Below are 218,702 nucleotides of genomic sequence, written 5' to 3'. Positions count from 1 at the left end.
GTGTCAACTCGACGAAAAGCGTGTCGAGTTGACACCCCTGCCTGGTTGCAGCAAGTGCTGAGGCACGACTCGTGACGGGACCACCCACCGGAACCACACGAGAAAAGCATGCTCGGCTTCGCCGTCGCTTGGTGTCACGCCTTTTTCAGTGGGCGGGCGCCTAGTTCGTCGGCCAGCAGTTTGAGCATTACCGCTTCTGGGTCTTGGGCTGTGCTCACGCTGTCCGGGTCGATTGGGCGCGCGGCTTCGGCCAGCATTGACTCTTCGTCGTCCGGTTCCGGCGGGAGCGGTTCGTCTGGCTCCGGGGGTTCCGGGGGTGGGGGGACGTCGTCTGCTGCTGGGCGTGGGGCCTGGCGTTGGGGCTCTGGGGTTTTGGTGGGGTGGGCCGCTGCTGCCTGGCTTGGGCGGGTGGGGGCTGGGCGGGCGGTTTTGGCTTGGGTTGGGGCTTGGGTTGTGGCGCCTGGGGTGCCGTGGGTGCAGCGGACCTGCCAGGTGCCGCCCAGGACGGTGGCGAGGGCGTTGGCGATTGCCTCGGTGTTGCGGGTTTCGGCCAGGCGGCGGGCCAGGGGGGCCGAGGTGTGGGTGATCGTTACTACGTTGCCGTCTACCTCGCTGACCATGGCGTTGGTCAGCATTGCCTCGGTGCTGCGGCTGCTCGAGCGGACTGCGGCCAGCAGGTCGGACCAGACTCGGCGGACTGCTGTCGCGTCCATGGCGCCGCCGGTTGCGAGGGTGGGGGCGGCGGGTTCCTGGGTTGGCTCGGCGGCCGGGGTTTCTGCGGCGGCCGGGGCTGGGGTTGCGGCTGGCGTTGGTTCGGGGGCTGGGGTTGGGCGGGCCGGTGCTGGGGCCTGGCGTGGGGGTTCTGGTTGTTCGTCCGCTGGGGGTGCCGGTTGCTGGGACCTGCGGGTGAAGACCGGGGCGCCTGCTGGGGGTGGAGCTGCGGCAGGCGTTGCAGCGGGGGGCGGGGCTGCGGCTGCTGCGGGGGCGTTGGTGGGCGCAGCGGCGGCGGCTGGGGCTGCTGTGGTGGCTGGGGGGCGGCGTTCTAGTTGTTCGAGGCGTTGGAGAAGCGCGGCTTCCGACTGGCTCACTGATGGCAGGAGCATGCGGGAGACGAGGAGTTCCAGGAGCAGGCGTGGGGCGGTGGCGCCGCGCATGTCCACTAGTCCTGTGTGGACGATTTCGGCGTAGCGGGTGAGGGCTGCTGGGCCGATGCGCTCTGCTTGGGCCGACATGGTGGCCAGTTCGTCTGCCGGGGCGCTGACGAGGTTGCGTTCGCCTGCGTCGGGGACTGCGCAGAGCAGGACCAGGTCGCGGAGGCGGTCCAGGAGGTCCGAGGCGAAGCGGCGGGGGTCGTGGCCGGCTTCTACCAGGCGGTCGATGGTGCCGAAGACGGCTGCGCCGTCGCTGCTGGAGAGGCCGTCGATCACGTCGTTGATCAGGGCGGAGTCGGTGACGCCCAGGAGGGTCAGGGCCTGCTCGTATTTGACGCCGTCCGGGCCTGCGCCGGAGAGGAGTTGGTCCATGACGGACTGGGTGTCGCGGGCGGAGCCGCCGCCCGCGCGGATCACCAAGGGGAAGACGGCGGGTTCTACTGCCACGCCTTCTGCGGCGCAGTTGCGTTCGAGCAGGCTCCGCATGACGCCGGGCGGGATCAGGCGGAACGGGTAGTGGTGCGTGCGGGAGCGGATGGTCGGGAGGACCTTTTCCGGCTCGGTGGTGGCGAAGATGAAGATCAGGTGGTCCGGCGGCTCTTCCACGATCTTCAGCAGGGCGTTGAAGCCCTGCGTGGTGACCATGTGCGCCTCGTCGATGATGAAGACGCGGTACTTGGCCTCGGCCGGGGCGTAGAAGGCCTTGTCGCGGAGTTCGCGGGCGTCTTCGACACCGCCGTGCGAGGCGGCGTCGAGTTCTACGACGTCGACGCTGCCGGTGCCGTTCGGGGCCAGGCCGATGCACGAGTTGCACTCGCCGCACGGGTCTGGGGTCGGGCCCTTCACGCAGTTGAGCGAGCGGGCCAGGATGCGGGCCGACGAGGTCTTGCCGCAGCCGCGGGGGCCCGAGAACAGGTACGCGTGGTTCACCCGGCCCGCCGACAAAGCGACGCGCAGCGGGTCGGTCACGTGCTCCTGGCCAACGACCTCGGAGAACGTGGCCGGACGGTACTTGCGATACAGAGCGAGCGCCACGCCCGGAACAGTACCGGTGGACCCCGACAGAAAAAGGGGACCCCGTGCACCCACCAGAGCCCGCTTATCCTTGCTGCCTTCCGGCCCTGGGGAGGTTCGCGAGATGTGTGCCGCACGAGGTCCTTGGCAAGTGTAGCTGAGCTACTTCTTCGAACGTGTGTTCGAGTTGCCCACAGTGTTGTCCCCAGGTGTGGACAACTCGCGGCCCGTTGCCAACATCAGCAGGTCAGGGGCAGGAAGATCGGGAATTCCGGACTCCTTGAAACGCTTGCGAGCGCCCCAGAACGGGCTCTTCAGCACGTGCTCCAGCGCGGCCTGGGCCGGTTCGAGCGGCATCTCCCGGACGCGGCCCAACGGGCGTGCGATGTCCTGGCCGTGCACGAGGAAGTCCACCAACGGGTCGATCGGAGCGGCCATCGGCGCGCGTTTCGGCGAGCCTGCTGTCTCGCGGATCTGCGCGATCAACTCCGACCGGGTGAACTGTGCGGCCAGCGCGCGTGCCTTCTGGTCCTCCATGCGGTTCCAGTCGAAGCCCGCCTTCACCGCGCCGGTGAGCACGTCGCGCCAGCCGGTGCGGGTCGACGTGGTCAGGTGGGCCGCCATCTCCTGCATGGTCCAGCCGGTGCAGAGGGTCTCGCGCCGCCACTCGTCGTCGGTCAGGTCGTCGAGGAGGTCAGCGACGCTCAGGCGTTCCGCCTCCAGCCACTTCATGATCATGATTGCCCCTCGATGGCGGTCAGCCTGCGGCGCAGGAAGTCCTGTTCTGGTTCGGTGCCGGCGAGTGCGATCGCGTCGCGGTAGGCCTGGGCGGCTTCGGCACTGCGGCCCAGGCGGTGCAGCAGGTCGGCGCGGGCCGCTCGGTACGGGTGGTAGTCGCGGAGCTTGGGTTCGTCGGCGAGTTCGTCGAGCAACGCGAGCCCGGCCGCGGCGCCGTCGCGCATGGCGATCGCGGCAGCCCTGTTCAGCGCGATCACCGGGGACGGGGTGAGGGCGTTCAGGACGTCGTAGAGGGCGACGATCTGCGGCCAGTCGGTGCTCGTGAAATCGGGAGCCTGGTCGTGCAGCGCGTTGATCGCGGCCTGCACGCCGTACGGGCCGTGTCCGCCGGTCAGGGCTTTCTCGGTGAGTGCGCTGCCCTCGTCGATCATCTCGCGGTCCCACAGCGCGCGGTTCTGGTCCTCCAGCAGGTCGGCGCGGGCGTTCCGGCGGGCGTGGATCAGCAGCATCAACGCCAGCAGGCCCGTGACCTCGCGTTCCGGCAGCAGGCGGTGCAGGATCCTGGCCAGCCGGACGGCCTCCTCGGCGAGATCGGTGCGCTGGGCCGCGTAGCCCTCGGTGAAGATCGAGTAGACGGCCTGCAGCACGCCCGGCAGGCGTTCCGGCAGTTCGGCGGGATCCGGCACGCGGAACGGGATGCGTGCTTCCTTGATCTTCTTCTTGGCGCGCACGATCCGTTGCTGCATGGTCGTGACCGGCACCAGGTAGGCCCGCGCGACCTCCGGCGTCGTGAACCCGGCCAGGCAGCGCAAGGTCAGCGCGCCGCGGTCCTCCTCGGGCAACGCCGGGTGCGCGCACGTGAAGAACAGCTCCAGCCGCTCGTCCGGCAGGGCGTCCGTGGTCGGCGGATCGGCCCGGTCGACCTCCACCTGCAACAACGCCAGCCGCGCCGCGTAGACCTGGTCACGCCGCAGCCGGTCGACGGCCTTGCGGCGCGCGGTCGTGAGCAACCACGCGCCGGGCCGATCAGGCACCCCGTCCACCGGCCAGTGCTTCAGCGCCGCCTCGATCGCGTCCGAGGTGACCTCCTCGGCCAGGTCGAGGTCGCCGAAGCGCTTGACCAGCGTGGCCAGCAGCCGGCCGCGCTCCTCCCGGAACACCTGCTCGACGTTCATCGGAGACTCAGAAGTCGAACTCTGCGATCGGCCTCACGACGACCGCCCCGCCGTCGCGCGAACCGGGGCACTTCGCGGCCCACTCCAGCGCCGCGTCGAGGTCCGGCACGTCGATGATGTCGTAGCCGCCCAGCACCTCGCGGGTCTCGGCGAACGGCCCGTCGGTGACGGTGCGCTTCCCGTCCTGTCCGACCTGGACGGTGGTGGCGGTGACCAGGTCGGCCAGCGAGTGGCCGGAGACCAGGACGCCCGCGTCCTTCATCTCCTTCTCGTAGGCGATCCAGTCCTCGACGGTGCAGCTCGCCTGCTGGTCAGAGGCCGCGTAGATCAACAGCATGTACTTCACGTTTGCCCTCCTCGGTCCGGTCTTACGGGATCACGACGAGCGGCCTACCGCCAGATCGACACAGCCTTCGAAGATTTTTTGAAGAGGTTCCGGCGACCCCCCGTTTTGGGTCGCGAGACACCCGTCCGGTAAGGTTCTCGACGGAGGATTCGCATAGCGGCCTAGTGCGCACGACTGGAAATCGTGTTGGGTTCACCCCCTCACGGGTTCAAATCCCGTATCCTCCGCTCTCTTCCCAGAAGGGCGCCGAACTTCAACGTTCGGCGCCCTTCTGGCGTTAACGTTGCATGATGCTGCCTGAAGACCTGATGCTGCTGTTCCTCGACGAGGTCGCCGGCGGGGTTCGGATGGACTCGACGTCGATCCAGAACGCACTCGCGGGTGCCGTGCTGCTGGAGTTGGTCAACTCCGGGCGGGTCGCGTTCGGGGCGGACGGCAAGACGCTCGCCGCGGTCGACGCGGCGCCGTTGACCAACGCGTTCCTGCAGGAGTCGCTCAGCAGGATCACCAAGCCGATGAAGCCGCAGCGCGCGGTGGAGAAGCTGCGGAACCACGTGAAGGACAACGTGATGGCGCAGCTCGACGCGCGCGGTGTGCTGAAGGTGGAGAAGACCAAGATTCTCGGGCTCTTCCCGTCGAAGACCTACACGCTCAACGATCCCGCCGCGGTCAGCGACCTTCGGCGACTCGTGGGCGACGTGGCGCAGGGGCATCGGGCGCCGGACGAGCGCACCGGAGCGCTGATCTCCTTGCTGTACGCGGTGAAGGGGCTGCACAAGGTGTTCCAGGGCAACAAGCACGAGATGAACGCGCGGGCCAAGGAGATCTCGGCCGGGAACTGGGCCGGGGTCGCCGTGAAGAAGGCGATCGAGGCGGTGCACGCGGCGTTGACAGCGACGATGGTGGCTTCGACGATCGCCGCTACTTCGGGCGGGGGTTCGAGCTGATGCTGCACAGCGACCTGATGCTGCTGTTCATCAACCCGCAGAACGGCAGGCTGTACGTCAGCTCGTCGGCCGCCGAGAACGCGCTCGCCGGTGCCGTGCTGATCGAGCTGGTGAACTCGGGCCGGGCCGCGTTCGAGCCCAACGGCAAGAAGCTGCAGGTCGCTGACCCGACGCCGCCGAACGACCCGGTGCTGCACGAGGCGCTCGGGCGGCTCACCAAGCCGCTGAGGCCGCAGTCCGCGGTCGAGCGCGTCCGGAAGCGGTTGTGGGACAACGTGATCAGGCAACTGCAGGACCACGCGACCATCCGGGTCGAGCCGCGGAAGGTGTTCGGCATCTTCCCCGCGAAGAGCTATCCGATCGTCGACGAGGCCGCGGCCGGCAAGGTGCGGAAGGCCGTCGGCGAGGTCGTGCACGGCTATCGGGGTGCGGACGCGCACACCGGGTCGTTGATCACGCTGCTGTACGCGGTGGACGCCGTGCACAAGGTGTTCGAGGGCGACCGGCGCGAGATGAAGAAGCGGGCCAAGGAGATCGCCAGGGGCAACTGGGCGGGCGATGCCGTTCGCCGTTCGGTGGAAGCGATCCAGGCCGGTGTGACTGCCGCTGCCTCTGCCGCCGCGTCAGGAGAATGACGCGGCGGCAGCGGCGAGCGGTTACTTCTTCAGGCAGTCGAGGATGTCCTCGAGCGCGAACACGATCTTGTCGATGTTCGCGTCACCCGTGGACGGGCGGGCGCGGACGATCTGCGGGTCGTGGTCGCTCGCCTGGTCGGCGAACTCGGCGTTGATGTGCACCACGTCGTAGCTGAAGCGCGAGATGTTCTTGCTCAGCACGAGGTGGTCGAGCGTCTGCGAGTTGCCCTCGAAGACGTAGCTGTACCGCTCGTTCGCGGGCAGCGTCTCGATCAGCGCCTTGAGGTTGCCGTCGCCGGTGAGGGCCTTGACGACGGGCGAGAACTGGTAGTCGTTCAGGTCGCCCGCGAGCACCACGTTGGCGCCCTTGTCGATCGCGCGGATCTGCTCGGTGAACGCCTTCAGCGCCGCGGCCTGCTTGGCGCGCTGCACCTCGGAGGACCGGTTCGGCGGCTGGTTGCGGCCGTGGATGGCCTCGTCGCCGCCCTTGGAGTTGAAGTGGTTCGCGACCACGAAGACCGTGCGGCCGCGGAACTTGAACTCACCGGCGAGCGGCTTGCGGCTGTTCGCCCACGCCTCGTTCAGCGGGTCGATCCGGCCCGGTGACACGGAAAGCGCTGCGCGGCCGTTCTTCTTGACGGCCTGGACGGCGGTCTTGAAGTCGCCACCCGGACGGTCCACGAAGGACACTCGCTGCGGGTTGAAGAAGAAGCCCACCCGGATGTTGCCGCCGGGCTCGCCCCCGTCCTTCAGGTTCTCCGGGTCGATCTGCCGCCACTGGTAGCGCGGGCCGCCCTTGGCGACGATCGCGTCGGAGAACTTCTGCAGCGTCTGGTCCGCGGCGACGACACCGTCGTTCGTCGCGCCGTTGTTGTCCTGGATCTCTTCCAGCACAACGACGTCCGGGCTGCGCAGGTTCGTCGTGACACCCTCGGCGAGCCGGTCGAACTTGTCCTGCGGGTCGGACGGGTCGAGGTTCTCGACGTTGTAGGTCGCGACCGACAGCTCGCTCTCCTTCTGCTGCGCGGTGATCTCGCGCTGCAGGTTGGCCGAGACGTGCTGGCCCAGGGTGAGCGCGGCCAGCGTGTAGCCGCCGAAGTTCGTGTACTCGATGGCACCGACGGTCGCGCCGGAGAACACGTCACCGACGTTGGACACCGGCATGGGGGTCGCCTTGATCTTCAGGCGGCCGCTGTTGGCCTGGTCGTAGGCGGTGTAGGTGGTGCCGCCGCGCAGGTTCTTGTTCTGGTCGGGGTTGACCGTCACCCAAGCCTCGCCGAACGCGTTGCTCGGGCCGACGACGCGGGCGTCGTTCACCTGGACGAGCGTGCCCTCGAGGGACTCGAAGTAGTCGAGGCCGTACTTCTCCGGCTCGAGCGGGAGCTGCTCGATGCTGCCGCCCGGCGCGGGCAGGTAGCCGGCCGGGATGTTCTTCACGACGACCGGCGCCGGAACGGGGTTGCCCTTCGACACCGTGAGCGTGGTGGGCTGGGCGATCTCGGTGAGGGTCTGGTTGGACCCCGTCTCACCGCCCGGCCGGTACTCCGCGATCGTGCCGCTGACCAGCACGCTGTCGCCGACCGCCACGGTCAGCGCGCCACCGGCGGTGTAGACGAAGACGCCCTCGCTGGTGCGCGGGTCCGCGTCCGGGCTGGTCGTGTCCTGGATCCAGAAGCCGCGGTCACCCGTGGAGCGCGTGCCGGTGACGACGCCGGGGACGTTGGTGACCTTCTGGCCGAGCAACGGCGAGATGCGCGTGACGCCCTGGATGTCGTGGATGCGCTTGTCGCCGGGCACGGGGTCCGGGTCGGGATCCGGGTTGCCGCCGCCCGGGGTCTCGCCCTTGGAGTTGGTCGGGTTGGGGTCACCGACCTTGAAGTCGGTGGCGTTGTCGTCGGTGTCGCCGAGCTCGATGTTGCGGAACGCCGAGGTCGTGTTGCTCAGGGCGTTCGTCGCCGAGCCCTCGCGCACGACCGCCGTGCCGTAACCGACGAGGTCCTTGATGCGCGCGTCGGCAGCACAGTCCGCCGCCGTCTTGCAGGTGAGCGCCGCGGTGCCGTTGACCAGCGCGATGGTGCCGCCGGTGCCGCTCATCGCGATGGTGCCGGTGGCGTCCGGGGTCGGCAGGTCGACGGTGCCGCCGGTGCCCTTGGCCTCGGCGACGAGGAACGTCTTGCCGGGCGCGATCGACCCGGTCAGCGGAGTGACGCTCCACTGCGTGCTCGCGCCGGGCGTGGCCGAGATGTACTGGACGCTGTAGCCGTCCAGGCTGATGGCGGCTGCGCCCTTGTTGGCGAGCTCGACGAAGTCCTGCTTGAGGGTGGCGCCGGAGTTGCCGCCGCCTCCGTAGACCTCGGAGATCAGCGCGTCTGGGCTGGGAGCGGCGACAGCGGGTGCGGCGGCGAGCACGAGCGCCACCACCGCTGTCCCGACGCCGGGCAGGGTGGGTCTCAAAACTTCCTCCAGGGGATGCGGCGGACCGACGCATCTTTCCCCGATCAGGTGATGTTTGGAAGGCGTTGTTACTAACGGTTAACCGGTTGGCCCATCAATGATCACTCGAACAAGTGTTCGATCATGGTGTATGCTCGCTTTCGGAACGCCGGCCGGTGGTCCCCTCCCAGGCACCGGCTGGCGTCCCTACGTTTAGAGGCATGTTGGACTACGAGCGCCGCTGCGCCGAGATCATCAACCAGACCTCGCTCCTCGTGTCGTCACTCGACGGCGCGGACCTTGCTGTCGCCGTTCCTTCCTGCCCGGACTGGACGCTGAACCAGCTCGTCCGCCACGTCGGCCACGCGCACCGGTGGGCCGACCTGATGATCCGCGAGCGGGTCACGGAGATCCCGTACGACCGCAACGGCGCCCAGGAGCTGGCCTCGTACGTCGGCGAGAAGGCCTCCGACGTCATCCCGTGGCTCGTGGAAGGCGCCGCCTCGTTGTCGGAGGCGCTGCTGGCCGTCGACCCGGATCTCATGATCGCGACGCTCGGCGGCCACCCCGGACCGCGCGTGTGGTCGCGCCGGATGACCCACGAGACCGTTCTGCACCGCTGGGACGTGGCGAACGTGGTGGGTGTGCCGTTCTCGCTGGATCCCGAGGTCGCGCGGGACACGCTCTCGGAGTGGACCGCATTGGCGTTGCCTTACGCGTTCATGCGCTGGCCTGCAGAAACCGCTCCGTTGTTGGGGCCGGGGCGGACCGTGCACCTGCACGCGACCGATGTCGAGGCCGAGTTCGTGATCGATCTCACGGGGGCTTCGCCGGTGGTGCGGCAGGGGCACGAGAAGGCCGCGGTGGCGTTGCGCGGTCCGCTCGTCGAGCTGGTGCTGGCGGTCTACCGGCGGCGGTCGGTGGAGGGGCTGGAGGTGTTCGGGGACGCGGAGCTGCTCGACCTGCTGCTGGAGCGCGTACGTTTTTGACCATGGGGTCTTTGAGCTACCAGGAACGCGTCGCCACGATCGTTTCCGAGACTTCCCTGCTGGTCACCGGGCTGGCCGGCGCCGATCTGTCGGTACCGGTGCCCGCGACACCGGACTGGACGCTGAACCAGCTGCTGCGCCACCTCGGCTACGCGCACCGGTGGATCGCGCAGATGGTCGGCGAGAGGTTTCCGGAGATCGACAGGTCGTTCAGCAAGGCGCACTCCGTCGAGTCCTACGCGGGTGAGACGTTTGCGGAGCTTTCGCCGTGGCTGACCGAGGGTGCCGCGCTGATCTCGGACGCGATGCTCGCCGTCGACGCCGACGACATGATCGCGGTGATGCTGCCGGGCGTGCCGGGGCCGCGCTTCTGGTCCACACGGATGGCGCACGAGACTGTGATTCACCGCATCGATGCGTTCGACGCGCTCGGCCTGCCGTTCTCCGTCGACCCGACGGTCGCCGACGACACATTGTGGGAGTGGATGACCACGATCGTGCGCATCCTCTTCTCGCGCCGGCCCGCCACGGCCGACCTGCTCGGGTCGGGTTCGCTGTACTTCGCCGCCGACTCCGGTGCGGAGTGGACGGTCGACCTCAGCGGGGACGCGCCGCGGGTGACACCGGGCGAGGAGAAGTGGGACGTGGCGGTGCGGGGGCCGGCCATCGAGCTGGTGCTGGCGCTGTACCAACGCCGTGGCGTCGAGGGGCTCGAGGTGACCGGGGACGCCGGGTTGCTGGAGAAGTTCCTGGGCACCATGAGGTTCTGAGAACGCAAGAAGGGCCCCGGATCGCTCCGGGGCCCTTCAACAGCGGTGGCGGTGGGATTTGAACCCACGGAGGCTTTCACCTCACACGCTTTCGAGGCGTGCTCCTTCGGCCGCTCGGACACGCCACCGGTAAGAACAATACAGGGGTCTCGCGAGTGGGTTAACGCTGGGTCCGGAAGAAGCGTTCGAGCAGGTCAGCGCACTCCTCCTCGAGCACGCCGCCGTAGACCTCCGGCCGATGGTTGAGCCGGCGGTCGCGCACGACGTCCCACAACGACCCCACAGCCCCGGTTTTGGGCTCCCAAGCGCCGAAGACGAGACGGGAAACACGGGCGAGCACCAACGCGCCGGCGCACATCGTGCACGGTTCCAACGTCACCGCGAGGGTGCAGCCGTCCAGCCGCCAGCCGTCGCCGAACTTCGCGGCCGCCGCACGCAGCGCCAGGATTTCGGCGTGCGCGGTCGGGTCGCCCGTCGCCTCACGTGCGTTGCAGGCTTCGGCAAGGACGGAGCCGTCCGGTGCGAAGACGACCGCGCCGATCGGGACGTCTGTGCCCGCGTTGGACGCCGCGCGCAGAGCCGCGCGGACCATGTCCTCCGAAGTGGGGATCACGCCTGGATCGTGTCGAGCAGCTTCGTGAACTCGTCGATGAAGCCGATGCGCTGGGCGATCATCTGGAGTTGCTCGTCCGGGTAGAGGTCGACCTCGTCGACGATGATCTGGAGTTCGTGCGAGGGCATGCCGAGGTCGGTCAGCACGCCGAGGTCGCCCTCCGGCCAGAGTTCGGTGTCTTCCTCGTCGGGTGGCTCGACGCGCAGGAGGTCCAGGACGTCGGCGGCGATGTCGTAGTCGAGGGCGGCGGCCGCGTCGGAGAGCAACAAGGCCACGCCGCCCGGGACCGGGCGCAGGATGATGAAGAACTCGTCATCGACGGCCAGGAGACCGAACACCGCGCCGGTCGAGCGCAGTTGACGCAGCTGCGTGATCGCCGCGTCCAGCTCCGACAGCGCGGAGCTGTCCATCCTGTTGCACCGCCAGCGGCCGTCCTCTCGGACGACCGCGACCGCGAAGCCGTTGACCGGCTCCTGCTGTGTCATGTGCACACCGTAGGGCCCAGACGACCTTCCCGGTAGCCGAGGTGGTGGCACCATCGATAGATGAGCACAACTACGCCGGACCCACGTCTCGCCGGATTGCTCGAAGGGGCCCGCGCGCTGCAGCCCCGCACGGTGGCACTGCGGCGCCAGGTCCACCGACACCCTGAACAGGGACTTCAAAACCCCAAGACGCAGGCGGCGATCCTGCACGCGTTGGAGGGGTTGCCTGTCAAGGTCACGAAGGGCGAGTCGACGACCTCGGTCGTGGCGGTGCTCGAAGGCGAACGGCCAGGGCCCACGGTGCTGTTGCGCGGCGACATGGACGGCCTCCCGCTCCAGGAGGAAACCGGACTGCCTTACGCGTCCGAAGTGGACGGCAACATGCACGCCTGTGGGCACGACACGCACGTGGCGATGCTGGCGTCGTCCGCGCGACTCCTGGTGGACCGGCGGGACGCGCTGCGAGGCAACGTCGTGTTCATGTTCCAGCCGGGCGAGGAGGGTTACCACGGCGCCCGGTACATGATCGAAGAAGGCCTGCTGGACAACGGCGTGGAAAAGGCGTTCGCCCTCCACATCACGTCCACGACCAAATCGGGCGTGGTGACCACCCGCCCCGGCCCGATCATGGCCTCCGCGGACTCGTTCCACATCCACGTGAAGGGCCGCGGCGGCCACGGCGCGATGCCGCACAACGCCCTGGACCCGGTACCTGCCGCCGCGGCGATGGTCGGCGCGATCCAGACGATGCTCGGCCGCCGGGTCAGCGTGCACCAGCCGGCCGTGGTGACGGTCGCGCAGATCAAGGCGGGCACGACCACCAACATCATCCCCGAGGTGGCGACCCTCGACGGCACGATCAGGACGCTGTCCGAGGACACCCGCAAACTCGTCCACAAGGAGCTCAAGCTGGTCGTGAAGCACACGGCCGCCGCGTACGGGTGCCACGCCGAGGTCAGCATCGTGCCGGGCTACCCGGTGACGGTGAACGACGACCAGGTCGGGTCGCACGTGGTGGAGCTCGCGGCGAAGGCGATGGGGCCGTCGTGGAGCGAGCCGATGCACGATCCGTTGATGGGCGCCGAGGACTTCTCTTACGTGCTGCAGAAGGTGCCGGGGGCGCTGGCGTTCCTCGGGGCCTGCCCGCGGGGGATCGATTTGGAGGAGGCGGCGCCCAACCACTCGAACCGGGTGTTGTTCGACGAGGCGGCGATGGAGCACGGGGTGGCGATGTACGCGGCGTTCGCGCTGGACGCCCTCCGGTAACGCCACAAGTGAAACGAACGGTTGTCCGCGGGGCGCACAACGCCTGCGGACAACCGTTCATCTACAACTTGCGGCTTCCACCCGAGATGGACGGCCTTCTCCCGGAACTTCCATCTTTCTTATGCAACTTCCGGCATTATTGCGCAACTTCCACCCTTTCCCTGCAACTTCCAGTCTTCTCCCGTAACTTCCACGTTTCTCCCGCAACTTCAGGGGTTCTTGCGCAAGTTCCGGCGTTCTTGCGCAAGTTCCGACGCTCTTGCGCAAGTTCCGCCTTCGCTGCGCAGGCCGTCCTACCTGCGCAAACCTTGATCGAGTCGAATTACTTGCCTCCGACCCCTCGCTATGCGAATATCTGCGCGAGCCAATTCGGAAGCACCCCTGAAAATGGAGTTGTGCAGTGACACAACCAATTACGCCTGCCCATGGCCTGATCGTTGTGGCGACCTTCGGCTTCACAGGCTGGTTGATCACACAAGGCCAGGAACCCTGGTCAGCAGCACTGCTCACGCTCGCCACGCTCGCCGGCACCGTCGTCGTGACCAAGGTCAGCTGGCAGGGCGCCTTAGCGGTCCTGCGGCGCATCACCTCGAACTCCTGACCAGGCGCGTAGGTCCAGGCACGGGTCGCACGGAATGATGGGCGCGTGCGAGACGTGTGCGTGATCGGACTGGGACTGATCGGCGGCTCCGTGCTGCGGGGCGCCAAGGCTGCCGGCCGCACGGTGTGGGGTGCGACGGCGAGCAAAGAGGACGCGGACAAGGCGCGCGCAGAGGGCTTCGACATCACGACGGTGGACGAGGCCCTCGGCCGGAATCCGGAGGCGCTGGTCGTCCTCGCCGTGCCCATGCCCGCGCTGCCGGATCTGCTGCGCAAGGTGCCCGCGCACACCCGCCTCACGGACGTGACCAGCGTCAAAGGGCCCGTTCACGACGCTGTGCACCGGTACGCAGCCGGCACGCGGTTCGTCGGCGGGCATCCGATGGCGGGCACCAGCAAGAGTGGTTGGGACGCGGGGCGCGCGGATCTGTTCGAGGGCGCTGCCTGGGTTGTCACGCCGGAGGAGGCGGACGACCACCTCAACGACGTGATGCGGCTGGCGCTCGACCTGAAGGCGCACGTCGTGCCGACCACGCCGGAGGAGCACGACGAGGCGGTGGCGCGGATCAGTCACCTGCCGCACATCATGGCGGCGATCCTGGCGGCGGTCGGGGCTGATGGTGGGCCGTTGGCGATGGCGCTCGCGGCGGGCAGTTTCGGGGACGGCACGCGGGTGGCGGGTAGCCGGCCGGAGCTCGTCCGCGCGATGTGCGAGGGGAACCGGGACGCGCTTTTGATGGCTGTTGACGACGCGCTCGGCAGGCTTGGAGCGGCAAGAGGATCGCTCGCGTCCACGGGTGGGCTCGCGAAGACGATCGAGGCCGGGTACGAAGGCAGGAATGCGCTGGTCAGCCAGCCGCAGCGGACGAAAATCACGATCGATCTGACGAAGCCGGGTGCCCTCGCCGCACTCAGGAACCTTGGGTCGCGTGGCGGACGTGTGGTTGGGCTGAACGGCAGCACCGCCGAAGCGGAAACATCGTAGGGTCTCCGGGTGGATCGACGGACGCTCGCCGGTGGGCTCGGTGGACTCGCGCTCGTCATCGCCGCCGTGGTGGCGCTCCGGACAGGCGACGCGCCTGACACGTTGAAGCGTGAGATCGACGACGGCGTCGAGGTCGTGCAGCAGCAGGAACCGATGAAGCCGGCCAATCCGCGGGCCCAGGCGTTGGACGTGGACGCGCTGCAGATCGCGTGGAACGGCTCCGCGTCGGCATACGAGGTGCGGTGGAACGGCAACGAGCAGCTCGTGCCCGGACCCGAGGTGGAGCTCGCCGGCCTCAACCCCGAGCAGCGCACCGAGGTCGAGATCCGCGCGGTCAGCGCGACGGGCAAGCGGTCCGAGCCGCTCACGATCGCCGCGACGCCCAAGGAGCTCTACGACGACAAGTGGGACGACCAGCTCGTCGGGCAGACCGACAGGTTCGACGGCCCGGAGTCGCTGGACCCGCGCAAGTGGCGCGTCGAGGCGGAACCGGAGTGCCTCGGGCTGCGGTCGTTCGGCCAGAGCAGGCGCATCGACGTCGACTGCTCGATGGCGGCGTTCCAGTCGAACACGCCCGTCAGGTTCGGGGTGCCCGCGAGTGACGGCGCGATCGGGCGGGCGATCATCAGCGTGGCCGGTGCCGTCGAGTCGAGTCACGTGCGGCTGACGTTGCTGCCGGACCCGTGGCAGTACCTGAAGGAGACCGACGTCCAGCCACGCGGCGCGGTCAGCCTCGACATCACGACCCAGGGCACGCGGATCATCGCGGACGCCGATCTGCCCCGCACCGGCAAGCAGGTCACGCTCGGCGACTCGCAGATCACCGGGCTCGTCGCGGGCGTGCGGCACCGGTGGGAGATGCGGGTGCTGCCGGACGCGGTGGTCGCGCTGAGGGACGGGGTCGTGGTCGCCTACGAGGCCGTCGCGATCAAGACTCCGCTGGTGCACCCGCGGATCCGGATCGACGGCGGCGGGTTCCTGGACTCGTTCGGCGTCGGCGGTGTGCCGGAACGGGCCGTGCCCACCGAGGTCGTCCCGCTCCTGCCGGACACCGAGGTGCCGCAGGACGCGGTCGCGGCGAAGATCGTCACGCCGGAGCCGGACAACCAGGTCAGGGTCGTCGACATCCCGCTCAGCGCCAAGAGGATCGCGGTCGCGCCCCCGGCTCAGCTCGTGGTCATCCGCAAACCGGAGAGCCGCCCCGGCACCCTGCCGAAGCTCGCGGACCGGCCCGGTGGCATCAAGACCGGCGGTCCCAGGCTGCACGTCATGCACGACGACGGCACTAAGCCCCCACAGCCGTTGCCGCGCAACGGACGCATCCTCGTCACGGCCGAAATCAACGCCATCGGGCACCGCGGCATCGAGCTCGAACTGGACGGCAAACGGATCGTCGCGCTGCCCACCAACGAGCAGGGCTCCGGGGTCCCCGGCCGGCACGAGTTCTGGCTGGACACGAAGATCCTGGGTCCGGGGGCGAACGCTCGGCTCAAGCTCAGCGTCCTTCCAGCGGACCATGGCGAACCCGTTATCACCGAAACCGTGTTCGAGCTGGGCAAAACGCCTTAGCGTGACCGCTATGAAGCGGGTCGCCTTCGCTGTCGCAGGCATCGCGCTGGTGGTCGGCGTGATCGTCCTGCGCGACACCGGCGGTGGCTCCGACCTGCCCACCGCTCCCCCGCCTCCGACGAAGCTCAAGCCGTACGTCGCGGACCAGCTGCTGGTGCCCAGCCCGCAGGGCCGCCCGAGCACGCCGACCAACGTCGTCGCGCGCGCCGGCCACCACAAGATCCAGCTCAACTGGACCGGCGACGCCCCCGCCTACGAGGTGCGCTGGGGCGAGCAGACCAAGCTCGTGACCAGGCCGGGAACCCAGCTCAACGGCCTGGAGAACGAGCGCGAGCAGCAGATCGACATCCGCGCGGTCGACTCGTTCGGCCAACGCTCCCAACCCGCCCACGCCAAGGCCACACCGCGCGCCGACAACGCCCCGTACACGTTCGTCGACCGCTTCGACAGCTCGGACGAGCCCGACCTGCAACGGTGGCGGCTCACCAAACGGACCGACTGCGCCCGCGCGACCTCCGGCGACGAGGACGACCACGACCGGCTCATCATCAGCAGCAGCTGCGGCACGCGAGCCGTCACGTTGAGGTCGCGCACGCCGTTCGTCCGCGGCGACGACGACAGCAGGCTCGTGGTCGAGACCGACGCCCCGAGCACCGGCGGCAAGCTGCTGTTCGACCTCGTGCCGGGCCCGGTCAGCGTCCAGGGCGACCCGGTGCTGCCCGGCGCCGTCCGCGCTTCGGTCTCCACGGACCCGGCCGGCAACTCGATCGTCGAACTCGTCCCGGACGGCACGATCACCAAGGTCATCCCAGCCGCGGTGCCAGGCGTGACCGTGCGCTGGGAAGTCGTGCTCACGAAAACCGGTACGCAGCTCGTGCGCGACGGCGATGTCGTCGCCACCTCGCCGTTCGTGCCGCAGTGGCGTGAGGCGACGGCACTGATCGGCGTCGCGGCGCTGGCCGGCGACCGAATCCGCGCGGGCATCGACCTCATCGGCTACCGGACCGCCAAGGCCGACGCACCGCCCGCCGCCCCGACGCCGCAGGTCCGCGTGGACGGCCCCGCCAGCACCAGCGCCCACCCGATCGCCGACGTCACCGCAGGTCAGCTGCGCATCGCGTTGATCCCGTCACGCGAGAGCCCACCCGTCACGGCCGTGAAGATCAACGGCATCGAGGTGCCATTGCGCCCGGCCGTCGAGGGCACGCCGTGGAAGCCCGGCGCGGAGTACCCGGCCATCGCCGACCTGCCCAAAGAGGCCTTCACCGACAACCTCAACGTCCAGCTGGTGACCACCGAACGCATCCAGGTCACCCACACCGACGTCGAGTTGACCGGCCCCAAGAGCCCGCCCCAACGCGAGTCCGGCACACCTCTGGTCGACGCACGGCCGTTGCTCGCCGACCCGGTCCCCGAAGTCCTGGACGCAGGCGGCCAGCCCATCGAGAACGGCGCCGCCTTCAACCGCGGCCGGGTGGTCCTGGAAGTCCGGATCAACGCCCTCGACGCTGCCGTGGCAGGCCTCGCCGGGTTCGAGGTCAGGCTCGACGGCACCCACGTCGCGACCGTCCCGACCACGGCCGACGGACCCGCCGCAGCAGGCCGGTGGCGGATTTCACTCAACACGGGCTCCCTGACCGCCGGGGCCCACGCCATCGAGGTGAAGGCCTTCAGCACCGATTCAGAGGTGCACCCCGAAACGGGTTACGTTCCCTTTTTGCTCAAGCCCTGATTGGCGCAGTATGGGGGCCATGGCTCGCGCACTGATCATCGACGCCGCCCGCACGCCGTTCGGCAGGTATCGGGGAGGTCTGTCCGGCATCAGGGTGGACGACCTCGCCTCGCTGCCCATCGTCGACCTGCTGCGCCGCTATCCCGGCCTCGACCTGGCCAGGATCGACGACGTGCTGCTGGGCGACGCGAACGGCGCCGGCGAGGACAACCGCAACGTCGCCCGCATGGCCTCGCTGCTGGCGGGCCTGCCGGTCTCCGTGCCGGGCGTGACGCTGAACCGGCTGTGCGCCTCCGGCGGCGAGTCGATCATCCAGGGTGCACGGGCGTTGGCCGCGGGCGATGCGGATCTGATCGTTGCCGGTGGTGTGGAGGGGATGTCGCGGGCGCCGTTCGTGACGGCTCGGCCGGACAAGGCCTTCCCCGATCGCATGGAGACCGTGTCGACGGCCTTGGGCTGGCGGCTGGTGAACCCGCGGATGCCGAAGCACTACACCGTGCCGTTGGGGCTGGCAGCCGAGAACGTGGCTCACGAACTGGGCATCACGCGCGACCAGATGGACACCTTCGCGTTGCGCTCGCACCGCCGTGCCGCTGCGGCGTGGGATGCGGGTGTGCACGAGGGTTTCGCGTTTCCGGTGCAGTTGCCGGATGGGACGACGATTCGGCGCGACGAGAACGTCCGTGCGGACACGAGCGTCGAGAAGCTCTCGAAGTTGAAGCCGGCGTTCTCGGAGAACGGGTCGGTGACGGCGGGCAACGCGTCGCCGCTGAACGACGGCGCTTTGGCCGCTTTGCTTGGCACGGAAGCGATTGCGGCCGAGTTGGGCGTGGAGCCGTTGGGCGAGGTGCTCGGCAGCGCGACCACGGGTGAGGAGCCGCACCGGTTCACGATCGCGCCGGTGTCGGCGATCCGGAAGTTGTTGAAGCGCCTGCACCTCGAGGCTGCGCAGGTCGATCTGTGGGAGATCAACGAGGCGTTCGCCGCCATGGCGCTGTCGGTGTTGCACCACCTGCCGGAGATCGACCGCGAGAAGGTCAACGTCCACGGCGGCGCGATCGCTTACGGACACCCGTTGGGCGCGTCGATGCCGCGCGTGATCATCGATGTGGCGCGGCACCTGCGGGCACGTGGTGGTGGCGTCGGGATCGCGGCCGCGTGTGTGGGTGTCGGCCAGGGCGTGGCGGTCGCGGTCCGCGTCTAACCCTTGGGGTGCAGGATGTCGCGGGCCTGTTCGGCCGCGCGGACGATGCTCTCCGACACGAAGTCGAGGAACCGCGAGATGTTCTCGAGGCGGTCGGCCGCCGGGGTGCCGGAGCCGAGGACGCCGACGCCCTGCCGTGCCGCGTCAGCGAGTTTGGACGTGCCGGCGGCGCTGGCGATCATCGACTGGTACCAGATGTCGCCCTCGTCGACGACGTAGCGCTCACGGCGGCGTTCGTCGCGCTCACGGCCGATCAGGCCCTGGCCTTCGAGGTACGACATCGCCTTGGACACGGACGCAGGGCTGACCTGCAGGTGGTTGACGAGTTCTGACGCGGTGAGGCTGCCGGAGTCGGTCGCGTAGAGGCTGGCGAGCGCCCTGGCCGTCATCTTGGGCAGCCCCTGGCCGATGAAGATGGCGGAGAACGCCTCCTCGAACTCCCGCACGGCCTCGGGGTCGCGTCCGTCGGCCCGGTCGGCTGTCTGCCGACTTCGGGGCGTGGCCTGCTTGCGCCGCTGGGCACGGCGTTCGGTGGCGAGGTGGGCGAGATCGGCCTTGTATCCGGCCGGACCGCCGTTGCGCATCACCTCGCGCGTGACCGTCGAGGTGGGACGGTCGAGCGCGCGCGCGATCTCCGCGTAGGCGAGGCCGTCGGCCAGGCCGATGGCGATCTGCCGGCGCTCCTGCTGGGTCAATCGGCCTCCTGGCATGCCGGAAGCATAGCTTTCACCTTCATCTCATTGCAACAGTCGTTGCGTTAGATCTCATCTCCATTGCAACACTTTGTCTGCTTTGACGTGCGAATACTCGACTTCAACGCAACAAGCTTGTTGTCGGAATCCGTGAACGCAACGTAGCTTTTCGCTCATCAGAAACAACGAGCTACAGGAGCAAGAGATGCAGACCTTCGCCACCACCGCCCCGATCGCCGCCCTCCTCGACATCCCCGCCGGGCGCGTTCAGTTCATCGCCGCCGACCGCGACGACACCGCCGTCGACGTCCGCCCCGCGAACCCCTCCAAGAGCCGCGACGTGAAGGCCGCCGAGGACACCGAGGTCGCGTTCACCGACGGCGTCCTGCGGATCAGGACCAGCGTGCAGAACCAGATCCTCGGCGCCTCCGGTTCCGTGGAGATCACCGTCCAGCTGCCCACCGGGTCGAGCGTCGAGGCGAAGGCCGCCGCCGCCGAGTTCCGCGGCGTCGGACGGCTCGGCGACATCGCCTTCGAAGCCGCCCAGAGCGACATCAAGATCGACGAGGCCGGGAACGTCCGGTTGTCGACGCAGGCCGGTGACATCGAGGTCGGCCGCCTCAACGGTTCCGCCGAGCTCAAGACGGAGAAGGGCGACATCACCGTCGGCGTCGCCGCCGGACTGTCGGCTTCCTTGGACGCCGGCACCTCCTACGGCCGCGTGCACAACGCCCTCAAGAACAACGGCACGCCCGACCTGAACATCCGCGCCACCACCGCTTACGGCGACATCACCGCCCGCAGCCTCTGACAAACCTTCTGGAACTGGGGAGAACCACCATGAGCACCGCCGACAACTACCAAGCCGCAGAACAACTCCTCCGCCGCGCCGCCCGCCCAGGCGAGCTCGTCGTCGGCGACAAGGTCCGTCCACAGTGGATCGACGGCGGTGCCCGCTTCTGGTACCAGGTCCGGGACGGCGACGACCGCCAGTTCATCGTCGTCGACCCGGCCGCGGGCACCCGCACGCCGGGCTTCGACCCCATGCCGTTCATCGCCCCGCCCGGCAACCCGCTGGAGGTCTCCTCCCCGGACGGCAAGGTCGCCGTCTCCCGCCGCGGTCACGACCTCTGGGCCCGTTCCGGCGAGCGCGAGTGGGCGCTGACCACCGACGGCGTGCAGGACCACGGGTACGGCTACGGCCCGGACGCCATGAGCTACAGCACGTTGATGCGCAAGTTCGGCCTGCCGCACATGCCGCCCGCGTTGGCGTGGTCGCCCGACTCGACCAAGGTCCTCGCCCACCGCACCGACCAGCGCGAAGTCCGCCAGACCCACCTGATCGAGTCACGCCCCGCCGACGGCAGCGCACCCCGCGTGCACACCCAGCGCTACGCCCACCCCGGCGACCCGGCCATGCCGCTGGCCGAACTGGTCGTCTTCAACATCGCCGACAACACCACGGTTTTCGCGCAGACCGAACCGCTGCTCATGCCGGAGTTCTCGCCGATCATGGCCGGCTGGGCGTGGTGGGCCGCGGACAGCTCGGCCGTCTACTTCCTCAGCCGCCCCCGCGACCAGCACACCCTGACCCTCAACCGAATGGACGCCCGCACCGGCGAGGTCCAGGTCGTCGTGAGCGAGACCGGCTCCAACCGCGTCGGCCCCAACCAGTTCATGTACGGCCTGCCGATCGTCCGCGTGCTGGACGACGAGGTGCTGTGGTTCTCGCAGCGCGACGGCTGGGGCCACCTTTACCGCTACGACCTGCACACCGGCGAACTCCTCGGCCAGGTCACCTCCGGCCAGTGGCTGGTCCGCGAGATCCTGCACGTCGACGACGGAATCGTGTACTTCACCGCGTCGGGCCTGGTCCCCGAAGACCCGTACCGCCGCACGGTGTGCCGGATCGCCTTGGACGGCACCGGGTTCGCCCGCCTCACGGACGACTCGCTCGACCACGTCGTCACGGTCTCGGAGAACAAGCGGTACTTCGTCGACTCCGCGTCCACTGTGGACACTCCGCCGACGACCGTGGTCCGCGACTGGTCCGGCAACGTGCTGGTGTCGTTGGAAACCGCCGACATCACCCGGCTGCTCGCCACCGGCTGGACCGCCCCGGAACGCTTCTGCGTCAAGGCGGCGGACGGTCTCACCGACATCTACGGCGTGCTCTACAAGCCACGCGGCTTCGACCCGTCGCAGAGCTACGCGGTCGTGGACAGCGTCTACCCCGGCCCGCAGGTCACCAGGGTCGACCCGTGCTTCGACCCCGGCGGCATGGGCCTGGACGCGGAACCGTTGGCAGCACTCGGTTTCGTGGTGGTCGCCCTCGACGGACGCGGCACCCCTGGCCGCAGCAAGGCCTTCCTCGACGTCTCGTACGGACGCCTGTCCGACGCAGGCAACCTGGAAGACCACGTCGCAGCACTACAGCAGCTCGCGGCTACACGGCCGTGGATGGACCTCGACCGCGTCGGCGTGATGGGCCACTCCGGCGGTGGGTTCGCCGCAGGACGGGCGATGCTCGCCTTCCCCGAGACGTTCCACGCCGGTGTGGCGCTCTCCGGCTCGCACGACGCCCGGTACATCGGGCTGGGCTGGGCGGAGTCGTGCGACGGCGCCGACAACCCATCGGCATGGCTGCGCGCCTCGAACGTCGAGATCGCGGACCGGTTGGAAGGAAAGCTGCTGCTGGTCCACGGCGAACTGGACGACACGGTCCACCCGGACCACGCGCTGCGGCTGGCCGACGCGTTGATCGCGGCCGGCAAGGACTTCGAGATGCTGATCGTGCCGGGGGCCGAGCACCTGTTCATCGACCGGCTGGCCTACGTGCGGACGCGCTGCTGGGACTTCCTGGTGCGCTCGCTGATGGGCGTCGAGCCGCCGGCCTACCGTCCGTCGCCGATCATCATCGACCCGGAGGTGCTGGGCGAGATGATGTAGGTGAGGAACGCCGACCACGCCTTGTCCGAGAGGGGCAGGTGCGTGGTCGGCGCCTTGCTGTCTCGGATGCCGACACCACGACCAACCTCAACGCAGTCGCTCGAAGCTTGGCTGTAGCTGCTCTTCCGCCACGTCAACATCTCCGGCGCCTCCTCAGGACACGATGCTGGTGATCAGCTCCCTCGATTGTTCCTCATCCAAGGCCAGCCCATCGAGCGCCTTCAGCACATCGTCGTAGTAGGCCAAGCTGTCCTTGTCCTCCAAGAAAAGGCCGGTCCGCTCGCCTTCGAGGTAGACCACAGGCTCGAACTTCTCGTACCCCAGCCGTACGAACGAGCCCGCGGCACCTGCGTGCGCGCCGACCGAGATGGGCACGACTCGGACCGTGATGTACGGGCGCACTGTCATCGCCAGGATGTGGAGCAGCTGCGCCTTCATCACGTCCACACCTCCAACCGGCAGGCGGAGCGCATGTTCGTGCACGTAGAAGACGAACGTCCGACTGCGGTGGAAGATCGCTTGCCGCTCCAGCTTCATCTTGATCGCGGCTTCGACATCGTGCCGCTCCGTCAGAACCATCCCGCCCTCGGACACGGCGTGGATGTAGGCAGGCGTCTGCAGGAGGCCGGGGATGAGTGTCAACGACCAGATGGCGAGCTCGGTGGCAAGTCGCTCCTGGTCGATCAGGGTGCGGAGGGGGCTCTCCAGTCCGCCCTCGTCGAACTGGAGGTAAGCCTTCTCGCGAGTCTCCCTGTAGAGCGCGAGCAGCCGCCGCGCCTCGTCCGGCTTGACGCCGCAGAGGCCAAGGAGCATTGCCAACTCGACCTCGGTGACCCCGCCCTTGCCCCTGACCAGGTCGGAGACCTTGGCCTCTTCCCAATCGGTCAGCTCGGCGACCTTGCGCTGGGTCAAACCGGCGGCCTGGATGGCGGCACGAACGCCATCACCGAACGAGCGACCGACCACGCTCGAGAATCGTTTCGGCATGGTCGGACGCTAGAAGGCGTGACCCCTCCGCCTCCATCGTTTGGACACGACTCGCCACGAAGGAAGTACTTCTTGGAGGGGTTCTAAATCCGCTTCGAGATCAACGGGTACTCGACGACGAGGCCGTTCGCATCGACCTTGACGTTCTGCTCGAACCCGCCGCTCTTGAACCGCACGACCGAGACCTCGTCCCCCACGGACACGGTCTTGTACGTCTGCGTCACGGCCTTCACCGTCAGGTCGGGCAACGACACGCGCACGACGGGCAGCGCGTGCTCGCCCGGTTCGCGGTGCAGCCCCAGACGCCGGATCGGGATGGCGTTGAACAGGACAGCGAACTGGACGTCGACGTCCAAAGCGTCGTTGAACGTCTCGCGCTTGCTGCCTTGGCCGTGGTCGACCAGCCAGGCGCCGTCCTCGGTCCTCGACAGCGAGCACTGGCGCTCTTCGAGGACTGTGGCCGTGCGCAGCAGGAGCCTGTTCACCTGGCCGCTTTCGCCGACGGAGACCTCGAACGAGGCGTTGAACTGCTCGTCGGGGCCGGCGGCGACCAGACGGCCCGAGGCGCGCAGGCGCTGGTCGCTCGAGAGGAGCAACCGGACCTGCTCGAGCCGTGGCTCGTGAATGCCCTGCCAGGTGATCATCTCTGGCCTGCGGGCAGAAGGAGAGCGGGTCTCTCCGGTGGAGGTGACCCGCCCCGCGTCAGTGGCGTTGAAGGAGTTCACTCATCCACCTGGAAGGATGTCCTTGATCTTCTCGGCGACCGAGTCGACCTGCTGGTCGTGACCGAACTTGCCGCTGACGAAATCCGCTGCGGCGTCCACGCCCTTGTCGACCTGCTCGTGGTGTTCCTCGGCCAGGTCCATGGCCTTGTTCTTGATCTCGTCGAAGTTCATGTGGTGCTCCTCCGCTCCTGACGCAGGGTACCCGAGTGGGGCCCGCGTGGTGATAGCCAGCGATCACGCTAACTGCGCCTGGACAAGTCGGCTCGGTGACAACGAGGATGTGCCTTGCCGCCGCCTGGTCGGCCGCCGTCGCGGCCAGAACCAGGAGGACACGCCACATGACACGGCTCCTGCGTGGAGTTATGTCCGCTGTACTGCTGTTGCCGCTCGTCGCAGTCCCTTCGGCCCACGCCACGGCCGATGTTCAGGGGAAAGCGAAGTTCACGGTGACGACCACGGCCACGAGCGTCGCGGCCAGGAGTGACCGGCGCCCGGTCGCGGGCGGGGTCTACGACCGCAAGGTCAACAAGACGTTCATCTCGTGGGCCGGCCAGTACGAGGACAGCTACGTCCAGACGTACGACCACCGCAAGTCGACCTGGTCCGCGCCCAACCGGATTGCGGACGGGGACAAGGACGCGCACAACTACCCGACCATGGTCCAGGCCAGGGACGGGCACCTGCTGATCTTCCGCGGAATGCACAACGTCGAGTTGCGCATGTCCCGTTCGCCCCAGGCCAACTCGGCCGACGGCGTCTGGGAGGAGACCCTGATCTCCAAGAACGCGGCCACGTACCCGATGCCGTTCGTCACGCGCGACGGCACGATCTACGTGTTCTACCGCGAGACGACCCGCGACCTCGACCACGTGACGCCCACGGACACGCGTCCGATGCTTTACGTGGTGTCCAAGGACAACGGCAAGACGTGGAAGACCTCCACGGAACTGACCGGCGACCGGTTCGCGATCGGCTCGACGTCCCGCGCGGACAACATGAACGAGATCTACATCGGTCAGCTGCGCCAGGAGGACAACGGCCGCGTGCGGATCGTCTACACGCTCGCGGGTGGTGGCACTGAAGGACATCTGCACGACCGGTACCACCGCAACATCTACTACGCGTGGTTCGACCCGCACAACCGGCACTTCTACTCGGCGTCCGGCAAGGATCTGGGCACCCAGATCGACGACGCCGACCAGGAGCAGTACCTGAAGGTCGCGGAGACCCCGTTGACCCTGCCGAACGCGGTGAAGTCCCCCGACTACATCCAGCTCGTCGGCACGACGCTGGGCAGGCCGTTCCTGCTGTGGTTCATGGGCGACCCGGACAAGGGGCCGCTGCGCAACTACATGTCCACTTGGAACGGTCGCAGCTGGGAGACCAAGGAAGTGGCACGGGGGCTGCGCGTCCGTGACATGGAGCCGATCGACCCGTTCACCTGGCGCGTCTACGCCACCGAGGACGGCAAGCCGAACGTGAACACCTACCTGGTGTGCCTCGGCCGCACGTGGAAGCCGGAAGCCGTGATCCCGACGGCCAAGCCGGTGCAGCGCGTCGAGATCGTGGAGAACTTCCGCGACCCGGCACGGGCGATCTTCTCCGGCGCTTCCTCGAACCGGGACGTCGCGATCGCTGACGGCGACATCAGCGTGGCGGGACTCAGCCGCCGCTGATCGTTGCCAGGAAACGGCAAACGCCCCCAGGACCGGCGCGGACCCTGGGGGCGTTCGTCTAGGAGGTGCTGATTACTCAGGCACCGGCCTTCTTGCGGCGCACGACGAACAGCGCACCGACACCGGCACCGACGAGCACCAGACCGCCGACCAGCGGCCACAGGATCGAGGCACCGGTCGAGGCGAGGTCGTCCTCACCGCCACCCGGCGCCGGGTTGGCCGGCGTGGTCGTGGTGGTGGTCGGCGTCGTGGCCGGGGTCGACGACGAAGGCGAGGTGGAGGACGGCGTGGTCGGCTCGGACGGCTTGACCTCGAGCTTCCAGTCGGCCTTCGCCTCCTTCTCGACCTTGGCCTTCGACGGCTGCGCGACGACGAGCGACTGCGCCTTCTGGTCGTCACCCGTGGACGCCTTGTCCTTGGCGACGAACAGGCGGCCGATCTGCAGGGTGGCCTCGGCCGAGAGCTTGAACGAGGCGTTGCCGTTCGGCGTGCCGGCCGGGACGTTCACGAAGAACTCGGAGACCTTGTCACCCGTGCCGGCGACGGCGAGCTTGTCGTCCTTCTTCTGCACGGCGAGCGGGTTGCCCGCGGCGTCGGTGATGGTGACGCCCTCGGGGAGGTCGGCGGTGAGCTTGACCTCGGACGCGGTCGTGGTGACCTTGAACGGGCCGATCTTCTCGCCGGACTTGCCGGACTGCGAGGCGGGCTCGATCTCCAGCGTCGGCTTCGGCTGGTCCTTGATCTCGTTCTTCTCGGCCTGCTCGACGAGCTTCGTGTAGAGCGTCTTGACGTCCGCGCTGTTGCGGTTGTCGCCCATGTCCAGCTCAGCGCCGTCGGTGAAGTGCCAGATCGCGGTCTGCGTGGCCGCGATCGTCTCCTCCTTGGAGAACTGCTCGCCCCACTTCGTCTTGACGTCCTTCATCTCCAGGCCGGGGAAGGAGTTCGTCAGGATCCAGAGGACCTTGCCCGCGTTCTGCGGGAACTTGGAGTCCTTGTTGGGGTGCGTGCCCCAAGGCGCTTCGCGGAGCTGGTCGCCGTCCTTGAGCTCGGTCGGCAGCTCGACGCAGTACGCGTAAACCCGGGACTCGTTCTGGTCCTTGATGCGCAGCTGGATGACCGACGTGTCGAGGTAGTTCTCACCGTGGTCCGGGAGGTTGCCGACACCCCGCTTCAACGCGACCTTCTCGCCCTTGGGCTTGTTGCCCTGGTCCGGGATGACGATGACGTCGGCAGAGGCCGGAAGCGTCGAGATAGCCAGGAGCGCGGTGGCGCCGAGCAGCGCCGCGCCGATCCTCAACCGGGAAGCCATGGGTCTCCTTGATCGCGTGAAGTTAGCCCGAACGCGTAGAAAGTCAGTCGCCCGCCGGGACGGTCGGCACGTCGTCATCGACACTGAACCGACAGGAAGCGAGCGGGACACTATCCGAAGGGGTGACACCCGATGGTGTGAGGTATAACGCCCATCACATACCGTGCGTGACCTGCGGAAAGCTACTCAGGGTGTCCACAGTGGATAGGCCCGCGATGCATTCATTTTGTCAGGTGACGTTAAATTCGTTGCCGAACAGTTATCAATTGAGACGTCCCGCTACGGATGATCACCGGTGGCGGTTCAAGCTCTAGGCAACCATTTCGGTAACTTCCACCGGCCGAATGTCGCCGGGACGCAGTGAAGTGCCGCGCAGGCACATCTCGCGGGGCTCAGGGCGGCGACCGGTGAGAATCCACCGGGTCAGCCCGGCCAACTGGTAGGCGATCAGCGGTGGAACGGCGTCACCGACGTGCCGGTAGGCGTTCCCGAGAATCGACACGTCGAACCGGAACTGCCGCGGAAACCCTTGCAGGAGCGCCATCTCGCGGACCGTGCACAGCCGGTGCTGCTCGGGGTGGGCATAACGGCCGTTTCCGACGTGGCCGCATTCCCGCTTGATGGTCCTGGCCGGTTCGTCCCACCACAACCGGCCGTAGACATCGGGGTGCGAACCCCAGTTCTGCTGTTCGACGATCTTGCGTTGTGCCGGATTCAACAACTCCGCGGTCTCCGGAGACCGGAGCAGATCCGCCCACGAACCGCCGTTCGCGGGAATTGCACGCATTCGTTCCAGGCTGCGGTCCTGGGAAAAGGTCGGCGACACGTGAATGAGGTCTTCCGGGTGCGCCTCGCCCGCCGCGACGACCGGCAACTTGCTGATCGCGCGCCGGACCGTGATGGCGGACGGGCGGATGACCCTGCCCGCCCAGAGATCGTCCAGCGTGAGCAACGGCAGACCAGCGTCCACGGCCACCATCAACGTCCGCTCGCGCAACTGCGGCAGGCCGAACTTGGACAGCATGTGCGTGCCGCCGGCGACCGAGTAGCCGAGCGCGGTCAGGTCCTCCGCCAGGCTGTCGAAGTGGTGCCGCTGCTTGCCTTTGACGAGCTCACGGGCGTTCTCGACGAGCACGACCTTCGGGCGCAGCTCCTCCGCGTAGACCGCGATCCGGCCGACCAGCGAGTTGCGCGGGTCGTCACGGAGGTGGTTCTGGGCGGTGATGCGACTGAAGCCCGAACACGGCGGGCACGCGAGCAACACGTCCAGCTGGCCGCGCTTCAGGCCCCAGACCTCGCGCAACGCCGACGGGGACACCCTCGCGAGGTCGACCTCCAACGGGTCGACGCCGATGTTCGCGCGGTACGTGTCGTTGCAACGCAACGAACCCAAGCGAGAAGAAGGCTTGCCGATCTGCGCGTCGGCGGCACCCACGACCCGGAAGTCGCGGTGGGCGTGGAAGCCGAAGCTCATGCCGCCCGCACCCGAGAAGATGTCGGCCACCGAGAAGGACACCACGAGATCGTACGGGCGAGGCTCCGAGGAGCCTTCCCTGACATCCCGTACCTTTCCGCCCTATGGAGCTGCCGCGCGCCTGGCAACGGCCTGACCCGTTGCGCGGACTCGACAGGATTTCCTGGGTCGAGGTGTACGACGGCCGGGGTGGCGCCGGTCGCGTGCCCCGTCTGCTGCGCTCGCTCGTCGACCCCAACGCCGACGTCCGCCTGGACGCGCTCGCCTCGCTGGCGGACCGGCTGCTGACCGACGACACCGTCTCCGAGGCCTCGTTCTGCGCCGTGCCGTACCTGGTGGAGCTGGGTGCCTCCTACAAGGTCGCCGCCGACGTGCGGGACCGGGTGATCTTCCTGCTGGCCGCCATGGCGTTGGCGGGCAAGGGGTTCACCGAGGACGGCCGGCGCACGCACCGCCGGTGGAACGCTCTCGGGCGTGAGTTGCCACGAACCGCGCCGGACTGGCTGACCCAGACCCGGCACGCCGTCGCCCAGGGCGCGCCGAAGATCTTCGAGGCGCTGGCGTCCGAACGGGTCGCGTGCCTGGTGGCGCTGGCCTGCGCGGTGCCGGAGAACCTGCCCGCGTTCGTCGGTGGACTGATGAACGACATGATCGACCTGCCCGGCGAGGAGATGCTCGCCGACGCGGCCGAGATCGCCGTGACGCTGCTGAAGCGGTCGCCCGAGTTAGTCGGGGTGGATCGGCCGAAGGTGCTCGGCGAAGGGCTGGTGCGGCCGGCGCACCAGCCACGTGAGGTCGCCGCGGCGTTGATGGGCTACCGGTTCGCCCTCATCTCCGCGTACGGCGACGAGGGCGCCTGGTAGACCGCTCTTAAGCGATCACTGCCTCTTCGAAGGACTCCTCGACCGGCGTGGCGTCCTCGATCGCGATGGCGGGTTCCAGGGCACCGAGGCCCGTCCCCCACTCCTGGTCCGCGAGTGCGAACGCCGCGACGGTCAGCGCCGCCACGGGCGCCCCGACAGGCATGTTCTCGCGGTGCAGGTCGAGGTCGAGGCGTCCGCCGATCGGTGACGGGCTCAGCCGCAGCGTCGCGTGCGCAGGCTCCTCGGGGTGCGCCAGCCGGCACGCCCAGCCGGTGAAGATCACGCGGCGTTCGTCCACCTGGGTCGGTTGCACGGCACGCACGTTGGCGCCCACGGCACCGGAGCGGTGGTTGTCCGCGGCCTGCAGCACGCACTCCTCGAACTCCATGGAGGAGATGCCGAGGTCCCAGCCGGCGACCAGGGCGACCTGCACGAGCGCGAGCGGCAGCGTCGGGACGGCGTCCTCGAAGCACACCATCGCGCCGCCGTAGCGGGTGTTGATCTCGGTCGGCAGGAAGCCGTCCTCGGTCGCGATGCCGTCCAGCGTGAACGTGCCGCGGTAGCCGACGGTCTCACGCAGGTGCTCGCCGACGCGGCGGGCCAGGTTGCGCATCTCGTCGCGGATCCACACGGGCGGGTCGTAGTAGGACGCACAGCCCGCGTAGAGGAACTTGGCCTGGCCCTGGCGGCGCGGCACGACCATCTCGATCGGGCGCAGCACCGCGGTGCCGTCCGGGAACACGATGCCGTGCACGCTCACCGGAATGCCTTCCAGGAACGGCATCACGCGCACCTGGTCGCACTTGGGCGCGAGCACGTCGAAGGCCTCCTTGGCCTCCTCGTACGTGCGCACGCGACGCACGAAGTTCGCACCGCCGTTGATCGCCGGGCCGTCACCGGACCAGACGACGCCCGCGCCGCGGTCCAGGATCTCCGAGGCGCCCCAGAGACGTTCGAAGTCGAGGTCGAACACCATCGCGGGCGCACGGCGAGCGTTCAGGTCGTCCCAGAGCGCGTCGATCGTGGTCTTGTTCTCCAGCTCGACCCACTTGTGCTGCCGCGCGTTGAGGACCGGGCGGCCCTCGAACGTCGCGATCTCGTTGTAGGGCGTGCTGATCACCACGGCTTCTGCGTTCGCGTCGAACTCGTTGAGGATCGCGCGGACCTGGGCGCCGGGCTTGGTCAGCAGCTTGCTGAGACGGCGCTGCTCGACCGCGACGAAGCCGCCCTTGATGCCCAGTGACACCCAACGGGCGATCACCGAATCATGCAGCGGGGCGTGATCGTCGGTATCGAGCACGAGCGTATGGCGTGCACCGAGCGTATGGAGCTCGTGCGCGCGCTTAGCCAGACGCGTGCCACCGGCCAGCACAACCAGCCGGTCACCGAACAACCTGCCGAGGCGCTCGTTGAGCGCTGCGAGGACATGATTCATCGCCGAAAACTCGCTTAAGAGAAGCGGAGGACGTGACCGGCGATCGCCGGGTGACGCGTAGCGTAGAGCCACCCGGTATGTGTGTCGAAGCACGGTCCGGCAACGGCCGGATGAATGTTACGACGGGCCTGTCGGCTCAAGCCCGGCAACGAGTGGATCAGATGCTGATCTTGTCGCTCACTAGGAGCGTGCCGCGTCCCTGAGGACCTGGTCAACGCGGTTGAGGAAGCTGCGCCTGGGGTTGATCGCGGGCAGCGGTGCGGTGAGCTCGGCGGGACCGGGCGCGGGTGCGGCTCCCACGATCTCGGCCACGTTGCGCAGGAACTCCTGCCGCTTGAACTCGTGCACGGCTACGTCGTGCAGGAGTCCGGCGATGCTCGTGTGCACAGCGCGATGGGGGTAACTCACTCGTGTGTTATCGGCGCAACCCTCGTCGACCTTTAGGGTCAACTTGTGCGAGTTCTAGTGACCGGTGCCACTGGGTATGTCGGCCGTGCCGTGGTGCGTGAGCTGCGGGTTCATGGCCATGAACCCGTTTTGTCCCGTCAACGCATGTCAGAGCCGTTCGAGTCGCCCGATGTGGACGCCGTCATCCACCTGGCGGCCGTGGCGCGCGTGCGCGAGTCGTTCGAAGATCCACTTTCGTACTACGAGACGAACGTGGCCGGAACGCTCAACCTGCTGAAAGCCTTGAAGGGCCAACGATTCCTGCTCGCGTCGACTGGCACGGTGTACCGGCCGTCGGACGCTCCGCTGACCGAGGAGTCCGTCAGGGAACCTTCTTCCCCGTACTCGGCGACCAAGGCGGCGGCCGAGGACCTCGTGGCGTGGGCGGCGCGGTCCGGGCGGATCGGGGCGACCACTCTCCGTTTGTTCAACGTCGCTGGAGGTGGTGACACGGACACCAGTCGGGTGATCACCCGCGCCGTGGCGTGCGCCGCCGGAACGGTGCCCGGGATGGACGTCTACGGCGACGGTGGGGCCGTGCGGGACTTCGTGCACGTACGCGACGTTGCTGCTGCTTTCGTCGTGGCGCTGGAGGCTTGTTCCGTGGGCACGTCGTCGGTCTACAACGTCGCGGCGACGCCCGCGTCCGTGAAGGACGTTCTCGCGACCGTCGCCGAGGTGACCGGGCGGACCGTGGACGTGACGTGGAGGCCCGCACACCCCGGCGAGGCGCGATCACTGCGGGCCGACGTGTCGAAACTGCGTGCGCTGGGCTGGGAGCCGCGTTCGTCGGAGCTGGCCGAGATCGTCAGGGACCAGTGGCTCGCTTCGGCACCGGAATCCGGTCCAGGTCCTTCGCGATGACGATCTCGCCGTCGAACTCCTGCGCCGCCTCGGCGAGGAACTCGGCGGGGTCCTCGTAGCGCTGCGAGAAGTGCGTGAGGACGAGCTTGCGGACCTTGCAGTCCTGCGCGACGCGGGCGGCCTGCTGGGCGGTGAGGTGGCCGTGGTCGCCGGCGAGCTTCGTGTCGCGGGCGAGGTAGGTCGACTCGATCACCAGCAGGTCGGCCCGGTCGGCGAGCTCGAAGACGTTGTCGCAGAGCCTGGTGTCCATGACGAACGCGAACTTCTGGCCTTTGCGGGGTTCGCTGACGTCCTGGAGCTTGACGCCGTCGAGCTCGCCCTGGGCCTGGAGGATCCGGATCTGCGGGCCCTGGATGTCGTGCTCCTTCAGCTTCTCGGGGAGCATGCGGTGGCCGTCCGGTTCGACCAGCCGGTAGCCGAAGCTGTCGATGCCGTGGTCCAGCCGGTACGCCTCGAGCGTGCCGAACTTGCCCTCGGCGATCCGGCCGTCGTCCTCGACCGGCTCTTCCTTGATGTCCGCGGCGTCGTAGAAGGCACTGGCGTAGCGGAGGCGTTCGAAGAAGTGCGCGCCTGACTTCGGGAAGTGCGCGTGCACGGTGTGCGGGACGCGGTCGAGGCTGAGCCGCTGGACGATGCCGGGGACGCCGAGGCAGTGGTCGCCGTGGAAATGGGTGATGCAGATCCGGGTGATGTCGCTCGCAGCGGCGCCTGATCGCAGGAGCTGCCGCTGGCTGCCGTCGCCGGGGTCGAAGAGGAAGCCTTCGCCGTCCCACCTCAGCAGATAGCCGTTGTGGTTGCGCTGGCGCGTGGGAACCTGGCTGGCCGTTCCCAGGACGATCAGTTCCCGGACTGTCACCCCCTGACGTTAACGTCTGTCCCATGCGGAGCTTGGAAGCGGCAGCGTCGTGGCCTGTCGAGAACGTGGCCGTGGCCGTCGTGTCTTCTGCCGGTGTGGCCGGGTCGCTGGGTGATCAGCAGCGCGTGTTCCCGCTGGCGTCGGTGACGAAGCTGCTGACCTCGTACGCCGTGCTGGTGGCCGTGGAGGAGGGCGCGGTCGAGTGGGACCAGCCGGCCGGGCCACCCGGTGCGACCGTGCGGCACCTGATCTCGCACACCGCCGGTTACGCGTTCGACAAGGCCGAGGTGCAGGCCGCGCCGGGGACTCGTCGGATCTACTCCAACGCGGGCTTCGACGTGCTGGCATCTTTTGTCGGTTCTGCTTGCGAGATGCCGTTCGCCACGTATTTGCACGAGGCTGTTTTTGTGCCGCTGGGGATGAAATCTTCGGCATTGGTCGGTTCGGCCGGTGCAGGCGCCGAATCCTGTGCCGCTGACCTGGCGTTGTTCGCCGCCGAGCTGCTCGCGCCCAAGCTGGTTTCCGCCGAGCTGGTCGGCGAGGCGACTTCGGTCGTGTTTCCCGGGCTCAACGGCGTGCTGCCCGGTTACGGCATGCAGAAACCGAACGACTGGGGTCTCGGTTTCGAAATCCGTGACGGCAAATCACCGCACTGGACGGGGCTTTCCTTCTCACCGCGCACGTTCGGGCACTTCGGTCAGTCCGGCACGTTCCTGTGGGTCGATCCGGAGATTTCCGCGGCCTGCGTCGCCTTGACGGACCTGCGTTTCGGCCCGTGGGCGGTCGAGGCGTGGACGCCGTTCTCCGACGGCGTCCGAGCGGAACTCACTCAGCGAGCCTGATGGCGATCTGCCTCAGCACCTCTTGCACGTCGGCGTCCTCGTAGTCGTTCTCGTAAGCCTGAGCGACGCCGTGAAAGGCGTAGAGCAGCCCTGCCGTGAACCAGCCGAACTGCGACAGGACCTGGTCCATCGCCTGCTTCAGCGCCTGCGCGCCGGCCTCGTTCAGCTCACCGTCGACCTTGACCTCGTAGCTGAACACGCCCTCCTGCAACGACTTGAGGGCTGTGCGCAGGTAGTCGGTCGACTCGGCGCCGTCGTAGCTGAGCGTCAGGACGCCGAGCGCCCGCTGCATGATCTCGCGCTGATCCACGCGGCCACTCTGCCTGGTGCACGGCCGTGCGTCACGTTTTGACACCCCAACGCACCCACGCCGGGTCCTCCGGTTCGAGCTGACGCTCGAAGGCATCGGCGATCTTGTCGACGTCCCAGCCCTGGTTCTCGATGATGGGCGGCTTCGGCGACGTCTGCCCCATGACGTGCAACTTGCCGTGCGCGAACCTGATCAGCTGCCCGGTGACCTTCGCCGCGCGGTCGCTGAGCAGGTACGTGACCAGCGGCGCGATCGTCTCCGGCGGCGCGCTCTGGACGACGGCCTTGGTGTCGGCCACGGACATCCGCGTCCAGGCAACCGGGCACACGGCGTTGACCCGGATCCCTCTCTCGTGGAGCTCACTCGCCGCACCGGCCGTGATGCTCGCAACGGCACCTTTGGACGCGGAGTACGTGAGTGCCGTCGGCTGCCCGACCATCGCGACCGAGCCGAGGTTGACGATCGACCCCCTGCGCATGCTGTTGACCGCGGCGTTGGTGCAGTAGAGCGTCCCCAGCACGTTGATCTCGATGAGCTCGCGCATGTTCTGCGGGTCGTCTGCGCCGATCGCGGCCTGGTACCGGATGCCGGCGTTGTTGACGAGCCCGTCGATCCGGCCGAACGCCGCCGTGCAGGTGTCGACCATGGCCTCTGCCTGCTCGGGATCCGCGACGCTGCCGGCACTGACCACGGCCTTGCCGCCCTGGAGCGTGATGAGGTCGGCAACCTGCTTGGCGAGCGGCTCGTCGACGTCGTTGATCACCACGGCGGCCCCGTGCGCGGCGGCGTGGCCGGCGAACGCCCGCCCCAAACCCTGCCCGGCACCGGTGATGACCACGGCCTTGCCCGCCAGAATCCCCATCCCCCGAGTGTGGCGATCACAGCCGTGCGAGCGGTTGGTCACGTCGGCGAATGGCCACTGTCGGCGCCGAACGGCGTACGTGGGGCGACGACCGGTTGCCCGCTCGGTCAAACCGCTTTCCGCAGATCAACCACTGTGGAATCGATTGCTCCACGGGCTCGTTCCGAGTAGAAAACGGTGGCGCGACCCCTCGACGCGCCACCGTTGGCTCACGCCCCGAGCTACTCGCAGCGGCACGCGCAGTTCGAGAACGGTCCGATGGCGTTCGCAAACCTCTTGATGTTCATGTCCACAGCTCAACAGCGAACCGGGTGTCCAGGGCCCGGTTCTGGACGAAGCTGGACAACCCTGGACGTTCACAGTTGGGCGAGGGCCGCCCGCAGTCGTTCGGCATCCGGCACGCCGATCGCCTCGTACCGTTCCAAGGCCTGCTGCCAATGCCGTTTCGCGCTCACCGCGGCACCGGTGGACCTGGCGATGGTGCCGAGCCCTTCGAGGGCCCGTGCCTCTTCCAGCCGGTAGCCGTGTTCGGTCGCGAGGGCCAGCGCCTCGTGGTGGGCTGCACGTGCCGCCGGCTGGTCGCCGGTGAGGCCGCGGGCGAAGCCGAGGTGGTTGAGCACCTCGGCCTGCAGCGAGGAGTCGCCTGCTTCGCGGCAGATCCGCAGCGCGTCCTCGAACTGGACGATCGCGAGGTCGTGCTCACCTTTCGCCCTGTGCACGGAGCCGCGGAACTTGACCACGAACGCCTCGCCGATCCTGCTGCCCAGCGCGCGGTAGCCGGCCAGCGCCTCGTCGAACATCAGCAACGCCTCGCCGTGGTCGCCGAGCTGGTTGAGCACGTTGCCCAGGTTGGTCAGAGCGTGTGCTTGGCCGAGTTGGTCGTCCAGCGTGCGGAACGTCTCCAGCGCCGCGCGTTGGTTGGCCAGCGCGCGATTGAGCTCTCCTTGTTGTTCCAGGGTGACGCCGAGGTTCAGCAAGCCCATCGCGAGCTGCTGCGGCTGGTCGAGGTGCCGGAGCAGTTCGACGGACTCCTCGTGGGCGGCGATCGCCTCGTCGAACCGGCCGAGCGAGTCGAGGGTGATGCCGATGCTGCTCAACGTGTTGGCGTGGCGCCGGTGGTTGCCCAGCCGCAGCCAGACGTCCGAGCTCTGCCGCAGCCAGTCGAGCGAGTCGAGCGGCCTGCCCATCACCTCCGCCGCCACGCCGAGGTTGCGCAGCGCCTCGCCTTCCCCGGCCGGATCGCCGTCGGCCCGCGCGGTGTCGAGCGCGATGTGGTGCATGCGCATCGCCTGCGGCCCGCGTGAGGTGGTTTCGAGGTGCCGCTTGGCCACGTGCGCCAACTGCCGTGCCGCCGCGCCAAGCCCCGTGTCCGCGGCGAGCTTGACGACCTCGACCACGTTGTCCGCCTCGGCCGTCAGCCAGTCCCGCGCGACGTCGGCGTCGGTCAGCCACGGGATCTCCGGCCGTTCCGCGAGGTCGAAGTGGCGGGGATAGGCGAGCGCCAGTGCGGCGGTGTGCGCGTCGATGTAGTGGTCGATCAACCGCGTGGTCGCCGGACCGGCCACCGTCAGTTCCCGGCTGTAGGCGCGGAGCAGGTCGTGCATTTCGTAGCGGCCGTTGCCCTGCAAGAGGTTCGCTGCGATCAACTGCTCGACTCGGACAGCGGCATCGGCCAGATCGGTGCCGATGAGCGCGGCCGCGAGCGGAACGTCGAAGTCGCGGCCGGGATGCAGACCCAGCAGGCGGAAGAGTTCGGCTGCCTCCGGCCTGAGCTGCCGGTACGACCACGAGAACACCGCGCGCACCATGCTGCGCGGATCACCGCTGCTGTCGAGCAGGTCGAGCCCTTCTGCCCGAAGGTGGCGAACGACCTCCTTGAGCGGTTCGTGCCGCGCGAACTCGGCCGCGATCCGGATGGTGAGCGGCAACCGGGCGCACAGCTCCGCGAGCTCGATCGCCGCGTGCCGTTCGTAGTGGACGCGTTGGCCCAACAGGCTCTTGAGCAGCTCCACGCCCTCTTCCACCGTCAGCACGTCGAGGTCGATCCGGTGCGCGCCGTCCACGACGGCCAGCCCGGTGAGCGCGTCCCGGCTGGTGACCACGGCGAAGCAGGAAGCCGACGCCGGCAGCAGCGGCCGCACCTGCTGGGCGCTGCTCGCGTTGTCGAGCACGAGCAACACCCGCCGCCCCGCCAACGCCGACCGCAACAACCCGGTCCGCTCGTCCAGGCTCTGCGGCACCTCGCTGATCCCCAGCGCCCGCAACAGACTCAAGCCCGCATCGGCAGCCGACACCGGCGCGCCGACGTCGTAACCGCGCAGGTTCAGGTAGAGCTGGCCGTCCGGGAACTTCGCCGCCACCCGCTGCCCCCAGTGCACGGCGAGCGCCGTCTTCCCCACACCAGGAGTGCCCGTCAGCAACACCGTCCGGTTCGGTTGCGCCAACAGCCCGTCGAGCTCCCCGACCTCGGCCGCCCGCCCGGTGAACGCGGCCACGTCCGCCGGCAACTGCCTGGGCCGGGTGACCGACGGAGCCGGCTTGCTCGAATGCTCATGAGCAGCCACACGATCCCACGCGTCCGCCCACAACCGCTGGTCGTCCGCAGTGCCACCGAGCGCGATGACGATCCGGTCCAGCACCTCGGCAGGCAACAACGTCTGCCCGGTCAGGTACGTGTGGACCGTCGACCGAGGCACCTCGATCCGCTTGGCGAGGTCAGCCAGTGACACCCGCGTGCGCCCACTCCCCCGCGCCGCGTTGCCCCTGAGCACCTCGAGCTCGCGAACCAACTCCGCCCGCGTCGCCACCCGCCCCGGATCCGCCCCCACGTGCCCTCCCCTTACCGGACTACTCCAAACGTAGCCTCCGGGGTCTAACGCGACAGGGCGCGCCGCCGTTGCCTTTCACGGCGATCTGCCGTCAGTCGAAGTCGTACACGGTGGTGGCGATGTCTCGATCGGTCAGCGCTCCCACGATGATCGGCTCGATCAGTTCCCACCGCCCACCTGCGAGCCCACACCCGATGCGCGGCATGTGCACGCTCGCCTGGAGCCGTTCGGCGTGCTCAGCCACGGCGTGCAGGCAACGCTCGATCGCCTCGTACCTGACGGGCGGCCCGTTGCTGCCGGTGCGGGTTCCTCTCTGGCCCACCATGTTCGCGACCCAGATGTCCGGCTTCACCTGCACCAGCTGGACGGCGCCCAGCCCGAAGTCGTTGCCGGCCCGGTTGCGATGCCATTCGCGGAAGGCTTTCTCCGGCTCCGGCCACCGCTTCGACACGGCCAGCACGAAGCCCTTGCCCCAGCCGCCGAGGTCGTTGCAGACGTGGGCGACGATCTTCGGCCCCTTGGCCTGGGGGCTCGTCGCATCCCCTTTGATCACGCGCAACGTCTGCATGTCGCCGATGCCCTCCCTATGGCCTCTTGCCACTCGGCGTCCGTCACGGGTGGCGGCTCCTCCACCTGGGCAAATCCTTGCTGTGCCCCGGTTTCCTCCAGCAGGGCTGCCAACCACCGGCGGGCCGACCCGGCAGCAGCTTCCTCGTCCATCCCGGCGTCGATCGACACGCCCAGCACAAAGCCCCCGTCCCGGGGGAACGCGAGCATCACGAACTCCAGATCTGCGGGACGAAGCCCTTTGGACCTGCCCGCGTACAACGCCTCGCCCGATCGGGAACCACCGAGACCTCTTTCCAGGATCGCGGCAGCGTCCTCCGTGAACCACGTGGCCGACTCACGCCAAGCCAGCACGTGCCTTTCGAGGAAGTCCTCCACCACGCGCCGGTTCAGGTCTGGCAGCCGGACGTAGATGTCGAAGCAGGGCGCCATGAGGTCATCATGCAAGCGAGCGCCGAAACATGGCGACACAAATACGCAAAGAGCCCCTGCCGTGAACAACCGGCAGGGGCTCTTGATCTGGTGCGCTCGGCAGGATTCGAACCTGCAACCTTCTGATCCGTAGTCAGATGCTCTATCCGTTGAGCTACGAGCGCGAGTATTCAATTATAACCGATCCCCTAGAGGCTCGGCCTTGCGGAGGCTCCGGGATTTGAACCCGGGATGGGGGGTTACCCCAAACCGCATTAGCAGTGCGGCGCCATAGACCAGACTAGGCGAAGCCTCCCGGGACCATCCTTGGCCACGACGCATAGGTTACACAGGTCCCCAACCGAGTTGCAAAACGCCCCCCTCGTACCCCAGAACGTGCTGGTCAGGGCACGTACAGGAGGATCGAGAGGGGCGTTAAACGCCTGTTCACGCAACGCGGAGTGACCTAGATCATTCCGAGGCGAGTTCCAGGAACGGTTGGAGGGACTCGGGATTGCGGAGTGCGCCTCGGCTCACGGCACGATCCACGTCCATGCCGGCGAGGATCTTCTTGACCGGGACCTCGCACTTCTTGCCGTTCAGGGTGCGCGGGATCTCGGCCACGGCCACGAAGCGGTTCGGGACGTGGCGTGGGGAGAGCGAGGTTCGCAATTCCTGGCGCAGCAACGGTTCCACGTCGGGCAGGGCCACGCCGTCCAGGACGACGAAGCAGAGCAGCTCGCCCTCGCTCACGCCCGACGTGTCGATCACCAGCGAGTCGACTACGCCCGGGATGGACTCGACGACTCGGTAGAACTCGGAGGTGCCCATGCGGACGCCGCCGCGGTTCAGGGTCGAGTCGGAGCGGCCGTAGATCACGGCCGAGCCGCGTCGGGTGATGCGGATCCAGTCGCCGTGGCGCCAGATTCCCGGGTAGGTGTCGAAGTAGGCGTCGCGCAGGCGGGAACCGTCGGTGTCGCCCCAGAAGAAGACCGGCATGGACGGCATCGGCTTGGTGATCACGAGTTCGCCCACGGCGTCGTCGAGCGCCAATCCCGCCTCGTCGAACGCGTACACCGCGGCGCCCAGGGCTCGGCAGGAGAGTTCGCCGAGCCACACCGGGCGGTCCGGTGAGGCGGCCACGAAGGCCGTGCAGAGGTCGGTGCCGCCGGAGACCGAGGCGATCTGGACGTCCTTGCCCACGGCCGAGGCGATCCAGCGGAAGCCTTCCGGGGTGAGGGGTGCGCCGGTGGAGCCGACCACGCGCAGGCCCGTCAGGTCGTAGCGGGCGGACGGCTCGAGGCCTTCCTTCAGGCACGACTGGACGTACGGGGCCGAGGTGCCGAAGTAGGTGACGCGGTGTTGTTCGGCCAAGTGCCACAACGTGTTCAGCGACGGATAGGCAGGGCTGCCGTCGTACAGGACGATCGTGGTGCCGACCATGAGGGCGCCGACCAGGTAGTTCCACATCATCCAGCCGGTGGTGGTGAACCAGAAGAAGCGGTCGCCGGGGCCCAGGTCGCTGTGCAGGCCCAGCATCTTCAGGTGTTCCAGCACGATGCCGCCGTGGCCCTGGACGATGCCCTTGGGCAGGCCTGTGGTGCCGGACGAGTAGAGCACCCACAGCGGGTGGTCGAACGGCACCGGGGTGAACTCCAGCGCGGCGCCCGCGTTCGTTGCCAGGAGCTCCGAGAACGAGAGGGCGTCCGGCAACGACGAGCCGTTGTCCAGGTAGTCGATCAGGACGGTGGCGCGCAGCGAAGGGATCTGCGAGCGGATCTCCTCGACGACCGGGCGGCAGTCGAAGGACCGTCCGTTGTAGACGTAACCGGAGACCGCGACGAAGACCGTCGGCGAGATCTGGGTGAAGCGGTCGGCCACGGCGCGAGCGCCGAAGTCCGGGGAGCAGGACGACCACGTGGCGCCCAGCGAGGCGGCCGCCAGGAAGGCGATGAGGGCTTCGGGGGCGTTCGGGACGAGTGCCACCACCCGGTCGCCCGACGAGACGCCCAGAGAGGCCAACGCGGCCCGGAATGCCGCCACTCGGGAGCGCAGGGCTCCGAAGGTCAGCGAGGAGGTGACGCCGTCCTCGCGGTGGAAGATCACGGCGAGGTCGTCGTCGGCACCGCGGCGCAGGGCGTGCTCGGCGTAGTTCAGGGTCGCGCCGGGGAACCACTGCGCGCCCGGCATCTCCGCGGAACCCAGCACCCGCTCAGGGGGCGTGTGGAACTGGACGTCGAAGTACGAAGCCACGGCGCCCCAGAACCCCTCGAGGTCGGAGACGGACCACTCCCACAGCGACTCGTAGTCGGGGAAGTTCTGATCGCGGCCGGCTAGCCACGACCGAAAGGCGGTCATCCCGTTGTCCCTCGTGGGGTCGGGGCGCCACAGCAGTTCGACGTCGGTGTCGGTCATGCCCCATGTCTAACTCAGGCACAACCGCACGTCCATGTGTGATTGGCGGACTTGCCGTAGCCCACCGGTGTGGAACTATCCCGCCGCGAGCAGTTCGTCGACGGCGCTGGTCAACCGCGACGCGTCGGCGGGGGCCAGCACGAGCCAGCCGTCCTGCTTGCGGAGCAGATAACGGCCCTCACGCGTGTCCAGCCACGACACCGAACGGCCGGTCGGGCGCGGGACGCCGTCGCGGTTGCGGGCGGTGAGGCCCAGTTCGCCGCCGCCGATCCTGGACGTGACGATGCGCATCAGGGCGTGTGCCTCGGGTTCACGGATGCCGACGTCGCGCAGCACCTCCAGGAACGCCTGCTTGCCGTCCTGCTCGCCCGCCTTGCCCGCGCGGACGTAGTCGTCCCAGCGCACGTTCACGGCGCGGCCGGTGCCCGGTGCGAGCCCTGGCAACGATGACACCGTGGCCGAGGCCAGCGACGTCGGGCGGAACGGGTACAGGTGCACGTCGTTGTTCACGCGCGCGGCGAAGGCACCGCTCCAGCCCGCGCAGGCGATGCCGCGGGCCAGTTCGGTGCCCTTGAAGTACGCGATCTCCAGCGCGCGGTCGAACTCGCCGAGACCGGCGATCAGTGCGCGCAGATCCGGGTCCGGACGGTGCACGGTGCCTAATCGGCGAGCGTGCAGCGTCTGTGAACTGGCTTCGACGAGACGCTGCCGCGCCGCTCGGGTGGCCCCAACGTGGGGCGTCCCGAGCGGCACGACGCGGTCCTCGCCGTGCACGGCTTGCCAGAGCAGGAAGAACTCCTGCGAGCTCACCGTGAACTGGCGTTCGCTCACTGACCGATCACCGGCGGGGCCGCCTTGCGGTCCAGACCGAAGACGTTGTCGTCCTCTTCCAGATAGCTCGCGCTCTTGTGCTCACGCTCGTCGTTGTTGCCCTGACCCGCGGCGGGCGCACCGGCCATCGGCGCACCACCCATCGCGAGCGGGTTCTGGAACGCCTTGGTCTGACCACCGGTCGCCGCCGAGGCAGCGGCCGCGCCGGCACCCGCACCTCCGCGCGACACCTCGTTCACGCCCGCTGCGCCACCCGACGAACCCGCACCACCCGCACCGCCACCGCCTCCGCTTTGGCCACCGGAGTTGGACGTGAAGGGACGAGCCATGCCCATGCCGCCACCGAAACCACCGCCGCCACCACCACGGCCACCGCCGAAACCGCTGCCACCACGCGAGGACGCGTTGGTGGTGCCGCGGTTCTGGCCGGTCGTGCTGGTCGTGACCGGAGCTCCAGCGCCACCAGCGGTGGTGGTGTCCGGCGTGGTCGCCGGGCCGCGCGCGCCACCGAGGTCGGCTGCGGGCGGCGTCGGGTTGACCGGGTTCACCGGCGGGGTGAACTGCGAGGGCACGGTCTGGTCGACCGCGGCCGAGTCGCGCTGGAACGCCGCCATCACGTCCGCCGCGCGGCGGTGCGAGGCGTCGTTGGCCGCGAGGGCGTCGACCGGGCTGCCGCCGATGGCTTCGAAACCGGCGAACTCACCCGGCATCGTCGCCAGGCGCGGATCCTTCAGGCCCTGCACGCCGAACGCGTCGACCTGGTCCACGAACGCCACCCGGTCCTGCGCGCGCAGAACCGTGCTGGGCAACGGCGGATCGACCGGCACCGGCGCCGCGGGGGCCTGGGGAGGCGGCGGCATCGCGGCGCGAGCGGCCTCGACGTTGTTGGTCTCGGTGGTGATCGCGGCCGAGACCTTGTGCGCGTAGTTCGCAGTGTCGTCGACCCAGTTCGTGACCTCGGTCAGACCGTCACGGGCGAGCCTGGCCGAGTCGCTGTCCCAGCCGGTCGTCGAGTCCTCGACGGCCTTGAGCAGGTTCGTCCGCACGCCGGCGATGTCCTCGCCGATCTTCTGCCAGTTCGTCGCGGCGGCCTGGGCACCGTCGAGGTTCACCCCGGTGTGCACCATGTTGTAGAGCTGCTCGTGCGTGTACGTCATCCAGTCGACCGGCTCGTGCAGGTCGTTGCGGTCGTACTTGTCGTCGTCGTGGTGCGACGACTTGTTGTCCTTGTCGCCGTTGCCCTTGTTGTCGTGCGAACCCTGACTCACCAGGACCCCCCGGCGTTCTTCATCGACTTTTCGGCTTCTTCGTCGGCATCGCGGATGGTGTCGCGGTTGCGGCTCAGCGCGTTGCTGATGTCGTCCAGCACCTTGAAGAGGTCCAGCAACGCCTTCGCGGCACCGGAGTCCTCACCGACGGCGAGGTCGGAGAACCGCGCGCTGATCGCCTTGGCGACCGGGTTCTCACCCAGTTGCAGCGGCGTCGCCAGCTGGTCGGTCGCGCGCTTCCACAGGTCCATCACCTGGTCCCGGGCGGCATCGACCGCTTTGATCAACGCGTCCGCCGCGTCCACGTCGAGCGTCAGCTTGCCGCTGTCCGCCGCCTGGTCGAGCTTGGCCGCGGCGTGGCTCGCCTCCGCCTTGTCCACCAGCATCTGCTGCTGGAGCGCGGGTTTCACCGCGGCGAGCTGCTCAGCGGTGATCGGCGCAGTGACCGCCGAACTCACCTCTGGCGCCGCCGCCGGTGTCTCCGCGGGCGGCACCGTCCCTGTCGTCGCCGTGCCAGTCGTGTCGGTGCCTGTCCCGGTGCCTTCAGCCATCCCTCATAACCCCCTGCACTGCTAACTCGTCACTGCAGTACTGGGCGTTACTCACAGCTACACCCAGTCAGCCGTCCGAAGCACCCCTTAGATGTACCCGGACGACGGTTCGGTTCCAATCCGCCGTAAAGACTCTTACCTCATGTGAGCGTCGAACCAGTTCAGCGCACGAGACCATGCTTCGTCACTGGAAACGTCGAAACGCACCACATCTGACGCGGTTTCGGAGCTGATCACAGCATCACGAAGCTTGCTCACTTCTTCCGACTCGTCGTCCCGGTAGATGCCGAGCCAAGGGCAGGTCAGGTCGCCTGCGACGTCCACCAGCGCGGGCAAACCGTCCGAGAGCGGCTCCAGAATTCCGGGCCCCTGCACCGTGACCGCGGCCCCGATCGTCCTGCTCGCGGCTACCACCATCGCGACCGTGCCACCGGTGTCGAAGCCGACGACGCCCATCCGGTCAGCGCTGACGCCCTGCTGGCCCAGCCAGACGAACGCGACGTCGGTGTCAGCCAGAAGGCGGTCACCCGAAAGCTTGCTGATCTGTTGCTGGATGTCGTCGCCGTGCACGCGGTCCTCGTCGTAGAGGTGCGGTGCGATGGCGAGCCAGCCCTCGTCGGCCAGGCTGCTGACGAGCGTCCGCGTGCCCGCGGTCATGCCGCGAGCCTCGTGCAGCACCACGAGCCCTCCCCGGACGGCGGAGTCGGGTTCGGCGATCGTCACCCGCAGCTCACGGCCGTCGGTGAGGGAAAGCGTCTCGATGCGGGTACTGGTCATGTCTAACCCTCGCACGCCAGGGTGAACTCCAGTCAACGTGACCAATCGGACGGAGCAATGCGAGGATCGGGTGCATGACCGTGCGAACCCGTGCTGACCTGGCGTCCCTGCCGTCCTACGTACCCGGCAGGAGCATCCCCGGCGCCATCAAGCTCGCGAGCAACGAGGTGTCGGCCGGCCCGCTGCCGAGCGTCGTGAAGGCGATCGCCGACGCGGCCACCGCCATCAACCGGTACCCGGACTCCGGCTGCACCGAGCTCACCGCGAGGCTCGCCGACAAACTCGGCGTCCCCGCTGACCACCTGGCCCTCGGCTGCGGCTCGGTGACCCTGTGCCAGCAGCTCGTCCAGGCGACCTGCACCGAGAACGACGAGGTGCTGTTCGCCTGGCGGTCGTTCGAGGCCTACCCGATCGTCGTGCACGTGGCGGGCGCCAAGCAGATCCGCGTGCCGTTGACCGCCGAGCACGTGCACGACCTCGACGCGATGGCCGCGGCGATCACGCCGAACACGCGGATGGTCTTCGTCTGCAACCCGAACAACCCGACCGGCACCGCGCTGCGCACCGAGGAGATCGAGGCGTTCATCGCGAAGGTGCCGCGCGACGTGCTCGTGGTGATCGACGAGGCCTACAAGGAGTTCGTCGACGACGCGCACATCCCGGACGGCGTCGAGCTGGCGAAGCAGCAGTGGGCCGCCGGCCGCGACAACGTGGCGGTGCTGCGGACGTTCTCCAAGGCGTACGGCCTGGCGGGCCTGCGGATCGGCTACGCGGTCGCACAACCGCACGTCGCCGAGGCACTGCGGAAGGTCTACGTGCCGTTCAGCGTCAACGCGCTCGCGCAGGTGGCCGCGATGGCCTCGCTGGACGCCGAGGACGAGCTGATGGTCCGCTGCCGTGCGATCGTGGCCGAGCGGATCCGGGTGCGCGGCGAACTGCTCTCGCTGGGCTTCGAGGTGCCGGAGACGCAGGCGAACTTCGTGTGGCTGCCGCTCGGCGAGCGCACGGCCGCGTTCAACGAGCACTGCCTGGCGCACAAGGTCGTCGTGCGCGCGTTCGTGGGCGAGGGTGCCCGCGTGACGATCGGTGAGCCGGAGGAGAACGACGCCTTCCTGGCCGCCGCACGGGCTTTCACCGCCTGAGACCTGCTCCAGGACCTACTTCGTGAGCAGCTGAACGATCGCCGCGACTCCCACCACCACGATGACGCCGCGCAACACGGCGGGTGGGAGTTTGCGGCCGATCTTCGCGCCGATCTGGCCGCCGACGACAGACCCGACGGCCAGCAGCAGCACGGCCAGCCAGGCCACGTCGGCGATGAAGATGAACAGCACGCCCGCGACCAGGTTCACGAACGCGGTCAGCAGGTTCTTCAGCGCGTTCATCCGCTGCAGGTGGTCGTTGACGAGCACGCCCATGATCCCCATGACCAGCACGCCCTGCGCGGCACCGAAGTAGCCGCCGTAGATGCCCGCGGCGAAGACCCCGAGCCACAGCAGCACGCCGCCGTCGTTGTCACTGCGCTTGTGTGAGAGCTTGCGGTTGAGCCATGGCTGGATGACGACGAGCACCAGCGCGATGACGATCAGCACCGGCACGATCGCCTTGAACGCCTTGTCCGGCAACGTCACCAGCAGGATCGCGCCGACGATGCCACCGAGGATCGACGCGGGCAGCAACCGGGTGATGCGGTCCTTCTGGCCCTTCAGCTCCTCGCGGTAGCCCCAGGCGCCGGACAACGAGCCGGGCACCAGGCCGAGGCTGTTGGACACGTTCGCGACCACGGGCGGGTAGCCGACGGCCAGCAACACGGGGAACGTCACGAGCGTGCCGCTGCCGACGACGGTGTTGATGCCGCCTGCGAACACACCCGCGATCACCACCGCGATTGCTTCCCAGACCGTCATGTCCACCCCCGTACCCACTGGTTAGCGACGCTAACACTCCACTCGGGACGGCGAAGTGTGTCGCTAACTACAACAGGCCCGGCACTCGAAGTGAGTGCCGGGCCTGCGTCTGGATCTTCAGTTATGCGATCTGGCGGCGACGTCCGACGACGCTGGCACCAAGGCCGAAGGCCACGAGCAGCGCGCCGAGCAGGCCGAGGCCCAGCACGGACGCACCGGTCTTGGCCAGCACCTCAGCCGTACCGCCGCCGGAACCACCGGACGCGACCGGCGTGACGACGGCCGGCTCCTGGTCCTCCGGCAGCGGGTAGCCCGGGTCCTCGACCTCGGGGCCGGGCACGAGGTTGAACACCTGCACCCACTGCTCGCCGCCTGCCCGCACGAGGAACCACGGGTTCATCCGGCGGATCTCGACCTTCCACGGACCGGGCACGACCACGTCGTACTTGCCGACCGGCAGCTGCGAGACGCCGAAGCCGCCCTGGGCGTCGGTGATCGTGCGGGCGACAACCTTCTTCGTGCCGGCCTCGACGATGACGACGGTCGTGTCCGGCTTCGGGACCTCGGTCCAGTTCTCGCCGTCGGTCACGAGCTTGCCGCGCGCGTCGGCGCGCAGGCCGACCACCTTCAGCTCGTCGCCGGCGCGAGCGGCACCGGGGTCGGACGAATCGGGGGCGAAGGCGCAACCGAGGGTGGCGTAGCCGATCGACCCGGCCTCCTCCGGCAGCGGCCCGTTGACCCGGAACGTGCGCTTCTCGCCGTTCGGCACGGACACGCCGCCGCCGTCCCATGCGAGGGCGCCCCAGCCGGGACCGTGGTTGGAGATCTCGCCGGGCTCGCCGGGGCCGCTGCACAACGCGTTCACGGTGGGCAGGTCGGCACCGGTCTGGTTGTCCAGCGTGATGTCGGCTTCCCAGCTCTCGGCCGCCGTGTAGACGTCCTTCGTGAACTTGACGGCCGCGAAGAACTTGTCCGAAAGCGGACGCTCCGCACCGACCTCGAGCACCGACTCCGCGTTGGCGCTGACGGTCAGCCTGTCGGTGTAGGAGCCGGGCCGCACCCAGCCGTCCGGGTACGAGGCGTAGAAGGTGTAAACGCCGACGGGGATGTTCTTGAACGACGCGCGACCGGCCTCGTCGGTCTTGCTGGAGCCCCAGAAACCAGGCCGGGTGCCGCCGCTGACGGACACCTCGACGTTCGGGAACGGCTTCTCGTCCGCGTCCTTCTGCTTGTTCTTGTTCGCGTCGGCGTAGAGCACGATCGCCGCGTCACCGCTGAGGTACGTGACGGTGGTGGTCGCGATGGCATTGGTGGCGCCGGGGTTGTAGTTGATCGGCGTGAAGACCTGGACCGGCAGGTTGACCTTGTTGTCGCCGTTCAGCCAGCCCGCGGTGCCGACGACGGTGATCTCCCTGGTCTCGCCGGGCCACAGGTACACCTTCTTGCTCTCGTCGCCCATGTCGCCGAACTGCGACCGGTCGAACTCGAGCACGTTGCGCAGGTCCGGCGTCAGCGGACCGAGGCGCAGGCCGACCTGGGCCTCGTGGCCCCTGCCGACGTTCTTCACGGTGATCGTGGCGCGCATCGGCTCGGCGATGTCGTACGAGGCCTTGTCGAAGCTCGCTGCGACGATGATGGTCGGGCGGTGGCTGACGTCGGGCACGTCGACGTCGCTAGGCACGACGTTGAGGTCGCGCTGGACCGTCTGGTCGGCGACGATGTCGACGACGAACTCGTTGCCGTCCTGCGGCTTCCACTTGCCCGCGACCTGCAGCACGACCTTGCCGGGGTTGAGGCTGTAGATCCTCAGGGTGCCGTTGCCGTCGACCAGGATGGTGTCTTTGAGCGGGCGGCGCGTGACGGGGTCGAGCACGTTCACGACCGCGTTGCGCAGGAGCTCGCCGTTCTCGGCGTTGACGACCTTGCCCTCGAACGCACCGTTCACGCCGGTCACGTCCGCACGGACGTTGCCGAACCACGCGGCGCCGTTGGTGTTGCGGCCGTTGTTGCCGAAGAAGCAGTTGGCGTAGATCCACGGGTTGGTCAGCTTCGGCATGTCCGTGGTGACGAACACCGTGATCTCACCGTTGGCCGGCACCGTGACGCCGGGGCCGTCCGGCTGCAACGCCGAGAAGTTGTCGCTGTTGAGGTATTCCGGGCCGTAGCCGTTGCAGACCGCGACGATCCGTTCGAGCGGCAGGCTGCTGGAGTTCTTCAGCGTGATGTTCAGGCCGGGCTTCTCGCTGGCGTGGTACTTCGGCTTGTCGAACGCCATGGTCGCCGTCAGCGTCTCGCGCACGGGCGCGACCACGGGCACCTCGAAGTACGCTTCCTTGCCCGCCTCGATCACGAACTCGCGGTGACCGGGCTTCACGGCCCGCTGGTCGTTGCCGACCTGCGAGATCGTGTACTTGCCGGCGATGGCGCTCCACACCTTGAACGCACCGTTGGCGTCGCCGTGGCCCCAGACGTCGCCGACCGGCGTGCCGCCCCTCGCGACGAAGTACGAGTTCGCGAGGCCCTCACCCTGGTCGAACCGGCCGTTGTTGTTCGCGTCGACGTAGATCACGCCGGACGCGGAACCCTTGACCTGGCGGATCTGCAGGTACAGGTCCCTGCCGTTGTCACCGGGCGTCGGGTCGGCGATGCCGTCGATCGTCGCGCGGAACTGGAAGGGCACCGAATCGGTGGTCGGGGTGGACGGCCGCAGCACGACCCGGAAGGACTTCTCCGCACCGGGCAGGAGCGACGGACGGCTGCCCAGGTCGCCGGCACCGGTGACGAGCCACGCCTGTGTGCTCTCGTAGCCGAGCCGGATGTTCGGCGCGGGCGCGGCGCCCTTGTTCTTCACGGTGAGCGTGAGACCGAGGTCCTCACCCGCCGGGTACTCGGCGCGGTCCGGGGTCACGGTCACGGCCAGGTCGGCGCGTGGCTCGTTCGCGAGGGCAACCAACGGCGGCACGGCCGCCTGCTCGTCCTTCTTCTCGTCCTCCGGCTTCGTCTCCGGGGTGGACGGGGCCGTGGTCGGAGGCGTGGACGGCTCGACGGGAGTGGTGGACGGCGGCGTGCCCGGCTCACTCGGCGAGGTCGACGGCGGCGGCGTGCTCGGCTCGCTCGTCGACGTCGACGGCGGCGTGCTCGGCTCGGTCGTCTGCGTCGGCTCGACGGCCGACGTCGGCGTTTCCGGCTCCTGCGCGAGCGCCCCGGTGGTGGCGGCGCCGAACGCGAGCACGGCAGCGGTGGTCAAGGCCCCGATTCTGAGCAGGGCACGACTGACAGATCTTTCGGACAATGGAATCCCCCATAGATCCCTCGTGGTGAGTCCGCCGACGTCATGCCCCCGCGCGCGCCTGCAGAATGCGGTGAAGCTACCCCAGCGAACTCTCTTGTGGAAGCCGGTTCCACCTCACACGCTCCATTTTGGAGGGAGCGTGTGAGGTGAAACTCAACGTGTAACGCTCCTGGTCTCAGGCTTGCGCCGGTGGATGGTCAAACGCTCCTGCGTCGACCGGCAATGCGCGCGCCGAAGCCGAATGCCACGAGAAGCACCGCGACCACGCCTAGTCCGAGCACGCTGGCGCCGGTCTTGGCGAGCGCGCCACCGGTGCCGAAGCCATTGCCCTGTTCGTCCTGGTGGCCGTTGTCGCCACCGCCCGGCGGCGCGGGAGCCGGACCGGGCACCACGAAGAACGAGCTGCGCGTCAGGCTGTCGGCCCCGACGCCGACGTGGCCGCCCCACTCACCCTCGAACTTCCACGGACCGTCGACCTGCACCCAGTAGTCGCCCGCCGGGACACCGTCGAAGCGCACGTTGCCTTCAGCGTCCGAGACCGCCTCGGCGACCATGGCGCCGTATTCGCGGTCGGTCATCAACAGGACCCTGGTGTTCGGGATGGCCTCGCCGGGGTCAACCTCGTGGTTCTTGTCGCGGTCGTACGCGAGCGATCCGGCCAGGGAGCCCAGCCCGCCGGGAACGGCTGCCCAGTCGTAGGCGGTGACGAAGTCGGTGTTCCACCCGGCCCACGGCCCGAAGTCGCAGTTCACGACCACCTTGTTCTGCCAGCGCGCGCCCTGGGGCACCTTCTCCTTGATGACGAACGTCCTCGTCTCGCCGGCGCCGAGCGTCACACCCTTGTCTCGAAGATCGCCCCAGCCCTCGACCATCGGCCACTGGCCGAGCTGGTTGCTGTCGCCCACCCGGTTGCACGCCGCCTGGATGCCCTCGACCGCGTAGCCGGCCCGGTTGGACAGGGTGACGGTGATCTCGGCTTCCTCACCGATCGAGTAGACCGACTTGTCGAGCACCATCGTCGCCACGAGCGCCTCGGAGGCCGGGCGCTCCGCACGTGCGGTGAGCTGCACGGGCGTCCCCGGCACCACGCGGATCTCCTGGTTGCCCTCGACGTGCACGACCCACCCACCGGCCAGCGTGTAACCGACGTAGTAGTTGCCGGACGGGATGTTCTTGAACGAGTAACGACCGTTGGCGTCCGTCGTGGTCTTGACGTACCCGTACGGCACACCGCCGTTCGCCTCCACCAGCACGTCCGCAGCTACCTCGCCGGGATCCTGCTGCTTGTTGTGGTTGCGGTCGATGTAGACGACGCCGTTGATGTCACCGGTGGTCTGCACGACCTCGACCTCGGCGCTGTAGGTGTTGCGGCCGGGGTTCGGCACGTCGATGTACTCGAGCATGCCGGAGATGTCGAGCTTGCCGTTGTCGAACTTGCGGATCTTCGCCGTGATGTTGAACGTGTGGGACGCGCCGGCGGGAATCCGCACGCCGGGACCGTCCCACCTGGCGTCACCCCATTGGCTGCTGGGGATGTCGAGGTCGGAGTACATGTCCTGGATCCGGAGGCGTTCGGCGGTCTTGCCACCGGAGTTCGTCACGATGACGTCCACCCGCACGAGCTCGTGCGACTCGTATCGCGTCTTCTCGAACTTCGCCGTGGCGCGCAGATATGCGGCCGACGCGTACTTCACGAACTTCTCGGCCGTGCCGCCTTGTTCGGTGACGTGCACGAGCCCCTGGTTGTCGTCGGTGAGCGCCCACAACCCGCGGGGCACGACCCGGTAGTCGCCGGCCTTCAGACCGGTGAACTCGGCCTTGCCGTCCTGGCCACTGGTGCGTTCGGCGACCTCGGCGCCGGTCTTCAGGTCGAGCAGCAGGATCTTCGCACCGCTGACGGCCTCACCGGCGTCGACGCGCTGGTTGGCGTTCTTGTCCTCGCCGAACACCATCGAGTACGTGATGCCGCCGACCACCTGCGCCCGGAGGTCCACCTTCGGCCCGTCGGTGTTCCAGCTGATGTTCGGGGCGAAGTCACAGGCGAGCGTGACGACGCCCGCCGTGAGGGCGCCCTGCGGGATCTTCTCCTCGACCGTGATCCTGCGCTGCTGACCGGGGTCGAGCGAGAAGCCCATCTGCAGGTACCACTCCTGGCTGGTACCGAGTGCGTGCCGGGTCTGCCCGCGGTTGCACTCCGAGGAGATGCGGTTGATCCGGCGAGTGGAGTTGTTGGTGAAGGTCGCCGTGATCTTCGCCTTGCCCGGGTACTCGTAGCTGTCGCGGTCGAGCGACGCGGTGACCGCGAGCTGCTCCGAGTAGGGGCGCTCCGCCCGCACCACCATCTCGGTCTTGGCGTTCGCGGTGACCGTGAGCATGTTGCCGTTCATGTCGGCGCGGTGCACGACCCAGCCGTCTTGCAGCTCGTAGACCGGGTTGTAGGTGCCCGGCGCGACCCCGGCGAACCCGAACTTGCCGTCCGCGTCGCTGGTCGTCCGGTGCGGGGTGCTGCCGTAGAGGTTGATCACGCCGCCGGAGATCGCCTCACCGGGATCCTGCTTCTCGTTGCCGTTCTTGTCGCCGTAAAGGACACCGGTGACGTTGTTCTCCGCCTGCTGCTCCTGCTGCTGTGCCGGGGCAGGAGGTGGTGCCGGCTGCTCGCTGGTGGGCGGCGGCGCGGTGGTCGGCGTCTCGGTAGCCGACGCTTCCGTGCTCGGCGGCGCTGTTGTCGCCGTTGTTTCGGCGGGTGCCGGAGGCGCGCTCGTCGGGTCGTCCTGAGCGAACGCCGCGGAGTTGAACACGAGCGCAGCAGCGGTGACCAACGCACCGATTCTGAGCGCAGCAGTGAACGAGCTACTACCTGACAACGGATCCCCCAATAAGACCCCGACGTTGTGTCTGCCGACGTCAGAGCCCCCGCACGCGTCCGCAAGACGTCCGAAAAGTACCTCAACCAACGTGCGCGCGGAAGTGTCGATGCGGTCACGAAAATAGGTCCAAGATTTTCTTCTGGCGAGGGCAACCAAGGGTCTTGGAAAAGCGTGAGCATCGCGGGGAGGACTGTGTCCGTTGGTGGCATGCTGGTCGCCGTGACGCCGGAGGACCTAGCGCACCTGCGCAGGGCGCGTGACCTGATGGACCGCGAATACGCGAGCCCACTGGACGTGCCCGCGATGGCCCGCGCCGCCCTGATGTCGCCGTCGCACTTCTCGCGCCAGTTCCGCGCGGCCTACGGCGAGACCCCGTACGGCTACCTGATGACCAGGCGCATCGAGCGCGCCAAGGCGTTGCTGCGCCTGGGAAAGCTGTCCGTGACCGAGGTCTGCGTGGAGGTCGGCTGCACCTCGCTCGGTTCGTTCTCCTCCCGCTTCACCGAACTGGTGGGCGAAACGCCGTCCGCCTATCGTTCGCGCCCTCATTCAGGCCTGGCCGCGGTACCGGGCTGCCACCTGAAGGGCCTGACGAGACCGAGCAGGTTTCGAGAAGCGGCGCCGCGCCCGCCTTCCTAGGCTTCGCTGCATGAAGCTCTCGCACACGTTCCTCTTCGTCCACGACCAGGACGCCGCCAAGAAGTTCTACCGCGACGTCGTGGGCCTCGAGGTCCGCACCGACGAGTCGGTGGAGGACTACCGCTGGCTGACCGTCGGCCCCGCCGACCAGCCGGACATCGAGATCGGCCTGTCCCTGGTCGGCCCGCCCGTCCCACCGACCGACTACGAGACGCTGAACGCGTTGCTGGCCAAGGGATCCCTGCACGGCGTCATCTTCGAGCTGGACGACGTGGACGCGAAGTTCGAACAGGTCCGCGCAGCCGGCGCCGAAGTCCTCCAGGAGCCGATCGACCAGTTCTACGGCGTCCGCGACTGCGCGTTCCGCGACCCGTCCGGCAACATGATCCGCTTCTCAACCCCACGTTCCGTCACGCCGTAAATCGCTTCTAACTCGGGCCGTTGGCCTGCTTTAGTGGTGCCTTCTGGCGCACTTACGAGACAAGGTCGATGCCATGGGCAGCCCCGGACACACCGGGTGCCTCCGCAGTACCCGGTGATACCTCGCATCCTTTCGTTGCGATCACCAGGAGCTTCACCTTGACGTGGTACACCACTTTCTTCACCGACCTCGCAAACTCCTTCTGGCGCGGCGCAGTCCAGCCCGCGCAGACCGTTGCCGAGATCGACTTCGTAACCGGTTTCACGACAGGCTCACGCGTGCTGGACGCGCCGTGCGGCAGCGGCAGACACAGCATCGAACTGGTCGGCCGCGGCTATTCGGTCATCGGTCTCGACATCTCATCAGAAGCCATCGCTTTCGCCCGCACGTTGAACTCGGACGTCGACTGGCGCCTGGACGACGTCCGCAACCTCGCCTCGCACGGCGTCACGGCGGACATCGCCATCTGCATGGGCAACAGCTTCGGCTATCTCACCCATCCGGAATCCGAGCAGTTCCTAGCCGACCTGGCCGCGGCCGCACCCGTAGCGGTGCTCGACTACGGCTGCGCGGCGGAGGTACTGCTGCCTTCGCTGCCAGGCGAGATCCGGATGTCGGCGGGCGGCGTCGACATGATCGCCGCCAACTCGTACGACGTGGCAACCGGGCGGCTGCTGATCGACTTCACCTTCACCGATGGTGAGCGGGTGCAGCGGTCTGGCTGCGTCCAGCACGTTTACCCGGCCGGAGAGCTCAGCCGGATGCTGATTGCGGCCGGGTTCTCGTCGGTGGAGCTGTTCGGTGATACCGATGGCAGTGCGTTCGGAATTGGCAGCCATCGGTTGCTGGCGGTGGCGCGACGCTGAAATGCAGAAGGCCGGGGCATTGCCCCGGCCTTCGTCAGCTGCGGAAGCGGAGGGATTTGAACCCCCGGACGGTTGCCCGTCTCCCGCTTTCAAGGCGGGTGCATTCGGCCGCTCTGCCACGCTTCCCCGACACCAGGCGGTGTCAGCCGAGAAGCCTAGCCGTTCGACTCCCGCAGGTGTGTCATGACCCGGTCGAACACCTTGGCCAGGACTTCGCCTTCCTCGGGGGTGATCAGGTCGACGATGTGGGCTCGGACGCCGGCCAGGTGGGTCGGGGCGGCGTTCACCAGTTGGGACATGCCCTTCTGGGTCAGTTCGGCCAGGACGCCTCTGCCGTCTTCTGTGCACTCGCGGCGCAGGACGAGGCCTGCCTTTTCCATTCGGGCCACCTGGTGGGAGACGCGGGACTTCGAGGAGGCCACGTCTTCGGCCAGTTGGGTCATGCGCATGCGTTGGTTGGGTTGCTCGGAGAGGCGGACCAGGATTTCGTAGTCCGCCAGTGACACTCCGTGGGTGTCCTGAAGCTCTCGGTGCAGCCGGTCCATGAGCATGGAAGAACCGTTCACGTAGGTGCGCCACGCACGCATCTCGCCGTCGTCGAGCCAGCGCGGCTCCTGCTCACTTGACGTCACGCGAACAAGGCTAAACCCGCGCATGACGATCGAGTCATTCCTCTGGAAAACGGGGCGTCGGCGAGGCAGACTCCTCCGCCGTACACGCGCGTTAACCACGCCTTGGAGAGGCTTCTAACCCATGAGTTCGTTCAGACGGCTTTCCGTTCTGGCGATCACCGCCGCCGCGGCCACTGTCATCAGCGCAACCGGGCCTGCCCAGGCCGATGTCCAGTCCCTGCGCGGGCGGGGCACGGTTGACGTGCGGCTGATCGGGATCAACGACCTGCACGGCAACCTCGAGCCGCCCAGCGGGTCGTCGGGGCGGGTCATCCTGCCGGACGGCACGACCGTCGACGCTGGTGGTGCCGCTTTCAACGCGACGCACATCAAGAACCTCCAGAAGGAGGTCAAGAACTCCGTCGTCGTCGGGCAGGGTGACCTGATCGGCGGGTCGCCGCTGGTGTCGGCGCTGTTCCACGACGAGCCGACGATCGAGGTGCTCAACAAGGTCGGCATGGACACGACCGCGGCGGGCAACCACGAGTTCGACGAGGGCTACAAGGAGCTTCTGCGCATGCAGCGCGGTGGCTGCCACCCGGTGGACGGTTGCCAGTTCCGCGACAACTACCCCGGCGCGAAGTTCCCGATCCTCGGTGCGAACGTCACGCACGCCCAGTCCGGGCTGCCCGCGCTGCCGCCGTTCTGGGTGGAGATCCGCGACGGTGTGCCGATCGGGTTCATCGGCATGCCGCTCAAGGACGTGCCGATCCTGGTCGACCCGAACGGCATCAAGGACGTCAAGTTCGGTGACGAGGTCAAGGCGGCCAACAAGTACGCCAACCTCCTCGACGCGATCGGCGTGAAGTCGATCGTCCTGCTCGTGCACCAGGGCGACCAGGTCACGTCGACCGGTGGCGGGCCCAACGCCTGCAACGTGTCGCCGATGAACCCCGGCAGCTACATCGCCACCAACGTCAGCCCGAAGATCGACGCGGTCTTCTCGGGTCACAGCCACCAGCACTACAACTGCGTGGTCAAGGACCCGGCCGGCAACCCGCGCCCGTTCATCGAGGGCCTGGCGTTCGGGCGTGAGCTCAGCGTCGTCGACCTCAAGATCGACCGCCGGACGCGCGACGTCGTCCGCGGTGAGACCAAGGCCGAGAACAAGATCGTCACCCGCACGGTCGCGGCGGACCCGCTGATCCAGTCCGTGATCGACGTGGCGAAGACGAAGTCGGCACCGATCGCGAACCGGCAGATCGGCACGATCAAGCAGGACATCCCCAAGGCGGCGAACGCCAACCTCGAGTCGCCGCTGGGCAACCTGATCGCCGACTCGCAGCTCGCGGCCACCGCGGGCAACGGCGCGGTGCTCGCCCTGATGAACCCCGGCGGCGTGCGCGTCGACCTCACCTACGCCAGCAGCCCCGCGGGCGAGGGCGACGGTGTGGTCACCTACAACGACGCGTTCACCGTGCAGCCGTTCAGCAACATCCTGCAGACGATCACGCTGACCGGTGCGCAGCTCAAGAACGTGCTGGAGCAGCAGTTCAGCGCGACGAGGACGTTCGTTCTGCACCCGTCGGCCGGCCTGAAGTACAACTGGTCGGCGTCCGCGCCGTTCGGCTCGAAGATCTCCGACATCGTGCTCAACGGAACCCCTGTCGACCCGAACGCGAGCTACCGCGTGACGATCAACAGCTTCCTGCAGGGTGGCGGTGACGGCTTCAGCGAGTTCACCAAGGGCACGAACATCACCGGTGGTGGCATCGACCTGGACGCGTTCGCCGCGTACCTGACGGCGCACCCGAACCAGGGTCCCCCCGCGCTCGACCGCATCACGAAGCTGCCGTAACCGCAGAACGCGGTTGAAGGCCATCTCGGCGACGAAAAGTCGCCGAGATGGCCTTTTTCGTGTGTCGGATTGCTCCATTTGATCTAGGGTGAGGGCCGATGTCCTGGTTGCGTCGGCTCCTGCTGCTCGCCGGTCTGATGACCGGCGCCTGGCTGCTGGGCAGCGCAGGTGAGGCGAACGCCGACGTCAAGGTCGAGATCGACCAGCTCAAGGTCGAAGTGCGGCTCCCCGTCGTCGACATCGGAGTGAAGGTCGAGACCGGGCTCGTCCCGCAGCAGCCGGAAGCGCCCGTCCCGCCGAAGCCGGATCCGCGCGTCGAAACTCCCGCTCCGCCTCCTGCAGCGCCGCAGACGCCTCAGCCGGCCGTCGAAACGCCCGTCCAGGCAGAGGTGCCGCAGCAGGCCACACCGCACGCACCACCTCAGACGCGGCCCACCAACCCCGCGCCCGTCCCGCAGCAGCCACAACCGCAGGCCGAGCAGCCGATCACCGGCACGCTCCCGCAGAGCGGCGCTGGGGCGAGCGCGAGCGGTGGCCAGATTCCGGTGGGCACGCTGCCGCACGTGATGCGGCCGCCCACCACCACGACGTCTCTCATCAGCACAGAACAGCAAGACGTGCCGCGCATCGTGCGCGCGGAGGAGCCGACGTTCTCGCCTGACTGACCCCGTGCGGGTCTCCACAGCCACGCACAGGTCAATCACTCCAGGGAGAACAGTCATGCGCAAGAACCTCAACCGGACCATGTCCGCCGCACTGCTGACCGGCGGACTGCTGGTCGCGACCGCCGGGTGGGCTCAGGCCATTCCCGTGCCGATCAACATCGACGACGAGGTCCGCGTCGGCAACCTGGTGAGCGTCCCGGTCAAGGTCTGCGGCAACGCGATCAACGTGCTGGGCAACAGCGACGCCACGTGCGAGGAGAAGCCCGCCGCGCGGCTGCAGGCCGACAAGGCCCTCGTCTCCGCGCCGGTCACGGTGTGCGGCAACTCGGTCGGCGTCGCCGGCGGTGGCGACGGCAGCTGCGGCACGACCAAGCCGGAGGAGCCCAACGGCACCATCGAGGCCCCGGTGACGGTCTGCGGCACCAGCGCGGCCGTGCTCGGCACCGCGAGCGGTGACTGCGGCAAGACCGACGTGCCCGAGGAGCCCCAGCCGGAAGACCCCAAGCCGGAGGACCCGAAGCCCGAGGAGCCCCAGCCGGAGCAGCCGGGCGAGAACCCCGGCAACGGCAACCCCGGTGGTGGCAACAACGGTGACAACTCCGGTGGCGGCAACACCGGCGACGACTCGGGCGCGGGCACCCCGCAGACCGGCAACAAGGCTTCGCAGTCGCAGCAGCTGGCCTCGCCGATCCCGAACCTGTCGAAGACCGGCGCCGACCCGCTGGAGTTCCTGCTGGTGGGTCTGGGCCTGATGACGGCGGGCGTGATGGCCCGCCGCGGCGCTCGTCGCGTCACCAAGGCCTGACCACCAGGGCCTTTTCTTCGAGGCCTGATCGTTTCCTGATCGTTTTACGACAATCGCCCGGCGAGTGCTCACTCGCCGGGCGATTGCTGTCTGCACAGTCGATCTCCGCAGGTCACCCGTCTGACTTCACCAATTCAGGTTTCGGGTGAGGTGTTGAGAAATGTGACGATCAAGCGCATGCTCGATAACGAGCTGGCAACCGGTAGGTGAATGAACTAGACCACCCGGAGGCCACGCCCAGAAGGGGTAGGTGGTGCTGTGCAGGTATCTCCTCGCTGTGGCGAAACGCGGTCTGTTGCATCCCCGCGAGTGGATCGGACGTGAACGGTCCGGTCGCGATTGCGTAGCAACGGACACGAGGTTTCGGGTGCCCAGGCGCCATCGGCGTCGCTCGGCGCACTTCGACGCTGTTGAGCTCGGCATCGGTTTCGTCTCATGGCGTCACCGGTTGAGCGCCACGCCAACTCTCGTGGGCCGTAGTCGTCACTACCAAATGGGAAGTCCTCGGTGCGGTGCCCCGACGTCGGGCTCCGCACCGAGGCATGTTTCGTGCTTTATCGTTTGCGGCACCCATGGGGTCCTTGGCAGGAGGATTGCGGTGCAGTTCAACGAAGGCGCGGAACTCGATCTTTCCCAGGTTTCGGACCAGCGGGGCGTCGGTGGCCGAGTGGCCGGCGTCGGCGGTGGCCTCGGCGTGGTCGGCCTCATCATCTACTTCCTGGTGCAGCAGTTCACCGGCATCCAGCTGCCCGCGGGCGGCCTGGAGGGGCTGGGCCAGAACACGCAGGTCGAGTCCAGCCAGCTGGCCGAGAAGTGCAAGACCGGCGCCGACGCGAATCGCGACAGCGACTGCCGGGTCGTGGCCACGATCAACTCGATCCAGGCGTTCTGGACCGACCAGTTCGCCAGGTCCGGCAACTCGTACCAGGTCACCAAGACCAACTTCTTCCGCAACAGCGTGAACACCCGCTGCGGCAACGCCACCTCCGCGGTCGGGCCGTTCTACTGCCCCGCCGACTCCCAGGTGTACATCGACCTGGACTTCTTCAACGAGCTGCGCACCAAGTTCGGCGCGACCGGTGGCCCGTTCGTGGAGGCCTACGTGCTGGCCCACGAGTACGGCCACCACGTGCAGAACCTGCTCGGCACCTCCGACCGGGTCACCTCGCGCACCGGCCCGACCTCGGACTCGGTGCGGCTGGAGCTGCAGGCGGACTGCTACGCGGGCGCCTGGGCCAAGGCGGCGACGACCGTGCCGAGCTCCAACGGCCAGCCCCTCATCTCGAACATCACCAAGGAAGACGTGAACGCGGCCCTCGACGCGGCGGCGCGCATCGGTGACGACTTCATCCAGCGCGAGCTCGGCGGCGGGCGGGTCGACACGACCAAGTTCAGCCACGGCAGCTCGGCGCAGCGGCAGAAGTGGTTCAACACCGGGTTGGAGACCGGGGATCCGGCGCGCTGCAACACGTTCGACACGAACAACCTGGGCTGACGCCCGCTGGAACGCGAGAAGGCCGGGCCTCCTGAGGGAGACCCGGCCTTCGTCGTGTGATGCCAGGGCCACGAGGTGTGGCGAGGCCGCGATGGGCAGCGGCCCCAAGGTGACCACCGCGCGATTGGGGCTTGACTTTGGGTTCGAGGCGCTACCGTGTTCGGATCGGCCGGGCTCTTTGTGCCCGGCTTTTGAAGGCCGATGAGCGCCTCGAAAGGGCCCCGAAGTCAAGCCCCAATCGCATCGCGGCGCCAGCCGCGAGACGTGAGCACGCGCGGCAACGCGATCACCGCGGGCGCACCCCAGATCCCAGCCGCACCAACGAAACGGCGGCGGCACCCGAAGGCACCGCCGCCGAATCCAGCGAGCAGAGAACTGCCGAGCAGCGAACTATTAGGAAGCGGCCGCGTGCGAGTGGTCGTGCGCGGCGGACTTCATGAGAGCCGCGGACTTGCGGGCGTCGGCCCGCTTCGAACGCGGCGGCACGCCGTTGACGTCCTCGGTCGAGACGCCGTAGGCCGCGGTCACGAACGCGATGGCGCCTGCGTTGCGGCCCAGGGCCGTGCGGTCGATGTTGCCGAGGTTGTCGCACTTCGAGTGGTAGCAGGGGTCGTAGGCGACTCCTGCGGTGCCGCCCCACTTGGCTGCCTGCGCTGCGGTCTTGACGCCCTCGGCGCCGGTGAAGAGGCCGCCGGCCGGGATGCCCTGCGCGATGAACTCGCCGTAGTCCGAACGGCCCGAGAAGTCGGTGCCCTCGGTCGGGACACCCTTGGCCACGAAGTAGTCGGCGAAGGCCTTCTCGATCTGGGCCGAGCCGTACGGGCCGGCGCCCGCGCCGACGTTGTCGGAGTTGTCGCCGTCGTAGATGAAGTACGCGGCGTTCGGGGAGCCGACCATGTCGAAGTTCAGGTACAGCGCGATGTCCAGCTGCTGTTCGAACGTCAGCGAGCGGACGTAGTACTCGGAGCCGATCAGGCCGCGCTCTTCTGCACCCCACCAGGCGAACCGGATGGCGTTGTCGACCTTCGGGCGCGAGCCGAGCTGCAGGGCGGTCTCGAGCAGCGACGCGGAGCCGGTGCCGTTGTCGTTGATGCCGGGGCCGACTTCGACGCTGTCGAGGTGCGAGCCCGCCATCACGACGTTGTTGGTGCGGCCGGTACGAGTCTGCGCCACGACGTTGCGTTCGGTGCGGGACTCGGTGTGCGAGCGCATGTCGACGGTGACCGCGGAACCGGCCTTGGTCGCCAGGGTGTTGCCGTCGGCCTGGGAGATGCCGCCGGTCGGGATCACGCCGGGGTTGGTCAGCGTCACGTTGGACAGCGGGCCGGCGACGTTGTTCGAGACCAGCACGGCCACGGCGCCCGCGGCGGCCGCGTTGAGGTGCTTCTGCTCGAACGTGCACCCGCCGCGGCGGATCAGGGCCACCGAGCCGGTGAAGTTCTGGCCGGCGAAGTCGCTGGCCTCACAGCCCGTGGTGGTGTCTTCGGGGACCACGCGCAGCGGGCCCGTCACGCCGCCGACAGGGGTCTGCGGTGACTGGACCAGGATCAGCGCCTGGTAGTTCACGCCGTCGACGCGGGCGGACTCCGCGTCGTTGACGTCGATGTCGTAGGTGAACGTCGGCGTCGAGACGATGAAGCCCTCGTCGCGGAGCTTGCCCGCCACGTAGTCGACGCTCGCGTTGTAACCGGGCGTCAGGGCGGCGCGGTTGCCGCCGTTGCGGTCGGCGATGCGCTGGAAGGCGATCAGGTGCCGGTTGACGCCCTCGACGGTCACCTTCTTCGCGAGCTTCTTGGCGAGTGCGGGGCCTTCTGGTTCAACTGCGGCGGACGCGGTGGCGGTGGGGGCTGCGACCAGTGCCGAAATGGCAAGCACGGTCGCCAGCTTGGATCTGCCGGACATGTGAACGTTCCCCTTCGTTCGAGATGGCTGAACCCTCACAAAAGGGAGACCTGGGCCACAATCCGTCGGTCGGTGGGTGTTCAGCCGGTGATCAGCTGAACACAGTCAGCAAGCCCCTCGACGGTGACCTTCCAGTCCGGGCGCACGAAGTTCGCCGCGTCCAGGCGCAATCGCACGTGTTCAAGACGTTCTCCGCGCGGTGCGGCAGCGATCGTGCCGTCGTGGACGTAGCCGAGCTTCTCGCTGACACGGTTGGACGCGATGTTGCCCATCCATGCAGCTGATCTCGCAATGTGGGCACCGAGGTGATCGAACGCGAACTGCAGCACGGCGATCCGCATCTCGGTGCCGTAACCGTGGCCGTGGTGCTTGAGGCCGAGCCACGACCCCGTGTTCACCTCACGCAGCGCGCCGAAGTCACGCGCGCCGATCTCCTGGACGCCGATGACCTCGCCCTCACACCGCACCAGGAACGTGATCGCCCAGTCCTTCGCGGCGAACTTCGCCCGGTTGCTCCAGAAGAACTGGACCATGCCGAGTCCGTTGTCCTCGGCCAGGCTGTCGGTCCACGGCACGTTGAACGGCATCTCGGCCGGGTCGTGCACGCCTTCCTTCGCCACCTCGACGAGCTCGAACAGCCCCTCGTCGTCGTCCGGGCGCAGCTCCAGACGCGGTGTGCGGAGAACCAGATGCCGTAGTGGCCAAGCGTCCATGTTCCGATGGTGCCCGACCTGTCGAACGGTATTACGGTCGACTGTATGCATGCCATCTCTGTTCGCGAACCCGGCGGCCCGGACGTGCTCGAGTGGACCGAGGTCCCCGACCCCGTGCCCGGCCCCGGTGAGGTGCTGATCGACGTAGCCGCGAGTGCGGTCAACCGCGCGGATCTGTTGCAGCGGCAGGGTTTCTACCCGCCACCGCCGGGCGCTTCCGACATCATCGGGCTGGAGTGCTCCGGCACGATCGCCGCGCTCGGCGAGGGCGTGACCGGCTGGAACGTCGGCGACGAGGTGTGCGCGCTGCTGGCCGGCGGCGGCTACGCGGAGAAGGTCGCGGTCCCGGCGCCGCAGGTGCTCCCGTTGCCCAAGGGCGTCGACCTGGTCACGGCCGCCGCACTGCCCGAGGTCGCGTGCACGGTGTGGTCGAACGTCGTGATGGACGGCCGGTTGAAGCTCGGCGAGACGTTCCTCGTGCACGGCGGTGCGGGTGGCATCGGCACGCACGCGATCCAGGTCGCCAAGGCGCTCGGCGCGACCGTCGCGGTCACGGCCGGTTCCGACGAACGGCTCGCGAAGTGCGCGGAACTCGGCGCGGACATCACCGTCAACTACAAGACCCAGGACTTCGTGGCCGAGGTCGAGCAGGCGGACGTCGTCCTCGACAACATGGGCGCCTCCTACCTCCCCCGCAACATCGACGTGCTGGCGCCGGACGGCCGGTTGATGATCATCGGCATGCAGGGCGGGGTGAAGGGCGAGCTGCCGATCGGGAAGCTCCTCACCAAGCGGGCCTCGGTGATGGCGACCGGGCTGCGTGGACGGTCGATCGACGGCAAGGGCGCGATCGTGGCGCAGGTCCGCGAGCACCTGTGGCCGTTGATCGAGAGCGGGGCCGTGCAGCCGATCGTCGGGCAGGTCGTGCCGATGTCGGACGCCGCGCGGGCGCACCGGTTGCTGGAGGCCAGCGACGTCTTCGGGAAGGTGCTGCTCAAGCGAGAGCGGTAGCAGCGGCCAGCGAGGTCCGGGGAGCCGTGCGGAACTCCAGCCCGAACTCCTCGGACCACCGCGTCAGCACCGCCGCCTCGTCCGGGCGGTCGACGTCGTCCGCCAGCACGGTCGCGCCCGGTGCCAGGACGGCGCGCAGCACGGGCAACGCCGGATAGCGCGAGTCGCCGAACCCAGGTCCGTCCACCAGCAGCAGGTCCACCAGGCCGAACCGCTCGACGTACCCGAGCACCTCGTCGTGCACCTGCTGCGGCGCGTACCACTGGCCGTGCCGCGACAACGCCGCCGGATGCCGTGACAACGGCGCGTGCACAACGCGTGCGACCGAACCCAGACCTTCGCGCCTTAGTTGTGAGGCAACGAAAGCAGCCGTGCGTTCGTCGTGCTCGATCGCCAACAGGTGTCCGAAACCGCGCTGCTGCAACAAACGCGCCAGCAGGACCGAAGATGAGCCGCAGCCCAGTTCGACCAGGACGGTCCGGGCGCCGAGCACGATCTCGTCCATCACCGCGACGAGGGCGGCGGGGCGCAGGTCGCCGACGAGCGACGGCAGGTACTCGGTGTTCAACGAGCCGATGCGCTGCAGGGCCGAGAGATCGGCGAGCTCGCGAGCAAGCGAGTCGTCCAAGAATGATCTCCCAAACTCTTCAGCCCAGTTCGGCCACCGCCCTGACCAGGTCGTCCATCTCGACGGCGTTCGTGTAGTGCGCGAGCCCGATGCGGATGGCGCCACCGATCTCGCCGACGCCTAACACCGAGAACACGCCGTGCTGACCGGGGTCGGCGAACGCGCAGACGCCCCGCGAAGCGAGGTGTGCGACGCCGTCCTCCGCCTTGACCCCGGCGATCGAGAACGCCAGCGCGGGCACCCGCCTCATGGCGTCGCCGATCACCATCACGTGTCGCAGCGAACGCAGTTCGTTGATGAGATTAGCGAGCAGCCCGGCCTGGTAGGCCTTCACGGATCCCAAAGACGTGACCAACCGCTCACGGCGCGTGCCCGACGCCGCGTCGTCGAGGTCAGCCAGGTAGTCCACGGACGCGACCAGACCGGCGAGCATCGGGTAGGCGTGCGGGCCGAGTTCCAGCCGTTCCGGGCCGCGGGCGGCGGGGTCGAACGAGACCGACGGAAGCCGTTCCAGCACCGACGGGTCGCGGAACACCAGCGCGCCGACCGGCGGGCCACCCCACTGACCAGAGGAAAGAGCCACCACGTCCGCGCCCATGCCGATGATGTCCAACGGCACGAACGGCGCGGCCGACGACGCGTCCACGACCATCAACGAACCGTGCGCACGGGCCACCGCCGAGATCTTGCCCAGGTCCGGGCGAGTGCCGACGACGCCGGACGCCGCGGTGATGGCGATCAGCTTGGTGCGGTCGGTGACCAGTTCGTCGTACTGCCAGCTCGGCAGCTCGCAGGTCTCGATGTCGATCTCTGCCCATTTGACCGCGCTGCCGGTGCGCTGGGTGGCGCGCAGCCACGGCGCGATGTTCGCCGGGTGGTCCAGCCGGGACACGAGGACCTCGTCGCCCATGAACCAGTCGTCGGTCATCGCCTCGGCGAGGCGTTGCAACAACACAGCGGAGGACGGACCGAGCACCACACCCGCCGGATCGCCACCGACGAGGTCCGCGACGGACCTGCGGGCGGCGTCGACGATGGCCTCGGCGCGTTGGGAAGCGGGGAAGATGCCACCGGGCCCGGAGACCGGGGCGCGCAGCGCGGTGGAGACGGCGGTGGCGACCTGTTCGGGCACCTGCATGCCGGCCGGTGCGTCCAGGTGGACCCAGCCGTCGCCGAGCGCGGGGAAGAGCCCCCGTACCCGTGCGACGTCGAACGCCATGCCACACACCGTACGTATGAACGCAAACACAGTGTCGGCCAGCCCCCACCCGGCTAACCGTCAAAACACGAAAGAGACGAGGATGGGTACATGAACCAGGAGCAGCCCGTTGTGATCGTCGGCGGCCAGGACGGCGACATCACCGACATGGTCGAGCAGCCCGCGAAGGTCATGCGGATCGGCACGATGATCAAGCAGCTGCTCGAGGAGGTGCGGGCGGCACCTCTGGACGAGGCGAGCCGCAACCGCCTCAAGGAGATCCACAAGCGGTCCATCGAGGAGCTCGAGGACGGCCTGGCGCCGGAGCTGCGCGAGGAGCTGGAGCGGCTCTCGCTGCCGTTCACCGAGGAGGGCACTCCGTCGGACGCCGAGCTGCGGATCGCGCAGGCGCAGCTCGTGGGCTGGCTGGAGGGCCTGTTCCACGGGATCCAGACGGCGTTGTTCGCCCAGCAGATGGCCGCGCGGTCGCAGCTGGAGCACATGCGCGGCCGCGCGCTGCCCGCCGGCAGCAGCGGCGAAGGTCACGACGGTGGCACCACTGGGAAAGGCACCGGCCAGTACCTCTAGCCGAGGCACCGGGGGGTGGCCCTACGATGCGCGCTGAACTTCCCTGAGAGGAGCCATCGTGCTCGAGCAGGTGCGCCGCGGTCTGTCCGCCAAGCAGTTGCGCCACAAGTTGCGCGTCAAGGCGATCGAAATCGTCACGGACGCCGTGGCGCCGATCCGCGCCCAGATCGACGACCTGCAGAAACAGGTCGACGAGCTCCGGGTGGAGATCCGCCACCAGGGCGACCGCGCCGTGGACCAGACGCGTCAACTCGAGGTGCGCACGCGCCGCGACCTCGTGTTCGCGGGTGAGCAGGAGGCCGCGCTGCAGAGTGCGAACTTCGTGCGCGACGAAATGCCTCACACGCCGCAGTTCGGTCACCCGCACGAGACACTCGAGTACGCGCTGTCGCTGGCCCCCGAGGGCGGCCTCGCGCTGGAGTTCGGCGTCTACACGGGCACCACTCTCAAGATCATCGCGACCGCTCGGGAAGGCGCTGACGTCTACGGCTTCGACTCCTTCGAGGGTCTGCCGGAGAACTGGCGCAACAGCTTCCCCGCGGGCACGTTCAACGTCGACGGCCTGCCCGAGGTGCCGGGTGCCGAGCTCGTCGTGGGCTGGTTCGACGACACCCTGCCGGGCTTCCTGGAGGCCCACCAGGGTCCCGTGACGTTCCTGCACGTCGACTGCGACCTGTACTCCTCCACCAAGACCGTGCTGGAGCTCGTCGGGCCCCGCCTGGTCGAGGGCAGCGTCATCCTGTTCGACGAGTACTTCAACTTCCCGGGCTGGCGCGACCACGAGCACAAGGCGTGGACCGAGTACCTCGAGCAGACCGGCATCGAGTTCACCTACGAGGCGTTCACCTACGACAACGAGCAGGTGGCCATGAAGGTGATCAAGATCCCGGCCCGGTGACCACTCCGTGACGTACCGGCGTCCAGGTCGTTCTCAGGACGCCGGTACGCTCAGTCCTCGTGCAAGCCACCAGTACCCTCGACCAGCCCGAGGCGCCGCCTGCCGTCCCGTCGCGCAGCTTCAAGCGCGCGTTCGCCGACGTCCGCGAGGCATGGGACCACCGCGAACTGTGGGGTCACCTCGGCTGGCAGGACATCAAGCAGCGCTACCGCCGATCGGTCATCGGTCCGTTGTGGATCACGATCTCGATGGGCACGACAGCCCTCGCGCTCGGCTTGCTGTACTCGGTGCTGTTCAAAGCGACCGTTCCGACGTTCCTGCCGTACGTGACGGTCGGCTTCATCGTCTGGAACTTCATCGTCGGCTGCATCACCGAGGGCACCGACGTCTTCATCGCGAACGAGGGGCTCATCAAGCACCTGCCCGCGCCGATCACGGTCCACGTGATGCGCATGGTGTGGCGCCAGGTGCTGTTCCTAGCGCACAACCTCGTGGTCTACGCGATCGTGCTCGCCATCTTCTTCACCTCGCTCAACCACGAGTACCGGATCGCCCCGGACAGCCCGCTGCAGCCGGGCCTGAGCTGGACCATCGTGCTGGCGATCCCCGGCTTCGCGCTGCTCGCGATCAACGCGGTGTGGATCTCGCTGCTGTTCGGCGTCATCAGCACCCGCTTCCGGGACATCCCTCCGGTGGTGAACAGCTTCATCAACCTGGTGTTCTTCATGACGCCGATCGTCTGGGACACCGGCGTGCTGAACCGCGTCACCGGCGGTGGCGACAACGACTGGCGCATGCTGATCGCCGAGCTCAACCCCGTGTACCACTTCGTCGAGATCGTCCGCGCTCCGCTGCTCGGCCACACGGTCGACTGGCACCACTGGGCGATCGTCGGTGGCTTCACGGTCGGTGGCTGGATGCTCGCGATGGTCATCCTGCGCAACTACCGCGCCCGCGTTTCCTACTGGGTCTAGAGGAGGTCGACAACAGCCATGGTCAGCATCGACGTTTGGAACGCATCGGTCGACTTCCCGATCTTCGACGCCAAGTCGAGGTCGCTGAAGAAGCTCGCGCTCGGCAAGGTCGGCGGCAAGATCGGCTCTGAGGGCCGGGTCCCGATCATCGAGGCGCTGCACGACATCTCGCTGTCGCTCAAAGACGGCGCCCGCGTCGGCCTGGTCGGTCACAACGGCGCCGGCAAGTCCACGCTGCTGCGCCTGCTGGCCGGCATCTACGAGCCGACCCGCGGCCAGTCCCGCATCGTCGGCAAGGTCGCGCCGGTCTTCGACCTCGGCGTGGGCATGGACCCGGAGATCTCCGGGTACGAGAACATCATGATCCGCGGCCTGTTCCTCGGCATGAGCCGCAAGCAGATGGAAGCGCGCGTCGACGACATCGCGGAGTTCACCGAGCTCGGCGACTACCTGCAGATGCCGCTGCGCACGTACTCGACCGGCATGCGCGTGCGGCTCGCGCTCGGCGTGGTCACCTCGATCGACCCCGAGATCCTGCTGCTCGACGAGGGCATCGGCGCGGTCGACGCGGCGTTCATGGCGAAGGCCCGCGACCGCCTCAAGGACCTCGTCAGGCGGTCCGGCCTGCTGGTGTTCGCGAACCACTCCGACGAGACGCTGCTCGACTTCTGCGACACCGCGATCTGGATGGACGAGGGCCGCGTCAAGATGCACGGCGGGCTCCGCGAGGTGCTCACCGAGTACAAGGGCTTCGACCCGTTCGAGCGGATGAGCACCGAACAACTGGCCAGGCTCGGCTATTCCACTCCCGTCCTCAGCGGAAATGGTGGCGACTAAGTGAACCTCGAGGCGCTGCCCAAGGGCTCCGTGGTGGCGGTGGTGGTCACCCGCCACCGCAGGGAGCTGCTGTCCGAGTCGCTCAAGGCGCTGGCGACGCAGACCCGCGTCCCCGACCACCTCGTCGTGGTGGACAACGGCCCTGACCAGCCCGTCAACGACCTGGTCGAGCAGTCCCCGCTGCCCACGACGTACCTCGCGTCGCACCGCAACCTCGGTGGCGCCGGCGGGTTCGCCCTGGGCATCCTGCACGCGCTGTCACTGGGTGCGGACTGGGTGTGGCTCGCCGACGACGACGGCCGTCCCGCCGACGAGAACGTGCTGGCCGTCCTCCTGGAGGAGGCCGAGCGCCGCAACCTGGCCGAGATCTCCCCGGTCGTCACGAACATCGAGAACCCGGACAAGCTCGCGTTCCCGCTGCGCAGGGGCCTGACCTGGAAGCGGTCAGCCGCTGAACTGGGCACCGACTTCCTGCCGGGCATCGCCTCGTTGTTCAACGGCGCGCTGTTCCGCGCCTCGACGCTCGACGTCGTCGGCGTGCCGGACTACCGGCTGTTCTTCCGCGGTGACGAGGTCGAGGTCCACCGCCGCATGGTCCGCAGCGGGCTGCCGTTCGGCACCTCGCTGAAGGTCGCCTACGTGCACCCGGACGGCTCCGACGAGTTCAAGCCGATGCTCGGCGGCCGGTTCCACGCGCAGGACCCGGAGAACCCTGTCAAGCGCTACTACACCTACCGCAACCGCGGCTACCTGCTGTCCCAGCCGGGCATGCGCAAGCTGGGTCTGTTGGAGGTATTCCGGTTCGGCCTGTACTTTCTCGGGGTCCGCAGGGACCCGAAGGCTTTCATCGAGTGGTTGCGCCTGGTCCGGCTGGGGCGGCGTGAGCAATTCTTCCGCAAGTGAGCGCTTCGATACCGATTGCTTGAGATGACTGCAACTCTGAGCCCGGCAGTGGCGTCGGGCAAACCCGGATTCCGGGAACGCGTGACACCACCACTCACCATGGTGGTCCTGGTACTGCTCGGCGCGGTCATCCCGCTGTACCGCAATCACATCTTCTACTACTGGGACGACACGGCGGCAGCCGCCGTTCCGGTGTGGCAGCGGATGGGCGAGGCCTTCAGCGAAGGCCGGATCCCGCTGCTCGAGCTCGACATGTGGCGCGGCGGCAACTTCGCGGCCGAGGCGGCCACCGGCATGTGGAACCCGATCGAGGTCCTCCTCGCGGTGGCCACCGGCTGGATCGACAACGTCGCGCTCGGCATCACGATCGTCAAGCTCGCGTTCCTCGTGGCCTTCGCGGTCGGCACGTACCTGCTGGCCCGCGAGTACGGCAGCAAGCCGTGGATCGCGGCCGCCGTCGGTACCGCGCTGCCGCTGTCCGGCTACATCCTGTTCATGGACGGCACGTCCTGGATCAACGCGCTCACCGTGTACGGGTTCCTCCCGTACGTGTGGTGGACGGCCAGGCGCACGGCCAGGCTGGGCAAGTCGACCGTGTGGGTCGTGGTCACCGGCTTCCTCGCCGCCACGACCGGCAACCCGTACGTGCTGGTGTCGATCTTCCTGATCGTGCTCGCCGTCGCCGTCGAGGCGTGGCTGGCGTTCGACCGGCGCAAGATCTTCAACCTGTTCGCGGCCGGGTTCGCGGTGCTGCTGCTGAACATCGTCGTGTACCTGCCGTTCTCGCTGACCTCGTCGGTCAGCTACCGCAAGGACAGCAGGACGTTCAACGACGGGTTCCTGTCGCCGCAGCTGCAGGACTTCTTCGGGATGAGCAACCCGGCGGCGCAGCCGTTGATGAACATCTGGAGCGGTCTCAACCCGACGTTCCCGGCGCTCTACCTGGCGTGGTTCTTCCTGCCGCTGCTCCCCTGGTTCCGCTGGGGCGTGCTGTGGGAGAAGCGCAAGGAGTACCTGGGCCTCTACCTCTACACGCTGGCCTACCTGTTCCTGGTGCTCGGCCCGTCGAACCTGAACATGTTCCGCTGGCCGGCGCGACTGGTGCCGTTCTTCTTCATCCCGCTGGTCGTCATCTGGGCGGTCGTCGCCAGCCAGGGCATGCAGAAGACCAACACGAAGGCGCGCACGCTCGGTTCGCTGGGAATCATGCTGGTCGGGGCCTACTTCGGCTGGGCGGCGCTGCCGCAGACCAACGTGCGCCAGGCGTACACGATGGTCCTCGTGATGATCGCGGTCTTCGTGCTGCTGAAGGTCGGCATCGGCCGCTTCAAGGGCTACGCGGTGATGGCGGTCGGCACGATCGGCTTCCTCGCGCTGCAGTCCGCGTGGTTCCCCGGCAACTACAGCGTCGCCGACTACAAGTTCCCGACCAGCGAGCACCTGCTGGAACAGCGGTTCGACCACCGCTACGAAGGCGTGACGGTCCAGCTCAGCGACCTCGGCAGGATCGCGGGGAACGACAAGTACCCCGGCGGGGCGTACCAGGACTTCACCTTCGGCACGAACTACAGCATCGCCGGCGTCGAGGCGCTGACCGCGTACAGCGGCGTCGGCTTCAACGCCATGGACGCGGAGCTCTGCACCACCTACAACGGTGCGGTCTACTGCCCCGAGGCGTGGAAGAGGCTCTGGACGGCACCGAAGGGTGCGGACAAGCCGCTCGCCGACCTGCTCCGCGCGGAAACGGTCGTCGTGCAGAACAACCTCATCGACACCCGGAACGTCCCTGCACCGGAGGGCTGGCGCAAGGCCGAGTCCACCGATCGCGTGGTCGTCTGGAAGCGCATCGCCAAGCCGGCGTTCCCCGACGGCAGGCTGTCCTCGGTCCCGAACGGTGTCAAGATCGACTCCGACCGGATGACCGGCAGGGTCAGCGAAGAGGTGAAGTTCAGCGGCGCAAACGGCGGCAAGCTGGTCTTCTCCCGCCTCGCGTGGCCGGGCTACGTGGCCACCGTCAACGGCCAAGAGGCGCCCGCAAAGCTCGGACCTGCAGGTCTGCTGGAGGTCGAGTTGCCGAAGGACGTCCGTGAGGGAACTCTTCAGATCGACTGGGTCATGCCCGGCATGACCATCGGCCTCATCGCCGGCGCGGTGGGCATCGCGCTGACTCTGGGGCTGGCCTTCATCGACCGCTCGCAGCGGCGCAGGCGCCGCGACGAGCCGCAACCCAACGCTGACCCAGAGAACGTGGACGACGACGTCCTGGTGACCGTCGGAACAGGAGAACGAAAGTGACCGACCAGACGCGTCGACCTTTGGTGTCGATCGTGGTGCCGGCTTACGACGAGGCCCCCAACGTGGCGGGAACGGTCGAGCTCTTCCGCCAGATCAAGCAGTCCCAGCCGGACGTCGACTTCGAGCTCGTGCTCATCGACGACGGCTCGTCGGACGGCACGGCGGACCTGTTCGTCGCGGCACTGGGTGAGAACGACGTCGCCCGTGTCGCGTCGTTCTCCCGCAACTTCGGTTCGCACGCGGGCGTCAGCGCCGGCTTCGCGATCTGCCGCGGCGACTGCGCCATCACGCTCAGCGCCGACCTGCAGGAGCCGGTCGAGGTCATCGACCGCTTCCTGAACGAGTGGCGCGCCGGCAGCGACATCGTGTGGGCCATCCGGTCCGTTCGCTCGGTCCCGAAGGGCCTGGCCAACAAGCTGGCGATGAAGTTCAACGACTTCTTCGCCAAGCACGCCGACCTGCCGGACAGCTACCCGAAGGCCGGCCCGTCGCAGATGCTGGTGAGCCGTCCCGTGCTGGACGTCATCAACCAGATGCCGGAGCTCAACCGCAACCTGCTCGGCCTCGTCGCGTGGACCGGCTTCAAGCAGACCACGGTGGCGTTCGAGCAGAAGCCGCGTGCCGCGAACGACAGCAAGTGGACGACCAGCAAGAAGATCAAGCTGGTCTTCGACTCGTTCATCGCGTTCTCGATCATGCCGATCTTCCTGATGCTGTTCGCGGGCGTCATCTTCACGGGCATCGGCCTGGCGACCGTCTTCGGTTTCCTGCTCGGCGCCCTGATCACGCTGTCCGCGCCGAACGCGATCGGGATCATCGTCGGCGTCGTGCTCTTCTGCACCGGCGCGAACCTGGGCTGCACCGGCATGCTCGGCCAGTACCTGTACCGGGCCGGTGACGACGCGCGTCGTCGTCCGCTCTACATCATCCGGCAGCTGCGTGACATCAACAGCCTCGCGGGCCAGTCGCCGCAGGGTGTCGTCAACGTCAACCCGCTCGACGTTCCGGGCCTCTCCGGCGTCAACGGGCTTGGTCGCCGCTGACCCGGTCCGCTTCACCGGCAGCCACCCTCGATCTCCGAGGGTGGCTGCTTTTTGTTCAGCTGCCGAGACACTCCGGTAATCGCTCGCACACACCGCGTGATCGGAGTAAGACGGGATGAGTGATCTCCCGACGCAGACTTCTGACGGCAGCAGGTGCGACAGCACTGCTCACCGCGTGCGGTTCGAACACCGGGCGCGGCGGCGACGGCCAGGCTCTCCGGCAGTGGTACCACGCGTACGGCGAACCCGGCGTGCAGCAAGCGGTGGAGCGGTACGCCAAGTCGTACGGCAAGGTCCCCGTGGACGTGCAGTGGAACCCCGGCGACTACGACTCGAAGCTCGCGACGAGCCTGCTGTCCGACGGCGGGCCGGACGTCTTCGAGTCCACCCTGCAGATCAGCGCGGTCCGAGCGGGCCAGCTGGTGCCGCTCGACGACATCTTCGGTGACGCCAAGAGCGACTTCACCTCCTCGATCCTCGCCGGGCACACCGCCGACGGGAAGATCTACGGCGTGCCGCAGGCCGTGGACATGCAGATGTTGTTCTACCGCAAGAGCTTGTTCGCTCAGGCCAACGTCACGCCACCGTCCACTGTGGATGAGCTGATCGACGCGGCCAAGCGCCTCACCACGGGCGGGGTGAAGGGTCTCTTCGCGGGCAACGACGGCGGCGGAGGTGTGCTGGGCGGCCCCGCGCTGTGGTCGGCGGGCCTCGACTACGTGCGCGACCACCAGGTCGGGTTCGACGATCCCGTTGCGGCACAGGCGATCGGCAAGCTGCGTGAGCTCTACTCCAGCGGCGCCCTGCTGCTCGGCGCGGTGAAGGACTGGGCGGAGCCGGACGCGTTCACGCAGGGCCTGGTCGCCATGCAGTGGACCGGGTTGTGGGCCGTGCCCGCGATCCAGAAGGCGCTCGGCGACGACTTCGGCGTGCTGCCGTTCCCCAAGCTCAACGACAACGGCAGGACCAGCGTGCCCGTCGGTGCGTTCGGCGCGATGATCAACGCGAAGTCGAAGCGGGTCGACGAGGCCAAGGAGTTCATCAAGTGGTTGTGGGTCGAGCGGACCGACTACCAGGAGGACTTCAACCTCGGCTACGGGTTCCACATCCCGCCCCGCAAGTCGCTGGCCGAGAAGGCCACCAAGCTGACCTCCGGAGCCGGGGCCGAAGCCGTGAAGTTCGTGCGGGACAACGCGAAGGCGTCGAACCCGCCGGACTGGACGTCGGTCATGCGGACCGCGTTCAACGACGCCGTGTCGCGGGTCGTGCGGGACGGGGCCAAAGCCGATGACGAGCTCAAAACCGCGGTGGTGAAGGTGAAGGACGAGTTGAAGCGCCTGTACGGATGAGGCCCGCCAAATGAAACACGGCCGGGCCTTCTGGCTGTTCGTTGGGCCGTTCGCGGCCGGGCTGCTCGTGTTCGTTTACGTGCCCATCGGGTGGAGCTTGCTGCTGTCGTTCTTCGATGCGCGCAACACGGTGACGCCCACCGAGTTCGTCGGACTGGGCAACTACGCGGACATGCTGACCGACGGGCCGTTCCTCGAGTCGTTGGGCACGTTCAGCGTGTTCGCGGCGTTCATCGTGCCGCTGACGTTCGTGCTCGCGTTGGCATTGGCCTTGCTGGTCAACGGAATCCAGTTCATGCAGACGTTCTTCCGGTCGGTGTTCTTCCTGCCGTTCGCGTGCTCGTACGTCGTCGCGGCACTGGTGTGGAAGCTGTCGATCTTCAACGGCGTGCGTTTCGGGCTCGCGAACACGGTGCTGGGCTGGTTCGGCGCGGAGCCGGTCGCGTGGACCGTGTCGACGTCGCCGCCCTGGTACTGGCTCGTGCTCGTGACGCTGCGGCTCTGGTTGCAGCTCGGGTTCTACATGATCCTGTTCATCGCCGGGTTGCAGCGGATTCCCCAGCACCTCTACGAAGCCGCGTGGATCGACGGCGCTTCCCGCGGCTGGCAGACGTTGCGGTACATCACGTTGCCGCAGCTGCGCACCACGTCGGTGGCCGTGCTGCTGTTGCTGCTCGTGGCCGCGTACCAAGCGTTCGACGAGTTCTACAACGTGCTGGGCACCGATCGCGGGTACCCGCCGTTCGCGCGGCCACCGTTGATCTACCTCTACTACACGGCGCTGGGGTCCGGCGGGCAGGACTTCGGCCACGGCAGCGCGGGCGCGGTGATCCTGACCTTGCTGATCGCCGGCGTGACGTTGTTGCAGGGCAAGGTGATCACGCGATGAAGGTGGCCAGGTACCTGGCGCTGTCGGTGGCCGCGGTGTTGTTCCTGATCCCGTTCTACCTGGTGCTGCGCAACGGGTTGGCGAGCGAGCAGGAGATCACCTCGCCGAACTGGACGTTCTGGCCGAGCGAGATCCGCTGGGAGAACTTCACCGAGCTGTTCGCCAACCCCGCGGTGCCTTTGGTGCGCAGCCTGATCAACTCGGTGCTCGTGGCCGTGCTGCAGACCGCCGGCCAGCTGCTGTTGTGCGGACTGGCGGGTTACGGGCTTGCGCGGATTCCCTACCGGTACGCGAACGTGGTGCTGTACCTCGTGATCGCCACGTTGATGATCCCGGCGGCCGTCACGTTCGTGCCGACGTTCGTGGTCGTCTCCACCCTCGGCTGGATCTCCGACCTGCGCGGACTGGTGATCCCGGGCCTGTTCAGCGGGTTCACCACGTTCCTGTTCCGGCAGTACTTCCTCAACTTCCCCAGGGAGATCGAGGAAGCCGCCCGGATGGACGGGCTCGGCCACTGGGGCACGTACTGGCGGGTCGTGGTGCCGAACTCGAAGGGGTTCTTCGCCGCGCTCGGTGTGATCGCCTTCGTGACCAGCTGGAACCAGTTCCTCTGGCCGTTGGTGATCGCGCAGGACCAGGACTCGTGGACGGTGCAGGTGGCACTGTCCACGTTCCTCACCGCTCAGTCGATCGAGGTCGAGCAGCTGTTCCTGGCCGCCGCCGTGTCCATCACGCCGCTGGTGATCGTGTTCGTCGCGCTGCAGCGGTTCCTGGTGCGCGGCGTGACGGAGACGGGCATCAAGGGCTAGTCGCCTTGCTCACCAGCAGGAAGATGCTGGGACCGAACCGGCACCGGGCGAGTGCGGGTTGCGCCGCCCGCTCCACGCGCAGCAGCACGCGGTGCGGCACGACCCGCTTCAGCGCGCCCGACCGCAGGTTCGACACCGACAGGCTGCGCACGACGTGCAGTCCGGCGTCGGAGAGTTGCCTGGTCACGGTGTCGAGGTTGTGGTTGACGAACGGGATCTCGTCGTCGTGGCGGTTCTCCGGCGACCGGATGTCCACCGGCTCGGCCGGGACGGGACGGCCCAGCCTGCGCAGCCGGTTGCGGGCGTGCCCGAGGTTGGCGACCTCGACGACGGCCATGCCGGCCGGGTCCAGGATCCTGGCGATCTCGGCCAGTTCCGCGGTCGGGTCCGGCAGGTGGTGCATGACGCGGATCATCGTGACCAGGTCGATCGAGCCCGTCGCGAACGGCAGTGCGGCCGCCTGCGCCTGGATCCGTTCGATGCTCTCGCCGAGGAACTTCGCCGCCATGTCCAGCTGGCGCTTGCTCGGTTCGGCCAGCGTCACGTGGTCCGCGTACTTCGGCAGCAGCGCGGTGATCCGGCCGTAGCCGCCTCCCACGTCCACCGCGTGCTCGAAGTGCTGACCGCTCAGCAGACGGTCGATCGCGATGCGCTCGGCGTCGTGCTCGTACTCGCGGCCCTTCCAGTAGCCCAGGTAGTCGTGGGCAGGTCCGTCGTAGAAATCAGCTCGCTTGATGTCCCCCATGCAGCCAGGACGCTCCGGCACGGGGCGTGGTTGCCACGAAAAAGGCCCCCGAATCATCGGGGGCCTTTTCCTCAGGGCACGAGACTCAGCTGTTGGCCTCGAACACCTTGCGCCACGACTCGACCGAGGTCAGCTCGGGCAGCGCGTCGCGGTAGACCTTCTGCATCCGCGGCCACTCCGAGGACAGCCGGCGGTAGTTGCGGACCGCGCGCTTCATCAGCTGGCGGAACTCCTTCGGGTCGCGCTTGCGGAACGCGACACCGCTGCCGTCCGCGTTCGACACCGTCGCGCTGTCCAGGTTGCCCAGCAGGAACCAGCGGGCGTTGGACGCCGGCACGTTGATCTGCGGACGCTGGGTCGTCGCCGCCTGCGGCTCGCGCAGGTTGTGCATGAGCGCCTTGGCGGCCTCGGACGCGATGGTCACCGGGTTGGTCGGCGGGGTCAGCATCTGCTCCGCGCGCACCATGTCGAACGTGGGCGGCGGGAACTCGCGCGCCGACGGGAGCACCTGGGCGTCCGCGTAGTGCTTGCGCAGCTCGCGGATCTCCGGCAGGGCCGTGCGCAGCGAGTCGAACAGCTTCGACGGGCCGGCCAGGAAGTCCTCGATCGCCTTCTGCTGCACGACGACCGTCGAGTACTCCATCGACAACAGGTGCCGCAGCGACAGCTTCAGACCCTGCTTGAGCAGCGTCGAGCGCACGTCGTACGGGCTGTGTAGCGCGGCGAGGATCAGCCGGTTGCGGGTGTGGAAGTACGCCTGCCAGTCGGTGGCGTCGTTCTTGTCCGTCCACGGCATGTGCCACACGGCCGAACCCGGCAGCGAGACCGTCGGGTAACCCTTCTCCAGCGCGCGCAGCGAGTACTCCGCGTCGTCCCACTTGATGAAGAGCGGCAGCGGGTAGCCGGTGCGCTGCACGACCTCACGCGGGAACAGGCACATCCACCAGCCGTTGTAGGTGGCGTCGATGCGGGCGTGCAGTTCCTCGGTCTCACGAAGCGACTCGGTGCCGAAGTCGTGGTCGGTGAGCGCCCCCGGCGCGGCACGCCAGTAGCAGGTGCCCAGGTCGACGACCTCGCCCATGCTGTGCAGGCGGGCGCGGGCCTGGAGGTTCAGCATGTGTGAACCGACGATGACCGGCTGCGCCGCGGCGCGCGCGAACGCGTTCGAACGGAGGACGGCGTCCGGCTCGAGGCGGATGTCGTCGTCCATCAGCATGATCTGGTCGGCGTCGGTGTGCTCGATCGCCTCGTACAGACCGCGGGTGAAGCCGCCGGAGCCACCCAGGTTGTCCTGCTCGATGATCTCCAGCTTGTCGCCGAGGGCCTTGACGGCCTCGGCGTAGCCGGGGGTGTTGCGGACCTTGACCGAACCCTGGTCGGCGACGAAGACCTTCTTCAGCACGGAGAAGACGGCCGGGTCCTCACCGAGGGCGCGCAGTGCGATGACCGCGTCGACCGGGCGCATGGTGGTCATGCCGATGGCGACCGTCTGCGCGGGAAGGGTCTGGTCGGTGGTCCAGGCGGCCTCGTCGATCTCCATGGTCGTGTCGTCGGTGAAGACGTCGAACCAGATCCAGCCACCGTCCTCGAACGGCGTGAGCGAGACCGGCACCGCGACCTCGGTCCACTCCTTGGGGCTGCGGATGACCTGGCCGTCGAGGTGGACCGTGTCGCCGTTCGCCTTGGAGCGGTAGACGTCGATCCGACCGGCACCGCGCACGGTCATGCGCAGGACGACGTCCTCGACGATCGTCCAGCGCTTCCAGTAGCTCGCGGGGAAGGCGTTGAAGTAGGACGCGAAGGACACCTTGGCCGAGGTCGGGACCGTCACCGCGCGCCGGGAGGACACGTGGCTGTGCACGTTCTCCGGCTCGTCGAGGTAGAGAGGCCGCACGTCCAGCGGGTCCTCATCGCGCGGCATGATCACCCGCTGCAGGATCTGAGTCGGGTCGATCTTGGTGGCGCTTGCCTTGGCCTGCTCGGTCACGTGCTTCCTCCGGCGAACCGAACTCACTCGGTTCGGGTCAGCTTCATGGATGTGGCTACCGCCACAGAAGATGTCGTGGCGCGGCGCGTCAGGCGCCCATTCTACTCACTGTCCAAAGACGATCGCCCGGCCGCACAGGTTGTACGGCCGGGCGAAATACGTTTCAGAACGTCATCAGTCGAGGTCGCCGTTGATCGGTGTGCCCTCGGTCAGATGCGGCGCGATCTTGTTGTCGAACGCGCTCAGCGCGGCACCGATCGCCATGTGCATGTCGAGGTACTTGTAGGTGCCCAGACGGCCGCCGAACAGGACGTTCTTGTCCGCGGCTTCCTTCTTCGCCAGCTCGCGGTACCGCTCCAGCTTCTCGCGGTCCTCGGCGGTGTTGATCGGGTAGTACGGCTCGTCGTCCTTCTCCGCGGCACGGGAGAACTCGCGGACGATGACCGTCTTGTCCTTCGGGTAGTCCCGCTCCGGGTGGAAGTGGCGGAACTCGTGGATGCGGGTGAAGGGGAACTCCGCGTCGTTGTAGTTCATGACCGGGGTGCCCTGGAAGTCACCGGTGGCCACGACCTCCTGCTCGAAGTCGAGCGTGCGCCAGCCCAGCCAGCCCTCGGAGTAGTCGAAGTAGCGGTCGACCGGACCGGTGTAGACGATCGGCGTACCCGCCGGGATCTCGTCCTTCACGTCGAAGAAGTCCGTGTCGAGGCGGACCTCGATGTTCTCGTGCTCCGCCATCTTCTCGAGCCACGCGGTGTAGCCGTTGAGCGGCAGACCCTCGTAGGTGTCGTTGAAGTAGCGGTTGTCGAAGTTGTAGCGGACCGGGAGGCGGCTGATGACCGCGGCCGGCAGCTCCTTCGGGTCGGTCTGCCACTGCTTGGCGGTGTAGTCGCGGATGAACGCCTCGTAGAGGGGGCGGCCGACCAGCGAGATCGCCTTCTCCTCGAGGTTCGACGCGTCCTTGGTGTCGATCTCCGAAGCGTGCTCGGCGACCCATGCGCGGGCCTCGTCCGGGCTCAGGTACTTGCCGACGAACTGGGTGATGAGGCCCAGGCCCATCGGGAACTGGTACGCCGTGCCCTTGTGCATCGCGAAGACGCGGTGCTGGTAGCCGGTGAACTCGGTGAACTGGTTGCAGTAGTCCCAGACCCTCTTGTTCGAGGTGTGGAAGAGGTGCGCACCGTAGCGGTGCACCTCGATTCCTGTCTCGGGCTCTGCCTCCGAGTACGCGTTGCCACCGATGTGCGTACGACGTTCCAGCACGAGCACCCGCTTGTTCAGCTGGGAGGCGGCGCGCTCGGCAACTGTCAGCCCGTAGAACCCGGAACCGACGACGATGAGGTCAAAACCAGCGAAGCTCACGCTGCGCGAGACTACCTGAGCCATTAGGGCGCGCCGAAGCCGCCCCCGTCTTGCTCCACCCATGGTGATCAGCGGAAACACCGATCAACGTCGTTAACCCATCCGAGCCAACGTACCTCGGTCCAGCTGGTAGACCCGCACCTTGCCGCTGCGGAACCGCTCGGTCAGGCCGGGCAGACCGTCCAGGTTCGCAAGGCCAGGAGCGACGGAGAACAGTCCGCCACCGGCCCAGTTCTCCGGTGATCCGGCGGCACCGATGAGCGGCGCGTCCCCGTCCACGAGCACCCAGGTGATGTGGAGGTCCAGGATCTCCTGGCGAATCTTCGCATCGGTCTCATAACGGTTGAAACCCTGCAGCAGCTGATACGTGTACGGCACCTGGTGGAAGCCCATCGCGATGGTGTTCACCACCGGGATGCCCTTTTCCACGTACAGGTACGTCGAGCCGTCGTTCGCCGAGTTCATGACCCGCTCGCCGGGCCCGACCTTCCCGTCCAGGAAGTCGAACGCGGCCAGGTCGTCCGGCCCGACCCGGTCCAGCGTGGAGTCGGTGTACCTGCTCGCGAGGTAGTGGGCGTTGACGTTCATGTACCCGCGCGCCGGCACCAGCGCGTACGAGGCGGCGAACACCACGACGAGTGCGGCGGCGACACCGACCGGGGACATTCGCAACGACGTCCGCCTGCGCAGGAACGCGGCGGCGTACGTGGCGAACACGATCGCGCCGACCGCGATGATCACCGGGACGAACAGGTAGATGTGCGAGCGGACGCGCAGCATCGAGTTGTAGAAGAACCCGGTGATGGCCGCTTCGAAGCCGGCGCCGGGGCTCACCCACATGGCCACGGTGATCACGATCCAGAGCAGGGACGCCAGGAGCAGTCCGTAGGCGCGCCGGGCCACCAGCAGCACGCCACCCGCGAGCACGGCCAGCACGAACGCGGCGGCCTGCACGTTCGGGCCGTATTCAGGCAGGTAGCCGGTGAAGCCGAGCCCGACAGCACGTTCCAGCGCGGTCCGGAACGGCACGGCGGCGATGTCCGGCGGGAACCCGGAGGTCTTCCCGCCCTGCCCCACGAGCTTGATCAGCATCGGCGAGGCCACGACGATCCCTGCGATCCCGGCCAGGACCAGCGGCAGGAACTGACCGCGCAGCCTGGTCCACCCGCCGCGGGTCAGCAGGTCGCCGATCCACCACGCCACCGTCGACACGCCCACGGTCATCACGGCGCTGGGGTGCAACGCGACCAGCCCGGCCACGCCCACGGCGATCACCGGTACGGCCGACCACTGCCGCGGCCGCACGCTCAGCAGCACGGCGAGGAAACCGGGGGCGAGCACCAACGCCGCCGCGTTGGGCAGCACACCGCCCTGCGCGGCCATCGTGATGGTCGGCGCGTTCATCCCCACCGCGACCAGCGCACCGACCCCGGCTGCCACGACGGCGAGCGGTCCGCCGATCCGCGCCCGGCGGGCCGTCACGTGGGCGAGCGCGGCCGTCGACAGCACGAGTCCGATCACGAGCAGCGCGATGGTGACGCCGTTCAGGCCCCGGATCGGGTCGCCCACGAGCTGGCCGGTCGCCGCGGCGAGCAGGTGCATGCCCGCGGGGTAGAAGCTCACCGGCTGACCGGACACGAAGTCGACCGGAAGCAGCTGCCAGGTCGCCCCGTGGCCGGTGCGCATGATGTACGAGACGAGCTCGCTGTGCACGATCGTGTCGTGCTCCTGGGGCACCGTGTCCAGGGTTCCGCCCAGCCCGGACAGCCAGGTCCGCAGGCCGACAGCGGTACCGCCGAGCAGCACGAGCACCCCGGCCGCCGTGGTGATCACGCCCCACCGCGGGCGACGGCGTGGCTCCTCCCCCCGCGCGCGCCACCACCGGAACGCGCCGACCAGCAGCAACAGCGCAGTGACGGCACCGAGCGAGACCGCGTTGTAGGCGACGCCGAGCAGCGCGCACGCCATACCGACGAGAGTGGCGACACCGGCAGAAGCGACGGCGGCGAACCCCGCGAACCACACGGGTCTGCGAACACCGAACGCGGCGAGCAGGCCTGCACCGGGCAGCAGGACCACGGCCAGCGCAGCGGCCAGTGAGACTCCTTCAACCAACATGAACGCTCTCGATCACGGTGTCGGAGAGAGACTGCGGGCCGGAAATTTTTGCAGACGGGCCACCATCAGGCGGAGGCGAGGTCGGGAAGCACTTCCGCCGCGACCTGCTCCAGGACGAGTTCGCGGCCCCCGTACACCCCGTGGCTGCGCGGCCAGTGCACGACGACGTCGGTGAACCCGAGCTCGCGCGCCCGGAACGCGGCGTCGCGGAACCGCTCGACGCTGCTCAGCGAGTAGACGGGATTCGAGTCCAGGTTGAGGTAGTGGTCTACGCTCTGCGGCCGGCGTCCGCGCTGGTCCAGGACCTTGTGGAACGTCTCGACGTTCTCGGCCACGCCCGCCCACCACGCGCCGTCGTCCTCGGTCGACGGTCCGGTGGTGACCCAGCCGGAGCCGAACCGGGCAGCGACGTCCATCGCCTTGGGACCGTTCGCGGCGACCAGGAACGGCAGCCGCGGTCGCTGGACGCAGCCCGGTGCGGAACGCGCCCCGTCGGCCGCGAAGTAGTCGCCACGCCAGGTCGTGCGCTCCTGGATCAACAGCCGGTCGAGCAGCTCGACGAACTCACCGAACCGCGCTGTCCGCGCGCCGGGGGTCAGTGGGGACGAGCCGAGCACCGTGGTGTCGTAGCCGGCGCCGCCCGCGCCCAGCCCGAGCATGAAGCGGCCGTCGGAGACGTCGTCGAGGGTGAGCAACTCACGGGCGAACGGCACCGGATGCCGGAAGTTCGGGCTCGCGACGAACGTGCCGAGCCGGATCTTCGAGGTGACCATCGCAGCGGCGGTCAGCACCGGCACCGCGGAGAACCACGGCCCGTCGACCAGGTCGCGCCAGCCGAGGTGGTCGTACGTCCACGCGTGCGCGAAGCCGTACTCCTCGGCGGCACGCCACTTCGGTTCGGCGGCCCACCAGCGGTCTTCGGGAAGGATGACGATGCCAACACGCACACCGCAGAGTAACCAGGCCCACGTCACAAGTTCACATCGGACCGAATCTGAACCAGGCAGTATTGGCTGGTGGAGACACCTCGGCTGGTCGCATCGGACGTGGACGGAACCCTGCTCGGAGTGGACGAGCGGGTGAGTGAGCGCACGGCGGCCGCCGTCGCGCGAGTGCTGGCAGCCGAGACACCGTTCGTGCTGGTCACCGGCAGGCCGCCGCGCTGGGTGCCGATGATCGCGCGGGACGCGGGCGTCAACGACTACGCCATCTGCGCGAACGGTGCCGTCCTCTACGACATCGGCAAGGACGAGGTGTTGTGGCAGCGCGGGCTCGAACCAGTGCTGATGAACGACATCGCCGGCGCCCTCGACGCGGCCGTGCCCGGTGTGGCGTACGCCACTGAACGTGTCGGCTCCCGCGCCAACGACCCGGACGTGCCGCCGTTCGTGGCCGAGCACGAGTTCACCAACGTGTGGCCGGAGTCGGCCGGCCGGGTGCCGCGGGCCGAGATGTTCGGGCATCGCGCGGTGAAGATGCTGGTCAGGCACACGGGCATGACGAGCGCCGAGATGGCGATGGCCGCCCGTGAGGTGCTCGGCGACGACGTCACCGTGACCTACTCCTCGAACTCGGGCCTCATCGAGATCGCCGCGGCCGGGGTCACCAAGGCGACCGGGCTCGAAGACGTGACCGAGCGGTACGGCATCCCCCGCGCCGCCGTCGTGGCCTTCGGGGACATGCCCAACGACGTGCCGATGCTGAGCTGGGCGGGCCACGGTGTCGCGATGGGCAACGCGCACCCCGAGGCCGTGGAGGTGGCGGACGAGATCACCGCGTCCCACGCCGAGGACGGCGTCGCGGTGATCCTGGAGCGCTGGTTCTAGCTCGAAAAGCGAGATCGCCGCGCCCCACGTCTCGAAGACGGGGTCGCGGCGATCCGGCGAAACCTGTGTCTAGACCTCGTCGACGACCGGGCGACGCTTGGACGTGAAGTGCACGGCGCCGGCCGCGGCACCTGCGGTGACCAGGTCCGCGACGATGAACATGACCCGCGAGGCGGCCGCGAACGCGCCTGCCTGGATCGGGTCGAGGCCGCCTGCCACCAGCACGGCTACCAGGACGATCTCCCGCGCGCCCGCGCCCGCCGGCAGGATGAAGAAGAACATGCCGATGGTCATCGCCAGCGCCATCGCGCCGATGCACTGGCCGAGTCCGGACCAGCCGGGCGAGCCGATCGAGTTCGACAGCAGCCAGAGGTGCAGGCCCTGGAAGCTGAACGCCAGCACCGAGTAGCCGAGCGACTTGCCGACCGTGGACCACTTGATCCGCTCGGCCAGCGGCGGGCGGCGCAGCGTCTTGAGCACCAGCGAGGTGCCCCAGGTGAGGATCCGCGGGTGCAGCGCGATCAGGCCGATCGGCAGCAACGCGAACAGCCAGGCCGCCTCGGGGGTCTCGTCCAGGATCACCGGCAGGGCGAGGGCGCCCAGCAGCAGCGATGCCACGATCGAGATGCCGATCTGCACCAGCGCGGAGGTGAAGACGCGGGCACGGGCCAGGCCGGCCTTGCGCCCGAGCTCCATCTGCAGCACGTACGCCCACACCGAACCCGGCACGTACTTGCCCAGCATGCCGACGAGGTTGATCTGCGCGCCGAGGACGACACCGATCGGCTTGCCCAGGCTGTCGACCACCGTCTGCCAGGCCATCACACCGAAGAACATCGACACGATGACCGAGACCATGCTCAGCACCGCCGACTCCCAGGCGATGCCGGACAGCGTCCGCCACACCTCGGACCAGTTCGTGACGAGCTGGTAGATCGCGAAACCCAGCACGGCCACGACGAGCAGACGCCGGCCCCAGGTGATGGCCTGCGCCTTGAGGCTCTTCGGCTGCGGCTCTGGCGCCTTCGCGTGGTCCGCGTCGGCTTCCACTGTCGTCATTGGTTCTCCGCTACGAGCACTGGGCGAGTTGGTGGACATCGGCTCAGACCGTGACGGTGGTCAGCCTGCTGAACTCAGCCAGCAGGTCGTAGCCGTCCCACACCGCGGCGAAGCTGAGTGCGGAGCCGAACGGCACAACGCGGTCGATCCCGCGTCCGGCGAGCGCGTGCACGAACTCGACCACCTCTGGGCGGTCGAACCCGAAGACGCTCAGCGTCTGGTCCTTCCGTTGCACGACGTCCACGAGCGCGGTGAGGTTGCTCACGGTCGTCTGGGGAAAGGTACCGACCCCCAGCCACTCGCGTGGCACCGCGGTCGGTTCCGCCAGCTCCAGGGTGGCCACGGCGTTGCCGGAGAAGCGGATCTCGGTCACGTGGCCCTCGGCCGCGACACCGTACGCGGAGACCCTCTTCTGCACGGCCATCGCCGGTTCGACCACGAAGTGCTTGCTCTCGACGACCTCGGAGAGCAGCGTGAGGAACTCCTCGCGCCCCCGCTTCGCGCCCTCGTCCGCGCCGACCCAGAACAGGGTGCGCGGCGAGGAGCAGGCAGCCTGGTCGAACCAGTACGAGTCGTTGTAGAACCCGATCGCGGCGTCACGGCGCTGCTCGGGCGTCGCGGCCTCCCAGCCGGCGACCGAGATGGCGGCGAAGGACGCGCGGTCGGGGAAGGTCAGGTCGCGTGCCTGCGGGCCGATCGGGCTCTTGCGCACCTCGGTGACCGAGCGGTCGCCGCCCCAGATCACGCGCAGCTCGCAGGCGGCGGAGAACGCGGACGTCACCACTTCGTCGCGGCCGTACGTGACCATCCGCTGCGTCTGCGCGACGGCGGGGTGCGCGTCGGCGAGCGCCTCGTTCAGCGCTTCGAGGACGGCCTCCGCGGCACCGGCGGAACGCTGGGAGATCCGCACGACGTTCGGGTTGCCGGCCAGCGCGGAAAGCGCCCACGAGTACACGAAGATCGTGTCCACGTTGGCGGGCGGCACGTGGAAGACGAGCCCGCGCGGGAAGCGCATCGCGTCGCCGGACGTCTCCAGGCTCGCGATCGCCTTGGCGATCTCGCCCTTGCGCAGGAAAAAGCCCAGGGAGGCGAGCTCGGGGTAGCGCCGGGCGACGGCGGGCGCGAGCAGCTTGCGCGCGAACTTCACCAGGAACTGCACGATCCGCTCGTCGCCGACCTTCAGCCGGCCGCCTTCCGGCTCCTGTGCCAGGTCCGCGAGCAGCGCGTCGACCTCGACGTCCGGGCCCGCGGGGAAACGTTGCTGGATGCTCACGCCGGGCTCCCGCTGAAGGTGTCGGAACAACCACGGGCCTCGGCGCGCGGCAGCCTGCCGAGCACGGAGAACCGCTTGCCCGGCCAGTCGCCGTCGTCGATGCCGTGCACGACGCCGAGGTCCTCGGTCAGCAGCACGTGCCCGGGGTACGACCTCGGCACGGTGCTGACGACCTCGATGACGCCGGGCTTGCCGACCGGCTGCTCGGCCCACGTCTCCGGGTCGCGGATCACGATGTCGGCGAAGTCGGGGCAGTAGAGCGAGTTGCCCGACGGTCCCTCCAGGAACACGGTGCCGAGCTGCTCGACCATGCCGTAGTAGTTGTGGATCCGGGTGAGACCGGTGTCCTCGGCGAACCGGCGGCGGAACTCGGCGTTGTCGACGGCGCGGTCGATCAGCTTCTTCCAGCCACCGGAGTGGATCAGGATGCCGTTCGACAGGTCGAGCCGGTGCTCGCGGGCGACCTCGTAGAGGTACTGCCACACCATGAAGGTGAAGCCGAAGATGAGGAACGGCTGGTCGCCGTGGTTCGCGAGGAAGCCCTTGATCGCCTCGACGTCCGGGCGGTCGTTCTCGTCCAGCGCGTAGACGTGTTTGCGGCCGAAGTTCGCCATGCCGAGCACGCCGGCACCACGCGCGGAGAAGGACCGGCGGTTCTTGATGATGGCGATGGTGTCGACCATCAGCATCGGCAGGCGCTGGTCGCCGAGCACCGTGCGCAGCGTGTTGCCGAGGTAGCGCGGCTGGTCGGCCGCGGCCTCCTTGTCCAGGTAGATCCGGGAGACCTCGGCGCCGGTGGTGCCGGACGAGGTGAGCACCTTGAAGACCTGGTCGTCCGGCACGCTCTTGAGCACGTGGTGCTTGAACATCCGCACCGGCAGCCAGGGCAGCTGCTCGACGGTGTCGTACACCGTGCCGCGCGGGGTGCCGAGCGCGCCGAGAATCCGGTCGTAGGGCTCGCAGTTGGCCCGGTGGTGCTCGGTGAGCTCGCTGAGCTTGGGCAGCAGCGCCGCCTCGCGCTCGGTCTGGCTCAGCCCGAACACGCCTTCCGCTGTGACAGTCACGCCCGTCCCTCCAGGGAGCGGTAGTCGATCTTGCCGCTGGGCAGCAGCGGCAGGGCGTCGATGTCCCGCACGTCGAATCCGGTCACGTGCAGGTGCAGCTTCTCGGCGAGGGCCTTCGCTGCTGCCTTGCGCGTGTCAGCGGCGCAGTTCTCCAGCCAGATGACGACCTTGTCACCGGCGGGCATGGCGGCCGCCGCACCGATGTCCAACCCCGCACCCCGCAGCATTTGTTCCAGGTCGTCGAGGTTGACGCGGTTGCCGAAGATCTTGCCGATCCGCTTGAGCCTGCCGGTGATGTGCAGGTACCCGTCCGCGTCCAGCCGGCCGAGGTCGCCCGTCGCCAGCACGCCGCCGGTCACGTCGCCTTCCGCGAGTTCGGCCTCGGTCTCCGCGTAGCCCATCATCACGTTCGGGCCGCGGTAGAGCACCTCGCCGACGACCTCGGGCTCGCTCGTCTCGGAGCCGTCGTCCAGGCGGATGGAGAAGGTGCCGCCGGGCAGCGACGGACCGGCCGAACCGATCTTCTCGGCGAGCTTCTCCGCAGGCACGGTGGCCATTCGCGGCGCGGCCTCTGTCTGTCCGTACATGACGAACATCCGGCCGCCGACCGCGGTCATCTTGTCGTTGAACGCGGTGACGAGGTCCTCGCGCAGCTTGCCGCCGGCCTGCGTGATCGTGCGCAGGGTCGGGTACTTGGCAGGGTCGAACTTGAGCCGCTTGAGCATCTCGTAGTGGTACGGGACGCCGGCCAGCGAGGTGATCTTGTGCTCCTCGACGGCCTGCCAGAACGTCCTGCCTATCACGCCGCCGGGCTCGACGACCACCGTGGCGCCGCGCACCATGTGGCTGTTCAGCACCGACATGCCGTAGCTGTAGTGCAGCGGCAGGCTGGTCGGGGCGACCTCGGCGGAGTCGATGCCGAGCACCTCGGCGATGGCGTCGGCGTTGGCCAGCACGGCGGCACGGGACAACCGCACGAACTTCGGGTTGCCGGTGGAACCGCTGGTCGGCAGCAGCACCGCGAGATCGGGGTGCGGCTCGACGCCGTCGGCGCTCTCCCTCACCCAGGCGTGACCGCCTGCGTCCGCAGCGCGGTAGCCCTCCGGCGCCTCGCCGTCGGCACCCAGCACGGCGGCCGGGCGGAACCGGGCGACCAGCTCCAGCAGGACGTCGCGCTCCTGGCCAGCGTCGAGCAGTGCGACGGCACGGCCTGCCTCGAACGCGCCGAGGTAGCGCAGCACGCTCGGCACGTCGATGGAGGTGCGGGCGAACAGCACACCCGCGGGCAGTCCGGCGAGCACGCCGCCGACGGCCGCGACCTCGGTGCGCAGACCATCGCCCTGCCACGACTCACCGCTGGTCGCGTCGACCAGCCTGGCGTCGCCGCGAATCAGCGCGGTCACAGCACGAGTCCGCCGTCGACGCCGAGCACCTGACCCGTGATGAACGAGGCCTCGTCGCTCACCAGGAAGCGGATGGCCTTCGCCACCTCCTCGGGCTTGCCGAGCCGGCGCAGCGAGGTGTCCTCGACGCGCCCGGCGATGACGTCCTCGCCCAGGTGCGCGGTCATGGCGGTCTCGATCACGCCGGGAGCGACGCCGTTGACCCGGATACCGGACCGGCCGAGCTCCTTGGAGGCGGACCTGGCGATGTTGCCGACCGCGGCCTTGGAGGCGGCATAGGCGGTCTGACCCGCGCTGCCGTTCTCGCCGACGATCGACGCGAGCACGACGATGGCACCGGTCTTGTGGCGCTGCATCACGCGCGCGGCGGCCTGGACCGTGTAGATCGTGCCGGCCACGTTCGTCGTGAGCATCCGCTCGACGAGGTCGTCGCGGATCATGCCGATCAGCGCGTCCTCGAGCACACCGGCGTTCGCGACGACGATGTCGAGCCTGCCGCGCTCCTTGCCGATGCCGCGGATGACCGAGGTGACCGCCTTGGAGTCGGTGACGTCGAGCGCCACCCCCGTCACGTCGGCGTCGAACTCGGCTGCGACCTCGGCGGCGCGCTCCTTGGCCGACGCCTCGTCCCGGCCGGTGAGCACGACGGCTGCCCCGGCCTCGGCGAGCGCGCGGACCGTCTGGAACCCGATGCCACGGGTACCGCCGGTCACCACTGCAACCTTGCTGGTCAGGTCAATCACTACGACATCAGTCCCGTACGAAGTCGATTCCGCGAGTCCCGACGAGCGTACCCGGCTGGACTTCTTGATCATCTCGCGTACCTGAGCGTGTGCTGTTTCACAACGAATGCGTCAAGTATTTCGTCAAAACGAAACAGTTGGACATCCCCGCCGACCATCACTACACCGGAAAGTGCTGGTCGAAGGGGGTATTTATGCCGATCGACCTGGAACAGTCGCAACTGCGCATGGTCGCGGGAGGCGACGGTCACATCTTCAGCGTCCAGGCGGACGGCCGTCTGCTGCACTACCGCCACCTCGGATGGCAGACGGGCGCGGTCAGCTGGGCGAACGGGGGCGTCGGCCGGCTGATCAACTCGGGCTGGCACGTCTTCACCACGGTGCTCGGCGCCGCGGACGGCCAGCTGTTCGGCTTCGCGGGTGACGGAACCGTCCGCTGGTACAAGTACCTCGCCGCGACGGACACGTGGGCACCCAACGGCGCCACGGTCATCGGCACCGGCTTCGACCAGTACGTGCAGGTCTTCGGCGGGTGGAACGGCGAGATCTACGCGGTCGACGGCGACGGCAAGCTCTTCTGGTTCCGCTACGTCGCCGGCAACGGCACGACCGGGCCGGGCGCGTGGGCCAACGGCGGCGTGGGCCTGCTGGTCAAGACGGGTCTCAAGTTCTACCAGCAGTACGTCGCCGACCAGGGCGGCGTGATCTACGCGGTCAAACAGGGTGAGGAACTCCACTGGTTCAAGCACACCGGCGGCGGCACCTGGGCCAACAGCGGTGAACCGGTCGCGATCGGCACCGGCTGGACAGCCGAGTACCAGCGCGAGTTCATCGCCATGGGCGGCTCGCTCTACACGGTGTTCATCAACCGCTCGTCCCCGCCGGCCCGCGACCACGAGCTCAACTGGTTCCGCCTGAACAACTGGCAGAGCATCCCGCTCAACGGCGCCCCGTCGTGGGCGAACAACGTCGGCACGCTGGTCGGCACCGGCTGGACCACCTGCCGGACCGCCAACCTGCAGGGGTACGCCGCTTCGTGGTCGGCGTCGACCGGCTCGTCGCTCGGCGTGAAGGTGTCGTCGACGGTCGGCTCGTTCGCCGCGAGCGTGCAGCGGCTGACAGGTCCACTGCCGTCGGGCGGCACCACGGTGTGGGGTCCGGTCACCGTCCCCGGAGCGCTCCAGCTGGTGCAGAACGGCTACCGGCGCAGCGGCTGCGGATGGGCCGACACCTTCTCCGTGCCCGTCGGCGCGAACTGGCAGAGCGGGCTCTACGCGGCGACGCTGTCAGGTCCGCTCGGCATGAAACGGCACGTGCCGTTCGTGGTGAAGCCCGCCGCACCCGTCAACCAGCTCGCGGTGCTGCTACCGACCTTCACGCACAACGCCTACAACGCGTGGGGCGGCCACAGCCAGTACACCTGGGACATCGTGCCGACGAACCGATACGTCACCCTGCGGCGCCCTGCCGAGAACGCGGTCCTGAGCGCACCGGGGAGGCTGGACGCACGCTGGTACAGCGACCTGCTGCTGCTCCGCTGGCTGACCGCCAACGGGTTCGCGTACGACTGCTACCAGGACCTCGACCTGCACCAGTCGGCGAGCTGGATCGGCCAGTACAAGGCGGTGGTGCTGGGCACGCACCCCGAGTACTGGACGGTCACCATGCGCACCCGGCTCCTCGCCTACCTCAACGCGGGCGGCAAGGTGCTCGCGCCGAGCGGCAACGCGATCTACGAACCGCTCGACCTCGCCGACAGCGACACGACGGCGGTGCACCGGGATCCGAACGGCAACCGGATCCCGTACGAGAACCACGGGATGCCACCCTCGGACGTGCTCGGGGTGTCCTACACCGGCGCGTACCTCACGTTCGAGCCGTACGAGGTGATCGTCGACCACCCGTTCCTCGCCGGTACGGGACTGACGGTGGGCAGCCAGTTCGGCCTGACCGGCTACAACGGGGCCGCGAGCGGGTGGGAGATGGACGCCACCCCGCTGGGCGGGCTGTCCGGCGTGCAGATCATCGCCGAGGGCGGGCAGTCCGGCGGGGCGAACATCGTCCAGGCCGCGAAGGCCAACGGCGGCTGGGCCTTCAGCGTCGGCTCGCTCACGTTCAACGGCGCGCTCGACAACGACCCGGCCATGTCGAAGCTGTTCAAGAACGCCGTGACCGCCGCGCTCGCCTGACCCGGAACACGCAAAGGGCCGACCTCCCCAGGAGGCCGGCCCTCGCCAGAACCGATGAGATCAGTCCTCGACGCCGAGGCCCTTCAGCATGTCGACGGCGACCTTGAAGCTGCTCATGTCGATGACCTGCTCGGTGTCGAGCTCGACGTCGAACTCGTCCTCGATCGCGGCCACCAGCGCCATGTGGCCCACGGAGTCCCACTGCTCGATGTCGCGGTACTTCAGGTTCTCCACGTCGACGTCCTCGTCGAGGCCGAGGGACTCCACGAAGACGGTGCGAAGCCGGTCGTTCAGCGCCATTTGGTTCTCGATCTTTCTGTGCTCGGGTCTCGGGACTCGGGTCTGGATGTCAGTGCGCGGGCGCGCGATCGGCCCATGCCTTCAGCAGGGAGGCGATCTCCTCGGGGAGCCCTGAGGAGGGCAGTTCGCCCTTGCCCTTCAGGAACGGCTCCAGTGCGGTGATCGTCTCCTCGTCGCAGCCGCGGCGGCTCAGGCCGACGACGTTGATGCCGGTCACCCTGGCCGGGTTGCCGACGCTGATCGTGAACGGGTCGGCCGTCTTGCGGACGGCGGAACCCATGCCGACCATCGCGCCGGGACCGATCTCGCAGCTCTGGTGCACGACGGTGCTCATGCCGACGTTGGCGTGCGACCAGACGACCGTGTGACCGCCGAGCTGCACCGTGCAGGCGAGGGTGATGGCGTCGTGCAGCACCACGTCGTGGCCGACGTGGCTGCGCACGAGCAGGTAGTTGCCGTCGCCGATGGTCGTCTCGCGGTGCGTGCCCTGGTGGACCGTCACGTATTCGCGGATGCGGTTGTTGTCGCCGATGTTGACGCCATGACCGTCCAGCTCGCCCTCCCAGGCGACGGGATGCGGACCGTTGCGGTCCTCGGCCGGCGTGCCGATCGTGACGTGCGGGCCGATCCAGTTGCCGTTGCCGATCCGGCAGGGACCGACGACGACCGAGTAAGGCCCGATGACGTTGTCGTCACCCAGCTCGACACCGTCGCCGATGATGGCGGTGGGATGAATACGGTTAGTCACAAGACCCGTTCCTGCGTAAGCCCGGAGTTACCTGCGTTACCTCACGCAGGCCCACGGCAACATGGCCGCGATCGGGAGGTAACGTGTCTTCCCGCGTCAAGGGGCGGGACGAACAGTCACTGTACCGGACGCGGCCCACCGTCTCCGGAGCGAAAGACTGCTGCATGATCCCCATCACTGTCGTGGACGTTCAGGACGCCGAGCCGCTCGTTCTCGAGGTGCTCAGGTCCGGCGTCATCGCCCAGGGCCCCATGGTGAAGCGGTTCGAAGACGCCTTCGCCTCGGTCGCCGGTGTGTCACACGCGATCGCCGTCAACAACGGCACGACCGCGCTCGTGGCGTCGATCCAAGCGCTCGACCTGAAGCCGGGTGACGAGGTCATCACGACCCCGTTCACCTTCGTGGCGACGCTGAACGCAATTCTGGAGGCAGGTGCGACCGCGCGGTTCGCGGACATCAGCACCGACGACTTCAACATCGACCCGGAGAAGGTCGCTGCGCAGATCACCGACCGCACCAAGGTCCTCATGCCGGTGCATCTCTACGGCCAGATGGCGGACATGGGCCGTCTCGTCCCGCTGGCCCAGGAGCACGGCCTGACCATCGTCGAGGACTCGGCGCAGGCGGTCGGCGCGACGTACGAGGGCAAGCCGGCCGGCAGCTTCGGCATCGGCTGCTTCTCGCTCTACGCGACGAAGAACATCACCACGGCGGAGGGCGGCGTCATCACGACGTCCGACGACGCGCTGGCGGACAAGCTGCGGGTCATGCGCAACCAGGGCATGCGCGCTCGCTACCAGTACGAGATGGCGGGCCACAACTACCGCCTGACCGACCTGCACGCCGCCGTCGGCATCCCGCAGCTCGAGAAGCTGCCGCAGCTCACCAAGGCTCGCCAGCGCAACGCGGAGGCGCTGTCGAAGGGCCTCGCGGACGTGCCCGGTCTCACGGTTCCCGCCGTGCTGTCCGGCCGTGAGCACGTGTGGCACCAGTACACGGTCCTCGTCGGCGACGACGCCCCGGTGACCCGCGACGAGCTCGCCGCGAAGCTGTCCGAGAAGGGCATCGGCAACGGGATCTACTACCCGAAGCTGGTGTTCGACTACGACTGCTACCGCGACCGTGCGGACGTCATCACGTCGGATGTCCCGGTGGCGAAGAAGGTCGCCGAGCAGGCGCTGTCGCTGCCGGTGCACCCGAAGCTCACCGACGCCGAGCTGGAGACGATCGTCACGTCCGTGCGGGAGGTGTTCGGAGCATGAGCAAGCCGCACCGCATCGCCCTCATCGGCACCGGCTCGATGGGCTCGCTGCACGCCCGTGTGACGTCGCAGAACGAGCGCGCCAAGCTGGTTCGCGTCGTCGACCCCCGCGAGGAGGCCGGCAAGGCCGTCGCGGATCGCTTCGACGCCGCGTGGTCCCCCGAGATCGGTTCGCTCGAGGACGTCGACGCCGTCATCCTGGCCGCTGCCACCGAGGCGCACCACAAGCTGGCGCTCGAGGTTCTCAACCAGGGCAAGCCGCTGCTGGTGGAGAAGCCGGTGTGCGACGACCTGCACAAGTCGGAGGAGGTCGTCGGGCTGTCGGAGAAGCTCGGCGTCCCGATGATGTGCGGTCTGCTGGAGCGCTACAACCCGGCCGTGCTGACCGCACTGCACCTCATCAACGAGCCGGTGCACGTGATGGCGCGCAGGCACAGCCCGTACGCGCCGCGGATCAAGACCGGCGTCTCGTGGGACCTCCTGGTCCACGACGTCGACCTCGCGATCCAGTGCTTCGGCGGGGTCGAGCCTCAGCGCGTCACCGCAGGCGTCGGCAACTTCCACCCGGACTCGCTGCCGGGCGCGGAGGACAACGTCGAGACCGTGCTGACGTTCCCGACCGGTCTCGCGACCGTGTCGGCCAGCCGCATCGGTCAGCGCAAGGTTCGTTCGCTGGTCGTGTCCGAACTGGACCGTCTCATCGAGATCGACCTGCTGCGCCGCGACGTCACGATCTACCGGCACGTCTCGCACGACGCGGCCACCGCGGACGGTCTCGGTTACCGCCAGCAGGCCGTGATCGAGATTCCGGAGCTGCTGTCGGCGCGCGAGCCGCTCGCCACCCAGCTCGACCGCTTCCTCGACCTGATCGAGGGCAAGGTCGACGCGGACGACGAGCGCCGGTCGATCCTTCCGGCGCACCGCGTGGTGGCCAGCGTGCTGGAGAGCTCCCGCACGGCGGTCTGACCGTCCACTGAGGAACAGAACACGAAGAAGGGCCGGCCCGATTGGGCCGGCCCTTCTTGTTGTGTCAGACGCGATCTACTAGCTGATCACGTTGTTCGTGTTCCAGCCCCAGCCCAGGGACTCGGGGGCCAGGAACGTGTTGAACGCGGTGTACTCACCGGTCGGCTGGAAGACGCCGGTGTGACGGTAGGCCTGCAGGACGCCGCCCTGCGTGCGGCCGAGGATGTCGGTGCTGCCGTCGAAGTTCACGTCGGCGAAGCTGACCGCGTTCATGGTCTCCCAGCCGTACGACAGCCACCAGACGTGACCACCGTTGGTCGGGGAGAACACGCCGAGCCAGCCGTCGTTCGCCAGGAACACCAGGTCCGGCACGCCGTCCTTGGTCACGTCGGCCATGTTCAGCTCGACGTCGTCCTTCACGCCCGTCACCAGCAGCTGCGGGGCACCGAAGGTGTTCATGCCGTTGATGCCGGTGCCGCTCGCACCCGCGCCGTTGTGCGGGTAGATGTAGAGCTCGTCCGTGCCGGCACGGCGGGCGACGATGTCGTCGAAGCCGTCACCGTTGACGTCGTGGAGGAACACGATGTCGTTGATGTACCAGCCGCCGCCGACGAAGGTGACCGCGCCGAGCGTGCTCGTGCCGTTGAAGGAGCCCGAGTGCTCGTAGACGGCCATGCCGCCGTTGACGTGGTCGATCGCGACCACGTCGGACAGGGAGTCCTTGTTGATGCGGCCGCTGCCGATCCAGCGCTTGCCGTTCCAGCCGTAGTTGATGTCCACAGCGGGCTCGTACGTGCCGGTACCGGCGTACGTGCCGTGGTGCTGGTAGACCTTCAGCGCACCGTTGTCCGCCTGGCGGGCAAGGATGTCGTGCTTGGTGTCACCGTTCCAGTCACCGGCGTTGCCACCGCTGGACGCGGACGCGGTGCCGAACTCACCGGTCTTCTTGGCCGGCATCATGTGCATCTTGATCTCGGCGTGCTTCGGTGGCTTCGGTGCCGCCGCCGCGGACGCGCCACCGGGAACGAGCGACACCGCAACGAGTGCCGCCGCGAAAGCCGCGAGAACACGCGCGACGTTGCGGGAGCCCCCACCACGCAACTTCTGCTGCATATGTATTTCTCTCCTGCTTCTCCGTGGAGAAGGGTGTACCGAAGAAGCCCCCCACATGCGCGGACGACGGCACAGTCAGCAGGCCCCCAGGCCCCCAAGCGACACGAGACGATCTCGCCCCCCTGTCTGATTATCGGAGAGAAGATCGGATCGTTTCACCCAGACGAGTGACATAGGTCACTCGTGTGCGAGTATGCGGAAACCGAGTCAGCCGCGTTGGGAGGCTAGGCCTGCCAATACTTCGAGGTGCTTGCGCAGCACGACTTCCATCGTGAAGTACGTGTCCACGAGCGCGACGCCGGCCTCGGAGATGTGCTTCGACTCCGCCGGGTCCTTGATCGCCTCGATCAGCCGGGCGGCGAGCTCCGCGGTGTCGCCGAGCGGGACCAGGTGCACGTTGTCCCGGTCGACCAGCCGGACGTCGAAGAAGTTGTCCTCCCGCACGGCCGCGACGACGGGCACGCCGGCCGCCATGGACTCGATGCTCGCGATGCCGAAGCCGTAGCCCTGCATCTCGTGGCACTCCACCTGCGCGGCGGCGAGGTAGTGCGGGATGTCCGACTTGGGCACACCACCGGTGGTGATGATGGACTTCTCCACGCCCAGTTCGGTGGCGCGCTTGAGGAACGGGTCGAAGTAGATACCTCCGACCACCACCAGCTTGGCCTCCGGCACCTCGCGCAGCACCGCGGGCATCGCCTCGACGAGCGCGAGCCTGTCGCGCAGCGGGATGACGTGGCCGGTGGACAGGATGATCGGGTCGTCACCGAGGTCGTGCCGCGCGCGGATGATGGTGCCGTCGCCGCCGCGGACCCACTCCGGCTCGACGCCGACCGGGATCGGCACCATGCCGCCGATGCTGCCCTTGTACTTCCGCTTGATGTACTCGTCCATCTGGACGTCCATGACGACGTAGGTCGGCCGGTAGTGCCGCATGAACGGCGCCACCACGAACCTGTCCAGCTGGTTGAAGGCGAACTGGTAGAACCACGTCGGGCTCTCCAGCCGGGTGTGCACCGACAGCAGCGTGGGCACGTTGTTCCTGCGTGCCCACACACCGCTGAACCACGTCAGGTCGAAGAACTGACCGTGCTGGTGGATGACGTCCGGCCCGAACTCGTCCAGCACCTTGTTCAGCCGCCGCGGCAGCGAGGGCCGGACGGTGAAGGCGATGTCGAAGTTGATCGCGAGCCGGGTCTCGGGCAGCCGGAACGCGGGAAACCGCAGGACGCGGACACCGTTGTGGACGGTGTCCATCGGCTGCTCTGCATGCTCCGCCGTGATCACGAGGACCTCGTGCCCGGCGCGGACGTAACCCTCCGCCAACGCCTCCGCGAGGTGGGCGCTACCACCCACCCGCGGAGGGTAGAAGTTGTTGACGACGGCGATCTTCACAGGCGTCAGCCGGAAACGGGCCCGATTTTTACTTCCGACCCGCTGAGCTCGACCGTGCCGATCGGGCGCGCCGGCACACCACCGACGACGGTGCGCGCGGGCACGTCCTTGGTGACCACGGCTCCCGCCCCGACCACCGCCTCGTCCCCGATCGTCACGCCCATGTTGACCACGGCGTTCGCGCCGAGGAAGACACGATCCCCGATGGTGACCGGTGCACGGTCGACCACCGGGTACTCACGCCCCGACACGCAGCGCTTCATCGAGCTGTGGGTGTAGATCTGCACGCCGCTGCTGATGTCGCAGCCCGCGCCGATCTTCAACCCGCCGGAGCCGTCGAGCACGGTGAACGCCCCGATCCAGGTGCCGGGGCCGATCTCCGGGTCGCCGGTGATCCACGAGTGCCGGTTGTACGGGTTCGGCGGCAGGCCGTGGAGCTCGTCGAAGTTCTGCTGCTCGGTCACTGCTGCCCTACTCGGCCGGAGCCGAGGCGCGCACCAGCTCGGACATGCCCTGCTCGACCGTGATGGTCGGCTCCCAGCCGAGGATCTCCTTGGCACGGGTGATGTCCGCGGCACGACGGGACACGAGCACGTCGCGCGGGTTGAACTGCGGCTCCACGTCGACGCCGACGGCCTGGATCAGGATCTTGGCCAGCTGTGCGATGGACGTGTCCACGCCGGTGCCGATGTTGATCGGCAGGTTGCCCTGCTCGCTCTCCATCGCCATCACCACGGAACGCGCGAGGTCGTGGACGTGGATGAAGTCCATCGACTGCTCACCCTTGCCGTCGATGACCGGCGGCTGGCCGGCACGGAGGCGCTGGATGAAGTGGTTGATCACCGAGGTGTAGTACGCCTCGATCTTCTGGCCGGGGCCGTACACGTTGAAGAAGCGCAGGGCGTTCCAGGAGAGGCCCTTCTGGCGCTGGTAGAAGCCCAGCAGGTCCTCACCGGCACGCTTGGTGATGCAGTACGGCGTGAGCGGGCGAAGCTCGTCGTCCTCGTGCATCGGCAGGCGCTTCGGGTCGCCGTAGACCGAGGCGGTCGAGGCGAAGACCAGGCGCTTGACGCCCTCGTCCGCGGCGGCGGCGAACACGTTGTGGTTGCCGGTCATGTTGATGTCGACCGACTCGTGCGGGTCCGCGATGCTCTTGTTGATCGAGACCGTCGCGAAGTGGATCGCGTGGGTGCAGCCGCGCATGGCCTCCCGCACCGCACCGCCGTAGCGGACGTCCTTCTCGATCAGCTCGACGTTGCCGGTCGCGACCAGCTCGTTGACCTTGGCGCGGTCACCGCGGGACATGTTGTCGAACAGGCGCACCTTGTAACCGCGCTCCAGCAGGAGCGGGATGACGTGCATACCGATGAACCCGGCGCCACCGGTGAAGAACACGGTGCGGTCGGACATGACGGTCAACTCCTTGTACTCGGGGTGCGACCTGGCGGTCAGGAAAGCTCGGCGACAACCTCGCGAACCGCTTCCGCGGCGCGCTCGACTTCTTCGTCGGTGAGGTTCGCGTGCATCGGGATGGCCAGGTGCCGGCGGAACAGGTCCGCGGACACCGGGCAGGGCTCGGTGGCCCCGTAGATCGGCTGGACGTGCGAGGCGTACGTGCCGAAGTTGCACTGCACGCCGCGCTCACGCAGCTTCAGCGCGACCTGGTCACGGCTGATCGACGGGTCGATCGTGATGATGTAGGCCTGCCACGGGTGCGTGCGGTCCGGCGCCGTGACGGGCAGCTCGATGCCCTCGACACCCTTGAGCAGCTCGCCGTAGCGCTCCGCGACGTGGGTGCGGGCGGCGAGCAGGCTCGGCAGCCGGTCGAGCTGCACGTTCATGATCGCGGCCTGGACGTCCGAGAGGCGGTAGTTCCAGCCCAGCTCGTGGAACGTCGGGATGGGCAGCGTGTCGCTGCTCGCGCGGCCGAGCGCGGGCTCGATGCCGTAGGTGTGCAGCTTGCGCACCCTGGCGTCCCACTCGGCGTTGTTCGTGGTGAGCGCGCCACCCTCGCCGGAGGTGATGCCCTTGCGGCCGTGGAAGCTGAACGCGGCGATGTCCGCGAGGCTGCCGGCCGGACGGCCCTTGTAGGTCGCGCCCGCGGCACATGCGGCGTCCTCGATGAGGAACAGGCCGTGCTTGTCCGCGATCGCGCGCAGCTCGTCGTAGTCGGCGGGCTGGCCGGCGAGGTCGACGGCCACGATGCCGGTGGTGCGCGGCGTGATGGCGGCCTCGACCGCGGCCGGGTCCACGGTCCAGATGTCCGGGCGGATGTCGGCGAACACGGGCTTCGCGCCGGTGTACATCACGGCGTGCCCGGTGGCGGGGAAGGTGTAGTCGGCGACGACGACCTCGTCACCGGCCTTGGCACCGAGGACGTGCAGCGCCAGGTGCAGTGCGGCACCGCAGTTGCTCGTGGTCAGCGCGTGCGAGGTGCCGGCCGTGACGGCGAAGCGCTCCTCGAACTTGCGGCAGGTCGGTCCGGCACCGGCGAGCCACCCCGACTTGAAGACCTCGGCGATCGCGGCGAGCTCTTCGTCACCGACGGTGGGCTGGCCGAGAATGATGGGCTCAGACATACCTCTCCCCTGCGTGGATGGCGCCGAGTGTATAGGTGCGAGAGACGATCACCGGCGGGTGGGCCGTAGTGTCCTCAGTGCCGCGACCGGCGGCCTTGGCCCCGTATTCGGTGTCCAGACGGGTGCATCGCGGTGCCGGCCCCACGTCGGCATCCTGGTTGGCTGTGGGCGTGGGGCCGGTGCCGTGAGGCGCCCTGCTGGGCGCCGAAGACGCGGCCAAGGCCGCTGGTCGCGGCACTGGCAACACGAATGGACCCGGAAGACGAGGATTTGACGTGCGACACATCGCGGTTATCGGTGGTGGGATCGTCGGCCTGGCGGTCGCCAACGAGCTCGCAGGACGCGGCCACCAGGTGACCGTGCTGGAGAAGGAATCCCACTGGGCGGCGCACCAGACGGGCCACAACAGCAACGTCGTGCACGCCGGCCTGTACTACAAGCCGGGTTCGTTCAAGGCGCGGATGTCCGTGGCGGGCAACGCTTCCATTGTGGACTTCGCCAAGGAGCACGGCGTTCCCTTCGAGGTCTGCGGCAAGCTCGTCGTGGCCACTTCGGAGGACGAGATCGGGCGGCTGAACGCGCTCGCCGAGCGCGCGGAGGCCAACGGCGTGCCGGCCCGCATGATCTCCGCCGCCGAGGCCCGCGAGTACGAGCCGGAGGTCGCCACGGTCGCCGCGCTGCGCGTCGAGTCCACCGGCATCATCGACTTCCCCGCCGTGTGCTCCGCGCTGGTTCGGCTGCTCCACGCCCACGGCGCTGACCTGCGGCTGAACAGCCCAGTGCTCGGCATCCGCCAGTCGCAGACCGGTTCCGGTGTGGAATTGGCCACTCCGCAGGGGATCGTCCGCGCCGACGCGCTGGTGAACTGTGCCGGACTCCACAGCGACCGCATCGCGCGGATGGCCGGCCTGGACCCGTCGGCGACGATCGTGCCGTTCCGCGGCGAGTACTTCGAGCTGACGCCGGAGCGCCGCGGTCTGGTGCGCGGCCTCATCTACCCGGTGCCGGACCCCACGCTGCCGTTCCTCGGCGTCCACCTGACCCGGATGCTCGACGGCAGTGTCCACGCAGGACCGAACGCGGTGCTCGCCCTGCGCCGCGAGGGTTACAAGTGGTCGCAGTTCTCGGCCACCGACCTGTTCGAGGTCGCGAAGTTCCCCGGCACCTGGCGGCTCGCGAAGAAGTTCGCGCGCACCGGCCTCGAGGAAGTGCTGCGTTCGTTCTCCCGCAAGCGTTTCGCCGCTTCGCTCGCGCGCCTCGTGCCGGCCGTGCAGGAGCAGGACCTGGTGCGCGCGGAGGCCGGCGTGCGGGCACAGGCGATGCTGCCCGACGGTTCGCTGGTCGACGACTTCCTGTTCGAGACGGCCGCGCGTCAGGTGCACGTGCTGAACACGCCGTCGCCCGCGGCCACGTCGTCGCTGGAGATCGCGAAGCACGTGGCCGATCAGGCCGAGGCGTCGCTCGCCTGATTCGAAGACGACAACGGCGGGGGCTCGTTCGCGAGCCCCCGCCGTTTTGTTCGGTCTGTCTGTCTAGCGGGGCTTCAGCACGTCCGTGCCCATGTACGGCCGCATGGCCTCGGGGACCGTGATCGAGCCGTCCGCGTTCTGGTGGTTCTCCAGGATCGCGACGATCCACCGGGTCGTGGCGAGCGTGCCGTTGAGCGTGGCCGCGATCTGCGACTTGCCGTTCTCGTCCCGGTAGCGCACGTTCAACCGGCGCGCCTGGAACGTGGTGCAGTTCGACGTCGAGGTCAGCTCGCGGTACTTCTGCTGGGTCGGCACCCACGCCTCACAGTCGAACTTGCGGTGCGCCGACATGCCGAGGTCGCCGGTCGCCGTGTCGATGACGCGGTAGGGCACCTCGATCTTGGCGAGCATCTCCTCTTCCCACCCGAGCAGCCGGGCGTGCTCCGCCTCGGCGTCCTCCGGCTTCACGTACGAGAACATCTCGACCTTGTTGAACTGGTGCACGCGGATGATGCCGCGGGTGTCCTTGCCGTACGAACCGGCCTCACGGCGGTAGCACGACGACCAGCCCGCGTACCGCTTCTCACCGTCGAGGATCTCGTCGGCGTGGTAGCCGGCGAGCGGCACCTCCGACGTGCCGACGAGGTACAGGTCGTCGTCGGGCAGGTGGTAGATCTCGCTCGAGTGCGCACCCAGGAACCCGGTGCCCGCCATGATCTCCGGCCGCACCAGCGTGGGCGTGATCATCAGGTCGAAGCCGTTGGCCGTGGCCTGCGCCGCCGCCATGTTGAGCAGCGCGAGCTCCAGCTGCGCGCCGACACCCTTGAGGAAGTAGAACCGGCTGCCGCCGACCTTGGCCCCGCGCTCCATGTCGATCGCGCCGAGACGAGTGCCCAGGTCGAGGTGGTCGAGCGGCTCGAAGTCGAACTCGCGCGGCTCACCGACCGTCTTGACGACCACGAAGTCGTCCTCGCCACCGACCGGCGCGTCCGGGTGCACCAGGTTCGGGATCTTGCCCAGGAGCTCGTTGACCAGTTCGCTGGTGGAGCTCTGCTCGGCCTCGGCGGCCTTGACCTCGGCGGCCAGGTCCTTCGCTTTCACCAGCAACGCCGTGCGCTCGTCACCCTTGGCCTTGCCGACCTCCTTGCCGAGCACCTTCTGCTCGGCGCGCAGGGTGTCCGCGCGGGAGATGGCGGAACGCCGGCGCTCGTCCGCGGACAGCAGGGCGTCGACGACGCCTTCGTCCTCGCCACGGGCGCGCTGCGACGCACGCACAGTCTCCGGGAACTCGCGCAACACCTTGAGGTCAATCACCCTGAAAAGGGTAGACCCCACCTGTTCCGCAACTCACGCGGATATCCAGGTGGGGCCGGACGAGCTGGGGCGAGCGCGGACTAGATGATCGCCACGCCCACCACGAGGCCGAGCGCCACGTGCGCCGCGGCCACGACGACCGAAGCGGGCGCGAAGCGGTCGGACTCGATCAGCGCGCCGATGTCCAGCCGGGTCACCCACTCCAGCAGCCGGACGGCCGCCACCTGCACGATGATGCCGACGATGCCGTAGATCAGCGCCGACAGCAGGCCTTCGCTGAGCTTGCCCTGCGCGCTCCAGATCGCCACGACGATGATCAGGGCCATCGAGACCAGCCCCGACGCGGTGACGATGACCGCGTTCGGTGCACCGTTGCGGACCAGGGCGGACAGCTTGCCCGGCGTCGTCCAGTCGATCGCGTAGAAGCCGAAGACCATCAGAATCAGGCCGACGACGGCGTACAGCGCGATCGCACCGATGTTCCCGACGATGACTCCACCGAAGCCGGGGTCCAACGCGAGCTGCTGCTGGGTCATTGTGCTGTTCCCTTTCGGAGTCTTACTCAACAATTCGATGCGGCACGAACGCCGCGCCATCGTCGGTCACGAGACCGACCGTTTCCCGGATGCCGAGGCCGGCCGACGTGTCGCCGACGACCCAGGCGCCCAACGCGGGGCGGTAGCCGTCGAAGTCCGGAAGCGGATCGAACAGCTGGTACACGAAACCTTCTTTGCCGTACACGCCACCGGTCTGCGTTTCGTAGCCCGGAGCGACGATCTGGATGTTCGACCCCTCACGACCGAGCAGCGGCTTGCGCACGTACTCGGTGAGCATGCCGGGGTCGTTCAGGTAGGCCGGGAGCAGGTTGGGGTGGCCCGGGTACATCTCCCACAGGATCGCGAGCAGCGCCTTGTTGGAGAGCAGCATCTTCCACAGCGGCTCGACCCACAGGGTGCCGGGCAGCGACTCCACGGCGTGGCGGCCGAACTGCTCCTCGACCACCCACTCCCACGGGTAGAGCTTGATCACCGTGTTCATCGGGGACTCTTCGAGGTCGACGAACCGGTTGAGCAGCGTGTCCCAGCCGATGTCCTCGATCGCGAGACCCACGGTGTTCAAGCCAGCCTCGGCGGCCGTCTCCTGCAGGTAGGCGACCGTGAGGTGGTCCTCGCCGGACGGGTCGGCACCGGACCAGCTGAAGTGCACCTCGCTGGACGGCAGCTTGGCGCCGACCTCGGTCCACCGGGCGACCAGTTGCTCGTGCAGCGAGTTCCACTGGTCGTCGTCCGGGAACACGTCGGTCTTCCAGTGCCACTGGATGATCGCGGCTTCCAGCAGTGACGTCGGCGTGTCGGCGTTGTACTCGAGCATCTTCGCCGGGCCGGAACCGTCGTAGCGCAGGTCGAAGCGCCCGTAGACGTGCGGGTCGCGGCGCCGCCAGGACTCGGCGATGTGCGGCCACACCCACTCGGCGATGCCGAAGTCGCGGTACCGCTCGGTGAGCACCACGTTGTCCACCGCGTCGAGGCACATGGAGTGGAGCAGCTCGACGTCGGCTTCGAGCGACAGGATGTCGCTCATCTCGAACACGTAGTGCACCGACTCGTCCCAGTACGGGCGGTCGGCGCCGTTCGCGTACTTCGCGGGCAGCCCGAAGACCATCCCCTGGTCCGCGACCGTGCGTTGCCAGTTCGGCCGCGGTTGCGAGGTTTCACGACGCAACGGGGTCAGCCTCCGCTGCTGGACGAGCCGCTGCTGACGCCGAACCCGCCGCGCTGGACGGACGTGCCCGACTTCGTCGTGACGTTCGCGCCCTTCGGGACCGTGTAGCTGCCACCGACGGCCTTCTGCCCGACGTTGCCGGAGCTGCCGTAGTTGTACCGGTACGAGCTGCCGCCGATGTAGATGAAGCCGCCGCTCGTGTACCCGCCGTGGCTGCGGTAGTACGACTCGTCGCAGTAGTCGTCGTCGACGATCACGTTGTTCGAGTCGGTGCACTGCGCCGTGACGTTCTTCGGGCTGGCAGCCGCGTACCAGATCGCGACCAGCGCGACCACGCCCACGGTGACACCGCCACCGATGAGCCAGCGCTTGCGCGTCTTGCGCTTCTTCTCGAAGGCGGCGGACTCGGCGGCGAACCGCTCCTGCTGCGCCTTCAGCGCGGCGGCACGAGCGCGTTGCTCGGCGACCGTCGCCTGGCGCGGCTGCGTCACACCTGCCTGCTGCTCACGCATGCGGCCCTTGCCCTTGGCGGGCGCGTTCGGCTGCGGAGCCGGCTGGTAGGCAGGCGGCTGTTGCGGTTGGCCGGGCGGCCCCGACGGCTGCCCCGGCTGGGGCGTCGGCTGGCCGGGTCCTGGCAAGTTGTTGTCAGTCATCACCACTCCCGCGGGCAAGGTACCTAGCGACTCGGCTGATTCGCGGCTGATTGAGTGACGAGTGTCCTAATAGCAACACTCCACCCAACCCGGCGCACAGCCGTCTCACACGGCACGGGCATCATGGATGAGATGTCTCCGAGCGCCGGTTGGTTGAGTCGATCTGGTCACATCCGCGACACGCGGCTTGTGATGGTCGGCGCTTTCGTGGGCGCGTTCGGCTTGTTGATGTTGTCCACGTTCACCTCGGTGCTGGCCGGCGGACCGCTCTCGATCAAGCGCGAACAGGTCAACGCGGCCTACCAGGCAGCGGCGGGCGAGTGCCTGAACTGGGAAAAGGCCGATCTGTCCGACGCGCAGAAGGTCGACTGCTCGGCTGCCCACAAGTTCGAGGTCACCGGCACGGCGGACATCGCGGGCGCCTATCCGAAGGAAGCGCCGTTCCCGACCCCGGAGGTCTGGGAAAAAATTTCTCAGGAGAACTGCGCCCAGGCCGTCACCACCTACATGGCCGGCAAGCTCGACCCGGACGGCAAGTACGGCGTCAGCACGCTCAACCCCGACGAGAAGCGCTGGTCCGGCGGCTACCGCGAGATCCGCTGCGGCCTGCAGGTCACCGCGCCGTCCGGAGCCCCCCTGCCGTCGTTCGGCAGCGCCAAGAGCCAGGACCAGTCGAACGTGTACGACCCCGGCGTGTGCGTCGCCCTCGGCGAGAAGAACACGGTGGGTGACCCGATCGACTGCGCCAAGCCGCACGCGTTCGAGATCGTCGGCGTTGTGCAGCACCCCGAGGGCGAGTTCCTCGCGATCGAGAAGCAGGACGCCGTGATGCTGGAGAAGTGCGCGGCGGTCGCGGCCGAGTACACCGGCGGCGCGGACCTGAGGGCCAAGGGCCTGCTCATCACCTGGGACACCCGCTCGGACAAGAGCTGGGCCGTCGGCTCCCGCAAGGCCAACTGCAAGGTCGGCGCCGTCCCCCAGGGCGAGAACCTGGTGGCGTGGGAAGGCACCGTCCGCAACCCCAACGGCGCCCCGCTGACCACCTCGAACCCGCCGCAGACCACCTCGGTCAAGGCCCAGGCCGAGCCGACCGGCGCCCCGCTGCACTCCGAGTCAGGCCAGCCGCCCTCGGAGTCCGGCAAACCCTCAGACTCGGGCAAACCCGACAAACCGTCGTCCAGCGCGCCCACCACCACGACGGAGAACCGATGACCGTCGAGATGACCAGGGCCCGCTTCGACGAACTGGTCGAAGAGGCGCTGGACATGGTCCCGCCCGACTTCATGCACGCGATGAACAACGTCGTGGTGCTGGTCGAGGACCGCAACCCCGACGAGCCGTCCCTGCTCGGTCTCTACCAGGGCATCGCGCTGACCGAGCGCAACACCGACTACGGCGGCACGCTGCCCGACCACATCTTCATCTACCGCGAGGCGATCCTCGACATGTGCGACACCGAGGACGACGTCGTGGAGGAAGTGATCATCACCGTGGTGCACGAGATCGCGCACCACTTCGGGGTGGACGACGCCAAGCTGCACGAACTGGGCTGGGGCTAGCGCTCACCGCTCCGCGGACGTGCTGAGATCGTGATGCGTCCAGCTGCTGGCGAAACGGCTGGTCACGACGGTCTTACGTCGCGGGCGTAGTCGACGAACCGCAGCGGAGGCAGGCGACAGAATCCGCAGCGTTTCAACGCTTTGGGAGTCGCTACGTCCCGGAAGTCGTCCCGGACACGATCCAACGAGCTGGGGCTGGGGCTGGGGCCAGCGAAGGGATAGACCCCTACGGCTGAACTTCGACGCCCGCCCACGACCGGCACACCCAGCCGTCGCCCTCGGTCTCCAGCACCACGACCCCGGTGTTCGGCAGCAGGTTCTCCGCCAGTTCCACCGGCACGTTCGACGCCAGTGCCAGCGCGCCCATCCGGCCGGCGCCGCCGTGGGTCACGACCATGACCGTGCCGTCGCGTTCGATCGACTTGATGGCGCCCAGGAACCGGTCCAGCACCTGCTGCCCGGACTCGCCGCCACCGGGAAACGCCACGTCCAGCGCGCCCTCGGCCCACTTGATCACGGTTTCCAGGTAGGTCTTGTAGGCCTCGGTGTCGTTGCGGCCTTCCAGCGAGCCGACCTGGATCTCCTCCACGCCCTCCAGGATCTGGACGGGCAGGCCGAAGCGTTCGGCGGTGGGGGCGGCGGTCTGCTGGGCGCGCAGGCCGATGCTGGCGTAGACGGCGGTGACGTCTTCGAGGGCCAGCGTGTCGGCCAGTTCGCGGGCCTGCTTCTGGCCCAGTTCGGTGAGCGGGGGACCCGGCATGGCCGTGTCCAGCTTGCGTTCGATGTTCGACGCCGTCTCACCGTGCCTGACCAGCAGCAACCTCACCCGCGCTCGCCCTTTCTGACAGCATCGACCCAAGCGGCTGCTGCGGCGAACTCGTCGTTGTGAGCCTCAACGGGCTCCCGGTCGGCCTTCGGGAAGGACCCGAGGAACCTGACTTCGCGCGAGTGTCGGTGCAGCGCGGCCAGCGCGTCACCGATCCTCGGCTCTGCGATGTGCCCCTCGACGTCGATGTAGAAGCGGTACGTCCCCAGTTTGCCCTTCTGGGGACGTGATTCGAGGCCGGTGAGATTGATGCCACGCAACGCCAGCTCGGTGAGCAGCTCGGACAGCACTCCCACGCGGTCAGGGGTGGTCACGACGACGCTGGTGCGGTCTGCTCCGGTCGGCGCAGGCAGTTGGCCCGGCCGGCGCAGCAGCAGGAACCGGGTGCGCGCGTCGGCCACGTCCAGCACGTCCGTCGCGAACTCGTGCAGCTCGTAGTGGTTGATCGCGACCGGTGCGGTCACGGCGGCGTCGAACTCGCCGCGTTCCACGGCGGCCGCGGCGGCAGCGGTCGACGAGGTCGCGATCGACGTGACGCCGGGCAGTTCGGCCGCGATCCACTCGCGGACCTGGGCCAGGGCGTGCGGGTGGGAGGCGATGCTGCGGATCTCGGTGGTGCCCGGCCGGACCAGGACGCTGAACCGGACGTCCAGCACGGTCTCGGCCACCGCGACGACCGGCTCGTCGCGCACGAGGGCGTCCAGGGTCGCGGGGACGGCGCCCTCGACGGAGTTCTCGATCGGCACGCACGCGAACTCGGTCTCACCCTTGCGCAGCGCTGCGATCGCGAGCGGGATGGTCTCGGCCGGGACGAGTTCACCCTCGAAGCGGGAAGCTGCCTGCTCGGTGAAGGTGCCCTGTGGTCCGAAGTACGCAATGCGCGGCATCAGGTCAGCGTAGTGCGGCGATCAGAGGCGCAAATCACGCCTGTGTCTACCGCCAAACCTGGGTTCCGTCAGGACCGTTCGAACTGGAATGCTTGGGGCGTGCCCGTTCTAGCGCCTGAACTCGTGTTGTGCGCGGTCGACGAACCGATGGCGAACGCCTGGCTCGCCGTCGCGGACGGACGCACCGGGGTGAGGGTGCATCGCGGCTCCGTGCTGGACATCCACGCGCAGGCCATCGTCAGCCCGGCCAACTCGCAGGGCTGGATGCGCGGCGGTATCGACGCCGTCTACGCCACCGCCTTCCCCGACGTCGAGACCAACGTCCGCAGCGCGGTCCTCACCCTCCACGGCGGCGAGCTGCCCGTGGGCGAGGCGCAGATCGTGGCGACCGGCGAGACCGAGCCGGCGTGGCTCATCAGCGCGCCGACCATGCGCCGGCCCGGCGAACGGCTGCCGGTCGACACCGTCCACCCGTACCTGGCGGCGCGCGCGGTCCTGCGGCTCTGGCTCGAAGGACGCCTGGAGGACGGCACGCCGGTGCGCGACGCCGTCCACACCATCGCGATGCCGGGACTCGGCACCGGGGTGGGAGGCGTCGCGCCGTCCACCTGCGCCCATCAGGTCGCCGCCGCGTGGGACGAGGCGTTCAACCCGCTCCACGTCTGACCACAGCTGTGCACAGAAGTTGTGCGCACAAACTTGTGCACAACCCTGTGGACAGAGCTGTGGATGCTTGTGGACTACTGCCGTGGCGCGACCCATCGTTCGAGGTCGAGCTCATCTGTGATGGGGATGCCGAAATCCCCAACGGCGGGGATCTCCGGCTTGAGCTTGCGGGCTTCCCGCACGGCGTCCGGTCTCAACGCCGACAGCTTGAACCCGCGCCGCTGGTAGAAGCGGATCGCGTCGAGGTTGTCGTTGGTGGTCGTCAGACGCACCCGGTTGCACCCGAGTGTGCGCGCCTGGCGAACCGCGGCGTCGACCAGCGCGGTGCCGACGCCGCGGCCCCGCCGAAGTGCGTCGATCGTGACGATCTCCAGCTGGTGGTTCGCCACCGCGTAGGTCAGCAGACCCAGCACCTGGCCCTGCTTCTCCACGAGGAAGCCCGGCAGACTCGCCGGGAAGAACACCTCGCCGTGCGCGACGGCGGTGTGCGCTCCCCATAGCTCGAGAACCAGTCGGGCGACAACTATGCGATCTGCTTCCTCGACCGGTCGTACCGAGCCTTCTGCCATGACAAGAACTGTGCCAATTTGAGTCACCCTCAGGAACAGCCATTCGACGTACGGTGGATTCGTGCCAGTGCGCGTTTTGTTGGTTGACGATCACGAAGTAGTGCGCAGAGGACTGCGCGAGATGCTCGACGACGAGACGGACATCTCGGTCATAGCCGAGGCCGGATCCGTCGACGAGGCAATGACACGGGCCCAAAAGACACCGCCCGATGTGGCGGTTGTGGACGTTCAGCTGCCCGACGGCAGCGGCGTCGACCTGTGCCGATCGTTGCGGGACCTTGGCATCCGTTGCCTCGTGCTGACCGCATTCGACGACGAAGAAGCTCTGGTCGGGGCCATCATGGCCGGTGCGTCGGGCTATCTGCTCAAGCAGGTTCGCGGCCAGGACGTCGTCACGGCCGTGCGGGAGGTCGCGGCTGGACGGTCCCTTCTGGACCCCGCGACCACAAGCCGAGTACTCGAACGGATGCGCAATCCGGCCCCGGTCGGCCTCACCGACCAGGAACAGCGCGTGCTGGAACTGATCGGCGAGGGCCTGACGAACCGCCAAATCGGTGAACGGCTCTTCCTCGCGGAGAAGACCGTGAAGAACTACGTGACGTCCGTGCTCTCGAAACTCGGCATGGAACGACGGACGCAAGCCGCCGCATGGGTGGCTAAACGGGGACGGACCAGGTGAGCGTCGTCCCGTTCGGCGAACTCACGACCCGGAAATCGCCACTCGCGGCCTTCGCCCGTTCGGCGAGATGCCGCAATCCGCGCTGAGTCACGCCGGACGGGATGCCGCACCCGTTGTCCGCGACGCGCAGCAGCAGATGCTTCTCGTCGCGCCGTACGTCGATCTGGAGGTGTGTCGCGCCTGAGTGCCGCACGACGTTCGACAACGCCTCTCGCAACGCCGCCCGCGCGTCGTCGGCGTGGTTGCGCGGCACGTTCGCCAGGTCACCGGACACGTGCAGGCGCGGCGAGAATCCGAGCAACTCGCCGGCCGTGCGGACCTCGGCCTTGATCGAGTCGTGCAGGTCGGCGGAGTCGGCCGGGTCGGTGTTGCGCAGCTTGCGGACGGTCGCACGGACCTCGGCGATCGTCTCGTCGACGAGGTCGACGGCCTCGTTGATCCTGGCGCGCTGACCCGAGTCGAGCTTCTTGCCCAGCCGCCGTTCCAGCAGGCTGAGCTGCACGCCGGCGCCGTAGAGCCGCTGGATGATCACGTCGTGCAGGTCGCGGGCGATCCGTTCGCGCTCCTCGTAGACCGCGACGCGCTGCCGTGCCGTGAAGCCCTCGGCCAGCACGACGGCGAGGCCTGCCTGAGCCGCGAACGCCGACAGCACGTCCACCGTCTCCTGCGTGAACGGCGGTTTGTCGCGCCTGCGGTACACGGCCAAGGCACCGATCTTGCGGTCCGACGTGCCGAACGGCGCCACGGCGAACGGCCCGTAGCCGCGCAACGCCGGTGGCACGTACGGGGCCGTGCGCGGGTCGTTCGTGACGTCGTCGGCCATCACCGGGACCCCGGTGCGCGCGGCCTTCGCGGCGGCACTGCGCGGGCTGAGCGTGGCGACGACCGGTTCGCCGCTGGACGCTTCGACGGTGAGCGTGCCGTCGTCATCCTCCGTGGCGAGCATGGCCAGCCCGAGGTCGGCGTCCGCGATCTCCGCGGCCGCCTCCACCACGAGCCGCAGCACGTTCTCCGGGTCTTCCAGCGCCGCCGACGTGATCTCGGTCGACGCGACGAGCACGCGCCGCGCCAGGGAGGGGTCCATGGTCCTCAACGGTATGCGGGTGTGCCGAGGTCCAGCACCAGGTCCGCCCTCGCCGCCTCGTCCGGGCGGTGCGTGATGTGCAAGATCGTCCTGCCGTCGCGCCTGAGCTGCTCCAACAGCGTGCGGGCGGTCGGTTCGTCGAGGTGCGCGGTGGGTTCGTCGAGCAGCACCACGTCGGCGTCGTGCAGCAACGCCCTGGCGAGCGCGAGCCGTTGCGCCTCGCCACCCGACACCTGATCAGGCCGGATCACCGTGTCGAGCCGGTCCACCCAGTCCGGCAGGCAGGCCTTCCGCAACGCGTCCTTCAGCTGTTCGTCGTCGTGCGCACCCGACATCCGCAGGTTCTCCCTCACGGTCGTGCTGACCAGCATCGGTTCCTGCGGGCACCAGGTGGCCCGCGGCAGCTCGACGATCCCCCGCTCCGGCTGGAGGAAGCCCAGGAGCAGCGCGAACAGCGTCGACTTGCCGCTGCCCGACGGTCCGACGATCGCCACGTGCGTGCCTGGCTCGATGTTGAGGTGGAGGTCTCGCAGCGTCGGCTCGGTCGCGCCGGGCCAGCGGACGTCGACGTTCTCCAGCCGGATCCGCTTGCCGCGCGGCTGCTCGGGGCGTTCCGGCGCGTCGAACTGGAGCCGCGCGCTGGCCTCCTGGAGTGCCCTGCGCTGCTGAGCCGCGAGCGGCAACGCGGCCAGCGGTTCGGCCAGCGCGAGCGGGACCAGGCCGAGCACCGGGTTGCCGGTCGTGGCGCAGACGAGGGCCGCGACACCGGTCGCGAGCAGGACGATCGCCGTGGCCGCACCCGTGCCAAACGCTTGCTTGCGGGTCTCCCCCGCGAGCTCGACGTCCTCGGCGTGCAGCTGCGCCAGCAGGCGGTGGTGGGCGTCGTGCGCGAGGAGATCCGGTGCGGCGACGAGTGCGTTGATCGTTTCGCGGGCGACCTGACGGCGGCCCCTGGCGAGCTTCGTGCTGGCCCGGCGCTCGGTCCAGACCGCGACGGCCGGCGCGGCGAGCCCCGCCGCGAGGAGCAGGCCACCCAACGTCAGAGCCGCAGCCGGGTCGATGAACGCGAACAGGATCGTGGTCGCGATGCCCGCCCCGATCGCCACGACCGGCGGCACCAGCACGCGCGGCACCAGGTCGCGGACGGTGTCCGTGTCCTCGACCAGCCGTTGGAGTCCGTCGCGACGTTGGGTCCGCACGAGCCGCAACCACAGCTCGGCGCGGAGGTCCGTCGCGAGCTTGAACGCCTCGTGGTGCGTGACCAGCCGTTCGACGTACCGCAGCACGCCCTTGCTCAACGCGAACGTCCGCACGCCCACGACCAGCACCGACAGCGTCAGGATCGGCGGCATCTCGGCGGCGCGGGCGATCAGGTGGGCAGCCAGCGCGGTCAGCGCGATGCCCGCCACGGCCGCCAGCACGCCCAGCCCAGCGCCCTTCCACGGGATCGGCAGCCGCTTCGGGCGTTCCTGCTGCGTCTCCTCGGTGACGACCCTGGCGAACGTCTCCTCCTCCGTCGCCTCCTTCTCGCGGTGCGAGGCGAGGACAACGGCGGCGGTAGCACTGGCTCTCTTGATCGCTTTGTCGACTTTGCGACTTGTCACCGGGTCGAGGTGCGCGGTCGGTTCGTCGAGCAACAGCACCGTCGCGCCGTGACGAACCCTCAGCAGGGCGCGCGCGACTGCGACGCGTTGGCGTTCGCCGGTCGAGAGGTCGGTGATCTGGCGATCGAGGAGATGGGCGGCCACGACCTCGTGCGCGACCTGCTCGATGTCGTCGGCGCCCGGCACCGTGAGCTCCAGCTCGGCCCGCGGTGTGGCAGCGGCGAACGCGGGCTTCTGCGGCACGTAGGCGATGTCGCCGGCGACGAACGCGGTGCCGTCCGTCGGCTCCAGGAAGCCCAGGAGCACCTGGAACGTCGTCGACTTGCCCGCCCCGCTCGCGCCCTCGAGTCGATAGATCTCCCCCGGCCGCACGTCGAAGCTGATGCCGTCCGGAGCGAACCCACCGCGCCTCAGAACACGCAGGTTGTCGACGTGGATCGAGCCGCCGGGGAGACGCGGCCGGGTCTTGTCTTCGTGATCGACGACCTCGGCGACCCTTCTGACCGCTTCGAGACCGTCCTCGCTGGCGTGGTGAGCGGCTCCGGCGGCGCGCAACGGCAGGTAGCACTCGGGCGCCAGGATCAGCACGACCAGCGCGGTCATCAGCGTCATGTCGCCGTGCACGAGCCGGACACCGACGCCGACCGCGATCAACGCGACCGAGAGCGACGCCGCGATCTCCAGGACCAGCGCGGACAGGAACGCGATCTTGAGCGTGCCCATGGTGGCTTTGCGGTGCTGCTCACCGATCTGCTTCACCGCCGTGGCCTGCTGCTTGGCGCGGCCGAAGACGGTGAGCACCGGGAGCGCCCGGAGGAGTTCGAGGAGCTGGGCCGACAGGAGTTCGGTGACATCGGCGGCCTTCTGCACGCGCTTCTCGGTGTACCAGCCGATCAACGCCGCGAAAACCGGGATCAACGGCACCGTGATCGCGATCAGGACGGCCGACGGCCAGTCCGTGAAGAGGATCCACGCGCCGGCCAGCGGCGGCACGATCACCGCGGTGACCAGCGCGGGCAGGTAGCGGGTGAAGTAGGCGTCGAGCGCGTCGAGGCCCTTGGTCGCGAGCACCGACAGCTCGGCCGTGCCGCGGTCGGCGATCCAGCCGGGACCGCGTTCGAACGACTTGGCCAGCAGCTGGGTGCGCAGCTCCTCCTTCGCACCGGCGGCGGCACGGGCGGCGGCGCTTTCCGTTGCCCACGAAAGACCTGCGCGCGCCAGGATCGCCACGGCGAGCAGCGGAAGGCCTTCGCGGGTCGTGATCACCGACGCCAGCGCGACGGCCTGGGCGACGAGCGCCAGGGCGTTGAGGAACGCCAGCGCGCCCACCCCGACGAGGGCGCGCCTGGCGTTCTTCGAGAGCTGGGGCAACGCACCCAGCGGGCCTCTTCTCATGTCAGTGCGCTGTGCTCCACTCATTGGGCTGGGATGTGCTTGACGCCGATGCGCTTGCGGAACACCCAGTAGGTCCAGCCCTGGTAGACGAGCACCGCGGGCGTGCCGAACCCGGCGACCCAGGTGATCACCTGCAGCGTGTACGGGCTCGATGCGGTGTTCGCGACCGTGAGCGACCACGCGTCGTTCAGCGTCGAGGGCAGGACGTTCGGGTAGAGCGAGCCGAACAGGATCGCGACGCTCGCCGCGATCGCGAGTCCCATCAGCGCGAACGACTGGCCGTCGCGGTTCGCGAGCAACCGCCACATCGCGGCTGCGAGCACCAGCACGACCACACCGGCCCAGAGCCCGGCGACGATCGCGAGCAACGCGACCAGCGGCAGAAGTGCCACCGGCGCCAGCATGAGCGCGACCCGACGCGCCCGTTCGCGGATCTCGCCCTCGGTCTTCAACGCGGTGAACACCGCGCCGTGCACCAGCGCGTAGCCGGCAAAGGCAAGCGCGCCAACGATCGTGTCGAGCCGGATCGCCGCGAAGGCAGAGCCCACGCGGTCACCGTTCGCGTCGATCGGCAGGCCCAGAACGGTCGTCGAGATCAGCAGGCCGACGCACAGCGTGGCGATCCACGAGCCGGCGACGATCGTGAAGTCCCACGCCCTGCGCCAGCGCGGGTTGTCGACCTTGCCGCGGTAGTCGAACGCGACCCCACGTCCGATCAGCGCGATCAGGAACAGGGTCAGCGGCAGGTACGCGGCGCTCAACAGCGCCGCATACCAGCCGGGGAAGGCCGCGAACGTGGCACCGATCGCGACGATGAGCCACACCTCGTTGCCGTCCCAGACCGGCCCGATGGTGTTGATCATGACCCGGCGTTCGGCGTTGTCGCGGCCCAGAACGGGCAGCAGCATGCCGACGCCGAAGTCGAAACCTTCGAGGAACAGGTAGCCGAGCCACAGCACGGCGATCAGTACGAACCAGAGCGTTTCCACGTCGCCTCTCCCCTAGTACGCGAACGCCAGGGCGCCGTCGTCGGTCTTCTGGGGCAGTACGCCGGGTATCCCGCCTCTGACGTACTTGCGGATCAGGTAGAACTCCACGACCGCCAGCACGCTGTAGACCGTGGTGAGCGCGATGAGCGAGGTCAGGATCTCGCCGGGGGTGCTGTTCGAGACCGCCTGCGCGGTGAACATCCAGACACCGTCCACACCGGACGGATTCGGCACCACCACGAACGGCTGCCGTCCCATCTCGGTGAAGATCCAGCCGAAGCTGTTGGCGAGGAAGGGCGTCGCGATGCCGGCGAGGCCGAGACCCGGGAACCACCATCCGGTGGGCGTCCGGTTCCTGCGGGTCAGCCAGAGCATGAAGACGCCCAGGCCGGCCGAGATGCCGCCGAACCCGATCATCAACCGGAAACCCCAGTACGTCACGGGAAGCGCGGGCACGTAGTCGATCGGCTTGCCACTGAGCTCACCCAGCCGTTCGTCGACGGGGTAGAACTCCCCGTACTTCTCCTGGTACATCGGGACCAGGTCCTGGATGCCCTTGACCTCGCTGCTGAAGTCGTTGTGCGCCAAGAAGCTCAGCAGTGCGGGCACCGTGATGCTCTTGACGTTCTCGCAGTCGGGCCTGGTGACGTCGCCGACCGCGAAGATGCTGAAGCTCGCGGGCTGTTCGGTGTGGCACAACGCTTCCGCGGCTGCCATCTTCATCGGCTGCTGCTCGAACATCAGCTTGCCCTGCCAGTCACCGGTGATCGCCAGCGCGCTGAACGCGACCACACCGACCCAGGTGCCGAGCTTGAGCGAGCTGCGCCAGACGCGTTCCTCCTCCGACTTGCGGTAGAGGTGCCAGGCGGCGATGCCCACGAGGAACGCGCCGGCCACCGCGAACGCACCGGCGATGGTGTGCGGGAAGGCGGCGAGCACCGTGTTGTTGCTCAGCACGGCCCAGATCGAGGTGAGGCGCGGGCGGCCCTCGTGCAGCTCGATGCCGACCGGGTGCTGCATCCACGAGTTGGCGGCGAGGATGAAGTACGCGCTGGCCATCGTCGCGAGGCTGAACGCCCAGGCGCAGGCGAGGTGGACCTTCTTCGGCAGCTTGTCCCAGCCGAAGATCCACAGGCCGAGGAACGTCGACTCGACGAAGAAGGCGACGATCCCCTCCATCGCGAGCGGCGCGCCGAACACGTCACCGACGAACCGCGAGTAGGCGCTCCAGGCCATGCCGAACTGGAACTCCTGCACGATGCCCGTCACGACACCCATGGCGAAGTTGATCAGGAGGAGCTTCCCCCAGAACTTCGTCATCTTGTAGTAGCGCTCGTTGCCGGTGCGCACCCACGCGGTCTGCATCGCCGCGACGAGCAGCGAAAGGCCGATCGTCAGCGGCACCATCAGGAAGTGATAGACGGTGGTGATGCCGAACTGCCACCGCGCGAGTTCGAGTACGTCCACGTCTCCGAGACTAGGTCTGGATCATGGCGTCCATCAGGTACGACGGTCCTGTCCCTGGTCGGGACCAAGGTCCCGTGCGCGAAGTCACGCCTTTCGGGTGACATGCGTCGGTTACGATGGATGCGCCAGAGGGGAGTAGTTCCCGCCGGAGTGCTTGGCCGGTGGCGTGGAGATCGACATACTGATCCGCCTTCGAGTGGATCCGGTCCCACACCCGATGAGTCTGTCGGGCGAACGAGACCTCCGGCCGGGTTGCAGCATGCCCGGTCGGGGTCTGTTGCGCCTCCGTCCGGGTTCGTATTCGGACGTGGAGGACCTCGTGGCCACTTCAATGCTCGCGTTCATCACCGCCTTCGCGGTGGTGTTCCTCGTCGAGCTCCCAGACAAGACCATGGTCGCGACCCTGGTGCTGACCACGCGTTACCGCGCCTGGCCGGTGTTCACGGGCGTCGTGCTGGCCTTTGCCGTGCAGAGCGTGGTGGCTGCCGCGTTCGGGTCGGCCATCACCCTGCTCCCGGACCGCGTGGTCGCCGGCGTCGTCGCGCTGCTCTTCGGCGTGGGCGCGTTCTTGCTGTTGAAGGAGGGGTTCTCCCGGGAGGAGGACTCCGCCGACGAGGCCGGGACACGTGCTGCCGTGCCGTTCTGGCGGGCGGCTCTGACGTCGTTCGGCGTGCTGTTCGCAGCCGAGTGGGGTGACGCCTCGCAGCTCGCGACCGCCGGGATCACCGCTCGGTACGGGGCGCCGTTCGCGGTCGGGCTCGGGGCCTGGCTGGCGCTGGTCGCGGTGGCCGGGCTGGCGGTGCTGGTGGGGCGGAAGCTCGCCGGGCGGTTGCCGACGCACTGGATTCAGCGGGTGGCCGGGGTGATCTTCACCGGACTCGCGCTGGTGGCGTTGTGGCAGGTGTTCTAGCGGCTACCAGACCGGGCGCAGACCCGGCTGGTCCTCGCCGTGGACGTGCGCCAGGTACGCGGCGAGGCCGGTCTTGATGGTGGCGAGCGTGTCGGCCCCGATCGCCTCGGCCATCTCACCTTCGAGGTCCGACCACAGGCTGTCCGCGAACTTCAGGTAGTCGCGACCCTTCGTGGTCAGCGTGACGTACTGCGCCCGCTTGTCCGTCGGGTGCGGTTCGCGCAACACGTAACCCCACTCGTCGAGCTCGTTGACGATCTTCGCGGCCGCCTGCTTGGTGACGCCCAGGTGCTGTCCGATGTCGACGGTCGTGGCGCGCCTGGCCTTGAGGAACCGGAAGACGTAGCCGTGGGCCGGCCGCAGCGGTTCCAGGCCGATCTGCCTGAGGCGGTCGTGGAACTGGTCGCCCATGGCGCGGTACGTCATCGCCAGCAGCATCGGCACCGGGTCCATTGCACAACTCCTAGTAGACAACCTGGTTGACCTTATTCTATGGTTGGACAACTTGGTTGACTACCTTGGAGGTTGTGTTGCTGGTTACGGGGGATTCCGCGGAGCTGTTCGAGTTCGGTGGGTTCGAGTTCCGGCCGCTCGCCGTGCCGTCGCGCGGCAGCACCGAGGTCCTGTTGTGGACCGTTGACGTGCCGGAAGGGGGCGATGGGACGCCGCACTCCGCTTCGAAGGAGGAGGTGTTCTACGTGCTGTCCGGGTCGGTCACGATCCAGGGGCAGACGGCAGGGGTCGGTGACGTGATCGTGGTGCCGCCGAACACCGAGCTGTCGTTGACGGGCGGGCCAGCGCGGGTGCTCGTCGCCACCTCGGTGGGGATCAAGGGCACGCTGGCCGACGGGCAGACGATCACGCCGCCCTGGTCGGTCTAGTCGGGCTAGTTCGACGGCGAGCCCTCTTCCGGAGGCTCCGGCGCGGTGTCCGGGACCTCTTCGCGCAGGTCGCGGGCGAACTTCTTGGCCTCGTCGATGAGTTCCTGGGACTCGTCGAGGCGGCTCTCGTCGGGCGCGGTGAGGTGCGTTTCGTCCGGTGCGGTCACGGCTCTGGGATTGGCGGATTCGATGATCGCCAAACTCAGGCCAGGAGACTCCGGACGTGGGCGGCGAGACGTTCCGCGATCTCCAGGTCCCACTCGTCGTCGGAGGCCGGTTGAGGGGTCTGGCCCGCGACGACGCGTTCGCCGAGCAGGCGCCGCTCGGCGGGCGTGAAGTCGGTGATGGCACGGCGGAGCAGGGGCAGCGCGTCGTCGAACGCGGCGCCGCGCAGGCCCGACAGCCACTCGTCGATGAGGCCGAACAGCCTCGGGTCGGCGGCCAGGAGGGTGGCAGAGCCTCTGAGGAAGCCGGCCACGAACGCCGTGGCGACCGAGCGGTGCAGGCGGGCGGCCACGTCGTCGCTGGTCAGCTCCCCCGCTTCCCAGAGCAGGCGGGTGGCTCTGCCGGTGGGGAGGCCGTGGGCTTCCGCTTTCACGAGCGCGCGCAGGGCTCGCCACCAGGTCTTCTGGTGGTCCTCGTCGGCGGCCAGGCGGGTGGCCTCGTGGGCGCCGTCGACCACGCCCAGCGCGTGTTCGGCGGTTTCGTCGTCGACGTTGCGGCACGCGAGCGGGAGACCGACGGCGCCTCGGGTGAGGAGGCCGTGCAGGGCCACGCGCAGCAGTTCCGGGTCGGTGCCGCGGACCGAGCCGTAGCGGACCGTTCTGGCCAGGTCCGGCAGGGCGGCGAGCAGTTCGAGGGCGTCGGTGGCCATGGCCGCGCACCGGTCGAGGGCGTTGCGGGCCTCGTTCACGGCGGCGGGGAGTTCGCAGCCGACGGACTTGCTCAGGGTCGCGGCGGCGTCGGCCACTCGGGTGGCGTCCTGGGCGGCTTGGGTGAGGACGTTCTCCGCCGCTGTGTGGACGGTGGTGCCGTGGCGGGCCGCGACTGCCACGGACACCGCGAAGATCGGGTCCCAGCGCAGTTGCCAGACCTCGGCGAAGGTGCCGAGGGAGTTGGAGCGGTCCGGTTTGCCCCACGGGACGCCGAGAACTTCCAGTCGTTGCAGGAGTTTCGAGCGTTCGCGGTCGGTGTCCTTGCGGAGGTCCAGCTTCAGCTGCTTGGGCTGGACGTCCGCGGCGAGACGGAGTTTGCGTTGCAGGCGTTGGAGATCCGCGGCCAGCGGGGAGCGCGGAACGGCCTCGCCGACCTCGCCGAGGCGTTCGCCCACGACGAGTTTGCGGTGGACGAGTTGCAGCGGGACCTCGTCGCCGCCGCAGAGAACGGCCAGCGCTGCTTCGTTGACCTCGTTCAGGCCCGCTGACGGGCGTTCCCTCAGTGCGGCAAGGGTTTCCGCGAGCCGGACGGCTTCCACCGCGCTGGCCGTGGAGGCGGGGAGGTCTTCCGCGCGCAGGACGGCGGCGGCTTTCGCGAACCAGCGCGGAACCACGTCGTCCTGGTGCTGCCAGAGGTGCGCGTACCAGCCAGGTGAGTCGACACCGGCGCCGTAGCCCGACTCGGCGGCGAGCTGGCCGTGGCTCCACGGCACCCACGTGCCCGAGATCCTGCGGCGGCGCATGCCTTTCAGCAGTGCGGTGTCCGCGGTGACTGTCGGTTTGGTGAGCAGTGCCGGGACGTGCCACGCACCGCAGACGACAACGATGGGACCGTCGGTTTCCTTGCGCGCCTTGCGGATCGTCTGACGCATGAACGCTTCGCGACGGAGCGTGCGTTCGCCTACTTCGTCCTCGAACTCCTTGCGGACGGCGACCATGGCCTCGGCGATGGCGTTCGCGAGGTCGATCGGGTCGCTGGCGCTGTGTTCTACGACGTCTTCCCACCAGCGTTCGGGATCGTCGAAGCCCGCGGCCTCGGCGAGCAGGCCGATGGGGTCGACGTTGCCGCTCGGGCCGTCGTCGCCGATCGACGCGGCCGCCGGCAGGTCGAAGAAACGGGCCTGGACACCGTTCTCGTCGGCGTAGCGGAGTGCTTGCCACTCCGGGGAGAACTCCGCGAACGGCCAGAACGCCGCATTCTCCGGGTCGGCCTCGTCGTGCAGCAGGATCGCGACCGGCGGCGTGAGGGCGTGGACGTGTTCGAGGAGCGCGTCGGCTTCCGGCGGCCCCTCGATCAGGATGAGCGCCGGTCGCGTCTGTTCGAGCGCTCGCTTGACCATCCGGGCCGAGCCGGGGCCGTGGTGCCGGATGCCGAGGAGGACCGGCCCGTCGGGCTCAGTCACCGCTGACGTCCAGGCAGGCACGGTAAAGGTCACGCCACTCGGCGCGCTCCTTCAGCACCGTCTCCAGGTACTCCTGCCACACCGTCGCGTCCGACACCCGGTCCTTGATGACGGACCCGATGAGCCCGCTCGCCAGCTCGTCCGCGCCCAGCGTGCCGTCGCCGAAGTGGCCTGCGAGCGCCATGCCGTTCGCGATGACCGAGATCGCCTCGGCCGTGGACAGGCTGCCGCTCGGCTTCTTGAGCTGCGTGCGACCGTCCACAGTGGAACCGTTGCGCAGCTCCCGGAAGATCCGCACGACCCGGCGCACCTCGTCCAGCGCGGGCGGTTCCGCGGGCAGCTGGAGCGCCTTGCCGAGCTGCTGGGCGCGGGTGATGACGATCTCGACCTCGGCGTCCTCGGTCGCGGGCGGCGGCAGCACCACGGTGTTGAAGCGCCGCGCGAGCGCCGACGACATCTGGTTCACGCCGCGGTCGCGGTCGTTGGCCGTGGCGATCACCGTGAAGCCCGGCACGGCCTGGACCTGCGTGTTCAGCTCCGGGATCGGCAGCGACTTCTCGCTCAGGATCGTGATGAACGAGTCCTGCACCTCGGCCGGCATGCGGGTCAGCTCCTCGACCCTGACGACCGCGCCGCTCTGCATGCCCTTCATGACCGGGCTGGGCACGACCGCGTTCTCGCTCGGCCCCTCGGCGATGAGCCGGGCGTAGTTCCAGCCGTACCGGACCTGGTCCTCGCTCGTACCCGCGGTGCCCTGGACCACGAGCGTCGAATCGCCGCTGATCGCCGCCGCGAGATGCTCCGACAGCCACGACTTGGCGGTACCCGGCACACCCACGAGCAACAACGCCCGGTCGGTGACCAACGTGCCGACCGCGACCTCGACCAAACGCCGCGCGCCCACGTACTTCGGGCTGATCACGGTGCCGTCCGGAAGCGTCCCGCCCAGCACGTAGGTGACCACGGCCTGCGGAGACAGCCGCCAGTTGGGCGGCCGCTGCCGGTCGTCCTGGGCCGCGACGGCCTCCAGCTCGGCGGCGTACTGCTGTTCGGCCGTCGGCCTGAGCACGGCGGTCACAGTGGGCCTCCTGGGTTCGGGTACCTCGAAGTGTGGTGGGTCACTGAGAGTCGTCGGCCGGTGGGGAGTCGTCGGCCGGTGGGGCGAAGGACTCGCGCAGGCGGATGCGGAGCCGCAGGACCTCGAGTTCGAGGGAGTTCTCCGGCCACCGCCGGGTCAGCCCCTCCCAGTTGGCACCGAGCAGATCCGCGTCACCGCGCGCCAACAGCACCGCGGGCGGCCGCCCCGAACGCCAGCGCGGGTCGGGCAGGGCGGCGTAGCGGTGCAGGAGAGCGCGGGTGGTCTCGGGCGACCACGGCGCCGGGAGCTGGGCGCAGGCGTGGTCGAGGAGGTCGTAGTGCCAGTTGACCGAGACGGCGACCACCGCCTGCTCGGCGACGCTCGCGGGCAACGCCGCCAGCATCTCGAGCTGCTCCATGCCGGTCAGCGTCTCGGCGGCGGCCGCGGCCCAGGGACGCGGATCGGTGGCGGCGGCCAACTGGTCGGCGATGCCCCGCAGGAGCGCGCCGGCCCACGGACCTCGTCGCAGCACGTTGGCCGCCTTGGCGTCGGTGGTCTCGAGGCGAGCGATCCAGTACCGCGGCGGAACGCTGGCAGCCGCGGCCCGGATGCGCCCGGCCACGCCCTTCTCCGACCCGTCCCGCATGAGGTCGCGCTGCTCGGCGAGGTCGGGTTGCGAGGTCCACAGCTCGTCGGTCTGGACGTCGAACCCGTCGTCCGTCAGCCACAACCCCTGGCCGAGGCGGTCGGACGCCCTCGTGGCCAGCGCGGAGGCCGGCAGCTTGCGCAGGAGGCGAAGGGCCTCGTCGTGGACGGCGGCGGCGCGGTCGTCAAGGGCCTCTTCCAGGAGCTCTTCGTCCGCAGGGCCGAGGCCGGTCTCGAGGGCGCTGATCAGGACCTGGCGGTCGGCAGAACGGCGGGAGGCTTCGAACTCCGCCTTGATGAAGGCGCCGACGCCTTCGGGGTCGGCCTTGCGCTTGCGGCGGAGTGCGCGGACGCGTTGGGCGCTGGGGAGGTCGAGGATCTCGTCGAGGGGAACTTCCTCGGTGAGCGGGCTGGCACCGCTCGCCCAGGCCCAGCCGAGGCGGGTGTTGGCGAGCCAGCGGCCTCGCGTGCCGAGGACCTCGACAACAGCCGCCCGCAGACCTGGCCGGGCCGTGCCCATGGCCAGCAGGGCCGGGAGCATGCGGTGCTCGGCCACAACGCCGTTGGCCTTGGCCAGGGCGCACCACTCGGTGAGCAGGACCTCGTCGTCGACGCTCATGATCGCCTCGAGGACGGCCCTGGCAGCGGGCCGGGGCAGGTGCGCGGGTTCTGGTGGGGCCGGGGGCAGCGGGTCGGCGGCGACCTCCTGCGGGAGCGTGGCGCCGAACGCGGCCACGCCGAGGGCGGCGCAGTCGGAGAGCAGCTCGGTCGGGGAGCCGCCGCCTCGGGTGGTGCCGATGAGGAGGTCTTGGACGGTCTTGGACCACTCGGCCTTCACGCCACCACCCCCGGGATGCGGCGGGAGGTGGTGCAGGACGGCCTTGGACCACTCAGCCACCACACCGCCACCCCTAGGACGCGGTGAGAGGCGGCGCTGGACGGCCTGGACCACTCGACCTTCACGCCGCCACCTCCGGGATGTGGTGGGAGGTGGTCGAGCGGCGGGACGACACGACGGTCACGCCACCGTCTCCGCATCGCCGTCCAAGACGATCGCGGGAGGCTGGCGGCCGCGCAGGCAAGCCGGGTGTGTGTGCGGTGGTCATGCCACCACCTCCAGGGTGCCGGCCAGGGTGATGGCGCCGACGCGGAGTGCGTGGCCGTCCCACAGGCCCCAGGCGTCGAAGGGGGCGCCGCCCGTCAGCGCCAGGGCCATGTCCAGGCCGCTGTCGTCGCGCACGGGCAGGCCGTGGCCTGAGGCGTCCACCAGCGAGGTGCCGCACAGGCGGACCGAGGCGCAGCCCAGTGGGAAGAGGCGTTGCCACGGGTCGGCCATCAGCATGGGCTCGAGTGAGGCCAGTGAGGTGCGCCAGGACGGTGGGGCCGGGACCGGGTCCGGGGCGCGGGAGCCGGCCAGGTCGCCCAGGGCCACGCGGTCTGAGCCCGGGTAGGGGTGGACCTCGGCTGAGGACTCCAGGCCGTGGGGCAGCAGCGGTACGGGGGCGCCTACGGCCGAGTGGCGGATGGCCACCACCCAGCGGTTGGTCTGGCGGCCCCAGCACCACTGGCGGACGGTGCGGACTCGGCCGTCGTCGGTTTCCAGGCGCAGCAGGGCCACCCAGCGGTCGGAGACGCCTGGTGTGGCGCGGACGGTTTCTTCCGGGACGGTCACGCCCAGGCGGGAGCGTGGTTGGACGAAGCACAGCAGGTGCAGGCCGCCCAGGCGGTCGGCCACGTCGGAGGTCCAGCGCGGGCCCGAGCGGGCGACGATCTCCTGGATCTCGGCCACCGCGGCGGCGACGCCGGGGACCTGGGCGTCGATCATGCGGGCGATGAAGGCCTGCCACCACGAGGCGGGACGGCCGGGCAGGGACGCCACGCCTGCGGAAGCCACGTCGAGCAGCCAGTCGCGCAGGCCCTCGATGCCGGAGGACATGGCGGCGGCGCGGTTGGCCGCTGTCTTCTCCCGAGCACGGACGCGCCGGGCCACGGCTTCGGGCGAGGAGTCGAGCTCACGGGCCGCGCGGCGCTGGGTCCACTCCTCGACCCAGTCGGGCGGGAGGGCGTCCGGGATGTCGAGTTCCTGCAGGCTCACGGCGTGCTTGCAGGGGAACTTGCGGGACGGGCACGTGCACTTCGCGGAGCCTGCGGCCAGGTCGACGCACACGCGGTACGGCATGCTGCCCGAACCCGTGTAGAGGCCCCACAGCACCGGCAGGGCCTTGCCCAGGCCCTGCCAGCGCATCGGAACGGCTCGTGTCCTCACGGAACCAAACTAGCGAGGACCCCCGACAGAAAATCAGGCCGGACCGCGACGGGCCCACGTCCACGCATAAGCCGGGTCCTCACAGGCCTCCGCCGCCTCGCCCATCTCCAGCGGGCGGAAGGTGTCGACCATGACCGCGGTCTCGTCGAAGTAGTCCACGCCCAGCGACGCCTCGACGGCACCGGGCTGCGGGCCGTGCGTGCAGCCCGACGGGTGCAGCGACATCGAGCCGATGCCGATGCCGGAGCCCTTGCGCGCCTCGTAGTTGCCGCCCACGTAGAACATCAGCTCGTCCGAGTCGACGTTCGCGTGGTTGTACGGCACCGGCACCGCCAGCGGGTGGTAGTCGACCTTGCGCGGGCAGAACGAGCACACGACGAAGTTCGGGCCCTCGAACGTCTGGTGCACGGGCGGCGGCTGGTGCACGCGGCCGGTGATCGGCTCGAAGTCGCGGATGTTGAACGCCCACGGGTACAGGTGCCCGTCCCAGCCGACGACGTCGAACGGGTGGTTCGCGTAGGTGAAGCGGGTCAGCCCCGCACGGTGCCGGACCAGAACGTCGACATCGGTCCCCTCGACGAGCAACGGCTCCTCGGGACCCCGGATGTCGCGCTCGCAGTACGGCGAGTGCTCCAGGAACTGGCCGGCCTTCGACAGGTAACGCTTGGGTGGCCCGATGTGCCCGGTCGCCTCCAGCACCAGCAACGACATCGGGGACGACGGCACCACCCGGTACGTGCACGAGGTCGGGATCACGACGTAGTCGCCATCGCCGACCGTCAAAGCCCCGTAGATCGTCTCGATCACGCCCGAGCCGCCCTGCACGTACAGCAGCTCGTCACCGAAAGCGTTGCGGTACAACGGCGAAGGCACGGACGCGACGACAAAACCGATGGTCACGTCCGGATTCCCGAACAGCTTGCGACGCCCGGTGACCGCGTCGACCTCGTCAGAAGCCCAGCTCAGGTCCTGCGTCTTGAAGTGCCGCGGCTTCAACGGCAGGTTGGGCGAGACCGTCCCGCGCTCGTCCTTCACCGTCTCCGCGTTCACGATCGCCGTCGGCAGGTGGCGGTGGTAGAGCAGGGCCGAATCAGCCGAGAAACCCTCGACTCCCATCAGCTCTTCCGCGTAAAGGCCACCGTCCGGTTTGCGGAACTGCGTGTGGCGCTTTCGGGGGATCTCCCCCACCTGGCGGTAGTAGGCCATGACGTCTCCGAGGCGTTCGACTATCGGACATCTTTGTTCAGTTGCCGGTACACGGCTAGCGTGTCAGCCGTGTCAAGCGCTGTCGAACTCCGTGCGCCCGGTCCGCGCGGTACTCCGCCCCTGCTCGCGAGGCTTGTGGACGATGCCGCGCTGTTCCCTCCGGGGAACGCGCCGATGCCCGACGCGGTGCGCGGGCACCTCGACGGACGGGTCGGCGAGTGGTCTGGCGTCATGGGTCTTTTCCTGTGTCCTGCCTCGCGTCTCGCCGAGCTGATCACCGAGCTGATCAAGGTCAAGCCACCGAAACCGATCGCGCTCTCACTCGTGATCGACACGGGCCTCGGCGGTGTGCCGAAGGCCGTGTCCATCGTCGAGAGCCGTAGTGAGCTCCTCGCTCTGCGCATGGTCGAGATGCCCGCACCGTCCGATGTGGACGAGGTGTGGCTCGAACGCGTGTCGGAGTTCGTGCCAGAGGACGTCATCCGCGTCGTCGAACCCCGCCGCGGCGGGGCCGAATGGCTCGACGGCGTCCGCAGGGTCATCGAGCACGGCAGCTGGCCCAAGCTGCGCTGCGGGGGTCTCAGCACCGAGAACTTCCCCAGCGTCGACGAGGTCGCGGACTTCCTGTCCGTCGTCAGCGGTGGCGGGGTCGCGTTCAAGGCGACCGCCGGCCTGCACAAGGCCGTCCGCTACACCGACGAGCAGAACTTCACGCACCACGGCTTCCTGAACCTCCTCGTCGCCACGGCGAGGTCGCTCAGCGGCCGCGACGTCCGCGAGGCACTGGCGAGCACTGACGCCGAGGCGCTCACCGCCGAGGCCAAGGCGCTCAGCGACCAGGCCGCGCACGCCGTCCGCGGGGTCTTCGCGAGCTACGGCTCGTGCTCGCTCGCCGAACCGATCGCCGACCTCGAGGGGCTTGGACTGCTGTGAGCTGGATCAGCGACCCGAACTTCACCGAAGACCAGCCGTTCGGACCGCAGACCCTCCCCTACGGCGTCGTCGACGGGGGCGTGGCCGTCCGCGTCGGCGACCAGGCGTTGCTCCTCAAGGGCCTCGCGCTGGGCAAGTGCAGCGAGTACGTCCAGGGCGACTCGCTGGACCCGCTGCTGCAGGCGGGCCGGCCGATCTGGAGCGTGCTGCGGGCCAAGCTCAAGGAGATCGTCACGGCGACCTCCGCGCCGAAGGGTGCCGAGCTCACGAGCATCGAGACCGCGAAGCTGCCATTCACCGTCGGCGACTACGTGGACTTCTACTCGAGCAGGCACCACGCGGAGAACGTCGGGAAGATGTTCCGCCCCGACGGCGACGCGCTCACGCCGAACTGGACGCACCTCCCGATCGGCTACCACGGCCGCGCGGGCACGGTGTACGTCTCCGGCACCGAGATCGTCCGCCCGAACGGCCAGAAGCGCGGCAGCGAGGGCCCGAAGTTCGGCCCGTCCGAGCGCCTCGACATCGAGGCGGAGGTCGGGTTCGTCTGCGGCGGGCCGAAGGCGGCCAACGTGTCCACCAGCAGGGCCGCCGAGCACGTCTTCGGCGTCGCGCTGGTCAACGACTGGTCCGCGCGCGACATCCAGGCGTGGGAGTACCAGCCGCTCGGCCCGTTCCTCGCCAAGTCGTTCGCCACGTCGATCGGCGCCTGGATCACCCCGCTCGAAGCGTTCTCAGTTGCACGCGTCCCGACGCCGCCGCTGCCGAACAAGCTGCACGACTACCTGACCTGCGATCAGCCGTGGGGCCTGGACATCACCATCACGGTCGAGCTGAACGACACCATCGTCGCGCGGCCGCCGTTCCGGGAGATGTCGTGGTCATTTGTGCAACAGCTGGCGCACATGACGGTGAACGGGGCTACGGTTCGCCCAGGTGATCTGTTCGCGTCCGGCACGGTCTCCGGACCGGAGAAGAACGAGCGCGGCTCGTTCCTCGAACTCAGCTGGGGTGGCAAGGAACCGTTCAAGCTCGACGACGGCTCCACGAGGTCTTTCCTGGAGGACGGCGACACGGTCAAGCTGACCGCGACGGCTCCTGGTGAAGGTGGTTCGGTGGTGGGTCTCGCCGAGGTGGTGGGCACAGTTCGGAGTGCGTGATGGTCGGAGCGACGAAGGAGAGCTCGCTGACCCTGGAAAGGGGTCTGGCGTTGCTCCAGGCGGTCGCTGAGGCGGAGTCCGAGGCACCGTCGATCTCGGAGCTCGCCACGGCCATCGGCGCGTCCAGAGCGGCCGTCTACCGGCTTCTGGTGCCGCTCCAGGCGCGCGGGCTCGTGCGCAGGGAGGGCTCGAAGGTCCGGCTCGGCCTGGGCGTGCTCCGGCTCGCCTCCAACGTCCTCCCCCAGCTCCGGATGGCGGCGAATCCCGCTCTGCGCGAACTCGCGGAGAAGGTCGGCGCCACCGCGCACCTCACCGTCGCGGACGGCAGCGAGGCGCAGGCCGTCGCCGTCGTCGAACCGTCGTGGACCGCTTTCCACGTGGCGTACCGGGTCGGTTCCCGCCACCCGGTGCACCGCGGGGCGGCCGGCAGGGCCATCTCCCAGCCCAGCGAGATCTGGGTCGTCTCCAGCGGTGAGCTGCAGCCCAACGCGTACGGCGTCGCGGCGCCTGTGCGCGGCGTTCCCGGCCTCAGAGCGTCGGTTGGTGTGGTGGCGCTGGAGAAGCTCGATGCGGACGTTGTCGGCCCACACGTCGTGCGTGCGGCCGAAGAAGTGGCGGCGGCGCTCAAATGACAGAAGAGCGGCTGAGGCGCTGGCGGTTGCTCTTAGGCCCGAGCGCGGAAGACGTGGCGCAGCTCGGCGAGGACGACCAACGGCGTGACGGCGCGCTCACGGGTCTCTACGGCGGTGGCGGCGATCGCGGTGCCGGTCTCGGCGCCAGCTCTCCGCAGCTGCACCGGTGGCTGGGCGACGTCCGCAAGTACTTCCCCACGTCCGTCGTGCAGGTCATGCAACGCGACGCCGTCGAGAAGCTCGGCCTCCGGCAGCTGCTGCTCGAACCCGAACTGCTGCAGTCTGTCGAACCCGACGTGAACCTCGTCAGCACCCTGCTCCAGCTCTCCCGCGCGATCCCCTCCCGCACCCGCGACACCGCGAAAGCCGTGGTGCAGAAGGTGGTCGAGGACATCGAGAAGCGCCTGAAGGACCGGCTCGTCGAGGCTGTCCGCGGCGCTGTGGACCGCTCCAGGCGCACCCGCCGGCCGCAGCTGCAGGACGTCGACTGGGCGACCACGATCAAGGCGAACCTCAAGAACTACCAGCCGCAGCACAAGACCGTCATCGTCGAGGACCTCATCGGCCACCGCAGGCGCAGCCGGACCGCGGCGATGCGGGACGTGATCCTGCTGGTCGACCAGTCCGGTTCGATGGCCGAGTCGCTGGTGCACGCGGCGGTGCTCGGTTCGGCACTGGCGAGCATCCGCTCGATCTCGACCAAGCTCGTCGTGTTCGACACCGAGGTCGCGGACCTGACCGACCAGCTCAGCGACCCGGTCGACCTGCTGTTCAGCGCCCAGCTCGGCGGCGGCACGGACATCAACCGCGCGGTCGCCTACGCGCAGACCCAGGTCCGCAGGCCCACCGACACGGTCGTCGTGATCATCAGCGACCTGTACGAGGGTGGTTCGGAGGCCGAACTGCAGCGCCGGGTCCGCGAACTGGTCGCGAGCGGCGTCACGGTCGTGAACCTGTTGGCGCTCAGCGACTCCGGCACGCCCGCCTACGACCACGAGCTCGCGGCGAAGCTGCACGCCCTCGGCGCACCCGCGTTCGCCTGCACACCGGACAAGTTCCCCGAGCTGCTGGCGGCCGCACTGCGCAAGGACGACCTCACGCAGTGGGCGGAGTCCGAAGGCATCGCAACGGGCCGTTAGCGGTCGATGACCCGTCCACGCGTGAGGAACGCAAGCCCGCGCGTCATGGCCACGAGACGCCCGCGTTCGTCCGGACCGGCGATCCAGATCCGGCCGGTGTGCCGGACCAGCACGCGCGCCCGTTCCGGAAGCTCGGGCAGCCGCATGTTCTTCTCCGACTCGTGCACCTTCAGGTACGCCTGGCGACCGATGCGCCGACCGGCCACGAAGCTCACCGACACCGGGCGGAACGGGAACTGCTCGATCAGCTGCAGGGTCCCGCGGCGGGTGAGGAAGTGCCGCAACCCCGGCGCGGCCAGCTCCAGCACGACCGGGACGGCCAGCACGGTCAGCCAGAGCCAGCCGACCATCAGCACGGCACCGAACGCGGCGACGGCGAAGAAGATGTGTCCCACAGCGCGACGATCCGCCCGCACGAGGCAGATGTCGGTCCAGTTCTCAATGATCATCTCTGCACGCGCGCCGAGATCAGCTGCGGTACCCCGCGGAAGGTGATGACGGTGTTCCCAGCCGAGTCCGGTGGCACGAACCAGACGCGACGATGGCGCGCGATCCGGCCACGGAGGAGAGGACCGACGCGGACGGTCAACAAGAGCGGCGGCGACGACAACACGACCAAGCGCCCTCCTTCCCACTGCACATGGGCGAAATGCCACGGTTCACCTTCCGGTAAACGCACCGGACGGCGGCGTGTCACCACCCACAGCACGGCCGCGGCGAAGAAGAGCAGGACCAGCGCCACCGGAGACGACCACGACCACACGAGCACCAGCAGGAACTGGAGTGCGAAGGCCGAGCCGGCGATCACGGTCCACATCAGGGCACGACGGCTCGCCCGGTCGACACAGTGCCGGGTCCACCGATCGTCGAGCGCCGTCACCTCGGTGGACGGCTTGTTGGGCACGACCACGTGTCCACCGTACAGGTGACGCTTCCCTTGATGAGCAAAGCTAAGTTAGGCTTGCCTAACATTCGAGGAGGTGCAGCGGTGACCGACACCCAGACCAAGCGCCCGCCGGCGCCGCACGCCGCAGAGCGCGCCCGCACGATCACGGCTCGCGGCGGTCAGGCCGCGCTGCTTCCTCAAGCAGGCTCCCGCACCAGTCCGTTGTTCCACCACGTGCACCCGTGCGGCAGCACGATCTTGCTGCTCGCCGACGAACACCCGCTGGTCGGGCAGCTGTGGCAGACCCCGCGCGCCGAGGTGACGGCGATGCTGGAGATCGCCGACCAGGCGCCGGTGCCGTTGCGCGAACCCGTCCGCGGGCTGCTGTGGCTCACCGGCTGGATCACCGCGCTGGACGGACAGGAGGCGCGCGACGAGATCCTCTCGGTCGCCGAAGTGCGTCCGGACCACCGGCTGCTGGACGCGGGCCACGGCGCCTCGGTGCTGAGGCTCACACCGGCGTCGATGGTGATCGCGGACGCCGAGGGCACGTCGTCGATCCGGCCGGAGCAGTTCGCGAACGCGACGCCGGACCCGTTCTGCCGCAACGAGGACAACTGGCTGCGACACCTGGAGTCCGCACACAGCGACGTCGTCGGCCAGCTCGCCCGGCACCTGCCGGAGGAGTTGCGGGCGGGCAACGTCCGGCCGCTCGGGCTCGACCGGTTCGGGCTGCGACTGCGGGTAGAGGCCGAGTGCGACGACCACGACGTGCGGATCGCGTTCTCGAAGCCGGTCAGCACGCCGACCGAACTCGCCGCCGAGCTTCGACGGCTGATGGGCTGCCCGTTCCTGTCCCAGAGGTAGCGTCTCGCTGGTGACCTTGATTCCCGCCGAAGAGAAGCGCGGTTACCAGCTCGAACTGCTGATCGTCTTCAGCATGACGCTCGGACTGTCCGGCCTGCGCAGTCTGGTGCGGCTGATCGACAGCCTGCTGCAGCCGACGCCGCTCAACCAGCAGTCGGTCGCGATCAACGTCCCGCAGGCGCGCGCCGATCTGCTGGACCTGGTGGCGCAGCTGCTCGGCGTGCTGCAGCTCGCGGCGTGGGGTGGCATCGGCCTGTACCTGTTGTGGCGCACCGGGATCAAGCTGCGGGTCATCGGACTCGACGGGACGCGCAAGCTCGCGGACTCCCTCGGCGCACTGGGACTGGCGGCGATCATCGGCATCCCGGGGCTGGGGTTGTACTTCGCCGCGTGGGCGCTCGGGCTGAACCTCGCCGTCCAGCCGTCCACTTTGGACAATCAGTGGTGGATGAGCGTGGCGCTGATCCTCGCCGCCGCCGGCAACGCGTGGGCGGAGGAGGTGCTCGTCGTCGGGTACCTGATCACGCGGCTGCAGCAACTCGGCTGGAGGCAGTACACGGCGTTGTTCGCGGCGGCCGTGCTGCGCGGCTCGTACCACCTCTACCAGGGCTTCGGCGGGTTCGTCGGCAACCTGGTCATGGGCCTGGTCTTCGGGTTCTACTGGCAGCGGACCAAGCGGTTGTGGCCGTTGGTGATCGCCCACACCATCCTCGACGTGGTCGCGTTCATCGGCTACACAATGTTGCGCGGCAAAGTGAGCTGGTTGCCGTAATGATTCCACGGTAGATTCCATAATTTACCGCCATTCGTTGCGTTTTTGGGCTCGCGGACGGCGATTTATGCTGTTCAGGGTTACGCTCGTCCGGTGACTGCGCACACGATCGCTGAGACCGAAGCACTTCCGGACGCCGCGCCCCGCGTGGACAGCGAGGTCGGCCCGCTGCGCACGGTGTTGCTGCACCGGCCGGGCAACGAGCTCAAAAGGCTCACCCCGCGCAACAACGACCAGCTGCTGTTCGACGGCGTGCCGTGGGTCGGCAGGGCCCAGGAGGAGCACGACGCGTTCGCCGCGACGCTGACCTCGCGCGGTGTCGAGGTACTGCTGCTGTCAGACGTCCTCGTGCAAGCGCTGGAAGACAACCGTGCGCGCATCGCGGGCATCCACAGCGCGGTGAACGAGCGGCGCCTCGGCATCGACCTGGCCGACGCGCTGCGCAGCCACCTCACGTCGCTGGACGCACCGCAGCTCGCGCAGGTGCTGATGACCGGCATGACGTTCGAGGAGATGCCGGCCGCCGAAGGTGCGTCGCTGGTGCGCAAGATGCACCTGCCGATCGACTTCGCCGTCGACCCGCTGCCGAACCTGCTCTTCACCCGCGACTCGTCGGTGTGGGTCGGCGACCGCGTGGCCATCACGTCGCTCGCACTGCCCGCCCGCGACCGCGAGACGACGCTGACCGACCTGATCTACGCCTACCACCCGCGGTTCCGCCGCACGGGCCGCGCATACGGCGCCCACTCGGCACCGCTGGAGGGCGGCGACGTGCTGCTGCTCGCGCCCGGAGTGATCGCCATCGGCGTCGGCGAGCGCACCACCCCGGCGGGCGCGGAGTCGTTCGCCCGCTCTGCTCTCGCGGACGGTCTCGCGCACACGGTGCTGGCGGTGCCGATCGAGCAGGAACGCGCCACGATGCACCTCGACACCGTCTGCACGATGGTCGACCGCGACGCCGTGGTGATGTACCCGGCGATCAGGCACACGCTGACGGCCTTCCCGCTGCGTTCCGACGGCAGCGGTGGCGTGCACGTGGACGGCCCCGTGCCGTTCCTGGAGGCAGCCGCGGAGGCGATGGGCATCGAGCGGCTGCGCGTGATCGACACCGGTCTCGACGTCGTCACCGCCGAGCGCGAGCAGTGGGACGACGGCAACAACACGCTGGCGGTCGGCCCCGGTCTGGTCGTGGCGTACGAGCGCAACGTCGAGACGAACGCACGCCTCGAGGACGCGGGTGTCGAGGTGCTGCGGATCGCCGGTTCGGAACTGGGCTCCGGCCGCGGTGGCCCGCGCTGCATGTCGTGCCCGATCGACCGCGCGCCATTGGTGTAGAGAGCGCGACGTAGATCGTTAGGAATGCCTAACCTTTGTTTGGTTCACCTTTCCAAACAAAGGTTAGCTTTTCCTGGAATGCGGCCGTAACCGATTTGGGTTAACGTACTCCTCATGGCCTCGAACGTGAAGAAGATCCTGACCAAGAAGTCGAAGTTCCACGAGCTCCTGCAGGCTCAGGTCGGCAACGAGTTCTCCGCTTCACAGCAGTACATCGCTCTCGCCGTGTGGTTCGACAACGAGGACCTCCCGCGCCTCGCGTCGCACTTCTACAAGCAGGCTCTCGAAGAGCGCAACCACGCGATGATGATCGTGCAGTTCCTCATGGACAACGACATCCCGGTCGCGATTCCCGGCACCGAGACGCCGTTCAACGAGTTCAAGTCGCCGCGCGACCTCGTGGACCTCGCCCTGCGCCAGGAACAGCAGGTCACCGACCAGATCGTGGCTCTCGCCAAGGCCGCCCGCGAGGAGGGCGACTACATCGGCGAGCAGTTCCTGCAGTGGTTCCTGAAGGAGCAGGTCGAGGAGGTCTCCTCGATGAAGACGCTGCTCACGATCATGGACCGCGCGGACGGCAACATGTTCTACGTCGAGACGTTCCTCACCCGCGAATCCGTGGGCGACGAGGGCGGCGACTCCGGTGCGCCCACCGCGGCCGGTGGCACCGTCTGAGTTTTCCTTCGCACGCTCGAGTGCCGATTCACAGGCCCGCTTCACTCTCCCGAGTGAGGCGGGTCTTTTCGATTGAGGCGGGCGGCTTGGCGCGTGAGATATTCGCGCTCGGCGAGGTTCGACGCTTTTTCGGCCGCCTCGACGTACAGCCGGGCCGCCGTTCGCAGGTCGCCGTCGCGCTCGTGGAGGTATGCGGCCACCGCCGTGTAGCGGGGCAATGAATCGTCGAGTTCGGCGAGTGATTTCAACCCGGCGCGTGCCCCGTCCGCCTCGCCCACGGCCACCGCGCGGTTGAGCCGGACGACGGGGCTGTCGGTCAGCGCCGCGAGTTCGTCATACCACTCGACGATCTGCACCCAGTCCGTTTCCTCGGCGACGGGTGCGTCGGCGTGCAGCGCCGCGATGGCCGCCTGTGCTTGGAACTCCCCCAGCTGGTCCTTCGCGAGCGCCGCCTGCAGGATGTCGACGCCCTCAGCGATCAGCGTCGTGTCCCACTTCCCCCGGTCCTGCACGGCCAGCGCGACCAGGCTGCCGTCGGACGCGGTCCGGCTCGCCCGCCTGGCGTGGTGCAGCAGCATGAGGGCCAGCAGACCGGCCACCTCGGGGTGATCGATCGCCGCCGCCAGCTGCCGGGTGAGCCGGACGGCTTCGGCGGCCAGGTCGACATCACCGGAGTAGCCCTCGTTGAAGACCAGGTAGAGCACGCGCAGCACGGTGGCGACGTCGCCGGGCTGGTCGAACCGGACGTCGCCGACGGTCTTCTTGGCCCGGCTGATGCGCTGGGCCATGGTCGCCTCCGGCACCAGATAGGCCTGGGCGATCTGGCGGGTGGTCAGGCCGCCGACGGCGCGGAGGGTGAGCGCGACCGCGGACGACGGCGTCAGCGACGGATGCGCGCACAGGAAGTAGAGCTGGAGCGTGTCGTCGGAGTCCTGCGCCGGGCCCGCTGCCGGTTCGGCGTCGATCAGGTCCTCGCGCCGCTTGCGCGCGGTCTCCGCCCTGGTCGCGTCGATGAACTTGCGCCAGGCCGCGGTGACCAGCCAGCCCTTCGGATCGCGCGGCGGATCGGCCGGCCACACGCGGATCGCCTCGACCAGCCCGTCCTGCACGGCGTCCTCGGCCGCCGCGAAGTCTGCTCCGCGGCGGACGAGGATCCCGAGGACGGCCGGGGTGAGGCTCCTGAGCAACGCCTCGTCCACGGTCACTCCGTGATCGTGGGTGCGTGGCCGTAGTACGGACGCAGCTCGAGCCACTCGTGGATCGGCTTGCCGTCCTTGCCCGGCGCCGCCGACAGCTCCCCTGCCAGTTCGAGCGCACGCTCGTAGCTGTCGACATCGATGATCATGTAACCGGCGATGAGGTCCTTCGTCTCGGCGAACGGCCCGTCGGTGACCGGCGGCTTCCCCTCACCGTCGAAGCGGACCCACGTCCCCTCCTGCGCGAGCGCCTGGCTGTCGACGTACTCGCCAGTGGCGTTGATCTTGTCCGCGAAGTCGCGCATGTACTGGACGTGCGCCGAGATCTCGTCCTCGGTCCACTGGTCCATGGGCACGTCGTTCACGGCCTTCGGGGCGCCGCGGTAGTGCTTGAGCAGCAGGTACTTGGCCATCTCTGGTGTTCTCCCTCAGTCCTGTCGCGACCCATCCTGGCCGCTTCCGCACCGGGGACGGAGCCGTTCGCCGCTTCTCGACACGACTCTTCAAGATTTTTCCGGCAGACGTACCCGCCCCACCCCCAGCGGGGCGGGTACGACGATCCGGCCGGCGCGGCTAGTTGTGGCAGTCCTGGTTGTTGAGAAGGAGGATCGCGGCGGTGACCTTGCCCTCCGCAACCCGGAAGAGGAACCCGGCGGCCGAGTTGTTGTCGGCGGCGGCGCGGTAGGAGTAGTTCGGGCCAGTCGGCTGCAGGTTGGTGTACTCGGCCTTGAGCGTCGCTTCGGTCGCGCCGACGCCGACGCCGTCCGACGTCATCTCCGGAGTGAAGACGATGGACGCGACACCGAGCTTCTTGGACACCCACACCGACTGTCCGGTGCCGGTGATCTCGTGGCCCGTGCAGTCACCGTTGTCCGGCCCGGTCGCCGGACCGATCAACTTGGCGTCCAGCGCCTGCTGCCGCGTCATCCCGAGCTTGAGATCGCCGTAGCCGAACGAGCCGATCACGGGCTTGGCCGGCTGTGCGGGCGGGTTGGTCACGGTCTGGGTGACGACCTCGGTGACCACCGTGGCCTGCTGCGTCGTGGGGCTGGCAGGTGTGGACGTCGCGTTGTTGTCCGGAGTGGGCGTGGACGTGCACGCGGTCAGAGCGAGAGCGGCGCAGACGGCGACGAGAACGATCGAGCGGTTCATTTCTTTCCCCCAGGAAAGCACTGGATGTGTGCACAATTGTTGGACGAGAATCGTGATTTTGTCATCGGCCGGCCAGAAGTCGTTGCCACGACTCTCCCACCTCGTGCCGGTCGGACCGGCGGCTCTGGCCGGCTTCGGGGACCTGCAACTCAGCTTCGACGTTCGCGAAGGCCTCAGGCGCGGGAGGGTTGGCGACCGTGACGGTCGTGACCTCGGTGACCACCGTCAACTGCGTCGAAGCCGAAGCTGACGACGCAGGCGCGGGAAGCTCCTCCGGGGTCACGACCGCGGCGTTCCGCGACGCCCCTGACGTAGTGGCGCACGCGGCGATTCCGACTGCGACTGCGGCTGCGAATGCGATCTTGATTGCGCTCTTCATTTCAGGCCCCCTGTTTCAGACACCCTTAAGACGTCAGCCCCGCAAAGTGGTTGCGAAGTTCGTTGTCACAGAAAAGTCACGACAAACGGACATCTTTTCGCACCTGAAAAAGGGAACACCAAAGCCCCGCCGCACCCCCAATGGGCGGCGGGACTTCGGCAGAACCTGGTTAAACGGTGGCGCAGTCGTTGTCAGCCAGGCGCATTCGAACGGTGGTGACCGTTGCGCCGTCACTCTCGAAGATGTACGACCATTTGGGCGTCGCGGCCATGGGCACGACCACGTTGGAACCACTTTGCGTGGCGTTCGCATAGGCGGCCTTCACGGCGTCCACCGTCGAGCCGGCACCGACGTTCTTGGGCGTCTTGGCGTAGCTCGCGAGCGTGATCCGCACGATCCCCTTGGCCGGCGAGATGATCACGGCGTTGGTGTCGGGCACCGACTTCGTGGCGTACGCCTTGCACCTGCCGTCCGGGTCGGCCGGGCTGCTCGGCTCGATCAGCGATCCGGTCGCCAGCGCCTCGGCTTCCGGCATTCCGAGTGCGAGCGATCCGTAGCGGCCCGGCTGCGCTTCCGGCGTGGCGGGCGGTGGCGGGTTGCTCGTGCTCTTCTTGCCCGTGTTCCCTGGGTTGGGGTTGGTGCCGGGATTGGCGCCGTTGGTGTTCGGTGGCGGGTTGACCGTGACGGTCGCGGTCGAGGTGAACGTGCTGACCGAGACCGGAGGCGTGGTCGTCGAGGTGCTCGAGCCGGTCGGCAGCAGCGGGCCTGCCAGGTCGTCAGGAACGGGCAGGCGGACCTGGGCCAGACCGAGACCGACACCGGCCAGGGCCACCACTCCGAACGCACCGGCGACCGCGGTTCGTCGCCGTCGGCGGCGCGCGGCTCCGCGGACCACCGAATCCGTCACGTCCGGCGCCACCTGGACGTCCAGCCGATCGTCGCTGAACAGCCTGCGCAGATCGTCGTCGAGGTCGTCCACGGTCAGTCCTTTCCCAGGCGTGTCCGAAGACTCGCCATCGCCTTGCTGCTCTGGCTCTTCACGGTGCCGCACGAGATTCCGAGCGCGTTCGCGATCTCGGCCTCGGAGAGGTTCTCGTAGTAACGCAGCACGATCACCGCGCGCTGCCGTGGCGGCAGCTCGCGCAGTGCTTGCCAAAGCGGTTCGTTGTCGAGCCTGCTCAGCTCGGGGGGCACGGCGCCGGTTTCCGGGAAATCGGCCACGAGACTCTCGCGGCGACGGCGCCGCCAGATGCTGATGTGCGTGTTGGCCATCGCTCGGCGGACATATGCGAGCGGGTCGTCACCCTTGCGTTGCACCGAAACCCAACGCGAGCCGACCTTCTCCAGCACTGCCTGCACGAGGTCGGACGCGTCGTGCGGATTTCCGGTCAGTGCATGGCCATAACGCAGAAGTCCGGGCATGGACATGCGCACGAACTCCGCGAAATCCCCCACGGCTTCCGCTCTTCCCCCGCCGCTTTCGGCGGCCAACTCCAGTCTCAGCACCGCCGTCACGGCACACCCCCTCCCCGAACCAGCGAACTGGCTTCGAGGAGTTCACGCCCCCGCGCATCGAACGGTTGCCCCACTAAATCACAGAACGGCAACGGCTTCCGGTAGAACGAACGTGCCGTCAGGCTCGCACGGGAAGTCGTGGACTTCCAGCACCGCCGCGACCGGGATCTCCCCGTACACGTGCGGGAACCACAGCGGCGAGTCCGTCACGGCCTCCCACCGCACCGGCACGTCCACCAGCTTCGGGTCGATGACGAGCAACAACAGCCCGCTCTGCCCGTGGAAGAAGTTGCTCGCGCTCACGTGCGCGACCCCGCGGTCGGAGCAGTGCACGAAGTCGTCACCGGCAGCGGGCGCGATCGAGCCGGCCGACTGGGCAGCAGCCCAGCCGGCCGTCGAGATGATGTGCAGCAGCACTTATCCACAGCTCCTTGTGGACAACCCTGTGGACAGAGTCATCGAAGCGTGATCTGACGACCGCGCAGGCCGTCGCGGGCACGGCGCTCGGCATCGGACAGCGGCTCGTCGGAGGCCAGCGCCTCCAGCAAACGCTTGCCCAGCGCCTCGGCCGGGTCTGCCCACTCGCGGGCGTGCATCTCGCGGTCGAGGTCCCAGACCGGCACCAGCAGGCCGTGCGCGCGGAACGAACCGGCGTACCGGGAGCCCTCGCCCAGGTCCAGCTCACCGCGGGCGGCCAGCCGTGCCATCGCGGGCACCAGCTTCTCCTCGGGCTCCGGACGAACCCAGCGCAGGTGCGCCTTGTCGCCCGCGTCCACCCAGTAGGCGGCCTTCACACCGGGAGCGTCGAGGCGTTCGGTCGGCAGGATCGCCGCGTTCGCGCGCTCCAGCGACAGCGCCACGTCACCGGTGGGTTCGGTGCCCTCCGGCATCCACCACACGAAGTCGGTGTGCAGCACGGGCGTGATCTCGGCCTCGGGGTCGAGCAGGTCCTGCAGGCGGACGGGGTTCTCGCCGTTGTCCGGACCCACGACCGGCAGCACGTCACCGGTCTTCGCCTGCTGCGCCCACTGCAGCGCCCGCGCCAGGTCGCGGCTGATGTCACCGGACCGCGTCTGCACCTGCAGACCCACGAACGGCACGTCGTCGCCGCGGATCAGACCGGCGGCCGCCATCGGCAGCACCGTGGCCAGCGTGACCTCACGACCGTCCTTGATCGGCAGCTTCGCGATCGCCGACGGCACGAACTCGCGCAGCGCGATCAGCTCGCACTCGCCGGCCAGGCCCTCGAACGGCCGGGACACGATCACGTCGGTCGCGCCACCGGGCGCGCCGTGGCAGGCCTTGTAGCGCTTGCCGGACCCGCACGGGCAGGGCTGCTTCGGGTTGATCCCGTCCTGCTGTCCGGTCTTCTGGGCGTCCTTGACCGCGGTCCGCTTGGCCACCTTGGCCCTCCTCGTGCTCAGGCTTGTCAGGTGGCCAAATTAGCCGTCAGCAGGCGGCGGGTGTTCGCCGGGGCATTGGTCGCGAGGTAGCGGACCCCCAGGTCACGGCACAGCGCGACGTCCTCGGGACGGTCGACCGTCCACACGTACGTCTCGTGGCCCGCCTTCCTCGCCCGATCCACGTAGCCGGGGTCGTTGCGGAGCACGTGCACACCGGGCCCCGTGTAGTCGGCGAACGACGGCAACGCGCCGCTGCGATACCGGCCGAGGCGGTCGAGCAGCAGCACCGTGCGGATGTCCGGCGCCTGCTCCCGGAACGCCTTCACGGCCGTCGGCGAGAACGACATCATGACGATCTGGGAGTCGAGACCGTGCCTCTTCAGCGCCTCGACGAGCTTGCGTTCGACCTCGTTGCGATACCGGACCGGGTGCTTGGTCTCGACGAAGAGCTGCACGGTGGAGCCCTTCACCAGGTCCAGCAGCTGATCGAGCACGAGCAGTTCGGCCGCCTGACCGTGGCGATGCCAGCTGCCGTAGTCGTACTTCTGCAGTTCGCTGAGCGAGAGCGCGCTGACGGTGCCACGACCGTTGGACGTGCGGGCGAGGGTGCGATCGTGCACACACACGATCTCGCCATCGCGTGACAAGCGGATGTCGCACTCAAGCCCGTCCGCGCCTTCCTTGAGCGCGAGCTCGTAGGCGCCGATGGTGTGCTCGGGACGGTCGGTTGACGCGCCACGGTGCGCGACGATCGAAGGCTGCTGCACAAGACCGAACAGTAGTGTCTGCGCAACAATTTGAGTCATCAATCAAATGGACGTGGACGAAACGCGAAACGCGACTTACCGTCCCGCCTTGTGACGTTCGACCAGCGCGACCCCGCCTTCATCGCCGACCCGTACCCGGCCTTCTCCGCTCTGCGCGAAGCCGGTGAGGTGCATCACCACGAGCAGATGGGTGTCGCCGTCGCCGTCTCGCACGCGGCCTGTTCCGCCGTGCTGCGGCACCGCTCGCTCGGCCGCATCTGGTCGGACGTGAAGCCGGTCGAGCAGTTCATGTCGTTCAACCTCCTGCACCGCAACTCGCTGCTGGAGAACGAGCCGCCCACGCACACCCGCCTGCGCCGCCTGGTCGCCGCCGCGTTCGGTCGCGGCCACGTCGAGCGCCTGCGTCCGTGGGTCGCGGACCTGGCCGACCGCCTCGTCGACGAACTGGTCGCCAAGATCAAGGACCAGGGTCAGGCCGACCTGCTCGCCCACGTCGCCGCGCCGCTGCCGGTCGAGGTGATCGCCGAACTCCTCGGCGTCCCCGGCGAGGACCGCTACCTGCTCCAGCCGTGGTCGAACGCCATCGTGAAGATGTATGAGTACGGCCTGCCCGCCGACCAGCAGGCCCTGGCCGAACGCGCCGCCACCGAGTTCGTCGCCTACCTGCGCGAGCTGATCGCGTTGCGCCGCAAGAACCCCGGTTCTGACCTCGTGTCCGACCTGGTCGTGGTCACCGACACCGACGGCGCGAGGCTCACCGAGGACGAACTCGTCGCCACCGCCGTGCTGCTGCTGATGGCGGGCCACGAGGCCACGGTGAACGTGATCGGCAACGGCGTGTACGCCCTGATGCAGCACCGGTCGCAGTGGGAACGCCTCTCGCCGTCAGTGATGTCCACCGCCGTAGAGGAACTCATCCGCTACGACTCGCCGTTGCAGCTCTTCGAACGCACGGCCACCGAACGCGTGGAGATCGCCGGCCGCGTCATCGAGCCCGGTGAGAAGATCGCCGCACTGCTCGGTGCGGCCGCGCGCGACCCGTTGGTCTTCGAGAACCCGGACACCCTCGACGTCGGCCGCGAGAAGAACCCGCACCTCGGGTTCGGCATGGGCATCCACTACTGCCTGGGTGCGCCGCTGGCCCGCATCGAGGTGGAGGCGGCGCTGTCCTCGTTGCACCGCAAGCTGCCCGGCGCGGTGCTGGCCGAGGAACCCAACCGGCGCGCGGAGTTCGTGATCCGCGGCCTGCACTCGCTGCCGCTCAGCGGAGAGTGACCGGCTGACCCAAGCACTTCGGTCAGTACATCGGCCCTTGATGAATCAGCGGGCGGGCGGTTCGCCGCCCGTGCGCCTACCCTGTTGGTTCGGCCCCGCTCGACCGTTGATGGTCGCACCAACTCTCCCGCCCGGCCGCCACCCGTCCATTGGACGTCGGTGCACGGTGCGGGGACCGCGGCACACGTCCCGGCGCACTGGAGTGCACCATGCGCAGACGTTTGACGATCGCGGCCGCCGCGGTCTCGGCCTTCGTTCTCGGGTTGCTCGGACCCGCGGGCGTCGCGGTAGCGGGCCCCGTCGGCACCGCAGCGGGTTTCGAGGACGACGACGCGAACCTCGCCCCACAGGCACCGATCAACTTCGACTGGAACAGCTTCTCGCCCGCCACCTGGACGGGCACCGCACCCACGAGATCGGCGAGCAAGGTCACCTCCGGCTGGGCCTTCACCGGCCTCGAGGACTGGCAGGCGACCACGTCCGACTCCGGCTTCGCGGGCGGCACCAAGCAGGACACCACCTGTCCGACGGTCGGCACGCAGAAAGCGTCCAACAAGGACGATCTGAAGCGCGTCTACGTCGCGAGCAAAACCGTTGGCAGCAACGTGTTCCTGACGCTCGCGTGGGTGCGCATCCCGCAGAACACCACATCGCCGTCCGCGCACGTGGCGTTCGAGTTCAACAAGGGCACCACGTCCTGTGGCGCGGGATCCGGTGGGCTCGTGCAGCGGACCGCGGGCGACATGCTGATCGTCTACGACTTCGAGGGCGGCGGCACCCCGGTGCTGAAGCTGTCCCGCTGGATCACCTCCGGCGCGTGTGAGGTCAGCAGCAACTCCGCGCCGTGCTGGGGCGTGGCCACCACGCTGACCAGCGGTGTCGCCGAGGCTCAGGTCAACACCGGAGCGACCGCGCTGGACACCGTCGCTCCGTCGAACGAGACGCTCGGCCTGAGTGAGTTCGGCGAGGCCGGCATCAACCTGACCGCGGCCGGCGTGTTCGCGCCTGGCGTGTGTGAGGGATTCGGCAAGGCGTATGCGGTCAGCCGCAGCTCCGGCCAGTCGTCGACCGCGCAGATGAAGGACCTGGTCGGGCCCGGCAACGTCAACATCCGCAACTGCGGTTCCGTCGCCGTCACCAAGCTCGGCAGCGACGGCGGCAGCCAGGCCGGCGCCGTCTTCACGCTGTACAACGGCACCGGAACCGGCGGCACGGTCAGGGGTACCTGCACCGTGCAGGCCAACGGCGCGTGCACCCCGCTGTTCGCCGACCTTCCCGTTGGCACCTACACCCTCGACGAGACAACGGTTCCCGCCGGTTACGACAAGGATCCGACGCTGCCGTTCACGTTCAGCGTGGCAGCGGGTGAGACCAAGACGCTGACGTTCACCGACCCGGCGCGTCCGGCGACCGTGAACGTGCAGAAGAAGGACGACCTCGGGGCCGCGGTTCCGGGCGCTGTCTTCACGCTGTACACGGGCGCCACCACGAGCGGGACGGTGGTCGGCACCTGCACCACCGACGCCGCCGGTGTCTGCCAGCCGCCGTTCACGAACCTGGCTCCTGGCACGTACACGATCGACGAGACGACCACCCCGACCGGCTACGCGAAGGACGCGTCACTACCGCTGACCTTCAGCGTCGTCCGCGGCGAGACGAAGAACCTCTCGTTCACGAACCCGAGGACGTTCAAGGTGATCGTGCTCGTCTGCCGCGAGAGCGACAGCACGCTGTACCCGAGCCCGGTCACGATCGACGGTCAGGCTGCGGGCAACACGCTGTCCTCGGCACAGGCGACCACGGCAGGGTTGAGCCAGGCGGCGCTCTGCGGCATCGCGACCGGACAGCGCGGCGGCCTCCAGACCGGCAATCACGCTGCCAGCCCGATCGGTATCAGCTAGCGCTTCGGATAACGCTTGGGGAGCTTGAACCCGCGCTCCTTCAACACCTTCCGCAAGCGGTCCGGGTAGTCGGTGATCAGGCCGTCGATCCCGGTAGCGATCACCTCGTGCATCCGTGACTCCTCGTCCACGGTCCACGGGATGACGGCGAGGCCCTGTCCGTGGGCTTCGGTGACCAGTTCCTTCGTGGTCATCGTGTGCACCGGGGACAGGGCCTTCGCGCCGAAGCTCTTCACCGCCTTGGGAACACTGCCGCCGAAGTCGTCCAGGTTCAGGCCGCCGGTCCACGGCGAGCCCGGCCGCAGGAACTCCGGCTGCGTCAACGCCACCAGCGGGATGCGCGGCTCGACCTCGCGCAGGCGCATCAGGGTGCCCCAGTCGAACGACTGGATGGTCACGTTCGACAGGAAGCCGGAGCGGCGGATCTCGCGGACCGCGCGCTGCACGAACTGCTCGCGCGGCGCGGTCTCGTGCGGGGCGGCGGCCTCGACCTTGGTCTCGATGTTGAAGCGGATGCCCCACGCGCGGTGCTTGCGCGCCAGGTCGAAGAGCTCGGCCAGGGTGGGCATGCGGGCGCCCGGCGAGAGTTCCTGGTCCGGGTACTGCGACCAGCGGGTGCTGCCGCAGTCGAGGGTGCGGACCTGGGCGAACGTCAGGTCCTTCACGTACTTGCCCGCGTAGGGGAACTCCGGATCGCCGGGGAACGCGGGCGAGGTGTCGAGACACTTCGCCGGGTTCGTCTTGCGGTCGTGGGTGATGACCTCACGGCCGTCCTTGGTGATCTGGAGGTCGAGTTCCAGGGTCGTCACGCCGAGTTCGAGCGCCTTGCCGAACGCCTTGAGCGTGCTCTCCACGGTCAGGCCGATGCCGCCGCGGTGTGCCTGGAGGTCGAAGTCCCGGTGGTGAGCCTGAGCGACGCCCGGTGTGGCCATTGCGATCACCAGAGCCCCGATGAGTGTCCGCATTCATCCAACCTGGCACTGAACGCGAACGCCCGGAAGGTCCTTACGCACGAACGTCGCTTGAACAGATCAGCGCGGCGAGCCGGACGCGCGGACCGACCGCAGTGGCGGCGCCGGGGCGTCCTTCACCTCGAGCACCCGCATCAGCCGCAGCGACGCGGCGTCCACCGGCAGCAGCAGCGTGGTGATCCGCCGCACGAACAGCGCCGTGGTCACCGCGACCCCGGCCAGCAGCAGGTCGGCGAACGCGTGCAGCAGCACGCCGTCTGCCAGCGCCTGCGTGCTGCTCGTCAGGTTCTGCCACAGCGCGATGATCCAGAACATCAGTCCTGAGGCCACCCAGCTGCCCCACCACCAGCGCAGGAGCTTCGACGGCCGGGGGCGCTCGGTCGCGGCGCGACGTTCCACCGCGTGTTCCAGTTCGGCGAGCACCGACCCCGGTACGACGAGGTTCACGCCAGGCACGAGCAGGAGGAGCAGGGAGGCGACACCGGAGCGGGACGGCCCGTAGCCCACGAGGGTCGCGGCCACGTTGCGCGCACGGCGAATCCACAACACCGTGAGCACCAGCGCCAGTCCCCAGCAGACGAACGTGAGCGCCGCGGAGGACACGACCATGGCGTCCGACGCGGTGACGACGCCCCCTTCGAGCGCGCCGAACCGGCTCAGCGCGAGCAGCACGTAGCGCCAGATCTCGGATCCCGCTGCCCACACGGCGAGGACCACGAGCAGCCACAACGTGTTCTGCACGGACTTGCCCAGCCGGCGGACGTTGTCGACGGAGTCGGCCCCGTCGACCGTGCCGGGCACGGCCGTCGGCCAGCGCCACGCCAGCAGCGGGAAGCCCCAGCGCGGCGGGACCGGGTAGTTCGGGGGGCCGCCGTAGGACAACCGCTGCGACCGCCGCGAGGGTTGCGGGTACGCACCGGGTGGCGGCGTCGCCACCCAGTCCACGCGCATCGGCTGCAACGGCTGCACGGTCAGATGACCTCGGGTTCCATGCCGTCGACGCCGCCCTCGAGCGGACGACCGGCGGCGTCCCAGTGCTGCATGCCGCCCTCGACGTTCACGGCCTCCCAGCCGTTCTCGTTGAGGTACTGGGTCACGCGGGCGGAACGGCCACCGGCGCGGCACACGACGTAGAGCTGCACGTCGTTCGGCACCTCTTCGAGCCGGGCACCGATCTCGCTCATCGGAATGTGCAGCGCGCCGGGCGCATGGCCCGCGTCCCACTCGTCCTGCTCGCGCACGTCCAGCAGGACGGCACCTTCGGGCAGCACGGCAGGCACGCCGGCGATCTCCACGCTTGGAACAGTCACGCCTCAGATGGTCCCATGCCGGAAGTTGCACGGACGTGAACCTCCGGCACGGGTCACCCTCAGCCCACCTCCGCGATGATGGGGCCAAGCTTCGCGAACTGCTCCTGGGTCAACGGCAGGGAAGGCCGCGTGCTGCGGGTGCTGGTCAGGCCCAGGTTGAGCTGCTGGACGCGGAACACCTTGTGGTCAGGGCGGAAGACGTAGAGGGTCTGCGAGATCGCCCCGGACTCCGGATCGGGACGAACGTCGTACAGCTGGTACACGGCGCCGTTGGCGTCGGTCATCCGCTGGGGTGGCTCGCAGGAGCCGGTGGCCCACACCGCGGCGTTCGCCGCCTCGAGCGGACTGCCTTCGAAGAAGCCCCTCTCCCGGCGCACCTTGCCCGGACCGAGGTTGTCACCGACCTCGACCTGGTAGTTGAAGTCGTTCCTCTGTTCTGGCGCCGTCACCTGCATCTCCGGCACCACGCCCTGCAGCCTGGTGAGCCAGGCCGACAACCGCTCAGCCCCCTGCGGGTCCTGCCCCACGTTCGGTTCACCGGCAGGTGTGCATCCCGACTCCGAGTCGGTGGGGATTCGCCGTGCCACCTGCACCCGCGGCCAGTCCACGTCGTGCAGGACCACCGCGGGGCCGTAGTCCACGTCGTCCGCGGGTGCGGGCGGTTTGTAGGCGTTGATCGTCATTGCGCCGAACCCGATGCCGGCGACCACCGCGACCACGCCGAGCATCGCACCCGCGCGCTGGGTCAGCACCCGGCGGCGGCCGCGCTTGAGCACGTCGTCCAACGTCGTCGAGGGAGGCGGCACGGGTACGTCGAGAGCTCCGCGCAGCTCGTCTTCGATGTTCATCAGGCACTCTCCGAGTTGACCGGCTCGCCGTACGCCTCGCGGAGCGTCGCCAAACCCCTGGCTGTCTGACTTTTGACGTTGCCCACCGAACAGCCCAGCTCAGCGGCCGTCTGCTCGATGGACAGGTCGTGCACGAACCGCAGCACGAGAGCGGCTCGCTGCTTGGGCGCCACCTGCTGCAACGCCGAGTTCAGCTTGGCGTCGGGATCGGAGAAGCCACCGCCGACCCCGTACTCGGGCAGATCGGCGACAGGGCGTTCGCGCTCGCGGCCGCGGCGCCTGCTGTCGAGGAACACGCGCGTCACGATGGTGCGGACGTACCCCTCCGCCGTTTCCCTCCTGATGCTCGGCCACTTCGCGTACGCCTTCACGAATGCGTTCTGCGCGATCTCTTCCGCTTCCGACCAGTCTCCGCACAACGCGTAGGCAGTGCGCCGCGCCCAGTCGAATCTGCTCGTGAAGAACTCCGAGAACTCCTCGTCTCGTCGCACTCCGGTCCCCCAAGCTCGTGCTGCGTTCGCGTTCAATACGCAGCCGGCACCAGCAGGGTTGCACACAACGAAAACGGGCCGCCCCCAGAGGGACGGCCCGTTTCCGGTGGTGGAGCTAGTGGGCGATGGCCTTCTCGGCGCCCGCACCGGTGAGGGAGCGGACCTCCATCTCGGCCTGCTTGACCGGGTCGGCCTTCTCCTTGGAGAGGATCGTGCCGATGTAGCCCAGCAGGAACGCGACCGGGATCGACACGATGCCGGGGTTCGACAGCGGGAAGAGCGCGAAGTCGGCGTTCTTGAACATCGAGGTCGGCTGACCGGAGACGGCAGGCGACAGGATGATCAGGGTGATCGTCACGATCAGACCGCCGTAGATGCTCCACAGCGCGCCTGAGGTGTTGAACCTCTTCCAGAACAGCGAGTAGAGGATCGTCGGCAGGTTGGCGGAAGCCGCGACCGCGAACGCCAGCGCCACGAGGAACGCGATGTTCTGGCCGTTGGCGACGATGCCGCCACCGATGGACACGAGTCCGATCACGATCGCCGTGAGACGGGCGACCTTGACCTCGGAGTCCTTGTCCTCGGCCGCACCCTTCTTGATGATGTTGGCGTAGATGTCGTGTGCGAACGACGCCGACGCCGTGATCGTCAGACCTGCCACGACCGCGAGGATCGTCGCGAACGCCACCGCCGCGATCAGGCCGAGCAGGATCGGGCCGCCGAGCTCCAACGCGAGCAGCGGAGCCGCCGAGTTGGCCTTGCCGGGCGCGCCGTTGATCTTGTCCGGGCCGACGAGCGCACCGGCGCCGTAGCCGAGAACCAGCGTGAACAGGTAGAAGATGCCGATCAGCCAGATGGCCCACACGACCGAGCGACGGGCTTCCTTCGCGGTCGGCACGGTGTAGAAGCGCATCAGGATGTGCGGCAGACCCGCGGTACCGAGCACCAGCGCGAGAGCCAGCGACAGGAAGTCCAGCTTGGTGGTGCCGTTCTTGCCGTAGGCCAGACCGGGGCCGAGCAGCTTCTCGCCGGCCTTGGGCGCGTTGTCGACCGCGGCACCGAGCAGCGTGGACAGGTTGAAGCCGTACTTGCCGAGCACCCAGAGGGTCATGACGCCCGCGCCGACGATCAGCAGGACCGCCTTGATGATCTGCACCCAGGTGGTGCCCTTCATGCCGCCGATGAGGACGTAGGCGATCATCAGGGCGCCGACCACGGCGATGACCAGGGCCTGGCCACCGGTGCCCGTGATGCCGAGCAGCAGGGCGACGAGACCACCGGCACCGGCCATCTGGGCCAGCAGGTAGAAGAACGAGACAGCCATCGTCGACGTGGCGGCGGCGGCGCGGACCGGACGCTGGCGCATCCGGAAGCTCAGCACGTCGCCCATCGTGTACTTGCCGGTGTTGCGCAGCAGCTCGGCGACCAGCAGCAGCGCGATGAGCCACGCCACCAGGAAGCCGATCGAGTACAGGAAGCCGTCGTAACCGTTGAGGGCGATGGCACCCGCGATGCCGAGGAACGACGCGGCCGACAGGTAGTCACCCGCGATCGCGATGCCGTTCTGCGGGCCGGTGAACGCGCGACCGGCGGCGAGGTAGTCGGCAGCGGTCTTGGTGTTGCGGCTCGCCCTGATGACCACGAACAGCGTGATCAGGACGAAGACACCGAAGATGCTGATGTTGAGGATCGGGCTGGACTCGTTCACTTGCCGTCTCCCTCGATCTCGTTGCGGAGCTTCTCCGCCAGCGGGTCGAGGTTCTTGTTCGCGTGCCGCACGTACAGCGTCGTGATGACGAACGTCGACACGAACTGCAGCAGACCGAAGATGAGCCCGACGTTGATGTTGCCGAACACCTTGGTGGACATGAAGCCGTGCGCGTAGTCCGCCAGCAGCACGTACAGCAGATACCACGCGAGGAACAGCCCGGAGACGGGGAACACGAACTTGCGCAGCCGGTGCTTCAGCTCCGCGAAGTCATCACTTGCTTGTACATCGACCCACTTCTGGGCATCGGGGGTCGACTCGCTCGGGGTGTGCTCGACGGTGCTCACAGTCCCCTCCTCGCCGTACTCGTTGTAGGTGTCAGCAACGTGACGTGCACGTAATGCCTCCAGGTGCGGTCCGTTCTTGGTCAGGAACCGTATGGAGACTTGAGTCACTCAGGTAAGACCCCGTTCGTGCCGTTGCGCCCAGCAGTCGGGTGAAGCGACGAACGGTCAGTATGCGTAGACGAACAGCACTCTGCGTGACCGCAATCACCGTTCACCGATTCGAGTGACCATTTTTCACCCATTTGAAACGCTGGCTACTTACCGTGTTCGCCCAGCTCCCCTGCGCTTGTCACCGGCCATCCGAGCCTTCTCCTCGGCCGTGCCGAAGCGCGCGATGTCCCGGTCTCGGATGAAGCCCAGCGGGTCCGGCGCGTGCAGTCTCAGCAGGATCTGGTTGACGTCCGACGGGGCGCGTCTGCGGGTCGCCTTGCTGACGACGATCATCGTCATGAAGGCGAGAGGCACCGTGATCAGCGCAGGTTGCGTGATGAACGCGGGCGCCCAGCGGCCGGTGTAGGAGCTGACGACGCTCACGACCTGTGCGGTGATGACCATGCCGCCGCCGACCACGAGCCCGCACACGGCACCCACCCAGGTGAGTCCACGCCACCAGATGCCGAGCACGAGCAGCGGGCAGAACGTCGACGCGGCGAGCGCGAAGGACATGGCCACGGTCAGTGACGCATCGGAGCGCGGCAGCAGCAGAGCAAGACCGATTGCGACGAGTCCGGTGAACACAGTTGCCCACCGGAAGTCACGAACCTTGCCCGGCATGATGTCCGTGGAGACCACGCCGGCGACGGACACCACCAGTCCGGACGAGGTCGACAGGAACGCCGCGAACGCGCCGGCGGCGACGATCGCACCGACGATCTGACCGCCCAGGTTCGGCAGCATCGTCTCCGGCAGCATCAGCACCGCCGCGTCCGTCTTCCCGTTCACCAGCAGCTGCGGCAGGTAGAGCCGCGACAGCACGCCCAGCACCGTCGGGAAGATGTAGAACAGGCCCAGCAGGTAGAGCACGTGCAGCGCCGTGCGACGGGCCGCTTTGCCGTCCGGGTTGGTGTAGAAGCGGACCAGGACGTGCGGCAGGCCCATCGTGCCGAGGAACGTCGCGAAGATCAGCGAGTAGGTCCTGATCAGCTCGGAGATGCCGCCGGTCTGCGGCCGTGACCAGTCGCGGTTGGTCGTCGGAGAGCCCTCGACCACCGGCACCGGGCTGCCGGCGGTGAACTCCATCCGCGTGCCGGGGCTCAGCTCGTAGACACCGCGGCCCCAGAACACCGCACCGTCAGCGTCCCTGCCGTCGATCTGGCCGCGCACCTTCAACGTCAACGGCTCGTCGACGCGGACCTTCACCACCTGCTCGGCCACGGTGATCGTCTCGGCCTTGGGGAACCTGACCACGCCGTCGTCGCTGATCGGCTGCGTGCCGCGGTCGGGAGAAGCCAGGAACACCACGAAGAGCACGAACGTGGGCGCGGCGATCGCGAAGAGCTTGCCCCAGTACTGGAACGCCTGCACCAGCGTGATCGCGCGCATGCCGCCACCCAGCACGTTGATCACCACGATGACGGTGACGATCAGGCCGCCGAACCACGCCGGCAACCCGGTGATCGTGGTGAGCGTCAGGCCCGCGGACTGGAGCTGCGGCACCAGGTACAGCACGCCGATGCACACCACGAAGAACGTGCTGAAGTGCCGCACGTTCACCGATCCCAGCCGGGCCTCGGCGAAGTCCGGCAACGTGTAGGCGCCCGACCTGCGCAGCGGAGCGGCGACGAACAGCAGCAGCGCGAGATACCCGGCGGTGAAGCCGATCGGGTACCAGAGCGCGTCGACGCCGTCCTTGAGCACGAGCCCGGCCACGCCGAGGAACGACGCCGCGGACAGGTACTCGCCGGAGATCGCGGCCGCGTTGCGGGTCGCGGGGATCGCCCGGCGCGCCACCAGGAAGTCCGGGGTGGTGTTCGCCTTGCGCGACCCGACATAGCCCAGCAGGAAGGTCACGGCCGCAACGGCGACGATGGCGCTGAGGCTCCAGATGGTGGCGTTCACGTCAGCGGTCGACCATGTTCACGAAGTCGCGCTCGTGCCGTTCGGCCTGCCTGCGAAACACCCAGCCGACGCCGTAGAGGACCGGGAAGGGTGCGAGACCGAGCACGAGCCACGGGATGGGAATGCCGAGGATCTTCAGGTCCCCGATCTGCGGGACCAGGTAGAAGGTGATCGGCAGCAGGCACATCCCGATCAGGACCGCGAAGGCGAGCCCGAACGCGGACTTGAGCTGCTGCCGGATGAGGTCGCGCACCAGCTTCTCACCGACGCTGGTCTGCTCCTCCAGCTCGATGATCGTGCGCAACGCCTTGCCGCGCGACTTCGTCGAGTCGGCGAGCACGACCCTGCGGCGGCGCGGCCTGCTGCCCTGCTCGCCGAGCCATGCCTCGCGGGCGGGCTGCTCCGGTTTTCCCGCGTCGTGCCTGCTCACCAGCCGCTCTTCGGCGGTCGCACGATCCGCTCCTTGAGCTCCTTGGTGTGCCGGCGGCTGACCGGGAGCTCCTTGGCGCCGTCACCGGTGCCGATGACCACCGCATAGCCGTTCGCCGTCATTCGCAGCTCGCTCACCAACGGCAGCGCGACGAGGTACGACCGGTGGATGCGCACGAAACCCGCGTTGGCCCAGCGTTCTTCGAGCTGGGCGAGCGGGATGCGCACCAGGTGGCTGCCGTCCTGGGTGTGCAGACGGGCGTAGTCGCCCTGCGCCTCGACGTACCGCACGGTCGCGCGCGGCACGAGCTTGATGGTGCCGCCCAGCTCGACGGGGATGACCTCGTCGTCGGTCGGTTCGGCGGCGTTGGCGGAAAGGGGCGCAGAGGGTGCCGACGGCGCGGGCGCACGGCCCACGCGGTCCGCCACCCGGGAGATCGCCTTGAGCACGCGCTCTTCGTTGATCGGCTTGTTGATGAAGTCGAGCGCGCCGACGTCGAACGCCGTGACGAGCGCGTCGCGTTCCTCGACACCGGTCACGAAAACGAGCGCGGGGGGATACCGGAACGCACTGAGCACTCGGGCGAGATCCATGCCGGAAAGCCCGGGCATGTTGATGTCCGCGAACACCGCGTCGACCGGCGGCAGGCCGGCCTTGGTCCTCGCCATGACCTCCTGCTCGTAGTCACCCCTCAGGATGCGCAGTGCCTCGGCGGCGTCGAAAGCCGTGAGGACGCGCCTGATGTGAGGACTGCTCTCGAGCAGGAACTTGATCTCGCTCAGGCCAGGAGCCTCGTCATCGACTGCGAGGACGAGGAGACCGGCGTTGTCTTGGGTACTCACTGTGTCGGGCATCTTGCCCATCAATGTGCGGTCATGTCTACGCCGGGGGTCGGCTCGACACGCCCTGTGAAACCGAACTGATGCTCACAGCCCGAATCGGGACCAGCGAGCACGTTCCTCGATGCTCGCGAGCACCTGCGTCACGAGATCGCCCGATCGGGTGGACGCGCCGGTCAGTCCGAGCTTGGCCAGCAACGGCCTGCGCGGCTCGGCAACGGTCAGTTCGGCGTCCGGGAACCGCTTCGCGATCACGGTCCGGATGGTGCCGATGCCGTCGATGAGCCCGAGCTGCTGAGCCTTGGACCCGGTCCAGATCTCACCGCTGAAGAGGTCTTCCTCGGTCTTGAGCTTGCTGCCGCGGCGTTCGACGACCCACTGCTTGAACTGCTCGTGCAGGTCGGCGTGCAACCCCTTGAGCCACTCGACGTCCTCGGGCTTCTCCGCCTGGAACGGGTCGAGCCGCACCTTGTTCTCGCCGGCCGTGTACACGCGCCGCTCGACACCGGCCTTGTCCAGCAGTCCGTCGAGCCCGAAGCCCGCGCTGACCACACCGATGGAGCCCACGAGAGAGGTGCCGTGCGCATAGATCTCGTCACCCGCGCACGCCAGCCAGTAGCCGCCGGACGCCGCCACGTCCTCGCAGAACGCGAGCACCGGCACGTGCTTCTTGGTCGCCAGCTCCCTGATCCGCTCAGCGATCAAGGCGCTTTGGGTGGGCGCACCACCAGGAGAGTTGATGAGCAGAGCCACGGCGATCAGGCGCTCGTTGTCGAACGCGCGGTTGATGGCCGACTCGACGTTCTGGAGGTTGATCGTGTTGCGGGCGACCGGCGAGGACTGCGGGGTGATGACCCCGTGCAACCGCACCGCCGCGACGACCGGAGGCCGCTCACCCCGGTCCATGACCCTCGGGAGACGGGCCGCGATCCTGTCCGTGACGCTCATGTACTCGACAGTACGTGCGTTTCGCGGACACGCGGGAGCCCAACTGCGCTGTCGGTTGCTCCCGCGTGACCTGGAACACGTGGTGCTAGCGTCGGTGGTGTGACGTTCAACCCGATCCGCTGGCTCGAGCGCTATGTCGAGTGGTGGGACGACCGGGGCCGGCAAAACGCCGCCGGACCGACGCCGATGCACATCTACTGGATGTGGGTGAGCTGGAGCGTGTGCGCCGTCGTGCTGATCACGACTTTGGCTGTTGCAGCACGCTGACCTGCGGATTGCTGACCTGCGGAAAGCCGCGGTGCTGGATCAGCACTTGCAGCTGTTGAATCCCTTGGCGGTGCACTTGATGCAGACGCGGACGCGCTCGGGTGCTTGTTGTTCGTGCACTGGATGTGGCCCTTAACTCGCGGTCGGCCTCTGTTGCTCGAATGGCCGGCTGTTCATTGGTCAACACCACAATCGGCACGTTCCACGCCTGGGTTGAGCATGATTGACCTTGCAACTTCTTACCTGGCCGTGGGTGCACTTCAAGCGCGGATCGCCGGCTGTTCGTTCGTCATCGGCTCGTCCGTCATCTGCGACCCGATGTTCAGGTTCGGCAGCACGTTCCTGGCGAACTTCGGCACCTTCAGGATCACCTTGGTGCCCGCGTTGGGCGCCGTCTCGACGACCAGGGCGTACTCGGCGCCGAACACCGTGCGCATGCGGTCGTTGATGTTGCCGATGCCGACGTGGGCGCCCGTCTGGTGGGCGTCCTTGATGTCGTCGAGCCGGTCGGGGTCCATACCCACGCCGTCGTCTTCGACGCTGATCAGGGCCTCGCTGCCGTTGTCCTCGGCGGTGATCGTGAGCATGCCGCCGCCGGGCTTCTTGGCCAGGCCGTGGCGGACCGCGTTCTCGACGAGCGGCTGCAGGACCAGGAACGGCAGGACCACCTGGAGGACCTCGGGGGCAATGCGCAGCCGGACGTTCAGGCGAGAGCCGTAGCGGGCCTGTTCGATGGTCAGGTAGCGGTGGATGTTCGTCAGCTCGTCGGCCAGCGTCGTGAACAGGCCGTCGGTGCGGAACGAGTAGCGGGTGAACTCAGCGAACTCCTGAAGCAGCTCACGGGCGTGCGAGGGGTCCGTGCGGATCAGCGAGGAGATCGTGTTCAGGGCGTTGTAGACGAAGTGCGGCGAGATCTGGGCTCGCAGGGCCTTCACCTCGGCCTGGGCGAGCGCCTGGCGTTGCTTCTGGACGACTTCCAGCTCCAGCTGCGTGGAGACGAAGCGGGCGGTCTCCTCGGCCATGCGGATCTGGCGCTTCGAGGCGACGCCGGAGACCACGATCAACGTGCCGGCCACGTCGCCCTCGACAACCAGCGGTACGACAACAACGCTGTGCAGGGAGCACGGGCCCTGCAGCTCACAGCCGAGCTTGCGGTGGTCGACGTGTTCCTTGTGGCAGTTGTTGATGGCACGGGCGACCGTGTCGCGGAGGTACTCGTAGTGGTCGTTCGCGCCGCCGTCCCACGAGAGGACGGTGCCCTCTTCGTCGGTGATGGCGACCGCGACGCAGCGCAGCATCTCGCGCAGGTGGGGTGTGGCCTTGTCGGCGGCTTCCTGGGTCAAGCCCGCGCGAAGGTCGCTCGACGCCTTGGACATGCGGTCGAGCATGTCCATCACAGCATCCTCGACGGAGGTGCTGACTCGTCGAGCGCGGCACAGCATCACGAAGAGGCCCAGAACGGCCAGGGTCGCGATGACGCCGAGCACAGCGCGCTCGGTCAACAGGTCGCCCACGCTGCACATGCTGTGCTGTGGGGCACCCCTATAGCAAGAGGCGCGCCCGGCGTACCCCCGGACGGTCCACCGATCCGGGTAGACATCCGATGAATTTGGGGAGAGGGTGTGCCCGTGAAAGTGGCTCTGTTCGCGACCTGCCTGACCGACACGTTCTTCCCGTCGACGGCCCGCGCCGTGGTGCGCTTGCTGGAGCGGCTTGGCTGTTCGGTCGAGTTTCCGCTCGATCAGACGTGTTGCGGGCAGATGCACTTCAACACCGGTTATCGGGAGCTGTCGAAGCCCCTGGCGCGCAAGTACACCGACGTCTTCGGAAGCTACGACTACGTGGTTGCGCCATCCGGGTCATGCGCGGGCATGGTTCGGGAGATCCATCCCACGCTGGGTGAGTCTCCGCCGCGCACGTTCGAGCTCGCGGAGTTCCTCGTGGACGTGCTGGGCGTGACCGACGTCGGCGCCTGGTTCCCCCACCGGGTCACCTATCACCCCACCTGCCACTCGCTGCGCATGCTGGGCGTCGGGGACAAGCCGATGGCGCTGCTCAGGTCGGTCAAGGGACTCGATCTGGTGGAACTGCCCGACTCGACGCAGTGCTGCGGCTTCGGCGGCACGTTCGCGCTGAAGAACGCCGAGACGTCCACGGCGATGCTCGCGGACAAGATGCGGTGCGTGCTCGACACCGGCGCCGAGGTCCTGAGTGCCGGCGACAACTCCTGCCTCATGCACATCGGCGGTGGCCTCTCGAGGCTGCGCACGGGCGTGCGGCCAGTTCACCTGGCAGAGATCCTGGCTTCGACGGAGGAGGACCCGTGGCGCGCAACCCCGTGACGTGGCTGGGCAGCCCGACGTTCCCCAAGGCCGCGAAAGAGGCTTTGCAGGACACCCAGCTGCGGCAGAACCTGCGCAAGGCCACCGGGACCATCCGCGGTCGCCGGGCCGCCGCTGTCGCCGAGATGAACGACTGGGAGCAGCTCCGAGTCGCCGGCGAGCAGATCAAGGACGACGTGCTGGCGCGCCTCGACACGCTCCTCGTGCAGCTCGAGGAGTCGGTCACGGCGCGCGGCGGCGTCGTCCACTGGGCTCGGGACGCCGAAGAGGCGAACCGGATCGTGCTCGACCTCTGCCGGGCGGAGGACGCGCAGGAGGTCGTCAAGGTCAAGTCCATGGCCACGGCCGAGATCGGGCTGAACGAGGCCCTCGAAGCCGGTGGCGTGCACGCGATCGAGACCGATCTGGCCGAGCTGATCGTGCAGCTCGGCGACGACCGGCCGTCACACATCCTGGTGCCCGCGATCCACCGCAACCGCTCGGAGATCCGCGAGATCTTCCAGCGCCGCATGGGGGTCGAGGTGTCGGACGAGCCGGCTGACCTCGCCGAGGCGGCCCGGATCTACCTGCGCCAGAAGTTCCTCACCACGAAGGTCGCCATCTCGGGAGCGAACTTCGCCGTCGCCGACACCGGCTCGATCGTGGTGCTGGAGTCCGAGGGCAACGGCCGGATGTGCCTGACCCTGCCCGACACCCTGATCACCGTGATGGGCATCGAGAAGCTCGTGCCGACGTGGCAGGACCTCGAGGTCTTCCTCCAGCTGCTGCCCCGCTCGTCCACCGCGGAACGGATGAACCCGTACACGAGCGTGTGGACCGGCGTGACACCCGGCGACGGACCGCAGAACTTCCACCTCGTCCTGATCGACAACGGCCGCACCTCGACGCTCGAGGATTCCGTCGGGCGCCAAGCACTCAGGTGCATCCGGTGTTCGGCGTGCCTCAACGTCTGCCCGGTCTACGAACGCACCGGCGGCCAGTCGTACGGCTCGGTCTACCCCGGCCCGATCGGCGCGATCCTGACGCCGCAGCTGGTCGGCGACATGCACGACAAGCAGGCGGCGTCACTTCCTTACGCCTCTTCACTTTGCGGCGCGTGCTTCGAGGTCTGCCCGGTGCGGATCGACATCCCGTCGGTCCTCACGCACCTGCGCGCCGAGGTCGTGGAAGCCAAGGGACGCACGCCGGAGTCGGTCGCGATGGCCGCCGCCGCATGGATCTTCCGGGAGGCCTCGCGGTACGAGAAGGCCCAGAAAGCCGGTTCCCTGGCCCGTTTCCTGGCCAGGGACGGCAAGATCACGTCGCTGCCGTGGCCGGGCTCGAAGTGGACGTCCTCACGCGACGTGCCCGCACCGCCGTCCGAGTCGTTCCGCGCCTGGTGGAGGAAGAACCGTGGCTAGCGCACGAGAAGAGATCCTGCAGCGCATCAGGAACGCGAAGGTGCCAGCGGCTCCACAGGTGATCCGCGGCTACCACCAGCAGGGCGAGGGCGGCGTCGAGCTGTTCGCCGAGCGCGTCGCCGACTACCGCGCGATCGTGCACACGGTCAGCGACGTCCCCGCGGCCCTGAAAACCTTGGCGGGCAAGCGAATCGTGGCTCCGGCAGGCGTTCCGGACGAGTGGCTGATCGACGGTGTCACGTGGCTGCGCGAGCCGTTGTCGATCGAGGAACTCGACCAGGCGGACGGCGTGCTGACCGGCTGCGCGGCAGCGATCGCGGACACCGGCACGATCGTCCTCGACGGCGGCGACGCCCAGGGCCGCAGGGCGCTCACGCTGTTGCCCGACTACCACCTGTGCGTCGTGCGAGCGGACCAGATCGCCGCGTCGGTGCCGGAAGCGTTGCAACGACTGGAGCCCACCCGGCCGTTGACGTTCATCAGCGGCCCGTCCGCGACGAGCGACATCGAGCTCAACCGGGTGGAGGGCGTCCACGGCCCCCGCACTCTCGAGGTCCTGATCGTCACTTGAGCAGGCGCGACAACCGGCGGTCGGCCAACGGCTTGCCGCCGGTCTGACACGTCGGGCAGTACTGGAACGCCTTGTCCGCGAACGACACCTCACGAACCGTGTCACCGCAGACAGGACACGGCAGCCCGGTCCGCGCGTGCACCCGCAGGCCAGACCGCTTCTCGCCCTTGAGCCGAGCCGCGTCCTGCCCGACCGACCGCGCCACCGCGTCGGTCAGCGTGGTGAGCATGGCCTCGTGCAGCCGGTCCAGCTGTTCGTCGCTCAACTTGCCCGAAGTCGCGTAAGGCGACAGCCGGGCCATGTGCATGATCTCGTCGGAGTAGGCGTTGCCGATGCCCGCGATCAGGCTCTGGTCCGTCAGCGCCGTCTTCAGCCGCTCGGTCCGCTTGGCCAGCAGGTCTTCCAGTTGCGTCCGGGTGATCCCCAGCGCGTCGGGACCCAGCCGGGCGAGGCTCGCGATGGTCTTCGGGTCGCGCACGATCCACGCCGCGAGCCCCTTCTTGGTGCCCGCTTCCGTCAGGTCGAACCCAGGGCCCTGCCCCGGCGGCCCGAGGTGCACGCGCAACGCCAACGGCCCGCGGCCCTGCTTGGGCGGCGGCGCGGACATGTTGTCGGCCCACCTCAGCCAACCGGCGCGCGCGAGGTGAACGACCAGGTGCAGGCCGTCCGCGACCTCCAGGTCGAGGTGCTTGCCGTGCCGGTGCGCGGCCACGACCTCTTGCCCCTGCAGCGCGGTCCACGGCGGGTCGAACGTCTTCAACACCTGCAGCGATGCCACGTCGACGCGGTGCACGGTGCGGCCGACGGCGTGTTCACGCAGGTGGTGAACCAGTGCTTCTACCTCTGGTAGTTCGGGCACCGGTCCAGTGTCGCATCAGTCGACGGGTTGCAACGGACCTTCGACGTCCGGCAGCGAGTGCATCTCGATCGTCCTGGCGACCCGCGAGGCCTCCTGGCGCACCGCCATCGGGCCCCTGACCTGCCCGATCCACCTCTCGGGTGGCAGCTCGTCCGCAGTCGCCTTGCTCTCCGCGACCAGCGTGTGCGGCCGGCGCAGCGCCCAGCGGACCGGGAAGAACGCGAACAGGAAGAACAGCGCGAGGATGAGCCACGCGGGCACGATGACCTGCTCCGGCGTCCACGCGATGAGCACGACCACCATCACGACGAGCATCCCGGCCATCATGATGCCGGGCAGGGCACCACCGCTCACGTCGTGCTCGAAGTCGTCGCCCTCTTCCGGGTTGCGCCACTCGATGCGGCTGTGGACCGTCCACATCCGCCCGTCGGCACCGCGCACCAGCCGCGTCATAAACCCGTCTCCCACGCTCGGTCTGTCTTGCTCAAACCGTACCTAACGCGAGGCGAGCCTTGTGGGTGAACTCGGCCGTCCTTGATCGTCACCGTCAGTTCTGGACGGGCTTCGTCGGATAGAGCGTGATCGTGGTGGGCTTGGTCTGCGGAGACGTGCACGGGTCCGTCGGCGGCGGTGCCTCGGACGTGGAGGACTGCGCGTCCAGCGACTTGACGTCCCGCGACGTGGTGGGCACCGAGGTGATCACCTCGGACGACTCCGACGACTCGACCACCGGCAACGCCCGCTCGACCGGCTCGTCCTTGCGCGCGTCCGTGGCCGGCGGCGGCGTGTACGACGACGTCTTCCGCACCGTCTCCTGCCCGCCGCGCCCGCCGGGGTTGATCACGTTCCCGCGCTGCTGCTCCTGCTGCTGCACCTGAGGCGGCGGCGCGACCGCGAGCTCCTGGCTGTGCTCCGAGCTGGCCGAACCCGTCGGCATCATGGCGATCACCGGGTTCTGGTCCGGCTGCAGCACCGCGATGCCCGCTCCGCCGTTGAACACCGCGGCCATCGTCCCGAACAGGCCGACGGTCGCCACGCTCGCCGCGGCGACGGCCAGCTTCGCCTTGGTGAAGAACATCTTCCCGGCGAACGCGAGGCCCAGCGTGGTCGGCACGACCAGCAGCGCCGAGTGGTCGCGCAGGGCCGCGCAGACCTCGTTCAGCTCGGTGTGGAGCTGTGAGCAGGCCGAACAGGTGTCCAGGTGGGCACGGATCCGGCGTTCCTCGACGCCCTGGACCCCACCGGCGGTGTAGGTGCCGAGCTTCGAGCGGATCGCCGCGCACGACGAACGCCCGTCATCAGCAGCGAGGTGCGCCTGCAGATACGCCGCACGCAGCCCCTCACGCGCACGGCGGGCCAACGCGGACATGGCGTTGGGCGAAAGACCGAAGTGCGGTGCCACGGTGGCGGGGCGTTCGCCCTCCACCTCGACGCGCCACAGCACGACCCGCCAGCGTTCGGGCAGGCTCGAGAAGGCTCTGGTGATCAGGTTGTGCTCGGCCCGCCGGTTCGCGTTGTCACCCACGGGCTCGACGCGGCGACCCAGTTCCTCGTCCTCCACCGGGACGTCCCGACGACGACCGCTCCACTCCCACGCGACGCGCCTCGCGACCGTCAGCAGGTAGGTGCGGACGTGGTCGGTAGGGCCGCTGCCACGACGAATCGCCTGCAGCATGCGGAAGAACGCCTCGGCGGTGAGATCGTCTGCTTCGGCCGCCTCGCGGACGTGCCTGAGAGAGAAACGGCGGATCGCGTCCGCATGCCGGGAGAACAGTTCGCCGTAGGCCGAGTCATCTCCCTCGCGCACTCTGGCGAGCAGGTCCCGGTCGACCTCGTTCTCGTCGACCATCACAGGCTTCAACATGCCACAAGGGGCCAGACCTGCTCCTCAACGAGAACAGGTCGATATACAAGACCATCCGTTCGTAGTGAGCTGATCAGCGCAACGCATTCGGTGACGAGACGGTCACAGGTGGGCGTCGGGCCGTCTGCCGAAGAAGATCCAGCGACTATCGTCACGACCGTGGTGGACTGGCGAGAACGCGCTTCGGCTCTGGTGCCGGAACTTCGTGCTGTCGCCGAGACCGAGGAGTGGTCCTGCCACGTCTTCTTCTCGGAGCTGTCTCAACTGGCCGCGGAAGCACACCGCGACCAGGACGACGAGGTGCTGCGCCGCGCGTACGGCTTCGCGCACTGGTGCTTCCACCAACCGGAGCAGTTTCTCGAGAACGCGGCGTTGATCAGCTTCTACGAGCACGTGTTCGACGACTGGGACCTTCGCGAGGAGGTCGCGGCCTGGCTGCCGGTCGACGTGCTGCCCAAGGTGCGGGCGCTGTGGGAGTGGCGCTGGCCGAAGGAACAGTTGGACGAGGTAGATCAACTGTTGGCCGGGTTGCAACCCCCCGGTCGAGACGCCGTCTGACGCTGTTGTATAGTTCTTTCCCGTAAGGCAGTGCGGATGTAGCGCAGTTGGTAGCGCATCACCTTGCCAAGGTGAGGGTCGCGAGTTCGAGTCTCGTCATCCGCTCTCGAAAGAAGTCCGGTACCCGTTGGGTGCCGGACTTCTTTCGTTTCACCGGACTGCGGCGCCCACGGTGAGCGTGCCCGCGACGGCGTCCAGCTCTGCGATCGGGCCCAGCGCGACCGACAACGGATGGTCGCCGTGACCGACGTCGATGCCACCGAGCACCGGCACCTTCAACTCCTCCAGCCGATCCCGCAGCACGTCCGCCACGGTCCAGTCGCGGTCGACGTAGCCCTCGAACCCCGGGAACCGGCCCAATGCGACCCCGCGCAGTCCCCGCAACGAGCCTGAACGGATGAGTTGCGTCAGCTGCCGGTCGACCTGCCCGAGCCCGACCGCACGCGGGGACTCCAGGAACAGGATCGCGCCGTCCAGACTGGGCAGTCCGGCGCCGACGGACCAGGCGACCGTGCCGAGGTGACCGCCGACGAGGTTCCCCGTGGCAGCGCCGGCCATCTGGACGGCCGCCGTGAGCGCCTCGGGGTCCCGATGCAGGACCGTGGGACCGCTCTCCATCAGCAACGACTGCGTCGAGGCCGCCGAGCGGACGCCGGACAGGCACCCGTGGATTCCCGCGACCCTGGAGTACCGCCACAAGGCCAGGTGCAGGCTGGTGATGTCGCTGAACCCGACCAGCGGTTTCGGGTCGGCACGCACGGCGGCGAAGTCGACGTCGTCAGCGAGCCGGTAGGCGCCCGCGCCTCCCCGTGTGGCGATCACCGCCCGCACTCCGGGATCGCGATAGGCGTCGTTGAGGTCGGCCAGCCGGTCGGAGTCCCTGCCTGCCAGATACCCATGACGGTCCATCGCGTGCTTGCCGACCTCCACGACCAATTCCCAGCTCTCCAGGGTGCGCACCGACTCCGCGAGCACCTCCTCGCTCGGGAAGCTCGCGGGCGACACGAGGCGGACGCGGTCGCCCGGGCCGACACGTGGGGGCAGCAGAAAGTCCACGTGACGACTCTTCCAGTCCCGGCTCGTGGTTCTCGGGGTGATCTCCAGGCCCCGCCGTGAAAAGGTGGTGCTGACCGCTCGCATCAACCTGATCGAGCTCGTTCGACAAGGACCTGGAGATCATGGCCATCACTCAGACGGCAAACGCGCACTGGGAAGGCTCTCTCGTCGAGGGCAAGGGAAACGTCAGCCTCGACACGTCCAAGAGCGGCAGCTTCGAGATCGACTGGAAGGCGCGCGCCGAGGAGGCCGGTGGCAAGACCAGCCCCGAAGAGCTCATCGCGGCGGCGCACTCCTCCTGCTACTCGATGGCGCTCTCGCACGGCCTGACCGGCGCGGGCACGCCGCCCACCTCGATCGACACCAAGGCCGAGGTCCAGTTCCAGGCCGGCCAGGGCATCATCGGGATCCACCTGACCGTGCGCGCCAACGTGCCCGGCCTGACCCAGGAGGCCTTCGTCGAGGCCGCCGAGGGTGCCAAGGCGAACTGCCCGGTCTCCAAGGCTCTGGCGGCTGTCGAGAACATCACGCTGGACGCCGCCCTGGTCTGAACCGCAGCGCCGCGGGCCCGTGACTGATCAGGTGCCTGCGGTAACTCACGTCGCCGGGCTGCTCGGCCACCTCGGACGAGCGGTCGAGCAGCTCTTCGGCGACGATCCGGCCCTCCAGCTTCGCGAGCTGGGCGCCGAGGCAGTAGTGCGGTCCGTGCCCGAAGCCCAGGTGGCCCGGCACGGACGGCCTGCCGGGGTCGAAGTCCTCGGTGAACACGCGCGGGTCGCGGTTGCCGGCCGCGTAGTCGAGGAACAGGTGGTCCCCCTCGGCGATCTTCGTGCCGCCCACGGTCACCGGACATGTCGCCGTGCGGAAGAAGCCGATGAACGGCGTGTCGAGCCGTACGACCTCCTCCACGACGCCGCCCAGCCGTCGTTCGCGTTTGTCGAGTCGCAGCAGCGTGCTGGCCAGCAGGTTCGTGGTCGAGTCGGTACCGGCGACCACGACGGCGAGGCACAGAGACAGGCGTTCCTGCTCGGACAGCTGCCCGCCCTTGAACGCGTCCGAGCGCGCGAAGTAGGCGCAGAACTCGCTCATCCCGGCGAAGTACGACCCGAGGACCCGTTCGCTGACCTCGTCGCCGCTGGTCAGTTCCAGCACCGGTGCCACGAACTCGCGGAACAGCGGGAAGTCGCTGTCCGGCACGCCGAGCACGTCGCCGACGACACCCAACGCGAACGGCGCGGCGAACTGGCTCACGAAGTCGGCCTCTTCCGGAAGGTCGTCGAGCAGCGTCCGGGCGCGTAATCGAATTGAGTCAGCCATTTGGCGCACGGCCGTTGGAGTGAATTTTTGATTCGCCGCCGCACGAATTCGGGCGTGTCGTGCACCGTCCGCCGCGTTGAGTGATGACATCAATTCCAGCAATCGCCGCTGCTCCGGCGGCAACATCACGGCTACGGCCGCGACCTGCGGTCCTGTCATGTTCCGGGAGGAGAACGTCACCGGATCAGCCAACACCGCACGTAGATCGGCATAGGCGGTCACGCGCTGGGCGTTGATTCTCGGGTCGAATTCCATTGCGCTATCTTTGCGCGGTTCCAGCCTTTGTCGGGGGCTGACGACAGGACCAAAAACGTGATCATCCGGCTGCTCGGACCGCTTGAACTCACCGGCCCGAACGGAGTAGTTCAGCTCAGCAGCGCGGGACAGCGGACCCTCGTGGCCCGCCTGGCCCTGAACCCCGGGGAGACGGTGCCGAGAAGCGCGCTCGTGGACGCGCTCTGGTCGGACGAAGCACCTGCGACCGCCACCAAGACCCTGCACAGTCTCCTCGCACGCCTGCGCGGCCAGATCCGCGACGCCGGGCTGGGCGAGCTGATCATGACCCGCGAACCCGGCTACGTGCTGAACACGCCCGTGGACTCCGTTGACGCGGCACGGTTCGAGTTGCTCGTCGCAGCGGCGCGGCACAGCGAACAACCGATCGAGTCCGCACGGATGTTGCGCGAGGCCCTCGCGTTGTGGACGGGCGACCCGCTCGCGGACTGCCGGCCCGGCGAGTGGACCCGGCACGAGTCCGCGCGCCTCACCGAGCTCCGGATGGACGCGACCGAGGACCTGATGGAGGCGTCCCTGGAGCTCGGCGAGCACGCCGCGGTGGCGCCGCTGGTGAACTCCCTGGTCGAGCAGCACCCGTTCCGCGAACGGCTGTGGGAACAGCTGATGATCGCGCTCTACCGGTGCGGGCGGCAGGCGGAGTCGCTGGCCGCGTTCCAGCGGGCTCGCGGCGTGCTGGTCGACGAGCTGGGCATCGAGCCGAGCACCCGGCTGCGCGATCTCGAACAGGCGGTGCTGAACGCCGATCCACGCCTTGACCTGCCCGAACGCGCCCCCGTGCTGGTGCGCGGCAACCTGCCGGCCGACCGGTCGAGCTTCGTGGACCGCCCGGAGACCGAGCACGTCGCTGACCTGATCAGGCAGCACCGGCTGGTCACGTTGATCGGCGTCGGCGGCGTGGGCAAGACGCGGCTCGCGGTGCACGTGGCGCGGAGCGAGCAGCCGCCGGACGGGGTGTGGCTGGTGGAGCTGGCGGCGTTGCGCGACCGGGCGCTGGTGCCGCACACGGTGGCCGAGGCGCTGGGTGTGGTCGACCAGACCGGGCGCGGGCAGCTGACCGTGCTCACCGAGTTCCTGGCCGGCCGGGAGGCGTTGCTGGTGCTGGACAACTGCGAGCACGTCGTCGACCACTGCGCGGTGCTGGTCGACACGCTGCTGCGGGTGGCGCCCCGGTTGCGGGTGATCGCGACTTCGAGGCGTGCGTTGCGGGTCTACGGCGAGCAGGTGATGTCTGTGGCGCCGTTGTCCGTCCCCTATCCGGCGGCGACGTTGTTCGCTCAACGCGCCGACGCGGCGGTGCCTGGCTCGTTCGTCATCACGGGGGCGAACGAGCAGGCAGTGTCGGATCTGTGCCGACGGCTGGACGGCATCCCGCTGGCGATCGAGATGGCGGCTCTCCGGGTGCGCGCGCTGAGCCCGGCACAGCTGCTGGAACGCCTGGACGACAGGTTCAAGGTGCTGACCAACGGCGGGCGGACCGCGTTGCCGCAGCACCAGACCCTGATCGCGACCATGGACTGGAGCTTCGACCTCTGCTCGCCGCGGGAGCAGCTGTTGTGGGCACGGGCCTCGGTCTTCGCCGGCAGCTTCGACCTCGCCGCGGCCGAGGCGGTGTGCTCGGACGACTCGCTGACCGCGGACTACATGTTCGACGCCGTCGACGGGCTGGTCGACAAGTCCGTGTTGCTGCGTGAGGAACACGCCGGCGTGGCGCGCTATCGGCTGTTGGAGACCATGCGCCAGTACGGGCAGACGCGGTTGCGTGCGAGCGATGAGGAACCACGGCTGCGACTACGGCATCGCGACTGGTACGCCGGTGTGGCCGAGCGGGGCGAACGGGCCTGGTTCACGCCACGGCAGGCCGCGACCGTCGGGGCGATGACGGCCGAGAGCGGCAACCTGCGAGCAGCGCTGGAGCACTCGCTGACCACGCCGGGCGAGGCCGACAAGGGACTGCGGCTGGCGGCGACGCTGTGGTTCTACTGGGTCGGCTGCGGGCGGTTCGCCGAGGGACGGCACTGGCTGAACTGGGCGTTGTCGCTGGACACCGAACCGTCACGGGCGCGCTGCAAGGCGTTGTGGGTCACCGGATACGTGGCGACGTTGCAGGGCAACACCGCCGCGGTGCCCGCGTTGCTGGCGGCCTGCCGCGCGGAAGCAGCGCTGCTGGACGACGAGGACGCCGACGTCTTCGCGACCTACGTGCAGGGTGCGGCGGCGGTGTTCGACGACGACCTGCCGTTGGGGGCGTCGTTGCTGGCCCAGGCGGACCGGCGGCACGCGGAGCTGGGGCACCTGGACAGCAACGTGATCATGGCGCGGGTGGCGTTGGCGATCACCGTGGCGTTCAGCGGCGAACTCGACCGTGCGGCGGAGATCTGCGCTGAGGCACGAGCCGTGTGTGAGGAGAACGGCGAGCTCTGGGCGCGCGCGTACGCGTTGTACGTCCTGGCTTTCGTGGCGATGGGACGTGGTGACGTCGTCGAGGCTCGTGAGCTGGCTACTTCTTCGTTGCGCATCAAGGAGAAGTTCGACGACCTGCTGGGCATCGCGGTGTCGGTGGAACTGCTGGCGTTGATCTCGGTGGTCACCGGGTCCGCCACGCACGCCGCGCTGCTGCTGGGCGGCGCGGACCGGGTGTGGCAGTCGGTCGGGCTGCCGTTGTTCGGTTCGGCGAACTTCGCGGCCTCACACGACCAGTGCGTGGCGTTGTGCCAGCAGACGCTCGGTGCCGACTACGCCGAACACTTCGCGCGTGGTGCGGCGATGACGGTGTCGCAGGTGGTCGCGGCGGCGCAGTCGTAGCGCAGTCTCCGTGCAACCGGGCGCGCGCAGGCTCTCGCGGATGAGGACCAGCGTGCGCACCCCAGACGCAGGAACCGTCGAAGAAGTGCTGAAGCTCGCGGCACGGGCACCGTCGTTCGGCCTCGTCCCGCCGTACCGATGGCGGAACGGCAACGAGTGCCTCGAGCTCGTGACGACTCGCACGGACCAGACGGCGTTGCTCGCATGTGGTGCCGTGCTGCACCACGTGCGGGTCGCGCTCTCGGCGATGGGCTGGGACTGCCACGTCCTGCGGACCACGGCCGCGGACGGCCTGGTCGCGTCCGTGCACCCGCGCTGGGAGCTGGACGCGTTCTCGTGCGAGGTGGCCTCCGCCGCGGCGATCTCGCTGCGCCGGGAAGACCCACGGCCGTTCCTCGCCGACGAGGTGCCGGACTCCGCACTGACGTGGATGCTGCACGCGGCCAACGCCGAGAACTGCGACCTGGAACTGGTGGCGCGGCGCAAAGGGGTGCTGATCCGGCTGACCGGGCACGACTGGCTGAGCCTGGGCGAGGCCGTGAGCGCCGTGCTGCTGGCATCGACCGCGTGGGGCCTGGCATCGCAGGCGTTGCTGCACGAGGGCGAGGTGCTCGTGCGCGTCGGCTGGCAGTCGCCCAATGCCGAACCGTTGCCTCAGTCGGCCCGCTAGGTCTTCCCTTTGCGTGGACCATGGGTGCGTGGACCGGGACCGCACGCTCGCGCACCTGAGCGACGACGACTGGCTGAGACCTGACTCGTCGTCGACCCAGCTCTACCGGGACCTGTGCGCGCTGCGCGACCTGCCGGTGGGCCAGCTGACGCCGACTTCGCTGCACCTGCTGGTGACGCATCAGGTGGGGCTGGACGTGACCGCGCTGCTGGCGCTGGAACACGTCGAATGCGACCCGCTGCGGTCCTTCGCGCTCTACCCAGGCGACCTGCTGGCCGCTCTACTGAGAGTAGATCACTCCTTCTGGTCCGATCACCCAGAGTTGCTGTCCAGAATGTCCACTTTGCTCGATCGACTGCGCACGTTGCCCGACGGCGACTGGCGCCTGCTGGTGTCCGCCGCCGAGCAATTTCCCGGTTAGGCGTGCGTTAGGCGAGTCTTTGCCGCGTGCTGAGTTCCTAGTCGCATGGCTAAGACTCTCGCGGCGGCCGGCCTCACGCTGGCCTCTCTCGCCGCCACCGCTGTGCTCTTCTCCCCCGTCGCGTCCGCCGAGACCTGCAAGGCCTCCTACTACTCCGGTGGCGGCACGACTGCCAGCGGCGAGCGCTTCGACCCCAACAAGCTCACCGCCGCGCACAAGACCCTGCCGTTCGGCACGAAGGTCAAGGTGAAGAACCGCTCCAACGGCAAGACGGTCACCGTGCGGATCAACGACCGTGGCCCGTTCATCACCGGCCGCTGCATCGACCTGACCCCTCGCGGCTTCAAGGCAATCGCCCCGCTGTCACAGGGAGTAGTCGGCGTCACCGTCACCAAGGTCTGATCGAAGCGAAAACTTTCGTTTCGCTTGACCCATTCGAGTGAACGGGATAAGCAAACCGAATGTTGGCGGCGATGAGTGGGCCGGGTCGGCTCGCAACGGGGGCGCTCCTGGGCGCCGTCGTCGCCGCGTTTTACGTGCTCGCGCCGCATGTCGGATCGCTCGCGTCGGGTGATCCGACAGGCCCGGGAACCGACAAACCGGCCCGTGTTTCGCTCATCAACACGCCTTCGGTGCTCCCCACGCAGTCCGAGACACCATCACAGACAGTGTCGTCGTCGCCCTCATCGTCCGCGCCGTCTTCTTCTTCTAAGACAACGACTACGACAACGACCACAACGACCGCGGTCACCACGACGACCACGACGAAGCCGCCGGCTCAGACCACGACGCCCAAGCCGCCGCCGGTCACGACGACCACGACGACGCGGCCGTGCGGACTCATCTTCTGCTGATGCGCGATCAGGCCTTCAGGCCGCTGACCGCGGCGCGAGGCGGACCACCAGTTCCGGGTCGAGGGCGTGTGGGAGCCGTTCAAGCACGGGAATCGTCGGGACCGTGCCACCCGCCTCGAACCGAGCCACCGCCCGCTGGGTCATCCCGGATGCTTCAGCGAGCTGCGATTGGCTCAAGCCGCGTTCTTTCCGGATCTCGCTCGTCCACGGTGTGGAGCTGATCAATACACCGCGCAAGTGCACGGCGCGCACGAACCACCTCTTGGCTTTCGCGCATGCGCGTCTTGCGGAACACCGTCAGCAGCACGATTCTCCGCCCGCTGGCGATCCAGTAGGTGATGCGCATCGCGTTGCCATCCAGGTGGAACCGCAACTCTCTCAGCTTGCCGTCCAACTGGCGCATGTACGGCTCGCCCAGGTGCACGCCTTCCCGCCCCAACAGATCGACGTAGAAGGCAGCGGTCGCGAACAGCCTTGACAGATCAGGCCTTCAGGCCGACCGGGCACGACACCCCGGTGCCACCCAGACCGCAGTAGCCATAAGGGTTCTTGGCCTCGGACAGGTACTGCTGGTGGTAGTCCTCCGCGTAGTAGAACTCCCCCAGCGGCTCAACGGCCGTGGTGATCGCACCAAGCCCCGACGCGTCCAAAGCCGCCTGATAGACGGCCAAGGAGGCCTCAGCCGTCACCCGCTGCCCCTCGTCGGCGACCAGCACCAAGGACCGGTACTGGGTCCCGATGTCCGCTCCCTGCCGCATCCCCTGCGTCGGGTCGTGCCCCTCCCAGAACACCCGCAGCAGTTCCTGGAACGGCAGCACGGCCGGGTCGAACGCGACCAGGACGACCTCGGCGTGCCCGGTTCGTCCCGAGCAGACTTCCTCGTAGGTCGGGTTGGGCGTGGAGCCGCCCGCGTAGCCCACGGCGGTGGTCCAGACGCCGCGCGTTTGCCAGAAAAGTCGTTCGGCGCCCCAGAAACAACCCATGCCGAAGACAGCGGTCCGATGACCGGACGGGAACGGCGGTTGCAGGCCGCGGTCCGGGAACACCGCGTGGGACGAGGAGACCTGCAACGGTTCCGCGCGGCCCGGCAGCGCGTCCTCGGTGGCCACTACCTGCGGTTTGTTCCGCCCGAACCACGACATGCGGCCAATATAACGGTGCGGTGCGCCACAACCAGGTCACGACTTGTGAGGCCCGCACGAAGGCATAAGTGGGCACGGGCACAATGTCCGAGTCTCATGTTCGCGCGGAAGGGGGTGCCAGGGGTGACCTGGCAAGACGAGCTGCAGAAGCTCGACAACGAACTCGCCTCTGGTCGGATCTCGGCTGACGACTACCGACGCCGCCGGGACGAGGTCCTCTCCGGGTCGGCTGGCGGTGGGCCTGCCCAGAATCCACAGAGCGGGCCATTCGCTCCTCCGTTCAAGTGGGAGGCGCAGCCGCCCAGCACGCAGCAGCCCGGTACCTCGGATCGGACCCAGGTCGTCAACGTTCAGGGACAGGGGCCGCAGCAGAACCCGCAGACCCAGAACCCGAACCCGGACGCCACCCAGGTGGTGCCCGGTGGCCAGCGCGGTGGCGGCGACGCCGACCGCACGCAGTTCGTGGCGCCGGTGCAGCCCGGGCCCGGCGGGTGGGGTCAGCCCCAGCAGCAGCAACAGCAGGCGCCGCCTCCGTGGGTCGGCGGTGACTTCGACCAGATCAACCAGCCCTCACCGGGCTGGAGCCACGGGCCGGAGGTCTTCGACGACTCCAGCGGTGGTGGCAAGGGCAAGGTCTTCGCGATCATCGGCGTCGTGCTGGTGCTGGCGCTGATCGGTGGCGGCATCTGGTGGTTCACCGCGGGCAGTAAGTCCGGCGGCGGCACCACGGCGAGCAGCAACACGCCTCCGCCGTCGACCACGTCGTCGAGCGCCGGGCCGAAGCTGCCGCTCAACGGGCTGGCCGGCAAGGTCGACGCTGCCAACACCGGTCCGGTGACCGTGGAGAAGGCGTCGAAGGAGAAGTCGCAGTTCAGCCCGGACGAGGCCGCTCTCATGACCACGTGCGGTGCTGAGGCGGGCATGTCCCAGGTGCTCTTCGCCGACGACTGGTTCACCCAGGTCCACATCTTCACCTGCACCGACGGCGCGGCGGCCAAGACCGCGGCCGACGCGCTTTCCGAGGTGCAGAAGGGCTACGGCTTCGCCGCGTCCACCGGGCCGAAGCAGCTGCCCGCGATGGTGTCGGAGAAGGCGACCGACGTGCCGGACGCGCCGTTCGACTCGCGCATCTTCTACGTCTCCGACAAGTCCCTCGTGCGGGTCGAGGTCCGCGGCAAGACCAAGGCCGCGATGGACACCGGCGCGGACAAGGTCGTCGCCGCGATCGACAAGAACTACCCCGCCAAGTGAGCGGTGCTGGCGTGCCACTGCCACGCGGTGGCGAGGATCTCGGGCAGACCGAACCTGGCACGCCAGCCCAGCACGTCGAAGGCTCGGGCCGGATCCGCCCACACCACGGGCGGGTCTCCCGGCCTCCGCTCGCCGAACGTCACCGGCAACGGCCGTCCTGCGACCTGTTCCAGACCCTTCACGACCTGCAGCACCGAGTACCCCGTGCCGGTGCCCAGGTTCAAGGCAGACGAAGAACCGCCGGCCTGCAGATGCCCCAGCGCCAGGACGTGCGCCTCGGCCAGGTCCACCACGTGCGTGTAGTCGCGAACCGCGGTGCCGTCCTCGGTCGGGTAGTCGCTGCCGAACAACGTCACCGGTGGTCGCGCTCCCAAAGCAGCCTTCGCCAGCAGTGGCACCAGGTTGTGCGTCGGGCCCCAGTCCTCGCCGATGCTGCCGTCGAGCGCCGCTCCGGCCGCGTTGAAGTAGCGCAACGACATCCAGCGCAGGCCGTGCGCGTTCCCGTACGCCTCGATCATCCGTTCGCCCACGAGCTTGCTGTGGCCGTACGGGCTGATGGGCTGCAACGGGCTGTCCTCGGTGATCGGCAGCGTTTCCGCGGCGCCGTAGACCGAGCAGGACGACGAGAAGACCAGATCACGCACACCGGTGCCGACGAGGGCGTTCAGCACGGACAACGTGCCGGTGGCGTTGTTGTGGAAGTAAAGACCGGGGTCCTTCATGGACTCGCCGGGGTTCTTCAGACCCGCCAGATGGATGCAGGCCGTCACACCGTGGTCGCGAATGACCTGTTCCAGCTTCGCGGTCTCGGTGACGTCGATAGTGTGTACCGGGGTGCCAGGAGGTACGGCTTCCGGTGAGCCGGTGCGCATGTTGTCAACGACGACCACGCCGCGTCCGGCGTCGGTCAACGCGTGCACGACGTGCGAGCCGACGTAACCCGCACCGCCGGTAACCAGGATCGTCACCGCTTGTCCTCCGTTCGACGGCGACAGGCTATGCCAGACCCACGAGGGGATTGATGTCGACCATGACTCGCCAGGTCGTGTACGTAGTCCCGGACGTCACGGAGCCGTCCGGCGGCGTGCGCGCCATGTACCGGCACGCGGAACTCGCTGAGCGCACCGGCTTCGACGCCAAGGTGTGGCACTTCGCCGAGGGGTTCCAGGTCGGGTGGTTCACCTCGACCGCGAAGGTCATCAGCGGTGAGACCTGTGAGCTCGGCCCCGACGACGTGCTGGTCGTCCCCGAGGTCATGGTGCTGGACGGGTTCGACCCGGCGCCGGGCGTGCGCAAGGTCGTCTACAACCAGAACCACTACTACACCTACGACAACTTCACGGGGACCGACTACCCGGCGTGGAAGCCCGCGCCGCAGGTGTGGGCGGGCTCCGAGGTCAGCGTGAAGGTGCTGAGCGCACTGCACCCCAAGCTCAAGGTCCAGCTGGTGCCGTACGTGATCGACACCGAGCTGTACCGCTTCGCAGAGGAGCGCAAGCGCAAGATCGTGCTGCTCCCCCGCAAGCGCCCGCGTGAGGCCGCCGTGCTGACCACGCTCTTCCGCAACGACAAGCGGTTCGCGGGTGTCGAGGTCGTGTCGCTCGACGACGTGACCGAGCAGAAGATCGCCGACGAGCTCGCGGACGCGTCCGTGTTCATCGGGCTCGGCCGCGACGAGGGCTTCGGGCTGCCCGTCGCCGAGGCGCTCTCCGCCGGCTGCGTCGTCATCGGCTACCCGGCGGGCGGTGGCGCCGAGCTGTTCAAGGCTCCCGGCACGCACGCGGTCGAGGACGCCGACGTGCTGACGATCGTCGAGAAGGCCGCCGCGGTGTTCGCGCAGGAGCCGTCGATCGAGGAACGCCGGACCTACCGCGCGTGGGTCCAGGAGCACTACTCCGAGGAATCGCTGGTCAAGCACCTGCAGGCCGCGGTCACCGCCGCCACCAGGACCAAGACGAAGGGCGGCACCGCTCGCCACCCGTTGTCCCAGGTCGTCACCCCGGAGGCGGACCCGGCCACCGACCAGCTGGAACGCAGCCTCCAGTTCGCCGACGAGCAGAAGGCCGCCCGTGAGCGCGCCGAGTCGGTCGCGACCGGCCTCGAGGACGCGCTGGGCAAGGCGCTGGCCGAGCTCGAGGAGTCCCGCCGCCGCGAATACGTGGTGGCGCAGGAACTGCACGACCTCAAGAACGAGTACGCCGAGCTGGCCAAGGCCGCCGAACGCCTCACCGCGCTCGACGAGGCCACCACGCTGCTCGCCGAGTACGCCCGCGACAACGACCGCCTCAACCGCAGGCTGGACGAGGAGATCCGCGAGCACCAGCACTGGCGCACCACGCTGCAGGACAAGATCGCCGACCTCGAGCGCTCCACGTCGTGGCGCGTCACGGCACCTCTGCGCAAGGCCACCGGCGTGATCAAGGGCGGCCGCAATGCCTGACCAGCGGCCTGATCTGCGTCTGCGCGTCGTCCAGTCGCGGTTCCAGAACGCGTTCTTCCACGAGCTGGCGGAGGCGATCGTCGACGAGGCGAACCGGCTCGGCGTGCCGGCCGACGTCGTGACGTCCGTCGTGGACACCGAACCCGACGACGTCTTCGTCCTGCTGCCCACGCACGAGTACGCGGTGCTGGAGGGCGGGCAGTTCCTCGAGGACCCGCGGCTGGCCAAGCGCTGCATCGGGATCACGGCCGAGCAGCCGTCGTCGTCGCACTTCGACACGAACGTCTACTACGGACACAAGCTCGGCGCGGTGTTCGACTTCAGCACGCTGTCGGTCAAGCGCTACCAGGCGCAGGGCATCTCCGCGGAGCACCTGCAGTTCGGCTGGACGCCGTCGTGGGACAAGTTCGACCCGGACGCCGACGAGCACGAGCTGGACATCCTGTTCCTGGGCTGCGCGACGCCACGTCGTGAGCACGCTCTCTCGAAGATCGGCCGGCAGCTGTGGTCACGCCGCAGCCGCCTGATCCTGTCCGACAACGCGGCGCCGAACATCGGCGACCACGCGGCGTTCGTGACGGGTGAGCGCAAGCGGGAGTTGCTGGCGGGCACCAAGGTTCTCGTCAACATCCACCAGGCGGACGAGCCGTACTTCGAGTGGCTGCGCGCCGCCGAAGCCGCGCACTGCGGTGCGGTGATGCTGTCCGAGACTTCGCTGCACACCGAGCCGTTCCAGCACAACAAGCACCTGGTGTTCTCCGCGCTGTCCACGATGCCGCACGCGCTGGCCTCGTTGCTGGAGGACCCGGCCCGGCTGAAGACGTTGCGCCGCAACGCCTACGCGCTGATCAAGGAGAACCCGTTCTCCGTCGGCGTCGAGAAGCTCGTGTCGGTGGCCCAGGACCTGCGCAAGACGCACGACGGCCACCAGCTGAAGCTCGGCCCGAGCCGCACGCAGCCGTTCCGGCAGAAGATCACGCCGTCCTGGGAACGCCAGCCGGAGAGCATCGACGCGGTGCGCCAGGCGATCCGCGAGATGCGGCTCGACATCATCGACCTGCGCCGGCGCGTCTCGACCGACCCGGCGATCGACCCGACGCCGGTGGTCGACCACCGCACGCCGGCATGGGACCGCAGTACGCCGCGCGTCTCGGTGATCATGGCTCTGTACAACCACGAGCCGTACGTCGTCGAAGCGCTGGAGTCCGCCGCGTCCGGCTCGTACAACGACCTCGAGATCATCGTCGTCGACGACTGCTCCAACGACGGTTCGAACGAGACCGTGCGCAAGTGGATGGACCGCAGCCCGCACGTCCCGATGACGCTGGTGCGGCACCCGGTCAACCGCGGTCTGCCGCGCTCGCGCAACGAGGCGTTCCGGCACGCGCGCGGCGAGCTGGTGTTCGTGCTCGACTCGGACAACGCGATCGTGCCGACCGGCCTGGAACGGCTGGTGGCCGCCATGGACGCCGAACCGGACGCGTCGTTCGCGTACGGCGTGCTGCAGCGGTTCGACTCGACCGGTCCCGTCGGCCTGATGGGCGTGTGGCCGTGGGAGCCGTGGCGGCTGCGCTACGGCAACTACATCGACGCGATGGCGTTGATCAAGCACGAGGCGTTGAAGAAGCTCGAGGGCTACACGCTGGACCGCCGCCTGCACGGGTGGGAGGACTACGAGCTGTGGTGCCGGGTCGCGGAAAGCGGCGGGCACGCGGCGCACGTGCAGACGATCGTCGGCCGCTACCGGCAGTCGGCGACCTCGATGCTCAGCCTCACGAACATCTCCCAGGACGCGGGCTTCGACGCCGTCCGGGAGAGCTGCCCGCGCCTGATGTCCGGTGCGCTCGAACTGCAGGTCGACGCCCTCGGTGATTGGCTGTCGTCCATCCGCGGCGAGCGCGAGGCGCGTGACGTGTGGCTCAGCAACTGGGAGGCGCAAAACGCCTAGCCATAGGCGTTTCGTAGCCTAGGTTTCACTCGTTCGTGTCTTTGGTCCTGGGGGAGGGGTTGGTTCACGCCATGCGTGCAGTGGTCACCGGCGGTGCGGGATTCATCGGATCGCACCTGGTAGACGCGGTGCTCGACCGCGGCTGGTCGGTCGTGGTCGTGGACGACTTCTCCTCCGGGCTCGAGGAAAACGTCACGAGGTACGCGGACGAGCCGCGCTTCGAGTTCGTCGAGGCGGACATCTGCGGTGACTGGACCGTCGAGGGTCCCGTCGACCTCGTGCTGAACTTCGCCTCCCCCGCGTCGCCGCCGAAGTTCCTGGAGCGTCCGCTGGAGACGCTGGAGGTCGGCTCGACGGGCATGAAGAAGGTCGCCGAGATGGCGATGGCGAAGGGCGCGCGCCTGATCCAGGCGTCGACCAGCGAGGTCTACGGCGAGCCGCAGGTACACCCGCAGCCCGAGGAGTACTGGGGCAACGTCAACCCCATCGGCCCGCGCAGCGTGTACGACGAGTCCAAGCGGTACGCGGAGGCCATGCTCGGCGCCTACCACCGCATGGGCCTGCTCGACGTCGGCATCGTGCGCATCTTCAACACCTACGGCCCGCGCCTGCACGCCACGGACGGCCGGGTGGTGTCGAACTTCGTGCACCAGGCGTTGAGCGGCAAGCCGTTGAGCGTCTACGGCACGGGCAAGCAGACCCGCAGCTTCTGCTACGTCGGCGACCTGGTCCGCGGCATCCTCGCGCTGGCGGACCTCAAGGGCGAGCTCGGCCCGGTGAACCTCGGCAACCCGCAGGAGATCACCGTCCTGCAGCTGGCGCAGATCGTCGGCGAACTGACCGGGGTGTCGGTGAGCCTGGAGTACTCGGACCTGCCGACCGACGACCCGACGCAGCGCAAGCCGGACATCACCCGCGCGCAGTCGTTGCTGGGCTGGGAGCCCGAGGTCGACCTGCGCGAGGGTCTCGTGAAGACGATCGAGTGGTACTCGGCGCACGCCCTGGTGCGTTAGCGGCCGACTCCGTGTGACGTGAGGCCGGCGCGGGTCAGGATGTCGACGTCGAGCAGGTTGCGGGTGTCCACCACGACCTGCCCGGTCATCGTCCCGGCGAGCGCCGCCCAGTCCAGCGACCGGAACTGAGGCCACTCGGTCAGCACGACCAGTGCGTTCGCGTCCTTCGCGGCCTGCTGCACGTCGTCGACGACCGTGACGTCGTCCGTGACGCCCTCGACGGCCTCCGTGATGGCGGGGTCGTACGCGATGAGCTCGGCGCCTTCGTTCTTGAGCATCTTGGCGATCTTCAGCGCCGGGGAGTCGCGGAGGTCGTTGGTGCCCGCCTTGAACGCGAGGCCCAGCAACCCGAGCTTCTTGCCGTTGAGGTCTCCGCCCACCGCGTCCGCGATCTTGCGGATGATCAGCCGGCTCTGCTTCTCGTTGGTGTTGATCGTGGCGCTGAGCAGCTCGAACTCGTGACCGGCCGCTTCGGCGATCTGGAGCAGCGCGTGCGTGTCCTTGGGCAGGCACGACCCGCCCCAGCCCGGACCCGGCTGCAGAAACGACTGCCCGATGCGCTGGTCGAAGCCCATGCCCTCGGTGACGTTGGCGATGTCCGCGCCGAGCCGCTCGCACAGCTCGGCCATGGCGTTGACGTAGCTGAGCTTCATCGCGAGGAAGCAGTTCGCGCTGTACTTCACCAGCTCGGCGCTGGCGGCGTCCATGAGGACCGTGGGCGCACCGAGGCGGGCGTAGAGGGCTGAGACGCGTTCGGCGGCGTTCTGAGCGTCAGAGCCGACGACGATCCGGTCTGGGTGCATGAAGTCCTTGACCGCGCTGCCCTCGCGCAGGAACTCCGGGTTGCTGGCGACGAACACGTCGTCGCGCCCGAGCAGTTCGAGGACGCGGGCCGCGGTGCCGACCGGAACCGTGGACTTGTTGACGACGACGGTCCCCGGCGCGAGCAGGTCCTTCATCTCGGCGACCGCGGCTTCGACGGCCCTGAGGTCGGCCGCGCCGCCCTCGCCCATCGGCGTCGGCACGCAGAGGAAGACGACCTCGGCGTCCTCGACGGCGTTGCGCACGCCGACCACGAACTCCAGGCGCCCGGCGGCGATGCCCTCCTGGACGAGTTCGGTGAGCCCCGGCTCGAAGATCTGGACTTCGGCCTTCCTGAGCTGCTCGACCTTCTTCTCGTCGATGTCCGCGCAGACGACGTGATGCCCCAGCGATGCGAGGCAGGCAGCTGAGGTGAGCCCGACGTACCCGGCCCCGACGACCGCAACCCGGCGAACGAACATCCCCAAACCGCCCTTGATCAGCGCGAACAGATGAGCGCCGATCGTCGCACAGGAGCCGGTGCCGCCGGGGTGGATTGACGTGGCCGTGAGATCTCTCGCAGCGACTCTGTTAAGAACGCGAGTCGGTGCGACTTGCAACCGACGCGGAGTGCTAGACGTCTACTACGGGTGTAGGTCACCACTCGGAGGCGACACATGTGGATCACAGTGACATTAGTCACATTGGGCGGTTTGGCGTTCTTGACGCGAACCGTAATGGCCCTCCTGGCCGTTTCCTCCAACAAGGACGTCCGTGATTACCCTAAGCCACAGACGTCCACCAATTGAGATACTCGTTCGGAGTACGTCTTACGGACGAACGTTGACTTACCGTACGATCCTTTCGGGTCGTATGACTGATCAGTCACCCGAAGGGGACCTCACAGGGGTAGGTGCGCCATGGACCACGCACTGAGCAAGGTCATCGAGCTGCGCGAGAACGGCTTCCAGTTCCTCCACCTGAGGGACGACGCCGGCCAGCTCGACCGCATCATGGCGTTCAAGCAGCGCAGAGGGTTCATCGACTCGATCCTGTTCTGGTCGGAGACAGAGGCGCGCGCAGGACGTCTGCCTGCGGTCCGCGACTCCGCCCGCCCGGCCCAGGCCGTGTGGATCTACGAGGGGCCGCTGGTCGAGGCTGTGGACAGGTTGTTGGACCTGCCAGAGCCCGGTGCTCGCAACGCGCCCATGTTGATGAAGGCGACCGCGTCCGATTTGGCGGTTGTCACGACGCTGCCGTTCAAGCTGAAGCTTCCGCCTGGGGCGATCGCGTAGGTTTTGTCGGTTCTTTTCGGAGTCGCCGCGCTTTGTGGCGACTTTGAACCATGCCCGAACGGGCAACCGGAATGACCGTTTGTGCGGGTCTGCCATGTTCAATACGACCTGAATGGTGACCTTCGGTAGCAAGGCGTCCTTGATGACGACTGTCATGCCAACGGATGAAGAAGTTCCCTCTCCTGAGTTACGCAGCTTGATGTAGAGGGTCCGAACACGAAACGTTCGCGCCCATGAACCTCAGGAAGACCGTCACCGGGGCCGCTGTTGCCCTCGGCAGCGCCACCGTCATGCTCGGCCTGGGTGGTATCGCGCACGCTGACACCGCGGACGCCACTGCTCACACGCAGCCCGACATCGGCGGGCAGCTGGGCGAAATCGCGACCGCCGGCGACCTCGCGAAGGTCGACACCTCGGACGTGGCCGGCAAGATCCAGGCCGTCAACGCGCAGGACGCGGACGTCACCGCGCTCGTCGAGAACGTCGACGCCGGCGGCAACGGCGTTCCCGCCGCCACGCTGCTCGGCCTCAACGAGCCGACTGCACCGTGGAATGGTTTCGCGCACGTCGACATCTGATCCAACCAGTACTTCCTGGCCGGGGCGGCGCCCGATTCCCTCCCCCTCGAATCGGGCGCCGTTCCACTTATTCACGGAGCGAAACGCCTTGAGCATCAAGAAGATCGTCGCGTCCGCTGGTATTGCCGCCGGTGCGATCGCCGCACTGGCCGGCACCGCGCAGGCCGCGCCGTTGCCCGCGCCGCAGTTGCCGGACGTCGACCCGATCAGCAAGGTCAGCGACCTCGGTGAAAGTGCGGGCATCAGCACGCTGCACAACTTCGGTGGCGCCAACGTGGAAATGATCCACGACGGCACCGAGGTCATCGGCGGCTAACGCCCTACCGCGTAACCCTGCGCGCCGCGTGGATTGGCACCGGCGCGCAGGAGTCCGTCCGTCGCATCCCTCGCGACGGCGGACATCCGGCCCAAGGTCCACTCGCCGGCGTCGACCACCTGGTGCCCGCGCGAACGCAGGTCATCAAGAACGGCCCTTCCCACACGTGACTCGATGACGAGTTCGCCGGGTGTCCAGGCCCGCGGGTAGAACGAGCTGGGGAACGCGTTCGAGTGCCACATCGGCGAGTCGATCGCTTCCTGCAGGTTCAGCCCTGCCTGGTGCGCCAGCCAGAAGCCGAGCTGCCACTGGTCCTGCTGGTCACCGCCGGGCGTGCCGAACGCCAGCGCCGCCTGCCCGTCCCGCAGCGCCATCGACGGCGACAGCGTGATCCGCGGGCGCTTGCCGGGAGCCAGTGAGTTCGGCAAACCCTTGTCCAGCCAGAACATCTGGGCGCGGCTGCCCAGGCAGAAGCCGAGTGACGGGATCGTCGGCGACGACTGCAGCCAGCCGCCGGACGGGGTCGCCGAGACCATGTTGCCCCAGCGGTCCACCACGTCCACGTGCACGGTGTCGCCGCGCGTCACGCCGGAGCGGGCCACGGTCGGTTCGCCGATCGCACCGGTCGGGTCGGTCACCAGCGCCGAGGGACCGCCGACGATGTGCTTGGGCAGCAACGGTTCCCGGCCGTCAGGTGAGCCGGGACGCAGCTCGAACGAAGCCTCAGTGCCGATCAACGCCCGGCGTTCAGAGGCGTACGAGCGAGACAGCAGGGTCTCGAGCGGGACGTCGTCGACATCGCCGTACCAGGCCTCGCGATCGGCGAACGCGAGCTTCGCGGCCTCGACGGCGAGGTGGATGGTCTCCGCGGTGGGCTTGCCGTCCACGTAGGACAGGTCGTAGCCCTCCAGCAACCGGAGCTGTTGCGCCAGAACGGGTCCCTGCGTCCACGCACCGGCCTTGACCAGCGACCACTCGTCGAAGTCGACCACCAGCGCGTCCTCGTACGACGCCTCCCACGACGCCATGTCGGCACCGGTCAGCACACCGGAGTGGTCACGGCCGGAGTCGTCACGGAACTCCGAACGGCAGAACTCGTCGATCTGCGCGGCGACGAACCCCTGCGACCAGGCCCGGCGCGCGGCCTCGATCTGCGCCTCACGATCCGAACCGGCGGCCTCGGCGGCGGCCAGCAGCCACTCCCAGGTGTCGGCGAGCTTCGGGTTGCGGAAACGGCCGCCGCGCACCGGCAGCGACCCGCCGGGCATCCACTGCGCGGCGGAGGTCTGCCAGTGATCGCGGAACAGGTCGGAGACCATCTCGATGGTGTCGACGACACGCGAAATCAGCGGGAAGCCGTCACGGGCGTAGCCGATCGCCTTGTCCAACACGTCGCGCAACGACTTGGTGCCGTGGTCACGCAGAAGAGTGAGCCAGCCGTCCCACGCACCCGGCACCGTCGCGGCCAGCAGCCCGCTGCCCGGCACCAGCTCGAGGCCCAGCCCGGTGTAGTGCTCGATCGACGCACTGGCCGGCGCCACACCCTGACCGGAGAGCACGCGCGGCGCGGATCCGGCCGCCGCGAAGATGATCGGAACCTCGCCGCCGGGGCCGTTGAGGTGCGGTTCCACCACCTGCAACACGAATCCGGCGGTCACTGCGGCGTCGAAGGCGTTACCGCCGTCCTCCAGCACTGCCATGGCCGCCGAGGAGGCCAGCCAGTGGGTCGATGCGACCATGCCGAAGGTGCCGACGAGTTCGGGGCGCGTGGTGAACACCCCATAAAGGTATGCGACGCTAACTAAATTGCGTGACTCCGAGTGACGCACGCCCCACGCCCAAATGGAGCAGTGCACAGCGGGCGAGCGCGAACTGGGCAGCATCGCCCGGTTGGCCGCCAGGAGAACGCCGTACAACTTTCGTTGTAGCTGACCGTGACAGATCTCCTACTAGAGGTCTACCGCCGCGGAGGATGTTTCGAACACCGTCGAACGGCACAGTTCTCAGCATGGGAATTCTGACGATCGCGACGATCTTCATCGGCCTCGCGCTGCTGGCAGCGGTGCCTCTGGTGGCGCTGCTGCACTGGACCGACCGTTGATGGTCAGGTAACGAGCGTTAACCTCCTCGCGAGCAGTTCTTCTCGAGGAGGATGAAGGCATGGAGATCTCGGGTACCGCGGCCATCGTCACGGGTGGCGCGTCCGGTCTCGGCGGCGCGACCGCACGTGCGCTGGCGGCGCGTGGAGCGCAGGTGTTCGCGCTCGACCTGCCCGGCGCCATCGAGAAGGCCGACGTGATCGAGAACGTCACCTACCTGGCCGCCGACGTGACCTCTGGCGAGCAGGTCGCCGCCGCCGTGGACACCGCCGCCGGGTCCGGCGACCCGCTGCGCATCACGGTCAACTGCGCGGGCATCGGCCCGTCGACCAGGACCGTCGGCAAGACCGGCCCGCACGACCTCGACCTGTACCGCAAGGTCATCGAGATCAACCTGATCGGCACGTTCAACGTGCTGCGCCTGGCCGCCGCCGCGATGGGCAAGACCGAGGAGCTCGAGCACGGCGCCCGCGGCGTCATCATCAACACCGCCTCGATCGCCGCGTTCGACGGCCAGATCGGCCAGGTCGCCTACGCCTCGTCCAAGGGCGGCGTCGTCGGCATGACCCTCCCGGCCGCCCGCGACCTGAGCAACGTGGGCATCCGCGTGCTGACCATCGCGCCCGGCATCGTCGACACCCCGATGCTCGCCACGGTCTCCGACGAGTTCCGCGCGGGCCTCGCCGCCGGCATCCCGTTCCCGAAGCGCCTGGCCCAGCCGACCGAGTACGCGCAGCTGGCGCTCTCGATCATCGAGCACGACTACCTGAACGGCGAGGTCATCCGCATGGATGGCGCGCTGCGGATGGCCCCTCGCTAGAGATCTCCCGCATAAGGCAGACGTGACATGGCGTCCGAGGTCATCCACTCGCGCAGGCGATGGGTGGCCCGGACGTCGTCTTCGTTGTACTCGAGCAGCCGCTGCCGCTGGGCGACGTCCAGCTCATCGCCGTTCAGCCCGACCGCGGACCGGTACCAGCGCATGGAGTTCTCGCCACCGGCCTCGGGATCCCGCCACGAGAAGCCCGCGACCGGCGCGATGATCTTCAGGCCCTTGCCGTGGGCGCACAGGAACTGCTCGCGGACGATGCCGAACAGGTCCACCCACGAGTCCGAGCCGATGAACTCCTTGATCTGCGCCACCGTCGGGATGCCGGGCTTGCCGGCGAACCGTTCCGCCGACGCCAGCAGCCAGCGGTTCTCGGCCAGCTCGTTGTAGCAGTAGGCGCGGAACGACAGGCCGCGTGCCTTGGCGCGCAGCCGGATCCCGGTCAGCCAGTTCCAGAACTCGGCGAACGAGCGGGCCTCGTCGTCGCACGGCAGCGCGTCCCAGGTGACGAACGCGCGGTAGCCGTGTTCCTCGTCGATGTCCTTTCCGGACAGCAGGCAGCCCCACATGTACGCGCCGAGATCGCCGAAGCTCTCCATGTCGACGTCGACCTCGACGTCCGCGCGCGGCACGCTCATCTCCGGCACGCGGCGCACCAGGGACAGATCCCGCAGCCAGGCGCGGGCGAGCACCACGGCGTCGCCGAACGGCATGCCCACCAGCTGGATCGGGCCTTCGCCGGAGGGGTCGAACTCGGCCAGCTTGTCCACAGTGGACAGGCCGATCTTGCGCAGCGCCGCCGCGTCCTCGCCGCGCACGACGAGGCTGACGTCCCGGCCCTGCTTGAGATCGTTGTCGCACGTCGGCCACCACGGGCAGGTTTTGCAGTCGACGATCCGCGACGGGCGGGCGAGCGCGTCCTTCTGGTTCGCGGCGGCCAGGGCCACCGACAACCGATCGCTGAACCGGGCGTCGTACTCCGCCAGCGCGTTGCGGCCGCCGGGCCACGTCGGCGCCTCCAGGTCGTGCCACAGCACGACATCCGCGTCCATGCCGATCACACCACCGGTCGCGCGGCCGTTCCGGGCGTATCCGGCGGCCTGCAGCTGCCGTTGCGCGTGCGCCAGCCTGAGCTGATCACGTGGCTGTGGGCGGACCTTGCGGTGCGGGTCCGTGCGGCTGCCGTCGGGCAACGGCATCGTCAACGGACTGGTGCGCGCGCCCTGGCCGGGATCGGTGATCTTGTGCCGGACCACGAGCACCGGCACGTAGCCGGTGGAGTCCTTGACCAGCAGGTCGATGCCGCCGCGGCGGCCACCTCGCGGATCACGCGGCAGTGCGGCGCCCCAGATGTACTGCGCGCCCATCTCCATCGCGGCGAGCGTCACGCGTTCCCGGTCCGCACTGCGCACGTCCGGTCCGCTCGGCACCTCGAAGAGATTGGAGCCGACGATTCTTCCGAGCGCGTCCGCCACCGCACGACGGTGGTTCGTCGCGTCCGCTTTCCGTTGTTCCGAAGCCGGATCCGGTGACGCCTTGGGAGCGTCGCGCATCTCCGGATCGTTTTCGAGGTGCACCCGCCGCCGACAACGAGTGACCACGCCGGCGTCTAGCTGCACCTGGGAAGTCACAGATGCAGCGTATGTCGCGCGTCGGGGAGATGTGTCGGCAACCTGGGCAGTAAGTTTCTCCTGACGGAGGAGGTGTACCCGAATGGCGCGCAAAGCGAAGGCCGGCTTCACGCCCAGCAGGGCGAAGAACCTGGTCGGTGTCGCGAAGGTGGTGGCGCCCGCGCTCATTCCGGTGCTGGCCCCGGTGATCGCTCGCGGAGCTGGGCTTTTGAGCGAGCAGTACGACCGGTACCGCGCGCGCCGCCTCGGCATCGACGTCGCGGACATCGGGAAGTACTCCGGCTACGGCGCCCGGCTGCATGCGCGGATTGTCGGCTTTTCGGAGTCTTTGGAGACATTGCGGGCTTCTGATTCCGATTGGGTTTCGAAGACCGAGGCACGGCTCGCCCAACTCCTCGCCGCGGTGCGCGCCGCCGAGCGCATGCCGACGGCCCGGCGCAAAGCAGCGCACCGGGCCGTCGGAACCGATCTGGAGATGCTGGAGCAGGAACTGCTCAGGCGCCTGAACGTGCGCTGACGGTCGGGGCCTTCCCGGTCACCTCGGCCACGGCCTTGACCGCCGCCTCCTCGACCACCTGGCCCGGATCGAGGTGCGCGGTGACCTCCTCCATCACCTCAGCGACCCGTTCCTCACGCCTGATCATCGGGTCGGAACGCAGGTCCTTCGCGAGCGACACGCACAGCCCGACCATCACGACCATGAACGGCAGAGCCGCGATGATCGTCAGGTTCTGCAGCCCTGTCAGCGCGTTCGACCCGCCGACCAGCAGCATCACCGCGGCGACGGCACCGGTCAGCACGCCCCAGAAGATGACCACGGGTTTCGCCGGCCGGATCGTGCCCTGTTGCGAGAGCGTTCCCATCACGATCGAGGCCGCGTCCGCCCCGGACACGAAGAAGATCGCCACCAGGAGCATGACGATGACGCCCGCGATCGCCGCCAGCGGGAACTGGTCGAGCAGCGAGAAGAGCTGCGACTCCGGTGTGGACTGACCGGCCAGATCGACGCCGTTGCGCTGTTCGAAGATCGCCGTACCGCCCAGGATCGCGAACCACACGAGCGACACCGCGGACGGCACCAGGATCACGCCTGCCACGAACTGCTTGATCGTGCGGCCACGCGAGATGCGCGCGATGAACATGCCGACGAACGGCGTCCACGAGATCCACCACGCCCAGTAGAAGATCGTCCAGCCGGACATCCAGGTCTGGGTCGCGTCACCACCGGACGCGGCGGTGCGGCCTGCCATGTTCGCCAGCTCGCGGAAGTAGTCGCCGAGCGCGGTCGGCATCAGGTTCAGGATGAAGACCGTCGGGCCGACCACGAACAGGAACAGCGCCAGCACCACGGCCAGCACCATGTTGATGTTCGACAGCCACTGGATGCCCTTCGCGACACCTGACACGGCGGACGCGACGAACGCCACGGTCAGGATCGCGATGATGGCGACCAGCACGCCCTTGCCGACGTTGCCCGCCCAGCCGGCAGCCTCCAGCCCGCTGCCGATCTGCAGGGCGCCGAGACCGAGGGACGCGGCCGAGCCGAACAGGGTGGCGAAGATCGCCATCACGTCGATCGCCCGGCCCCAGCCGGAGGCCGCGCGACGTCCGAGCAGCGGCGCGAACGCGGAGCTGATCAGCGAGGAACGGCCGCGGCGGAAGCTGCTGTACGCGATGGCGATGCCGACGATGGCGTAGATCGCCCACGGGTGCAGCGTCCAGTGGAAGAGCGTGGTGGCCATCGCGGTCTCGAGGGGGTCGCCCTCGGTACCGGGCGGCGGCTTCACGTAGTGGGTCAGCGGCTCGTTGACGCCGTAGAACATCAACCCGATGCCCATGCCGGCGCTGAACATCATCGCGACCCACGAGACGGTCTTGAACTCGGGTTTCTCGTCGTCCCGGCCCAGCGGGATCTTGCCGTAGCGGCTGAACGCGAGCCAGAGGGCGAACACCACGAACCCGGAGGCGGTGAGCACGAACGCCCATCCCAGATTCTGGATGATCCAGGAGAGCGCGCTCTTGGAGGCAGAGGCCAACGAGTCTGTTCCGACGATTCCCCAGGTCACGAACGCAAGCGTGAGACCCGCGGCAACGCCGAACACAACCCGGTCGGTACTGCCCGGCTTGTCGCATTGAACGGTCATGCGGCCCTAGATACCCACTCATAGACCGACGCAAACTCCTCCGATTACCCTCACCTTCGTGAGCACACGGTCGAGTGAGTTGCGCACCCTTCGTGGTGCCGCGCTCGCGCTGACCTCTTCCACGCTCACGATCGCCGCGCACGGACTCGGCGGCGGAGAGCTTTCGGAGTTCATCCACGCGTTGCCGCTGGTGGTGCTGATCGCGTTCGCCGCGTCGTCACTCGCCGACAAGCGCACCGGGAGGCTCTCGGTCATCGCCGGGCTCGGCACGGCCCAGCTCGCGCAGCACCTGCTGCTGACCTGGGTCAACCACGAGCACACGAACACGCTCACCGGGCAGATGTTCGTGGCGCACCTCGTCGCCGCGACCCTCACCGGGTTGCTGCTGTTCCACGCAGAGAACGCCCTGTTCAGGCTGTTCGCCGCCGTCACCCGCCTGATCCCCCGCAGGCTCACGCCGCTGCCGGTCTCGACGCCGGTGCGGACGTTCACCAGCACGCCGTACATGAGGAACGACCACACAGTCCTCTACACGCGCGCGCACGGTCGGCGCGGGCCTCCTCGTAGTTCCTGATCACCCAAAACCCCCAAACCCCTTTGGCAATCAGGAGCTACAACTTCATGTCGACCAATCGATTTGGCGTGCGCGCGCTCGCCGTCTTCGCCGTTGCCGGATTCGCCGTGCTCGGCACCCCGACCATCGCATCGGCGCACGTCAGCGCCCAGCCGGCCGAGTTCACCCAGGGCGGCCGCGCCACCTTCGCGTTCCGCGTTCCGAACGAGCGCGACAACGCGGGCACCACCAAGATCGAGGTGACGCTGCCGCAGGACACCCCGCTCACGTCGGTGCGCACGAAGCCGCTGGCCGGGTGGAAGGCCGAGGTCGTCAAGGGCAAGCTCGACAAGCCCGTGACCGTGGCCGGCAAGGAGATCACCGAGGCGTTCAAGACGATCACCTGGACCGCAGAGCCCGGTGTGAAGATCAACGTCAACGAGTACCAGGAGTTCTTCGTCGCGATCGGCACCCTGCCGGAGGGCAAGGACAAGCTGGAGCTCCCGACAAAGCAGACCTACGAGAACGGCGAGGTCGTGGACTGGGCGCAGGCGGCAGGCGCCGACGGCAAGGAGCCGGAGCACCCGGCCCCCGCGCTGAAGCTCGCCCCGAAGGCGGCCGGTGACGACGGCCACGGCGGCCACGGCACGACCCCGGCCGCGAACAGCACCGACACGCACGAGGCGTCGGCTGCCGGTTCCGACAAGACCGCCCGCTACCTCGGTGGCGCCGGTCTGGCCGTCGGTGCGCTCGGCCTGGGCTTCGGCGTCGGCGCGATCCTGCGTTCGCGGCGCAAGGCATGAAGCGCGCACTAATCGCGTTCCTGTTCGCTGGTGCGGCCGTGCTCGCCACGGCCGCCCCCGCGGCGGCGCACAACGCGCTGATCAGCAGTGACCCGAAGGACAAGACCTCGCTGGACGCCGGTCCGGCGAGCGTCACGCTGACGTTCGACCAGGACGTGCAGGGCGGCCAGGGCATCAACACGATCTCGGTGGTAGACGCCAGTGGCGGTCACTACGAGGTCGCGGGTGACCCGACGATCAAGGACAACGCGGTCTCCGCGAAGGTCAACGCGCTCGGCAAGGCCGGGCAGTACAAGATCGGCTACCGCATCCTGTCCGCGGACGGCCACCCCGTGTCCGGTGAGCTGACGTTCACGCTGACCAAGGACGGCACCGGCACGCCCACCACACCGGCGAACGCGAACGCCTCGACCGGTGACAGCGGTTCGAGTGACGGCCTGCCCATCTGGGTGTGGATCGTCGGCGCCGTGGTGCTGCTCGGCGGCGGCGTGTTCTTCGCGCTGCGCGGTGGCGGAGGCGCGAAGGCATGAGTGACGTCCGGACCACCGCCCCCACCCACTACCGCGTGCTCGCCGGGCTCGTCTTCGGCGCACTCGGAGGCATCGCGCTCGGCCTCGTGCTGGCACCACCCGTCGTGGTCGCCGGGGTCGTCGATGCCGGGGCGGCGGTCCGGTACGGCCTGCCGGTCACCAGGGTGCTGCTGGACGTCTCGGCGACGATCGTCGTCGGGTTGTCGATCCTGCCGAAACTGCTCGGCTTCGACCGTCCGACACACACCGAACCCGTCATGCGGATCGCCCGGCCGGCCGCGGTCATCGCCGCCGCCGTCTGGGTGGTCACCGCGTTGACGGCGATCATCCTGCAGGCCGCCGAGCTGCGGCCGGGCAGCAACGTCAGCATCGCCAACGCGATCGACTACATCGCGAATGTCGGCGCCGGCAAGGGCCTGCTGTTCAGCGCGGCCTGCGCGTTCGTCTACCTGATCATCGGTGTGATGGCCGTGCGCAGCGGCGAGTCCGTACCCGCTGAGCTGCGGATTCTCATCTCGATGTTCGGTCTGCTGCCGATCCCGGTGACCGGGCACGCCTCCAACTGGAAGTACCACGACTACTCGATGGTCTCCATGGAGCTGCACGTGCTGGGCGCGGCCGCGTGGACCGGCGGGCTCGGCGCTTTGATGGCGCTGGTCGCCTACCGCAAGGGGCTGCTCGCGATCGCGCTGCCGAAGTTCTCGAAGATCGCGACCATCGCGTTGATCGTGGTGTCGGTGACCGGCCTGTTCAACGGGCTGCTGGAGCTGATCCTCAACCCGGTCGTGCCGTTCCCGCAGTCCATGTTCACCACCGGCTACGGGCTGCTGTTCATCGGCAAGGCGGTGTGCGCTGGCCTGATCGCGGTGCTCGGCGCGCACATCCGGTGGCGGTTGCTGCCGAAGATCTCCCAGCACAAGGTCACCGCGATCGTGCAGTGGGCGGTGTTCGAGGTGACCGTCATGGGCGTGGCGTTCGGCCTCGCGGTGGTGCTCAGCCGCGCACCCGTCAGCTGACCTCGGCGAATCCCATCGCCACGCGGACCAGATCGGCGAGCTCGCGCGAACGGCTGTGCGGCGGCCACGCGATGACAGTCCTCACCTGCGGTGCGTCCACCACCGGTACCGCGGCCAGGCCCTCGTGCGGGGCCGTGCGCGCGATCTCGGGCAGGACCGCCACTGCCCGGCCGAGCCCGATCATCTGGAACAGCTGCGTCAGGTTGCGCACCTCGACACCGCGGCCCGCCGGATAGGTGCCGTCCTGGTCAGGCCAGCGCGCGAGCTCCGGCAGGTCCACGACGTCGGCCAGGTGCAACTGCGCCGCGCTCGCGAGCGGATGCGAGGAGGGCATGACCGCGACCTGTCCCTCGGTGTGCAGGACCTCCACGTCGAGGCCGTTCGTCGGGTCGAACGGCTGGTGCAGCAGCGCCACGTCCGCTCGGCCGTCGAGCAGCGGGAGCTGGGTGTTGGCCTCGCAGAGCAACAGGTCGACGGCGACGGCGCCGGGTTCGCTGGCGTACGCGTGGAGCAGCTTCGCCAGCAGCTCCTCCGAACCCCCCGCCTTGGCCGCCAGCACCAGCGCGGGCCGGTCGGCTGCCGCGCTGCGGGTGCGCCGTTCAGCTGCCGTCACAGCGCCGAGAATGGCCTTCCCCTCGGCGAGCAGCACCGCGCCGGCGTCGGTGAGCGACACCTTGCGGCTGGTGCGGGTCAGCAGGGCGACGCCGAGCCGGTGTTCGAGCTGGGCGATCGTCCGCGAGAGCGGCGGCTGGGCGATGCCCAGGCGGTCGGCGGCCCGGCCGAAGTGCAGCTCTTCGGCGACCGCCACGAAGTACCGGAGCTCTCGGGTCTCCACCAGACCACCGTATCGATACCAGCCGGGTATCGCTGCCCCACCGAAGTGATGTTGGTCTTGACGGCCTGCGAGACCACGATCGAATGCATGAGCGAACAGACGATTGCACTGGTCACCGGCGCGAACAAGGGCATCGGGTACGAGATCGCGGCGGGCCTCGGCGCGCTCGGGATGAGCGTCGGGGTCGGCGCGCGGGACCCCCAGCGCGGCGAGGAAGCCGCAGCGAAACTGCGGGCGAACGGCGCGGACGCGTTCTTCGTGCCGTTGGACGTGACCGACGACGAGAGCGTCTCCGCAGCAGCAGCGTTGTTCGAGGAGCGGTTCGGCCGGCTCGACGTGCTGGTCAACAACGCCGGAATCGCCGGGGCGTGGCCCGCACTGCCGTCGGTCGTCACGCCGGAGAACCTGCGGGAGGTCGTGGAGACCAACGTGATCGGCGTCGTCCGGGTCACCAACGCGCTGCTGCCGCTGCTGGGACGGTCCGCGAGCCCGCGGATCGTCAACCAGTCGAGCCACCTCGCGTCGCTGACCCTGCAGACCACGCCGGGTGTGGAGTTCGGCGAGGTCAACGGGAGCTACACGCCGTCGAAGACGTTCCTGAACGCGATCACCGTCCAGTACGCCAAGGAACTCACGAACATCAAGATCAACGGCGTCTGCCCCGGTTACGTGGCGACCGATCTGAACAGGTTCCAGGGAACCGGCACGCCAGCCGACGGCGCCAAGATCGCGGTCAAGCTGGCCACGCTCCCCGACGACGGTCCCACCGGCGGCCTGTTCGACGACGCCGGGCCCGTGCCGTGGTGAGGGAGTGGCAATTGTTCAACGTGAAACATCAGCAACTTCGAGCCGACTCGGCGAGTGGCCCGTTCGGCGCGACGAGCTGCGCGCGAACGGACTAGTCGGTGATCAGTCGGGCTGAAGATTCCTCACGCATGCGCGCCAGCCGGTTCATCGTCCGCTGACCGCGGCGGTCCAGCTCGCGGCTGTCGATCCAGCCGTTGGCGTAGTACCGGTAGTCCTGAGCCAGCGCCACCAGCTCGGCGAGGTAGTCGGCTGACCTGCGCCGTCGCTCCTCGTCGAACCCCGCCAGCAGCGGTAGCTGGGTGTCCACCACCTCGTCGAGCAACTGCGCCGAACGCAGCGCTCTCCTGGAACGCCACCTCCGAGTAAGGCTCACGCGCCGCACCTCGTCCTTCGCCCCGACCTGCCGCACCCTAGGCGTGGATTGCACGCCCGTCGATGCTGCATTCGTGTGCGAGGGCCCTGGCGTTACCGGTTCGTGTCCCACACCATCCAATCGTGGTGCTATAGGACCCAAACGAGACGCCGGGTCAGGCGGCCGACTCGGTGCCGGTGAAGCGGGCGACGCGGTCCGCCAGCTCGCGGGCCTCGGGGTTGTTGCGGCGCTTCTCGGCCTCCTGGCGAAGCGGTTCCATGCGCTGCTTCGTGCGCACCGACTTGAGGCTTTCCGACAGGTCGACGGCCTGGCGACCGATCTTGGCGCCGTGGTCGATGTCGCCCTCGAGCAGGTGGTTGATCGCCATCGAGGTGAGGTTGAACGAGCGGCTGCGCGCGTACTCGTCACCGAAGTTGTTGATCGCTTTGGACAGCGCCGGGATGGCGGTCCTCGTGTACTTGGCGTCCACCGTCTGTGCCAGCTCCGTGTGCACCGTGCCGATCATGGACGAGAGGTCGATCTCGTTGAAGAACTTGGCCCAGGCAGGGGCTTCGGTGACGTTCGCGCGGGAGAACTCGTCGCGCGCACGGCCGAGCAGCTTGAGCGCCTGCTCGTCGGAACCCATCTTCGCGTAGGCCCAGGCCTCGTTCGCGCACAGGATGCCCACCGCCAGTTCGGAACCGGAGTTCTGCGCGGCGAGCTGACCCAGCTGGAACACCTTCAGCGCGTCGTCCGGGGCGTTCTGGTGCAAGTAGACGCGACCCATGCGGTACAGGATGTTCGCCATCAGCGCCTCGTTCTCGCCCTGCTTGGCGAGGTCGAGGGCCTGACCGAAGTGGTTGCGGGCCGAGTCCATCAGACCCGTGTCGAACGACGTCCAGCCGGCGAGGTTGTGCAGGTCTGCCAGCGCGACGTAGAGGCGCTGGCGAACGATGTCCGTTGAGCTCGCACCGAGCATCTGCTGTCCCCAGGACAGCTGGGCGACCACCGCGTCGCGGCAGGAACCGCCGCCGTACTGGTAGTCCAGGGCACGCAGAGCCCGCGTCGCCGCTTCGACCTGGCGCACATCGGTCATGCCGATGCGTCCCGGAGCCGGAGTCTGTGTGGGGTGTGAAACCCACGACCCGGAGTCCGCTCCGAACACGGCCGCGCCCACTGTCACGGCGGCGGCGTGCGCGAGGAACTTCCGACGCTTCACCGACTCGTCCTCCTCAGGATGGGGTGAGTCCGCTGTTGCGGCCACCCGTACTGCCGTTGTCTCGTCATAGGCGAGACCCATGTATCCACGTGGGACACCCAAGCCACAGGCGATCCGAGTCAGGACGTCATATGCCATCACCTGGCGTCCCTTGAGGATCTCCGAGACTTCGGACTGCGACTGCCCAGTGAGCGCCGCGATCTGGCGCTGGGACACACCGTGCCGTCGGAGCAGCCGGTAAACCGAGCTGATCTCTCGTCGGGCAAGTGCGTCCCGCATCTCCTGGTGGTCCCACACCTCGGCGGGGATCGGAGAGCCCTGGGAACTCATGGTGTTCATCGCGCACCCTCACAGTCCGTTGGGCGTCATCGGCAGACTAGGGGCAGGTCCCCGAGTCGAGAAGTCCTCTTCGGCATAGCTGATCGGCTCTGCCGAACACCACTTACCGCTCACCGTAAGACTTCCACCGGTGGGCGCTGTGACGTCCCGTTCCGGCATGAATCATCGCAATCTAGATTCCGGTAAGCGAGTGAGCACGGAGAGGAACGACCGATAGTGGACAGCTCCTCCCCAGGCTCCACCTCCATTGTGGAGACGGGTGACACCGAATCCACATGGCGCGGCATGACCGGGCAACGTCGAACGTGGCAGATCAGCTGCGGCGACGTGGTCGACCGGGACCGCCAGCTCACCGTGAAGGTCGTTCAGGGCCAAGTGGTCCTGGTAGGCCCTCCCGGAGAGACGGCAGTCTTGTCCCACGACCAGCTCGTACAGCTCAGGGCCGCGCTACGCGAAGCCGCCGACCAGGCGGAAAGGTGACGGTGACGTTTCGATGGACGCGATCCTCGGACAGGTTCTTCGCAACGCTGTGTGGGAACGCCTCGACCTGCTCACAGAGCTGGCGAGCCGCGCTGACGCCCCGTCCCTCCTGTCGGTGGCTCGATCCGAGCTCCCTCGGCTGACCGAGGGATGGCGTGCTCTGCTGGCAGCGCACGAGCCGGACGAGAAGGGCAACTGCCCTGAATGCTCCGGCCGTTGGCGCCAGCAGAAGTCACCTTGCTCGGTGTGGCGCGCCGCGTACGAACACCTGGTTGCGGGCGGACTCGCCCCGCGCCCGGCTCGCCATCTGCGCGAGGCCCCGGTGACCCCTCCTGTCACCCGGACCCGCCGCGCGGTGGCTCGAGCCCACTAACGGGCGTTTGCGACTGACCTGGCGTCCCCCCGACACGACCAGGTCTGCAAACCGCCTACTGACCGGTGGCTCGCGATGTGCGAACCCCCGACCGCTACATCGCGGGCCCCGGTCAGCTTTACAACTCCACAGATTCCCGCGGGCCGGTGACGTGCACCTTCCCTCCCCGACCGTTACCGGTCCGCGGTCACCAACCACGGCCCTTGTCTGCACCTCCCGCGCAGACAGGGGCCGTTTTCACGCTCACGCAAGGGTCCCCCGCGAAGGGGAACCCTTGCTGCAATTCTTCCAGGCAGCACCGACAATTCCGGCGCGTGATCGCGAGTTGTCCACAGCCGGTCACCCGAACGGCCCGAATCTGGTCACCGCGCGGCAGCTGTCCACAGATCGCCCAGCGGTGGGTTGACAGCGTGTTTCCGCAGGTAGGGTCAGCGACAGTGTGGCTGGTTGGTGCCCCCTGGGTGGGCGGGGCCGTGTCCGCCACGCGTTTCGCGGCTCGCCCACGTCAGCGGTGCGTACCCGTCTTCCACGTGAGGTACGAGGTCAGACCGGGGAACAGCCGGCCCGAGATCTCGAACGCCTTGAGCTGCCACGGGAACAGGTGCTCGGCACGTTCCTTCTCCACGGCGTCGACGATCGCCTTCGCACACCGCTCCGGCGTCACAGTCGGGATCAGCCTGGCGATGGCCGGGATCCGTTCCTCCGCACCGGGGTTGTTGGCGAAGTACTCGCTCGACACCTTGCCCGGCACCACTTCGCTGATCCCCACGCCGGTTCCGCGCAGGTCAAGGCGCAGGGAAGCGGTGAGACCGCGAAGGGCCCACCGCGCCGACTGGTAGCCCACGCAGCCGGGGATCGGGAGGCGGGACACCGGCGAGTTCACGTTGACGATCCAGCCGGAGCCGCGCGACCGCATGGCGCCCAGGTACTCCCTGGTCAGCAACAACGCCGCCACGTACGGCACGGCGGTCATGGTCTGCAGCTCGTCGGCTGTGGTGTCGTCCAGGAACAGCCAGCGACCGACGCCCGCGTTGTTGACGAGCACGTCAGGTGCGGGGACCTCCTCAGCGAGCGCGTGAATCTGCTCGGCGTCGGCCAGATCGGCCACGTGAGCGGTCGCCGAGCCGCCGAACTCGATGATCCGTTTGACCTGTAGATCAAGCAGTTCGGCGCTCCGGGCCACAAGGTGGACGTGTGCGCCATGAGCGGCGAACCGGAAGGCGGCCTCCGCGCCGATCCCCTGGGACGCGCCCGTGACCAGAACCTTCTTGCCCGACAGCTGCATCAGACCACCGATCGCACTCGACTCATCAACACCGCCGCCAGCGTCGTCGCCAGCGCCGACACCGCGAACAGGCCGCGGTAGCCACCCAGGTTGGCCAAGATCAGGGCGGTCAGCAAGGGGGCGATGACCTGCGGCAACGCGTTGGCTACGTTCAGCACGCCCAGATCCTTGGCCCGATCGGACGCCGCCGGCAGCACCTGGGTCAGCAGCGCGATCGCGACCGCCCAGTACGTGCCGAAGCCGACGCCGAGCAGCGGGGAGGCGATCAGCACGGCGGTCCAGGTCGGCCAGATCACCAGGATCACCGCCGCCAGGGCCATCACGACCGCGGCACCGTACACATACGGCTTGCGGCGCCCAGAACGATCACTCCGTGCGCCGAACAGCACCGCTCCTGCGGCGAGCGCCACCCCGTAGAGCGCCATGAGCACCAGCAGACCGTCCTCCGGCGACTCGTGGTGGACCACGTCGCCGAGGAAGTACAGGAGGTAGAGCGTGCCGAACGCGTTGCCGAGGTTGATCATGAGATGGCCGGCCCAGGCCCACGCGAAGTCGGGGTGCTGCTTGGGCGAGATCCAGAACGTCGGACGCACCGGCTTGGTGATGAGCTGCGTGTCTGGTGTGCGCAGGACGAAGAAGATGGCGCCGGCCAACACGATGACCGCACACGCCAGATATCCGGCTTGAAGCCCGCTGACCAGCAAGGTCACCACGACCGCGCCCAGCACCGTGCCGAGCATCTGGCTGATCCCGATCAACCCGCCGACCTGCGCGCGTTGCTCGACCGGCACCCGGTCCGGCACGGCAGAGGTCAGCGCGGCGAGCATCCCGCCGATCCCCGCCTGCACCAGGCACCAGCCGATGGTCATCATGACCACCGACGGCGCGTTGGCCAGCACGGCGAGACCGATGGCGCCGACGATCGCGCCGAGGAGCGTCCACGGATGGCGACGACCGAACCGGGACGTCGTGCGGTCGGACAGGAACCCGATCAACGGCACGACCAGCAACGACACCAGGCCGCCGAAGCCGGTGACGATGCCGAACACCAGCTCCTTGTTCGCCTTGTTCAGCAGCTCGGCCTGTTGCGGCAGCAGCACCTGGATCGGCGCGTAGACCGCCAGCCACAACCCGAGGTTCGCGCAGAACAGCCAGGCCATCCAGCCGCGGCGAACCCGCACCACCGGCTCAGCGAGGGCTTCACTCACCGCTTCACTCACCGCTGATCACCTTTCTGTACCAGTGGAACGAGTCGCGCGGCGTGCGTCGCTGCGTCTCGTAGTCGACGTGGACCAGGCCGAAGCGCTGCGAATATCCGGCCTCCCACTCGAAGTTGTCCAGCAGGGACCACACGAAGTAGCCGTCGACGCCGGCCTCCTGCGCGGCCTTGAGGTGGCCGTCGAGGTAGGCGACGCGCTCGGTGTCGTTGATCTCGTCGGGGAAGCTGCAGCCGCTCTCGGTGACGTGCACCGGCGGCAGGTTCGGGTGCCGCTCGCGGAGTTTCGTGATGATCTCGGTCAGCCCGGACGGCACCACCGGCCAGCCGAAACCGGTGAGCGGGTACTCGTCGATCTCCACCAGTTCGAACGGCAGCGGGTTGCCCTCGGACGGGTTCTTCAGCCGCGTCGGGTTGTAGTAGTTCACGCCGTAGAAGTCGAGCGGCTGGTGGATCGTGGCCAGGTCACCATCGGCGATAGGCAGAAGCTCGGCGACTGCGTCGGGATATCGGCCCGACAGCATGGGGTCCGCGTAGATCCAGTTGTGGATTTCGCTGTACGCCTCGGCAGCTGCTACGTCATTCGGCGTAGCCGGCCAGGCGGGCGTGTGATTGTTCGCCGTACCAACGGCTTGCGCGTTGAACGATCGGAGCACTTCGACCGCACGGCCGTGCGCGAGGTTGAGGTGATGGGCGGTCGGCACCGCGTCGAAAAGCAGCGTCTTGCCTGGGGCGTGCTCACCGATCGCATAGCCCTGCAACGTCACCATCGCGGGTTCGTTGATCGGGATCCACATCTTCACGCGGTCGGCGAGACGGTCCGCGACCAGCGCGGTGTAGTCGGCGAACCGGTCCGCGATGTCCCGGTTGAGCCAACCGCCCTCCGCTTCCAACTCCATCGGCGTGTCCCAGTGGTACAACGTCACCACGGGGGCGATACCGACGTCGACGAGCGCGTCGACCAGGCGGTCGTAGAAGTCGAGGCCCTCGGCGTTGACAGGTCCCTTGCCGGACGGCTGGATGCGCGGCCACGCGATCGAGAACCGATACGCGTTCACGCCGAGCTGCGCCATGAGCGCAACGTCCTCACGCCACCGGTTGTAGTGGTCGCACGCAACGGAAGCGTTCTGGTTCTCGTGTACCGGAGTGAACTCGTCCCACACGGAGGGACCCCTGCCCCCTGCACTGAACGCGCCCTCGATCTGGAACGCGGACGTCGACACTCCCCAGAGGAAGCCGCTCATCGATCCCTCCAAATGTGAAACTTGTTCGGATCGTAGGCGTGTTGACAGGTTCAGGGAAGTGAAAAGGCCGTACAACAGGCAAGATGGAAGTACCCGAACTACTGGGAGTCGCCGTGACGAGCACCACCCCGCTTCGCCGTCAGCCCGTCCAGCAGCGCAGCGCCAAGAGGGTCGAGCGCATGCTCGAGGCCTGCGCGACCCTGATCGACGAGGTGGGCTACGACGGCGTGACCACGACGTTGATCGCGGAAAGAGCGGGTGTGGCGGTCGGTTCGCTGTACCAGTTCTTCCCCGACAAGAGAGCCGTCGTGCAGGCACTGACCCTGCGCAACGTCGACAAGTTCTCCCAGGGCATCACCGACCGGCTCGAGCAGGCGACCCTCGAGCACTGGTGGGACGCCGTGGACACGGTGTTCGACGTCTACGTCACGATGCACCGCGACATCCCCGCGTTCGGGAGGCTGCACTTCGGTGACGTCGTGGACATGCGGCTGCTGGACGACCGCCGCGACAACAACGCCGTCATTTCCGACAAGATCTCCGAGCTGATCTCGGGGAGGTTCGGCATCCCGATGACCGAGGTCCAGCTGCCGATCGCGATCGCCGTCGAGGCCGCGGACGCCGTGATGAAGATGGCGTTCCGCAACAACCCGACGGGCGACATCGCGATCCTGACCGAAGCGAGGGCCCTGGTCAGGGGCTACCTGTCGTCACGACTCCCGGTCTAACCAAAATTCCGGCGCTCGCCGCGGTACGTGGGCACGGTCCGCTCGATGCGGTCACCGTGCACCAGGTGCACCTCGTCGAACCGCTCGAACAACTCGCCGGCCTTGGCGTGCCGCATCCAGACGCGGTCGCCGATCTTCAGCTGTTCCGCCGCCTTGCCGGTGACCGGTGTCTGCACCTCGCCCGCGCCCTCGAGCCCGAGCGTCTTCAGGCCCTCCGGCAGGTACGGCGACGGCTGACGGTCAGGCGTAGGCGTACCGGACGCGATGTACCCGCCGGCGAACAGCGTGGCAACGCGCTTGGTCGGCTTGCGCACCACCGACAACGCGAACAGCGCGGCAGGCTCCGGCTTGAACACCTGATACCCGTCGAACAGCGTCGGCCCGAACAGCCCGCTACCCGCCGCGAGCTCAGTGACCGAAGGGTCGGACGCAGTCAGCTCGAGACTCCCCGTGCCACCACCGTTGACGAACTCCAGATCGGCAACCTGCCGAACCGCGCTCACCACGGCGGTCCGCCGGTGAATCAGCTCAGGCCCGGACTTGGACTGGATGAACCGGATCCCGAGCGCCCGCAACGGCTGACCGGGCGGGTTGTCCCCCAGCCCCGCGATCTGTCCTTCGTAAGCCATGACCCCGACGAGCTTGAACCCTCGCCGCTGCGCGATCTTGGCCGCCAGCACCTTCGCCTGCACCGGCGTGTGAATCGACGACCGGCGCGGCCCGATGTGGATCCCGGGCAACGGCCGCCACGACACGTCCAACTCCAGGCAGACCCGGATGTCCGAGTGCGGGCCGATGGCAGCGTCCACAAAATCAAGGTGCTCGACCGAGTCCACCATGATCGTCACGCGCTGACGTGCCGTTTCATTGGCCGAAAGCTTCTGCAACGACGCCCGGTCGGCCGTCGGATACGCAACGAGCAGGTCCTCGCTGACGTTCTGCTCCGACAACCACAACGCCTCAGCCAGCGAGTAACACATGACCCCGGCGTAGCCGGGCCGTTCAAGCGCCCGGCTGACCAGTTCGCGCACCCGGATCGACTTGCTCGCCACCCGGATCGGATGACCGGCAGCGCGACGGGCGAGGTCCGCCGCGTTGTGGTCGAAGGCATCCAGGTCGACGATCGCGAACGGAGGATCCAAATCCTTCGTCGCGGCGTCGAGTCGGTTTCTGCGCATGCCCTGACGGTACGTCTTGAACCCTTGAAACGTGAAGAGCTTTCACCTACGTTGCTGTCTCAGATCACACTCTCGTGGAGGTTCGCGTGTGGACGAACTGGGCTAAAACGGCTTCGTGCACGCCAACGCGCGTAATCCACCCGTCCAGCACAGACGAAATCGCAGCCGCCGTCATCTCCGGCGGCCGCGTGCGCGCCCGAGGCAGCGGCCACTCGTTCAACGACATCGCCGTGGCACCAGAAGCAGCCCTCGATCTGGACCGCTGGACCGGCATAGTCCGAGCGGACACCGAAACCGGCCTGGTAACAGTCCGCTCCGGCACCCCTCTGCGCAACTTCAACGCAGACCTCCACCGCCTGGGCCTGGCCATGCCCAACCTGGGCGACATCGACGCCCAAACCGTCGCCGGCGCAGTCTCCACCTCAACCCACGGCACCGGCGCAAAACTGGGCGTCCTGGCCACCGCCATCGAGTCCCTGGAACTGGTCCTCGCCGACGGCTCAGTAGTCACCTGCTCCAGAACCGAACGCTCAGACCTCTTCAACGCAGCCCGAGTGGGCCTGGGCGCCCTGGGCATCATCAGCACCCTCACGCTGCGCTGCGTCCCATCCTTCGTCCTGCAGGCCTCAGAATCCCCAGGCCGCCTGGACGCCGTACTGGAACAGTTCGACGACCTCTGCGCCGTCGAAGACCACGTGGAATTCCACTGGTTCACCCACTCCGACCGCGTGATCCTCAAGCGCAACAACAGGATCCAGGACCCAGCGCGCCCACTCTCGAAGCTCCGCCAGACCTGGGAGTACGAGGTGATGGAAAACGCCGCGTTCGGCGCCGTCTGCAAGGTGGCCAAGACCTTCCCCCGCCACACCAAGCGCCTGAACGAACTCTGCGGCTCCCTGATCTCGGAGCGCACCTACTCCGACTACTCGCACAACGTCTTCGTGACCCCACGGCGGGTCCGGTTCGTGGAAACCGAGTTCTCGATCCCCCGCGAAACCTTGATGGACGTGATCGCCGAACTCCGCAAGGTCGCCGACAAACTGGGCGACCGCGACCACCTGATCGTCCCCTGCGAAGTACGCATAGCCCAGGCAGACGACATCTGGCTGTCCACAGCCAACGGCCGCGACACCGCCTACATCTCGATGCACCAGGCACTGGGCATGCAGTACAAGGCTTTCTTCGACGCCTACGCCAGCATCGCCGCCTCAGTAGGAGGCCGCCCGCACTGGGGCAAGATGCACGACCTGACGGCCGACGACCTCCGCCCGCTGTACCCGCACTTCGACGACTTCCTACGGGTACGCAACGAGGTAGACCCCAACAGGACGTTCACCAACGCCTACCTGGACCGCGTGCTCGGCTGATCGCACGCGGGGACGCCGCGTACTCCAGGAGGGGTACGAAAGCTCCCCGCGTGCACTTACAGGATCGCGCGAACGGCGTCGGCGACGGGCGTTTCGCCGTTCACCAACTCCAACGTCTTCCCAACCGTGCCAGGAGCGTTCAACAACTCCGCCAACACGGCAGCAACATCCGCCCGAGTGACCGAAGCCCGAGGCAACCGAGGCGCCGCCAACGTGACCATCCCGGTCGGCGCGTCGTTCACCAACGGCCCCGGCCGCAGAATCGTCCAATCAAGATCACGCGACTTGAGGTCGTCCTCGGCCAGCTTCTTGGCCTTCAAATAGACCGCGAACTCCGGATCCACAGAAGGCGAATCAGCCGCCTCGATCCCCACGGTCGACACCTGGACCACCCGCCGCACCCCAGCCGCCACCGCGGCGGATGCGAACAGAGCAGCAGCCCCGTAGTCCACAGTGTCCTTGCGGGCGGCCCCAGAGCCAGCCCCCGCACCAGCGGCGAACACCGCCGCATCAGCACCGTTCAGATAAGCCGCGACCGAGTCCACGTCAGCGGACTCCAGGTCGCACAACACCGGAACAGCGCCGGCGTCCTGCACGTCACCAAAATGATCGGGGTTGCGGACCAGCGCGGTGACCGCGTCTCCACGGGTGGTCAGCAGCTGCTCGAGAAGCAGCGCGATCTGCCCGTGTCCGCCGGCTATGACTACTCGCATTCCCCGACCGTAGATCAGGAAGCGGTGGCGAGCACCTGCTCGTAGACGAGCTCGTTGACCCAACGGGTGATGGCGGTGTCTTCTGCGGGCACGTTCTCCTGGCGACCGGACACGTCGACCGAGAGGTCCTTCTCGTCGTCGGCCAGGAGCACCGAGACGCCGTAACGACGCACGCGCGGCAGGCAGTTCGCCAGGTAGTCGTGCGAGAACGCGACCGACTCGGGCAGGACCACCGCTGCGTTGCCGTAGCGGGCGAAGGGAACCGAAGAGGCCAGTGCGGTCCGCCAGTGACGGGCCACGGCCAGGACGCCGACGATGCGCACGGCGGCCGGCGGGACGCGGCCTTCCATCTCCGGCCACACCCACGTGGAGACGGTGGTCTTGTCGGCCTCGGGGCCCGCACCCACGCACACGCGCTCGGCGTGAGCGTCAGCGAGAAGTTCGGCCACGACGACGACCTTGCGGCCCATCAGAACCATTTCGGGGAGAACCACTCCGTGCCAGCCGAGGCGAATAGCCGCGGCGGCTGCCAACTCCTCGACGGACGCGGGCAGTTCCGGAACCGGGACTGCGGTCGTCGACAAACCGTTCGAGCTGTCGAGGGCCGCGATCCTTGCTGGGGTGCTGCTCACGCCAGTGCCTCCTCGTCACCCGCGGCGGGCGATCCGCCGCGTTTCGACTCGTGCTCTGCATAAGAATTAGCAGGAAGCGCACGGCCCGCCCCCAGGTCACAGGACCCCCTGCGATCGACGGCGTCGACCGGTCGGTGACCGGTCGAGGAGTGGCGTGGGGAGTTCGGTCCTACGGTGCTGCCGTCTGGGTGACGTTAATCCGGATGGACGCACCAAAAGACCTGCTCAGAGTGTGTGCGTCAGGCGTGAGGGGAAAACGGCGGTGAGCGGCACCGGTCACCGTCCGTCGACCGTTCACCGCGCCAGAACGACCACCTACATGATGATCACGGTCTTGCCGGGCCCGTGACCTGCGAAAACGTCGGTAGCTTCGCGCAACGGCACGCGCCGGGCGATCGGCACGTCCAGGTCTCCCGCCTGCACCATCGACGCGAGCCGCACCAGCGTTTCCCGCGACCCCTTCATGCCGAAGTTCTGCGCAGAATCGCTGGAGACGTAGTTGGTGTTGAAGGCCAACGGCGCGTAGCGCGCGTTCGCCTCGAACGACGAACGGTCGTTGCTCACGAGGTCGATGAGAGCGTCCGCCTCGACGAGCGAATCGCCGCGGCCCACGGGAATGACCCGCTTGCCGGCCGCACGTGCGATCTGGACCGCGAACGATCCGACGCCGCCGTGGGGTCCGATGATCAGGACGGATTGCGCGGAACCGAGTGCCTCGACCAACTGCAACGCGGTCATGCCCGCGGTCGGCAATGCGGCGGCAACGGCGGGATCGAGATCCTCCGGCAACGGAGCCAACGCGTTCCCGGCCGGAACTGTGACGTACTCGGCGTATGTACCAAGGCCCACGGGATGGTGGAAGAAGGTGCCGAAAATCTTCTCTCCGGAACCGACCACCTCACCAGCCCCATCAGTTCCGGGAACCAACGGGAACCGGTGCTCGCCAGAACCGCGAAGCATCCCGTTCACGACTTTCCGGTCGAACGGGTTCACGCTCGCCGCGAACAACCGGACCTTGAGCTGACCGGGCTCGGCCGTGGGCTCTGGAAGCTCCACGAGTTCGAGCTCCGCACCGAAATCCGCCGCCGCTATCGCCCACATGCCGACCCCCGAACGAGTGACAGACATCACCTGTTGGATCAAGGAATCCGATACTGCCGATCAACGAAAGAACCCCTCTCACGGATTCCGTGAGAGGGGTTCCATCTGTCTTTCTTGATGGGCAAGGGGGGAGTTGAACCCCCACGTCCTTTCGGACACACGGACCTGAACCGTGCGCGTCTGCCATTCCGCCACTTGCCCCTGGAGACGTTGGAAACACTAGCACGCGCCGAAACCAGGTTCCTAATCGCCCCCTGTAGGCCGGGTCGTACCCGGATACGATCGGTACAGGAGCCCGTCCGAGCGGAAGGAGTCGATGTGGGCCTGCAACGCTTCGAGCGCAAGCTCGAGGGCCTGGTCGGCAACACCTTCGCGCGGGTGTTCGGCGGCAACGTGGTGCCCCAAGAGGTGGCACAGGCGCTGCAACGAGAGGGTGACAGCAACATCCGCGAGCTCGCGGGTGGCAGACTGCTAGCCCCCAACCACTACAAAGTGTTGCTCGGAGCCCGGGACCACGAGCGTCTTGCGGGCGACGAGCAGGATGAACTACGCATCACCCAGCTTCTCGCAGAGGGCCTGCGGGAGCACCTGGCCGAGTCCGGATGGGATACCTATGGTGACGTCGTAGTCTCCCTGGAGCGCTCCGAGGCGCTGCACACCGGACAGTTCCGAACCAGCTCGTCCGTCGACCCCGACGTGAAAGCGGCCAGCCGACGGTCAGCACAACCTCGCACCGCAGGAGACCGACCCATGAGCCAGCCACCCGGCTACGGACAAGGACAGGGCCAGCCCGGCCAGGACCCTTATGGTCAGGGCGGCTACGGCCAGCAGGGCTACGACCAGCAGCAGCAGGGCTATGACCAGCAGGGCTACGGCCAGCAGGGTTATGGCCAGCAGGGCTACGACCAGGGCCAGCAAGGCGGCTACGACCAGGGTTACGGCCAGCAGCAGGGCTACGGCGGCGCACAGCAGCCGGGCTACGACCAGCAGCAGCCTGGCTACGGCCAGCAGCAGGGCTACGACCAGGGTTACGGCGGCGGCCAGCAGGGCGGCGGCGGGTACGACCAGGGTTACGGCCAGCAGCAGGGCTACGGCCAGCAGGGCTATGACCAGGGTTACGGCCAGCAGCAGCAGGGCGGCTACGACCAGGGGTACGGCCAGCAAGGCGGGTATGACCAGGGTTACGGCCAGCAGCCTGGCTACGGCCAGCAGGGCGGCTACGACCAGGGCTACAACCAGGGCGGATACGCCCCGCCGGCCACCCAGGGCGCCAACCGTCAGCTCAACGCGACGTTGCACCTCGACGACGGATCCAACCGCACGTACAACCTCAAGCAGGGTGGAAACGTCGTAGGTCGTGGGCAGGAAGCCGACTTCCGCCTCCCGGACACCGGGGTCTCCAGGCGCCACCTGGAAATCTCGTGGGACGGGCAGAATGCGATGCTCGCTGATCTCGGTTCGACAAACGGCACCACGGTGAACGGCACGCCAGTGCAGACTTGGCAGCTCGCGGAGGGCGACGTCGTCCGCATCGGCCACTCGTCACTGGTTTTCCGCACCGCTGGCTAGAGGTCGATTCGGGCGTCGGTAAGCAACTCAAGGCAGGAGCGGTTACAACCGGTGCCAGAGCTGGTGATGCAGCTGACCAGAGCGGGCTTTCTCGTGCTCCTCTGGCTCTTTGTGCTGGCCGCCCTACGTGTGGTCCGCTCTGATCTCTACGCAGCCTCAGGGCTCCGGGCATCAGGTCTGCCCGGATTCCGGAGGTCCGAGAAGTCGGCGAGGGGAAGCAAGGCGCCTCGGCAACTCGTGGTCACCCACGGGGCGCTGACCGGCACCCGCATCTCTCTCGACGGCAGGCCGATCCTGATCGGCCGCGCTGACGACTCCACTCTCGTGCTGGACGACGACTTCGCGTCGACCAGGCACGCGAGGCTGTCCATGCGCGGCACCGACTGGTACGTGGAAGACCTCGGCTCCACGAACGGCACCTACCTAGACCGAGCCAAGGTCACCGCACCCCTGCGCGTACCTCTCGGCACCCCGATCCGCATTGGCAAAACGGTGATCGAGCTGCGCTCATGACCTTGGTTCTTCGATACGCGGCCCGCAGCGACAGGGGCCTGGTTCGCGCCAACAACCAGGACTCCGTGTACGCGGGCCCCCGCCTGCTCGCAGTCGCCGACGGCATGGGTGGCCACGCCGCCGGTGAGGTCGCGAGCAAGGTGGTCATCGCCTCGCTGGCCCACGTCGACGACGACGAGCCCGGCGACGACCTCCTCGGCAAGCTCCGCGACGCGGTCGCGAGTGGCAACGGCGCCATTTCCGAACTCGTGACGAGCGACCCGGACCTGGAAGGCATGGGCACCACGCTCACGGCCATCCTGTTCGCCGGCAACCGTCTCGGGCTCGTGCACATCGGCGACTCGCGTGCGTACCTCCTGAGAGAGGGCACCTTCGCGCAGATCACGCACGACGACACGTTCGTCCAGTCGTTGATCGACGAGGGCCGGATCACGCCGGACGAGGCCGCCACGCACCCGCAACGCTCGTTGCTGCTGCGTGCGCTCACCGGCCACGACTTCGAGCCCAGCCTCACCGTGCGCGAAGCCCGCTCCGGCGACCGGTTCCTGCTCTGCTCGGACGGTCTGTCCGGCGTCGTGAGCCTGGAAACGCTGGACGAGGCGATCCGCATCCCGGATCCGCAGGCCTGCGCGGACCGCATGATCGAGCTCGCCCTCAAGGGCGGCGGCCCCGACAACGTCACGGTGATCGTGGCGGACGTCGAGGACGTCGACTTCGGCGACAACTACCCGATCGTCGGCGGCGCGGCAGGAGACGGCAGCGAGGAGCACAACACTCCGCCGGACTCCGCGGCCTCACGGGCGAGCGCGCTCACGCAGCAGCGCCCGCCGATGCCGCAGCGGATGGACGCACCGCCTCCACCGCCGCAGGACCCGAAGCGCAAGAAGCGGACCGCCATCAAGGCGTTCGTGATCGTCTTCGTGCTGCTCCTGCTGACCGGTGTCGTGGCGGTCGGCGGCAAGCTGTGGCTCAACACCCAGTTCTACGTGGGTGCCACCGAGGACGGCCAGGTCGCGATCTTCCGCGGGCTGAACGGCACGGTGCTGGGCTTCAAGCTGTCGTCCAAGGTCGAGGACTCGTGCCCGCCCGGATCCACGGGCTGCACCCCGATCACGCTGAAGGACCTGCAGGAAGCCGGCCGCAAGACGATCACCGCGGGCATCCGCAGCGACAACGGCCTGGACGGCGCGCGCGCCGCGGTCAGGTTGCTGCGCACCGAGCACATGCTGCCGTTGTGCAAGGACACCTCGTCGACGCCGAGCACCTCAACGACGCCGACGACGCCGACGAGCCCTCCGCCGAGCAGCACCACCGGCTCCAGCACCCCTCCGGTGAACGGTTCGCCGAACCCGGAGACCGGTGCCAGCGAGCCTTCGCTCACGCCCTCGCAGCAGAAGCCGGGTGTGGAATGCCGGGAGGGTCCGTAGTTGATGGGCTCGCCCGCCCCCGTCGGGGAAGGCTCACCAGTCGCGTCGGTGGCGACCAACACGTCGCCAGGTCTGCGGCCGCCGACGCGGCGCGGTACCGAACTGGTGATGCTCGCGTTCGCAGCTGGTCTCGTGACGCTGGCGCTGATCCTGGTGGAACTCAACCAGGAACGGTCGCTGAGCCTGAGGATCCTCTACCTCGGTCTCGCATATCTCGGACTCTTCGCTTGTGCCCACCTCGCCGTGCGCAGGTGGGCGCCGTACGCCGACCCGGCGATCCTGCCGTGCGTCGCGTTGCTCAACGGGCTCGGCCTGGTGACGATCCACCGGATCGACCTCGCCATGGAGGGCGTCAAGTTCCCGGACGGCACGACCTGGGACCCGGTGGCCTTCAAGCAGGTCATCTGGACCGGCATCGGGTTGTTGCTGTTCGCGGCCACGCTGAAGTTCCTGACCGACCACCGCACGCTGGCGCGGTTCGGCTACACGTTCGGCCTCATCGGCCTCGTCGCGCTGATGCTGCCCGGTGTGCTGCCCGGCTTCATCGCGCCGGAGATCAACGGCGCCAAGATCTGGCTGCGCGTCGGTCCGCTGTCCATCCAGCCGGGTGAGTTCGCCAAGATCCTGCTGATGGTCTTCTTCGCCGCGTTCCTGGTGTCGAAGCGGGACCTCTTCACCACGGCGGGCCGCCGGTTCCTCGGCATGGATCTGCCGCGCGCCCGCGACCTCGGCCCGTTGTTCGCCGCATGGGGCGTCACGGTCGCGGTCATGGTGCTGCAGAAGGACCTCGGCTCCTCGCTGCTGTTCTTCGGCATCGTGCTGGTGCTGCTCTACGTCGCCACCGAACGCGCGGCGTGGGTCGTGCTCGGCATCGGAATGTTCTCCGGCGGCGCCATCATCGCCTGGAAGCTCTTCTCCCACGTCCAGCAGCGGGTGGCGAACTGGCAGGACCCGATCGGCCGCTACACCGAGATCGGTGGCGGCTACCAGATCTCCCAGTCGCTCTTCGGTCTCGCGACGGGCGGCATCGGCGGGGCAGGCCTCGGCGCGGGGCGCCCGGAGATGATCCCCGAGGCGAACACCGACTTCATCACCGCGGTGATCGGTGAGGAGCTCGGGTTCGTCGGTTTCGCGGCGCTGTTGCTGATCTACATGGTCTTCGCTCTGCGCGGCCTGCGCAGCGCCATCGCGGTGCGCGACAGCTTCGGCAAGCTGCTCGGCGGCGGCCTGGCGTTCGCCGTCTGCTTCCAGGTGTTCATCGTCGTCGGCGGTGTCACCAAGCTGATCCCGATGACGGGTATCACCGCACCTTTCCTGTCCTACGGTGGTTCGTCACTTCTCGCGAACTACATCCTGGTCGCGTTGCTACTGCGAATTTCTGCGGCGGCGAGGGCTCCCCAGCGCGCTCCGAAGCCGAAACCGCAACAACCGGCTATCGCCGACCAGCACACTGTGATGGTGGAGCGTCCCAAATGAACACACCGCTCCGCCGCGTCGGCATGGCCATGATGGTGATGATCATCCTGCTCCTGGGCAACGCGACCTGGGTCCAGGTGATCAACGCCGACGAGTGGCGCAAGAACGCGTACAACCGCCGGGTGCTGCTCGACGAGTACGCCCGCAAGCGCGGTCTGATCACGGTCGCGGACGGCACGGTGATCGCGGACGTCAAGGAGACGACGGACCGTCTCCGGTTCCTGCGCACCTACAACGCGGGCCCTGCCTACGCCCCCGTGACCGGGTACCTCTCGGTCACCTACGGCACGTCCGGCATGGAGCGCGCGGAGAACGACCTGCTCAACGGCTCGGACGACCGGCTGTTCGCGCGCAGGGTCTCCGCGCTGATCACGGGTCGCGACCCGGTCGGCGGCAACGTGCAGCTCACCCTGAACTCCAAGGTGCAGCAGGTCGCGTACGACCAGCTGACGAACAAGGGCTTCACCGGCTCGGTCGTCGCGATCAAGCCGGACACCGGTGAGATCCTCGCGATGGCGAGCACGCCGTCCTACGACCCGAACCGCCTGGCGAGCCACGATTCGGACGAGCAGCAGGCGGCGTGGAAGGAACTGAACGCCAAGGGCAACGGCAACCCGCTGATCAACCGCGCGACGCAGGGCCTCTACCCGCCCGGCTCGACGTACAAGGTCGTCGTGGCGGCCGCGGCGCTCGCCGACGGCAAGAACAAGGACTCCCAGTACACCGCCAAGGGCACGATCAACCTGCCCGGCACGTCCAACGCCCCGTTCCCGAACTTCAACGGCCAGCCCTGCGGCCCCGGCGAGACGGTGCCGATGGAGACCGCGCTCGCGAAGTCGTGCAACACGGCGTTCGGCGAGATGGCGGCGCAGGTCGGCAAGTCCAAGCTGACCACGCAGTCGAACAAGTTCGGCTTCAACGACAACGACCTCAACGTGCCACTGGCGGTCGAGACGTCCTCCCTGGGCGCGATCCAGGACGAGGCGGCGCTGTACCAGAGCGGCATCGGCCAGCGCGACGTGCGCGTGACGCCGCTGCAGAACGCGATGGTCGCGGCGACGATCGCCAACGGCGGCAAGCGGATGCACCCGTATCTGGTGTCGAAGGTGCTGGGGCCCGACCTGAAGCCGATCGACGAGACCGACCCCGACGAGGTCGAGACCGCCATGAGCTCGGCGAACGCGAACGTGCTGCGCGACATGATGATCCAGTCGGAGGTCAACACCGGTGGCGAAGGCCGCCTGAAGGACATTCAGGTGGCGTCGAAGACCGGTACCGCCGAGGTCGGCGGCACCCAGGAGCAGACCCAGCCGCCGCACGCCTGGTACATCGCGTTCGCGCCGGCGCAGAAGCCGGAGATCGCCATCGCGGTCATCGTGGAGAACGGTGGCGACCGCGGTCTGGGTGCCACCGGTGGCAAGGTCGCCGCCCCGATCGGACGCGCCGTGATCAACGCGTACCTGGCGGGTCGCTGATGCTGACCACGGGCCAGCTCCTCGCCGACCGCTACCGCCTCACCAGGCGGATCGCGGTCGGTGGCATGGGCGAGGTCTGGGAAGGCGCCGACGAACGGCTCGACCGCCGGGTGGCCGTGAAGGTGCTGAAGGCGGAGCTCTCGGGTGATCCCGAGTTCCTGCACCGCTTTCGCGTCGAGGCGCGGATGACCGCGTCGCTCAACCACCCCGGCATCGCGTCGGTGCACGACTACGGCGAGACCGCGTCCATCCCCGATGGCCCGGAGGACACCGCGTACCTCGTGATGGAGCTCGTCGAGGGCGAACCGCTCGCGACGATCATCTCGCGGGGCAGGCTCACTGCAGAGGTGACGCTGGATCTGCTGGAGCAGACCGGAAACGCGTTGCAGGCGGCCCACGAACGCGGGCTCGTGCACCGGGACGTCAAGCCGGGCAACATCATGGTCACCCCGTCGGGGAAGGTGAAGATCACCGACTTCGGCATCGCGAAGGCCGTGGACGCGGCCCCCGTGACGCGGTCGGGGATGGTCATGGGGACCGCGCACTACATCGCTCCAGAGCAGGCACTTGGCGGCGAGGCCGAACCGGCGAGCGACGTTTACTCGTTGGCAGTGTGTGGCTACGAATGCCTTGCCGGACACCGGCCCTTCCTGTCGGACAACGCGGTGACGGTCGCGATGATGCACATCCGCGACATCGCGCCGCCGTTGCCGCCGGACGTTCCGCCGGGCGCGCGGACGTTGATCGAGGCCACCCTGGTGAAGGACCCGCGGCAGCGCTACCGGACCGGTGGCGAGTTCGCCGCCGCCGTCAGCGCGGTGCGGGTGGGCCAGCCGCTGCCGACGCCGTCCGGGTTCACGATGCCGCCGGTCATCCCGCAGCACGTCCCGCAGATGGGGCCGCAACAGGTTGTGCCGCAGCAGGTTCAGCAGGTTCAGCAGCAGGGGCCACCGCCTCCGCCGCCACCGCAGGCCTCGCAGCCACTTCCGATTCCACCGCAGATGGCGCACCACCCGGGAGGGCCGGGCCGGCCCGGTACCCACCCGACCATGCAGCCGGCGCACCAAACCGGCACGTTCGCACCCATGCCGACCGCACCGGGGAGAAACCGGACCGTGGTCTGGGTTATGGTCGCTGTCCTGGTGGCCCTGCTGCTGGTGGTCGGCGTGGTCCTGGTGTGGAAGTTGACCGTGAAGTCCAACAACGGCACCGGGCAAGGCGGCGGGCCGACGACCTCGAGTTCGGCGAGCCTGAACCCGCCGGCGAACGGGCAGGCCAAGCCCGACTCCGCCGACCGGATACCGGGCGACGCGCTGAAACAAATCGACGAGGACGACTACATCGGTCGTTCCGGCGAAGAGGTCAAAACAGACCTGATCGACCACGGCTTGGAGCCCAGGGTGCAGACCCCGCAGGGCACGTCGCCGGGCGACCTGAAGAAGTGCAGGGTCACCGCCATCGCGCCGACAGGCGGGGTGCCGGCTGGCTCGCAGGTGAAGGTGACGTGCGCGCCATGAGCAAGACCAGAACCGAGTTGGGAACACCGTCGACGAGGAGCGGGACGAAGCACCGATGAGCACTCCACGACTGCTCTCAAACCGCTACGAACTGGGTGAGACCCTCGGGTACGGCGGCATGTCCGAGGTCCACAAGGGGCGGGACGTCCGTCTCGGCAGAGACGTGGCGATCAAGGTGCTGCGTGCCGACCTCGCCCGCGACACCCAGTTCCAGGAACGGTTCCGGCGTGAGGCGCAGAACTCCGCCGCCCTGAACCACCCGGCGATCGTCGCCGTCTACGACACCGGCGAGACCCAGACCGAATACGGCCCGCTGCCGTACATCGTCATGGAGTTCGTCGATGGACGAACGTTGCGCGACATAGTGAAGACGCAGGGCCCGCTGTCCGGGAAGCGCGCCATGGAGGTCATGGCGGACGTCTCGGCCGCGCTCGACTTCAGCCACCGGCACGGCATCGTCCACCGCGACGTCAAGCCGGCCAACGTGATGATCACCAAGTCCGGCGCCGTGAAGGTGATGGACTTCGGCATCGCCCGTGCGCTGCACGACGGCCAGGCCGCGGTCACCCAGACCGCCGCGGTGATCGGCACCGCCCAGTACCTGTCACCGGAGCAGGCGCGCGGCGAGTCCGTCGACGCCCGTTCCGACGTCTACGCCGCCGGTTGCGTGCTGTTCGAGCTGCTGACCGGCGAGCCCCCGTTCACCGGTGACTCTCCTGTCGCGGTCGCGTACCAGCACGTTCGGGAAGACCCGAAGGCTCCGTCGCAGCTGAACCCGAAGGTGTCGCCGCAGCTCGACGCGATCGTGCTGAAGGCGATGTCGAAGGGTCCGGCGAACCGCTACCAGTCGGCCGCGGAGATGCGCGCCGACCTGGTGCGCGTGCTCTCCGGCCAGCGCCCGTCCGCGCCCGCCGTGATGACGGCCGAGGACCGCACCGCCGTGATGAACGAGCAGGCGACGCGCGCTGCTCGCACGCAGGTCGTCTCCGGTGGCCGGCACCGTCCGGCGGCGTTGAAGTCGGAGCCGGAGGACGACTACGACCCGATCGCCGACGAGGAAGAAGAGCGTCGCGCGAAGCGCAAGAAGGCCATCATGGTCACGCTCGTGGTGATCCTGTGCGTGGCCGTGCTCGGCCTCGCCGCGTGGATCACCGCGAACATCATGAACTCCGGCAACGAGGCGACGAACAAGGTCTCGGTCCCGTCGATCGTGGGCCTGAGTCCGTTGGAGGCCAAGGAGAAGATCACCAAGGCCGGTCTCGTCCCCGCCCAGGAGGACGTCGCCTGCGAGCCCGGCCCGAGCGGCGCCGCGGCCAAGTGCACGGCCGACCAGATCAACAAGGTGATCGGCACGAACCCGCCGGAAGGCAGCCAGCTCACGAAGGGCGACAAGGTCACCATCTCGGTCGGTGCGCCTCCTGGCGAGGGCACGGTGCCGGACCTGGTGGGCAAGACCCCGCAGGAAGCACAGGCGATCCTGGACAAGGACCCGAACGGCTTCAAGCTGCAGCAGGCCGCCGATGGCGTCGAGGTCGACGACACGACGAAGGTCGGCAAGGTCGCGGCCCAGAACCCGGCGACCGGCCTGAAGCTCAAAAAGGGCGGGTCGATCAGCATCCAGCTCGGCAAGGCACCGGACAAGCAGAACGTGCCGGGTGTCGTGGGCCAGGACCAGGCCGACGCACGTCAGACGCTCGAAGGCTCCGGCTTCAAGGTCTCGGTCGAGCCGGTCGACAGCGCGAAGCCCGAGGGTCAGGTCATCTCGCAGACCCCGGTCGGCAACAGCAAGGCCGCCAAGGACACGACGGTCACCATCCGCGTCTCGAAGGGCAACCAGATCGAGATGCCGGACCTGGCCGGCCTGACCGAGAAGGAAGCCGAGAACAAGCTGAAGTCGTTGGGCTGGAACGGAAACCTCAACGTCCAGGACGCGCCGGTCAACAGTCCGGCTCAGGACAAGAAGGTGCAGACGCAGAACCCGGCGAAAGGCACTGCGATCACCAAGGGTTCCACCGTGACGATCAACGTCGGCAAGTTCGGGATCGTGACGACCTAGGTTCTCAGGTTGTGGAAAGGGGCGGCTTCCCTTGGGAGGCCGCCCCTTCGTCGTTCTCGGTGTTGTGCCGGTGTTACTGGCGAGCGGCCGCGGCGAGCGTGCGCATGCCGTTCTCGAGCTGCGCGACCGTGGCTTCCGGCACCTCGAAGCCGCAGACCTCGAGCCAGTTGGCGAGCATCCGGTGGCCGCCGTCGGTGAGCACCGACTCGGGGTGGAACTGCACACCCTCGACCGGAAGTTCCTTGTGCCGCATGGCCATCACGATGCCGGTCTCGGTCTTGCCGGTGACCTCGAACTCCGCGGGCACCGTCTCCGGCAGCACCGTCAGCGAGTGGTAGCGGGTCGCGATGAACGGCTGCGGCACGCCGTCGAGCACGCCCTTGCCCTCGTGGAAAACGATGCTCGTCTTGCCGTGCAACAACTCTGGCGCGCGGTCGACCACCCCGCCCCACACCACGCCGATCGCCTGGTGGCCGAGGCACACGCCGAAGACCGGCTTTCCGGTGTCAGCGCACTTCTTGATGACGTCGATGCTCGACCCCGCGCGCTCCGGCGTACCGGGGCCGGGACTGACGAGCACGCCGTCAACCTTGTCGATCTCGTCGAGGTCAACCTCGTCGTTGCGCCTCACGACGCACTCCGCACCCAGCTGAGCCAGGTACTGGACGAGGTTGTAAACGAAGCTGTCGTAGTTGTCGACCACGAGCACGCGCATGGACAGAGCTTAGTGCGTGGCGTCGAGTGAGTTAGCTCTCGTCCGCGTTGAGGTTAGGCTACCCTAAAATAGGTGTCATGAGTCGCCCCTTGCGCGTCGCGATCGTCGGCGCCGGACCGGCCGGCGTCTACGCCGCCGACATCCTGACCAAGTCCGACGTCGACGTGCAGATCGACCTCTTCGAGAAACTGCCGGCGCCCTACGGCCTGGTCCGCTACGGCGTCGCCCCCGACCACCCGCGCATCAAGGGCATCGTCGGCGCCCTGCAGAAGGTGCTCGACAAGCCGTCGGTCCGCTTCTTCGGCAACGTCGAGTACGGCGTCGACATCAAGCTCGACGACCTGCGCCAGTTCTACGACGCGGTCATCTTCTCCACGGGCGCCTCGTCCGACCGCGACCTGGACGTCCCCGGCATCGACCTGCCCGGCAGCTACGGCGCCGCGGACTTCGTGTCCTGGTACGACGGCCACCCCGACGTGCCGCGCACCTGGCCGCTGACCGCCAAGTCGGTCGCCGTGCTGGGCGTCGGCAACGTGGCCCTGGACGTGGCCCGAATCCTGGCCAAGACCGCCGACGAACTCCTGGTCACCGAAATCCCCTCGAACGTCTACGAGGGACTTCTCTCCTCCCCCGTCACCGACGTGCACATCTTCGGCCGCCGCGGCCCGGCCCAGGCCAAGTTCACGCCGCTGGAACTGCGCGAACTCGACCACTCGCCGAACGTCGAGGTGATCGTCCACGCCGAGGGCATCGAGTTCGACGAAGCCTCGATGCACGCGATCAGGACCAACAAGCAGGTCGAGATGATCGTGAAGACCCTCCAGGAATGGGCGATCCGCGACGTCGGCTCCCGCCCACGCCGCCTGCACCTGCACTTCCTGGAAGCACCGGTCGAGGTGCTCGGCTCCTCCTGCGTCACCGGCCTGCGCACCGAAACCCAGGAACTGACCGGCGGCGGCAACGTCCGCGGCACCGGCACCTTCACCGACTGGGACGTCCAAGCCGTCTACCGCGCCGTCGGCTACCTCTCTACGCACCTGCCCGACATCCCGTTCGACCACGTCTCCGGCACCATCCCGCACCTCGCCGGCCGCGTGCTGGACCTGGACGAGGTGCCCATGCCCGGCGTCTACGCGACCGGCTGGATCAAGCGCGGCCCGATCGGCCTCATCGGCCACACCAAGGGCGACGCCCTGGAAACCATCACCAGCCTGCTCGAAGACGCCGCATCCCTGCCGCAGGCCGACTCCCCCGCGCCGTCCGCCATCGTGCAGTTCCTCGAGCAGCGCGGCGTGCCGTTCGTGACCAACGAAGGCTGGCGCAAGCTCGACCTGCACGAGATGGCCTTGGGCGCCGTGGAGGGCCGCGAACGCGTGAAGGTCGTGCCGCGCGAGGACATGACCGCGATCTCGAACGGCTGACTCGCCCCCTGCTTGAACGGCCGCGTGCCGTTCCTCGATGAAGCCGCCATCGCGTGTACGCGGTGGCGGCTTCAGCTATTTCGGTAGCACCCGTGCGGACACTTGATCCGTGAACGCCGAGCTCCGCAAACGCTTGTTCCGTCTCAACGCCAACCTCGCCGGCAGCAGGTTGTCGACCGAGGACGCGATCTGGCTCGCGCGCGACGTCGCCCGGCTCATGGTGGCCGGAGAACTCGATCGTGAGAACGGCGAGAACGGCGAGAACGAACTGTGGGCGCTCGGCATGGAACTCGACAACTTCGACCTCATGCCTGGGAAGCTGTCGCCCGCGGAGATCGTCCGCACCGCCGACGGACAGCTCAGGACGTGGACGGCATGAGCCCCGACCTGCGCGAACTGCTGCTGCGCCTCAACCTGGACCTGGCCGACAACACGGTCGCCCCGGAACGGGTGGTGTGGCTCGCGTGCGACCTGCTCGTCGCTGGCCTCGACTCCCCCGCCCTGCGCGAACTCGCCGGCGAGTCGCCGGTCCGGCTGGCGAAGCGGGAGGCCGACGCGCTGGTCGAGCAGGTGCTCGTCGAGCTCGGCGTCACGCTGATGTCCGAGGAGGACGGGGTCTACTGGGCGTTGGCGCAGTACGACACCAATCCGGAGCCGTTCCTCGGCTACGCCCGCGAGTACCTGCGGCTCGCCGAGGAGCAGCTCACTGGGTCGTGACGTTGTTGAACGGCAGTTTCGGCTCGGCCCACGGGAACACCACGAACATCAGCAGCGCCACGATGCCGGCCACCAGCACGACGGCCTCGACGACCCGCAGGTACAGCGGGCCCGGCAGGTGCCGCCAGATCCAGCCGTACATCAGCCCTCCGTCATCTCTGGCGGCACGAAGCCGTCGGCCACCGGGTAGCTCTTGGTCTCGATGGCGTGCACGATCAGGCGCTGCTTGTCGGAGAAGCGCGGGTGGCAGGTCGTCAGGGTGAGCAGACGGGCCTGCTGGTCGGCCGGCACGGTGGCGCCGACCTGGTGCGGGATGGGGGCGATGACCTCGCCCTGGGTCGGGACGACGATCTCCTGGCCGACGGTCTTGGCGTAGGCGGCGCCGAGGGTCGTCGACAGCGGGGCCACGCCGGCGCAGGCGGCCTGCTTCGCCTTCGGGTTCGCGGCCCAGCCGGCCACCTCGCTGCTCATGGGGAGCACTCGGTAGACGAACCACTGGGTTTGGGTCTGCACGACCACGGCGTTGCAGGATTCGAGCAGGTCGAGGTCGTTGAACGGCGCACCCTTGCCCACGCGGTGGCCGGCGATGGCGAAGTTGCCGGACTCGCCTGGCTGCGCGGTGTCCTTGTAGTGGCCGGGGCCGATCTCGAGGTGCTTGTCGGTGGTGCCCTCGACGACCGAGAACTTCCAGTCGTTGCCGAAGACCGGGATGTACATCTTCGCGAAGGCCTTGCCCTCGATGAGGTTCAGCTTCGACTGGCGGTTCGGGTCGGCAGGAGGCGGTGTGACGACGTTCGAACTCCATTCGGAGTCGAGTGCCGCGGTGGCGTCCTGCTGCTTCTCCGCGGAAAGCAGGTCGGTCACGTAGACCTCGTAGACGACGAACAGCAACACTACGAGACCCATCGTGATGAGGGTTTCGCCCACGCCGCGGACTGCTTTGCGCGCCATGCTGTCCGGCGGCGGGGCGGCCTTCTTCGGCTCGTCGTCGTAGTACTCGTCATCGTCGTAGTACTCGTCGTCGTAGTCGTCCTCGATGCGCGGGATCACCTCGGTGGGCGGATCGACCGGGCGAGGACGGCGAGGGCCGGGCGGCATTCCCTGGCGCGGCATTCCTCCCGGCGGGGTGCCGTGGCGTGGCATTCCCCCTGGGGGCGTGCCCTGGGGCATGCCACGTGCGGGGGTGCCGGGCGGTGGGCCCTGGGGCGGGCCTGGGCGGCGCGGCGGTGCGCCGGGAGGGGGCAGGCTTCCGGAGAAAGCGCTGGTGAACTGGGTCGCGTCCGGCGGTGGCAACGGGCGCGGCGAAGGAGTGGCCCGCACGTGCTGCAGGTCATCACGACGGGGTGCAGGACGCCGTGGAGGCGGCTGCTGCGGTCCCGAGTTCACCTGAGAACCTCCGCGCGGACTGTGAACTGAAAACAACTGCGTCTACCAAGTGGTTCGCTGACCACCTTCGCTACGTTAACGTGTCTCCCGAGTAGTGCACGTAAACTCACGTCACTCAGGGATATCCACGTCAGGCGAGGACAGCATGCCCAAGTCCAAGGTCCGGAAGAAGGCGGTCTACACCGCACCCACTGACCGCCGCACGCCGGTCAAGGTCAAGGCAGCGGGACCGTCACACCCGGTCTACGTCGTTGTCATGCTCGGCTTCATGCTGCTGGGCCTCGCGTGGCTGGTCGTCAACTACATCGCGGCCGAGAAGATCCCGTTCATGCTCGAGCTGGGCGCGTGGAACTTCGCCATCGGCTTCGCGCTGATGATCATCGGCCTGCTGATGACGATGCGCTGGCGCTAGCCCGCACGCTCAGAGCTCAGCAAGTCACCGTTCGTACAGGTCGGGGCCGGCGGGCCCCGGCCGGGGCCCCCCGTGTTAGGGGGCGGGTGGCCCGGGTGATACGAGCGGCACCCCAGCACACCGCGGGAAATGAAACCCCAGTGGGGGGAATGCAGG

Annotated in this window: 214 protein-coding genes, 7 tRNA genes and 1 other RNA gene; 97 read left to right on the top strand and 125 right to left on the bottom strand. The window is 68.2% G+C overall.

The window, feature by feature from the left end; all coding sequences use genetic code 11:
• Positions 1–134 precede the first annotated feature (134 nt).
• From ACWGE0_RS09925 to ACWGE0_RS09905, 5 genes are all read right to left on the bottom strand, one after another.
• Positions 135–2,186 carry a DNA polymerase III subunit gamma and tau gene (locus ACWGE0_RS09925; RefSeq protein ID WP_452260511.1) on the bottom strand — a complete coding sequence of 684 codons (2,052 nt, stop codon included), beginning with the start codon at positions 2,184–2,186 and terminating at the stop codon, positions 135–137.
• Between the two features lie 30 nt (positions 2,187–2,216).
• Positions 2,217–2,313: signal recognition particle sRNA small type (gene ffs / locus ACWGE0_RS09920), an RNA gene on the bottom strand.
• A 14-nt stretch (positions 2,314–2,327) separates the two neighbouring features.
• A complete protein-coding gene (locus ACWGE0_RS09915) occupies positions 2,328–2,903 on the bottom strand; it encodes a maleylpyruvate isomerase family mycothiol-dependent enzyme (protein WP_452260510.1) in 576 nt (191 codons plus the stop codon).
• On the bottom strand, positions 2,900–4,078 hold the full coding sequence (locus tag ACWGE0_RS09910) for an RNA polymerase sigma factor (RefSeq protein WP_452260509.1): 1,179 nt from the start codon (positions 4,076–4,078) through the stop codon (positions 2,900–2,902). The genes ACWGE0_RS09915 and ACWGE0_RS09910 overlap by 4 nt, the downstream gene beginning before the upstream one ends.
• Before the next feature lie 7 nt (positions 4,079–4,085).
• Positions 4,086–4,424 (bottom strand): YciI family protein, encoded by a 339-nt coding sequence (locus ACWGE0_RS09905; protein WP_030477647.1) that lies wholly within the window; start codon positions 4,422–4,424, stop codon positions 4,086–4,088.
• Between the two features lie 142 nt (positions 4,425–4,566).
• Here ACWGE0_RS09905 and ACWGE0_RS09900 point away from each other — a divergent pair.
• The 3 genes from ACWGE0_RS09900 to ACWGE0_RS09890 all read left to right on the top strand — a co-directional run bounded on the left by ACWGE0_RS09900 (position 4,567) and on the right by ACWGE0_RS09890 (position 6,006).
• Positions 4,567–4,651 (top strand) — tRNA-Ser (locus tag ACWGE0_RS09900).
• Between the two features lie 63 nt (positions 4,652–4,714).
• Positions 4,715–5,371 carry a GOLPH3/VPS74 family protein gene (locus tag ACWGE0_RS09895; RefSeq protein ID WP_452260508.1) on the top strand — a complete coding sequence of 219 codons (657 nt, stop codon included), beginning with the start codon at positions 4,715–4,717 and terminating at the stop codon, positions 5,369–5,371.
• On the top strand, positions 5,371–6,006 hold the full coding sequence (locus ACWGE0_RS09890) for a GOLPH3/VPS74 family protein (RefSeq protein WP_452260507.1): 636 nt from the start codon (positions 5,371–5,373) through the stop codon (positions 6,004–6,006). The genes ACWGE0_RS09895 and ACWGE0_RS09890 overlap by 1 nt, the downstream gene beginning before the upstream one ends.
• Before the next feature lie 21 nt (positions 6,007–6,027).
• Here the strand turns inward: ACWGE0_RS09890 and ACWGE0_RS09885 are convergent, their stop codons facing one another.
• Positions 6,028–8,460: an endonuclease/exonuclease/phosphatase family protein gene (locus tag ACWGE0_RS09885; RefSeq protein WP_452260506.1), complete on the bottom strand. Its 2,433-nt coding sequence runs from the start codon at positions 8,458–8,460 to the stop codon at positions 6,028–6,030.
• A 200-nt stretch (positions 8,461–8,660) separates the two neighbouring features.
• Between ACWGE0_RS09885 and ACWGE0_RS09880 the strand changes: the two genes are divergently transcribed.
• The gene (locus ACWGE0_RS09880) at positions 8,661–9,428 is read left to right on the top strand and encodes a maleylpyruvate isomerase family mycothiol-dependent enzyme (RefSeq protein ID WP_452260505.1); all 768 of its coding nucleotides are present in this window, start codon (positions 8,661–8,663) and stop codon (positions 9,426–9,428) included.
• A 2-nt stretch (positions 9,429–9,430) separates the two neighbouring features.
• Entirely contained in the window at positions 9,431–10,198 is a 768-nt protein-coding gene (locus ACWGE0_RS09875) for a maleylpyruvate isomerase family mycothiol-dependent enzyme (RefSeq protein ID WP_452260504.1), read from the top strand.
• Between the two features lie 43 nt (positions 10,199–10,241).
• Here ACWGE0_RS09875 and ACWGE0_RS09870 read toward each other — a convergent pair.
• The 3 genes from ACWGE0_RS09870 to ACWGE0_RS09860 form a co-directional block, all read right to left on the bottom strand.
• Positions 10,242–10,326: transfer RNA gene (locus ACWGE0_RS09870), tRNA-Ser, on the bottom strand.
• Between the two features lie 32 nt (positions 10,327–10,358).
• Positions 10,359–10,790 (bottom strand): nucleoside deaminase, encoded by a 432-nt coding sequence (locus ACWGE0_RS09865; RefSeq protein WP_452260528.1) that lies wholly within the window; start codon positions 10,788–10,790, stop codon positions 10,359–10,361.
• A gap of 17 nt (positions 10,791–10,807) precedes the next feature.
• On the bottom strand, positions 10,808–11,296 hold the full coding sequence (locus tag ACWGE0_RS09860; RefSeq protein WP_452260503.1) for a tRNA adenosine deaminase-associated protein: 489 nt from the start codon (positions 11,294–11,296) through the stop codon (positions 10,808–10,810).
• A gap of 60 nt (positions 11,297–11,356) precedes the next feature.
• On the opposite strand from ACWGE0_RS09860, the gene ACWGE0_RS09855 reads away from it, so the two are divergent.
• The 6 genes from ACWGE0_RS09855 (at position 11,357) to ACWGE0_RS09830 (ending at position 18,652) form a co-directional block, all read left to right on the top strand.
• Positions 11,357–12,562 (top strand): M20 metallopeptidase family protein, encoded by a 1,206-nt coding sequence (locus ACWGE0_RS09855; protein ID WP_452260502.1) that lies wholly within the window; start codon positions 11,357–11,359, stop codon positions 12,560–12,562.
• 400 nt (positions 12,563–12,962) lie between these two features.
• The gene (locus ACWGE0_RS09850) at positions 12,963–13,163 is read left to right on the top strand and encodes a hypothetical protein (protein WP_452260501.1); all 201 of its coding nucleotides are present in this window, start codon (positions 12,963–12,965) and stop codon (positions 13,161–13,163) included.
• 45 nt (positions 13,164–13,208) lie between these two features.
• Positions 13,209–14,147, top strand: coding sequence for a prephenate dehydrogenase (locus ACWGE0_RS09845; protein ID WP_452260500.1), 939 nt, complete (start codon positions 13,209–13,211; stop codon positions 14,145–14,147).
• Between the two features lie 9 nt (positions 14,148–14,156).
• Positions 14,157–15,716: a hypothetical protein gene (locus ACWGE0_RS09840; RefSeq protein ID WP_452260499.1), complete on the top strand. Its 1,560-nt coding sequence runs from the start codon at positions 14,157–14,159 to the stop codon at positions 15,714–15,716.
• A 10-nt stretch (positions 15,717–15,726) separates the two neighbouring features.
• On the top strand, positions 15,727–17,448 hold the full coding sequence (locus tag ACWGE0_RS09835; protein ID WP_452260498.1) for a hypothetical protein: 1,722 nt from the start codon (positions 15,727–15,729) through the stop codon (positions 17,446–17,448).
• 19 nt (positions 17,449–17,467) lie between these two features.
• Positions 17,468–18,652: a thiolase family protein gene (locus ACWGE0_RS09830; RefSeq protein WP_452260497.1), complete on the top strand. Its 1,185-nt coding sequence runs from the start codon at positions 17,468–17,470 to the stop codon at positions 18,650–18,652.
• Here ACWGE0_RS09830 and ACWGE0_RS09825 read toward each other — a convergent pair.
• Positions 18,649–19,362 carry a helix-turn-helix domain-containing protein gene (locus ACWGE0_RS09825; RefSeq protein ID WP_452260496.1) on the bottom strand — a complete coding sequence of 238 codons (714 nt, stop codon included), beginning with the start codon at positions 19,360–19,362 and terminating at the stop codon, positions 18,649–18,651. The genes ACWGE0_RS09830 and ACWGE0_RS09825 overlap by 4 nt on opposite strands.
• A 187-nt stretch (positions 19,363–19,549) precedes the next feature.
• On the opposite strand from ACWGE0_RS09825, the gene ACWGE0_RS09820 reads away from it, so the two are divergent.
• Both ACWGE0_RS09820 and ACWGE0_RS09815 read left to right on the top strand, forming a co-directional pair.
• Positions 19,550–20,155 (top strand): DUF4097 family beta strand repeat-containing protein, encoded by a 606-nt coding sequence (locus tag ACWGE0_RS09820; protein WP_452260495.1) that lies wholly within the window; start codon positions 19,550–19,552, stop codon positions 20,153–20,155.
• Between the two features lie 29 nt (positions 20,156–20,184).
• Entirely contained in the window at positions 20,185–22,293 is a 2,109-nt protein-coding gene (locus ACWGE0_RS09815; RefSeq protein WP_452260494.1) for a DPP IV N-terminal domain-containing protein, read from the top strand.
• On the opposite strand, the gene ACWGE0_RS09810 is transcribed toward ACWGE0_RS09815, so the two are convergent.
• The 4 genes from ACWGE0_RS09810 to ACWGE0_RS09795 all read right to left on the bottom strand — a co-directional run bounded on the left by ACWGE0_RS09810 (position 22,239) and on the right by ACWGE0_RS09795 (position 24,176).
• Positions 22,239–22,433, bottom strand: coding sequence for a DUF397 domain-containing protein (locus ACWGE0_RS09810; protein ID WP_452260493.1), 195 nt, complete (start codon positions 22,431–22,433; stop codon positions 22,239–22,241). The genes ACWGE0_RS09815 and ACWGE0_RS09810 overlap by 55 nt on opposite strands.
• 13 nt (positions 22,434–22,446) lie before the next feature.
• Positions 22,447–23,259: a helix-turn-helix domain-containing protein gene (locus tag ACWGE0_RS09805; protein WP_452260492.1), complete on the bottom strand. Its 813-nt coding sequence runs from the start codon at positions 23,257–23,259 to the stop codon at positions 22,447–22,449.
• A 104-nt stretch (positions 23,260–23,363) separates the two neighbouring features.
• The gene (locus tag ACWGE0_RS09800; RefSeq protein WP_452260491.1) at positions 23,364–24,005 is read right to left on the bottom strand and encodes a putative glycolipid-binding domain-containing protein; all 642 of its coding nucleotides are present in this window, start codon (positions 24,003–24,005) and stop codon (positions 23,364–23,366) included.
• Positions 24,006–24,176, bottom strand: a complete 171-nt coding sequence (locus ACWGE0_RS09795; protein WP_452260490.1) for an antitoxin — start codon at positions 24,174–24,176, stop codon at positions 24,006–24,008.
• A gap of 191 nt (positions 24,177–24,367) precedes the next feature.
• On the opposite strand from ACWGE0_RS09795, the gene ACWGE0_RS09790 reads away from it, so the two are divergent.
• Complete coding sequence (locus ACWGE0_RS09790) at positions 24,368–25,681, top strand: BNR-4 repeat-containing protein (protein ID WP_452260489.1); 1,314 nt, start codon at positions 24,368–24,370, stop codon at positions 25,679–25,681.
• 76 nt (positions 25,682–25,757) lie between these two features.
• Here the strand turns inward: ACWGE0_RS09790 and ACWGE0_RS09785 are convergent, their stop codons facing one another.
• Both ACWGE0_RS09785 and ACWGE0_RS09780 read right to left on the bottom strand, forming a co-directional pair.
• Positions 25,758–26,990 (bottom strand): thioester domain-containing protein, encoded by a 1,233-nt coding sequence (locus tag ACWGE0_RS09785; RefSeq protein ID WP_452260488.1) that lies wholly within the window; start codon positions 26,988–26,990, stop codon positions 25,758–25,760.
• A 310-nt stretch (positions 26,991–27,300) separates the two neighbouring features.
• Positions 27,301–28,506, bottom strand: a complete 1,206-nt coding sequence (locus ACWGE0_RS09780; protein ID WP_452260487.1) for a DNA cytosine methyltransferase — start codon at positions 28,504–28,506, stop codon at positions 27,301–27,303.
• Between the two features lie 62 nt (positions 28,507–28,568).
• Here ACWGE0_RS09780 and ACWGE0_RS09775 point away from each other — a divergent pair, with 62 nt between their 5' ends.
• Positions 28,569–29,327, top strand: a complete 759-nt coding sequence (locus tag ACWGE0_RS09775; RefSeq protein WP_452260486.1) for a hypothetical protein — start codon at positions 28,569–28,571, stop codon at positions 29,325–29,327.
• Between the two features lie 7 nt (positions 29,328–29,334).
• Here the strand turns inward: ACWGE0_RS09775 and ACWGE0_RS09770 are convergent, their stop codons facing one another.
• The gene (locus ACWGE0_RS09770; protein WP_452260485.1) at positions 29,335–30,588 is read right to left on the bottom strand and encodes a hypothetical protein; all 1,254 of its coding nucleotides are present in this window, start codon (positions 30,586–30,588) and stop codon (positions 29,335–29,337) included.
• Between the two features lie 18 nt (positions 30,589–30,606).
• On the opposite strand from ACWGE0_RS09770, the gene ACWGE0_RS09765 reads away from it, so the two are divergent.
• Complete coding sequence (locus ACWGE0_RS09765; protein WP_242642230.1) at positions 30,607–30,780, top strand: hypothetical protein; 174 nt, start codon at positions 30,607–30,609, stop codon at positions 30,778–30,780.
• Positions 30,781–30,942: 162 nt separating this feature from the next.
• Here ACWGE0_RS09765 and ACWGE0_RS09760 read toward each other — a convergent pair whose 3' ends face one another.
• Positions 30,943–31,149, bottom strand: a complete 207-nt coding sequence (locus ACWGE0_RS09760; protein WP_452260484.1) for a hypothetical protein — start codon at positions 31,147–31,149, stop codon at positions 30,943–30,945.
• A gap of 66 nt (positions 31,150–31,215) precedes the next feature.
• Here ACWGE0_RS09760 and ACWGE0_RS09755 point away from each other — a divergent pair, with 66 nt between their 5' ends.
• Positions 31,216–32,073, top strand: coding sequence for an NAD-dependent epimerase/dehydratase family protein (locus ACWGE0_RS09755; protein WP_452260483.1), 858 nt, complete (start codon positions 31,216–31,218; stop codon positions 32,071–32,073).
• Here the strand turns inward: ACWGE0_RS09755 and ACWGE0_RS09750 are convergent.
• On the bottom strand, positions 32,018–32,929 hold the full coding sequence (locus ACWGE0_RS09750; RefSeq protein WP_452260482.1) for a ribonuclease Z: 912 nt from the start codon (positions 32,927–32,929) through the stop codon (positions 32,018–32,020). The two genes, ACWGE0_RS09755 and ACWGE0_RS09750, sit on opposite strands and share 56 nt — an antisense overlap.
• Positions 32,930–32,952: 23 nt before the next feature.
• Here ACWGE0_RS09750 and ACWGE0_RS09745 point away from each other — a divergent pair, with 23 nt between their 5' ends.
• Entirely contained in the window at positions 32,953–33,771 is an 819-nt protein-coding gene (locus ACWGE0_RS09745; protein WP_452260481.1) for a serine hydrolase domain-containing protein, read from the top strand.
• On the opposite strand, the gene ACWGE0_RS09740 is transcribed toward ACWGE0_RS09745, so the two are convergent.
• From ACWGE0_RS09740 to ACWGE0_RS09685, 12 genes are all read right to left on the bottom strand, one after another.
• The gene (locus tag ACWGE0_RS09740; protein ID WP_452260480.1) at positions 33,755–34,081 is read right to left on the bottom strand and encodes a hypothetical protein; all 327 of its coding nucleotides are present in this window, start codon (positions 34,079–34,081) and stop codon (positions 33,755–33,757) included. The two genes, ACWGE0_RS09745 and ACWGE0_RS09740, sit on opposite strands and share 17 nt — an antisense overlap.
• A 31-nt stretch (positions 34,082–34,112) precedes the next feature.
• Positions 34,113–34,943, bottom strand: a complete 831-nt coding sequence (locus tag ACWGE0_RS09735; RefSeq protein ID WP_452260479.1) for an SDR family NAD(P)-dependent oxidoreductase — start codon at positions 34,941–34,943, stop codon at positions 34,113–34,115.
• Positions 34,944–35,299: 356 nt separating this feature from the next.
• Positions 35,300–37,771 (bottom strand): ATP-binding protein, encoded by a 2,472-nt coding sequence (locus tag ACWGE0_RS09730; protein ID WP_452260478.1) that lies wholly within the window; start codon positions 37,769–37,771, stop codon positions 35,300–35,302.
• Between the two features lie 91 nt (positions 37,772–37,862).
• Positions 37,863–38,372 (bottom strand): macro domain-containing protein, encoded by a 510-nt coding sequence (locus tag ACWGE0_RS09725; protein ID WP_452260477.1) that lies wholly within the window; start codon positions 38,370–38,372, stop codon positions 37,863–37,865.
• On the bottom strand, positions 38,321–38,770 hold the full coding sequence (locus ACWGE0_RS09720) for a hypothetical protein (RefSeq protein ID WP_452260476.1): 450 nt from the start codon (positions 38,768–38,770) through the stop codon (positions 38,321–38,323). Before ACWGE0_RS09720 ends, ACWGE0_RS09725 begins: the two co-directional genes overlap by 52 nt.
• Before the next feature lie 88 nt (positions 38,771–38,858).
• Positions 38,859–38,934 (bottom strand) — tRNA-Arg (locus tag ACWGE0_RS09715).
• Positions 38,935–38,975: 41 nt separating this feature from the next.
• Positions 38,976–39,065: transfer RNA gene (locus tag ACWGE0_RS09710), tRNA-Ser, on the bottom strand.
• 155 nt (positions 39,066–39,220) lie between these two features.
• Positions 39,221–41,164, bottom strand: coding sequence for an acetoacetate--CoA ligase (locus ACWGE0_RS09705; RefSeq protein WP_452260475.1), 1,944 nt, complete (start codon positions 41,162–41,164; stop codon positions 39,221–39,223).
• 75 nt (positions 41,165–41,239) lie between these two features.
• Positions 41,240–41,995: an ESX secretion-associated protein EspG gene (locus ACWGE0_RS09700; protein ID WP_452260474.1), complete on the bottom strand. Its 756-nt coding sequence runs from the start codon at positions 41,993–41,995 to the stop codon at positions 41,240–41,242.
• Entirely contained in the window at positions 41,992–43,263 is a 1,272-nt protein-coding gene (locus tag ACWGE0_RS09695) for a PPE domain-containing protein (protein WP_452260473.1), read from the bottom strand. The genes ACWGE0_RS09700 and ACWGE0_RS09695 overlap by 4 nt, the downstream gene beginning before the upstream one ends.
• The gene (locus ACWGE0_RS09690) at positions 43,260–43,814 is read right to left on the bottom strand and encodes a hypothetical protein (RefSeq protein WP_452260472.1); all 555 of its coding nucleotides are present in this window, start codon (positions 43,812–43,814) and stop codon (positions 43,260–43,262) included. Before ACWGE0_RS09690 ends, ACWGE0_RS09695 begins: the two co-directional genes overlap by 4 nt.
• A 135-nt stretch (positions 43,815–43,949) precedes the next feature.
• On the bottom strand, positions 43,950–44,591 hold the full coding sequence (locus ACWGE0_RS09685; protein ID WP_452260471.1) for a dienelactone hydrolase family protein: 642 nt from the start codon (positions 44,589–44,591) through the stop codon (positions 43,950–43,952).
• A 74-nt stretch (positions 44,592–44,665) separates the two neighbouring features.
• Here ACWGE0_RS09685 and hisC point away from each other — a divergent pair, with 74 nt between their 5' ends.
• Entirely contained in the window at positions 44,666–45,733 is a 1,068-nt protein-coding gene (gene hisC / locus ACWGE0_RS09680; protein WP_452260470.1) for a histidinol-phosphate transaminase, read from the top strand.
• 15 nt (positions 45,734–45,748) lie between these two features.
• Here the strand turns inward: hisC and ACWGE0_RS09675 are convergent, their stop codons facing one another.
• The 3 genes from ACWGE0_RS09675 to ACWGE0_RS09665 form a co-directional block, all read right to left on the bottom strand.
• On the bottom strand, positions 45,749–46,498 hold the full coding sequence (locus ACWGE0_RS09675; RefSeq protein ID WP_452260469.1) for a sulfite exporter TauE/SafE family protein: 750 nt from the start codon (positions 46,496–46,498) through the stop codon (positions 45,749–45,751).
• A 121-nt stretch (positions 46,499–46,619) separates the two neighbouring features.
• Positions 46,620–49,745, bottom strand: coding sequence for a hypothetical protein (locus ACWGE0_RS09670; protein WP_452260468.1), 3,126 nt, complete (start codon positions 49,743–49,745; stop codon positions 46,620–46,622).
• Positions 49,746–49,987: 242 nt separating this feature from the next.
• Positions 49,988–52,609: an SdrD B-like domain-containing protein gene (locus tag ACWGE0_RS09665; protein ID WP_452260467.1), complete on the bottom strand. Its 2,622-nt coding sequence runs from the start codon at positions 52,607–52,609 to the stop codon at positions 49,988–49,990.
• A gap of 255 nt (positions 52,610–52,864) precedes the next feature.
• Here ACWGE0_RS09665 and ACWGE0_RS09660 point away from each other — a divergent pair, with 255 nt between their 5' ends.
• From ACWGE0_RS09660 to ACWGE0_RS09650, 3 genes are all read left to right on the top strand, one after another.
• On the top strand, positions 52,865–53,296 hold the full coding sequence (locus tag ACWGE0_RS09660; protein ID WP_452260527.1) for a helix-turn-helix transcriptional regulator: 432 nt from the start codon (positions 52,865–52,867) through the stop codon (positions 53,294–53,296).
• Positions 53,297–53,306: 10 nt separating this feature from the next.
• Complete coding sequence (locus tag ACWGE0_RS09655) at positions 53,307–53,717, top strand: VOC family protein (protein WP_452260466.1); 411 nt, start codon at positions 53,307–53,309, stop codon at positions 53,715–53,717.
• A gap of 158 nt (positions 53,718–53,875) precedes the next feature.
• Positions 53,876–54,583 (top strand): class I SAM-dependent methyltransferase, encoded by a 708-nt coding sequence (locus ACWGE0_RS09650; protein WP_452260465.1) that lies wholly within the window; start codon positions 53,876–53,878, stop codon positions 54,581–54,583.
• 41 nt (positions 54,584–54,624) lie between these two features.
• On the opposite strand, the gene ACWGE0_RS09645 is transcribed toward ACWGE0_RS09650, so the two are convergent.
• Both ACWGE0_RS09645 and ACWGE0_RS09640 read right to left on the bottom strand, forming a co-directional pair.
• A tRNA-Ser gene (locus ACWGE0_RS09645) sits at positions 54,625–54,709 on the bottom strand.
• A gap of 29 nt (positions 54,710–54,738) precedes the next feature.
• A complete protein-coding gene (locus ACWGE0_RS09640) occupies positions 54,739–55,170 on the bottom strand; it encodes a MarR family winged helix-turn-helix transcriptional regulator (RefSeq protein WP_452260526.1) in 432 nt (143 codons plus the stop codon).
• Between the two features lie 166 nt (positions 55,171–55,336).
• On the opposite strand from ACWGE0_RS09640, the gene ACWGE0_RS09635 reads away from it, so the two are divergent.
• The 4 genes from ACWGE0_RS09635 (at position 55,337) to ypfJ (ending at position 60,017) form a co-directional block, all read left to right on the top strand.
• Complete coding sequence (locus ACWGE0_RS09635) at positions 55,337–57,052, top strand: bifunctional metallophosphatase/5'-nucleotidase (protein ID WP_452260464.1); 1,716 nt, start codon at positions 55,337–55,339, stop codon at positions 57,050–57,052.
• A gap of 98 nt (positions 57,053–57,150) precedes the next feature.
• Complete coding sequence (locus ACWGE0_RS09630) at positions 57,151–57,717, top strand: hypothetical protein (protein WP_452260463.1); 567 nt, start codon at positions 57,151–57,153, stop codon at positions 57,715–57,717.
• A gap of 55 nt (positions 57,718–57,772) precedes the next feature.
• Complete coding sequence (locus tag ACWGE0_RS09625) at positions 57,773–58,522, top strand: hypothetical protein (RefSeq protein ID WP_452260462.1); 750 nt, start codon at positions 57,773–57,775, stop codon at positions 58,520–58,522.
• Positions 58,523–59,120: 598 nt separating this feature from the next.
• Complete coding sequence (ypfJ, locus tag ACWGE0_RS09620; RefSeq protein ID WP_452260461.1) at positions 59,121–60,017, top strand: KPN_02809 family neutral zinc metallopeptidase; 897 nt, start codon at positions 59,121–59,123, stop codon at positions 60,015–60,017.
• A gap of 393 nt (positions 60,018–60,410) precedes the next feature.
• On the opposite strand, the gene ACWGE0_RS09615 is transcribed toward ypfJ, so the two are convergent.
• On the bottom strand, positions 60,411–61,919 hold the full coding sequence (locus ACWGE0_RS09615) for a M28 family metallopeptidase (RefSeq protein WP_452260460.1): 1,509 nt from the start codon (positions 61,917–61,919) through the stop codon (positions 60,411–60,413).
• A gap of 80 nt (positions 61,920–61,999) precedes the next feature.
• Positions 62,000–62,632, bottom strand: coding sequence for a GNAT family N-acetyltransferase (locus tag ACWGE0_RS09610; RefSeq protein WP_452260459.1), 633 nt, complete (start codon positions 62,630–62,632; stop codon positions 62,000–62,002).
• Positions 62,633–62,677: 45 nt separating this feature from the next.
• Here ACWGE0_RS09610 and ACWGE0_RS09605 point away from each other — a divergent pair, with 45 nt between their 5' ends.
• Positions 62,678–63,643, top strand: coding sequence for an NAD(P)H-quinone oxidoreductase (locus tag ACWGE0_RS09605; RefSeq protein WP_452260458.1), 966 nt, complete (start codon positions 62,678–62,680; stop codon positions 63,641–63,643).
• On the opposite strand, the gene ACWGE0_RS09600 is transcribed toward ACWGE0_RS09605, so the two are convergent.
• Together ACWGE0_RS09600 and ACWGE0_RS09595 are read right to left on the bottom strand one after the other, a co-directional pair.
• A complete protein-coding gene (locus ACWGE0_RS09600; protein ID WP_452260457.1) occupies positions 63,627–64,271 on the bottom strand; it encodes a class I SAM-dependent methyltransferase in 645 nt (214 codons plus the stop codon). The genes ACWGE0_RS09605 and ACWGE0_RS09600 overlap by 17 nt on opposite strands.
• Positions 64,272–64,290: 19 nt before the next feature.
• Positions 64,291–65,490 (bottom strand): cysteine desulfurase-like protein, encoded by a 1,200-nt coding sequence (locus tag ACWGE0_RS09595; protein ID WP_452260456.1) that lies wholly within the window; start codon positions 65,488–65,490, stop codon positions 64,291–64,293.
• A gap of 90 nt (positions 65,491–65,580) precedes the next feature.
• Between ACWGE0_RS09595 and ACWGE0_RS09590 the strand changes: the two genes are divergently transcribed.
• From ACWGE0_RS09590 to ACWGE0_RS09545, 10 genes are all read left to right on the top strand, one after another.
• Positions 65,581–66,057 (top strand): bacterial proteasome activator family protein, encoded by a 477-nt coding sequence (locus ACWGE0_RS09590; protein ID WP_406601550.1) that lies wholly within the window; start codon positions 65,581–65,583, stop codon positions 66,055–66,057.
• 58 nt (positions 66,058–66,115) lie between these two features.
• Positions 66,116–66,955 carry a class I SAM-dependent methyltransferase gene (locus tag ACWGE0_RS09585; protein ID WP_452260455.1) on the top strand — a complete coding sequence of 280 codons (840 nt, stop codon included), beginning with the start codon at positions 66,116–66,118 and terminating at the stop codon, positions 66,953–66,955.
• Between the two features lie 59 nt (positions 66,956–67,014).
• The gene (wzm, locus tag ACWGE0_RS09580; protein WP_452260454.1) at positions 67,015–67,929 is read left to right on the top strand and encodes a galactan export ABC transporter permease subunit Wzm/RfbD; all 915 of its coding nucleotides are present in this window, start codon (positions 67,015–67,017) and stop codon (positions 67,927–67,929) included.
• 18 nt (positions 67,930–67,947) lie between these two features.
• Positions 67,948–68,766, top strand: coding sequence for a galactan export ABC transporter ATP-binding subunit Wzt/RfbE (gene wzt / locus ACWGE0_RS09575; protein ID WP_452260453.1), 819 nt, complete (start codon positions 67,948–67,950; stop codon positions 68,764–68,766).
• Complete coding sequence (glfT1, locus tag ACWGE0_RS09570) at positions 68,767–69,669, top strand: galactofuranosyltransferase GlfT1 (protein WP_452260452.1); 903 nt, start codon at positions 68,767–68,769, stop codon at positions 69,667–69,669.
• 24 nt (positions 69,670–69,693) lie between these two features.
• Complete coding sequence (locus ACWGE0_RS09565; protein WP_452260451.1) at positions 69,694–71,964, top strand: hypothetical protein; 2,271 nt, start codon at positions 69,694–69,696, stop codon at positions 71,962–71,964.
• Positions 71,961–73,007, top strand: coding sequence for a glycosyltransferase family 2 protein (locus ACWGE0_RS09560; RefSeq protein WP_452260450.1), 1,047 nt, complete (start codon positions 71,961–71,963; stop codon positions 73,005–73,007). Before ACWGE0_RS09565 ends, ACWGE0_RS09560 begins: the two co-directional genes overlap by 4 nt.
• 119 nt (positions 73,008–73,126) lie before the next feature.
• Positions 73,127–74,356 (top strand): ABC transporter substrate-binding protein, encoded by a 1,230-nt coding sequence (locus tag ACWGE0_RS09555; RefSeq protein ID WP_452260449.1) that lies wholly within the window; start codon positions 73,127–73,129, stop codon positions 74,354–74,356.
• 10 nt (positions 74,357–74,366) lie between these two features.
• Positions 74,367–75,245, top strand: coding sequence for a carbohydrate ABC transporter permease (locus ACWGE0_RS09550; RefSeq protein ID WP_452260448.1), 879 nt, complete (start codon positions 74,367–74,369; stop codon positions 75,243–75,245).
• Positions 75,242–76,054, top strand: coding sequence for a carbohydrate ABC transporter permease (locus ACWGE0_RS09545; RefSeq protein WP_452260447.1), 813 nt, complete (start codon positions 75,242–75,244; stop codon positions 76,052–76,054). The genes ACWGE0_RS09550 and ACWGE0_RS09545 overlap by 4 nt, the downstream gene beginning before the upstream one ends.
• On the opposite strand, the gene ACWGE0_RS09540 is transcribed toward ACWGE0_RS09545, so the two are convergent.
• The 5 genes from ACWGE0_RS09540 to ACWGE0_RS09520 form a co-directional block, all read right to left on the bottom strand.
• On the bottom strand, positions 76,044–76,799 hold the full coding sequence (locus ACWGE0_RS09540; protein WP_452260446.1) for a class I SAM-dependent methyltransferase: 756 nt from the start codon (positions 76,797–76,799) through the stop codon (positions 76,044–76,046). The two genes, ACWGE0_RS09545 and ACWGE0_RS09540, sit on opposite strands and share 11 nt — an antisense overlap.
• An 85-nt stretch (positions 76,800–76,884) precedes the next feature.
• A complete protein-coding gene (locus ACWGE0_RS09535; RefSeq protein WP_452260445.1) occupies positions 76,885–78,786 on the bottom strand; it encodes a glycosyltransferase in 1,902 nt (633 codons plus the stop codon).
• Between the two features lie 174 nt (positions 78,787–78,960).
• Complete coding sequence (gene glf / locus ACWGE0_RS09530; protein ID WP_452260444.1) at positions 78,961–80,169, bottom strand: UDP-galactopyranose mutase; 1,209 nt, start codon at positions 80,167–80,169, stop codon at positions 78,961–78,963.
• Between the two features lie 69 nt (positions 80,170–80,238).
• The gene (locus ACWGE0_RS09525) at positions 80,239–82,263 is read right to left on the bottom strand and encodes a DUF6541 family protein (RefSeq protein WP_452260443.1); all 2,025 of its coding nucleotides are present in this window, start codon (positions 82,261–82,263) and stop codon (positions 80,239–80,241) included.
• Positions 82,264–82,328: 65 nt separating this feature from the next.
• Positions 82,329–83,210 (bottom strand): LLM class flavin-dependent oxidoreductase, encoded by an 882-nt coding sequence (locus ACWGE0_RS09520; RefSeq protein ID WP_452260442.1) that lies wholly within the window; start codon positions 83,208–83,210, stop codon positions 82,329–82,331.
• A 69-nt stretch (positions 83,211–83,279) separates the two neighbouring features.
• On the opposite strand from ACWGE0_RS09520, the gene ACWGE0_RS09515 reads away from it, so the two are divergent.
• On the top strand, positions 83,280–84,089 hold the full coding sequence (locus ACWGE0_RS09515; RefSeq protein ID WP_452260441.1) for an HAD family hydrolase: 810 nt from the start codon (positions 83,280–83,282) through the stop codon (positions 84,087–84,089).
• A gap of 69 nt (positions 84,090–84,158) precedes the next feature.
• Here the strand turns inward: ACWGE0_RS09515 and ACWGE0_RS09510 are convergent, their stop codons facing one another.
• Genes ACWGE0_RS09510 through ACWGE0_RS09490 form a run of 5 tightly spaced genes read right to left on the bottom strand, consistent with a single transcriptional unit; the run spans position 84,159 to position 89,631 of the window.
• The gene (locus ACWGE0_RS09510; protein WP_452260440.1) at positions 84,159–85,148 is read right to left on the bottom strand and encodes a lysylphosphatidylglycerol synthase transmembrane domain-containing protein; all 990 of its coding nucleotides are present in this window, start codon (positions 85,146–85,148) and stop codon (positions 84,159–84,161) included.
• 43 nt (positions 85,149–85,191) lie between these two features.
• A complete protein-coding gene (locus tag ACWGE0_RS09505) occupies positions 85,192–86,421 on the bottom strand; it encodes an acyl-CoA reductase (RefSeq protein WP_452260439.1) in 1,230 nt (409 codons plus the stop codon).
• Complete coding sequence (locus tag ACWGE0_RS09500) at positions 86,418–87,485, bottom strand: LuxE/PaaK family acyltransferase (protein ID WP_452260438.1); 1,068 nt, start codon at positions 87,483–87,485, stop codon at positions 86,418–86,420. Before ACWGE0_RS09500 ends, ACWGE0_RS09505 begins: the two co-directional genes overlap by 4 nt.
• Positions 87,482–88,888: an AMP-binding protein gene (locus ACWGE0_RS09495; protein ID WP_452260437.1), complete on the bottom strand. Its 1,407-nt coding sequence runs from the start codon at positions 88,886–88,888 to the stop codon at positions 87,482–87,484. Before ACWGE0_RS09495 ends, ACWGE0_RS09500 begins: the two co-directional genes overlap by 4 nt.
• Positions 88,885–89,631 carry an SDR family NAD(P)-dependent oxidoreductase gene (locus ACWGE0_RS09490; RefSeq protein ID WP_452260436.1) on the bottom strand — a complete coding sequence of 249 codons (747 nt, stop codon included), beginning with the start codon at positions 89,629–89,631 and terminating at the stop codon, positions 88,885–88,887. The genes ACWGE0_RS09495 and ACWGE0_RS09490 overlap by 4 nt, the downstream gene beginning before the upstream one ends.
• Positions 89,632–89,825: 194 nt before the next feature.
• Here ACWGE0_RS09490 and ACWGE0_RS09485 point away from each other — a divergent pair, with 194 nt between their 5' ends.
• Complete coding sequence (locus tag ACWGE0_RS09485; protein WP_452260435.1) at positions 89,826–91,820, top strand: N,N-dimethylformamidase beta subunit family domain-containing protein; 1,995 nt, start codon at positions 89,826–89,828, stop codon at positions 91,818–91,820.
• A 60-nt stretch (positions 91,821–91,880) separates the two neighbouring features.
• On the opposite strand, the gene ACWGE0_RS09480 is transcribed toward ACWGE0_RS09485, so the two are convergent.
• Positions 91,881–92,120 carry an acyl carrier protein gene (locus ACWGE0_RS09480; protein ID WP_319967287.1) on the bottom strand — a complete coding sequence of 80 codons (240 nt, stop codon included), beginning with the start codon at positions 92,118–92,120 and terminating at the stop codon, positions 91,881–91,883.
• A gap of 49 nt (positions 92,121–92,169) precedes the next feature.
• The gene (locus tag ACWGE0_RS09475) at positions 92,170–92,868 is read right to left on the bottom strand and encodes an acyl-ACP--UDP-N-acetylglucosamine O-acyltransferase family protein (protein ID WP_319967286.1); all 699 of its coding nucleotides are present in this window, start codon (positions 92,866–92,868) and stop codon (positions 92,170–92,172) included.
• A gap of 164 nt (positions 92,869–93,032) precedes the next feature.
• Between ACWGE0_RS09475 and ACWGE0_RS09470 the strand changes: the two genes are divergently transcribed.
• Together ACWGE0_RS09470 and ACWGE0_RS09465 are read left to right on the top strand one after the other, a co-directional pair.
• Positions 93,033–94,130 carry a DegT/DnrJ/EryC1/StrS family aminotransferase gene (locus tag ACWGE0_RS09470; protein ID WP_452260434.1) on the top strand — a complete coding sequence of 366 codons (1,098 nt, stop codon included), beginning with the start codon at positions 93,033–93,035 and terminating at the stop codon, positions 94,128–94,130.
• A complete protein-coding gene (locus ACWGE0_RS09465) occupies positions 94,127–95,095 on the top strand; it encodes a Gfo/Idh/MocA family protein (protein WP_452260433.1) in 969 nt (322 codons plus the stop codon). Before ACWGE0_RS09470 ends, ACWGE0_RS09465 begins: the two co-directional genes overlap by 4 nt.
• Before the next feature lie 78 nt (positions 95,096–95,173).
• Here ACWGE0_RS09465 and ACWGE0_RS09460 read toward each other — a convergent pair whose 3' ends face one another.
• The 5 genes from ACWGE0_RS09460 to ACWGE0_RS09440 form a co-directional block, all read right to left on the bottom strand.
• Positions 95,174–96,208, bottom strand: coding sequence for an FG-GAP repeat domain-containing protein (locus ACWGE0_RS09460; protein ID WP_452260432.1), 1,035 nt, complete (start codon positions 96,206–96,208; stop codon positions 95,174–95,176).
• 207 nt (positions 96,209–96,415) lie between these two features.
• Positions 96,416–97,603 carry a glycosyltransferase family 4 protein gene (locus tag ACWGE0_RS09455; protein WP_452260431.1) on the bottom strand — a complete coding sequence of 396 codons (1,188 nt, stop codon included), beginning with the start codon at positions 97,601–97,603 and terminating at the stop codon, positions 96,416–96,418.
• Positions 97,604–97,608: 5 nt separating this feature from the next.
• On the bottom strand, positions 97,609–98,067 hold the full coding sequence (locus ACWGE0_RS09450) for an acyltransferase (protein WP_319967281.1): 459 nt from the start codon (positions 98,065–98,067) through the stop codon (positions 97,609–97,611).
• Positions 98,068–98,074: 7 nt separating this feature from the next.
• Positions 98,075–99,013, bottom strand: coding sequence for an NAD-dependent epimerase/dehydratase family protein (locus ACWGE0_RS09445; RefSeq protein ID WP_452260430.1), 939 nt, complete (start codon positions 99,011–99,013; stop codon positions 98,075–98,077).
• A gap of 38 nt (positions 99,014–99,051) precedes the next feature.
• Positions 99,052–100,182: a DegT/DnrJ/EryC1/StrS family aminotransferase gene (locus ACWGE0_RS09440; RefSeq protein WP_319967279.1), complete on the bottom strand. Its 1,131-nt coding sequence runs from the start codon at positions 100,180–100,182 to the stop codon at positions 99,052–99,054.
• A gap of 275 nt (positions 100,183–100,457) precedes the next feature.
• Here ACWGE0_RS09440 and lhgO point away from each other — a divergent pair, with 275 nt between their 5' ends.
• Positions 100,458–101,651: an L-2-hydroxyglutarate oxidase gene (lhgO, locus tag ACWGE0_RS09435; protein ID WP_452260429.1), complete on the top strand. Its 1,194-nt coding sequence runs from the start codon at positions 100,458–100,460 to the stop codon at positions 101,649–101,651.
• Positions 101,652–101,714: 63 nt separating this feature from the next.
• Here lhgO and serS read toward each other — a convergent pair whose 3' ends face one another.
• From serS to ACWGE0_RS09415, 4 genes are all read right to left on the bottom strand, one after another.
• Positions 101,715–102,965, bottom strand: a complete 1,251-nt coding sequence (serS, locus tag ACWGE0_RS09430; RefSeq protein ID WP_452260428.1) for a serine--tRNA ligase — start codon at positions 102,963–102,965, stop codon at positions 101,715–101,717.
• Positions 102,966–103,045: 80 nt separating this feature from the next.
• On the bottom strand, positions 103,046–103,501 hold the full coding sequence (locus ACWGE0_RS09425; RefSeq protein WP_319967276.1) for a DUF350 domain-containing protein: 456 nt from the start codon (positions 103,499–103,501) through the stop codon (positions 103,046–103,048).
• 22 nt (positions 103,502–103,523) lie between these two features.
• Complete coding sequence (locus ACWGE0_RS09420; protein WP_319967275.1) at positions 103,524–104,687, bottom strand: glutathionylspermidine synthase family protein; 1,164 nt, start codon at positions 104,685–104,687, stop codon at positions 103,524–103,526.
• Between the two features lie 5 nt (positions 104,688–104,692).
• Entirely contained in the window at positions 104,693–105,340 is a 648-nt protein-coding gene (locus tag ACWGE0_RS09415; protein WP_452260427.1) for a hypothetical protein, read from the bottom strand.
• 192 nt (positions 105,341–105,532) lie between these two features.
• On the opposite strand from ACWGE0_RS09415, the gene ACWGE0_RS09410 reads away from it, so the two are divergent.
• Positions 105,533–106,552: a septum formation family protein gene (locus ACWGE0_RS09410; RefSeq protein ID WP_452260426.1), complete on the top strand. Its 1,020-nt coding sequence runs from the start codon at positions 105,533–105,535 to the stop codon at positions 106,550–106,552.
• On the top strand, positions 106,549–106,899 hold the full coding sequence (locus tag ACWGE0_RS09405) for a metallopeptidase family protein (protein ID WP_319967272.1): 351 nt from the start codon (positions 106,549–106,551) through the stop codon (positions 106,897–106,899). The genes ACWGE0_RS09410 and ACWGE0_RS09405 overlap by 4 nt, the downstream gene beginning before the upstream one ends.
• 226 nt (positions 106,900–107,125) lie before the next feature.
• Here the strand turns inward: ACWGE0_RS09405 and ACWGE0_RS09400 are convergent, their stop codons facing one another.
• Both ACWGE0_RS09400 and pheA read right to left on the bottom strand, forming a co-directional pair.
• Positions 107,126–107,725 carry a histidine phosphatase family protein gene (locus ACWGE0_RS09400; protein ID WP_452260425.1) on the bottom strand — a complete coding sequence of 200 codons (600 nt, stop codon included), beginning with the start codon at positions 107,723–107,725 and terminating at the stop codon, positions 107,126–107,128.
• Positions 107,722–108,612 carry a prephenate dehydratase gene (pheA, locus tag ACWGE0_RS09395; RefSeq protein ID WP_452260424.1) on the bottom strand — a complete coding sequence of 297 codons (891 nt, stop codon included), beginning with the start codon at positions 108,610–108,612 and terminating at the stop codon, positions 107,722–107,724. The genes ACWGE0_RS09400 and pheA overlap by 4 nt, the downstream gene beginning before the upstream one ends.
• Before the next feature lie 147 nt (positions 108,613–108,759).
• Between pheA and ACWGE0_RS09390 the strand changes: the two genes are divergently transcribed.
• Positions 108,760–109,278, top strand: coding sequence for a macro domain-containing protein (locus ACWGE0_RS09390; RefSeq protein ID WP_452260525.1), 519 nt, complete (start codon positions 108,760–108,762; stop codon positions 109,276–109,278).
• 74 nt (positions 109,279–109,352) lie between these two features.
• On the opposite strand, the gene ACWGE0_RS09385 is transcribed toward ACWGE0_RS09390, so the two are convergent.
• Complete coding sequence (locus ACWGE0_RS09385; RefSeq protein WP_319967269.1) at positions 109,353–109,847, bottom strand: GNAT family N-acetyltransferase; 495 nt, start codon at positions 109,845–109,847, stop codon at positions 109,353–109,355.
• 61 nt (positions 109,848–109,908) lie between these two features.
• Between ACWGE0_RS09385 and ACWGE0_RS09380 the strand changes: the two genes are divergently transcribed.
• Entirely contained in the window at positions 109,909–110,526 is a 618-nt protein-coding gene (locus ACWGE0_RS09380; protein ID WP_452260423.1) for a response regulator, read from the top strand.
• Here ACWGE0_RS09380 and ACWGE0_RS09375 read toward each other — a convergent pair.
• The 4 genes from ACWGE0_RS09375 to ACWGE0_RS09360 are packed head-to-tail and all read right to left on the bottom strand — an operon-like array spanning position 110,504 to position 117,065.
• Positions 110,504–111,610 (bottom strand): GAF domain-containing sensor histidine kinase, encoded by a 1,107-nt coding sequence (locus ACWGE0_RS09375; protein WP_452260422.1) that lies wholly within the window; start codon positions 111,608–111,610, stop codon positions 110,504–110,506. The two genes, ACWGE0_RS09380 and ACWGE0_RS09375, sit on opposite strands and share 23 nt — an antisense overlap.
• A gap of 5 nt (positions 111,611–111,615) precedes the next feature.
• A complete protein-coding gene (cydD, locus tag ACWGE0_RS09370) occupies positions 111,616–114,609 on the bottom strand; it encodes a thiol reductant ABC exporter subunit CydD (RefSeq protein ID WP_452260421.1) in 2,994 nt (997 codons plus the stop codon).
• 20 nt (positions 114,610–114,629) lie between these two features.
• Positions 114,630–115,598 carry a cytochrome d ubiquinol oxidase subunit II gene (cydB, locus tag ACWGE0_RS09365; RefSeq protein WP_452260420.1) on the bottom strand — a complete coding sequence of 323 codons (969 nt, stop codon included), beginning with the start codon at positions 115,596–115,598 and terminating at the stop codon, positions 114,630–114,632.
• 12 nt (positions 115,599–115,610) lie between these two features.
• The gene (locus ACWGE0_RS09360) at positions 115,611–117,065 is read right to left on the bottom strand and encodes a cytochrome ubiquinol oxidase subunit I (protein WP_452260419.1); all 1,455 of its coding nucleotides are present in this window, start codon (positions 117,063–117,065) and stop codon (positions 115,611–115,613) included.
• A 331-nt stretch (positions 117,066–117,396) separates the two neighbouring features.
• Here ACWGE0_RS09360 and ACWGE0_RS09355 point away from each other — a divergent pair, with 331 nt between their 5' ends.
• Complete coding sequence (locus tag ACWGE0_RS09355; RefSeq protein WP_452260524.1) at positions 117,397–117,975, top strand: TMEM165/GDT1 family protein; 579 nt, start codon at positions 117,397–117,399, stop codon at positions 117,973–117,975.
• A 3-nt stretch (positions 117,976–117,978) separates the two neighbouring features.
• On the opposite strand, the gene ACWGE0_RS09350 is transcribed toward ACWGE0_RS09355, so the two are convergent.
• On the bottom strand, positions 117,979–118,428 hold the full coding sequence (locus ACWGE0_RS09350; RefSeq protein WP_452260418.1) for a MarR family winged helix-turn-helix transcriptional regulator: 450 nt from the start codon (positions 118,426–118,428) through the stop codon (positions 117,979–117,981).
• Between the two features lie 74 nt (positions 118,429–118,502).
• On the opposite strand from ACWGE0_RS09350, the gene ACWGE0_RS09345 reads away from it, so the two are divergent.
• Positions 118,503–118,856 carry a cupin domain-containing protein gene (locus ACWGE0_RS09345; protein ID WP_452260417.1) on the top strand — a complete coding sequence of 118 codons (354 nt, stop codon included), beginning with the start codon at positions 118,503–118,505 and terminating at the stop codon, positions 118,854–118,856.
• Between the two features lie 5 nt (positions 118,857–118,861).
• Here the strand turns inward: ACWGE0_RS09345 and ACWGE0_RS09340 are convergent, their stop codons facing one another.
• The 6 genes from ACWGE0_RS09340 to ACWGE0_RS09315 form a co-directional block, all read right to left on the bottom strand.
• Positions 118,862–119,023, bottom strand: coding sequence for a hypothetical protein (locus ACWGE0_RS09340; protein WP_452260416.1), 162 nt, complete (start codon positions 119,021–119,023; stop codon positions 118,862–118,864).
• A 35-nt stretch (positions 119,024–119,058) separates the two neighbouring features.
• Entirely contained in the window at positions 119,059–121,194 is a 2,136-nt protein-coding gene (locus ACWGE0_RS09335; protein WP_452260415.1) for a DUF5682 family protein, read from the bottom strand.
• Positions 121,187–122,272, bottom strand: coding sequence for an ATP-binding protein (locus ACWGE0_RS09330; protein ID WP_452260414.1), 1,086 nt, complete (start codon positions 122,270–122,272; stop codon positions 121,187–121,189). The genes ACWGE0_RS09335 and ACWGE0_RS09330 overlap by 8 nt, the downstream gene beginning before the upstream one ends.
• Positions 122,273–122,312: 40 nt before the next feature.
• On the bottom strand, positions 122,313–123,815 hold the full coding sequence (locus tag ACWGE0_RS09325) for a DUF5691 domain-containing protein (RefSeq protein ID WP_452260413.1): 1,503 nt from the start codon (positions 123,813–123,815) through the stop codon (positions 122,313–122,315).
• Between the two features lie 204 nt (positions 123,816–124,019).
• A complete protein-coding gene (locus ACWGE0_RS09320; protein ID WP_452260412.1) occupies positions 124,020–125,183 on the bottom strand; it encodes an SWIM zinc finger family protein in 1,164 nt (387 codons plus the stop codon).
• A gap of 33 nt (positions 125,184–125,216) precedes the next feature.
• Positions 125,217–126,389 carry a homogentisate 1,2-dioxygenase gene (locus ACWGE0_RS09315; protein ID WP_452260411.1) on the bottom strand — a complete coding sequence of 391 codons (1,173 nt, stop codon included), beginning with the start codon at positions 126,387–126,389 and terminating at the stop codon, positions 125,217–125,219.
• 69 nt (positions 126,390–126,458) lie between these two features.
• Here ACWGE0_RS09315 and ACWGE0_RS09310 point away from each other — a divergent pair, with 69 nt between their 5' ends.
• Genes ACWGE0_RS09310 through ACWGE0_RS09295 form a run of 4 tightly spaced genes read left to right on the top strand, consistent with a single transcriptional unit; the run spans position 126,459 to position 130,253 of the window.
• On the top strand, positions 126,459–127,322 hold the full coding sequence (locus ACWGE0_RS09310; protein ID WP_319967255.1) for a hypothetical protein: 864 nt from the start codon (positions 126,459–126,461) through the stop codon (positions 127,320–127,322).
• The gene (locus tag ACWGE0_RS09305; protein ID WP_452260410.1) at positions 127,319–128,482 is read left to right on the top strand and encodes a fumarylacetoacetate hydrolase family protein; all 1,164 of its coding nucleotides are present in this window, start codon (positions 127,319–127,321) and stop codon (positions 128,480–128,482) included. The genes ACWGE0_RS09310 and ACWGE0_RS09305 overlap by 4 nt, the downstream gene beginning before the upstream one ends.
• Positions 128,482–129,114: an IclR family transcriptional regulator gene (locus ACWGE0_RS09300; protein ID WP_452260409.1), complete on the top strand. Its 633-nt coding sequence runs from the start codon at positions 128,482–128,484 to the stop codon at positions 129,112–129,114. Before ACWGE0_RS09305 ends, ACWGE0_RS09300 begins: the two co-directional genes overlap by 1 nt.
• On the top strand, positions 129,111–130,253 hold the full coding sequence (locus tag ACWGE0_RS09295; protein ID WP_452260408.1) for a VWA domain-containing protein: 1,143 nt from the start codon (positions 129,111–129,113) through the stop codon (positions 130,251–130,253). Before ACWGE0_RS09300 ends, ACWGE0_RS09295 begins: the two co-directional genes overlap by 4 nt.
• Here ACWGE0_RS09295 and ACWGE0_RS09290 read toward each other — a convergent pair.
• Positions 130,250–130,702, bottom strand: a complete 453-nt coding sequence (locus ACWGE0_RS09290; protein ID WP_452260407.1) for a hypothetical protein — start codon at positions 130,700–130,702, stop codon at positions 130,250–130,252. The genes ACWGE0_RS09295 and ACWGE0_RS09290 overlap by 4 nt on opposite strands.
• Positions 130,699–131,163 carry a hypothetical protein gene (locus ACWGE0_RS09285; RefSeq protein ID WP_452260406.1) on the bottom strand — a complete coding sequence of 155 codons (465 nt, stop codon included), beginning with the start codon at positions 131,161–131,163 and terminating at the stop codon, positions 130,699–130,701. The genes ACWGE0_RS09290 and ACWGE0_RS09285 overlap by 4 nt, the downstream gene beginning before the upstream one ends.
• A gap of 78 nt (positions 131,164–131,241) precedes the next feature.
• Here ACWGE0_RS09285 and ACWGE0_RS09280 point away from each other — a divergent pair, with 78 nt between their 5' ends.
• The 4 genes from ACWGE0_RS09280 to ACWGE0_RS09265 all read left to right on the top strand — a co-directional run bounded on the left by ACWGE0_RS09280 (position 131,242) and on the right by ACWGE0_RS09265 (position 134,788).
• Positions 131,242–132,006 (top strand): DUF2470 domain-containing protein, encoded by a 765-nt coding sequence (locus ACWGE0_RS09280; RefSeq protein WP_452260405.1) that lies wholly within the window; start codon positions 131,242–131,244, stop codon positions 132,004–132,006.
• 73 nt (positions 132,007–132,079) lie between these two features.
• Positions 132,080–132,778 carry a CPBP family intramembrane glutamic endopeptidase gene (locus tag ACWGE0_RS09275; RefSeq protein ID WP_319967375.1) on the top strand — a complete coding sequence of 233 codons (699 nt, stop codon included), beginning with the start codon at positions 132,080–132,082 and terminating at the stop codon, positions 132,776–132,778.
• Positions 132,779–132,925: 147 nt separating this feature from the next.
• On the top strand, positions 132,926–134,113 hold the full coding sequence (locus ACWGE0_RS09270) for an arginine deiminase (protein WP_452260523.1): 1,188 nt from the start codon (positions 132,926–132,928) through the stop codon (positions 134,111–134,113).
• Between the two features lie 114 nt (positions 134,114–134,227).
• On the top strand, positions 134,228–134,788 hold the full coding sequence (locus tag ACWGE0_RS09265) for a ferritin (protein WP_319967248.1): 561 nt from the start codon (positions 134,228–134,230) through the stop codon (positions 134,786–134,788).
• 41 nt (positions 134,789–134,829) lie between these two features.
• On the opposite strand, the gene ACWGE0_RS09260 is transcribed toward ACWGE0_RS09265, so the two are convergent.
• The 9 genes from ACWGE0_RS09260 to ACWGE0_RS09220 all read right to left on the bottom strand — a co-directional run bounded on the left by ACWGE0_RS09260 (position 134,830) and on the right by ACWGE0_RS09220 (position 141,200).
• Positions 134,830–135,987 carry an RNA polymerase sigma factor gene (locus ACWGE0_RS09260; protein ID WP_452260522.1) on the bottom strand — a complete coding sequence of 386 codons (1,158 nt, stop codon included), beginning with the start codon at positions 135,985–135,987 and terminating at the stop codon, positions 134,830–134,832.
• A gap of 2 nt (positions 135,988–135,989) precedes the next feature.
• Positions 135,990–136,397: a YciI family protein gene (locus tag ACWGE0_RS09255; RefSeq protein WP_452260404.1), complete on the bottom strand. Its 408-nt coding sequence runs from the start codon at positions 136,395–136,397 to the stop codon at positions 135,990–135,992.
• Positions 136,398–136,557: 160 nt separating this feature from the next.
• Positions 136,558–137,136, bottom strand: a complete 579-nt coding sequence (locus ACWGE0_RS09250) for a hypothetical protein (RefSeq protein WP_452260403.1) — start codon at positions 137,134–137,136, stop codon at positions 136,558–136,560.
• Between the two features lie 61 nt (positions 137,137–137,197).
• Positions 137,198–137,359 (bottom strand): hypothetical protein, encoded by a 162-nt coding sequence (locus ACWGE0_RS09245; protein ID WP_452260402.1) that lies wholly within the window; start codon positions 137,357–137,359, stop codon positions 137,198–137,200.
• A 325-nt stretch (positions 137,360–137,684) separates the two neighbouring features.
• On the bottom strand, positions 137,685–138,494 hold the full coding sequence (locus ACWGE0_RS09240; RefSeq protein WP_452260401.1) for a hypothetical protein: 810 nt from the start codon (positions 138,492–138,494) through the stop codon (positions 137,685–137,687).
• Between the two features lie 2 nt (positions 138,495–138,496).
• The gene (locus ACWGE0_RS09235) at positions 138,497–138,943 is read right to left on the bottom strand and encodes a SigE family RNA polymerase sigma factor (RefSeq protein WP_452260521.1); all 447 of its coding nucleotides are present in this window, start codon (positions 138,941–138,943) and stop codon (positions 138,497–138,499) included.
• 165 nt (positions 138,944–139,108) lie between these two features.
• A complete protein-coding gene (locus ACWGE0_RS09230) occupies positions 139,109–139,447 on the bottom strand; it encodes a DUF952 domain-containing protein (RefSeq protein ID WP_452260400.1) in 339 nt (112 codons plus the stop codon).
• A 38-nt stretch (positions 139,448–139,485) separates the two neighbouring features.
• A complete protein-coding gene (locus ACWGE0_RS09225) occupies positions 139,486–140,433 on the bottom strand; it encodes a DUF5926 family protein (protein ID WP_452260399.1) in 948 nt (315 codons plus the stop codon).
• 26 nt (positions 140,434–140,459) lie between these two features.
• Positions 140,460–141,200 carry a glycerophosphodiester phosphodiesterase gene (locus ACWGE0_RS09220; RefSeq protein ID WP_452260398.1) on the bottom strand — a complete coding sequence of 247 codons (741 nt, stop codon included), beginning with the start codon at positions 141,198–141,200 and terminating at the stop codon, positions 140,460–140,462.
• Between the two features lie 90 nt (positions 141,201–141,290).
• On the opposite strand from ACWGE0_RS09220, the gene ACWGE0_RS09215 reads away from it, so the two are divergent.
• Both ACWGE0_RS09215 and ACWGE0_RS09210 read left to right on the top strand, forming a co-directional pair.
• Entirely contained in the window at positions 141,291–142,475 is a 1,185-nt protein-coding gene (locus ACWGE0_RS09215) for a cytochrome P450 (protein WP_452260397.1), read from the top strand.
• A gap of 209 nt (positions 142,476–142,684) precedes the next feature.
• Positions 142,685–144,376: an MSCRAMM family protein gene (locus tag ACWGE0_RS09210; RefSeq protein ID WP_452260396.1), complete on the top strand. Its 1,692-nt coding sequence runs from the start codon at positions 142,685–142,687 to the stop codon at positions 144,374–144,376.
• On the opposite strand, the gene ACWGE0_RS09205 is transcribed toward ACWGE0_RS09210, so the two are convergent.
• The 11 genes from ACWGE0_RS09205 to ACWGE0_RS09155 form a co-directional block, all read right to left on the bottom strand.
• A complete protein-coding gene (locus ACWGE0_RS09205) occupies positions 144,373–145,341 on the bottom strand; it encodes a glycerophosphodiester phosphodiesterase (RefSeq protein WP_452260395.1) in 969 nt (322 codons plus the stop codon). The genes ACWGE0_RS09210 and ACWGE0_RS09205 overlap by 4 nt on opposite strands.
• A 66-nt stretch (positions 145,342–145,407) precedes the next feature.
• A complete protein-coding gene (locus ACWGE0_RS09200) occupies positions 145,408–146,316 on the bottom strand; it encodes a DUF4328 domain-containing protein (RefSeq protein ID WP_452260394.1) in 909 nt (302 codons plus the stop codon).
• Positions 146,317–146,318: 2 nt separating this feature from the next.
• On the bottom strand, positions 146,319–146,657 hold the full coding sequence (locus ACWGE0_RS09195; protein ID WP_452260393.1) for a rhodanese-like domain-containing protein: 339 nt from the start codon (positions 146,655–146,657) through the stop codon (positions 146,319–146,321).
• A 59-nt stretch (positions 146,658–146,716) separates the two neighbouring features.
• Positions 146,717–147,505 (bottom strand): hypothetical protein, encoded by a 789-nt coding sequence (locus ACWGE0_RS09190; RefSeq protein WP_452260392.1) that lies wholly within the window; start codon positions 147,503–147,505, stop codon positions 146,717–146,719.
• Positions 147,505–147,996 carry a SigE family RNA polymerase sigma factor gene (locus ACWGE0_RS09185; protein ID WP_452260391.1) on the bottom strand — a complete coding sequence of 164 codons (492 nt, stop codon included), beginning with the start codon at positions 147,994–147,996 and terminating at the stop codon, positions 147,505–147,507. Before ACWGE0_RS09185 ends, ACWGE0_RS09190 begins: the two co-directional genes overlap by 1 nt.
• 115 nt (positions 147,997–148,111) lie before the next feature.
• Entirely contained in the window at positions 148,112–149,704 is a 1,593-nt protein-coding gene (locus tag ACWGE0_RS09180; protein WP_452260390.1) for a solute symporter family protein, read from the bottom strand.
• Complete coding sequence (locus ACWGE0_RS09175) at positions 149,701–150,051, bottom strand: DUF485 domain-containing protein (protein ID WP_452260389.1); 351 nt, start codon at positions 150,049–150,051, stop codon at positions 149,701–149,703. Before ACWGE0_RS09175 ends, ACWGE0_RS09180 begins: the two co-directional genes overlap by 4 nt.
• A 258-nt stretch (positions 150,052–150,309) precedes the next feature.
• A complete protein-coding gene (locus tag ACWGE0_RS09170; protein ID WP_452260388.1) occupies positions 150,310–152,109 on the bottom strand; it encodes a sodium/solute symporter in 1,800 nt (599 codons plus the stop codon).
• Position 152,110: 1 nt separating this feature from the next.
• Positions 152,111–152,539 (bottom strand): hypothetical protein, encoded by a 429-nt coding sequence (locus ACWGE0_RS09165; RefSeq protein WP_452260387.1) that lies wholly within the window; start codon positions 152,537–152,539, stop codon positions 152,111–152,113.
• Positions 152,536–153,402, bottom strand: coding sequence for a LytR/AlgR family response regulator transcription factor (locus tag ACWGE0_RS09160; RefSeq protein ID WP_452260386.1), 867 nt, complete (start codon positions 153,400–153,402; stop codon positions 152,536–152,538). Before ACWGE0_RS09160 ends, ACWGE0_RS09165 begins: the two co-directional genes overlap by 4 nt.
• A 63-nt stretch (positions 153,403–153,465) precedes the next feature.
• Positions 153,466–154,326: a S49 family peptidase gene (locus ACWGE0_RS09155; RefSeq protein ID WP_452260385.1), complete on the bottom strand. Its 861-nt coding sequence runs from the start codon at positions 154,324–154,326 to the stop codon at positions 153,466–153,468.
• Between the two features lie 99 nt (positions 154,327–154,425).
• Between ACWGE0_RS09155 and ACWGE0_RS09150 the strand changes: the two genes are divergently transcribed.
• Positions 154,426–154,593: a hypothetical protein gene (locus ACWGE0_RS09150; RefSeq protein WP_166048541.1), complete on the top strand. Its 168-nt coding sequence runs from the start codon at positions 154,426–154,428 to the stop codon at positions 154,591–154,593.
• A gap of 260 nt (positions 154,594–154,853) precedes the next feature.
• On the opposite strand, the gene ACWGE0_RS09145 is transcribed toward ACWGE0_RS09150, so the two are convergent.
• Positions 154,854–156,116: a histidine kinase gene (locus ACWGE0_RS09145; RefSeq protein WP_452260384.1), complete on the bottom strand. Its 1,263-nt coding sequence runs from the start codon at positions 156,114–156,116 to the stop codon at positions 154,854–154,856.
• 111 nt (positions 156,117–156,227) lie between these two features.
• Between ACWGE0_RS09145 and ACWGE0_RS09140 the strand changes: the two genes are divergently transcribed.
• The 3 genes from ACWGE0_RS09140 to ACWGE0_RS09130 are packed head-to-tail and all read left to right on the top strand — an operon-like array spanning position 156,228 to position 158,906.
• Positions 156,228–156,935 carry a (Fe-S)-binding protein gene (locus ACWGE0_RS09140; RefSeq protein WP_319967371.1) on the top strand — a complete coding sequence of 236 codons (708 nt, stop codon included), beginning with the start codon at positions 156,228–156,230 and terminating at the stop codon, positions 156,933–156,935.
• The gene (locus ACWGE0_RS09135; RefSeq protein ID WP_452260383.1) at positions 156,917–158,335 is read left to right on the top strand and encodes a LutB/LldF family L-lactate oxidation iron-sulfur protein; all 1,419 of its coding nucleotides are present in this window, start codon (positions 156,917–156,919) and stop codon (positions 158,333–158,335) included. Before ACWGE0_RS09140 ends, ACWGE0_RS09135 begins: the two co-directional genes overlap by 19 nt.
• Positions 158,328–158,906 (top strand): LutC/YkgG family protein, encoded by a 579-nt coding sequence (locus ACWGE0_RS09130; protein WP_452260382.1) that lies wholly within the window; start codon positions 158,328–158,330, stop codon positions 158,904–158,906. Before ACWGE0_RS09135 ends, ACWGE0_RS09130 begins: the two co-directional genes overlap by 8 nt.
• Here the strand turns inward: ACWGE0_RS09130 and ACWGE0_RS09125 are convergent.
• The 3 genes from ACWGE0_RS09125 to ACWGE0_RS09115 form a co-directional block, all read right to left on the bottom strand.
• A complete protein-coding gene (locus ACWGE0_RS09125; protein ID WP_452260381.1) occupies positions 158,899–159,765 on the bottom strand; it encodes an Fpg/Nei family DNA glycosylase in 867 nt (288 codons plus the stop codon). The two genes, ACWGE0_RS09130 and ACWGE0_RS09125, sit on opposite strands and share 8 nt — an antisense overlap.
• Positions 159,766–159,780: 15 nt before the next feature.
• Complete coding sequence (locus ACWGE0_RS09120; RefSeq protein WP_452260380.1) at positions 159,781–160,218, bottom strand: DUF983 domain-containing protein; 438 nt, start codon at positions 160,216–160,218, stop codon at positions 159,781–159,783.
• A 94-nt stretch (positions 160,219–160,312) separates the two neighbouring features.
• A complete protein-coding gene (locus ACWGE0_RS09115; protein WP_452260379.1) occupies positions 160,313–161,629 on the bottom strand; it encodes a sigma-70 family RNA polymerase sigma factor in 1,317 nt (438 codons plus the stop codon).
• A 159-nt stretch (positions 161,630–161,788) separates the two neighbouring features.
• Between ACWGE0_RS09115 and ACWGE0_RS09110 the strand changes: the two genes are divergently transcribed.
• Both ACWGE0_RS09110 and ACWGE0_RS09105 read left to right on the top strand, forming a co-directional pair.
• A complete protein-coding gene (locus ACWGE0_RS09110; RefSeq protein WP_452260378.1) occupies positions 161,789–162,187 on the top strand; it encodes a DUF7674 family protein in 399 nt (132 codons plus the stop codon).
• Positions 162,188–162,219: 32 nt separating this feature from the next.
• A tRNA-Gly gene (locus ACWGE0_RS09105) sits at positions 162,220–162,292 on the top strand.
• A 45-nt stretch (positions 162,293–162,337) separates the two neighbouring features.
• Here ACWGE0_RS09105 and ACWGE0_RS09100 read toward each other — a convergent pair.
• A complete protein-coding gene (locus tag ACWGE0_RS09100; protein WP_452260377.1) occupies positions 162,338–163,243 on the bottom strand; it encodes a S66 peptidase family protein in 906 nt (301 codons plus the stop codon).
• A gap of 122 nt (positions 163,244–163,365) precedes the next feature.
• Between ACWGE0_RS09100 and ACWGE0_RS09095 the strand changes: the two genes are divergently transcribed.
• Complete coding sequence (locus ACWGE0_RS09095) at positions 163,366–163,794, top strand: OsmC family peroxiredoxin (protein WP_452260376.1); 429 nt, start codon at positions 163,366–163,368, stop codon at positions 163,792–163,794.
• Here the strand turns inward: ACWGE0_RS09095 and ACWGE0_RS09090 are convergent.
• Positions 163,769–164,560: a cytochrome P450 gene (locus ACWGE0_RS09090; RefSeq protein WP_452260375.1), complete on the bottom strand. Its 792-nt coding sequence runs from the start codon at positions 164,558–164,560 to the stop codon at positions 163,769–163,771. The genes ACWGE0_RS09095 and ACWGE0_RS09090 overlap by 26 nt on opposite strands.
• Before the next feature lie 312 nt (positions 164,561–164,872).
• On the opposite strand from ACWGE0_RS09090, the gene ACWGE0_RS09085 reads away from it, so the two are divergent.
• Genes ACWGE0_RS09085 through ACWGE0_RS09070 form a run of 4 tightly spaced genes read left to right on the top strand, consistent with a single transcriptional unit; the run spans position 164,873 to position 169,152 of the window.
• Positions 164,873–167,659, top strand: coding sequence for a BTAD domain-containing putative transcriptional regulator (locus ACWGE0_RS09085; RefSeq protein ID WP_452260374.1), 2,787 nt, complete (start codon positions 164,873–164,875; stop codon positions 167,657–167,659).
• Between the two features lie 40 nt (positions 167,660–167,699).
• Positions 167,700–168,329, top strand: a complete 630-nt coding sequence (locus ACWGE0_RS09080; protein WP_452260373.1) for a hypothetical protein — start codon at positions 167,700–167,702, stop codon at positions 168,327–168,329.
• A 28-nt stretch (positions 168,330–168,357) separates the two neighbouring features.
• Positions 168,358–168,750, top strand: coding sequence for a contact-dependent growth inhibition system immunity protein (locus ACWGE0_RS09075; protein WP_452260372.1), 393 nt, complete (start codon positions 168,358–168,360; stop codon positions 168,748–168,750).
• A 45-nt stretch (positions 168,751–168,795) separates the two neighbouring features.
• Positions 168,796–169,152, top strand: a complete 357-nt coding sequence (locus tag ACWGE0_RS09070) for a septal ring lytic transglycosylase RlpA family protein (RefSeq protein WP_319967212.1) — start codon at positions 168,796–168,798, stop codon at positions 169,150–169,152.
• Between the two features lie 376 nt (positions 169,153–169,528).
• On the opposite strand, the gene ACWGE0_RS09065 is transcribed toward ACWGE0_RS09070, so the two are convergent.
• The 3 genes from ACWGE0_RS09065 to msrA form a co-directional block, all read right to left on the bottom strand.
• Positions 169,529–169,687 (bottom strand): hypothetical protein, encoded by a 159-nt coding sequence (locus tag ACWGE0_RS09065; RefSeq protein ID WP_452260529.1) that lies wholly within the window; start codon positions 169,685–169,687, stop codon positions 169,529–169,531.
• Positions 169,688–169,758: 71 nt separating this feature from the next.
• Entirely contained in the window at positions 169,759–170,076 is a 318-nt protein-coding gene (locus ACWGE0_RS09060; protein ID WP_452260520.1) for a type II toxin-antitoxin system RelE/ParE family toxin, read from the bottom strand.
• A gap of 10 nt (positions 170,077–170,086) precedes the next feature.
• Positions 170,087–170,746, bottom strand: a complete 660-nt coding sequence (gene msrA, locus ACWGE0_RS09055; RefSeq protein WP_452260371.1) for a peptide-methionine (S)-S-oxide reductase MsrA — start codon at positions 170,744–170,746, stop codon at positions 170,087–170,089.
• Between the two features lie 123 nt (positions 170,747–170,869).
• Here msrA and ACWGE0_RS09050 point away from each other — a divergent pair, with 123 nt between their 5' ends.
• A complete protein-coding gene (locus tag ACWGE0_RS09050) occupies positions 170,870–171,997 on the top strand; it encodes a hypothetical protein (RefSeq protein WP_452260370.1) in 1,128 nt (375 codons plus the stop codon).
• Here the strand turns inward: ACWGE0_RS09050 and galE are convergent.
• Positions 171,982–172,965: a UDP-glucose 4-epimerase GalE gene (galE, locus tag ACWGE0_RS09045; protein WP_452260369.1), complete on the bottom strand. Its 984-nt coding sequence runs from the start codon at positions 172,963–172,965 to the stop codon at positions 171,982–171,984. The two genes, ACWGE0_RS09050 and galE, sit on opposite strands and share 16 nt — an antisense overlap.
• 53 nt (positions 172,966–173,018) lie before the next feature.
• On the opposite strand from galE, the gene ACWGE0_RS09040 reads away from it, so the two are divergent.
• From ACWGE0_RS09040 to ACWGE0_RS09030, 3 genes are all read left to right on the top strand, one after another.
• A complete protein-coding gene (locus ACWGE0_RS09040) occupies positions 173,019–174,437 on the top strand; it encodes a glycosyltransferase (protein WP_452260368.1) in 1,419 nt (472 codons plus the stop codon).
• Positions 174,430–176,385 carry a glycosyltransferase gene (locus tag ACWGE0_RS09035; RefSeq protein WP_452260367.1) on the top strand — a complete coding sequence of 652 codons (1,956 nt, stop codon included), beginning with the start codon at positions 174,430–174,432 and terminating at the stop codon, positions 176,383–176,385. Before ACWGE0_RS09040 ends, ACWGE0_RS09035 begins: the two co-directional genes overlap by 8 nt.
• Before the next feature lie 71 nt (positions 176,386–176,456).
• Entirely contained in the window at positions 176,457–177,398 is a 942-nt protein-coding gene (locus ACWGE0_RS09030; RefSeq protein WP_452260366.1) for an NAD-dependent epimerase/dehydratase family protein, read from the top strand.
• Here ACWGE0_RS09030 and ACWGE0_RS09025 read toward each other — a convergent pair.
• The gene (locus ACWGE0_RS09025; protein WP_452260365.1) at positions 177,395–178,681 is read right to left on the bottom strand and encodes a UDP-glucose dehydrogenase family protein; all 1,287 of its coding nucleotides are present in this window, start codon (positions 178,679–178,681) and stop codon (positions 177,395–177,397) included. The two genes, ACWGE0_RS09030 and ACWGE0_RS09025, sit on opposite strands and share 4 nt — an antisense overlap.
• Before the next feature lie 438 nt (positions 178,682–179,119).
• On the opposite strand from ACWGE0_RS09025, the gene ACWGE0_RS09020 reads away from it, so the two are divergent.
• The 3 genes from ACWGE0_RS09020 (at position 179,120) to ACWGE0_RS09010 (ending at position 180,388) form a co-directional block, all read left to right on the top strand.
• Entirely contained in the window at positions 179,120–179,494 is a 375-nt protein-coding gene (locus ACWGE0_RS09020) for a hypothetical protein (RefSeq protein ID WP_319967199.1), read from the top strand.
• Between the two features lie 233 nt (positions 179,495–179,727).
• Positions 179,728–180,072, top strand: a complete 345-nt coding sequence (locus ACWGE0_RS09015; protein WP_319967198.1) for a hypothetical protein — start codon at positions 179,728–179,730, stop codon at positions 180,070–180,072.
• An 88-nt stretch (positions 180,073–180,160) separates the two neighbouring features.
• Positions 180,161–180,388: a hypothetical protein gene (locus tag ACWGE0_RS09010; protein ID WP_452260364.1), complete on the top strand. Its 228-nt coding sequence runs from the start codon at positions 180,161–180,163 to the stop codon at positions 180,386–180,388.
• On the opposite strand, the gene ACWGE0_RS09005 is transcribed toward ACWGE0_RS09010, so the two are convergent.
• The gene (locus tag ACWGE0_RS09005) at positions 180,385–182,166 is read right to left on the bottom strand and encodes a gamma-glutamyltransferase family protein (RefSeq protein WP_452260363.1); all 1,782 of its coding nucleotides are present in this window, start codon (positions 182,164–182,166) and stop codon (positions 180,385–180,387) included. The two genes, ACWGE0_RS09010 and ACWGE0_RS09005, sit on opposite strands and share 4 nt — an antisense overlap.
• Before the next feature lie 382 nt (positions 182,167–182,548).
• Here ACWGE0_RS09005 and ACWGE0_RS09000 point away from each other — a divergent pair, with 382 nt between their 5' ends.
• Positions 182,549–183,307 (top strand): SDR family NAD(P)-dependent oxidoreductase, encoded by a 759-nt coding sequence (locus tag ACWGE0_RS09000; RefSeq protein WP_452260362.1) that lies wholly within the window; start codon positions 182,549–182,551, stop codon positions 183,305–183,307.
• On the opposite strand, the gene ACWGE0_RS08995 is transcribed toward ACWGE0_RS09000, so the two are convergent.
• The gene (locus tag ACWGE0_RS08995; protein ID WP_452260361.1) at positions 183,304–184,947 is read right to left on the bottom strand and encodes a TM0106 family RecB-like putative nuclease; all 1,644 of its coding nucleotides are present in this window, start codon (positions 184,945–184,947) and stop codon (positions 183,304–183,306) included. The genes ACWGE0_RS09000 and ACWGE0_RS08995 overlap by 4 nt on opposite strands.
• Before the next feature lie 82 nt (positions 184,948–185,029).
• On the opposite strand from ACWGE0_RS08995, the gene ACWGE0_RS08990 reads away from it, so the two are divergent.
• Complete coding sequence (locus ACWGE0_RS08990; protein WP_319967193.1) at positions 185,030–185,464, top strand: DUF6474 family protein; 435 nt, start codon at positions 185,030–185,032, stop codon at positions 185,462–185,464.
• On the opposite strand, the gene ACWGE0_RS08985 is transcribed toward ACWGE0_RS08990, so the two are convergent.
• Positions 185,442–187,091: a BCCT family transporter gene (locus tag ACWGE0_RS08985; RefSeq protein WP_452260360.1), complete on the bottom strand. Its 1,650-nt coding sequence runs from the start codon at positions 187,089–187,091 to the stop codon at positions 185,442–185,444. The genes ACWGE0_RS08990 and ACWGE0_RS08985 overlap by 23 nt on opposite strands.
• A gap of 58 nt (positions 187,092–187,149) precedes the next feature.
• On the opposite strand from ACWGE0_RS08985, the gene ACWGE0_RS08980 reads away from it, so the two are divergent.
• The 4 genes from ACWGE0_RS08980 to ACWGE0_RS08965 are packed head-to-tail and all read left to right on the top strand — an operon-like array spanning position 187,150 to position 189,993.
• Positions 187,150–187,665 (top strand): hypothetical protein, encoded by a 516-nt coding sequence (locus ACWGE0_RS08980; RefSeq protein WP_452260359.1) that lies wholly within the window; start codon positions 187,150–187,152, stop codon positions 187,663–187,665.
• A gap of 47 nt (positions 187,666–187,712) precedes the next feature.
• Entirely contained in the window at positions 187,713–188,447 is a 735-nt protein-coding gene (locus ACWGE0_RS08975) for a YcnI family copper-binding membrane protein (protein ID WP_452260358.1), read from the top strand.
• Positions 188,444–188,977, top strand: coding sequence for a copper resistance CopC family protein (locus ACWGE0_RS08970; RefSeq protein ID WP_452260357.1), 534 nt, complete (start codon positions 188,444–188,446; stop codon positions 188,975–188,977). The genes ACWGE0_RS08975 and ACWGE0_RS08970 overlap by 4 nt, the downstream gene beginning before the upstream one ends.
• Positions 188,974–189,993 carry a copper resistance D family protein gene (locus ACWGE0_RS08965; protein WP_452260356.1) on the top strand — a complete coding sequence of 340 codons (1,020 nt, stop codon included), beginning with the start codon at positions 188,974–188,976 and terminating at the stop codon, positions 189,991–189,993. The genes ACWGE0_RS08970 and ACWGE0_RS08965 overlap by 4 nt, the downstream gene beginning before the upstream one ends.
• Here the strand turns inward: ACWGE0_RS08965 and ACWGE0_RS08960 are convergent.
• Complete coding sequence (locus ACWGE0_RS08960) at positions 189,986–190,828, bottom strand: LysR family transcriptional regulator (protein ID WP_452260355.1); 843 nt, start codon at positions 190,826–190,828, stop codon at positions 189,986–189,988. The genes ACWGE0_RS08965 and ACWGE0_RS08960 overlap by 8 nt on opposite strands.
• An 87-nt stretch (positions 190,829–190,915) precedes the next feature.
• On the opposite strand from ACWGE0_RS08960, the gene ACWGE0_RS08955 reads away from it, so the two are divergent.
• Positions 190,916–191,635, top strand: a complete 720-nt coding sequence (locus ACWGE0_RS08955) for an SDR family oxidoreductase (protein ID WP_452260354.1) — start codon at positions 190,916–190,918, stop codon at positions 191,633–191,635.
• A 91-nt stretch (positions 191,636–191,726) separates the two neighbouring features.
• Here ACWGE0_RS08955 and ACWGE0_RS08950 read toward each other — a convergent pair whose 3' ends face one another.
• Positions 191,727–192,008: a hypothetical protein gene (locus ACWGE0_RS08950; protein ID WP_093596166.1), complete on the bottom strand. Its 282-nt coding sequence runs from the start codon at positions 192,006–192,008 to the stop codon at positions 191,727–191,729.
• Positions 192,009–192,162: 154 nt separating this feature from the next.
• On the bottom strand, positions 192,163–193,545 hold the full coding sequence (locus ACWGE0_RS08945) for a helix-turn-helix transcriptional regulator (protein ID WP_319967185.1): 1,383 nt from the start codon (positions 193,543–193,545) through the stop codon (positions 192,163–192,165).
• A gap of 493 nt (positions 193,546–194,038) precedes the next feature.
• Between ACWGE0_RS08945 and ACWGE0_RS08940 the strand changes: the two genes are divergently transcribed.
• Complete coding sequence (locus tag ACWGE0_RS08940) at positions 194,039–194,398, top strand: hypothetical protein (protein ID WP_035909125.1); 360 nt, start codon at positions 194,039–194,041, stop codon at positions 194,396–194,398.
• 505 nt (positions 194,399–194,903) lie between these two features.
• Here the strand turns inward: ACWGE0_RS08940 and ACWGE0_RS08935 are convergent.
• The 3 genes from ACWGE0_RS08935 to ACWGE0_RS08925 are packed head-to-tail and all read right to left on the bottom strand — an operon-like array spanning position 194,904 to position 198,143.
• Positions 194,904–195,683: an SDR family NAD(P)-dependent oxidoreductase gene (locus ACWGE0_RS08935; RefSeq protein WP_452260353.1), complete on the bottom strand. Its 780-nt coding sequence runs from the start codon at positions 195,681–195,683 to the stop codon at positions 194,904–194,906.
• Positions 195,683–196,843, bottom strand: coding sequence for an MFS transporter (locus tag ACWGE0_RS08930; RefSeq protein ID WP_452260519.1), 1,161 nt, complete (start codon positions 196,841–196,843; stop codon positions 195,683–195,685). The genes ACWGE0_RS08935 and ACWGE0_RS08930 overlap by 1 nt, the downstream gene beginning before the upstream one ends.
• Before the next feature lie 52 nt (positions 196,844–196,895).
• Positions 196,896–198,143 carry a GH1 family beta-glucosidase gene (locus ACWGE0_RS08925; protein ID WP_452260352.1) on the bottom strand — a complete coding sequence of 416 codons (1,248 nt, stop codon included), beginning with the start codon at positions 198,141–198,143 and terminating at the stop codon, positions 196,896–196,898.
• Positions 198,144–198,256: 113 nt separating this feature from the next.
• On the opposite strand from ACWGE0_RS08925, the gene ACWGE0_RS08920 reads away from it, so the two are divergent.
• Positions 198,257–198,871: a TetR/AcrR family transcriptional regulator gene (locus ACWGE0_RS08920; protein WP_452260351.1), complete on the top strand. Its 615-nt coding sequence runs from the start codon at positions 198,257–198,259 to the stop codon at positions 198,869–198,871.
• Here ACWGE0_RS08920 and ACWGE0_RS08915 read toward each other — a convergent pair.
• On the bottom strand, positions 198,868–200,049 hold the full coding sequence (locus tag ACWGE0_RS08915) for an amino acid deaminase/aldolase (RefSeq protein WP_452260350.1): 1,182 nt from the start codon (positions 200,047–200,049) through the stop codon (positions 198,868–198,870). The two genes, ACWGE0_RS08920 and ACWGE0_RS08915, sit on opposite strands and share 4 nt — an antisense overlap.
• 86 nt (positions 200,050–200,135) lie before the next feature.
• Between ACWGE0_RS08915 and ACWGE0_RS08910 the strand changes: the two genes are divergently transcribed.
• The gene (locus ACWGE0_RS08910; RefSeq protein WP_452260349.1) at positions 200,136–201,416 is read left to right on the top strand and encodes a D-arabinono-1,4-lactone oxidase; all 1,281 of its coding nucleotides are present in this window, start codon (positions 200,136–200,138) and stop codon (positions 201,414–201,416) included.
• Between the two features lie 56 nt (positions 201,417–201,472).
• Here ACWGE0_RS08910 and ACWGE0_RS08905 read toward each other — a convergent pair whose 3' ends face one another.
• The 4 genes from ACWGE0_RS08905 to ACWGE0_RS08890 all read right to left on the bottom strand — a co-directional run bounded on the left by ACWGE0_RS08905 (position 201,473) and on the right by ACWGE0_RS08890 (position 204,063).
• Positions 201,473–202,129 carry an NAD(P)H-binding protein gene (locus ACWGE0_RS08905; RefSeq protein ID WP_452260348.1) on the bottom strand — a complete coding sequence of 219 codons (657 nt, stop codon included), beginning with the start codon at positions 202,127–202,129 and terminating at the stop codon, positions 201,473–201,475.
• 14 nt (positions 202,130–202,143) lie between these two features.
• Entirely contained in the window at positions 202,144–202,761 is a 618-nt protein-coding gene (locus ACWGE0_RS08900) for a hypothetical protein (protein WP_319967177.1), read from the bottom strand.
• 315 nt (positions 202,762–203,076) lie between these two features.
• Positions 203,077–203,889, bottom strand: coding sequence for an NADP-dependent oxidoreductase (locus tag ACWGE0_RS08895; RefSeq protein ID WP_452260347.1), 813 nt, complete (start codon positions 203,887–203,889; stop codon positions 203,077–203,079).
• Positions 203,890–203,980: 91 nt separating this feature from the next.
• Positions 203,981–204,063, bottom strand: a tRNA-Leu gene (locus tag ACWGE0_RS08890).
• Between the two features lie 117 nt (positions 204,064–204,180).
• On the opposite strand from ACWGE0_RS08890, the gene ACWGE0_RS08885 reads away from it, so the two are divergent.
• The 7 genes from ACWGE0_RS08885 to pknB are packed head-to-tail and all read left to right on the top strand — an operon-like array spanning position 204,181 to position 213,895.
• Positions 204,181–205,431: a DUF3662 and FHA domain-containing protein gene (locus ACWGE0_RS08885; protein WP_452260346.1), complete on the top strand. Its 1,251-nt coding sequence runs from the start codon at positions 204,181–204,183 to the stop codon at positions 205,429–205,431.
• 51 nt (positions 205,432–205,482) lie between these two features.
• On the top strand, positions 205,483–205,944 hold the full coding sequence (locus tag ACWGE0_RS08880) for an FHA domain-containing protein FhaB/FipA (RefSeq protein WP_030465595.1): 462 nt from the start codon (positions 205,483–205,485) through the stop codon (positions 205,942–205,944).
• A complete protein-coding gene (locus ACWGE0_RS08875) occupies positions 205,941–207,371 on the top strand; it encodes a PP2C family protein-serine/threonine phosphatase (protein ID WP_452260345.1) in 1,431 nt (476 codons plus the stop codon). The genes ACWGE0_RS08880 and ACWGE0_RS08875 overlap by 4 nt, the downstream gene beginning before the upstream one ends.
• A 3-nt stretch (positions 207,372–207,374) precedes the next feature.
• Positions 207,375–208,847 carry an FtsW/RodA/SpoVE family cell cycle protein gene (locus tag ACWGE0_RS08870; protein ID WP_452260344.1) on the top strand — a complete coding sequence of 491 codons (1,473 nt, stop codon included), beginning with the start codon at positions 207,375–207,377 and terminating at the stop codon, positions 208,845–208,847.
• Positions 208,844–210,322 (top strand): peptidoglycan D,D-transpeptidase FtsI family protein, encoded by a 1,479-nt coding sequence (locus ACWGE0_RS08865; protein ID WP_452260343.1) that lies wholly within the window; start codon positions 208,844–208,846, stop codon positions 210,320–210,322. The genes ACWGE0_RS08870 and ACWGE0_RS08865 overlap by 4 nt, the downstream gene beginning before the upstream one ends.
• A complete protein-coding gene (locus ACWGE0_RS08860) occupies positions 210,322–211,839 on the top strand; it encodes a serine/threonine-protein kinase (RefSeq protein ID WP_452260342.1) in 1,518 nt (505 codons plus the stop codon). The genes ACWGE0_RS08865 and ACWGE0_RS08860 overlap by 1 nt, the downstream gene beginning before the upstream one ends.
• A 55-nt stretch (positions 211,840–211,894) precedes the next feature.
• A complete protein-coding gene (gene pknB / locus ACWGE0_RS08855; RefSeq protein WP_452260341.1) occupies positions 211,895–213,895 on the top strand; it encodes a Stk1 family PASTA domain-containing Ser/Thr kinase in 2,001 nt (666 codons plus the stop codon).
• Positions 213,896–213,968: 73 nt separating this feature from the next.
• Here pknB and ACWGE0_RS08850 read toward each other — a convergent pair whose 3' ends face one another.
• Entirely contained in the window at positions 213,969–214,610 is a 642-nt protein-coding gene (locus ACWGE0_RS08850; RefSeq protein WP_452260340.1) for an aminodeoxychorismate/anthranilate synthase component II, read from the bottom strand.
• Positions 214,611–214,687: 77 nt separating this feature from the next.
• Between ACWGE0_RS08850 and ACWGE0_RS08845 the strand changes: the two genes are divergently transcribed.
• The 3 genes from ACWGE0_RS08845 to ACWGE0_RS08835 all read left to right on the top strand — a co-directional run bounded on the left by ACWGE0_RS08845 (position 214,688) and on the right by ACWGE0_RS08835 (position 216,748).
• Positions 214,688–216,031 carry an FAD-dependent oxidoreductase gene (locus tag ACWGE0_RS08845; protein WP_452260339.1) on the top strand — a complete coding sequence of 448 codons (1,344 nt, stop codon included), beginning with the start codon at positions 214,688–214,690 and terminating at the stop codon, positions 216,029–216,031.
• Between the two features lie 109 nt (positions 216,032–216,140).
• A complete protein-coding gene (locus tag ACWGE0_RS08840) occupies positions 216,141–216,410 on the top strand; it encodes a hypothetical protein (protein ID WP_452260338.1) in 270 nt (89 codons plus the stop codon).
• A complete protein-coding gene (locus ACWGE0_RS08835) occupies positions 216,407–216,748 on the top strand; it encodes a hypothetical protein (protein ID WP_452260337.1) in 342 nt (113 codons plus the stop codon). Before ACWGE0_RS08840 ends, ACWGE0_RS08835 begins: the two co-directional genes overlap by 4 nt.
• Here ACWGE0_RS08835 and ACWGE0_RS08830 read toward each other — a convergent pair.
• Positions 216,735–216,890: a hypothetical protein gene (locus ACWGE0_RS08830; protein ID WP_452260336.1), complete on the bottom strand. Its 156-nt coding sequence runs from the start codon at positions 216,888–216,890 to the stop codon at positions 216,735–216,737. The genes ACWGE0_RS08835 and ACWGE0_RS08830 overlap by 14 nt on opposite strands.
• Complete coding sequence (locus tag ACWGE0_RS08825) at positions 216,890–217,861, bottom strand: class E sortase (RefSeq protein WP_452260335.1); 972 nt, start codon at positions 217,859–217,861, stop codon at positions 216,890–216,892. The genes ACWGE0_RS08830 and ACWGE0_RS08825 overlap by 1 nt, the downstream gene beginning before the upstream one ends.
• Positions 217,862–218,279: 418 nt before the next feature.
• Between ACWGE0_RS08825 and crgA the strand changes: the two genes are divergently transcribed.
• Positions 218,280–218,546: a cell division protein CrgA gene (crgA, locus tag ACWGE0_RS08820; RefSeq protein ID WP_030465604.1), complete on the top strand. Its 267-nt coding sequence runs from the start codon at positions 218,280–218,282 to the stop codon at positions 218,544–218,546.
• Positions 218,547–218,702: the final 156 nt, after the last annotated feature.

This window comes from Lentzea sp. NPDC054927, from assembly GCF_053610285.1.
Note: the sequence above shows the minus strand (reverse complement) of the source record. Positions and strands in the feature narration are given on the sequence as shown.

Excerpts from the sequence above, each read along its gene's own strand:
- ACWGE0_RS09915 (WP_452260510.1), bottom strand. The coding sequence starts at position 2,903 with ATGATCATGAAGTGGCTGGAGGCGGAACGCCTGAGCGTCGCTGACCTC.
- ACWGE0_RS09910 (WP_452260509.1), bottom strand. The coding sequence starts at position 4,078 with ATGAACGTCGAGCAGGTGTTCCGGGAGGAGCGCGGCCGGCTGCTGGCC.
- ACWGE0_RS09895 (WP_452260508.1), top strand. The coding sequence starts at position 4,715 with ATGCTGCCTGAAGACCTGATGCTGCTGTTCCTCGACGAGGTCGCCGGC.
- ACWGE0_RS09890 (WP_452260507.1), top strand. The coding sequence starts at position 5,371 with ATGCTGCACAGCGACCTGATGCTGCTGTTCATCAACCCGCAGAACGGC.
- ACWGE0_RS09880 (WP_452260505.1), top strand. The coding sequence starts at position 8,661 with ATGTTGGACTACGAGCGCCGCTGCGCCGAGATCATCAACCAGACCTCG.
- ACWGE0_RS09875 (WP_452260504.1), top strand. The coding sequence starts at position 9,431 with ATGGGGTCTTTGAGCTACCAGGAACGCGTCGCCACGATCGTTTCCGAG.
- ACWGE0_RS09865 (WP_452260528.1), bottom strand. The coding sequence starts at position 10,790 with ATGGTCCGCGCGGCTCTGCGCGCGGCGTCCAACGCGGGCACAGACGTC.
- ACWGE0_RS09860 (WP_452260503.1), bottom strand. The coding sequence starts at position 11,296 with ATGACACAGCAGGAGCCGGTCAACGGCTTCGCGGTCGCGGTCGTCCGA.
- ACWGE0_RS09855 (WP_452260502.1), top strand. The coding sequence starts at position 11,357 with ATGAGCACAACTACGCCGGACCCACGTCTCGCCGGATTGCTCGAAGGG.
- ACWGE0_RS09835 (WP_452260498.1), top strand. The coding sequence starts at position 15,727 with ATGAAGCGGGTCGCCTTCGCTGTCGCAGGCATCGCGCTGGTGGTCGGC.
- ACWGE0_RS09830 (WP_452260497.1), top strand. The coding sequence starts at position 17,468 with ATGGCTCGCGCACTGATCATCGACGCCGCCCGCACGCCGTTCGGCAGG.
- ACWGE0_RS09825 (WP_452260496.1), bottom strand. The coding sequence starts at position 19,362 with ATGCCAGGAGGCCGATTGACCCAGCAGGAGCGCCGGCAGATCGCCATC.
- ACWGE0_RS09820 (WP_452260495.1), top strand. The coding sequence starts at position 19,550 with ATGCAGACCTTCGCCACCACCGCCCCGATCGCCGCCCTCCTCGACATC.
- ACWGE0_RS09815 (WP_452260494.1), top strand. The coding sequence starts at position 20,185 with ATGAGCACCGCCGACAACTACCAAGCCGCAGAACAACTCCTCCGCCGC.
- ACWGE0_RS09810 (WP_452260493.1), bottom strand. The coding sequence starts at position 22,433 with ATGTTGACGTGGCGGAAGAGCAGCTACAGCCAAGCTTCGAGCGACTGC.
- ACWGE0_RS09795 (WP_452260490.1), bottom strand. The coding sequence starts at position 24,176 with ATGAACTTCGACGAGATCAAGAACAAGGCCATGGACCTGGCCGAGGAA.
- ACWGE0_RS09790 (WP_452260489.1), top strand. The coding sequence starts at position 24,368 with ATGTCCGCTGTACTGCTGTTGCCGCTCGTCGCAGTCCCTTCGGCCCAC.
- ACWGE0_RS09785 (WP_452260488.1), bottom strand. The coding sequence starts at position 26,990 with ATGGCTTCCCGGTTGAGGATCGGCGCGGCGCTGCTCGGCGCCACCGCG.
- ACWGE0_RS09775 (WP_452260486.1), top strand. The coding sequence starts at position 28,569 with ATGGAGCTGCCGCGCGCCTGGCAACGGCCTGACCCGTTGCGCGGACTC.
- ACWGE0_RS09745 (WP_452260481.1), top strand. The coding sequence starts at position 32,953 with ATGCGGAGCTTGGAAGCGGCAGCGTCGTGGCCTGTCGAGAACGTGGCC.
- ACWGE0_RS09735 (WP_452260479.1), bottom strand. The coding sequence starts at position 34,943 with ATGGGGATTCTGGCGGGCAAGGCCGTGGTCATCACCGGTGCCGGGCAG.
- ACWGE0_RS09720 (WP_452260476.1), bottom strand. The coding sequence starts at position 38,770 with ATGGCGCCCTGCTTCGACATCTACGTCCGGCTGCCAGACCTGAACCGG.
- ACWGE0_RS09705 (WP_452260475.1), bottom strand. The coding sequence starts at position 41,164 with ATGACCGACACCGACGTCGAACTGCTGTGGCGCCCCGACCCCACGAGG.
- ACWGE0_RS09690 (WP_452260472.1), bottom strand. The coding sequence starts at position 43,814 with ATGGCTGAAGGCACCGGGACAGGCACCGACACGACTGGCACGGCGACG.
- ACWGE0_RS09685 (WP_452260471.1), bottom strand. The coding sequence starts at position 44,591 with ATGACCAGTACCCGCATCGAGACGCTTTCCCTCACCGACGGCCGTGAG.
- hisC (WP_452260470.1), top strand. The coding sequence starts at position 44,666 with ATGACCGTGCGAACCCGTGCTGACCTGGCGTCCCTGCCGTCCTACGTA.
- ACWGE0_RS09675 (WP_452260469.1), bottom strand. The coding sequence starts at position 46,498 with ATGACGGTCTGGGAAGCAATCGCGGTGGTGATCGCGGGTGTGTTCGCA.
- ACWGE0_RS09660 (WP_452260527.1), top strand. The coding sequence starts at position 52,865 with ATGCTGGTCGCCGTGACGCCGGAGGACCTAGCGCACCTGCGCAGGGCG.
- ACWGE0_RS09655 (WP_452260466.1), top strand. The coding sequence starts at position 53,307 with ATGAAGCTCTCGCACACGTTCCTCTTCGTCCACGACCAGGACGCCGCC.
- ACWGE0_RS09640 (WP_452260526.1), bottom strand. The coding sequence starts at position 55,170 with ATGCGTGCGTGGCGCACCTACGTGAACGGTTCTTCCATGCTCATGGAC.
- ACWGE0_RS09635 (WP_452260464.1), top strand. The coding sequence starts at position 55,337 with ATGAGTTCGTTCAGACGGCTTTCCGTTCTGGCGATCACCGCCGCCGCG.
- ACWGE0_RS09630 (WP_452260463.1), top strand. The coding sequence starts at position 57,151 with ATGTCCTGGTTGCGTCGGCTCCTGCTGCTCGCCGGTCTGATGACCGGC.
- ACWGE0_RS09625 (WP_452260462.1), top strand. The coding sequence starts at position 57,773 with ATGCGCAAGAACCTCAACCGGACCATGTCCGCCGCACTGCTGACCGGC.
- ACWGE0_RS09615 (WP_452260460.1), bottom strand. The coding sequence starts at position 61,919 with ATGTCCGGCAGATCCAAGCTGGCGACCGTGCTTGCCATTTCGGCACTG.
- ACWGE0_RS09610 (WP_452260459.1), bottom strand. The coding sequence starts at position 62,632 with ATGGACGCTTGGCCACTACGGCATCTGGTTCTCCGCACACCGCGTCTG.
- ACWGE0_RS09605 (WP_452260458.1), top strand. The coding sequence starts at position 62,678 with ATGCATGCCATCTCTGTTCGCGAACCCGGCGGCCCGGACGTGCTCGAG.
- ACWGE0_RS09595 (WP_452260456.1), bottom strand. The coding sequence starts at position 65,490 with ATGGCGTTCGACGTCGCACGGGTACGGGGGCTCTTCCCCGCGCTCGGC.
- ACWGE0_RS09590 (WP_406601550.1), top strand. The coding sequence starts at position 65,581 with ATGAACCAGGAGCAGCCCGTTGTGATCGTCGGCGGCCAGGACGGCGAC.
- wzt (WP_452260453.1), top strand. The coding sequence starts at position 67,948 with ATGGTCAGCATCGACGTTTGGAACGCATCGGTCGACTTCCCGATCTTC.
- ACWGE0_RS09565 (WP_452260451.1), top strand. The coding sequence starts at position 69,694 with ATGACTGCAACTCTGAGCCCGGCAGTGGCGTCGGGCAAACCCGGATTC.
- ACWGE0_RS09550 (WP_452260448.1), top strand. The coding sequence starts at position 74,367 with ATGAAACACGGCCGGGCCTTCTGGCTGTTCGTTGGGCCGTTCGCGGCC.
- ACWGE0_RS09545 (WP_452260447.1), top strand. The coding sequence starts at position 75,242 with ATGAAGGTGGCCAGGTACCTGGCGCTGTCGGTGGCCGCGGTGTTGTTC.
- ACWGE0_RS09540 (WP_452260446.1), bottom strand. The coding sequence starts at position 76,799 with ATGGGGGACATCAAGCGAGCTGATTTCTACGACGGACCTGCCCACGAC.
- glf (WP_452260444.1), bottom strand. The coding sequence starts at position 80,169 with ATGGCTCAGGTAGTCTCGCGCAGCGTGAGCTTCGCTGGTTTTGACCTC.
- ACWGE0_RS09525 (WP_452260443.1), bottom strand. The coding sequence starts at position 82,263 with ATGTTGGTTGAAGGAGTCTCACTGGCCGCTGCGCTGGCCGTGGTCCTG.
- ACWGE0_RS09510 (WP_452260440.1), bottom strand. The coding sequence starts at position 85,148 with ATGACGACAGTGGAAGCCGACGCGGACCACGCGAAGGCGCCAGAGCCG.
- ACWGE0_RS09485 (WP_452260435.1), top strand. The coding sequence starts at position 89,826 with ATGCCGATCGACCTGGAACAGTCGCAACTGCGCATGGTCGCGGGAGGC.
- ACWGE0_RS09480 (WP_319967287.1), bottom strand. The coding sequence starts at position 92,120 with ATGGCGCTGAACGACCGGCTTCGCACCGTCTTCGTGGAGTCCCTCGGC.
- ACWGE0_RS09470 (WP_452260434.1), top strand. The coding sequence starts at position 93,033 with ATGATCCCCATCACTGTCGTGGACGTTCAGGACGCCGAGCCGCTCGTT.
- ACWGE0_RS09465 (WP_452260433.1), top strand. The coding sequence starts at position 94,127 with ATGAGCAAGCCGCACCGCATCGCCCTCATCGGCACCGGCTCGATGGGC.
- ACWGE0_RS09460 (WP_452260432.1), bottom strand. The coding sequence starts at position 96,208 with ATGCAGCAGAAGTTGCGTGGTGGGGGCTCCCGCAACGTCGCGCGTGTT.
- ACWGE0_RS09445 (WP_452260430.1), bottom strand. The coding sequence starts at position 99,013 with ATGTCCGACCGCACCGTGTTCTTCACCGGTGGCGCCGGGTTCATCGGT.
- ACWGE0_RS09440 (WP_319967279.1), bottom strand. The coding sequence starts at position 100,182 with ATGTCTGAGCCCATCATTCTCGGCCAGCCCACCGTCGGTGACGAAGAG.
- ACWGE0_RS09425 (WP_319967276.1), bottom strand. The coding sequence starts at position 103,501 with ATGACCCAGCAGCAGCTCGCGTTGGACCCCGGCTTCGGTGGAGTCATC.
- ACWGE0_RS09415 (WP_452260427.1), bottom strand. The coding sequence starts at position 105,340 with ATGACTGACAACAACTTGCCAGGACCCGGCCAGCCGACGCCCCAGCCG.
- ACWGE0_RS09410 (WP_452260426.1), top strand. The coding sequence starts at position 105,533 with ATGGTCGGCGCTTTCGTGGGCGCGTTCGGCTTGTTGATGTTGTCCACG.
- ACWGE0_RS09405 (WP_319967272.1), top strand. The coding sequence starts at position 106,549 with ATGACCGTCGAGATGACCAGGGCCCGCTTCGACGAACTGGTCGAAGAG.
- pheA (WP_452260424.1), bottom strand. The coding sequence starts at position 108,612 with ATGCCGCGCATTGCGTACTTCGGACCACAGGGCACCTTCACCGAGCAG.
- ACWGE0_RS09390 (WP_452260525.1), top strand. The coding sequence starts at position 108,760 with ATGGCGAACGCCTGGCTCGCCGTCGCGGACGGACGCACCGGGGTGAGG.
- ACWGE0_RS09385 (WP_319967269.1), bottom strand. The coding sequence starts at position 109,847 with ATGGCAGAAGGCTCGGTACGACCGGTCGAGGAAGCAGATCGCATAGTT.
- ACWGE0_RS09375 (WP_452260422.1), bottom strand. The coding sequence starts at position 111,610 with ATGGACCCCTCCCTGGCGCGGCGCGTGCTCGTCGCGTCGACCGAGATC.
- cydD (WP_452260421.1), bottom strand. The coding sequence starts at position 114,609 with ATGAGAAGAGGCCCGCTGGGTGCGTTGCCCCAGCTCTCGAAGAACGCC.
- ACWGE0_RS09355 (WP_452260524.1), top strand. The coding sequence starts at position 117,397 with ATGCTCGCGTTCATCACCGCCTTCGCGGTGGTGTTCCTCGTCGAGCTC.
- ACWGE0_RS09350 (WP_452260418.1), bottom strand. The coding sequence starts at position 118,428 with ATGGACCCGGTGCCGATGCTGCTGGCGATGACGTACCGCGCCATGGGC.
- ACWGE0_RS09315 (WP_452260411.1), bottom strand. The coding sequence starts at position 126,389 with ATGGCCTACTACCGCCAGGTGGGGGAGATCCCCCGAAAGCGCCACACG.
- ACWGE0_RS09300 (WP_452260409.1), top strand. The coding sequence starts at position 128,482 with ATGGTCGGAGCGACGAAGGAGAGCTCGCTGACCCTGGAAAGGGGTCTG.
- ACWGE0_RS09295 (WP_452260408.1), top strand. The coding sequence starts at position 129,111 with ATGACAGAAGAGCGGCTGAGGCGCTGGCGGTTGCTCTTAGGCCCGAGC.
- ACWGE0_RS09290 (WP_452260407.1), bottom strand. The coding sequence starts at position 130,702 with ATGATCATTGAGAACTGGACCGACATCTGCCTCGTGCGGGCGGATCGT.
- ACWGE0_RS09275 (WP_319967375.1), top strand. The coding sequence starts at position 132,080 with ATGACGCTCGGACTGTCCGGCCTGCGCAGTCTGGTGCGGCTGATCGAC.
- ACWGE0_RS09265 (WP_319967248.1), top strand. The coding sequence starts at position 134,228 with ATGGCCTCGAACGTGAAGAAGATCCTGACCAAGAAGTCGAAGTTCCAC.
- ACWGE0_RS09255 (WP_452260404.1), bottom strand. The coding sequence starts at position 136,397 with ATGGCCAAGTACCTGCTGCTCAAGCACTACCGCGGCGCCCCGAAGGCC.
- ACWGE0_RS09250 (WP_452260403.1), bottom strand. The coding sequence starts at position 137,136 with ATGAACCGCTCGATCGTTCTCGTCGCCGTCTGCGCCGCTCTCGCTCTG.
- ACWGE0_RS09235 (WP_452260521.1), bottom strand. The coding sequence starts at position 138,943 with ATGTCCATGCCCGGACTTCTGCGTTATGGCCATGCACTGACCGGAAAT.
- ACWGE0_RS09210 (WP_452260396.1), top strand. The coding sequence starts at position 142,685 with ATGCGCAGACGTTTGACGATCGCGGCCGCCGCGGTCTCGGCCTTCGTT.
- ACWGE0_RS09205 (WP_452260395.1), bottom strand. The coding sequence starts at position 145,341 with ATGCGGACACTCATCGGGGCTCTGGTGATCGCAATGGCCACACCGGGC.
- ACWGE0_RS09190 (WP_452260392.1), bottom strand. The coding sequence starts at position 147,505 with ATGAACATCGAAGACGAGCTGCGCGGAGCTCTCGACGTACCCGTGCCG.
- ACWGE0_RS09160 (WP_452260386.1), bottom strand. The coding sequence starts at position 153,402 with ATGGGCAAGATGCCCGACACAGTGAGTACCCAAGACAACGCCGGTCTC.
- ACWGE0_RS09155 (WP_452260385.1), bottom strand. The coding sequence starts at position 154,326 with ATGAGCGTCACGGACAGGATCGCGGCCCGTCTCCCGAGGGTCATGGAC.
- ACWGE0_RS09145 (WP_452260384.1), bottom strand. The coding sequence starts at position 156,116 with ATGTGCAGCGTGGGCGACCTGTTGACCGAGCGCGCTGTGCTCGGCGTC.
- ACWGE0_RS09120 (WP_452260380.1), bottom strand. The coding sequence starts at position 160,218 with ATGACGCGGCTGGTGCGCGGTGCCGACGGGCGGATGTGGACGGTCCAC.
- ACWGE0_RS09115 (WP_452260379.1), bottom strand. The coding sequence starts at position 161,629 with ATGTTGAAGCCTGTGATGGTCGACGAGAACGAGGTCGACCGGGACCTG.
- ACWGE0_RS09095 (WP_452260376.1), top strand. The coding sequence starts at position 163,366 with ATGGCCATCACTCAGACGGCAAACGCGCACTGGGAAGGCTCTCTCGTC.
- ACWGE0_RS09090 (WP_452260375.1), bottom strand. The coding sequence starts at position 164,560 with ATGGCTGACTCAATTCGATTACGCGCCCGGACGCTGCTCGACGACCTT.
- ACWGE0_RS09080 (WP_452260373.1), top strand. The coding sequence starts at position 167,700 with ATGAGGACCAGCGTGCGCACCCCAGACGCAGGAACCGTCGAAGAAGTG.
- ACWGE0_RS09070 (WP_319967212.1), top strand. The coding sequence starts at position 168,796 with ATGGCTAAGACTCTCGCGGCGGCCGGCCTCACGCTGGCCTCTCTCGCC.
- msrA (WP_452260371.1), bottom strand. The coding sequence starts at position 170,746 with ATGTCGTGGTTCGGGCGGAACAAACCGCAGGTAGTGGCCACCGAGGAC.
- ACWGE0_RS09040 (WP_452260368.1), top strand. The coding sequence starts at position 173,019 with ATGTCGACCATGACTCGCCAGGTCGTGTACGTAGTCCCGGACGTCACG.
- ACWGE0_RS09035 (WP_452260367.1), top strand. The coding sequence starts at position 174,430 with ATGCCTGACCAGCGGCCTGATCTGCGTCTGCGCGTCGTCCAGTCGCGG.
- ACWGE0_RS09030 (WP_452260366.1), top strand. The coding sequence starts at position 176,457 with ATGCGTGCAGTGGTCACCGGCGGTGCGGGATTCATCGGATCGCACCTG.
- ACWGE0_RS09025 (WP_452260365.1), bottom strand. The coding sequence starts at position 178,681 with ATGTTCGTTCGCCGGGTTGCGGTCGTCGGGGCCGGGTACGTCGGGCTC.
- ACWGE0_RS09020 (WP_319967199.1), top strand. The coding sequence starts at position 179,120 with ATGGACCACGCACTGAGCAAGGTCATCGAGCTGCGCGAGAACGGCTTC.
- ACWGE0_RS09015 (WP_319967198.1), top strand. The coding sequence starts at position 179,728 with ATGAACCTCAGGAAGACCGTCACCGGGGCCGCTGTTGCCCTCGGCAGC.
- ACWGE0_RS09000 (WP_452260362.1), top strand. The coding sequence starts at position 182,549 with ATGGAGATCTCGGGTACCGCGGCCATCGTCACGGGTGGCGCGTCCGGT.
- ACWGE0_RS08990 (WP_319967193.1), top strand. The coding sequence starts at position 185,030 with ATGGCGCGCAAAGCGAAGGCCGGCTTCACGCCCAGCAGGGCGAAGAAC.
- ACWGE0_RS08985 (WP_452260360.1), bottom strand. The coding sequence starts at position 187,091 with ATGACCGTTCAATGCGACAAGCCGGGCAGTACCGACCGGGTTGTGTTC.
- ACWGE0_RS08975 (WP_452260358.1), top strand. The coding sequence starts at position 187,713 with ATGTCGACCAATCGATTTGGCGTGCGCGCGCTCGCCGTCTTCGCCGTT.
- ACWGE0_RS08970 (WP_452260357.1), top strand. The coding sequence starts at position 188,444 with ATGAAGCGCGCACTAATCGCGTTCCTGTTCGCTGGTGCGGCCGTGCTC.
- ACWGE0_RS08965 (WP_452260356.1), top strand. The coding sequence starts at position 188,974 with ATGAGTGACGTCCGGACCACCGCCCCCACCCACTACCGCGTGCTCGCC.
- ACWGE0_RS08955 (WP_452260354.1), top strand. The coding sequence starts at position 190,916 with ATGAGCGAACAGACGATTGCACTGGTCACCGGCGCGAACAAGGGCATC.
- ACWGE0_RS08945 (WP_319967185.1), bottom strand. The coding sequence starts at position 193,545 with ATGAACACCATGAGTTCCCAGGGCTCTCCGATCCCCGCCGAGGTGTGG.
- ACWGE0_RS08940 (WP_035909125.1), top strand. The coding sequence starts at position 194,039 with ATGGACGCGATCCTCGGACAGGTTCTTCGCAACGCTGTGTGGGAACGC.
- ACWGE0_RS08935 (WP_452260353.1), bottom strand. The coding sequence starts at position 195,683 with ATGCAGCTGTCGGGCAAGAAGGTTCTGGTCACGGGCGCGTCCCAGGGG.
- ACWGE0_RS08930 (WP_452260519.1), bottom strand. The coding sequence starts at position 196,843 with ATGGCCTGGCTGTTCTGCGCGAACCTCGGGTTGTGGCTGGCGGTCTAC.
- ACWGE0_RS08925 (WP_452260352.1), bottom strand. The coding sequence starts at position 198,143 with ATGAGCGGCTTCCTCTGGGGAGTGTCGACGTCCGCGTTCCAGATCGAG.
- ACWGE0_RS08915 (WP_452260350.1), bottom strand. The coding sequence starts at position 200,049 with ATGCGCAGAAACCGACTCGACGCCGCGACGAAGGATTTGGATCCTCCG.
- ACWGE0_RS08905 (WP_452260348.1), bottom strand. The coding sequence starts at position 202,129 with ATGCGAGTAGTCATAGCCGGCGGACACGGGCAGATCGCGCTGCTTCTC.
- ACWGE0_RS08895 (WP_452260347.1), bottom strand. The coding sequence starts at position 203,889 with ATGTCTGTCACTCGTTCGGGGGTCGGCATGTGGGCGATAGCGGCGGCG.
- ACWGE0_RS08875 (WP_452260345.1), top strand. The coding sequence starts at position 205,941 with ATGACCTTGGTTCTTCGATACGCGGCCCGCAGCGACAGGGGCCTGGTT.
- ACWGE0_RS08870 (WP_452260344.1), top strand. The coding sequence starts at position 207,375 with ATGGGCTCGCCCGCCCCCGTCGGGGAAGGCTCACCAGTCGCGTCGGTG.
- ACWGE0_RS08865 (WP_452260343.1), top strand. The coding sequence starts at position 208,844 with ATGAACACACCGCTCCGCCGCGTCGGCATGGCCATGATGGTGATGATC.
- ACWGE0_RS08860 (WP_452260342.1), top strand. The coding sequence starts at position 210,322 with ATGCTGACCACGGGCCAGCTCCTCGCCGACCGCTACCGCCTCACCAGG.
- pknB (WP_452260341.1), top strand. The coding sequence starts at position 211,895 with ATGAGCACTCCACGACTGCTCTCAAACCGCTACGAACTGGGTGAGACC.
- ACWGE0_RS08850 (WP_452260340.1), bottom strand. The coding sequence starts at position 214,610 with ATGCGCGTGCTCGTGGTCGACAACTACGACAGCTTCGTTTACAACCTC.
- ACWGE0_RS08845 (WP_452260339.1), top strand. The coding sequence starts at position 214,688 with ATGAGTCGCCCCTTGCGCGTCGCGATCGTCGGCGCCGGACCGGCCGGC.
- ACWGE0_RS08835 (WP_452260337.1), top strand. The coding sequence starts at position 216,407 with ATGAGCCCCGACCTGCGCGAACTGCTGCTGCGCCTCAACCTGGACCTG.
- ACWGE0_RS08830 (WP_452260336.1), bottom strand. The coding sequence starts at position 216,890 with ATGTACGGCTGGATCTGGCGGCACCTGCCGGGCCCGCTGTACCTGCGG.
- ACWGE0_RS08825 (WP_452260335.1), bottom strand. The coding sequence starts at position 217,861 with ATGCCGCGCCAGGGAATGCCGCCCGGCCCTCGCCGTCCTCGCCCGGTC.
- crgA (WP_030465604.1), top strand. The coding sequence starts at position 218,280 with ATGCCCAAGTCCAAGGTCCGGAAGAAGGCGGTCTACACCGCACCCACT.